Raw genomic sequence first — 230,686 nt, forward strand, 5'->3', positions numbered from 1 at the left:
GAAAAATATCGCAGTAGTTGCTGCCGTACACTTCTTTCGTCGCCGGAAAACCATTTTCCCGAACACGAACGAATGGGTGCGCCTCGTATGCAGCTTTGTATACATCAAGCCATGCTTTTGCGCTCGAATCTGACGTGCATGTTGCATACATCGTTGCCATAATCCCCCGGCTCATCGGCACGAGGTGAGGGGTAAATGTCACCGCACCTGCGTCTTCGTTCCATTCGAAGAGTTGTTGCTCAATCTCAGGTGTATGCTTGTGTTCATTCACTTTGTATATTTTCATAGATTCATTCAATTCGCTGAAATGCGTCATCGGCGATGGGTTTTTCCCGGCACCGGTCGTACCTGTTTTTGCATCAATGATCACCGATGTCATGTCAATGCCGTTATTTTTTACAGCCGGCGCGAGTCCGAGAAGGATCGCCGTTGGGTAGCACCCGGGGTTGGCAACAATCTTCGCCTTCTTAATCGTTTCTTCATTCCATTCCGATAAGCCGTATACCGCTTGCCCGGTAATCGTTGCATCAGCTGCTTCCCGCCCGTACCAAGCTTCGTATACACTCGGTTCTTTTATGCGAAAATCACCGGAAAGATCAACGATGGACGCTGTCCCTTTAAGCAGATCGCCGGCTAGTGTCGCTGCCACCCCCGGAGGCGCGGATAAAAATACGACATCGTATTCGTTTGCCAACTTTTCGGTGTCTAGCGGTTGTAAAATACCTTTATACACATCTTGAAGATGGGGATAGGTTTCAGTTAAAGGCGCCTCCGCCTGTGTGGAAGAGAACACCGAAATCTCCGTGACATGCCGGTGCTGCCGCAGTAACCTGATTAATTCAATGCCTCCGTATCCTGTTGCCCCGACAATTGCCACTTTCATAATGTTGCACCTCACTTAATATTTATGCATTATCTTGCATTCATTGTAACGGTGAATAAACATAAATTCAAGTGTATTTTTATAATTTTTATGTCATAAGAAAACTTGGCTGGTCGCCAAGCATTTATGGCGAAAGCCCTTAGCCCAACTTATGTAGGTATGTAAGTTGATTTATACTTTCTTGCCTACTAAAAAAATCCCAACCCACACGGAAAGTAGGCTGAGATTTTCACATTCATTGTTTGGAAGTCTGCGCCCGAACGTAGACGTCCCCTTTCATAATCAGTCGCGCCGTTCTGTTTAATCCGACAGAGGAAATATCTTCTCCGTCATCCGTTAAGGAGACCATCACCTCTGCAATACCGTCGGGATGGCCAATACGCACGACCCCGCTTTGTTTCCTGCTTGCAAGTCGATTGGGAATCGTACCCGGAAGGAATGTTGACGCGGCAAGATTATACAGGCCACTCCCGGCAAACGTTCGGTGCACCTTGCCCATCGATATCATTTTAGCCGTGATGTCAATATCTTCCTCATTGATTGTCGTCCCCGATGTCGTTGTATAAGTCTGAGGAGGGGCAACGAGTGTAACTTTCGGAATAGCAGGCGCTCTCCGCGCATTTTCGATCGTCTTCTCCATGCCGGAGGCAACCGCTGCTTCGGTCCGAGTGGTCTCGAGGGCAGCCAACAAATCTTCGTTGCCGCTAATCCGGGCATTGGTTTCCGTCCCTTCCAGGTGAAAAGCACTTGCTTCAAGGTGGACGAAGGGATTAACGAGGTCGACGAAGGAATAAGCCCGGTCATTCTCGCTGTGCACACTTCCTAGCGGCAACGTTTTGCCGGTCTTCCCACCTCCGGGATCGAGAATATGGACGTCATATTTTGCTCCCGGCCTCACGGTTCCGGGCATTTGATAGCTGCCTTGAACCTTGGCTGTGCCGTTTTCCACCGGCACATGAACAGTAATCATCTTTCCGATATTTGTATTAAATGCTCGAACCGTTCTATCATTTAAAGGCTCCACGAGCTGTTCATCGACGGCAAACGAGCCAACGGCAGCCATTAAGTTCCCGCACGTCCCCTTATTATCAACGATTTCTTGCCCAATTCCAATTTGGTAAAACGTGTAGTTTACATCCGCGCCTTTTCGTTCAGAAGGCGAGATCACGACCACCTTGCTCGTATGGCTGGTCCCACTGCCCAACCCATCGATTTGCGAAGGATTATAGGCATCAATCGCTTCCAGAAAAACACGGTGTTTTTCCTGTCGATTCGCAGGCAAGTCTTTCTCGTGAAAAAACAGGCCACGGCTCGTTCCTCCGCGATAGACACTGCAAGGAATGGCATATTGTGCCATCAGTTGCCCCCTCTCTCACTCATTTTATATCCGGAACTATTGGCGATTTAACATTCCTACAATCTATAACAGGCGTAACCTCCGAAAATAGATCGATAGACGCTTTCTATCGATCTAAAATCGCTACAGGCACCGAAAACAGAACGTTGGGTAGCATCGTCGTTAAAAGATTTTCCGAAACACGCCACTAGTGCAGCCTGTCGGAAATAAGCGATCACATCGACGACCGGAAGCTCGGATTGGAGCTTCAAACTGGGGTTAGTGGTCGATTGGATTAAACTGCCGCAGCCCGAGTTAAGGTATCAAAGGCTATCGTCAATGACCGAATGGTTTCTTGCGAAGCAGGCTCCCCGGTCTCCATGAAACAGTTCATGGCGACCGAACACGAAAGCCAATCGCTCGTTCGGTCGCCATGAGGCAACCATGCCGACCGAATTCTTTCAATACAAGCCTTTTCGGTCACCATGAAGCGGCTATGACGCCCGAACGCTTTCGATTCAGGCCATTACGGTCGTCATAAAACGGTTATGGCGACCGAACACGAGAACCGACCGCTTTTTCGGTCGCCATGAAGCGGTAAATTGTCCGTTAGGGAGTCAGAAGCGTTGCCGCCCGAATTTCTTCCAACTGTCCCCGTGATCGGGTAATTCAGCCACCTTGCACTAGCTATATAGTAAATATACCCATGAGGTAAGCGATCGCAAGCATAACGATACTGAAGCCCCATATCCAGAAAAAGGAATACTTAATGTGCTGTCCCATATTGGCGCCGGCAAGGCCTATGGCAAGCCATACAGCAGGTGCAAACGGGCTGACGAACGTACCGATAACATTCCCGATCAAGAGCGCGTAAGCAGTTGAAGCAGATGACACTCCGAATTCGGCAGCGGTCGATTCCACGATCGGCATTATCGCGAAATAGTAAGCATCCGTACTCGTTAGCAGATCCATCGGTACACCAAGCACGCCAACGATGACATGTAAAAAAGGACCGACAGCGGCAGGGAGAATGCTAACCATAGCCAGTGCAATGGAATCCAACATCCCTGATTCATTCATGACCCCGAGAAAGACACCGGCAGCGAGAATGACCGCGGCCATCATCAAGGCAGCAGGCGCATGCGCACGCACGCGTCCCATTTGATCACTAACGTTTGGATAGTTAATCGGTAAAGCAACGGCGACACCAAGCATAAAAGCAAATTCAGGAGGGACGATATCAAAAAGCATAAGACTCACGACTGCAATAGTCAGCCCGAAGTTTACCCAAATCATCGCCGGATGTCTGACCGGCTTTTCCTCAGCTGCTGCCGCTTCCTCTGCCTTCCTTCTGGAAAAGTCATCAGCAATCGATTGAATATCGACACGGTCATTACCCTCAATTTCCCCGTTTTCCACTCGCTTGTTAATCCGCTTCTTTTCCCGTATGCCCAATAAAGCGGCTAATCCAATGGCAAAAATTAAACCAACGATTTGCAAAGGAATCAATGGATACCACAATTCAATAAGATCGACGTCAAGAACAGAGGCCGTTCGTGCCATAGGCCCTCCCCAAGGCACCATATTCATGATCGCTGCACTAAACGAGACGATAAGCAACAATAAGTACTTGCTCATGTTGAGCTCTTTATATAAAGGAAGAAGTGCCGGGATCGTCAATAGAAACGTCGTGGCACCGGCCCCGTCAAGATGTGCAAATGTGCTGACCACGGCTGTCCCCATCGCTACGATGACGACGTTCCCTTTCGTGAGGAGAATCATTCCCCGTACAAGTGGGTTAAATAACCCACTATCCTGCATAATGCCAAAGAAAATAATGGCGAAGATGAACATGATCACAACGTCCATTACCTGATCGGCGCCGGAGGCAAAGAATTCTCGCAACTCCTCAAATCCGAATCCGAGAATTAATGCACCGAGAACCGGAATAAGCGTCATTCCCACAATCGGGCTGACCTTCCCCCAAATAAGCAAGCCTACAATCGTGAAAATAATCACTAAACCAACGATAGTCAGCGCCACTGAAAAATCTTGTTCCATTTCTCATTCATCCTCCCATATTCCGAAAGCGGATACAACACCTATTGAAAAATACGATTATCGAATTTTTTTGATGCTTTTACTATCAATACGTGCAATCTAGCATATGTCTACACATTATAGAAATATTATCTCCATAAGCAGCATAACGTTTATTATGTTGATTTTGTTTATTTTGTTCATGGGATTCATTGTTGTTACATCACTATGCTAAATAGAATATACAACAAAAACTCTTAGGATTCTTTATCCCAAGAGTTTAATTTTTATAGTTGTTATTCAGCCACAGTCCTTATCATTCGGAGTATTCGACGATTCGCTCCGGATGCTTAGCTTCGCCTGCTTTCAACAATTTGAACAGCGTTTCCAGATCCCCGGCTTCTTCCATCAGTTCTTCCCTGGCTTTTCGTACCTCTTCCACAATCGGATCTTTCCATTCTTCCATTTACTCATCCCTCCCCATCAGTTCATCCGGCGTAACAATAGTTGGTAAAAACAACCGATGCTCAATATTATATTCGTTTAACCGTTTAATGACGGAACCGTGCGCCAAATGCTTACAATTCCACGTTAACATAAAATCCATTTTGTGCTTGACACAACATGCCAGATGGAGAGCATCCAAAGCAGCTTTCGGTGGAATCGACAGTACAGTAAGATATTGTTCGGCCAGCGTCGTTATTTCTCGGGAAATCGGCAATACAGGCAATCCTGAAAGATACGCCATTCTACGCTCGGAAGCAGAGAAGTCACCCTTTAATACTTCCTGGATGACAGCTTCCGAAATGAACAGATCGTACCTATCCTTATATTCCTGCCACCACTCATGCGTAAGTTGTTGATGACCGGCTACAACGATATCCCTGCTTGCGCGCGCGGCCAAATAACTTGGTATTGTTGTTTCAATGTATATCGTTTCTTTTATAATACTAGTCATCCAACCACCTCCATCTTATTTGCATTGTAACACAGGATGAAACCTAATAATCCTACGCTAACTATCTATAAAGTGGTGTTTCGCACTTTTCATGAAAAAACATACCGGCGCTCCGGTCTTCCTACATCGCCATATTTTAGCTCGGTTTTCACCACGTTGATCGATACCAAATACTCGAGGTAGCGTCTGGCTGTTGAGCGGCTTACCCCTATTTTCTCACCCAGGCTAGAAGCGGTTATGCCCTGATCTTTCGTTTTCGTTAATATATCTTCGATAGTATTTAAGGTGATTTCATCGATCCCTTTCGGCAGCTCTTGGTTGGCAGACCCTGACGCCTGCTTGGCATCGGCTGATCCGATCAAACGGTCGATCTCTGCTTGATCCATCTCTTCCTTTTCGGTGAGCAACCTTCGCTTTCGGTCATATCGTTCAAGTGTCCATGCAAATCGTTCAAACTCGATTGGTTTTACAATGTAATCAAAAGCTCCGCCCCGTATTGATTCCTCGATGATGGACACTTCTTTGGCAGCGGTCATCATAATCACGTCCACTTCGTGATAGTGATTGCGGATCGTCCATAATAGGTCCAGCCCTTCAACATCGGGAATGTACACATCGAGCAAGATGAGGTCGGGTAACGTTTGACTTTTGTTTAATTGCTCTATCGTCTCTTCGCCGGTTTTCGCCATGCCAACAACCGTAAATTTTTCCATTTTATTTATAAATTGGCGGTTGATTTCGGCTACCCTGAAATCATCTTCCACGATGAGCACCTTATAAATAGCTGACATTTTACTCCCACCTTATCTGTTTGGGTACGGTGACGACAAAGCATGCCCCTCCAAGTTCTCCATCTTCAAGCAAAACCGTGCCGCCTATATCTGACATCATCTGACTACTCAAAGCGAGTCCAATGCCTCTATGCGACCCTTCTTTTGTTGAAAAACCTTGCTTGAAAATTTGATCCCCCAATTCCGGCGGGATGCCCGGACCTGAATCTTCAATTTCAAACACGAGGTCGTTGCCCAAATCCGTAAAAAAGATGCTTACGTGCCGTTTTGACTCCGGTTCTTTTTTTACCGCTTCCAATGCATTTTCCAGCAAATTGCCCAAGACCGTTAAAAGCGTGTCTTTCTTCTTTTTTGATAAATGATACGTTAACTTACTTTCCGGATGGATGGTCATGTCAATGCCCAGTTCATTCGCCTGATTCAGTTTGCCGAGCAACACAGCACTAATCATCGGATCAGGCACTTTTTGAGTCAGGAATTGGATCCACGCTTGTTGTGTATCGGTTTCTTCCTGGATTAACTCAATCGCTTCGTCTTTTTGATCGAGCTGCAAAAGGCCCGAAATCGTGTACAATTTATTTGAGAACTCATGCGTTTGCGCCCGAAGCGCTTCGGTATATTGTTTGATTCTCCTCAATTCCTGTGTTAATTGTTCAATTTCCGTCTTGTCGCGAAAAGAAGACACTGCTCCAATGAGCTTATTGTCATAAAAAATCGGAACGCGGTTAACATATACGCTATGGTTGCCGATCAACATTTCTTGATCGTACTGACTTTCCCTGCTTTCGAGCACTTCCGGCATCTTCGTATTCGGAAGAATGTCTCGTATGTCTTTTCCAATATACGTGTCTGTCTGTTTTTTGTTTGACAAAAACAGGCGTTGCGCCGTTTGATTCATTAACATGATCAGCCCATCCCGATTGACGGCGATGATGCCTTCATGGGTAGATTGGAGAATGCTTTCTTTTTGCAAAAACAAATGGGAAATTTCTTCAGGTTCCAAGTCAAACAGCTTTTTTTTAATATAATGGGCGATCATAACAGCTCCCAAAATCCCCACGCTAACGGTCAGCAATAAAACATACCATAATTCCTGCGTGTAATTTGCAATAATCCCTTGAATGTCGTCCACCAAAAACCCGACGGAAACCACGCCGATAATCTCTCCGTCATCGGAAAAAACCGGGACTTTCCCGCGCATGGACGTCCCCAGGGAACCAACGGCTCGAGATACGTAGGACTCGCCGTGAATTAACGCGCGCTCATTATCTTCACCGACCATTGTTTCCCCGATGCGCTCCGGCAAAGGGTGAGCATAACGAACCTCATCCGTGTTCCCAACAACGATGAATTCAGCCCCCGTCTCTTCTCTGATCGGCTCCACAATCGTTTGAATTGTCGAAGCGGGATCTTCCTCGGCAAATGCTTCTCGCAGTTCCGGTATGTTTGCTACGCTTTGCGCTACATTTAATACACGCTCTCCCATTTGGTCTTCCAGAGAGTCGGTAAAAAAATAATGGATAAAAACCCCTACGATTGCAAACATCCCAACAATCAATGCGCAAATAAGCAATATCATTTTTATTTTTAAGTTTATTGTAACCTTTAGTTTGCCAAGATGCTTGTCCATGTCGATGGCGGACTCCTTGTACACTCGACTTCCTAAGACGAATTATACATTGTAGACATCCGAAATGATAACCCTTCGATTTCTGGTATAATAAAAATAAAGGCTAAAGGAGATTGATACACATCGCCATGCCAAATCCTGTTAACCGTTACACATATCATGATTATTTACAATGGGATGATGGTGAACGTTGGGGGCTGATCCACGGGGTGCCATATAACATGTCACCGGCACCTTCAAGAATTCATCAAAAAGTGCTCGGGGAGATATTCGGAGAATTCAGGGACTATTTAAAAGACAAATCCTGCGAGGTCTATTTGGTCCCCTTTGACGTACGACTCCCTTCGCAGGATCAGGCAGACGACACCGACAACGTCGTGCAACCGGACATTTCCATTATTTGCGATCCCGACAAATTGGACCACAAAGGCTGTAACGGCAACCCGGATTTAATTGTGGAAGTGTTGTCTCCGTCAACGGCAAAACACGACCGGCTCCGCAAATTTGAGTTGTATGAAGAAAATGGGGTACAGGAATATTGGATCGTGGATATAAGCAATCAAACCGTCGAGGTGCTTTCGTTAAATCATGGGCAATACGAAAGGGATAACGTGTATGGAAATGAGGATGAGATTACCTCGCATTTGTTTGATTCTTTTTCGCTGGATTTAGGGGCGGTGTTTGAGTAAAAAGTGATACCCACATTCAGGGTATCACTTTTCCTCTATATCAGCCTGGTACATCGCCTGAATATCCTCGGCAATCGGCTCTGTATCCGTATCCATGCCGTCATATTGACGAATGACTTGCCCATTCGGATCGACCAAATAAAACTGGGTGGAATGAATGATATCGTTCCCTTCCGGATCCATTTCAACGACGCTCGCGAATGTATCTTGCGCGATCGTTTCAATATCTTCTTGTTCATATCCGGTGAGGAAATGCCAACCGGCAAAATCGGCGTTGTAATTTTCCCCATACGACCGTAATGTTTCCGGGTCATCAAATTCCGGATCGACGGTAAAGGACACGAGTGTCGTATCGAGGCCTTCGTCTTCAAGGTCCGCCTGCAAGCTTGACATATTTGGGCTCATTACATTGCAAACGGACGGACAGCGGCTAAATACCATATTGGCAACCCAGTAGTCTCCTTCCAAATCTTCATTGGTTACCGTTTCTTCATCCTGATTCGTAAAGGAGAAATCATCCACGTACAACTCCGATTCCGATAGATCGGTGCCGTTCTCTGCTCCCGTCTCGTAGAGCCAAGCGCAGCCGCTGCAAAACAATAGCAGCGCTCCAAAAGCAACTGCTGTTTTCTTTATCATTTGGACTCTCTTCCTCCTAACGGTCGCCCATTTTCACATGTTCGGGAATGTCACTAATGGTCGGCTCTCCGCTGTCTTGATGACTATCCCTCTGTAGCCATTGTTTAAACGACATGCCGATCGCGGTTCCGTATACGATTTCCTGGACGACTTTCATTAAAATCCCGGCGAGCTGTTGGTCACTGTACGCACTGAGATTCCCCAAGAAGCCAATGCCGCCAAACATTGATGAAGAAACACCGGCGTTTGCAGGCAAACAATAAGCCATGACACTTGCCCAATATTGCATATCCGTGTACGTATCATAGAGAGGATAACCTGAAAAAATAATAAGGGCACACGCGGGTGTAATCAATATGCCGTTTCCGAAAATATAAAAAATCCGCTTAAAATCATGAAGGTATTGTTCTTTCGGCAACGGGGCGATCATATGCCACCACATCATCCAAGCGGCAATGAACATCGCGATTTCATACACGCTGTGAACGCCCGGGCGTAACATTAAAAAATCAAAAACGACGGGAATATGGTAAAAAGAAAAAAGTGCATTGAACGTGAACAACCCGGCAATCGGATGAAACATTACGTTTCTAACCACTCGGGCATAGTTTCCAAACCCCTCGAAAGCCGCGCTCAAAAACCATTTCGGCAACGCGATGATCATGAGCGGCACAGCAAAGAAATAGGCGGACACCATTTGAAACATATGGATCGTGATCGTCATATGGCCTGTACTATATAAAGGACTCCCCCACCCCATGTAAAGGCATAAAAGGGCTAGCCCAAACAAAACGTCATGTTTCAGCCGCGGTTTTTCGCTACCTTCAAACCGAACGTACCACTTTCGTGTCAAAAGGATGTAAAGGATTGCCACAACTGCTAAAACGACGATTAGTTCAGGCGTCCATAACGCTCGAAAAGTCAATTGGTCGAATAGCTCACCCATCCGAAGACCTCCTAAGTATCGTTCCGATTATATGTTATCACAGATAAGGGGGTAGATGTCTGAACAAGATGTTACAGATTCCGAGACCCCTCTCGCAATTCCCATCCTACCACACGCTATTATTTCCATATACATTGACTGCATTCAAAGTTATAATAAAGGCGACTGCCAAAATTGCTATGTCTGTTATCAGGAGGTCTTTTTAAATATGGAAGTATACGAATTAACGAAGGAACATACCGACGAGCATATTCATAAAACCGCAGATCTCCTTATGGGGCAAATGGAATCCATCGGCGGACCCAATGCTTATGAAAATATGGTTACCGTTATCGGCGCGTCCATGGATGAAAACTCTCATGCGTACACGTTTGTTGCCCAAGACGACGATAGAATTCTAGGAGCTGCGTTTCTTAATGTGCAAAAAAGCTTAATGAAAGGCGGCAATTTTATCTGGTTGAATGACCTGTATGTAAATGTCAAGCACCGAAATCAAGGGATAGCTAAAAAATTGCTTTTATATGTCGTTCATTGGGCCGAACAACATGACATGAAAGGCATTGAATTGGAGACAGGGGTCAACAACCAGGCAACAAAAGCACTATACAATTCCCTCGGTTTTTATGACGTCGTTTCGAAAAGGTACGGATTTCAATTTTGACATAACAAAAAGGCTTCCCGACATGGAAAGCCTTTTTTAGATAGCTGCTAACAAAAAGAATCTCTCGGTTTCGGTACCGATAATCCGAATAACGGCCGCAGAAAAAGAGCCAAAAATGTTCCCGCGAGTGCCATGATGCCCCAAATATAGCCATGGGCACTAAAAGAAGCAATGCCGCTAAAGTAAGCGCCGATATTGCAACCAAAAGCAAGACGCGCCCCGTAGCCCATCAATAGCCCGCCAATAACGGAAGCGACGGCATTTTTCAGCCTAATTTGCGTGAAACGAAACAGCCCTCCGGCGGCTGAGGCAAGAAAAGCTCCAAGGATAACACCGAAATTCAACACCGTCGTTGTATCCGCGAAGATGGAGGCGTTGAGCGCTGCTTCATCACCTTGCCAAAACCCCCAGCTAGCCACGTCAAAACCAATCGCGTCCGCTGCTTTCGATCCCCAAAGTGTTAACGCGTACGTGACACCCCACGGAGTCTCCCTTGTCATTAACGTTACTGCGTTGAGAACCGCCAGAACAATCGCGGCGGCAAACAACGGCCAAGACCCGCGGATGATTCTTTTCCACCCGGCAGCAGAAGGTTTCGGCGCTTCTTTCGGCGGGTTCTTTTTCTTTTCAATGACTTTCGTTAGCCAAGCAATCCCGCCAAAGATCGCCAATGAAACGAGAAGCGCGCCGCCATACCCGAGACCCGTGGAAGTGGCTAACGAGAACGGTTCCGCTGCCGGCATATCTTCCATCCAAAAATCAAAATGCGCGGCACCAATTGTGGAACCGATGATGAAAAAGATCAACGTGATAAACATAACCGAACGGCCGCCGCCAATAGCGTAAAGTGTTCCCGACGCACAACCGCCCCCAAGTTGCATGCCGATCCCGAATATAAACGCGCCGACGATCAGGCTCACGCCGACCGGAGAAATGTTCCCTGCCGCTTCCCCGCCAAAAAACGTATAGCCGGTGGCAAGTATGGGCGCAAACAATAGACAAGCCACCGCGAGCATCAACATATGCGCGCGTAACGATTGGCCATTTCCAACAGAAGCCAAACGTCTAAACGCGGACGTAAAGCCAAACCGAGCGTGGAAAAGTGTATATCCCAAACCTACTCCAATGATTAAGAGCAAAGGCTGAACGATGTTCTGGGTAACAAGAAGAAAAATAGCTAATGCCAACGTCACAACAAGCGCGCCTATCACCAATTTATTTTGCGGCGGATTAAGCGCCGGCGATGGTTCTTTTTTAACGACCGACTGTTGTTCATTAATCGGCTGAGCATAAGTCGACATTTACTAAACCTCTTTTTCTTATTAATTTAATCAGGATTTATGATATGAGGTTTCTTCATAAATGTCAACCCGTAAAAATAGATAGGATCGGATTGGGTGTAGATGGCGGCTAAATCTTTGGATAAATAATGCATCGGGTACTTTTTCATGGAAAGTATTCGAAAAAGGTACCCTATCGGAATTAAATATTGCTGACGAAAAAGTTTTACCCTCAGAGCAAACAACGAGGATTGAGCGTCATAAAATGCAGGAAGCGAGGACGATAAACGTGAGGTCGCTGTCCCTCAAATAGGAGGAAAGATGCCACGAGAGAGACAACACCTCAAAATGAAAATGGGGCAGCGCGCCCCCCAAAAACGGGCAGATTTCCAGTAAGCTGTACGTTGGCTTGCGCGGCTCGACTTTTTCCTACGTCTCTCCCATGCCGTCCGGTAAATATCCTTTACATATCAACCGTAAACGAGTCGGATGGTTTTGTCGGCACATCCTTACCATCAATACGAGCCACTGTTATGTGAACCTCTCCCCCGTAGCTGCCCCCACCTGTGACATACATCGAAGGGATCTCTTCATTGTATGTTGTTTCCTCACCCGGTTCCAATGTCACGGTTCCGACAACTTGATTGTACATCATTTCTTGAGATGATCGATATACGAGCTGTTTCGGCATCCCCATTTCAAACAACCGCACTTCGATCCGTTGACTCGTATTAAACCAAAGTTCCACCTCTTCATCCCCGTCATTGCCAACAGTTGCCTCGACGATGATCCTTCCATGCTTCCCGTGGGCGGTCGCCTGTATATAGAGACCATCTTCCGTCATTTCCCTTTCCCCTCCGTTTAGCCATCTTTTCGAAACGATCCGACAATATCGGATGTCGGAACAATATTTGTGAACGCATCGGGATCCGTTGCTTCCGTCACTTGCCGCAAAACATAGAGTTCATAACGGGTAATTGTGATCATCAATACTTCTTTTTCAGACTCATCATATCCACCTTTGGCCGGCATGCGTGTAATCCCTCGCGTTACATGCGCGTGGATTGCTTCCCTCAACTCATCCGCTCTTTTCGTGACGATAAAGGCTGTGCATTTGACATGTCTCGTATGTACCATATCGATGATTCTTGACGTTGCATAGATGGAGACGAGCGTAAACAATGCCTGTTCCCAATCGTAGGCAAAACCAGCAGCAAAAACAATCAATGCATTTAAACTAAAAAAATAAACACCGAGCGGGCGGTCGCTCATTCTGGCCAGCACGAGTGCGATAATGTCTAAACCGCCTGCCGAAGCTCCGTACCTTAACGGCAAAGACACACCGATAGCGGTAATAATGCCTCCGAAAACAGCATTAAGCATAATATCGCCGGCAAGCGCCTGGAAAGGAACGACTTCCAAGAAAAACGTCGTCAATGCCACATGTAAAAAACTATAAAACGTAAATAAGCGCCCGACTTTTTTCCAGCCGAGAATCGCTACGGGAATATTCAACACAAAAAGCAAGACACCTGTCGAAAGAGGAAGAAAAGCGGAAAGAAACTGGGCAACACCGGTTAATCCGCTCGCGAATATATTGGCCGTTTCCAAGAAAAAATTAAGGCCAATGGCTACAGCGAAGGCACCAAAGATAATAATCCCGATTTTCTGTAATTCCATCCATAGTGTTGTCTGTCTTGTTATCACGCTCGGACACCTCTTGCAAGGTTATTCGGCTCCATAGCAAATAAGCAAGGGAAACAACCCTTGCTTATCACTGTGTATCCATACCTTAATGATGGCGTTGCTCTATATTGTTGTCAAGTGACGTCGAAGTTTCTCCGTATTCCTGATTATAATAATCCACAGCATACGTAGAACCTTCCGCAACCATCTCGTTATCCCCTATATCCATCGGATCCGGATGACCGATCCGTTGTTCCAACGGAATATCTTCCCCTTCTTGGCCGGTCAATTTCGCCAACTGTTTCTTTGTCGTTCCGATTAGTTTTGCACGTTGATCGGGATTTTTCATTAAATAACCCGCGCCCGCGGTTGCAGCGGCTGCCACACCTAATATTACCTTTCCTTTCGCCATTATCATGCGCCCCTTTCTAATTCTTTTGTATAACTAATATTTCCCTGCCGGAAAAAAATTAAACGTTAACATCCATATGACTTTGAGATATGCTTCCCGCGGGTATTCACATATTTCCCGTGGGTATCGCGATATTTCCCGTGGGTATTCTCATATTCCCCGTGGGTATTCGTAATTTTTAAGTGGAAAAAAACGTCCACAGTTCATAGCGAACGTTTTTCTATCCGATAAAACAAACCGTACGCTCCCGAGGGAGCGTACGGTACGGTTCGCTTTCTAATATAGATCCGACGTCTGCTGCACCCGCTTTTCTTCGCCGGTTTTCTTTTCGCCCTCCCAAGAGAGCATACCGCCTTCAAAATTAATCGCGCGTTCCAGCCCTTGTTCATTAGCATATCGCGCTACTTTCTGGCTCCGTCCGCCACTGCGGCAAATGAACACATGGGTTTTATCTTTGTCCATCTGGTCAATGTGCTCCGGGATCTCTCCCATAGGAAGCAAGGGGACACCGGGAATATGTCCCTCATCGTATTCATCAGGCTCGCGAACATCTACAAATGCAATGGATTCGTCATCCAGATGTTTCTTGATTTCTTCCTCGTCCCATTGCGGAATTCCGTCTTTTTCACTTCTCATTCCGTATTCATCTCCTTATGCATTTTTTTCGTCCTCATTCTCTTTATACCGAAGCCGAATAAGACGATACGTGTGCATCACAATCACTTTTCCGACAGCGTACGTCGGCACTGCCAAAAGCAAACCGATGAAACCGGCGATATTACTAGCAACGAGCAAAACGAAAATCACCGTTACCGGATGCAGCTTTAATTTGTGCCCCATCACTTGCGGGGAAATAAAGATGCTTTCAAACTGTTGGATGATGACGACAGCCCCGACAACCAATAACGCTGTTAACCATCCATCAAACAGGGCTACAATCACCCCGGGAGCCGTACCGATCCACGGGCCGATGAAAGGAATGAGGTTCGTGACCATTGCAATCAATGCCAAGATGAGCGAATAATCCACGCCTATGATGAGGTAAGCGATGTATACGAGCACGCCTACACAAAAACTTACAATAATTTGGCCTTGAATAAAAGAAGCAAGTGCCGTATCCATATCGCTAAGGATACGTTCGCCTTCCTCCTCCTGCTTTTTCGGCAAAAGACGCAAAATTTGTTGCGGCGCTTTTTCGCCTTCTTTGAGCATATAGAAAAGGACAAACGGCACAATCACAATCACAATCACCGTACTCGTCAGCGTCCCTACAACATTCATGATGTTGTTTCCGATATTCCCGAAAGAATCGGTGATGTAACCTCCGATCGTTGCCCCAATCTCCTCGAGATTGATCGATTCATCTTCCATGATATTTTGCACAAGTTCCGTTTGCATTATCGTGTTAAACCACCCTTGAATCTCTTGTAAAAAGAGCGGGGCACGATTAACCAAGCTGTTAAACTGGTTTTGAATCTCCGGACCAATCATAAAAGCAAAAAGCGTCAGCAAGCCGGCAAACGTTAAGTAAAGAAGTAAAATCGCAACACCTTTTGGCATCCAGCGGTGCAAGAACTTGACAATCGGGCGAAATAAATAGAACAACACCCCGGCAAGCGCGATCGGGGCGAACACCGTTTGCAAAAAGATGATCACCGGCCGAAAAATAAAATCAACGAGCGTACCCAAGTAAACGATCAATAGCAGCAGCGCGATGGCGTATCCGATCTTAAAATATTTCCCTTGGGGCATAGGCATCACCACTTCTCTCCCGAAAATTTCGAAGTTTTTCGTTTATGTCGGGAAAGGAATGGTATTCTCTTTTATTCTAACTTCCCCCATAAACAATATCCATTATTCATTATACGCAAGTACAAAGATGATCACAACATCGTTAGAGGGAGCTTTTGCGCTGTACCAATCTTTAGCTTTAGGCATAAAAGCGGAGCGGATTCACGCCTCGTTTTGTGCCCCCATTCAACATCTCCTTCCGCAAAACAATCATGGCCCCGTCGCGGCACCCATGGAAATAGGAAAAGAATGTTGAACCTATCATGTTTTGGTGCACTTGCGGACTCATTTGGCGGTCGGCAACCATGATGCGTTCTCCAAACCCGTCCTCAGGACTCATTCGAGTCCAATCTCGAGGGCTAATCTGATACGGTTCATTATAAGCACCGCCAAGCCCCTGAACACGTTGGGTTTTTGGGGGAAATTTCTTTTCGCGTTGCAGTCAACCCTTGCATGCCAAGAGCTACGGGACAACGCAATTAACTCAGTGGGATAAAACAAAACGATGGAACATATACCTATTTTACCTACCTTACGTCTTTTGCATTTGCTTCCATCTTGGAGCGGAGAATAACTTTCACTATTGGGTAGGCTATTCTTTGACTTTTGTGTTACATTTTGATTAAATTAAGGAGACTTATAAGGACAAAAGGGGGAAATGGCGTTGAAAAAGAACAAGCTATTCATGTCGATGTTTTTGGTGCCGGCTTTGGCACTCGCCGCTTGTAACGGGGACGGAGAGGCCCCGGAAGTGGACGATGAAGATCTTCCGGATGGCGGGGGCGACACAGAAGATGATGGCGTCGACGATGGTGATGAAGAAGCCGATGATGGCAGTGCACTTCAGATGGGCACCGGATCCACCGGGGGAACCTACTATGCACTCGGCCAGGAAATGGCGAATGTTATCAATGACCATACCGATCAACAAGTAAACGCGGTCGCCACCGACGCATCAGTGGAAAACATCGCGAGGGTCTCCGAACAAGATTTGGAACTTGGGATGACGGTGCATATTCCTGCCATTGACGCTCTCGAAGGGGAAGGGGATTTCCAGGGAGAAACGATGGACAACTTTGGTTTCATGGGCTATATTTATCCGGAAACGAATCAAATCGTCGTTGCCGCCGATGACGACATTGAATCCATCGAAGACTTGGAAGGAATGAGAGTGAACGTTGGTCCTCCGGGATCCGCATCTCATGCAGCCTCCCAACTGATCCTTGATGCGCACGGCATTGAAGATTACGAAGAGTATGAAGAAGGATTCGGGGATGGCGCGAGCATGCTTCAGGACGGAAACGTAGATGCCACTTTCGGGCTACTCGGTTTGCCTGACACCGGCATTGAAGAGTTAGCTGCACAGCAAGACGTTGAATTACTGACCATTGAAGATGAGTACCTCGATGAGATTGAGGCCAACAGCGACTATGAGCGTATCACTATTGAAGCCGATAATTATGACTTCATGGAGGAAGACGTTGAAGGCATTGCCGCCTATGCAGTTCTGATCGGGTCTTTGGATGATGTGGATGAAGACACGGCTTACGAGATTGTCGAAGGGTTGTATGAAAACGCTGATGACGTTTCTCACGCCCAAGCCGACCATATGACAATGGAAGACATCATGCTCGGGTCTGAAGATTTGCCTCTTCACCCCGGAGCTGAACAATACTTTGAGGAAAATGACCTATTAGATCAATAATGAATGTTATGTTAATGTAGACGGGCCGGGCACCGATGCCCGGCCCATCTTTACCGATAAGGTCGCTCGACTGATATCTTTTTAGGATAGGTGGTGTTCCCAGTGGCAGATCACACGCAAAATGATGCCGTTGAAATCGATGAGCAAGAAAAACGAGAGATTATGGAGAAATACGACAAAGAATCCAACAATCGATACGACTTGGGTAAATGGATCTGGGTTGTAGCCATCCTTGGCATCTCGTTAACTTCTTTTCACCTGTACACAGGGTTTTCAGGCCCTTACGGTGCGTGGATTCAGGGTGCCATTCACGTCGGCAGCGCCCTTTCAATCATCTATATTTTATACCCTATGAACCGCAAAGCAAAACGGAAACCGGGTGTGCCGTGGTATGATGTGCTTTTATCCCTTGCAGCCCTTTTTTCTTACCTCTATGTGGTTTGGCATTATGACCGCCTGGTCAGCGATGTATTAATCTTCGGTTTTGAACCGATGGATCAAGTTATTTCCGTGCTCGCGATTGTTCTGTTATTGGAAGCGACGCGTCGCGCGGTTGGCATGCCTATTGTCATAATTGCCATTCTGGCATTGTTATACGGCGTATATGGAAGTGCCAACTGGCTCGGGGTCTTTTCCCATGCCGGTTTTTCCTGGACGGGGATGACCACGCAGTTGCTGTTCTCGACAGAAGCCATTTTCGGCACCCCGATTCAAGTGTCATCAACGTTTATCTTTTTGTTTCTCTTTTTCGGTGTGTTGCTCGTTCGAACGAATATCGGGCAATTTTTCAACGATGTTGCCTTCCGCCTCACCGGACGTTATACGGGCGGTACCGCGAAAGCGGCGGTTGCTGCCAGCGGCTTGCAAGGAATGGTAACCGGAAGCTCGGTAGCGAACACGGTAGGTTCGGGGTCCTTTACAATTCCGATGATGAAACGGGCAGGCTTCAGGCCGGAATTCTCCGGAGCTGCAGAAGCCAGCGCATCCACGGGCGGCCAAATCATGCCTCCGATCATGGGAGCAGCCGCGTTTATTATGGCTGAATATATAGGAATCCCATACAATGAACTCATCGTGTATGCCATCATCCCCGCCATATTGTATTTTCTCGGTGTCTTTTTAGGCGTTCATTTTGAAGCAAAAAGAGATGGGATCATCGGCTTACCGAAGTCACAGCTGCCTTCGATCGCGTCCTTTGCGAAACGTTTTGATATGATCGTGCCCCTGGTGACGATTATCGGACTTCTTCTCTATGGGTTTACGCCTACATATGCCGCGCTTTGGGGCATTGGGGCCGCTTTTGCCATCAGCTTTCTGCGCAAAGATACACGCCTCAGCCTGCTCGGCATCTTGCAAACGATGGAACAAGGGGCACGTGTCGCCTTGCCCGTCATCGCTGCCTGTGCAAGCGCCGGGATCATCGTCGGAATCGTCGTCTTCACGGGACTTGGCGGTGTACTAGCGAACGGCATTATCCAAATCGCAGGCGGAAATTTCTTCCTCGTCCTATTCTTAACAATGATTGCTTGTATCATTTTGGGGATGGGCTTGCCGACAACGGCCAACTACGTTGTTACAGCGTCCGTTGCCGCACCGGCGATTTTGGCGTTTGACGTCCCTGCGGTGGCTGCGCACATGTTCGTATTCTACTTCGGGATTGTCGCTGACATTACACCTCCGGTTTGTCTGGCAGCATACGCAGGCGCGGGAATCGCACGGGCTAGGCCGATGCGAACGGGAGTGGTCGCCTTTAAACTGGCGATAGCAGCCTTTGTCGTCCCCTACGTGTTCGTTACAAACCCTGTGTTGCTATTACAAGGGGACTGGACGTTTGCTGAATTAGCCGGACCGCTCATCACCGCGATCGTTGGCATGGTGGCGATCAGCGCGTCATTAATGGGTTACTTTTTCGCTAAAAATAAGATTGTTGAAAGCCTAGTCATTTTCGCAGCAGGTCTCATGGCTGTCTATCCACTAGACATCTGGGTTTCTCTTGGCGGTATAGCGATTTTGGTCCTCATCGCTGTCATCCAGCATTTCCGCAAAAAACGGCAAGGCCAGAGACCGGAAACAACGACAGCATAAAGATAAAGCCAGCCCGCTTACATTGGGCTGGCTTTTTCATTCCTGAAATACATCAAATGCGTCCCATAAATGTTCGAGTTGCTCGAGTCTTTTCTCTACCTTATCCTGTTCAGAGCGGGTAATTGCGGTGATGAGTGCGCTCACAATGCTTTGCGGAGCCGAAAACGAATCGATAAAAGAATTAATTTCGGTAACGGCAAGCAGTTTCCGATCTCCGTACGGCGTAAGGGGCGATAGCATATGATCGGTGATCACGAGCGTTTTCGCTCCCTTTTGCTTCACGTATTTCAAAACTTCAACGGTCCGCTTCGTATACCTCGAAAAACCGAAAGCGATCACGAGATCATTCTCTTCGATATCGAGGATATGCTCCGATACCCCGTCCGCAGACCGAACCATTTCCGTATTTTGCAAAACAAGATCCAGGTAAAATTCCAAAAAGAGCGCCACGCTCGTCGCGCTTCGATATGCAATAATATAAATCCGCTCGGCGGCGATAATATCTTCGACTGCACCCTGGAATTCTTTTTTATCCATTTGTTGCAACGTTTGCTGCAAATTGTTAATATCATCCGATAAAACTTCACTGACGGTATCTTCCGGCTTATCCCCCCGCTCGGTCGTTCGCGCAAACACTTCCGCTGATGTCCATTTGCGTTGCAGCGCTTCCTGCATATGCCTTTGCAAATCCGGGTAGCCTTCGTAATTTAAAAAAAAGGCAAAGCGTACGACGGTCGCTTCACCCACTTCTACATTTTTTGCAAGTTTGGAAGCTGTCAAAAAAGGCGCGGTTTCCTGGTGGCTGATCAAATAATTGGCGATTTTGCGTTGAGATTTGCTCATCTCCTGCCGCTTGGCAATCATCTGTTCATAAATATCAAGCTGAGACACGATGCTCACCCTCTTTCTTAGAAAAACTTGGCTTCCACCAAGTCCTTATAGTGGAAGCCTTAGTTTTACTTATACTTTAATCCTTGACCGAGGTTAAACATGCTTAAAGTGCAAGAAGCAGGAGGCTTTTATTAACTTTTTAACGAAGCACTTCCGGAATCACACGATCATAGGCCTCAAGGGTTTTTGCCAATACCTCGTCATCATGGACGACAGAGAGACTATAGCGATTCCCCGGCTTCGTGTACACACCTGCTTCAAATAGTGCTTTGTCTAATTTTTTTCTGGCGTCGTGGTCACACATTTGCAGGTCCCGATAGTGGTTAATCTCCTGACTTTCCGTTAATAATACACTAAACATTGCCCCGCTGCCAACCGTTTTCATCGGAATGCCGTGTTTTTGAAACAACCGGGTAAGCTCCTCTCTAAAGCGGTCGGTTCGCAAGGCAAGTGCGTCGTACTCTTGCTCGAGGACATCCAGGGTCGCAATGCCCGCTGCCAAAATAAGCGGATGTCCATTATACGTGCCACTGTGAAACAACGCCTTTTGGGATGTTCGGCTTCCCTCGCCGGCAAAAATATCCGTTCCGTGTAACGGTGAACTTTGCTCCATAATCGTTGATTTTCCGCCAACAACACCAAATGGAAAGCCACCACCCACAACTTTTCCGATCGTTGTTAAATCCGGCGTCACATCATAAAGCCCTTGGACACCGTCCATTGACGACCGAAAAGCCGTCTTTACTTCATCAAAAATAAGCAAAACACCAAGCTTTTTGGTGAGCTTTCGCAATTGGTTAAGAAATTGAGATTTCGGCGCAATAACCCCGCCCTCCATTGGTTCGATAATAACAGCTGCCAGTTCATCTTTATGTTGTTCCAAAATACGCGCGCAGCTTTTAATATCATTAAAGGGAAGAATAATCGTGTCATCGGCAGCATCGGGTGCCATTCCGCCCGAATCGGGGACAGCCTGAGGGTCTTCTTGATCACCGGCATCACTTTTCGGGGGATGAATGCTTAACAGAAGGGAATCAATTGCTCCATGATAGTGACCTTCAAATTTCGCGATTTTATATTTTTTCGTATAGCCCATCGCCAAACGCATGGCCAATAAATTTGCTTCGGTTCCGGAATTTGCATAACGTATTTTCTCCATGGAGGGAAAATATTTTTGAATACGAGTGGCCATTGTCACTTCCCGATCATGAGGGGTTCCGAATAACCACGTACCATCTTCTTCAATTTGACGGGCAATGGCGTCGCGAACATGGGGATGGGCGTGCCCGAGAATTAACGCGCCGTATCCCATTAAATAATCAATGTATTCATTGCCATCAACGTCATAAAATTTACTGCCGTTTGCCCGGTTGATCGTGATCGGATAAGGCGCATAATGTTTGATGTTCGCGGTCATCCCACCCGGCATAACCGCCCGTGCCCGCTCCATATGTGCCAGTGACTGTACCGTTCGTTCCGTGTAAACCTCGTCAGGATGTGCAACTTTTTGCATCGTCATCGTCTTTAATTCCTCCGATAAAATATTTACTTCATATTTTCAATATATGAATGCTTTATTTCATTATACACAGAGGACAAGATTTTGTGAACCTATTATTTCACTTTTTTATTAATGAGAAATATTTCATTCAGAACGAAGCGTGAACAGCAGCATTCGGACATTTTTTAAGTTTTAAACTAGCCACTGTCCGAACTATCCACCAGTTCGGACAATTGCTCGATTTAAAAGCTATAAAGTGTCCGAACTCCTCATTTGTTTGGACATATTTTGGATTTGAGCATGAAATTTGTCCGAACTGACCATAAATTCGACTAATTCTTACACAAAATAGGAATTGTTTGTATTGCCGATTCGTTTGAAATGCTTATTTAAAATCCTTCTGGCATTTTTTTGCCCATCATAAATCCCGCACCACTCACAAATTGTTTTGGTCGTCACCTTTCTATTTGGAAAAAGAAATCTAAATTCAATGACAGCTCTTAAAACCGCATGTTCAAAGCTTTCTTTTTTTCCACACTTATTACACACCCATTTATTTTCTTTTTGTGATAAAAAAGATAAGCATTCGGAGCAAATAATCCCTTTCTTTAATTGATCATAATCATAATCCGGCACACGCGTATGTGATGAATCGGTTATATGGCGCGAGACTAAATGAGCGGCATACGTTTCTTGCTTTTGACTGATTTCTGAAGGAACATCATTTAAACGGTTCATAAAACGATATAGTTGCGCTGGGAAAATAACAGGAAGGTCCAAAGCGGCATTGTACAAGTGAAATTTCGGATGGTTAAAAACAAGAGAGGCGTTCACTGCGTAATCTACTTTGAGGGATTGTTGCAATTGGCGAAAAGTGGATTCACTTCGTTGGATTTGTAGGAGGGGGTTTTTTATTTCTTTACCGGAGATAACATGCCATCGCCCGTCGTCTGTATAAAAATCACCTTCGAAATACTTGATTTCGATCAGAAAAATATCGTTCTGGAAAATCAAAAGTGAATCAATTTGAAAGACTGTTAGATTATGTTCGAGTAACAAGCCATTGATCACGAGACAATCTACTTTGAGTTCTTGCTGCAACAAACGGTCAAATTCTTTCTCGCCTTCAAATCCTTTCAAAAGTTTCAAGTAATATTGATTTTCTTTTATTGTTAACTCCCTTCTCGGTTTCAAAAATCTGAGGTATTTTAACTCAGTTGGTTCTTCGCGCTCTTTTATTTGGCGCATCTTCTTGCCCCTTTCAATGAATTGACAATGGTTTGCCTTAGTCCATATTAAGCTAAGCAAGCTGTAATCACAAGCATTATATTAAGATATGCATAGGATTCGGACAATTTTTTCAAAATTCAAGGGCCAAATGTCCAAGTTTCCCACTTATTTGGACATATGTTTGAATTTGAACAAACAATATGTCCGAACTAGCCGCCAATTCGGACATATTTTACCGTTTCATATCCCAATTTATCCGAACTGTATCACCGTTAAGACACTTTTCCTCGTTTCGAATCACCAACCCCGTCCACCTTACTTAATATGAAGAAAATCTTTCACTCCGATTAGTTTTTTGAATCTTTTAATTCTTTTTTGACCTGTAGAAAAGCAACTGCTATACTATCGTAGAAAGATGAGCCCATATTTTTTCTATTTGAAAGGAGTGTTTTCATATGGCTCAACCAAAGTACATCACAAAAATTGATCAAATTGAGCAGATCCCTGAAGAAGAAAGAGAACGATTAAAGAAGATAACGGAAAAATTTGTGTTCCGTGTCAATGAATATTATATCGGGCTGATTAATTGGGAAGACCCGGATGATCCGATTAAAAATTTAGTAATTCCAAATGAAAATGAACTTTCCGAATATGGGCGCTGGGACGCTTCGGATGAAGATACGAACTATGTCGTTCCCGGTTGCCAACATAAATATGAAACGACAGCCTTACTGATCTGTTCCGAAGTATGTGGGGCTTATTGTCGTTATTGCTTCCGTAAGCGTTTGTTCAGAAATGATGTAAAAGAAGCGATGTCCGATGTTGATCCCGGGATTGAGTATATTCGCAATCACCCCGAAATCAACAATGTGTTGCTTACCGGAGGAGATCCCTTGATTCTCGCAACGAAAAAACTCCGCTACATCATTGAGGAGCTAAGGTCCATCCCTCATGTGAAGATTATTCGAATCGGTTCCAAGTTGCCGGTCTTTAACCCGATGCGCATTTATGAAGACGAGGAATTGCTTGACTTATTCAAGGAGTATTCCACGCCTGATAATCGGATTTATGTCATGGCACACGTCAATCATCCGCGGGAAATCACGGATGAAGCAAAACGCGGCTTTCAAGCGCTTCACGATGCAGGTGTCATGGTCGTTAACCAAACGCCTGTATTAAAAGGGATTAATGACAATCCGGATGACCTTACGGAATTGCTCGATAAGCTGTCCTGGGCGGGTGTGACCCCTTATTACTTCTTTATTAACCGTCCCGTTGCCGGAAATACGGATTTTGTGTTATCCCTTAAGGAGGCCTATGAGGCCGTTGAAGAAGCCAAGGCACGTACGAGCGGCCTCGGAAAACGAATTCGACTGTCCATGAGCCACACATCCGGGAAAATCGAAATTTTGGCGATCGAAGACGGAAAAGCCTATTTAAAATACCATCAATCGCGGGACGGCAATTACGGAAAGTTTATGATTTTGGATTGCCCCGACGATGCCGGCTGGTTCGATGAGCTCCCCGGAAACGAAGCTTACTGGGAGGCCCCGAAGAAAAAAACAGAGGAAGTCGTATCTGTCAATCAAATGTCCGACATGCCGCAAAAAGGCAAGCGACGTGCCCCGCGCAAGCAACCAACGTCCTAACTTAAAAACTTGGCTTTTCACCCAGCTTTATGTTAAAAACTCAAAAAACCCCGAGGGGAAGTCTCTTTCCCCCCGGGTTTACTTATTCCTTCATTTTATTTTCCAGCGTTCCGATTAACGGCATATAAATAGACACATCGTCCCCGGGCCGCAAATATTGGGGAGGGTCCATTCCTTTGCCAACGCCGGCAGGTGTGCCAGTCGCGATAATATCCCCCGGTTCTAACGTCATTCCCCGGGAAATAATATGGATCAAAGTCGGGATGTCGAAAATCATATCGGTCAAAGGCGCTGACTGGCGCAACTCCCCATTGACTTTCGTCGTCAGTCTCTCATCGGCGAGCGCCACCTCGTCCACATCTGTTACAACGACTGGACCGATCGGGCTAAAACCATCTAATCCTTTGCCGAGAAAAAACTGCTTATGCCTGCTTTGCAAATCCCTGGCTGTCAGATCATTTAACAATGTAATGCCAAATACATAATCCCATGCCTCTTCCTTTTTTATTTTTGCCCCTTGACGGCCAATAACGACAGCAACTTCCCCTTCGTAATCCACTTGTTCACTTACATCCCGTTGCAAGCTAATCGATTGGCCGTGCCCAGCAATACTTGTGTGCGGTTTTGTGAAAATCAGCGGATGGTCAGGGATATCTGCATCACTGCCAAGTTCAATGGCATGGGCGGCATAATTTTTTCCTACACACATAATATTCTTCGGCGTTTTAGCAATTGGTGCACACCTTTTAATCTCCTTGGGATCTACCCAAAAATTCTCCTCGGGCATAGTCGTCGCCTGTTTCAGGACGTCGTTCGCGTTTTTTAGAAAAGCCTCGCCACGATGAATGGCTTCCAACATATCGGCGGGGCAGTCTGTTTCCGGCAAAAGTTGCCGAAATGCTTCCTCGAGCACTAAAATGTGTTGGCCGTCTTCGCGTTCGATCCCTAGTTGAGCTTTATTGTTATAAACCATCGAAAGTAATCGCAGCATGTTTAACTCTCCCTAAAAAATGGAAATTCACTAGCGTATGCACGGACGGATGCAAACATTCGCTCCCGCTCACTGTCATCGGCAAGGACGGCGTTTCCCAGATGCAAAGGCGGGATTTGCCTGAATCCGCAAAAATCCGCAATTGCTGCTTTAAATAAATGTTCCATCCAATGCTTCTGACCTTTTTCCCATACGTCACGGGGTGCGCCGGTCGTATAAATCATTCCGAGCGGCTTGCCTTCCATCTTCGGAATCGGGCTCTCGTTTTCGAGTTCATACGCAAACCCATAAGTAAGCACGCGATCCAGATAACCTTTCCCGATCGCCGGAAAACCTCCCCACCAAACAGGAAATAAAAAAGTGATTGCTTCTGCTTGCTTCACATATGCATGCTCTTTTGCAACATCATCTTCATAACGGTTCAGCAATGAACATTCGTATTCTGCTTGCATTAACAGCGGGGCGAACCCAAGCCTGTACAAATCACGTACCACGACTTCTTTCCCCGCTTTTTGCAAAGCCTCCTGATAGGTAGTCAAAACCGCATGATTAAAGCTATCTTTACTCGGGTGCATGTGAACGATCAAATGCATGCCAATTAATCCGTTCCTTTTTTAACCAGAAAAAGTGGTTGTCCATAATCAACGAGTTCCCCGTTCTCGACGAGAATCTCCTTGATTTCCCCTTCGATTTCCGCTTCTATCTCGTTCATCAATTTCATTGCTTCTACGATGCATACCACTGTCGATTCATTGATTCGGTCTCCGGGCTGAACGTAAACATCGGCATCCGGTGAAGGCGCGCGGTAAAATGTTCCGACCATTGGTGAGGTGATTTGTTCAACGTTCGGATCTGCCGATGGTGTTTGCTGTTGATCGGCTCCCTCTTGCATTGCGGATTGGACGTTTTCAACCGGTACCGGCGGCGCAGTTTCTTGCGTCGCGGGAACAGCCGCTTGTTGCATAACGCCGTCCGGTTTTTTACGGATGACAAGCCCCGCGTTGTCCTCGCCTGTGACCTCTAATTCGGAAATACCTGAATCATCAACCGCTTTAATTAAATCTTTAATTTCCTCAATTTTGTACATGAAGAACATCCTCCTCCTTCTTTGGAATTATATCGTTTAGATAATGGTCTCTTTTTCCAAAAACGTCGTATCAAAGTCCCCTGATGCAAACGCTTCGTTGTCCATGAGCGCTAGGTGGAAAGGTATCGTTGTCTCCACGCCTTCCACGACAAATTCCACGAGTGCGCGTCTCATTCGTGCAATTGCCTCTTCACGGTTCGGGGCGAAAACAATTAATTTCGCGACCATTGAGTCATAATAAGGCGTGATCGTATAACCCGTGTAAACCGCACTGTCTACACGCACGCCCGGCCCTCCCGGCGGTAAATACATCGTAACTTCTCCCGGAGAGGATCGAAAATTTTTCTGTGGATTTTCGGCGTTGATTCTGCATTCGATCGCGTGGCCACGTACGGTAACCTCTTCTTGCCCGATGGATAAAGGATGTCCGCCGCCAACTAAAATTTGCTCTTTAATGAGGTCCACACCTGTCACTTCTTCTGTAACCGGGTGCTCCACCTGAATACGTGTGTTCATTTCCATAAAATAAAAACGGTGATGTTTATCAAGCAAAAATTCAACGGTTCCAGCACCGACATAGTCCACTGCTTTTGCAGCTTGTATGGCCGCTTCTCCCATCTGTTTGCGAATATCGTCATCAATCGCAGGTGACGGGGCTTCTTCCACTAGCTTCTGATGACGACGCTGGATGGAACAATCCCGCTCACCGTAATGGATGGCATTCCCAAACCGATCAGCCATAATTTGAATTTCAATATGTCGCGGTTCCTCGATAAATTTTTCTAAGTAAACGCCTGCGTCTCCGAAATTGGTTTCTGCTTCTTGTCGTGCCATCGTAATCGAATGAATCAATTCATCGGCATCGTATACGACACGCATGCCTTTTCCGCCACCACCGGCCGTTGCTTTTATAATGACGGGATATCCGATTTCTTTTGCCGTTTTAAGGGCTTCCTTTTCATCATCAATCAGCCCGTCACTACCTGGCACGATCGGAACCCCTGCCTCGTGCATCGTTTTGCGCGCTTGTGACTTGGCACCCATTTTATCAATCGCTTCTGCGGACGGTCCGATAAATGTAAGGCCATGATCGGCACAAATGTCAGCAAATGCTGCATTTTCCGCTAAAAAACCATACCCGGGATGAATCGCGTCCGCGCCTGTTTTCGTCGCCGTTGCGATCAGATTTGTTTTGTTCAAATAGCTTTCTGCCGCGGCATTCGGACCGATGCAATAGGCTTCATCAGCGATAAGCACATGCAAGGATTCCTGATCCGCTTCTGAATAAACAGCGACCGTCTCGATGCTCAGTTCACGGCAGGCCCGGATGATGCGAACGGCAATCTCACCGCGATTGGCGATTAAAACCTTATTAATCATGCTGGAGTGTCTCCTTTATTCGAAAACTTGGTTTTTCGCCAAGCTTTTATGGCGAAAGCCTTAGTTGCACTTATGTCAGTAAAAAAGTTGACTTATACTTCTTACCTACCAAAAATTACGTATAAAACCGTACCCTTACGTTGTCGCCTATCCTTCTAAATTCTAAATAAAAACGTATCAACCGTCAATGTTTACCATCGCTCCATTGTCTTCAGCAAGGTATTTTCACCTTTAAAATATCAAATCGAACAGGCATGAATTGTCGGAAGAAGAAGCAATTGATTTTTTCTTTTCCTACAATATTAGACAAAGAAGGGTTTGAGTCCTACCCGAAACAGGAATAGATAACAAAGAAATCAAATGGAGGTGAACGATCATGGAAGACGTAAAAACAGAGGCGCGAGCATTGGCAGGATGGACATTGGAAGGAGAAAAAATATGGAAATGTTTTTCATTCAACAGTTATTTCGAAGGAATTTCTTTTGTGAATAAAATTGCGGTCTATGCGGAAGGCGTTCAGCACCATCCCCATGTGACCATTGACCATACAAATGTCACCGTTCAATGGACGACCGTGGACCAAGGAGCGCTCACAGAAAAAGACATTGCCGCTGCTAACGCTTCCGACAACTTATTGAAAAGCGGCCGCATTTAAACGGGAATCACACGGCAAAGGGCTGACGCTTTCGGCACGGTTGCCTCGTTGGCCCCTTCTCTGATTTATCCGCATGAAACCGTTTTTTACCGTTAATCGGTGATTATCTTGCCATTTTTTTGGATATCGTAGATAATCAAAGGGATACTACCCCTTAACCTGAAGGAGCGATGGAAAAATGGATTTACTTGGAATTGCAGCTTTAATCTTCGCGATCGCATTTGCGGTTCTCGTCGTCTTCTTGGCAAAAGCCCTCGGAAACTTAGCCAATGTGCTTTCCAAGACAGAAGTCACAATCGGAAAACTTCCCGACCAGTTGGATGAAATTACGAGAGAGACGGGAACGGTTCTCCACAATACAAATGAAACGATTTTGGATGTCAATGAAAAAGTAGCCAATTTGAACCCTTTCTTCGCCATGATCGGTGATGCAGGCGAAGCTTCCCGGAGATTATCATCCTCACTCGTGGATATAACCGAATCGATGAAAAATCGATCACAAGAAGCGACCGACACCTCGCATCAAAAAGGGCTGAGCGGCTTTTACGGTCTGGCGGCATTTATTTATTTTTTAAATCAAAAACGCAACCAAAAAAATGAATAGCGTTTGAAGCTGAGTGTAGACATTTCGCAAGTCTACACTCTTTTTTTGTATGCATGAGAATGATTGTTCATGGTGACCAGGATTCGGTGTGGCGCTTAGGTTCGGGCGCTATGGAGTGGTCATGGCGACCGGATTTTGGTGCAGAGCTCGCGTTCGGGCGCCATGGAGCGGTCATGGCTACCGAATTTCGGCGCGGCGCTCGAGTTCGGGCACCATGGAGCGTTCATGGTGACCGGAATCCACTGCGATCCCCGCGTTCGGGTCCCATGATCATGGGTGCGTTCTGATCATTGGATCCGCCAACGCCACTAAACAAAAAAAAGATAAGGACAACGCTTAATCGTATCCTTACCTTCTCTATAAAAACAGGGGGTGTTGTTTATATCTTCCACTTCTCGCACAACTTTAAACCTGTTATTTTAATGTAAAGCCCTGATCTTTTAAAAATGTGGTCACTTGCTGACGTCGGGGATTGCCAAGATAATTGATCATGTTTGCCCCCCAACCGTCGGTTTTCTTTCCGTTCGTCCGTTTTTCGTAGTATTCGCTTGTCACGCGTTCGTATTCGTCCAAACCTTCGTGATAGCGTTCCGCTTCATAACGATCCTCGTGTAAAATCATCGGCTTCGGGAAACGCGGCTTTTGCCCGGGATCTTGATCCGGATAGCCGAGGCAAAGCCCCATGACCGGAAATGTATGTTTCGGAAGCTCGAGTATGTTCGCCACACGATGCAAATCGTTGCGGACGCCGCCAATCATCACGCCGCCTAGACCGTAAGAACGGGCGGTGAGCAAGACGTTTTCGGCAGCTAACGCCACATCGACCGCGCCGACGATTACATTTTCCGTTTCCTCCAACTCATAATTTGCATCATATTTTTCGCTAGTGATGACATGCTTATGCCAATCCGCCACAAACACGAGAAATAACGGACTTTCGCGCACGTATTTTTGATTGGCGGCAACTTCCGAAATGGCGTTTCTTTTTTCCTGATCGCGGACACGAATGATCGTGTACGCTTGCACATGGTGGGACGTCGGTGCCCAACGGGCGGAATCTACCAAGTCCGTCACGATGTCTTCAGAAACCTCCGTCTCTTTAAATTTGCGTATGGATTGATGTGCTTGAATAAGATCGCGTGTATTTTTATGATCCATGATGTTTCCCTCCTGGTGTTACAAGTTTTCCTTCCTTTTGATCATGCACAATTTCCCCGTCTTGCATGATGGTTCTTCCTCCAACCATGGTGCGAACGGGCCAGCCTTTAATCGAGCGTCCATCATAAGCACTGATTTTACTTTTGCTATGCAGCGCTTCTTTACGGATCACGCCCGTTTTTTCCATATCCACGATCGTGATATCTCCGTCGCTTCCGGGGGTGAATGTTCCCTTTTGATCGGCGATCCCATACAGGTGCGCAGGGTTTTCCGCTAGCAACGCCACGAGACGGTTGAGCGTCAATTTGCCTTCACTGACCGCATTTAGCATAAGCGGCGCCATCGTCTCAACCCCGCACATGCCCGCCGGAATTTCGCTTAGTTTGCCGCCGTATTTTTCATCTTCAGTATGCGGGGCATGATCGGAACAAACAACGGTGATCGTTCCGTCATTGATGCCTTCCCAGATGGCTTTTTGGTCCGCGGCGGTTTTAACAAGCGGGAAAATTTTCATATCCTTGCCGACCGTCTCATAATCTTCATCGTTTAAAAATAAATAGTGGGGACACGTTTCCACGCTTACACGTTGCCCGGCCGCTTGTGCGCGCCGTACAGCCGCTACACTTTCCGCCGCGGACACATGCAAAACATGAAAATGAACATCGGCCGCCTTAGCAAGCGTAATGCCCGTCTCCACGGTAAGTTGCTCGGCAAGGCCCGGCCTTGAAGCCAACAATGCTTGATACGATTCATCTGCCGGGTCTTTTTCTTCTCCGAGTTGGCGAATCAATTCATGATTTTCTGCATGGACTGCGAATATTTGTCCGGTTTTGGCTACTTCTTTCATCATCGCGTACACTTCACCGTCATCGTAAGGCTGGATGACTTGATCGTCCGCCTCGCTAACGTTGTAAAGCAGTTGAAAGGTTTCCCGGTGGATGCCGTATCCCCAGAAATATTTAAAACCGATAACCCCTTTGCGATGCATGTCCATAAAATCAGCTCTGTTTAAAGGGCCGAGGCAAATGCCCCAGAGGCCGAAGTTAACCGCGGCTTTTTTTTGTAAATGTTTAGCTTGTTCGTCAAAAGAGGTCCCATCACGCACCGGCGGCGTCGTGTTCGGCATCTCAAAGATCGTCGTGATTCCACCGGCGGCCGCCGCACGCGTGGAGGTAGAAAAATCTTCTTTGTGCGTCGGTCCTGGGTCACGGGAATGGACATGCGTATCGATCAATCCCGGGAGGATGTGTTTTCCGGAAGCGTCAATGACCTCGCGGGCTTCATCCTTTGCCCCCGGAGCTTTCACCGCGGCAATTTTCCCATCTTGAATAAGAACCGTTCCCGGAAATGTCTCCCGGCTCGTTACAAGCCGACCGTTTTCTATTTTTACATCGTACATCTTCTATCAACTCCAAAAAGCTGTCCCCAACCCGGGGACAGCTTAATCAATATCATCGTAAACACGACTTCCCACTGCTTGGCGTTGTTTTTGATATTTTCCATTGTAAGGGGCGGTTGCTTCTTGGTCCATTCGGGCAAAAACGAGTTGGGCAATTCTGCGCCCGGAGATTAAACGGATCGGCAAACGGTTGGCGTTAAAGAGTTCCAGGGTAATCTCGCCTTCAAAGCCGGGATCAACCCAGCCGGCGTTTTGGATAAACAACCCCATGCGGCCGATCGAACTGCGGCCTTCCACAAATGCGGTTAGATTTTCCGGCAGTCTTATGTACTCATTCGTCGTCGCGAGCAGGAAAGAATTCGGGGGAATAATGACCTCTTCCGCTTCAAATTCAACATATTGCGCCGGGGTATCGAGTGCAATTGATTCGATCGCATTTTCATCAATCTTTAAATAATGGTTTCCGAGTCGAATATCAACGGACGCGGGTTGGACTTGCACATCGGTCAAAGGCTCAATCACAAGTTCCTCACGCGCCAGCATCGCTTTAATCGTGGCATCTGATAATATCAAAGGGCTTCCTCCTGAACGGCTATTTCATAGTTCAAGTATACCTGATTCGACAGCGCTCGCCAACCGGTTAGGCTCAATTGAGGGATGCGAGGAGTGCCGGGGTGAACAAAAACCACGGTATGGAGCAAATGGCATGTTATTAAAAGGGTGAGTCACCGGGAAGGGAAGTGTATCAATGGAAACTAAAAGGGTGTTTTAAACAGACAGTTGCTTACGTCCGAGCGATATATCTGAATATTACCACTGATAAATTGCGAATTGAAGAAACATACGATAACCATTGAATATGATCGTGAACTTGTTGTATAATATAAAAAATGTGGCATATAATGAAAATACCGTCTAGTATAGAATACTAGACGGTAAGCTGAACCCCTAGCTACGGGCTTTTGGCTATATTGTTTCAGGGTAGCCCCTTCACGTCCGCCAAGACTCATGAGGGGCTATTTTTTGTTTGCCAGTATTAGCCACACTAAGGTTAGCAAGGCTAACGTAAACATACCGAAAGCAATGGCTAATTGTAGCGCTTCAAATACTGACATGGCAACACCCCCTTTCATTTCAGGGATGTGCCAAAATTGCCCGCACATGAGTATTCAGCTTCTTTTGTTCTATCATACATATGGTTACTTTCATTTAAAAATATTATATTTATATTCCTATTTTACCGAATTGTTGGGACTGTAGGAACGAGAAACTTATTCAACGTAAGCTAAAAGAGCACCATGCAGATTCGGATAATATTACAAACTATATTATTTTTATACCTGATTCGAAAGTGATCGCCAACCAGTTAGGTTCAAGCGGGACCATTGGGCTACTATCGTATTATATTCATCCTTACTCTTGGTGCATCACTTCTCCTCAATTGTCGTAGCTGCATCCCATTTTCGCACCTTATTCCTGAACTGCCATCTCCTGATTTCTTTTACGTCTTATAATTACCATTGCAACTAACCAACCAAGTTGAATGAGCAAAGGAATAATAAAAACCATTGCTAAAGTCAAAATATTCAACATAATGATTCCAGGCGTTTGAACTGCACCAGTCGCATCTACATCTCGTTGCGCTAAAAAAAACGAACCTACTGCAAATAAAGCCAACCAAAAAGCATTGACGATCCACCAAGCAATCCAAGCGAATTTCACCGAACACACCTCTTTTATGAATAATATCCTCACCTAATTCTATCAGCTATAAACAATAACATAAAGACAACTAAGAGAAAAGCAAATGGATAAAATAGACCTCTCCTGCCGCGAATATCAACAGGCTCAACTTTTTTATAAAAGGATAGCACCGTGCAAATGATTGAACTAAGTGATGAGTGGGGCGGGAATTACTTCCCTTCCCTTGTTCCTCCTAGAGCAGTTCGTCTTCCGTCAGAGGGATTACTTTCCTTCTCTTGTTCCTCTCGGCGCAACTCATCCCCCGCCAGAGGGATTACTTCCCTTCTCGTGTTCCTCTCGGCGCAACTCGATCTCCGCCAGAGGGATTACTTTGCTTCCCTTGTTCCTCTCGGCGCAGCTCATCCCCCGCCAGAGGGATTACTTTGCCTCCCTTGTTCCTCTCGGCGCAACTCGATCTCCGCCAGAGGGATTACTTTGCCTCCCTTGTTCCTCTCGGCGCAACTCGATCTCCGCCAGAGGGATTACTTTGCTTCCCTTGTTCCTCTCGGCGCAGCTCATCCCCCGCTAGAGGGATTACTTTGCCTCTCTTGCTCCTCTCGGGGCAGCTCTTCCTCCGTCAGAGGGAACCCTCGGCAGGTTTCTCACTCCAACCAATAACCCTCCCCCGCACACAGAAAACATCGACAGCCTCAGCTGTCGATGTTGATTTTGTCTTCAAAGTTACATTCCATCTCATAGCCATGTTCGGAAATCGTACACCCGGATTGGTAACGGGCACGCCATTCACTATATTCGCTCGTTAACGCGCGGAAACGTTCCTCGTCTTTTGCATCCAACGCTTCGTCAATCAGCCGTTTATAGCGGTCTTTTGTAAAGACATAAACGGAATATTCCAACATCATACGGGCATAAAGCGATTGCACCACTTGTCTGGGCGCCCGGTATCCTTTTCGAATCATTTTCAACTTTTCAAACAGTTCATTTTCATATGTTGAAGCTGCCATTGCTATCCCCCCTGATTTCCTCATACAGGTATGATTCGACCGTGGCCAATACATTTCACTTATTTTAAAACTATTACCCGCCTGACCGCACATTTAAACCTGAACATTTTGTAAAACTTCCCTCTTGAATGTACGAACATTTATTCGTTATACTAACGTTACACTTTCCGAGGAGGTGACGACATGTTCGTACGCAAAACCGACCTCACCTTTATCCATTACGCCGTGATTTTGCCATTGGTGAAAAAAACATTCGAAAAAGACCAAGGGCACCTGCAACAAAACATGAACATCAAAGCTCCCTACATGGCCATCGTTCAAACAGCGCTCGCTTCTCTTCAAAACGACCTTCAACAACTCAAGCGCGTGCAAAAACAACGCAACATCCGCGTCTATCTGCTCGATGCCGATGAGACATTTTCCACTTACGGTTATGTATGCAACCGTTACGAAGGTCAGAACCGCTATGTGAATGCCCATTTAAAAAGACAAACGGGACGGTGTATGACCCGTTATCTTCAAGGTGATCGTTTGTTTACGGAAGAAGGAAATTTACCGGAAATCCACCAATAAAGACCATACATCCCGATAAATACGAGAAGCGCCACTGCTTGCAATACGAAAATGTAATACGGCCATGGGCCAAACCAATCAAACGGCGAAGGACCCGGCGGCGTTTCCATTAAATACATGTAATTGCCGTCCACCCATAGATTAAAGATGAACATGAGCGCCGCATAACCGTTTAAATAGAACCACACGCGGAAAACCGATCGGAAACGAAGCTGCATCTTTTCCACCGCCAACATATAGACAACAGCGACGATTACAAGGGCATGGGTAATAAAAAAATGAAGAAAACGAAAATGAGGAAACCCATAGTTGCCGACATCCGGCGTTAAAATGGTCAGAAATGCACTGCCGGCACCTACGAAAAACGTAATCTCAAACCACATTTGGCTACGGGTCAATAACATAAAAATCGCCGCGATCCAGGCGATGCTGCTCAAATGCAACGGTAACGCGAATGACGGGTCCCAAACGCCCGCGTCTATGTACCAGAACTGCAAAAATACTTCCCCGGCAATGAAAATCGTGACGCAGCCAAAGCGAAAAAAATTCTGTCTTTTCACGGACTCCTTCAACCAGTTTCGCATCAGCACAATGAACACGCACGCGAGAAACAATGAAACGATCACACCCATATGCGCCGGCCCGAACATAGTAAATCCCGGTCCGTCGTGGGTATACGCCCACCACCACATACAAATCTCCCTCCCTGATGAAAAAGCGCCTGCAAGAAATGTTGCAGACGCCGAAGGTACCCTTTTTCACCGCCGCCCCGTAATCATTTGGAAAATGAGAACGACGAGCGCGATCACGAGCAGAAGGTGAATAAGCCCACCTGTTCCACCGATAAACCCGAGCAACCAAAGCACAATCAAAACGGCAATGATCGTCCATAACATTTTGCGTCCCTCCCCTTGTCCCTAAATGCTACAAGTATATTAGGAAAGCGCAATGATTATTAGGGTTATTTTGGCCATTCCCTGTGGATCACCTGATTAAACGCTTTTATGGACAGCCTGTTCCTCCACTTCAGCAAAGAGTTCGGTCAGCTTTTTCATCCCGAATTCTATTTGGTCATCGGTGGCGTGGGTGAAATTTAAGCGCAGCGTATTATACTGGGGCGTTTCCGTGTAAAAAGGAGCCCCCGGCACATAAGCAATCCCCCGCTTAACGGCTTCATTCAAAAGCGTTTCCGTGTTTATCCGGGGATCGACTTCCAACCAAAGAAACATGCCGCCTTCCGGTTCAACGAAGTCCAGCGTGCAACGCTCGGAGCGTTGCAATGCATTGACCATCACATCCTTGCGGTGGGCATACAATCGGCTAATGTCCTGAATATGGCTGTCCAAATCAAAATGCCGACAAAGTTCATATAATGCCTGATGGGCAAGTGAATTCGAATGCAAGTCATTCGCCTGTTTTGCCTGGGACATCATGCGGATCACCTGGTAAGGTCCGACAATCCATCCCGTACGCAATGCAGGAACGGCCGTTTTTGAAAAGGAACTCGTATAGACAACATGCGTGCCATTATCGAGCGCTGCCATCGGCGTATAGCCCCCGCTTGTAAACTGAATATCCCCATACGGATCGTCTTCAAAGATAAGTATATTGTGATTATGGGCCACGCGAACGAGCTGTTTACGCCGTTCCAGCGACCAAATCCGCCCGGCAGGATTCGAAAACGTCGGGACGACGTACACGACTTTCGGCTTAAATGCTTTCACTTTTTCTTGTAAATCATCCATGTCCATCCCATTTTCATCACAACGCACCGGCTCAATTTTTGCTTCGTAAGATTGAAAAACTTGCAATGCTGCCAAGTACGTCGGTTCTTCCGTGAAAATCACATCCCCGGGGCCAATCATCACGCGTGAAAATAAATCAATCGCTTGCTGCGAACCGGTTGTCAATAGCACATGCTCCGGTGTGAACGTCATTATCCCTTTCTTTTTCATCCGTTCGATAATAACTTCACGCAAAGGAAAATAACCTTCGGTCTCCCCATACTGCATGGCTTTTTTTCCCTTGGCCAACGCACGCGAAAACGCATCCTCAATCGCTTCCACCGGAAAGAGTTCATCATCCGGCAAGCCACCGGCAAATGAGATCACATCCCCCTGATTAACGACTTTTAAAATGTCGCGTACGGCAGATGACTGCAAATGACGGACGCGCTTGGCAAAGGCATATTTCATCATAATCCCACTTTCACAATATAAATTCCTTCAATTTTAGCGTATATGATGGAAATGTCAATTGGAAGCCCGGAATCCACTAATTGCAGAAAGGCGTTCTTAAACATCCGGTCACGGAACAATTTCTAAACACTAACTGCTCAATACCTCGTTTTGTAATTTCTCTAAAAATGCCGACTGTTCCTCAATAAAAGGTGTGTGTGAGACATTTTCAAAAGTATAGAAGTTCTTTTTAGGCGCTTTCAGATGATCATAGAAACGTAACGCTTGGCGGTGCGTGGTTAAATAATCATGTCTCCCTTGAAATATATAGACATCAGTATTTATCTCACTGATTTCAGTCGTTAAATCCGTCTTGGCCATCTTTTCGCCAAAGGCTTGATACGCGATTGCAAGTCCTCGGAACACATTCATTCTTTCTTTCAACGAGTACTGACGTGTGCCAAATACATCTCTTAAACCTTGTGAATTGGGGTATCCTTCACGTAAAAAACCGCCCCCAAACTTGTTTCTAGATTTATCTACAATAGTAAAATATTTTCGATCTTTATAATAAGCATCGCTATAATTTACACTATTGATCTCGGAAATCCACTTTTCATTTCCCGTTGCTCTGACCTTTTCGGAAATGGCATTGTAGGTTTCTTTCTCAGACGCGCTTTGTGATCCAATCTGCCCCACACCGATATAAGCATGAAAAAGATCCGGACGGATACTGGCTGCTTTGCTGCCAATAATCGTCCCCCAAGAGTGCCCCATCATATAAACTTTTTCTTTGGAAAACTTTTGAATCAAATAGTTGCTGACTTCAATGGTATCATTTACAAGTTGATCAATTGTTAAGCCCTTTTTGTCCGACGTATAGGACAAGCCTGTGCCGCGTTGATCCCAATAACAAACCGTAAACAGATGATGGAATTGGACATCATTTGCTTGAACGATCGGATATAATGGATAACCTGGCCCTCCGTGTACCACAAGTAAAACCGGTAAATTTTCATCCGTTGTTTCAAGAATTAAACCTTGCTTAATCCCATTGATATATACATACTCTTTAGAAACAGTCTTACTATCTTGCTGCATTTTTCTAAAACAACTCCCTCAAGATAACCTTTACCTAATTACGCACGTTTAGCTATATCGATAAGTTTCAGGTACATTTAACGAATAGGCGATACCCGATCAGATGACTGCTCCACATCCACAAAGATCGGGCTTTGATTTTATTTCAACAATTGCGCCTCGATTCAGGAAGACTAATCATTCTCATAATCACGCTTTTGCCTTTTACCAGATCGTACAACCAACCAAATGATGAAACTAACTAAAGATATAAAAGCAGCAAGAGCAATATTGGCAGTACCGATAATGCCCACCTTACCCCTCCTATTTCATTGTTCCAGATTTGCGCTTCGTTAACGGAATATTTATCAAAATGAAGAATTTGCATCAAGAAACGTTCGTCAGACCAACCTGTCTCGTAAATGAACCCCCTTTAAATGGAGGTTCGATTTCTACTACCTGATTACTTTCTGTTCCAATAAACATTTTCTCTCTTGTGTCTAATACCATCAATCATTACAACAGATTCTTCTTCATCAACTTCAAATACCAGGATAACTTGATACAAACCAAGCCTTACCCAATACGCTTTCAAGGTCCCGTTGGGTATTTGTTTTGCAGTCAAAGTGGGCATATATGATAATCGTTTATATGCATCCAAATATATCCGTTCTTTAACTTCTGGAGGATAAGCAAGTATATGACTCAATTCATCAAGGGCAGCTTGTGACCAATAGACATTATAAATTTTGTTCACTTTCAAACTCCTTGATTTTGTTTTGAAGATACTTTAACCCCTGTTCTTGATCATAAATACGTCCATTTGCACGATCTTCACGACTTTGTTCTATCTGACGAATGAGTTCTTGATCCTCAGAAAAAAGATCTATATCCATTTGATCAATGGCTTCTCTTTCCCGTTTCATATTTAAATAACCAATAAAGTCATATACCTCCACCGTATCTTCTTCGTGAATAAAGTCAATTAGCCGTTTTAGATCTTCACGGTTAACACTCATTTTAAACACCGCCTCGCTATTTATTAACACCATTATAACATGGTTATTTTTGCACACCCTGAAGTGTGATCAATACATGGGTATTTTTACACACCCCTACGAGAAATGTTCGATTCAGAATGTACTAATAACATTGCACTGCCCATGAAAAAATGTGCGCTTCTTTATTCCATTAGAGCGCCCGTTTATTGTAACAGTGTACTACTCAATGTAACCTCTTTTCTGAAAGGCTCCTGATAAGGGGGTTTGAGACACATATTTAAAAAGTAAATCGTTTAAAGTATTGATTTCCTCTTCTGTATATATTTTTTGGAGACTTTGATAAATTGTTTTTTCAACTTCATTCACTTTTTCTGCTTGCTCAATTCCAAGAGAACTTAATTTATATCTTCTTAAGCGATTGTCTTTGTTGTCCACCTTGCTTATGATTAACCCTTTTTCGACCATTGTGTTAATCAACCTCGAAGGACTACCCGTTTCACAAATTAATCTTTCACCAATGTCTTTTAAGCTAATAAATGGTTCTTGTTGTAGTAATCTTAGAACTTCTGCTTGCGATGGTGTAATATCTAAACCTTTAAGCATCTTCATTAATTGACGGTTGCCTTCTCTTTGTGATGCGAGAATAAGATATCGGAAGATCTCCTGATTTCTATACATATGCTCTCCCCTAATCTAGCTCAATCGTCTGCGGCTGTATATTACGATCGTGATTAACAATGATTTGATCTATATACCCTTCTATACTTTTCAACCATTCCAATGACTGAATGGCTTGCTTCTTATTACTCGTAATTCCAGGATATACTAAATTTTTCCATGAATGTGGAGAGTACCCGACATCACTCGCCAAGAGTATTCGTTTATTCTTCGATTGTAATAAAACACTAAACATTCCTTTTGTGTGCCCTGGCGTATAGACTAGAACTACCGATTGATCGCCGAACAAATCATATTCCATCTTAAAGGGGCGAGCAGTATTCTTGTCAAAGGCAAAAGTATTGACGTTTACTCCTTCCCACATTTTGCTATTATAGTTGATATTGTTTTGAGCATCTTTCCATTCGATGTTGCTCACCAATATGTTTTTTGCTCCAGCAACATGAGACAAACCACTAACATGATCTGCGTGCAAATGAGTCAACAGAACGTATTCAAGATCGCGGACATGTACCCCTACCCTTTTTAAATGTTCTGGAACAGATTCTCCTTCGGGTAGATCTCCCTTAAACATGGAGTTGATCAGTCTGCCCAAATGCTCTTTTTGGTTGTTTCGTATATCCTCATGCCAACCCGTATCAACAAGTATATAACCTTTCGAATGCTCGATAAGATAGATTGAAACTGGAGCCCAAAGTGATTTGGATTTCCCTCTAAACCAACCGGTAAATGGCATGGGGTGTAGAGTACTTTCTTTATAAGCTAATGCTCTATCAATTAAAACCTCACCCGTGTGCAGTATATGAATTTTCATGGTTTCTCCTAATTTATATGACATGTCATATATCATGGATGATGTGTCACGTAAATGCAAAAAAAGTATTCCCATCTTTTTATTCAATTAACTGGCTCGATAACTGAATAAACAACATAGTTAAAGGGCGGGTATGCAACCCGCCCCGATAGCCTATAAAAACTGCAACAACATCGTAGCCAAAGAAAAATAAATCGTAATCGACACGACGTCAATAAAGGTTGTGATAAACGGTCCCGACGCAATAGCGGGATCGAGTTTCAGCCGATTAATAATTAAAGGGACGAGGGAACCAATCACTGCCGCGACGCCCAAAGAAAGAAAGATCGAAAATCCAACAATGAAGGCTAAAAAGAGATCCCCGTCGTAAAGGAACGGAATCAAAACGATGAGCGTCAATGCACACGCAAAGCCGATGACGAGACCCGTGCCTAATTCCCTAATTAACGCCCAAAAAAGTCCTTTTTTTTCAAAGTTGCCAAGGGCCAAGCTGCGGACAACGACCGCCAAGGATTGTGTTCCCACATTTCCGGCGGAGCCCATCAACATTGGGATAAAAGCCGAAAGCAAAACGACTTGTTCCAGTGTCTCTTCAAACTGACCGATAATACCCGCGGTGATCATCCCTAAAAACATGAGCAAAATAATCCATGGTGCCCGTCGCTTTGCCGCAGTGAACGCGGAAATATTCACATCTGTCGTCCCTCGCGTCGTCGAAAATTCAGCCAGATCCTCAGTTGCTTCTTCTTCTAGTACATCGATAACATCATCAACAGTAACAATACCCAACAATTGATTGTGCGTAGAAACAACAGGAGCCGCGAGAAAATCATATTTCTGGATTAGGCGTGCCACATCTTCCTGATCATCGTTCACATGAACGGAAACGACGCGACGGCTCATCACATTGCCAACCTGTTCATCCAAGGGAGCGACCATGAGATCACGCAGAGAGACAACACCGGCTAATTTTTCACTTTCATCCACGACATACAGATAATAAATCATCTCGGCATCCGGCGCTTCGTTGCGCAACCGGTTTAAAACGTCACCGACTTTTTCCGTTTTATGAAGATGGATGGATTCTTTCGTCATAATCGCGCCGGCGGTTTCTTCTTCATACGTGAGTAACTCTTTGACGTCTTCGGCTTCTTCCGAATCCATACCGGTCAAAATTTCTTCACGTTCTTTTTCTTCCAGTTCCCCGAGGAAATCGGCAACATCATCCGCATTCATATGGTTAAAGACATCGCTCATGTCTTTATTTTCCCATTCATGAACCATATCCTTTTGTTCTTCAACATCCAGTTCTTCAAATATATCCGCAAGTTCCGCAGCCGTCATTATCTCGTAAAAACGATTGCGGTTCTCTTCTTCCATTTGTTGGACGACTTCCATTTGATCGACGGGATGCAGGTCGAGAAACTTTAAGCGAAAAGCGGTGTCTTCACCGTCTTGAAGCAACGCCAACAAATCCCGGTTGTAGGCAGCACGTGTTTCGTCATTCAATTTAACCACGATTATCCCTCCTGCAAGCCGCCTCTTGCTATCAAACGGCAAGGGGCGGCTGATGAATTGTCTGTTCTGTCATGAGTACATGATTATGATCGCTCGAATCGAGGACCAAACGCCCCCCACCTCCTTTTGACTGAATATTCATGAAAAAACCGCCTTCTTCTCTCGAAAGGCGGCTCACTGAAGCAATAACAATTGCTCCAATACGTTTGCCTCCATCGTAGAGCTTTAGCACTGTGCGGCATAGGACAAATGCCAGCTGCATTAAAAGTCACCTTAGCTCGATGACCTCTGTTTACCCATTGGCGTCTTTAGACATTTTTGGGCAGCAGCATTTCTCCGCACAGGAGCCTCACCTAACGAGTTGAATCATTTTCCTTCTATGCCGCTTTTGACTATACAGAATGGAGAAAGTGCTGTCAACCGGGGCTATTACTTCCATCCTGTATGTATGTAAATGCTCCATGTGCAGACAATAAAGTGAAACTTCCATCAGAGTTTTTTTCATTCCCATCTGATGGTTAGTTGAACGAATCGGGGTGTTAGTCGCCCGTTATTCCAGAGGTCAGATTTCAGAGGGCAGAGGTAGGAAAAGGCTTTTTTCAAGGTCTTCCGATTTCCGGGTTCCGTTGCCTGACTTCTAGGAAAGCGGGCGCTTATCACCGGGATAAATCCTAAAAGGGGGAGGTAAAGAATGCGAAAGCGGGCAAAAAAACAACTTGGCGACGACTATGACTACAATATTTCGTTATTACAAAAAGAACTACGTGCCGATAAAAATTTTGACATCATTGAACAAGAATATCATTTCGGCGGCAAAAAAATGTCGCTTTACGCGGTCGATGCATTCACCAACGATTTAGTTGTTACCCAAATTATTGAAAATCTATCTGCACTTGACGCAAAAGCGCTCACGAAAGACCCCATCACCCGTCTGGAAGAGCGATTGACCCCCATTGCAGAATTGGAACGGGAACATGAATTAGAGGAATTAACCACCCAAATCCTTTCCGGGCAAGCTGCGTTTATCGTGGAAGGATGCAACGAAGCTTTGCTTATGGATGTGCGGGAATATCCCGTTCGAGAACCACAAGAACCCGATATGGAACGAGTAGCCCGCGGTGCCAAAGATGGATTTGTGGAAACCCTTGTTTTTAACAGCGGTCTCATTCGCCGCCGTCTGCGTGACCCTTCTTTGGTAATGGAAGCCATGCGGGTCGGCCGCCGTTCGAAAACGGATGTCGTCATCAGCTACATTGAATCCATTGCCGACCCGGAACTTATACGACGGCTAAAAAAGAAAATCAACGCCATTGATATAGACGGTTTACCCATGGCCGAAAAAACCATCGAAGAATTTCTTATAAAAAAAAATCTGGCACCATTCCCGCAAGTTCGTTATACAGAACGTCCCGATTCAGCAGCCGTTCACCTTATGGAAGGGCATGTGCTCGTATTGGTTGATGGCTCAAATGTCGTCATGATTGTGCCCACGACCTACTTCCATCATCTCCAACATGCAGAAGAATACCGGCAGGAACCATTCGTCGGCTTTTTTTTGCGGTGGATCCGTTTCTTAGCTGTTTTTATTTCTATCTTTCTTCTCCCAATATGGTTTCTTATTGCAGACAATGAAGCATTCGGTCCGGAAATGTGGGGGTTTCTAGGAATTGAAGAGGATTATAACCTGCCGTTGTTTACGCAAGTTCTCGTTGCTGAATTTGGCCTGCAAGTCTTAAGAATGGCCGCGATTCACACGCCGGACGCATTAGCGACAGCCTTAGGCCTTGTCGCTGCCATTCTTATCGGTGAAATTGGCGTTGAGGTAGGAATATTCACGAATGAAGTCGTCATGTACGCCGCCGTTAGTGCCCTCGCCGGGTACTCTACACCAAGTTATGAGTTGGGGCTATGCAATGTGCTGATACGAATCGCCCTTGTTCTTGCTGTCGGCTTCTTCTCATTGTACGGGTTTGTGATCGCCGGGCTTTTGATCTTCTTAGCACTCGTCAAAACGAAAATATTGAATACGCCTTATTTGTGGCCCTTCCTCCCTTTCAACACTAAAGCTTTTATAGATTTACTGATACGTATGCCGCAGCCGTATAAAAACTTTCGTCCCACTTTCGTTCATCCGCTGGACCAAAAAAGACAAGCGAAAAAGAGATAGCGGGGTCACCGGGCGGGAACCCGGAGTGGTTTTTGCCCCATGACGGGTTCATAGCGACCGTATTCGGGCGGGGACTTCCAGTTCGGGTTTCATGGCGCTCCCATGGCGACCGTATTCGGACGGAGACTTCCAGTTCGGGCTTCATGGCGCTCTCAGGACGACCGAAATCGGATGGAGTCTTCGTGTTCGGGTTTCATGGCGCTCTCAGGGCGACCGTATTCGGGCGGAGACTTCCAGTTCGGGCCTCATGGCGCTCTCATGGCGACCGAATTCGGACGGAGACTTCCAGTTCGGGGTTCATGACGCTCTCATGGTGACCGAAATCGGACTGAAACTTCCAGTTCGGGCTTCATGGCGCTCCCATGGCGACCGAATTCGGGCGGAGACTTCCAGTTCAGGCTCCATGACGCTCTCAGGACGACCGAATTCGGACGGAGACTTCGTGTTCGGGCTCCATAACGCTCTCAGGGCGACCGAAATTGATCGTATCCCTCGGTTTCGGTCACCATGCCCTCCATGGCGACCGGGGCTACGTTTTGTATCCCATTTCCTTCGATTTTTGTGATACATTATGGGTAGATCCTTAACAAAAGAACCGCTTATTTTAGGAGGAGGAGAAACAATGGAACATGTCATTATTACCGGCGCCTCAAAAGGCTTGGGGGATGCGATGAGACGGGCATTTCTCGGGCGGGGAGCGACGGTGCATGCCTTAGCCCGATCACAAATTTCCGAAGCAAAAAATCAATACAGCTACCAAGTCGATGTTAGCGATGTCGACGCGCTCATCCAAACGTTTCAATCGATTTTTTCCAGAATTGATAAACAAACATGCACGGCTCTCACGTTAGTGAACAACGCCGGACTTATCTCTCCCGTCGGACCCGCTGCCCAAAATGATCCGCATGAAATCGCCAAAAGCATTGCCGTGAATGTGAGCGCGCCCATGATTGCGTCGAAAGCGTTTTTGGAACACAGTGAGCATTTTTCTGCAGACCGAATCGTATTAAACATCAGTTCCGGCGCGGGCAGGAGTCCGATGGAAGGCTGGAGCGCGTATTGCACCGGAAAAGCGGGCCTTGATATGTATACAAAAACCGCCGCCCTCGAGCAAAAAGATGCGGCCAATCCCGCCCGTTTTCTTTCTGTAGCACCCGGCATTATCGACACGGATATGCAAACGACGATTCGCGGCACATCAAAGGATTCATTTGAACACGTGGACAAATTCCGAGCTTATAAAGAACAAGGGGCGCTCGTCGATCCGAATGACACGGCAAAAGCCATGCTTCAGTTACTCGATGACCCGAAAGCCAAGAACGGAAAGCTTCTCGATATAAGAGACTATCTATGAGCAAAGGATTGCGCAATGAAGGCGCAATCCTTTTTCAATCGGTCTCTCTTCGCATTTGCCAGCCAAGAATGGCGTTATAAAGCGCGTGAGCGGCAATCGGCGCCCACAAGGTGTGATTCAATAAAAATAATGCGCCTAGCCAAATGCCCATAACAAAAACAACGATGTGCATGAGCATCTTTCCCTTATATTGCGGCACATGCAAGGCGGTGAAAACGAGTGCATTTAAAACGAGCACCAATGCCGTGTTCCATTCATCAATGACTAAACCCATAAGCACGCCACGAAAAAGAAATTCTTCGGCAACACCCGCCCCCAGCGCGATCGTTACAATTCCGCCACGTGCCCGGATGATTTTTTTTAATAGCCGGGTCAAGTCGTTATCCGGCAAATCAATGTTCGTTACCTTCATGATGATAGTCACAACAAGCGCCATGAGCACGCCGCTGCCAAGCCCGATCAAAACATCACGGGTAAAGAATTCCGGGTGAAAAAGCCCTGCTAAAAAAGGCAGCACCTCGCCCCAACGAAAAATGATCGTTACTAACAGCCCGGCGAGAACCATGAAACCAAATCCTTGCCAAACGGCTGTAAGCAAGCGGGCATTGGTTGTTTCCATCAAACCCCTCCTTCGGCTTAACATTAGAAAAACCTAGCTTGGGAAAACCGCCCAAGCTAGGTCCTTGTCATGATCACTGCCTGTCCGATAGCCGGTACTCATAACCATGAACGCCTTTATAATACTCCGGATACATCTCCCCTTCACATTGTTGGCAGGCAAACATCGGCGGCACGCTTGGATCGCCAGGGTCCATGTGATCAAAATCACGAACGACCGTGTAAGGGATCGCTTCGTGTTCATGACACTGTAAACAAACAAAGTTGACGGTCTTGGGATGCTGATTCGTCGGTGGTTTCTTCTTCTTTTTTTGTTTCTTTTTTCGGTGTTTCGATACGGGGGACATGACCGATCTCCCTTTCCAAATAGCTTCTGGCCGTTTCACCCAAGGCGACTTTAACCACTAATCGCCCGTTCTCAAGACAGACTTCTCCCTTATACTCAAAGTAGTTATCACATTTGGGACACCGCAGAGGATCCTTATGTCCGCTGGCTATAACCCGTTCTCTCCAGGTTTGGCGGCCCAAGGTGCGCTTGACCTGGGTGATCCACGTCTTCTTCGTTTTTTGCCACGCCGCTAGTACCTTTTTACTCACGTTCTTCGTTCTTCTCGAGTACAGCCCATAATGACGGATCGTTTTAAACTGTTCATCTGGAATATGGCGAATGAGCCGACGGATGAACTCCTCGGCACTCACGCTCACATGTTTCTCTTTCCCATCTACTTTGTCATGGTACTTAAACGTCACCATTTGTCCGTCATAGGCCTCGATCCGATTGATCCCAATCGCCGGTCGACGCATATAACGGCCAATATATCGGAGTTGGTCTTGCACCTTTCCCCGTTGTTTAGGGGCATAGATATAGAAGCCTTCTCCGTTTTTGGAGAACGCTTGTTGGAGGCGCGCTTGCACGCGTTTCTTGTCTTTTCCGGATAAATGCTTGCGAATCAGCTTCAAAACAACGGCTTGCCATTGTTTGCGAAGCATCTGGAAGGGGAGAAAATCATACGTTTTCCATGCCCCTTTCTTTGTCATCCCGCCCATTGTCACCAGCATGTGAATGTGGGGGTTGAAATTGACTTGGGAGCCAAAGGTATGTAACCCCACAATGATCCCCGGGGTCACTTTTTTCTTCTTCTCGAAATATTCTTTGAGCAACCGTGCGCCTTCATCCATCAACGTTTTCAATAATTCCCGGTGGAGCAGAAACACTTCTCTTAATCCCTCATCGATCGTCAGAATCACATGCCGATGGTTGACCTGGAACACGTCTTCCATGAGCAGACGACTCCATTCCTCGCTTTCTCCAATCGAACAGGTCGTACAAAATCGCCCTTTACAGCGATAGGGGACTTTTCGAGTCTCGTGGCAGCCTTCGCATACAAAGAGCTTGAATCCGTTCTCGGGATTCCCACAATCCCGGAATTTTTCCACTTCTTTATGGACAACAGGGCGGATGCGATCCCCGTGTTTTTCGACAAATTGTTCCCAATGATGATGGTGGTCAAAGAATATACGTCGAAGAATATTAGGTTCCATATCTACACCCTAACACATTCCCCGGCATAGAGGGAGCCAAAATTTATACTTTCTTATCTTTAAACAAAAAAGAGCGACTGCTTCTTTTTATGAAGCAGCCGGATCAATTTGAGCCATAAAATCTTCGACGTGTTGTTCGCTCATTCCGCCGGTTCGAATATGCTGAACTTCGCCGTCTTCGTCAATCAAATAGGTGGCGGGAAGTTCCCCGACGCCGTATTGGTCGAGCACATTGCGGTTTTCATCCATCAGGATCGGAAAATTCAATTGATGGCGCTGGGCAAAACGATCAATCGTTAATTCGGACTCACCAACATTGACAGCCAAGATTTCCACATCTTCATCTGCGTATGCTTGGTACTGATCTTCCATGTAAGGCATTTCCTCTTCACATGGCGGGCAGTACGTTCCCCAGAAATTCAGAAACACGCCCTCACCTTCATAATCGGCAAGTTCCACCCTCTCGCCATCCATGTCCATTAACGCAAAGTTTGGCGCCTGTTCCCCTTCGGAAACCATACTCGGTTCTGCTTGAATAAAATTCGTGTAAAACACATAAAAAACCCCGGCGGTAAGTGTGAGCAATATCGCCGTACGCATCAATAGTCGGCGGCGTTTTCTTTTATACCTTTCCTGTTTATCCATGTTCCCACCTCAACGCAAATTTTACTTATTATAAAGGATCTCACAAGCTCAGGGCGTAACGCAAGTGTGACACACCACTGTTGGATAATTGTCAAAAGCCGCGTCTACAAACTATTAAGCAATCCTTCCCCATTCGTTGTCGGGCGCTGACAAGCGAAATTTTCACAAAGATAATACGTGTTTTTTCCATCTATCGCCGTGAAATCCTTAGCAAATGCCGGCGCATCCTTCTCGCCTTCCCTGATCACGAGTGGCTGGATATGAGGGGTGAAGGACGTTCTTAAATGCCGGATCACGGGATCATCTTCCAAACCATCGCCATTGGTAACAATAACGAGTGTTTTCCCGCGCCATTCATGCATAAGCAACGCCTGCAATAAATGAAGATGCCCGATCGGATAACGCTCTAAGCGCCAACTTGTTGTTTGCAAAAGTTCATGCACGTCATTGAAAAAAGACTGGTCAGCCGTGATTTCCGCCAAACGCAACAATTGCACGGCAGCCACCGAATTGCCGGCAGGCGCGGCTCCGTCCGACCATGATGACGGGCGTGTAAGGAGGGTTTCTGCATCTGTGCCCGTGAAATAAAAACCGCCGCTCTCGGCCTGAAAAAGCCGCTTCATCTCCTGTGCCAGATAACTGGCCTGTTGCAAATATTCCCCTTCATAAGTCGCATCATACAGTTCCAAACTTCCCCACAATAGGTTGGCGTAGTCATCGATGAAGCCTTTTTCCTTTACTTCTCCGTCACGATAGCGAACCATAAGGCGACCTTCCTTGAATAGCTCCGATGTCAAAAACCGATAGGCTTCTTTTGCAAGGTCAATGTAAACAGACTCGTTAAATGTCGCTCCCGCTTTTGCGTATGCGGCGATCATGAAAGCATTCCAGCTTGTTAAAATTTTATCGTCCTTATGCGGATGCACTCGACGTTCACGGACGTGAAACAGCTTGGCGCGGCTTGCATGCAATCGGTGGTCCAACGTTTCAAGCGACACGCCGTGTTTCGATGCTATTTTTTGCAAATCGGCATCGATTTGATTAGGAATGTTTTTTCCTTCAAAATTTCCCATGTCGCTAATGCCATACACATCACAAAATAACGCGCCGTCCTCGTCACCAAGAACGCCCATGATTTCCGCTTTCGTCCAAACGTAAAATTTTCCTTCTTCCCCTTCCGAATCGGCATCTTCCGCTGAGTAAAAGCCACCATTCTCAGCGCGCATCCCGCGCGAAACATAATCCAGGATTTCTTTTGCCGTCTGTTTGTATGACGCAGCGCCGGTTACCTGATACCCTTCCGTGTAGGCGATCGCCAACAACCCGTTGTCGTAGAGCATTTTCTCAAAGTGTGGAACGAGCCAACGATGATCAACGGAATAGCGAGCGAAGCCGCCGCCGATATGATCGTAGATGCCACCGTCGCGCATTTGCTTTAGCGTCCTTTCCGCCATTTCCAGCGAATTGGAATCATTCGCCCAAGTTGCATAGCGAAGAAGGTAGAGAATATGTTGCGGCATCGGGAATTTAGGCTCCCCTTCCAGCCCGCCATACGTTTGGTCGAATTGCTCTTTCAATTGGTTGTATGCATTTTCGAGGGTATGCACGCCGATGTCTTCCGGATCTGCTTGCATCCCCTCGGCCAGCGCTAGCTTCACCCGATCGCCAATATCCGTAATCCGGTCCCGGTTCTTTTGATACTGTTCGGCGAGCTGCGGCAACGCATCGAGCATCCCCGGCATTTGTTGCATGCTTTGTTTCGGCATGTACGTCGCCACGTAGAACGGGGCTTGGTCAGGCGTTAAAAACGCGGTGAGTGGCCAACCTCCGTGGCCGTTCATCGCCTGGCAAGCATCCATATAAATGGAATCAACGTCCGGCCGTTCTTCCCGGTCGACTTTGATGGAAACATAATCGCGATTAAGCAACGCCGCTACTTCCTCGTCTTCAAACGATTCGTGGGCCATAACATGGCACCAATGGCAGGTACTGTAGCCGATGGACAAAAAAACCGGTTTATTTTCCGCTTTTGCTTTCGCAAATGCTTCTTCCCCCCATTCATGCCAATCAACAGGGTTATAAGCATGTTGAAGCAAATAGGGAGATTTCGCATGGATCAGCGTGTTCGGGTTTTCTTGAGCAAACATCGTATCACACCTTTCTCCTTTATCATCCGTTGTACCCTTATTGCCTACGTATAAAAACAAAATACGCCATGGGATATGCGGACATCTTCAACTACTATTGAATTTACGAAGGAATATCTTGCCGGCCGTATTAGAAAATAAGCCCCCGCATTCAAGTAGGAGCGAATTCTCATTTTAACAGCATTCACGTAAACCTTTTAATAATTTTCAACACGAACGTACAATCGCTTTTTGCCGTGCTACAATCGTCTAATGAGGAAGGGGGAGGTGGTTGGATGACGGCATTCGAAGCAATAAGTTTAGTCGCACAGGCGACTATAACACTCATTGTATCCATTGTCGTCTTCTAAACAAAAAGAAGAAGTAACCGCCCCCGACCATGGTAGCGATTACTTCTTAGGATTGAACATCTTAGTGGTCAACCGCTCTTTATGGAGCCGGATTGTAGTTGCCGGTACCGGACAATTATTTCTGTTCGATACCTATTTCTAAGCATAGTATATAATGAAATCATTATACTATCAATTTATCATTGCTGGTCAGTCGGGATTTCGAGTACCTCTGCCTTTCAGTCAGCGGTGCTGTAAAAAACATGCGCTACCCTACTCTCCGCTCCCAACTCAAGACTCGCATAGGAATAAAACGGATTGGCTCGTTTATCCGTTGGGGAGCCGGGGTTGATGAGCAACTGTTTCTTGAAATACCTTAGCGACGGAATGTGGGAATGGCCAAAAATGATGATGTTAACATCCTGTTCCGAAAATGCCTCAACCGCCCGTCTTTCAGTCGAATTTCCGTGTCCATGCCCGTGCACGATGCCAATGCTGTATCCGTTCAGTTCGAGGACCTGCTTAGCCGGAAAACGTACACGGACCCCATCGTCATCGATATTGCCATGTACTCCTTCCACCGGGGCATAAGCGGCAAGCGCATCGTACACGCCCAAGGTCGACCAGTCTCCTGCATGAATAATAAAATCAACATCCTCCAGTTCCTGTCTAAGCCTGAACGGTAACTTTGGGACCTTTCCTTTCATATGCGTATCCGAAACGACGATGACTTTCAACATAAACACCTCGCTTCAAGTTGTTATGCGGGAACGATGTTCCTAACTCCAGAGCTTCCCCTCATTCATTCAACGCCGTCTCCAACGTGTCGATGTTCATCTCCATCATACTAAAATAATCTTCGCCATTTGCCATGTCTTCTTCAGAGACGGATTCCATGTTACGAAGAATCAGGCTTTCCGCGCCGATTTCCTCTTGAATCACTTCGGTCACTGTGCTGCTTACGTTATTTTCGAAAACTACGTAACCGATGTCGTCCTCTTCCGCGATCTCGACGATTTCGGCAAGCTCTGCCTGGGAAGGCTCTTCGTTTGAAGAAAGCCCGAGAACACTCAATTGCTCCAATTCATAGCGATCTTCCCAGTAACCATAAGCGGCATGGGAGACAATGATCTGATCGCGCTCAGCCTCTGCAAACGTCGATTCCAACGTTTGATCGAGTGCTTCCAAATCATCTCGAAGCGCTTCATAGTTTTCCGTAAAATAGGCTTCCTGCTCAGGTCGCAACGCGATAAGTGTATCCTTAATATTTTCCGCAACATCTATACTACGGATCGGATCAATAAAAATATGCGGGTCGCCGTCTCCGTGCTCAGCGTCGTGTTCATGATCGTGGTCATGGCCGTGGTCGTGGTCGTTGTCAATAAGTTCAACACCCTCCCCCGCCGGGATCATATCCACATCCTCATCAGCAAGCATCTCTTCTGCTGTTTCGACAAAACCTTCCATGCCCACGCCGGAATGGATAAAGGCATCGCTTTCCGCGAGTTCAATCAACTCATTGGCTGTCGGTTCAAAAGAATGGGCGTCTGCATTCGGAGGATAGATGCTTTCTGCTTCCACTTCATCGCCGCCAATTTTAGACGCAAAGTCTTCCAAAGCAAAAACAGTTGTATGAATTTCTAACGGGTCCCCATCCCTTTCGTTATCCGAGCTTTCTCCTTCTTGACAACCGGCAAGCGCAATGCCGGAACTCATCATCAAAACAAATAATTTTCGCATCCTTAACATCCTAATAAATGTAATTGTTACGATTTAAGGTTAGAGGATCGTATCTTGTATGTCAATGCCTCTCTACATTTTTCCGGTCATCTAGTATACTTGGAATAAGCAAAGAACCGGAAAGGGCTCAATTTATGGATGTAGCAACCGTCACGCTCGCGATTGTAACAATGGCGCTTATCATTGTGCTTGGGGCAGCCGTCGCTTTTCGCTTTCCAATCACGGACAATACGAAGCAGCTTTTCATGGGCATTATCATTAATATCGCTGTACCGGCCATTATTTTAAACGGCATCTTTAACACGGACATATCCGAACAAATCATGCAGCAAGCGGTTATGATCTTTATTTTTTCGATTATTTTACATGCAGGTGCCGTTTTTTTTGCTTTTTGGATCGGCCGCATGTTTCGCTTTCCATCGTCCTGGGCAAAAAAACTCGCGATTCTTTCCGCGTTCGGCAACACCGGATTTATCGGCATCCCGCTTAGTTTCACCATTTTCGGTCCGACCGGCGGATTGCTCGCATCCGTATTTAATGCGGGGCTTGATTTACTTATTTTTTCGCTCGGGATTTTCATGCTGCAATCCTATGGACGCTTTGACTTCCGGCAATTAAAAGCGTTGCTTAACACTCCATTAATCGCCTTGGTCGTCGGTGGACTATTTGCAATTAGCGGCCTGGATGCCCCTATCATCCTCCAAGACTTGACCGAGATGTTGTCCAGCCTTTCGGCGCCACTCTCGATGCTATACATCGGCTTTTTGTTGCCTCCTTTTTTTAAAAAAGGACAAAAATTTGTATTTCCGGAGCTTTGGTTTCCATTATCCATGCGTCTGCTCATCATTCCGATCATTAGCATTACCATCATCGCTTTTTTGCCGGTGGATGATTTCTTGAAACAATTGTTCATTATCCTTGTGCCCTTGCCGACGTTCACCTTGGCAACCGTTCTTTTTTCACGGTACACGGATCATGAAAATGAATCGGTGATGACAATCATCTATTCAACGATCCTTTGCCTGATCACCATTCCGATTATTGCCGTCTATGCCAATTTTCTATCTTAACGAGGAGGAGTATTTATGCGTGAAGCATTAATTGTCATTGATTATACGAATGATTTCGTGGCACCGGAAGGAAAATTAACATGCGGGGAGCCAGGTCAAAACATAGAGGGGATGGTAACATCCATTTTGGAGCAGTTCCATCAGCAGGAAAAAGAGATTTTCTTTGCCGTCGATGTGCATGATGAAAATGATCCTTATCATCCTGAGACCGAATTGTTTCCACCCCACAACATCCGTGGAACGAGCGGACGCGACCAATATGGACAGGTCCAAACGTTTATCGAAAAACTCGGTGCGGAATGGCCGGATCATATCCACTGGTTGGATAAAACCCGTTACAGTGCATTCACCGGCACACCTTTGGAACTGCAATTGCAGGAAAGAGGCATTACCCACCTCCATCTCGTCGGCGTGTGCACGGACATCTGTATTTTGCACACCGCCGTCGATGCCTATAATCGCGGGTTTACACTGACGATCCATGAAGATGCTGTGCAAAGTTTCAACGCCGATGGGCACACATGGGCACTCGGCCACTTTAAACATTGCCTTGGTGCGAATGTTGTCACAGGTTAACACCATAGAAAGCGAGGATCAAAATGAAACCATACGTTTACATTGCACACCCTATTCCATCAAAAGTAGAAGCTTATATCGCCGAACATTGCGAGTATAAAATCTGGAATGAAGCAAACGAGAAGATACCCAAAGGTCAATTAAAAGAAGAATTAAAAAGCGCCGATGGCGCCATTCTAACAGGATATGACGTCGACGAAGCGTTGCTCGCGGACACAGAGAAGCTCAAGGTTGTAAGCACGGTCTCTGTTGGGTATAACCGCTATGACACGGCTGCACTAAAGAAGCACAACGTTTATGGCACCCATACGCCCCATGTTCTCGATGAAACGGTCGCTGACTTGATTTTCGGGCTCGTTTTATCCGGCGGACGCAGGATTGCCGAACTCCACGAGTATGTGAAAGGGGGACATTGGGGCGAGGAACCGGACAGCGCTTTTTATGGCTATGACATTCATCAGCGCACGCTCGGGATCATCGGCATGGGGAGAATCGGTGAAAAAATCGCAAAGCGGGCACGGTTTGGCTTTGACATGGCCATTCGTTATTACAACCGGTCCCGGAAACCGGAAATGGAGGAAAAATACGATGCCGTTCGTCTCGAATTGGACGAGCTCTTGAAGCAAGCCGATTTCGTCGTGCTTATCGTTCCTTTAACGGACGATACCTATCAATTAATCGGCCAACGTGAACTCGAGTTAATGAAATCCAGTGCGGTTCTGATCAACGGGGCGCGAGGGCCGGTCGTTGATGAAGACGCGGTTGTCCAAGCTTTAAAAAATGAAACGATCTTCAGTGCCGCACTCGATGTTTTTGAAAAAGAACCGCTTCCGAGCGATCACCCACTGCTGTCTTTGCGCAATGTGACGTTAACGCCGCACATCGGATCCGCTACTCGAAACACAGATGAATCCATGATGATGCGAGCCGCCGAAAACATGGTCCAAGGCGCTTACGGAAAGACGCCGAAAGACGTGGTTAAAGAGTTGCGGTAGGGAAAAATTTACTTAAGCAAAAATAAACGATGCTTGCTTTATTTACACTATCAGAAAGTATCAATTGCTCGGATGGTCGGATAAGAAAGACTTTGACTTTCGCCATCCTTGGCGATAAGTCAAGTTTTTTGGGACAAAGACACTAGTGCAGAAGAGTTGAATTAAATGATCACACCGCTGCCGGCCACGCGTGAGACTGTCTGTTGGCGACCGAAAGACGTCTGACTTTCGGAGTTACGGCGTCAAAAGTCGTCTTTGATAACCGAACGGCTTTCGCTTACCGGCGTTAGGTCGTCAAAAGCTTTCGTTGGCAACCTAACAGCTTTTAAAAGCTCGAATTAGGGAACCAAAGCTAGTGTCGTGGATAAGTTGACCTTCGAAAATCGACAGTAGAATGCCAATAGGTCGGAACGAATCAATCTTGATTGGTGTGATCAAGAGATTCAGCCACTCTGCACTAGTGGATTATGGCTGAATTTCCTCACACTTGATGATTTTTACCTTCCGGTTGTTCCAAATGACTCACTCATGACACCTCTGATTAGGATATTATTGCTTTTAGAGGTGTCATAACTCGTTCATGGCACCCCTGATTGGATTATTTAACCTTCGAGTGGTTCCATGACTCATTCATGGCACCTCTAATTGGGGTGATCTTCCTTCTAGTGGTCTCATAAAAGGGATTTCGGACGTTCTCTTCGCGAGGGCTAATATTAAACGCGCTTCTATTTTTGGTATCGCAACCACTGGGTGGGGATCTGGCACGTTTCCTAAATTTGGCGCACAACAACGATGGGGATCGCTTATTTCAGCCGTCCTGCACTAGGATAAGGATTCGATTTGGTTTATCCCCCAGGCTTCCCTTCGTTTGAGGAATTAGGTCAGAGTTGTAATCCCTTTCAATCCGCTTTTCCTCTGTTTGAGGGACTGGCTTGAAGAGCCACTAGTAAAAACGGCTAAATTTGGGGTTAAACCTGTGTAGGGAAGTCTTCTACACATCCATTTTCTATTTTAGGTGCCCGCCTCCGATGCTGAATGACCGACTAATACAAGCCCTCTGCACTATAGACGTCCGTCCCGCGTGATCTTCATTCATCTAATCATCGAACTGAAAAGAGCGTGCAATAATGCACGCTCTATTTCTTCCTAAATCAATTGATAAACAGACTTGCGATTCTCCACTTCTTCATTAATTATTTAATGCAATTTCCAATGTTTCAATGTTCATTTCCATCATACTGAAGTAATCTTCACCTGCTTCAAGGTCGTCTTCAGAGATGCTTTCCATATTTCGCATGATCAAACTTTCCGCTCCAATTTCATTTTGGATCACTTCGGTTATGTTACTGCTCACATTATTTTCAAAGATAACATATCCCAAGTCATTCTCTTCAGCAGTATTGACTAATTCAGCCAAATCTGATTGTGAAGGCTCTTCGGTAGAAGAAAGACCGTGAACGCTCAGCTGCTCAAGCCCGTACCTTTCTTCCCAATAGCCATATGCAGCGTGTGAGACAATGATTTGATTACGATCGGCTTCATCAAAGACGCGTTGCAGTTCTTGATCGACGTCTTCTAAGCCTGCGCTCAACTGCTCAAAATTCTCTTCAAAATATGCTTCTTCCTCTGGCAATAATTCAACCAACTCATCTTTAATGTTTTCCGCCAGTTCAATACTTCGTACAGGGTCGAGGAAAATATGCGGGTCACCATCGCCGCCTTCCCCGTCATGATCATCGATCTCAATGGTCACTGGCGCCGATTGGGCATAAGCTTCATGGTCATCATCGTACAATACGGCCATCAGCTCTTGACCGTCTTCGGCCGGGGCTTCATATTTTTCGGTATCTTGGTCCGACACCGCCTCCCATTCACCATCCTCACCATCGCGGGAATACCAGTGCCAGTGGTCATAATCTACGTCTTCATTCAACTCGGCAGTTAATGAAACATCATCTCCCGTATGGTAATGATCAAGTAATCCTTCAATCTCTACACCTTCCGATGCTTGCTGATCGTGGCCATTCCCATTGTCGTCATCGTCTTCTTCATGGCCGTGATCATGGTCCTCTTCGTTGCTATTCCCGTCATCATGATCATCGATTTCAATGATCACCGGCGCAGATTGGGCATAAGCTTCGTGGTCATCATCATACAATACGGCCATCAGCTCTTGGCCATCTTCCGCCGGGGCTTCATATTCTTCGGTATCTTGGTCCGATACCTCCTCCCATTCTTCATCTTCACCATCACGGGAATACCAGTGCCAGTGGTCATAATCTACGTCTTCATTCAATTCAGCAGTAAGCGAAACATCATCTCCCGTATGGTAATGATCAGCTAACCCTTCAACCTCCACACCTTCCGACGATTGGTGATCGTCATCGTTTCCATGCGCATCATCTTCCCCATCATCGTGGCCATCTCCACGTAAATCGATGTTTTCTGCGGCCGGAATGATGTGAGCATCCTCGTCAGCAAGTGCATCGTCCACCGTATCCGCGAACGGTTCCATCCCTGTTAAACCAGAATAAATAAAGGCATCTGATTCAGCAATTTGTACCATATCATTAGAAGAAGGCTCATAAGTATGCGCATCTGCATTCGGTGGATAGACACTTTCTGCCTCCACAAATTCCCCACCAATTTTTTCTGCAAAATCTTCCAGTACATAAAGGGAAGTGTAAATGGAAAGCGTATCCTCAGCATTTTCTTCGGGTTCACTCTCTTCCTCTGTTTCTTCAGCTTGACAACCGACAAGCATCAATCCCAACACTAAAAATGTTACGTATACATAAGGCTTCATAAGGCTTCCTCCTCCAGTTTCAATCCTTTACACTTAATTACTGGTCCGCTTTTTTCTCATGCGATTTTCGATTTTCATCAAACCACCCCTCCATCTTGCTCCAATAATCATCACTTTTTTATGCATGTTTCGTTTCTCCATCCGCCAATAAACTAGAATATCCCCCATTTCGGTATGAAACCTTCCAAATCACACAATGTTGCGGATACGGATAAATTTTCGGTCTGCAAGCAGAAGACCTCTTGCTACATGCAATGCAATGCAATGTTTTCTTTTGATCATTTATCAACTTGCTTTCTTAACGCCCGGGATCTGTCCTTTATGTGCGTACTCACGAAAAGCAATACGGGACATTTTATATTTTCGCAACACGCCACGCGGACGCCCCGTAATTTGGCACCGGCTTGTCAACCGAGTTGGCGATGAATCGCGCGGGAGTTTTCGCAAGGCTTTATAATCCCCTTCTTCCTTCAGCTTTCTGCGAAGCTCCGCATACTGTGCAACAAGTTGTTCTCGTTTTTGCTCTTTCACGATCTTCGATTTTTTTGCCATTCATCGTCACCCTTTCAATTTTAAAACGTAATGATTACGATCTAAGATTAAAGCAACTTTTTCCCATTGTCAAATGGAAAAAAACTTATATCCTAATCTTTTTTATTCAAAATATTTCTTCCACATGGTTGATAATCATACTGATCGCGGCTTTACTGCCTTCACTGGCAGCAATAACAAGCTGAGAAGGGCCAGTTGCATTGTCTCAGCTTGCATAAACTCTCTTAATTAACATTTGTACGGCCATAGGGATCGGCTTTAATTCCCTATATCATTCATCTCCAAATCCAGATCCTCTGCAAAGAAATAGTTGGTTTCATAACTTTGACCGTCCTCCGTTTGAATCAGTAAAGAAGCGGTAGCATGTGCAATATCCACACCCCCGATTCTCTTGAACGGATACCGTAGGACTTTCTTAAATCTTCATGAGCCGCTTTTTTAAAGTCAGCCGGTTTGATTCCATCCCTGGTAATAAAATTATGAGATTCATGTGTAACCGTTATGAGGCGTATCATCTCAAAATTTATATAACTTCCCTATTGTTTTTCTTCGAATATGATGGTAATATACAAAGCGTAATTATTACGATTTACATAAAAAAGGAGTGAACTTGTATGAGTAAAAAACTACTCAGAAGCGCAGGAATCGTATCTGTGGCCCTGATGCTTGCAGCATGCCAGGATTCTGCTGCAGACGAGGAAGATACCGAAGTGGCGGAAGAGGAGACAGCCACAGAAGATGAGGAGGCAACCGAAGAAGAGGAGCACGACCACGATCATAACCATGAGTCCGAAGAAAATGCAGAAGCAGGCGATGCCGAAATTGAAGGATTCATAGACCATTACCACACTGGTGATACAGTGGAACTTACGGCAACAACTGAAGAAGATGAAGGCGATGGCCATTGGCACTGGTATGTCCGAGGCGGAGATGAAGGTGAATGGGAAGAGGCTGACGGCGGCGATGGAGATACATTCGAAGCTGAAGCGGTAGACCAGCAGCAGATAAAAGCGACATTATACGATGATGATCATGAAGCCATCAGTGAAACCGAACCTGTTACCGTCATCATTGATGACCATGATGGCGATGTCTATGAAGGATACTTCGATGATGAAGATGTTGAAGACAGGGATATTTCTGACTGGGCAGGAGAGTGGAAGTCTGTCTATCCTTATTTTGAAGAAGGTGACCTTGACGAAGTATTTGAACATAGAGCTGAAGAAAGTGACGATATGTCATTTGAAGATTACGAGGCATATTATGAAACAGGTTATGCCACGAGTGTAGATAACATCGAAATAACAGAAGATGGAGAGTTTACATTCCATGACGACGATGCAACATATTCGGGAACCTATGACTATGATGGTTACGAAATCCTGGAATATGAAGCAGGCAACCGTGGTGTTCGCTACATCTTCGAATTGGATGAAGGAGACGATGAAGCACCACAGAATATCCAGTTTAGCGACCATATCATCGCGCCACAGCCTTCTTCCCATTTCCACATCTATTGGGGAGATGACAGAGACGAGCTTCTGGATGAAGTTGACCATTGGCCAACCTACTACCCTGTAGATTGGAGCGTCGATCAGATCGTAGATGATCTGCTTCTGCACTAATCCAATGAGATAATGAAAAGAGTTATTAGCATATGTGCTGCCACTCACGAAAGAAAGCTTCCCTTTATAGGGGAGCTTTCTCATATATGTTTATGATTGTGTGTATGTTTGATCTATCATCTAATGTGTTTCTCCTTCCCCATTTGAACCAGAAACAAACTTATATAAGTGTTCTACTTAAATGTTTAATAATTTTTTCTTTCCGTTTTTCGCCTACCTTCTGTAAAGCTCCCATCCCCCCCATAAGTAAGTCGAATGCTTTAATGGCCCTTCCCACCATAAGAAATCCTGCTCTAATGATAATAACCTGAAGGAAAAATTTATGCGTGAAATACCGTGCTGATTTTCAAAAACGATCTCTAGTGCTTTGCCGCACAAGTTGGAAAAGGGGTTTTGCTTTACTCATTCGCCTTCATTAGCGCTAACTGTTTATCCTAAAACCTAGCCGTTCAGAAAAAATCGAACTCGTCGTACACATAGGGTTGATCAGGCTCAGGAATTTCCTCAATCTCAGCAGCTTTTACATAAGGATCGGAGCCTTCACCATTCTCGTTATTCGCTAATTCTCCTTTTACGCGAACCCAAGAATCCATTTCATACAGTTGGGCGTCTTCTGCACTTACGTGAAAAGCGTATACAACGGCATCTGCCAAACAGCATGTAATCGCAAAACGAGCGACAAGAAATTCATCGTCATTCATGGCAGGATCCTTATAAACAAATCCGGTAAAATCCATGTCTTTACCATGAAGGCGCTCGCCGCCTTGCCCAATCCCTCGCATGACGTCGACATAGTTTTCATCGTCTAACACAATCTCTGTTTGCTCTGCCAATTTTTCTGCCATATCTTCCCCTTGCTCTTGCCTGACTTCTTGTTCACTAATCACAGCTGAATTCGAATCACTGGTCGAGCTGTTTTCTTCTTGCGAGGAAGGTTCAATGGTTTGTGTACCCCGATTTGCAACAATTTCACTATTGAGCGTTGCCGATGGCAGCAATATACCGGCAAAAATTGGGATAAGGAATAAACTATACACGACAATATTAATACTCGTTCGCGCAGGAATATGATGGTCCTCGTCATGCGAATGAACATCTTGGGAGTTGGCACTTCTAAAAATTTGAAAAAGCCCAAGGACAAAAAATATGACGGTCGTCAAATAGCTAAATCCAACCATGCTTGGCGCGATATAGACATAGATAGTGTCCGACAGCAATAACGAGAGCAACAATATAGCAAACCCTAACATAATGACGCCGCGAAAAAAAATGTGAAAAGTTACATCGATATTTTTAACCATAGCATTCTTTCTCCTTCATTAAAGAAAAGGTTGTAAGATCATAATTGCAGTGAAGACAATGACGGTTGTTGTACCAATGACGACAAAAACCACGCGTGTTTTAAACAAAGCAATCATCATGATGGTATTTTTCAAATCAATCATCGGACCGTAAACCAAGAAAGCAAGCAAGGATCCATTGGTAAACGTAGACCCAAAAGATGCAGCCACAAAAGCATCCGCTTCCGCGCATAGAGACAGAAGATAGGCTAAGCCCATCATGGCAATTGTTGAAGCAACCGCATCATCCCCAATAGAAAAAAGCAATTGACGATCAAAGAATGTTTGAAAAACCGAAGCAATAAAAGCTCCGATAATAAAGTATTTTCCGATCATAAAAAACTCATCGACAGCATGATACAACCCTTGGGATAATCGGTGTTGGGAATGGCCATGGTCATGTTGACAACAAGCGTGATGGACAGATGGGTGGGATCTTAAAGGTTGCTGATTTTTTAACAAACGATAAACGATGCCCCCGATAAGGATGGAAAGAACGAGCGCCAACCCCATACGCCAGTATAAAATCGATAGATTGTTTTGAAACGCGAAAAACGTAGAGGCGCCCACAATAGGATTTAAGATTGGCATCGACATCATAATGACGACACCAAGATGTAACGGCAATCCTTTACTAATTAATCTTCGTACAACCGGAACAACAGCGCATTCACAGATGGGAAGAAGAATGCCCACCATTGTTGCAGGAAATAGCGCGATCATTGGTGATCTTGGCAATACTCGATGAATCCAATCTTCCTTAACGAACACTTGGACAATGGAAGAAAAAAGGACACCCATAAGTAAAAAAGGAAACGCTTCTAAAACGATGCTTATAAAAATAGAGTGTACCTGTAACCAAGACGCGGGAATAGCTTGAACTTCCTCAAGTGCTTGAAAGGGCTCTGCAAAAATGAGCGCGGCAAAAAATAAAAAGAGGATGAGTATGCCTAGCGAATCTTTTAGAAACGTGCCCCCATGTTGTTTTTTCATAGAATATTAGCCCTCGTCTTTTTTGAATTTTAATAGATACTATGAAAAATGATCGGAAGGTATGACTTTTCGGTTTAGCGAAAAAACATAGAACTGCAGAGCACATTAGAAAACGTTGACTTGTCGCCAAGGATAGCGAAAGTCAACGTTATTTCTTATACTATCATCCGAACAATTTATACATTCTGATAGTGCTAAAAAGCCACCTGAGACAGGTGGCTTTAAAATAAGGGGATAACTTGAGTATAATTCACAATAAGTTTCCTATAAACAATTTTCTTTCCTTAAGGAAAATGTTTAAGTGACCTGCTTGTTTGAAATCATAATGATGCTCAATACGGAAATGGACTGAAAATGATCCATTGGAACAAAGACCCCGTCACCTTCCCAAAAATGACTGCGAATAAGAGCCACATAATGCGATCAACGAGGCCTGTCCTTTTTGCCAAAACAGGAAGCACATTAAGGACTTCCGTCAATGCAGCTGCAAGCGCGCCTACGAACATGCCCGAGAAAATTCCAGTGATGATGGTGCTCAACAGCGGCAAAGAGAAATGAATATTCCACTGTCCAAAAACGGTGAAAATAAAAGATCCAAGGATAACAGCCCATTGATAAGCATGAACATAAGCTTGTGTTCTCGTTAATTGCGTCAAACGTTGAATAACGCCTAAAATCGTCAAAAAAGCAACCAACCCTGCCCCTATAATTAAACCTTCGGAGAATCCGGAAACAATAATAAAAATTGCATCGAGCACATTCATTCGTCTTTTTTGTCCTCCTGCTGCTTATCCATCACGGTATATTCATCTAAATTTTGCTGGTAATTAAACATCTCGACTTCCAATGGGCTCGGTTCTTCATTGAATTTCTTTTTAAATACGCGGTTGAAAAATAGTATCATCCCTAAACCAATCCCAAGTGAATACGGAATCTGGAGTATTAAGGGATACTCATCTTCTTGCCCTGTCAGCATGAAAAACATTTTTTTGTGAACGGCCGACATATTAACGTCTTCATGAAAATGCATAATGGCTAAGCCCGAGCCGAAAAACAACAATAACCAAACAAAACTGACACGCATGAAAGTGGGAGATTTTGAAGATGACACAATTTCCAATATCGTATGATTTTCACCAAGGCTTTCAACATTCATTTCCGGAAACATTTTTTTAATAAAACGAATCACTTGCAGAGAGTCAATGGTGGCAACTCTCCCATCATTTTCGGACACTGTATAGATTGGCGTCTCCAATAGTTCCCCCGGCTCGTTGGAGGGAAGAATATATTGTGCGATATCTTGTAAATAGACGGATTGATCAGGATTAACCTTTACCCGTGGGTATAAACGTATGTATATAAGCCTCTCCATTTATCCTTCCTCCAAGTCTGCGATATGCGACCATATATGTAGAATGTGTACATTAGTGTCGGACTATGCGTATTTACGTGTTCGTAAAAAAACCTCCTACATTGGCAGAAAAAGTGTTTTCTTCCAATCCAGGAGGGTATGGGCCGTTCTTTCAGCTGTAGGCTTTCCAAAAATTTGTTCTACAAGATACATTGCCATGTTTATTCCGGAAGAAACGCCGGCAGAGGATATAAGATTATGAGTATGAACGACTTTGCTGACCGATAAAACCTGAATATGAGGATACTTTGCTTGTAGGTCTTTCACAGCAAGATGATGCGTTGTTGCCTTTTTTCCATCCAGCAATCCAGTTGCTCCCAAGATATACGTGCCAGTGCAAACAGAACATATATAGTCACTATTTTTGTGTTTAATAATCCAATCTTTTACCTTTTGATTCTTAGCCACAGATTGAACCGCCTTCAAAGGCCCCCTTGGAATGATGAGAATATCTATTTCAGGAGCATTAACAATGCTAAAATCAGGCATGATTTTTACTCCTGAATGAGTTCTTATTCGTTGTCCAAACTCTGTAATAGTGAATATCTCAACTTGATCACCTTTATTGTATGAAGTGAAAGATAACACTTCTGCAAGACCGACAAAATCTAAACTATCTACATAATCATAAAGAAAAATGCCTACTTTTCTTATTGTCATCTAAAATCACACCTTTGATCGTTATTATAGCATCCCTCTCGCAAAGCATAATTTTTTTGCACATGGGCAAAATTCAAATAAACGACATAGGAGTGTGTGCTGATGGTCGCCGTTTCTGTTTTATTGATGATTGGGGGTTTACTGATTATTAATGGCGTTTATGCTTATCATTCCAAACACATTGATGCTCATTTTCTTTCAACTCTATGGTACTACGTGAAAATACTTCCCTTGTTGCTTAGTTCCATATTGATGATTGGATACGGTGTTAAATTTTTAACAAACAGTTTTCATCATCTCACGTTTGCGCTCATTGTCTCAAAAGGTTTGGAAATTTTAGCAAGTGTATTAATTGGTTATCTCTTCCTTAAAGAAATCCCCACTTGGCGAACAGGACTGGGGATTGGAATCATTCTAATTGGATTTTGGGTTGTAAAAGGAAAATGAGAAAAGAGGATATGGCCATGACCCCTTTTCTCAAGATCCATCAATTGGAGAAGTATTCACCCATTAATAGTATAACGGATAATGATTTGGTTGTAAACAATTATTTTTCCTTAGGGAAACTTTCTCTTTAGATGCACGATGAAATTTATACAAATCGATTATTTTTTATTGACAAATCATTCTCCCGGGAATACCATGTAACTATAAGTTGCACAGAGGAAACATTTATTGCTTATGCAAAATTGTTTGTCCTAAAGAAATTTTTTGCTTTACTCTCGTGCTCAGCTTGCAAAACATAGAAGAAATGGGGAGTGGAAATTGAAGAAGCCAACTGTTATCTTTTTATCTGCATTTACAAGCATGGGGGTGTTGCTAGCCGCTTGTAGCGATGAAGAATCGACTGCGGAGGGAGACGATTCCGCGGAAGGGGAAGAAGAAACCACGGGGGATGGTCCCATCCAAGTGACATCGACGACTAGCCAAATCAGTGATATCGTGGAAAATGTCGGCGGGGAACACGTAGACAACACCGGGTTAATGGGACCCGGCATTGACCCGCACGATTATGAAGCTTCCCAGGGAGACGTAGAAACGCTGGATGAAGCGGATGTTATTTTTTGGAATGGATTGAACTTGGAAGAACAAATGGCGGATATGTTGGAACAAATGGCGAATGATCAACCGGTGTACGAATTGGGGGAAAATGTTCCGGACGAAGATATTCTAGAGGATGAAGAAGAAGCCGGAACGCCTGATCCACACATTTGGTTTGACCCTGAAATTTGGGCTGATGCGGCGGTTGAAGGGGTCGCAGATGGTTTAGCAGAGGCCGATCCTGAAAATGCGGATGACTATCGAGCAAACGCAGAAGCGTATATCGATGAACTCGATGGACTGCAAGAATGGGCTCAAGATCGGGTCGAAGATATTGACGAAGAAAGCCGCGTGCTTGTGACCGCCCATGACGCATTCCAATACTTCGGTGACGCCGTAGGCATGGAAGTGATGGGTCTGCAAGGCATTAGTACAGAGGCCGAGGTCGGGCTAAGCGATGTGCAGGATGTTATTGATGAAATGATTGAACGGGATGTTAACGCGCTTTTTTCCGAAACGAGTGTTGACGATAGTGCCGTTGACGCTGTCATCGAAGGTGCGCAAGAACAAGGACACGAGGTTGAAAACGGCGGTGCGCTTTATTCCGATGCGATGGGAGAACCCGACACTGAAGAGGGTACGTATGTCGGGATGTACGAAGCGAATGTCAATCAAATCGTGGAAGCCTTGGAATAAGTGAATGATAGCGGGGAGGGAAGCGTTCGAGGTCCGCTTCCCCCCGCCTATTTTCTGAGACCATTAATTATTCGAAGGAGGAACGTAACATCATGAATCCAATAACTGCAACGAACGTTACCGTTGCCTATCACCGCAAACCGGTCCTCCAAAGTATTAATTTTGAGGCACCGGAAGGCAAACTTATCGGCATCATCGGTCCCAATGGAGCGGGAAAATCAACATTGTTGAAGTCGATTCTCGGTCTTGTGCCAAAGGCCTCCGGTGAAGTAAACATTTATGGAAAAGCCTACCGTAAGCAACGGCAAAAGGTCGGTTATGTTCCGCAAAGGGGTTCGGTCGACTGGGATTTTCCGACGAATGCTCTCGACGTCGTGCTCATGGGGCGATATGGGCAGATCGGTATGTTTCGCAGAGTAAAAAAGAAGGACCGTAGAGAAGCCATGTCCTGTCTTGAAAAAGTCGGCATGGATCAGTACGCAAACCGGCAAATCAGCCAGTTGTCGGGTGGCCAGCAACAGCGTGTGTTTCTCGCCCGCGCACTCGCGCAAAACGCGCAAGTCTATTTTATGGATGAACCGTTTGTCGGCGTAGATGCCGCTACGGAGAAAGCGATTATCCAGCTATTAAGCGAGCTAAAAGACCAAGGGAAAACCGTTCTCGTCGTTCATCATGATTTGCAAACCGTCCGGGACTATTTTGACTGGATCATGCTGCTAAATGTCCGGAAAATCGCTTTCGGGCCAACGGCGGAAACGTTTAAAAAAGATCTTTTGCAAAAAACATATGGCGGCAAATTAACACTCCTCGACCAGGAAGAAGAACAGGGAGTGACCACACTTGCTTGAAATACTCTCTTACCCGAATGTCCAATGGGTGCTCTTCGCGACCGCCACGCTCGGAATCGCCAGTGGAGTGCTCGGAAGTTTCGCGCTGTTGCGCCGGCAAAGCTTGGTCAGTGACGCCATGAGTCACGCTGCCCTCCCCGGCATTTGCATCGCATTTCTCATCGTCGGTGAAAAAATGATGGGCGCCTTGTTGTTGGGAGCAGGATTGACGGCTTATTTGGGGACGTATTGCATTCAAACAATCGTCTATTATACACGCCTGAAAACAGATGCGGCCATCGGTTTGGTTTTATCTGTTTTTTTCGGTGTCGGCATCGTTCTCCTCACCTTTATTAACAATCTTCCCATCGGAGGTCAAGCCGGTTTAAATCAATTTATTTTTGGGCAGGCAGCCGCGATGACGAGCTTAGATGTCCGTGTTATTTCTTCAGTCGCCGTCGTTTTGATCATAATTACTATTTTACTTTTTAAAGAACTGAAATTGCTTGTTTTTGATCGGGAGTTCGCACAGGGCATTGGTTTGCCTACTGCTGTCCTCAATGGTCTTTTAATGACGATGATCGTGGCGGCTGTCGTCATCGGCCTCCAAGCGGTAGGTGTCGTTTTGATGGTCGCGATGCTGATTGCACCTGCGATTACCGCTCGCTATTGGACAGATCGGTTGGACTTCATGGTCATTTTGTCAGGCTTTTTCGGTGCCATTTCCGGTATTTTGGGCACAATGATTTCGGCGCCGATTTCCGGTATGCCTACAGGGCCGCTTATAATTGTTGCTGCTTGTATAGTATTTTTTGTTTCCCTGATCATTGCTCCAAAAAAAGGATTGGTTGTTAAAGCTTACCGTTTGCAGCAATTGCGCAAGCAAACGGCTAGAGGGCAAATTTTACAAAGCCTCTATGAACTCGCTGAAAAGCGGCATCAAACATCCGGGGCGTTCAAGGCTTTCACTCGGGAAGAAATCCAAGCATTGCGTCCGTTATCCGAACGAAGGTTCCAGAAAACACTAAACGAATTAAAACGATCCGGGAAAATTGATGTGACGGGAGATGGGTATGCATTAACAACATCCGGGAGAGAAACGGCGCATAACGTTACCCTCAACAATCGTTATATGCAAATGTATTCCATGCACGAAACACGCTTCGCCAATCTTCAAATGGAAAAAAGGAACTGGGATTTCCTATCCCTCCCTGAGAAAGAGCGTGAGCGACTGCACGTGTTATTGCAAGAGCATCATTTGGAACCCAAATTAATGCAGATGACCCAACAAGAAGGAGGGCGCCTTTAAATGAGTTATACATTTTGGATTCTTTTAACTGCCTCGCTTGTAGGCGTCACCTGTGGGATCATGGGCGTCTTGCTTATTTTGCGGAAGTTGGCGATGCTATCCGATGCCATTAGCCACACGGTATTACTGGGAATTATTTCTGCTTTTCTTATTACCCAATCGTTGGATGGGTGGACAATGTTCATCGGGGCAGCGATTGTCGGCTTGCTCACAACCGTGTTTGTGCAGATGCTCAATTCTGCAGGCGTACAATCCGATGCCTCGATCGGTATCGTATTTACATTTTTGTTTGCTATCGGGGTAATCCTCGTATCCATGTTTGCAGACAATGTTCACATTGACGTGGAACACACCATCATGGGGGAAATTGCATTTATTCCCTGGGAGACGGTCAACTGGTTCGGCATTGAAGGGATTCCCCAGGCGGTATGGATGCTAGGCATTGTTCTCGTCATCGACGTGATCCTGCTGGTTCTCTTTTATAAAGAATTCAAGGTAAGCACCTTTGACCCTGAACTGGCAGCTGCGATTGGGCTTCCCGTCGGCCTTCTGCACTATCTGCTCATGGGGATGACATCGCTCACGGCGGTAGCCGCTTTTGATGCGGTTGGCGCCATCCTCGTCGTTGCCATGTTAATCACACCGGGCGCAACCGCGTATTTGCTGACGGAACGTCTAAGTATGATGTTTGTTCTTAGCGCTGTTATCGGCGTGCTCGCTGCATTTTCAGGGTATTACATCGCTGCTTGGTTGGATGCTTCCATTGCCGGAATGATGGCGGCTATGGCAGGCTTGTTGTTTTTATTAGCGTTTACTTTCGCTCCGCAACATGGGATAATCGCCAAACGATTGATGCAAAAACGAATCAAACATGACGTATAATTGAAACCTGAATGACGAATTTCAGGTTTCTTTTCTCGCGAGTGGCAGTATATACACTGATATGAGCACAACTATCAAGGCATACCCTCTTTATTGTGTTTTTCAAGACCCTTAATAGAGAAGCGTGTAACCGCATTTTTCACCGAATCAATGCGGACTTTTTGACTGTTTAAAAGATATACTTTCTTCGTCGTATAAATCATTATAACTGATTATTATATTTTTTCATATTATTTTGCGCTTATGTCACTCGCTTTTTTGATCGAATTGTTCAGCGCTATTTACTCGATCATTAATTTGCTGTTATCATATTGTCACTTGTCTCTTTTCTGCCCACAGCATTTTCGCCACTAACAAGTCTCCGGTGAATAGTTCGATTTTGGGGTGAAGGCTAGAAGCTGAGATGCACGCGATATTTCATAGAGGGAGGGAAATAAAAATTGAAAAATTTTGTATTGTTATTTTTTGGCACATTATTATCGGCATTGAGTATAACGTTATTTGCAATGCCTAATGAAATTGCTGATGGGGGCCATGTTGGTATATCCTTGCTTTTGTACTTTTCTTTAGGTATTTCACCAGCACTCGTCGTATTTATATCATTTATCGTTATAACACTCATCAGCATTAAATATTTATCCCGCATTGTCGTTATCAAAACTGCCATTTCTACCGCGCTATTATCTCTTCTGACTTATTTGACAGAAGACCTTGGGCAACAACCAATCGGTGATCCATTAATTGGTGGTATTTTTTTTGGTCTTTTTATGGGGGTTGGTTTTGCACTCATATTACACGCAGGTGGTTCTTACGGTGGGTCATCGACTGTAGCTTTAATATTGAGGAAAAGATTTGGCTGGGATGTCGTGTTAGTCACTTTTATTTTAGATATTCTAGTCGTTACGTCAGGTATCTTCATTATCGGTGTACTAAATACGTTGTATACGGTCATTGCTTTGTTTGTTGCAAAAGTAGCAACGGATTATGTATTAAATGGGTTCGATGCTAAAAAAGCTTTCCAAATCATATCCGTCCATAATGAAGAAATTGCTAGGAGAGTAACGACAGATCTAGCATCCAGTGCCACGTACATTAATAGTTCTGGCGTATACACTAGTAAAGAGCAAAAAATATTATATATTATTGTAAAAAATCATAGGGTCATCCACTTGAGGAACATGATTAATGATATAGACAGTGAAGCTTTTGTCGTTGTTAGCAATGTAAAAGATGTTTCCGGAGGTACATTTTTTGCAGGAGATATGTTTCAAATAAATGAGGAAGAACAGGACGATCAATCGACCTAAGGCACGATTGCCACAATAAAGAATTTATTTATCACAAATGAAATCGTAAAGCTTTGAGTAATGCGAAAGTAAATGTCTTTTTCGGATTTATCAACTTGGAGACTTTTAACCGCCTCACTTGTAGGCATTACTTGCGTAATCATTGGCGCCCTCCTTTTGGGATGGCGCTTTTACTTAGGATTGCTGAACAACTTGCATATATCAGCTGAAGCCGGGATGCCGCTTCCATGGCTTCGCCTTTCCGCGGACGAACGGTCAAGCCTCCTCGCGCAAAACCGGTGCTGCGGGGTCTTGACGCGTCCGTTTTTCCGCTGGAGTCTCGCCATTGCAGCGTCACCCCTCCGTATATTTCCAAAAGTACAAGGTTTTCTTTTTTTTAGAACAGATTTCCTTGCATTTAGTTTTGACAACAACAACGGAAAATGCTTATGTGCCAATCTTTTTCCGTTATTCAGCAGTCCTTACTTATTTCTGAGAGGGTTACACCCTCAAGTAATCCCTCAAGAGTGAGATACGATACACTGAGAGGTACAACATCGCCCGAGTAATCCCTCAAGTGAAAGAATAACTACGCTGAGGGGAACAACTTCCTCCGAGTAATCCCTCTAGAATGAGAAACACTACGCTAAGTGGTACAACAATCTCCGAGTGGCCCCTCAAGACTAAGAAACGCTACACATGCTATGGACTAAACAAAAAAGCACCACCCATTTGGGCGTGCTCATACGAAGCCGGTTAAGATTCACTTTCCTCCGATCCCTCTCCTTGGGTCAGGGCGGAGTCACTGATGGCCTGCTGGTCCGGTCCGACATATTGGACGTCGGACTCCTCGGCAAAGTTCGTCCATTCCTGTACGAACAGAGAAGGGTCAGGCGCATTCTCATAGGAAGGGATCTTTAAAACCGGATATCCTTCGAAACCATTGAGGATCTGGGACGTCATGGCCATCGATTCTTCCAAGGTAGTTTCATCGCGGTGGGCGAGCGGCTCATAAATGACCAAGTCCGGCGCTTGATCGTTTATGACCGTCCATTCTTCAAATTCAACGAATTCCGCGGAATTACTGCTCTGAAAATCATCAATATTAAAGGTTTGAACGTGAAATTCATATTCATCCTGTGCTTCTTCAGGAAAATACTCTCCCCATTGAATATCTTCTTCTTCTTCACTATTTGACGTAAATACAGCCAAATGAATATCATCGCCAGGTTCATGTTGCTGTAACATTTCATTGGTACCATCTTGAAGTTCTTCCTCATCGCCAGCTGAAGGATCTCCCTCTTCTTCAGATGCTGTTTCACCCTGTTGAATGGTGGAGAACTGTTCAATATATTGTGCTTCTCCCACACTTAATGTTTCTTCATGTTGCAAACTATATAGGACGGTGACGGTAACAACAACAATCAAATATGGAGCTGTTCTTTTTAATAGATTCATCGTTCTCTCCTTCATTCTCCCGGATTTAGCGACGTTCATCAGGAATGTCTTCAACCGTTCCTTCTTCATAATCAACTTCGAGCATTTGGATCCCACCGAAGAAGACCGTGGTCACACGTTCTTCCGTATAATAACCCATATCCATTAATGCCTCTAATCTCTCGGCGTCTTCCCATTCATTTTCATAAAGGATTTGGTTCTCTTGGTGATCATAAACAAAGCGCGGAACGTTCATTGCTTCTTCCAAATCCCCATCCAAACGTTCATTGTTAATGAGTACTTGGCTCATGAGTTGTGGGATTCTGTTGCCGCCCGGGCTCCCCATGCCGGCAACGATGCCTTCCTCTTCATTGATGAAAATCGAAGGAGCGATAAAACTTCGCGCCCGTTTCCCACTGTCATAGTCATTGGGCGGCAAATCTTCCGGAGCGAAATTGCTCATCTGATCATTTAAGAAAAACCCTTGATCCGTCATTTGACCCGATCCGAAAAAATTGCTCAATGTATTCGTCGCCGAAACCATATGACCGTCCTCGTCTACAACGACGAAATGTGTCGTATTTCCATCATCATCTACTTCAGGTGCAGCAACTTGTTCCTCTTCTTCGGAACTGACCGGATCGGTATCCACTTCACTTGCCAACTCTTGTGTATATTCTTCACTCGTTAACATGTCTACATTCATATCCGTCGAAAAATTGGGGTCTCCAATATTTGAAAGCCTGTCAGAATAAGCTTGCTCGGTTATTTCAGCGAACAAATGCGCAAACGGTGCTCCATCGTCCGCCTGCTCGTTTAATTGTAACTGCTCAGCCATTTGCAGCATTTGAATAAAGGTGACCCCTGAAGTTGGCGGCCCTGAGGAATAGACGCGATTTCCGTTAAACGATCCGGAAGCTGGTTCGTCCTCCTCCACTTCGTAATTGGCCAAATCCTCTTCTGTTATGCTTGATCGGTCCCCGGCGACTTCAGACGCCAATTCCCCTGTATAAAAGTCCTCAAGTCCATGCTCTTGAAGATGGGTCAACGTTTCAGCCAGCCTTGGCTGCACAAGCTCTTGCCCTTCTTGGATAGCCATGCCGTCAGGATAAAATTCTTCTGCTGCCCCCGGGTCGATACGTCCATCCGGACTCTCCTCAATGCTTCCTGCGTATTCCAAGCGGTTTGCCAACATCGAATCGACTTCATAACCGTTCGCCGCATATTCTCTTGCAGGTTCAATCAAATCTTCCATAGGAAGAGAACCATGCTCCTCGTGGATGTGCGCCATTCCTTTCAAATATCCGGGAACGGCTGCTTCGCTTTCCCTGCCTTCTGCTGGCGACGTTTCCCGATAATCATAATAATCAGGGGCATCCTCGGGATTCTCAAGGACCAACATCGCTCCGCCGCCCCCAATACCTGAGCCATAAGGTTCGACAACGCCAAGGGCAAACGAGACGGCTATAGCCGCATCCACTGCATTTCCCCCTTCTTCAAGAACGTCCATGCCCACTTGCTGTGCCTCGTCATTGGAGGTACTCACCCCATAATCCCCGTCGAATTCGACAGTCTCTTGCACTTCATCCGTGTCAGTTTCATCATTGGGAGGCTCATTTACTGCCTCTTCCCCGTTATCGTCATTTTCACTCATTAAAAATGCGGTTATCAGCATAAGTATAACTAAAATCGACATAACTACGATCATGTTTCGTGACAAAACCCGACCTCCTTCACCAAAACCCTACTACATATCAATTATTCTAACACATGTCCATGGTCAACTTCGAATACTAAGCGTCCATCTGATTTTTCATAGACGGATTCATCTGTGACATCTTTTGTCAGCTGTTGAAAAATACGCTCACGATGATACGGTTCAGCGAATCCATCAATGGGTCTTGGCTGCGATTCATGAATCCGGAAAGGGACAAGTTCGATCTCAGCCATCCCATCTTCTCCCAATTCATATTGGGCCAAGACAGTATCTCTCGTCCGTGTCCATCCCTGGTCGAAAACAAAATTTCCAAGGGAGTAAAAAATGATGCCGTCATTATAAACATCGACGGATTGTAATACGTGAGGGTGATGTCCGACGACAATATCCGCGCCGGCATCCACATACGCTTTCATCAAATCTTCCTGCCGGTCCGTAACCGAACTTGTATATTCTACGCCGCTATGAAGATGAGCAATGACGAGATCCGCTTCTTCATTCACGTCGTCTATCAAGCTCAACGATTGGGCAGGGTCAGATTCGCCGACCCCTTCCCTCCCCGATGGAGACCATACATCGTTGAAGCCAACGGTAGCCACGGTTAAACCATCATATTCTTCGATGGATACCGCATCGTCCTCTTGTCCGAAATAAGCGCCGACCGTGTCTACATCCGAACCTTCAAAAGCCGTAAGTGTATCTTGCACGCCTTTGGAACCATAATCGCGAATATGATTATTGGCAAGGTTCACATTTGTAAATCCCGCTTCCGAAAGGATATTCACGGCTTCTTCCCCCGCCTCGAGATGAATTTCCTTATCTTCGGGCTCGTACACTTCGTCATCAAGCAAAATCGGGTTTTCAAAATTTCCGGTGACGTAATCGGATTCGTCAAAATAAGGCATGGCATGACGGAATAAAAATTCCGGTCCGTGATGGTTGATCACTTGTTCCACGTAACGTCCGGCCATTATGTCCCCTACAAACGAGGCGTTGAAAGCGGCATTTTCATCGTTGCCGACACCGGTTGACTCCACCTCCGGAGCAGGCCACATTTGGACGGCAAACAAGATAAGCAAGGAGACGGCAATCCCGATGATTGCATGAGGCAACGTCCGTTTTTTATGTTTTTTCGTGCTTGCAAGCATGTATTCCCGCAAATTGAAACCGCGGTTGTGTCTTGATCTCATCTTTCTTCCACACCTTAGATAAAATAAAGAATTGTAACGATGAAGAAGGTAATTCCGCTGATCACCAACGTACTTATCAATGTCGGCATAACCCCTTGTCGTTGAAACGAATTCGCGACCAACCCGGGCACGATGACCCCAAGCCCTCGAAATTCGACCGTCTCAAACGGAAATACCGGATAAAAATAATCAAAAATCATCTTCAACAAGATCCCTACCGTCATCATCGCCGCAAATTTTCGGCGCCCATACAAAACCGTTAAGCGTCCGACCACTTGCATCGTTATTATGTACGTTAAGAAACTGATGAGAAAAATCATGACCAAAAAGATTGGCTGGTCAAATACCAAAGCAATATATCCCGGCACAATGAGACCTGCCGGCATAACACCGGTTCGTTCCGTATAAATCAAGCTTAATATGGTTCCTATTACGAGTGCGATATATAATTCTGTTCCAAACAATGCTCACCCAACTCCCTGTTAAACAGTCGCCAAATCTTTATTTTTTTCCAATTCATGTATGAGAGGATCTGCCGAACCATGAAAGTTTCCGATGCCGAAAATCGTCGATCGATCCATTGATGAGACAATGAACTCATATATTTTGTCGGTTTCTTCGCCTTCCAGGTTACAAAGTTCATTCACATCTAAATTTCCTTGCTCATAAGCTTGTACAATCGGATTCGTACCTTCGCCAATTAACACGAGTTTATCGATCGCGATATAAGGAAGAAGTTGATCTGCAAATTGCTTTGTTCGTTCAGGACGATCTTCGCGACAATTCATGACGACAATGGGGTTATCGGTAGGATATCCAAGGTATCGCGCGTTTTCCCAAATATTCAGTGTCGATGTCGGTTCATTGGCTGAAAATCCATTTACAAAATAAGAGGTGTTTTTATGTTTATCTACGATTGGCATCACTCGCGTCACACCGGGAGCCGCTTTCGCTTTCAGCATTCCTCGGCTTGCCGTATTTTCGTCAATGCCGAGCGCTCTTGCCACGGCCAATGCCAGCGCAACATTCTCGGGGAAAATCATATACTCAAATTTTGCAAGAAAATGGTCGGGCACCGCTTTTGTATCCGCGACAAAAACTTTCGTATTTCGCGTGGCCGCTTCTTTTTCAAACTCCTCAAGAAACGGCGATGGCGATGTAATAAAGATCCCGTCATGGGGGATGGTGTTCTTATAAGCATCAACGACATGTTCAACTGTTGGCCCCAATACTTCCATATGATCTTCCACAATATTAACGACGACTCCGATATTCGCTTGCATCCAATCATCCTGAAAAATTCTTTGATACTCGGGATGAACGGCCATACACTCACTGACAAATGCTTCGGCACCAACATCGGCGGCTTCTTTCATCGCTACCTTTTGTTCACGAATGTTCGGTCCCTCTAACCGACGAACAATCGGTTTTTCCTCTTCTTGGTACCAATAAAACATTCGAGCCTGCGTGCCGGTCATTTTTCCGACCGTTTTAATGTCAGCTTCCATAAGTGCTCCAGCGACGAGGCGTGTGACCGTTGATTTGCCGCGAGTACCGTTAATATTAACGCGGATGGGGATTTTGTCCACGTTTTTATCATGTTGTTCCTTTTCCCGCATCCCTAACGCGAGTATAATAAGCAAGCTAATCGCAACAATAAGGGTAAACAACTTTCAACCCTTCTTTCTGACATTAGATAGATGATGGCGATCGATTTCGACAATGAATGACGCCATAAAAAGTATAAGCCAAATCTAGTGAAAATATCTACCGCCAAACATATCAATTTGGTTACAATCTTTAGTCATATCTTTTCCGTTATGTAATTGTCTTTACGTCCTTTGGCATTTTACCAGTTAGCATGCCCAACTTTTTCCTATCACAAAACAATGGGCACCAAAGTGAAGCTTCCACCAGAAGGCCTCCGGTGGAAGTTTCATTTTCCTTTTTACATATTTTGCAGTGCCGTTTCAACGGTGTCTTCTCCCGTGGTAAGGTCAAACGCCTTTCCAATCGTTCCTTTATCCTTTAAAGCCCCGATAATCGTATTCGCTACGTCTTCACGGGGGATTTCTGCCCGGTCAAGATCAACCCCCACCTTAATTTTTTCTTTGCCCGTATCGTTGGTGAGAAGTCCGGGGCGCAGGATTGTATAATCAAGGCCGCTGGAAGAGAGCCATTCATCGGCATGGTGTTTCGCCGCGCTGTAATATGGCGCTTTTTCCATCCATTTTTCACGGCGATGAACACCAATCGCGCTCACGATGATAAAACGCTTGATACCGGCTTGTTCAGCCGCTTCCATAGATTTCACCGCGCCATCGAAATCAACCATCATTGTTTTATCCGCACCGGTATGGGCGCCTGAGCCTGCGGTAAACACGACGGCATCCATTCCTTTTGCGGCGGCAGCCAGATCATCGAGCGGGCCCTCCACATCAGCCAGCACCGTATCCGCACCCATATCCTTAAAAGGTTGCAATTGCTCTTCTTTACGAACCATCGCTTTCGGTGTATAGCTGCTATCGTTTGCGAGCTTTTCTACGAGTTGCTTCCCTATTTTTCCATTTGCTCCAATGACTAATACATTCATATCGATCGACTCCTTTTCTTGATACCTAGATTAGCTGTACCCTGTTGGGCAATAAAACAAACATTCATAACGAAAGGCTCGATACATGTTTTGTATTCATTTGCAGACACTAAATAGAGATTTTCTGTGGAGAAAAGGGTGAGCCAATGAGCCAAAGAATAGGTGCCGTCTTTTATTGGTCAGCAGGCATTATTTTATTGCTTGTCATCGTTGGGTTTTTCGTGCCTGACTCTCTTGAAATGATTACCGCACAAACACAAGCATTTATTTCGTCTGTCTTTGGTTGGTATTACTTAATTATTGTTTCCCTTTTTGTGCTTGTCTGTCTCTTTTTTATTGTTAGCCCTTATGGAAAACTAAAATTGGGCAAGGACGAAGATAAACCGGAATTTAACATGCCTACCTGGTTTGCGCTTCTTTTCAGTGCCGGCATGGGGACGGGCCTTCTTTTCTGGGGCGCAGCCGAGCCGATTTCTCACTACGCCATTGACTCGCCCACGGCGGAGCCCGGAAGTGAAGAGGCCTTTCTTGAATCGATGCGATTTACATTCTTCCATTGGGGGCTCCACGCTTGGGGGATCTATGCCATTGTCGCCCTCTGTCTCGGGTACTTTAAGTTTCGAAAAGATGCATCCGGCACGATTAGTTCGGCACTCTCCCCTCTTATGGATGCGGACGGAGTGATTGGAAAAACGGTTAATGTCATTGGTGTGGTCGCCACCGTTACCGGGATCGCAACCACGCTCGGATTCGGTGCCGTGCAAATCAACGGCGGCATTACGTTTTTAACCGGCATTGGCGAGAGTTTTCTTTTTCAATTTGTCATTATCGTAGTGGTTACTGTATTATACCTTATCTCTGCCTTTACAGGTATTCAAAAAGGAATACGATATTTGAGCAACGTGAACATGATTCTGGCCGGTATATTGCTGTTATTTGTGATCATTGTCGGGCCGACACTTGATGCCATGAACATTTTCACGAATACACTGGGCCAATATATTCAGACATTGCCGGAAATGAGTTTGCGCATTACTCCGACAGACCCGGACGCGCGGGATTGGATTAACGATTGGACCATTTTTTACTGGGCCTGGTGGATGGCTTGGTCCCCTTATGTAGGCACGTTTGTCGCGCGGGTATCGAAGGGGCGTACGTTGCGGCAATTCATGATTGGGGTTCTTTTTGTGCCTTCGCTCATCGGTTTTATCTGGTTTTCTTTCCTCGGCGGCTCAGCGATCCTCTTTGAAAGCGAACAAGGCGCAAATCTTGCCTCGCTGGAAATTGAAGAAATGCTGTTTGGCCTGTTGAGCCAATTTCCTTTGGCGATCGCTACATCGATTTTAGCGCTCGTGCTCATCGCCATCTTCTTCATTACATCAGGGGATTCGGCCACCTTCGTTCTCGGGATGCAAACGACCAACGGGGCCACAAATCCCGCGAGAAGGATTAAGTTTATATGGGGAATTCTGCTTTCGGCGATCGCCACCATACTATTATATTCAGGAGGCCTGCAAGCAGTAGAAAACACGATGATCGTGGCTGCATTCCCTTTTTCCATCGTTATGTTGTTAATGGTATACGCCTTGATTAAAGCGGTGCGCCAAGAACGAAAAGAGCAAAAAAACAGGGCGAAATAAGTAGTTATGTCACAGGCTCGGCCAAACCACGAGAGCCCGATGTGATGAGACAAACAGGCGATTGGTTCCCTCCTTGAGAGATTTTTACGGGGGGGGGGTTTGTTCCTTTCGGCGTAACACCCCTTGCCCTTAAGGGATTACCTGAAGCTGGTTGTTCCTTTCAGAATAGTTATCCTTACTCTCGAGGGATTACTCGAGGACGGTTGTTCCTCTCAGAGTAGCGCCCCTTGCCCTTGAGGGATTACACATAGTTTTATCGTTCCTCCCGAACGACGCCCCAACACTTAAAAATGACTCGCACACCGACGTATGCGAGTCATTTGTCACTTATTCTACAACGATGCGTTTCATGCCGTCGCCGGCTTTCATGTCACGGGCAAGTGCGGCGTTTTCCGTTACTGTGCCAAAAACGGTATGAACGCCATCCAAATGAGGCTGCGGCTCGTGAACGATGAAAAATTGCGAGCTTCCGGTATCTTTTCCTGCGTGGGCCATCGATAACGATCCCATTTCGTGTTTATGCGGATTCCCCTCAGTCTCACATGCAATCGTGTAACCGGCGGAACCTGTCCCGTCCCCTTTCGGACAGCCTCCCTGTGAAACGAATCCGGGAATCACGCGATGAAACGTCAAGCCATTATAAAACCCTTCATTGGCAAGCTTTTCAAAATTCGCGACCGTATTCGGCGCTTCTTCCGGGTATAATTCAAAGGTGAGTTTTTCTCCGTTTTCAAGTTCGATGAATCCTGTTTTCTTCATTGCTAGCCCTCCTATTATTCTGTCTGTTCTGTCACCATCCATCATCTTAACGCAATTGTAACACGGACATCCAGCCCTTTGCCCTATCAGCAAATGATCCGAGCTTCTTTCGGCCGGTTATCGTGACCGAAAATAAGCATCACACGCTATTTCGGGCGCCATGAGACAGTGATGGTGACCGAAATTAGGATGCGCTCGCTTTTTCGGTCGTCATGAAACGCTCATGACGACCGGAATCTGTCGAACCAGCGATTTTCGGGTATCATGAAACGGTCATGGCGACCGAAATTGTGATGCGCTCGCTTTTTCAGGTTCCATGAAACGAGAACCCGACGTTTTGTGGCGCTAAATGAGAGAGAGTCCACCGGTTGTGACGCCAAAACCTAGCGAGACTGCTTCAATTCTCTTCCTCCATCACCGTTGCAAGTTCTGTCCATCGTTCCATTGTTTCTTCCAATTCTTTGGCCACTGCTTCCTGTTCTTTTAGCAATTCCTGAACACGGGCCGTATCGCTTCCCGCCTGTGCCATGTCTTTTTCCATTTCCGATTGTTTTTGCTCCAGTTGTTCGATGGTGTCTTCAATCGTTTTCCATTCTTGTTGATCTTTATACGAGACTTTTTTTCTCGGGCGACGTCTTGGTTCTTTTTGGGCCGGCTTTTTATCCGTTTTTGCTGCTTCTTTCTGGTCCAAGTATTCTTCAAAGCGTCCGTCAAACCGTTCCACACGACCGCTGCTTTCAAATATGAGCAAATAATCGGCGACCCGGTCAAGAAAATAACGATCGTGGGAAACGCTGACGACCGCGCCGGGAAATTGCGTCAAATAGTCTTCGAGCAAACGTAGCGTGGGAATATCGAGGTTATTTGTTGGTTCGTCCAAGAATAAAACATTCGGCTCTTCCATTAAAATACGTAACAAATACAGCCGGCGGCGTTCTCCCCCGGAAAGGCGGTTGATGTACGTCCACTGTTGGGAGCGTGGAAACAAAAAGCGTTCAAGCATTTGCTCTGCCGTGATCGTAACCCCATTTTTTGTCGTAATCACTTCCGCACCTTCTCGAATATATTCTAGGACACGCAATGAATGGTCAATATCTGCTTCACCCTGGGTAAAATAACCGATGCGAACGGTCTCGCCAATATCGACAACGCCGCTGTCGGGTTGCAAACGCCCGGCCAGAATATGCAAAAACGTACTTTTTCCCGTTCCATTTGCACCGGTAATCCCAATGCGATCTCCGCGATCAACACGTGCACTTATGTCATCGAGAATTTTTTTATCTCCGAAGTCTTTCGAAATATTAATCGCTTCAATGACTCTTTTGCCGAGCCTTTTCGAATCACTTACAAAATCCAGTACCCCTTCCTCTTGCTTGGACGTCTCGGCTTGTAAAGCTTCCACTCGGTCGACGCGTGCTTTTTGTTTCGTCCCCCGGGCCTTCGGCATTCGTTTTAACCAGGCCATCTCCCTTCGCAGCGTATTCTTGCGTTTTTCTTCCTCTTGTTCGGCCTGGGCTTCTCGTTCCGCTTTCTTTTCGAGATACGTTTCATAATTCCCCTCATAATAGTGAAGGTTCCCGTGTTCAAGCTCAAAAATCGCGTCGGTGACCCGATTTAAAAAATAACGGTCATGCGTGACGAGCAAAAGCGCTCCCCGGTAAGCCTTTAAAAAAGATTCCAGCCAAGCGATCGCAGACGCATCGAGATGGTTCGTCGGCTCGTCAAGAATGAGAAGATCCGCAGGTTGAATAAGCGCTTTTGCAAGCGCCACCCGTTTTTGCTGGCCACCGGAAAGTTCATCGACCTTCGCATAATAATCGTGCAAACCTAATTTCGTTAGGACGGTCTTTGCCGAGGTTTCCGCTTCCCAGGCATCGTGTGCTTCCATAGTTGCCTGCGCATCATATAATTGTTTTTCGGCTTTTTCATCGCCCGGATTTTCTTGGAAACGCCGGAGGGCTCGATCATAACGATGAAGAGCTTGCATAACCGGAGCTTCCCCTTCATAAACCGCATCGAGGATCGTTTGCTTCCCAACTAGCACCGGTTCTTGATCGACATAAGCAATTGAAAAAGCATTCGCGTGGCGTATTTCCCCTTTTTCAACCCCTTCTGCCCCGGTGAGGATGTGCAGCAACGTTGATTTCCCTGTACCATTTGCGCCGATGAATCCAATTCGTTGTTTCGGTTCGATAACAAACGATACATCATCCAATAACGTTTTATCTCCATATGTTTTCTTGAGATCGTTCGCAATTAACAGACTCATCAATGCCATCCTCCCAATCACTGTCTTTATCTTAACACAACCGCGTTTTGCCATGAAAAAACGACTACTCCGCGTTCGGAAATAGCCGCTCTTTTCCTCGAATGTTCCACAAGTTTCACTCATCTCTTCATAAAAAGACCATCTGTGCAATTTCATGTCGTTCTTTATAGTGCCATCCTTTACATCCACTAGGAAAAATATACACAAATTCGCTGACAGTTTATTTCTTCAATGTCAATCTCCATGTCATAAATATCGCGTAACGTATCCCGATTAATAATCTCATGGCAATGTCCTTTTTTAACGAGGCGCCCCTCTTTCAAGGCGACGATTTCATCGGAATAACAGGAGGCAAAATTAATGTCGTGGACGACGATCATTATCGTTTTCCCCAAATCATCGACCAAACTCCTCAGTGTTTTCATAATCTGGACGGAATGCTTCATATCCAGATTATTTAGCGGTTCATCCAAGATGATATAATCCGTATTTTGGGCGAGAACCATGGCGATATACGCCCGTTGCTTTTGCCCCCCGCTCAATTGATCGAGAAATTTATCTTGGATGTCCCTAAGTGCCATATAATCAATGGCATCATCCACGTGCATCCAATCTTCTTTCGTTAACCTGTTTTGGGAATAAGGAAAACGGCCAAAGCTCACGAGTTCCCGAATCGTTAAACGAATATTAATATCGTTGGATTGTTTCAATATGGATATTTTTTTCGCCAGTTCGTTGCTTTTAAATTTGTCAATGTCTTTGCCGTCAAAAACTACATCGCCTTCATCTTTTTTGAGCAAACGGCTAATCATCCCGATGAGCGTACTTTTGCCCGCACCATTTGGACCGATGAAAGATGTAATCGTCCCTTTTTTCACTTGAACCGAGACATCATCGACCACTTTTTTTCCATCGTAAATTTTCGTTAGATTTTTTGCTTCAAGAAAGAAATTATTTTTTTCAGCCGGTTTTTTTTCCAAATCCAACATTTTCATGCTCATTTGCCTTTGGTCCCCCTTAATAACAGGTAGATAAAATACGTCCCCCCGACGAAGTTAATGATGACACTAAGTGGCGCAGCATACTCAAACACCCGTTCAACAACCAGCGTTCCGCCAACGAGGGCAACAACGCTAACAAGGATCGAAGCATAAATTAAGTGTGTATGTTTAAATGAGCGAACAAGCTCTCTGGCAACATTCACAACGAGTAACCCCAAGAACATGATCGGACCGACGAGCGCGGTTGATACCGAAACCATGATCGCGATGACAACAAGGTATCTTCGGATCACATGATCATAAGGGACGCCCAAATTGATGGCTTGATCTCTGCCGAGCGATAGTGCATCTAGATATTTAAGGTACGGCCACACGTAGATTGTCGTAATAATGAGGATGACAATCGAAAGCCATAAAAGGTCTTCATTAATGTTGCTGAAACTTGCAAACATCTGATTCTGGATTGTCAAATATTCATTCGGATCAATAAGCACTTGCATAAACGTAGACAAACTTGAAAACAGCGTTCCGAATACAATTCCGACAAGCAAGAGAAAATAAATGTTCTGTTGTTCGCCTCGAAATAATAACACGTATAGCAACAGGGCGAACAAAACCATGATGATGATTGAGATGATGAAATTCGCACCTTGGCTCACCGATACAAATCCGGCTGTGCCGATAAAAAATATCAAGGAAGTTTGCACGAGAAGATACAGCGAATCCAATCCGATTATACTCGGGGTTAAAATCCGGTTATTGGTAATCGTTTGGAAGATCATTGTCGAAAACGCAATAGCGGCACCGACAATGATAATCGCGGTCACACTTCTCCCTCTTCTCGGAAGTGCATAATCCCAACCTTCAGGGCTTAGGCCAATAAACATATATGTCGCGATCAGTACTACGGAGGCAGCAATAAGTAAGGTGAAGATCCATCTAGCCTGCATGAGTGTTTCTCCTTAAGAGAAGGTAAATAAATATGGCGCTGCCTATAATGCCCACCATAAGCCCGATCGGCACCTCGTACGGATAGATAATGACCCTTCCCAATATATCGCAAGCCAATAAAAAGATGGCTCCGAATAAAGCCGTGTGCGGAAGGCTGTTCCTTAGATTATCGCCTTTCATGATCGATACGATATTCGGAATGATCAACCCCAAAAATGGGATCGATCCGATCGTGACGACAACCGTTGCCGTAATAATCGCGACGATGAATAGCCCGGCGTTCATAATCCGATTGTAGTTCATCCCCAAATTGGCAGAAAAATCTCGCCCCATCCCGGCAACCGTAAACCGATTGGCGAATAAAAAGGCAATGATCACAAGCGGAATGCCGATATACAAAATCTCATAGTTCCCCCTGACGACAAGCGAAAAGCTCCCTTGCATCCAGGAAGACAGGCTTTGCATCAAATCATATTGATAAGCAAAAAATGTCGTGATCGCTTCGACTACGCTGCCGAGCATCAGACCGACCAGCGGGACGAAGATCACATTTTTATAACGGATACGTTCTAAAATTTTCATGAAAAGAAACGTGCCGAACAGGGCAAATAACATGGCAACAAACATTCGCTCCATCGTACCCGCTTGCGAGAACACGAGGATCGCGACGAGAATGCCGAGTCGTGCCCAATCCATCGTTCCGGCGGTTGTGGGAGAAACAAATTTGTTCTGTGTGAGCTGCTGCATGATCAGCCCGCAAACACTTAAACTAACACCGACAATGATAATACTCAGCAATCGCGGAAGACGGCTGATAATAATGGTCTGAACCTGTTCATCATTGAGATTGAAAATGTCGGTTGGTGATATCTCCTGCACGCCAATAAATAGTGATGTGATCGATAAAACAATGAGCAGTGGCAGTAAGTATTTTATTCTCATAAATCATTCAAACAGCAGCAACTCTGATAAGCGCCATTGCCCCCCTAACTAAGATCATTAGTGCAAAGCCGATAATGAGATTCATTATCAATTATTCCACTTTGATTATATCATTTCTATTTCTATGGTCAATGTTTATTGAGAAAAATATTCAGTTGAAGAGAGAAAAGAGGATCATTCAATTTCCCGGAAGCCACAGCAAATCAGGGTGAAAGTTTTTTATCGAACACTTGTTTTTTATATCCTGCTATGCTATCCTATCTATACAATACCCCTCGTTAAGAACCCCTTGTCAGCCTACCGTGGATATTCATCATTTCACAAAGGATGTGGTACAATAATGACAATAGCGATGCCCACACTTGTGCAAGAAAAACCCGCCCCGTATTTCGATCATGATGGCCTTTGGAAAAAAGTAATCACTGATTTATTTGAGCCATTCATGTTATTCTTCGCTCCCGATCTTTACGAGCAATTGGATTGGAGCAAACAGCCAGACTCACTCGAACAGGAACTTAAACGCTCCTTTCCCGATAAAACAGGGACAAAGTATACGGATAAACTCATGAAAGTTCATCATGAAACAGTTCATGGCGACCGAAAACGAAAGCCAATCGCTCGTTCGGTCGCCATGAGGCAGCCATGCCGACCGAATATCTTTGATACAAGCCTTTTCGGTCACCATGAAGCGGCTATGACGCCCGAACGCTTTCGATTCATGCCATTACGGTCGTCATAAAGCGGTCATGGCGACCGAACACGAGAACCGACCGCTTTTTCGGTCGCCATGATGCGGTAAATTGTCCGTTAGGGGGCCAGAAGCGTTGCCGCCCGAACTACTCCCAAACTTCCAAATGTCTCCATGATTGAGTAATTAATCTACCTCGCACTAGTGTCCAACATTCCTTTGCTATCGGCGCTCTTGGCAGGTATCTTTTTAAAAAAATTTAGGGATGTTCAAATAAATAATTAGTCAATTATGGTAATATACACAAAAGTATCCTTTGTATATGTTTTAATGGTAGTAACAGCAACCAAAAATATAACAAAGGATACTGATACCATGATACAGAAATTATCTAACGGATTCAAAGAAATTATGATAGAAACGATCGACAAATTAAAAAGTTCCGATAAACGCATCGCTTTAGCCAAGATCGCCAAAACCTATGGAGATGGAGGACAAACAGCTGTAGCGGAAACATTTCATGTGAGTAGAGATACGATAAGAAAAGGAAGTTATGAGCTAGAATCAGGGTTTCCAATCACAGATGCTTTTCAAGCAAGGGGTAGAAAGAAAGTCGAAAAAGGCCATCTCCCTCACCTGTTAGAAGATATCCAAGCCATTGTAGATGGCCAAAGCCAAACCGACCCCAGTTTCAACACGACTCAACTGTATACAAGAATGACCATTCAAGAAGTCAGAGATCAACTCGTTCTCCAAAAAGGCTATCAAGATGCAGATTTGCCGACCAACCAGACGTTAAATACCAAACTCCATCAATTGGGCTACCACCTCAAGAAGGTGCAGAAAACAAAACCGGTCAAGAAAATCGAAGAAACCGATGCGATCTTTGAAAATCTCCACGCCACTCATGAAGCTTATCAAGGAGAAAGCAATGCGGTTCGTCTTTCCTTTGATACCAAGGATCGAGTGAAAATCGGACCGTTTTCGAGAGGTGGAAAAAGTAGAGTGCGTGTAGAGGCCGCAGATCATGATTTTGGTCAGACATTTTTATCACTATTTGGAATCCTGGATATGTCCAATGAGCATGTCGAACTCACTTTCACGGCATCGAAAGTGACAGCTGATTTAATCGCTGATCAAATCGAAGCCTATGTTCACAAGTTGCGTTCACAACAGGAGGTGGATACCCTCATCATAAACGCCGATAATGGTCCTGAAAATAACAGTCGTCGAACACAATTCATGAAAAGAATGATTGAGTTTGCGGCTACCTACGACATCAAAGTCATCTTAGCCTATTACCCGCCCTATCACAGTAAATACAACCCAATTGAAAGGGTGTGGGCAGTGCTTGAGCAACATTGGAACGGGGCCCTTTTGAACACACAAGAGATGGTTTTAGGATTCGCTGAGAGTATGACTTGGAAAAAGAAGCACCCTTCTGTCACCCTTGAAGAAAACACCTATGAGACAGGGAAAAAAGTTGAAAAGAACGTAATGGATCAATATGAAAAGATGATTGATCGAGCCAAAGGGATCGGGAAATGGTTTGTGGAGATCCACCCTCATCAGTGTAAGGCAGCGTTATATATGGGCTTAAAGACACAGTGAATAAAATTGGGGGAAAGGGGAGGTGTATGTCCACACGTTAATATTCGTTCTGTAAGCCTAAATATCAATAAATTTGACACGATGAGTGGGGTGTGAATGACAATAAATCCCTCATCATTCGGCCTCGCCCCATTATTGGCTTGTTATTTTTCTTAAATTCCCTTAATCGTTGAGGGTGGATTGGTTCATTCATTGTATTTTCAGGGATTGCACTCATCACGTTTGCATCATACATTATCTAATCAAAACTTTATATAATCTGAAGAGGAATAGGTGATAATTCTTATTCAAATTAAGCGCCCGATTGCCGGTTTTCATTCATCAAATAAATTTTCATCTGGAAAAGCTGCTGTCCAGTGGTAGGGTTGTACTTCTGATAAAGTTTTGAAAACTACCTCATTTCCCGGTACACTAACTGCCACCCTTACATTTGGCCCCCAATAAATTAGCCTTTCCTGGCATACTCCACACGGAGATAAGACTTTGAATTCTGAGTGCTCATCATCACGAACCAAACATATAGAATGAGTTACCTTTTTACCCAGTTTATGAGCCTCAAGGATTGCCCCTGTTTCCATACAGAGTTCAGTAGATGCAACAATGACCTCAGGTGCTATGCTTGTTAAAATGGTTCCATCCTCTAATGCCACTGCTGCAGCACCACCCCAATCTGACGGATATTTTTCCTCAATTAATTCAACAACTGAATTGTATAAGTTCTTCTCTAAATTCATTGCTCTTTCCCCTTTGTCGAACATCGTAACATGATTCTGTACTTAGAATTAAAATATGTTTTATCCGTTAAAATGGCCTTGTTTTTTAGAAGAGCTCAATCCTTCAGCAAACACGCTTATTTAATGATTAAATCTTCTTGTGCTTGCGACCATCACTTTTTATTCCTTTAATTGTTTATTTTTTCGGTGCATAAATATGATGCACTGCACGATTAATATACCAAAACCTGCTACGAAAGCTACGGTAACCCCATGTAAATGAATTGAAAAAGCGCTGGAACCCAATTCATATTCCTCACCCCTTCATATCAAAGCAAATTAAATGCTGGCATTTAACTTTTATTCGATACCATTTTTGATTTAAGATTCGTAAAGTGCCAAATTAAGGATGCATATAAAGAAAGCAAGCTCCGTATGGGAATAATTCTCTGCATAATCTAAATGCATAGTTTTTTTAAATCGTGGTCTTTTGGTATATGAACTACGGATATAAGCTAACCTTGAGCCATCTTCGGAATATAAATAAGCCTCAGCTTTCCCCAATTGCATATAAGGCTTTTTCACACGCAGCTGCTTATTTTCAAAATCAATATCGAAAAAGGTAGCGTTATGTGTCAGGGTATCTGTTGCGTTCGAAGTCATTTTAATAGATCCTATTTTTTCTTTATCTGCATTTTTACTTTGGTGTTGCACAGTCCAATTTCTTTTCCAGTTTTCTTTTCTATTTTCGATTAAAGCAATAGTGATATCACTTACCTTAACCTTATAAGAATTTCTGCCAATAACGTACTTAAAAAGATTTACAGTAGCTAAATAACCCATTTTCTTGCCATCAAATAAAATTTTTTGACGAAATAAAATGGGTTGTAAAGGGCTATTTATTGTTACATCCATGTTGTATATCCTCCGTCGTCTTTATTATGACTGAACATAAGTTGAAGCAGAGTATTCTGTTAAATGATCCGATTACGGTAACTTCCCCCCTTAAAAAAATAGAAAAGCAATGCACCTATGGGCAGGAACATTGCTTCTTGACCGCTCATTCATAGCGATGGATCATAGAGATCCGCCATTCTCCGTCGATATCGGATACGAGGACATCCTCAGTAAACAAGCGCTCGTCGGACCCGGGACGATACTGAACACGCACGATGTAATCATCATTATCTGTCGTGTGCGATAGTAAATCCGGGACTACTTCCTGAATTTCTTCCTCATACAATTCACCCATCGTAACATGCACGTCTTGAAATTGGATGTCACTATCGGATAAAAATTCTGCGTATTGATTGGCATTCATTTGCAGTTCATCATTCCGATACGTTTCGGACAACAACTCAAAAAGTTGGTCATAATTATCATTTTCAAGTCGCTGGTAGTACTCTGCCACAAATGTTTCCGGTGTAAAAAGCTCCCCTCCCTGCGAGGCTGCTGATTGTTCAGAAGACAACGGCGTATGGATGTAGGTGCCAAACACTTCCGGAGTTCCCGCCTGTTCAATGACTAATAAATCTTTGCGGATCACCACATCATCGCTTCCGTACTTCTCCCCTTCTCCTCCTTGATAGTGCCCTTCCAACAGAACGCTTACTATATCGGCTTCTCCTATGTCATGTTCATAAAAATAATGAACAGGAGATGTTTGCTCCTCTTCTAAAGGTTGGATATTTAAACTTTCCATCTGGAAATTCTCAAATTCTTCTAAAATATCTTGGACATCTTGTTCACCGATCCCAAGATCACTCATTCGCTCAACTTCTTCCTCGTCTCCACGATTGATCGCCTCAAAATAATGAGAGAGAAATGATTCCAACGTTTCTTCGCCGTCCACTTCGGCTTCCGCATTTCCTTCATGGTCATCCTCCGGATCTTGTGCAGGTTGTTCTCCCGAGCCGTCTTTATCGATATCATTCGAATTGGAAACATCCGGTGTATGAAAACAAGAAACCGAGAGCAATAAAACGGTGAGTAGCAACAAGCCGTGCCACACCACCTTCATAAACGACTCTCCTCTCTCCTCAGTTGCAATGGTTCGTTTTTGAAAAACAACATGGCCACCTCCATCAATATTGCACGAAGGGGACCACACGATTCACTGCGCTTATATATATTGATCGACAAGCTTTTGCACTTCCTCATCTTCTTCTTTCTGACGCTCATCGCGAACAAGACCGGAAATGGAACGTTTTTGAATAATAAACCGTAAATCGGCCATCAACTGGACCGTATCGATACCGGGGTTCTTGGGGTCATCGTTCACTCTCTCTCGATAACGATCAAATTTAGTGTGATTCAAAAATTTCAATAAACAGTAGTAACAACCTCTGCGTGTTCCTAATTTTAAATATTTATTTTTGATATTTTTTTTGCATATATTACATTGGATATCCGATTTCCTTACATTGTTCAGGCGTATAGATTCAAGTAACCAAACCGATGTTTTTTCTATGTTCCCAACATGAATGGAAAAAACCCCCTTATAGGATAGCTGAGTATGACACAAGATTTTTTACCTCTTTTAAACGTATACTAACCTCTCGGCATTATCAAGTCTTTATTCCAAAAATAGGGACGAAAGCCTAGGGAAATCGGATGACATTCAGTATTTTTGTCTTATAAAATAGGAAAGCCCGCGACGGAAGATCCATCAACGGGCGCGTTTCCCATTATATTATTTTGCCGTTACATTAAGCGTGACGTCGATGTTTCCTCTTGTTGCTTTCGAATAGGGGCAAAACCCATGCGCTTTTTCAACTAATTCTTCCGCTTTTGCTTGATCGACGCCTTTCACGGATACATTTAATTGTACCCCGAGCTGAAAACCGTTATCATTCGGATCTTTGAGCAAGCTCACGGCCGCTTCTGTTTCTGATTCAATCTCTTCTTTATTTTTGCTGGCCATTAAATTCAAGGCCCCATCAAAACACGCGGCATAACCGGAAGCAAACAATTGCTCGGGGTTGGAAACCTCCGATAGTATTTCGTCACCGCTTGGATTCTTTAAGTCAACATCGATGACACCGTTATCCGATTTAACATGTCCATCTCTTCCACCGCTCGCTGTTGCTTTTGTTGTAAAAACTTTATCTGCCATGAACATCAAGTCTCCTTATCTTTTCATTTTGTTCTACTCTATATATTAACGTTCTCGCAACGTTTTAAACCTCTGTTTTACGGAAGTCAGATTTCAAAAGCCGGAGGCAATCCAAAGTAAAGAAATCAGATGTCGGAGAAATAACTCTCGTTTAAAGAGAAAACAGCAGTTTTGAAACGTACAACTTAAATGCTTTTGAGGATAAACCGATAGGACTTGTATTACATATCGCTTTCCCCCGAACGTGCACACCGTACACCCCTTGACTACTTCAGCGTCACCTTGCGTAAAACTGGCGATGGAGTTGACGGACTTGCTCCGCTAGTTCAGGAATAGGGCCGTCTATTGTGGTATCGCGAATAACATCTTGGATCGGCAGATTACGAACGCGCGATCCAGTAACCCCTATTTCATCCAACCATTGTACGAGCTGTTCAGACGAGCTTGCATAAACGATCCGCCCTAAACCAACCCAGCCGTGGGCCGCAGCGCACATGGGGCAATGTTCGCCCGAGGTATATACTGTCGCCTCGCTTCTTTCTTCAGGTGTCATGTTCTCGGCTGCCCACCGTGCCAAAGCAAATTCCGGGTGTTGGGTAGGGTCGCCACTTGCAACGTGGTTATGGTCTTCCGCAAGTACGCTTCCATTGGCTGAGACAAGGACTGAACCAAATGGCTCGTCACCTATCTCCAAAGCAGCTTTTGCCAGTTCGATACAACGTTGCAAATGTTTCAAATCCGAATCACTTATCATAATTGAATGCTCCTCATACTGTTTATTTTTTGCATCGATATTCCGGTCAAAATCCGTATTTTTCATGGGTTTGGATAAAAAACCCAGACAGTACGCAAAAATTTTATTCCATTAGCGTGCTCATTTGCTGAATACAGAAGTTAGCTTGTATAGATTTACAACCTCATTTTGGTCAAATTTGCCAAGACACCCGTTATCATTATAAAGGCATTCAGTAAATGAAGATTATAACAATACTTATTATTACAGAATCGTTTGCGGTAGAGTGACGCCTGTAACCGAAAAGCTGATTAAAAATACCTTATTCAACGCCATTCTCCAAAATTGAAAAGGTGCGTTCATTGCAATCAATCTCGGCCATCGCGCCATACGGCAAAATAAACTTTGGTTCGGTATGGCCGAAATTTAAGTTGTAAAGAATCGGTAAATCGAGCAGATCATTTTCACTCATAACTTGATGAATGACTTCTTTATATTCATTGTAATAATGCTCATCTTGCGGCTTGCCGAAAATGATCCCCTTGGCATTTTTCAAAATGCCTTGCGCAGCATAATTTCGCAACCAGCGTTTGATCATTTCCGGCTTTGTTTTTTCTTCGGATGTCTCAAAGAAAAGGATACTGTCTTCCCAATGGTTGTTATCCGGCCAGATGTCTGTTCCTTTAGCGAACTCCAGTACTTCTATACAACCTCCGATCAAACGCCCCTGTGCAATGCCTGATCCTTGGAGCACTTCATATCCCGAATTCGGCTGCATCTTACGTCGTTGCTGCTTATTTGCTTCATCCCATTCCAGAAACTCACTCGTCCATGTTTTCGCAGGTTGAATGTTGCCAATCCTCTCATCCGAAAAAAGCGTTCGCTGGATCATTTCCACTGTATAATGATCCATTTCCACGTTTTCAGCAAAGTCGGTTAAAATCGCCGGACCATAAAAAGAGACAATACCCGCTTTATAGCAAAACAAATGGGGGATCGTTACATCGGAATAGCCTATAAATATTTTCGGGTTCTCGCGAATCACTTCAAAATCAATATATGGCAGTAAACGAATGCTATCATCACCACCGATATTAGTAATAATTCCCTTAATCGTCTGATCCTTAAACGCTGCCATTAGATCCTCTGCACGTGACTGCGGGTTCTCATAAACGTAATCAGAGCCTTTTAAGCTATTCGGCATAGGCACAACCTGCAGACCAAAAACATTTTCTAATCTTTTTACACCCTGATTATAGCGCCATCTAATATTTGAATCACCTGCCGCTCCCGAAGAAGGGCTTATGGTCGCGATTTTATCCCCTGATCTCAATTTTTCCGGTTTTATTAACAACTGAAAAACACCTTTCTGGCCACGCCTGTTGATTTACCAATAAAATACAAGGAAATCTATACAAAGAGAGACATCCTTTCGTAGAATGTAGGTAGGAAAGCAACACTCAAGAAAGGATGTCTCTCTTGAATAAGTCTATCACATTCCCGAATTTGCTCCAAAACCTTTATATTGATGATGAGTTGAAGCCCTTGTTAGAAAAGGTAGGTTATATCGACACAGCACGAAAATTGGATGTGTTCACGCTCCTTCAATATTTGACCAGTGCTTCTGTCCATGAATGGACCGGCTATCGCCAATCCGCCACGGAAGGTGGATCATACGGCTTGACGGAGGTCGATTACTCGGCTCTGTCGAAAAAAGCCAGACATGTTCCGTATACGATTTTCAAAAAGCTCTTCCATAGGGTCGTATCCATGTGCAATCGCACCACTCGTCGAGCCTTGAATTTGGACAAAGATCTTTTGGTCATTGACTCCACGACGATTACCGTGGGGGAGGGTCGCCTTCCTTGGGCGGTTTATCATGGGAAACGTTCGGGCGTTAAGCTCCACGTGGCTCATAAGCCTTCAACCGGTAGCCCTCTCCAAGTCGAAGAGACCGATGCCTTAAAGCATGATGGACCGGTTGGCGAACAATTGGTCAATGCCGATGATACGCTCGTCGAAGACCGGGCCTATTTTAAGATTAAGCGTATTGATCGATTCATGGATGACGAGCAATCGTTTGTCATCCGAATGAAGGAAAATGTAGAAATCGTTCGACCTCAATCATTAAAACGCCTGCAGAAGGAAGGGTCGCGTGTGACCCGTGATATCACTTGTCAACTCGGCTCTTCCCAAGTTCGCTCCGAGAAAAGGCATCGTGTCGTGTTTTTCCATGATGACTACGGGAATGACATCCGAGTCGTCACTGATCTCACGTATGTCTCTGCGGAAAAAATTGCGGATATCTATCGCGAACGCTGGGCGGTTGAGTCCTTTTTTCGATGGATCAAACAATATTTGAATGTACCCACACTGTTTGGAACCACCCCCAATGCGGTGTTTAATCAGCTTTATGCAGCCCTCATTGCATACGTGCTTTTACGTTGGTTATACCAACGGACGGCGAAAATGCATGTATTCAAGCGTTTGTCATTTATTACGTTTACCAGACACCTTCTTGCTCAAAATTTGCCGGTGGATTGGCTTCAGAAATGGCTGTAATGTTGGAACAGTGGAAACGAATGTATGGGTTAGGTGTGTCATATTATGGATAATCAACAGGCGTGCTTTCTGGCATAACTTTAATGCTCATTTTCATTCAATTAAAACGTCTTTTTCCGGAATAACTGTACTTTACTCGATTACTTCGATAGCTTTTACCTTTCTACGAAAATAGATAAACATTCCAATCCATAAAACAGCTGAAATACCCGTCATAACAGCCGAAAGTATCGTCGTGTTTCCATCGCTGTCTACATGAAAGCCAAACATAAAAAAGGAACGGATATGCCAAGAAACAAATAGTACGTAAAAAACCTAAATTCCTTCATCTTTTTTGCATTTAACTTTAACAGCGTATGCCTTTTAAACAATTGAATGCCTACAATAATTAAAACAATGCCAATCACTATTTCGGTAATAGATATAGCATTTATTTCTCCCTTATTATAGGGCGAGAAAACTCTAAGAGACCAAGAAGAACCATAGCCAGATATAAGCGAAATTTTATATTCTCCTCGAGCGTATATCCATCATCTTGAACCTGTTCCAAGTTAATCCCCTTTTCCTATTCCATTAGCGCGCCTGATTGTTTAACTAAGAGAATAAGCCACATCCATTAATTATTTCATCAGTTGAAGCCAAAGTTGCTTCGAAAATCGTCTTATTATGCTTTTTCATATAGGACTGAACAGCCTTATAACCAACTGCATACCCAGCACAGAAAGGAAGGCCAACAGGTTGGTACCCTTCTTGTTCAGCAACTTCATCACCAAACATATAGCTGCTCACTTCCGCAAATCCTTTTACATCAAGGGCTTCATCAATAACATCGGTTGAATACTCCAATTCCTCTTTATCCATGCTGGTAACCCAAGGTCCTATTTGCTCTTCTCCGTATAATTCTTTTGCAAATGATTCAGCCAGACCTTCTATGACGAGATAATCACCTACTGTTACATTTCCATGATCCCAATCAAAATAAGAAAAACGGATATTGTGATTAAATTCATGAGCTATAACCGCCGGGATTTTCGGCAAATTATACTCATTCGGATATATATTTACCGTGATAAATCCAGGTATTCCCCCAAACCCTGTATAACCTTTCTGCAGTTTTAGTTTTTCAGGATCGGAAACATATAATCCAAATTTCACTTCCTCTGCATTTATCTTCAGCCCTGCACCATTGGCTTCATCTATGCAGTTTTTAATCGTGTTTTCAGCAACTGTATAAGCATTATTGGCTTTTAGAATAGACAATCCCTCTCTAATACTTTTATCATCAGAAACATCAGCAAAGCCAAGCATTTTTGAAGCTATTACAACGTCATAGCCATTTTGTTCTTTTGCTTTTAGGGGAACGTTAATTAAATCCCACATTAGCTTAAATGGCTTCATCATTTCATAACGGAAGTAATCTTTTCGCTTTTCCAAATCCTGAATTTCAAGCAATTCATCATATTGATTTAATGTATCTACAACTTTGTACGTATTCAATTTGATCAACTCTTTTTTTATAAATTACCTTCGGTTATTAGGCTACAGCTTTACGTAACGATAAGGTCAAATATAAAATGATTCTTGTTCAACATAATGGCCTGATCGATATAATCTAATATTACTTTGACCATATAATACCCCTTTAGACACTCAAATCCAAGGGGGATGAAGTTTCACAACTTTTTTATTCGCGGGAATCTTCGTCTTCAGATTTCGCCGGTTCAACCTGAGGGTCACCCACGACCCGATTAACTCATTAGAGGCCGAACGTCCGTGACGTTCGGCCTCTTTATTGCGGCGCATCCCGGGCGCCGTCCTCTATTCTTATTTTTCCTCAAACAAATACGATTTCGAATGATACCGAACGCCGAGAACGAGGCCAAGCGCAAGCAATGAGCTTAACAGCGAGCTTCCCCCGTAACTTATTAGTGGCAATGTAAATCCGGTCACCGGCAACAAGCCAATGTTCATGCCAATGTTTTGGAATACTTGGTACGTAAAAAGGGCAATGACCCCTGCACATAAATACGTGCCAAAGCTATGATGGCTACGGATTGCTGTCATCATAATCTGATAGAACAAAATAAAGTAAAGGGTGATCACAATCGCGGTTCCGATAAAGCCCGTCTCCATCCCAATAACGGCAAAAATTAAATCAGTATGGGCCTCGGGAAAATAGACATTGTGCTCGGAACTTCCGGTCAAGCCGCCCGATCCGATCGCGGTCATCGCTTGTGCTACTTGGAAACCATCATCCGAGTATTCCAGCGGCTGTAGCCATCCGTGAAAACGATTGGCTTGATAGTCTGCCATATGGTCAAACAAGAACCGTTGCACAAGCTCCGGAAAACGAAAATAAGCAACGATAAATGCGCCAAACAACAACGCGGGAATGCCATATAAAACGGAGAGCAACTTGTAGGAAATCCCGGAAACTAAGGTTAATCCGATGGCGATCGCGAACATCATCATGATCATCCCCGTGTCCGGCTGAAAATATAATAAAATAATCGGCGGGAGAATAACAGCTCCCATTTTCGCAAGTAACCATATATCCGACCGGAACTCTTTAGGCGTGAACATGTTGTTATGCCGATAAATAACCGAACTGAGGGTAATAATGACAAACACTTTCATAAACTCCGACGGTTGAATGTTAACCGGGCCTACGTTAAACCACCTTGTTGCCCCCTCTGTTTCCGGAGCTATACTGTCAGGCGCAAGCAGCAACACGACTAACATAAATAACCCAAAACCGTAAAAAATCCAATGCAAATTCAAATAATACTCAAAATCAAAGTGTAAAATGACAAATGCTATAAGAAATGCGACGATATAAAATATGATTTGCATAATGACAAAATTTGTATCATATTGCTCCTGCTGTTGAGCCAAATAGACATAAAAACAACTCACGACAGCAAAAATGAACAGTACGAACATCATATTGATATCGTATTGCTTTTCGTTATTGTATGGTTTCACGTCTTCATCCCCTGTTTATCTTTCAATTCTGTTCCAATCATACATCAATTTCTTACAATCGTACATGAACAAATAAAGAAAAAACCGACCACTGTATGTAGCCGATCTTCATGCTTTCATTTTTCCTTCGGAATGTCAAACATCGTAGATATCGTTACGAATTCATATCCTTGGTCTTGCAATTCCGGAATGATGTCACCCAATGCTTCGGGCGTTTGGATCTCCTGCGTCCAATCACCGCCGTCATGCATGAGCAAGACGTCCCCGCCATCGGTGGCATCCAACACATTCGCAGTTATTTCATCCGCGGGGATTTGTTCCCAATCCATGGAATCGACCGACCATCCGATGACTACGTTATCCAAGGCCGCTAGCCGCTCCGTCTGCTCTACCGTTATATTGCCATACGGCGGGCGAAACAGACGCGGGCGATACCCGATCGCATCTTCAATGACCTCCTCCGTCTGTTCCACTTCCCACTGTACTTGCCCCACGCTTTCCTCAGCCAGGTTTGGGTGCCAGAAGGTATGATTGCCAACGTCGTGCCCTTCCTCATCCATCCGCTCTAAAAATTCCGGATAAGCTTCCGCCCGTGCCCCCATGACAAAAAAAGTAGCCGGGACATCATAGGCTTCTAGGGTATCAAGGATAGGCTCGGTAAAACGGGGATCAGGTCCATCGTCAAACGTAAGCGCAATCTGGTTGCTCGCAGGGTCTCCCTGAAAGAAAACGATGCCTGGAAATTGCATTTGCAATTCAGCAATGGAAACAGGGTCAGGGTCCCGAACGTCTTCCTCATTGCCGCCACACAAAGACGGGGGTTCGTCATCATCGGCCTGTAACACACCTGATCCCATACATAAGCATAGGAAAGGCAACATAATGAAAAAAACCCATTTTTTCTTCACAAACTTGCCCCTTTCCGTATAAACTTTTTCTTAGTATGGACAAGGAGTTTGTTTGTATGTGTTAAAATGCAAGAAACCGGAAAGGAAAGATGTTTGTGAGAGCTTGGGATCGCATCTTTTTTATCTTCATTTCTAGCCTGGCGCTTGGTACGCTTATCATTGGCATTGAAGGGACGAACGAGGTTCCCTTTCTTGTCATGGCCGTTTCGTTTTTTGGCATTTCCTTGATCGGATATTTTTTGTTTTACACCGTCCTTGCCACGGGCTGGTTCTATAATATTTGGGTGTTAAATGGGCTGCTCATCGCCCTTGCCTTCTATTTTAACGATGTATACATCGTCCTTATTCCATTAACCGTTATTTGGCTGGCTGTGCTTGCTTCCGATTTATTCATTCGCCAACAAAATCACTGAAGCACTTGATCAATCTCCAATAACGTGATCATCCGCTGGTCTATTTTTACCACACCTTGAAAAAAACCATAGGTTTCATTTTCATGTGCTGCAGGGATTTCCTCTATCTCCGTTTCATTAATATTCAAAAGGTCATTTGCACGATCAACGATAAGGCAGACTGCGCTATCATTTCCGACAACGACCAATATACGCGTCTGTTTATCATAAGGGGGAGCCTCAACCCCTAAACAGAGCCTGAGGTCGATGACAGGCGTGATCTTCCCCCGCAAATTCATCACCCCTGCAATATCAGGGCGGGGAGCCCCGGGGACACGAGTCAGAGGAAGCATGCGTTCAATCGATTGCACACGACTGACCTCTAAGCCATATTCCTCCCCTTGCAATTCAAAGATAACGATTTTCCATTGAGCAGTATCTGTTGTCACCTTTCCCACTCCCATTTTTTATTTAATAAGCGCATTTGTGTCAATAATTAACGCTACCTCACCGTCGCCTATAACTGTCGCGCCCGAAATCGCAAAAACATCTTGCAAAAAATACCCAAGCGACTTTAACACCACTTCATGATGGCCGATAAACGCATCCACAACGAGCCCCGCATATCGATCTCCTTTTTGCGCGATTACAACAGAATGGAAAGGCTCGGAATGTGAACTATGCGCACTTGGCACCTGAAACACGTCGTGCAAAAAGAGTAGCGGAATGACGTTTCCCCTGAATTCAATGACTTCCTGGTTGTATGTTTTGTAGACGGCTGCTTCCGGAATGATGGCCGTTTCCGTAATTGCCGAGATCGGTATCCCGTACGTTTCATTTTCCAATTGCACGAGCAAAACTTCAATAATAGAAAGCGTCAATGGCAACTGCACGGAAAAAACGGATCCTTTTCCCGGTTTGGAATCGACGGTAACAACACCGCCGAGCGATTCAAACGTTCGCCGGACTACATCAAGGCCAACCCCTCTCCCCGATACATCCGTAATTTCTTCCGCCGTGCTGAATCCCGATGAAAACAATAAATGATACTTCTCGGCATCCGTCATCGTTTTTGCTTCTTCTTCAGTGATAATCCGTTGCTTCACTGCTTTTTTAACGAGCTTTTCCTTATCAATGCCCGCGCCATCATCCGACACCTGTATGTAAACATGATTGCCGCTATGATAAGCGTTGAGGCGAACAGTTCCCTCTTTATTTTTCCCGGCAGCCATTCGTTCCTCGGGCAATTCAATCCCGTGATCGAGCGAGTTCCTCAACAAGTGAACGAGCGGGTCCCCGATTTCATCGATGATGGAACGATCCAGTTCCGTTTTCTCCCCTTCGATTTCCATCTTTACTTTTTTCCCGAGGTCTTTTGACACCTTACGGACCATGCGCGGAAAACGATTAAAAACGTTTTCGACAGGCATCATGCGCATATTCAAAATGACCGTTTGCAAATCAGCCGATATTCGGCTCATTCGCTCTACCGTTTCCGTTAGCGCTTGGTTTTGCAGCTCATGCGCGCTCCTTTGCAAACGTCCGCGATCCACGATCCATTCTTCAAATAAATTCATCAGCATATCCAAACGTTCAACATTCACCTTAATCGTTCGCTTCGTGTCTTTTTTATCCGTGACACTCTTCGCGTCGTTCTCCTCTTTCCGTTGAGTCTTTTCCTCTCGTTGAATATGGCGATCGGCAATCGCTTCGATATGCACGGAGGCAATTTCCGACACTTTGTATAGGATGGCTTTCAAATCTTCCATACTGCTTTTCGATATAAAAGCAATCGTAAACGTATAATCAAAGTTTTCTTCTTCCAAATCCTCCACGGGCGGGCTGGCTTTAATCACTTCTCCGTAGTCCCCTAACACATTGAATGCCATATGTACCCGTGCCGCTTTAAGAAGGGTGGCTTCGTCCAACGTAATCGTAATCTCATACGGGGTGTACCCTTGCTCTATCGATTGATCCAACACAGTCTGCTCAAATTCATCGTAGGAGAACAATTGCGTTTTCTCGATCGTCGCCGCTGTTTCTTCCTCGCCCTCAGACGTCAGCGTTTTTAGTTGAACGAGATAAGGGTCAATGTCTTTGCTGCCATTTCCGCCTTCGGCAATATCATCAATCATTTCCTCGACAACATCAACGGAATGAAAAATATGATCAAACATTTCAGACGTTGCTATCACCGTTTCATTTCGAAGGACATCCAGTACATTTTCCATCGCGTGGGTGAGCGTGGCCAGATCCTGAAACTCCATCGCCGCGGCCATCCCTTTTAACGTATGAGCAGAACGGAACACTTCTTCAATAATAGGGATGGCAACCGGATTTTTTTCCAACTCCAATAACCGGTCATTCATATTTTGAACATGTTCACGACCTTCATCGATAAACAATTGCAAGTAATTCGATTGTGCCATTTCATCATCTCTTTTCCGATCATTCTATTGCTTCTATTTTATCATAATCATCATTGGATTTGAGCATATTTTCCTAGATTTTGTTCCTAAAAAAAGAAGCGATGCTTTCGCTTCTTTTTATGATGCTTCAATGACTGCACAGGCAACACGATCTCCCGCATCCCCTGTGTCAAGCGTTTCTTCATCCGGACCGGATTCATCTTGTTCATCAGATGTATAGCGATCCGGGATATGAGCGAAATTATCCGGGTCACTATGAATAATCATGGCTGTTTCCTCTTCAACGAGTTCATCGGGGGTAAAGTTATCGACTTCTACCGACATATCGGCTGTTCCGTCTTCTTTGACGTAAAGAGGCGGCAAATCACCTGCATGTTCCCCATGTTCATTGTCTTCCGGGGCATAATGGCCTTCCGCCGTATCAAATGGACCTTCTTTGGCATCAGGTTCGCATACGCCTTCTTCATGGATATGGAAACCATGAAAACCCGGATCGAGATTCTCGGTTTCTGCCGTAATCATTGTGTTACCGTCGTGCTCATCAAAACTCACCGTTCCAACCGGTTCGTCATTTTCGTCATGCAGTTCGGCAACCGCATCCGGTGCCCCCGTTTCTTCTTCACCGGTATCCTCTTCATCATTGCTTTGAGTGTCCAACGACTCAGTGCCCTCTTCCGAATCTTCCGGTGAACAAGCAACCAATAGGATTGACAAACTTCCCATGAATACGAATGAAAAAATATTTTTGCTCATCATTTGTTTCTTCACCCCCATTTTCGATATGGGACTATTACCAATTTAAAGATCGAAACAAACAGCAAATTTCCAATTTGTTATAAATTCATTCGCAAGTCTTGCGAATACATGCCCATTTATCAACAATGACGCAGTAAATAAGGCTCAATTTTAGTAAATTTCAGAAACGGACGATACCCATATCAGCTCCCTTATCTCGATTAGAAAACTTGGCTTTCGCAAAGCTTTGATGGCAAAAGCCTTCGCCCACATATATGCAGGTAAGAAAGTTGATGTATATTTTCTTACCTGAAAAAACCCCGGCACGCAGCCGGGGTCAATGATTATGCTTCTTTTGCGTATACACTCACTCGTTTGCGTGTCTTATCGACACGCTCAAATTTTACAACACCATCAATTTTGGCGAACAATGTATCGTCGCCACCTTTGCCGACGTTTTCACCGGGATGGATTTTTGTGCCGCGCTGGCGTACGAGAATAGAGCCTCCGGTCACGTTTTGACCGTCGCCACGTTTTGCACCGAGACGTTTCGAGATCGAGTCACGACCGTTTTTCGTACTTCCAACCCCTTTTTTCTGGGCGAAAAATTGCAAGTCCATGTTAAGCATCGTTCTACACCTCCTTATATTTTTCTGTCACTTCTATAAAATCGCCATACGATTCCTTTATGCCATTGATGGCAACAAGCATCCCTTCCAATAAGAGCTGGCCGTCTTCAAATCCCCGACCGCTCCAAGTGCCGGGGACAGACCCGTGCAAATAACCGCCATCTTCCTCGCTATCCACATCAAGCGGCGTTGTACACAGCGCTTCAATAGCGTTGACCGTTCCAATCGCAACCGCTGATACGCCGGCGCAAACGATGTCCTCTCCGTAATCAGCGGCATCGGCGTGACCCGATAATGTAAATGCCTGAATCGTATGATCGACTGCATCGCGCACGATCGTCATATTTATCATCATAGATCAACCCTTAGGATTGAATGCTGTCGATGGTGACTTTTGTATAAGGCTGACGATGGCCTTGTTTACGACGATACCCTTTGCGACGCTTAAATTTGTATACAATAATTTTCTTGCCTTTGCCGTTCTTTTCGACTTTTCCGGCCACTTTGGCGCCATCCACATATGGAGCGCCTACTTTTGTTTCGTCACCGCCGACAAAAAGCACTTTATCGAAGGTAACTTCCTCACCGGCTTCTGCCGGCAATTTTTCCACAAAAATGGATTGGCCTTCTTCGACTTTGACTTGTTTTCCGCCTGTCTCAATAATCGCGTACACTTCATGCACCTCCCGCTTTTCTAAGACTCGCCAAGTAAGGTGCCGTTTCATTCAGCTTGTAACCTTACGCTGCGCGGTTGTAGTTTGGAGGGTCCAAACAACAAACTTATGTTACCATAGGAAAATATCGCTGTCAATAACGCAAACCCTTGCGAAAAGCGTATTTAGAGATGCGCGAGCGTGCCGATGGACACGTGGCTCTTCCGTGTTTTGAACCAGTGCTCGAGCACGTCCTTTTCATCGATCACATGGCCTGTTTCTTTAATTTTAAAGACCGTTCGTTTATTCTTATGCAGACGTCTTAACGCCACGTGAACCGTTTCTTTGGAAGACACGAGAGTAGTGACGTTTTTTCCCCCTTTTTGATTTTCAAGCAAACGCCTTTCCAATAAAAAACGCAAATACCCGTATGGTTGTTGTCTCCATTCCAAGTAATGGCATACAGATAGAAATGCTAGAATAACCCACCACTGTAAATGCATCGGATACGAAATGGCTGTGATCAAAACGACAATCATAAGGAAACCGAGGGAAAAACGAAGCGCCCATGTTTGCGCTTCCCGAAATGGCAAAAACTTACTGGTGATCAATTGCAGAAGTTTTCCGCCATCCAAAGGCCAAAGCGGCAGTAAATTAAAAAATAAAAGCGCGCTGTTATGAAAAAGAAAGATTTCATGATCGCCCGTTGTCCAAAAAGGAAAGAGGCCCACCGCGACCCAGGAGAAAGCCATGAGAATAAGGTGTTGAAACGGTCCTGCGAGTATAACAATGAGTTCTTCCCTGTAGGGGCGATTGCCATATTCCTCTGTTTCGGCAACGCCCCCGAATGGGAGCAATTCAATTTTTCGCAAACGCCAACCGAAATATTTTGCGGCAACAGCATGGCCAAGCTCATGGCAACAGACAATCACAAAAAGCATCAAAAGCTCGCGAAAATAACCGGTGGCGATGCCCAGCGCGACCACAAACCAAAACAGGGGGTGCACACGGACGAGCAACAAAAGATTAATCAAATGTCATCACTTCGTTAGGATCAATATATTCATCATCTTCCCGAAGCGCAAATGTAAAGCGACCCCCGCCTCCATCCTCGTCGCTCATGACATCTCCCAATAAATCACCGGCTTCCACATGGTCATATAAACCAACATCAATGGAATCGAGCGTGCCATACCACGCTTCCGTTCCGTCATCATGTTGGACAACGACGACTTGTCCCCAATCTTCGTCGGAACCCGACTGTATGACAACTCCGCCACGAGTAGCGATAACCTCCTCATCTTCTAGCGTTTCAAGCACAACTGCGCGGCCATTTTCCGAAAAACTTTCAGCAATGCCTGCTCCAGCGGCCGGTAAAGCGTATCCATCGGAATCAACAAGTTCGGATTCATCAAGCTGTTCTTCCGGGAAAAGGGCGAGCGGACGCCCAAATTGATCTTCATACCAATTTGATACAACAGCAAATTGAAATTCATCTTCATACAGGTTCAAAGCTGTTTGTCTCGTATCTGCCGACAACGGGATATTCGTTTGAACAATCATCGCCGTTAGCAGAAAACAAGCGAGCGCCCCCAACCATTGCATGAAGAAACGTTGCTTCATTTTTTCTTTGCGAGGACTCACTGGTTGTTTGCCGTCACGGTCTCTCCATAGATAAAATTCTGGTTCGTGTTCATTCATTTCTTCACGGCTCGGATAGTATCCATAATATGGCTTTTCATTTTTCGGTATCGATACCGGCTCTTTTTTACCCGACGGTTCATGCTTTCGCTTCTTGGATAATTGTTTGCGCACACGTTCAATATCCCGGCTCATAGCACCCCTCCCCGCACGTCATCCGTTTTGTGCGTTTGTACATCGTATGAGCGGGGGACAAGGATATGCGTAGGGGGTATCAGAGTTGAGGTCAAATGTTGATCCTTCCGATAAAGCAGCGGGGTGTTTACGAAGGGTTTCAGAATTTATCAGCTGAAAACCCTCTCGTTATCAGCCAAACTTCGCAATAAATCAGCCAAAACAAACGTTTTATCAGCCATTTCGATAAAGTGGAGACGGGAATAAGCAATACCAAGATGGAAAAAATACACGTAAAAGGGGGAATCACCCGCTGAAAATCTCCGTGAAAATCCTTTCATACTTATGCGCCGCATTCTTATTGCTCGGTAGTGAGGCAAGTGCTGAATCAGAAAATTTAATTACAGACCCTAGCATTCATGGCTCTTATTTATCACTTTTAAACCCATATGCTTTTGAACATCCGGATCAACAATATGCTCTTTGGAATGCAGAAATTATTAGTATTAAACGGGAGGACGAGACGTTTTCTTTTGCAGTTATCGCTGAGTACTATACATTTCGCGGCCCCCACAATCCACCCCGTACTATCGAAACACTAACCAATGGGTAATTTATCTGGTCCAGAGTAACAGTGCCGTCAAACTTTTATTTGGAAAACGCACGATTCTTTTCTTTACATAGACCGGTCGGTCGGTATATAATGTGCTCACTATCAATAACAACGTCAGGAGATGGTTTCGTGATGAAGGAATCTAGCATTATTCAAGCTGCACATCAGCTTTTTATCGAAAAAGGATACCGTGATACATCCATAACTGACATTGTGAAAGCATCCGGTAGCAGTAAAGGCAATCTTTATTACCACTTCGAAAACAAAGAAGATTTATTTCTATCGCTAATTAAAGAGGAAGAGAAGAAATGGGATAACGAATGGAAAACGAAGCAAAGACAATTCAATACAGCACGCGAGAAAATGTTGGGAATCGCGAATTTTAGTGCTGATATGGATGCAAATTTTCCGTTACGCAGAGCAATAGCAGAATTTTACGCCAAAAACCATCATTCAAAAGACATCGAAAATCACATTAAGGAATTGAACTATCGCTACCTCCTTTATTATGAAGACATCTTGAACGATGGAAACCTGAACGACGAGTGGAACGTTAGTGACGTAAAAATGACGAGCTTTATCGCCGGTGCTTTATTTTCCGGCCTTGAGATGTACACGTATGACGTAACGATTGAACGTAGGAAAGAGCTATATCGCCACTCAGCCGAAATTTTCTTAGATGGACTTTAAAAAAATGATCTGATCTAAAATTACTTGAAAATCGATACAAAGAAGGTGTTCATCATAAATTTAATTCTTTATCTACTGTTGATATTTGTGGGAGGAACCATTCCTTTTATTGAATATATGCTCGCAATCCCTGCCGGCATTATCGCCGGAGTGCCGACAATACCAGTAATTATTTTCGGCTTTGCAGGTAATTTGATCGGTGTAATTTTACTTATATGGCTTTTTGATTACGTGCTGGCAATCAGGCGAAAAAGAAAAAATCAAAATAAGCCTGACATGGACAATTACACGCCGAAAAGTAAGCGTGCACAAAAAGCAAAAAAGCTATGGGATAAATATGGGATCCCAGGCTTAACTTTTTTTGGCACCGGCCTGTTAAGCAGTCATGCAACCGCGCTGATGGCCTGTTCATTTGGAGGAAACCGAGCCTATATATCGATATGGATGGTCATCAGTCTTGCAATCTGGTCGATAATAACCGGAGTGGCTGTTCATTTCGGGATGGATGTTTTTTTCCGATAAAAAATGGCAAACGGTATCATACACCCATGGTATTGGTCACAAGATGAGAAAAAATAAGATAAATTATTCTGGCTCTTCACTAAAATCTATGGTTGATATCAGTGAATAGTTATGGTGATAGTGCAACGTTTCAAAAATGCTTCCCTACACAAAAATCCAGCCAAACGATGATCAACCACAGCAACTGAGGACTCAAAATGCAATTTTTGACCCCGATCAGTCTTCAGATCGGACTACTGAGGACTCATAATACAAATTTTGACCCCGATCAGTCTTCAAAGAATCGGGAGATATTTGAATAGGCGTTTTAGAACTTCTGATATAGACTACTAGCGGAGGAAAAACACGGAGACTGCGGGAAAGCGCAGTGGGAAGACCCCGCAGAAAAAGGCGAATTTCTTTTTTGCCGATAAGAAAGTAAAAATCAACTTTCTTACCTGCATAAGCGCGACTAAGGCTTTCGCCATAAAAGCTTGTCGAAAAGCCAAGTTTTCTAACGAGAAGGCTGAGCGCAAGTCCACGGAAAACGTCGTGTTTTTCCGTAACGGTTACCATAGCCCATGCTTAAACCTATTTGTCAGCCATAGATTTTAGTGTTGATCCATTATTCTGAAAGGCTCATTTTGGTAAATAATTATAATCCACCATTGTCATAATTGTACTGGAATAGGAGAGGAACTAACCGTAATATTGGAAGCAAGACATCACTACTAACACTTTCAACGAAGTTATAGTGACGATGCTTATAATCAATCGTAACAAGCTGATCAAGCATAACAACTCCGGTTGTCTTGCAGTCCATTAGAGTGACGTAGACAGGGTAACGTCGTTTTGTATTGGATATCGGGACAAAAATGGCAACATTAGTGATGTCACTAATCATTTTGTGACTTAGACACAGATATCCAGTTTTGTTCGTGTCCTTGCTTTGGACCAAAATTTAATTTAATGATATCGCCTTTTGCAATGGAACATTTACCACTCTTCATCACCCACTGATTCAGTTGGATTCAGGATTTCTTCTTGAAATGGTTCTGCATCGCAGTCTTTAAATAGGTGTTGAATGGAGTCAGTTCGATATCTGGGTTTATGCCTAATTTTTCTAAGAACTCCTTGGGTATCCGGATAGCGTAACTATTTCCCCATTTTAGGATCTTCCGTTCCATGTGCAGATGCTTTTCTTCGCTCATTGACACCCCCCTCATGTATATCCATAATGTATCTACAAAAAGTATGCACGATATGTTTCCACATGTTAAGTATTTCTGACATTATCTCCCAAAATAGTCAGCAATAGGTAAACCTTTGAAGTGATCTCCAGCCTTTCCCCTGCTCCACACGGAGCGTGCAAGTTTCCCCGCACTCCGCGTTCCATCTAACAAAATTACTGGATCATAAGTTCCTCGTTACTTCCGTGATTAGGATTGCTCGATGCTTCGTAATCTACATTGTTCTCGATACCTGTTGACCTTTTCTAATTGCGATGCGTTGATTTTATATTGACGAAGAAGGATTCGCACCCTTTCAGCATCCGTATGATGGATGAGACGGTGTACATCCTTATGAACAATTCGCAAATTATGAAATTGATCGGTTCCACCCAGCTGCTTTGGCATGTAATGATGGCAATGAACTTCCGAGGCGGGCAAATCCATGCCCGTAATCTCGCATTTCCCCATTTTCATGCTGTATCGGCTGATTCGATTATCCAAATATTCGACACTTCGATGGGGAAGCGTTGCTTTCATCAGCACCCCGATCTCTTGCCCTACATCTGGACGTAACCGTTTGTGAATCTTTTCCCTACCTTTCTTCGTGTAAGGGGTCACGGTTGGCGTAAAACCCATCGCATGGACGGTTTTTACATCGGCGAGGGGAAATAAATACACGCCGCAAATTTTGAACGTTTTAATGCTCTGTTTATAGAGCTTTTTATACGTGGGTGGTGGGTTGGTAGGATGTTCATATTTTCCTACAGGTCTGAGATGATTGTAGATATACGCTTTTAGATCGAAGGCAAGACGTGAGAACTCTAGATTTACTTTTGTGGCTCGTTTAAAGTATTGATGAAGCCCAGAAACAAAACTATTGAAAAGGAGCGCGTTGAGTGCAGATGGGGAAGATCTTATTCTGCGAATAAACTTTTTCGCTTCTTGTTTGATCTTCTGCTTTTTCTCTGCTTTGATCCCAGTTCGCGCAACTCTCTTTTTGCCCTTTTTATCCGCACGGATAGTAAACCCGAGAAATTCCGACTCCTTTTTCCGCAGATTCACAATTTGGGATTTTTCTGGCGATATATCCAGTTTCAAACGGTCTTTCAGGTATAAGCGAACCGCATGATACCATTTCTGGGCTGTTTCCCCATCTTTACAGAGGATTTTAAAGTCATCTGCATAACGTACAAGGTATCCTTGCTTCAAGTTCGTTCGTTTCCTAGCTTGTCTTGCAGAATCATCAGAGCTATATGGTTGGGCAAGAGGAAACGTCTCCCATTGGCCTGCGACCCATTGATCTAAGTCATTAAGGACGATATTTGATAATAACGTCGATAACAGACCACCTTGCGGCACGCCGCAAACAGGCGTTCCCTCACCGTCGATCTCAGCCTTTAGCATTTTCGAGATGCATGCCAGCACTTTGCGATCTTGAATCCTCATATTCCACAGTTGCTTGATCAGTAGTGTGTGATTGATATTGTCAAAGAAACTTTTGATATCAATGTCTACCACAAAGTGAAAATGTGCTTGATTAATCAGAAATTGGATTCTTGCCATCGCATGATGAGCAGATCGAAGAGGGCGAAACCCATAGCTGTGATTGTAAAACCGGGCTTCCGCAATCGGTTCCAGCACTTGTTTGAAACATTGCTGGATAATACGGTCGAGTATGCATGGAATACCCAGCGGTCGCCATTTCCCGTTATCTTTTTCAATCCACTTCCTACGGACTTTCTTTGGGCAATAGTTTTTGAGTTTGTTTCGGACTTCAGAGATTAAGTCTTCTTCCGACCACGATTTTAAATCGGCAATGGTTTTCCCATCGGTTCCCGATGTCTTTGAGCCTTTGTTGGATTTGATGGTCCGATAGGCTAAAAGAATATTTTCCCGTGATGTGATGACATCATAGAGACGAGAAAAGCTTTGGCATTCTATAGACTTTTCATACAAATCCGTGAATGTTTCCGTCATGTCGTAGTAATCCCAATAACGTAAAGCTTGCATTGTGGCATCCTCTCTCAAGAGTGATGTTCCCACGTTCTTACCCGATCGATGCAATGCACGTTTGGAAAATGATCGTTCACCTCGCTAGACTCGGGGCTGTTCCTCCCCTCCCATTACAGGAGCTTCATGGGTCATGCCCCTACCCTCGCAAGGATCAATGCCTTTCGGCGTAAGCCTTATAGCAACCATTTCGGGTGACAGCCCTTGTTTCAATGGTCCTTGTTTTCCAAGTCCCTTACAACCTAGCTTTCCGTACTGAACGTAGGTGTTCCCTGTAAGCCTGTGAGCTGGATACCGCCATTGTTCGGTATAGCGTGTTTCATGAAAGCGCAGCATTACTCCACGCTACTCACGCCATCGTTGGATGGCCTATAGGTTTCCCTATAGTCAATCTATAGACCTGTACATTCGGTTGTTCGTCAGTTTCCTTCCACGGAAACCATTCTCACCGTATCCAGTTTTTCAGCCGTCCGGCATATCCGTTGGCATACCTTTTCCTTTGGAATGGCTCCAGCCTTCGTTCTGCCGACTCTACCTGACTTCAAACCCCATGACCTGTCAGTCATGACGCATGCAGGAGTATTGACGGGATGGTTTCGGGAAACATGGCTCCGTCATTCCCATCCTCGGTTGCAACGTTAGGATTTATGAATATCCTCTGTATTTCACGCTACAAAGCGTTTATAACAGAACTTGTCGAGCGGCGCTTCGATTGCGGTAGAGAGACGCCTGCAACTGAAAGGCTGATTAAAAGTACCTATTCAACGCCATTTTCCAAAATCGAAAAGGTGCGTTCATTGCAATCAATCTCGGCCATCGCACCATACGGCAAAATAAACTTTGGTTCGGTATGGCCGAAATTCAAGTTGTAAAGAATCGGTAAATCGAGCAAATCATTTTCTCTCATGACTTGTTGAATGACTTCTTTATATTCATTGTAATAATGTTCATCTTGCGGCTTGCCGAAGATCATCCCATTGGCACTTTTCAAAATGCCTTGCGCAGCATAATTCCGCAACCAGCGTTTGATCATTTCCGGCTCCGTTTTTTCTTCAGATGTCTCAAAGAAAAGGATACTGTCTCCCCAATGTTTGCTATCCGGCCAGATCTCCGTTCCTTTAGCGAACTCCAGTACTTCTATACAACCTCCGATCAAACGCCCCTGTGCAACACCTGATCCTTGGAGCACTTCATACCCCGCATTCGGTTGCATCTTACGTCGTTGGTGCTTATTCGCTTCATCCCATTCGAGAAACTCACTTGTCCATTTTTTCGCAGGTTGAATGTTGCCAATTATCTCGTCCGAAAAAAGCGTTCGCTGGATCATTTCCACTGTATAATGATCCATTTCCACGTTTTCAGCAAAGTCGGTTAAAATCGCCGGACCATAGAAAGACGAAATGCCTGCTTTATAGCAAAACATATGGGGCATCGTTACATCGGAATAGCCTAAAAATATTTTCGGATTTTCGCGAATCACCTCAAAATCAATATAAGGCAGTAAACGAATGCTGTCATCACCACCGATATTGGATATAATCCCTTTAATCATCTGATCCTTAAAAGCTGCCATTAAATCCTCTGCACGTGACTGCGGGTTCTCATAAACGTAATCAGAGCCTTTTAAGCTATTCGGCATAGGAACAACCTGTAGACCAAAAACATCTTCTAATCTTTTTACACCCTGATTATAGCGCCATCTAATATTTGAATCACCGGCCGCTCCCGAAGAAGGGCTTACTGTCGCAATTTTATCCCCTGATCTCAATTTTTCCGGTTTTATTAACAACTGAAAAACACCTTTCTGCCAAAACTTTAATGCTTATTTTATTCAATTAAAGCGCCTCGTTTCTGTAGTAAGCCAAAACAGTCAATCAACAAATTGGAACTAGAGAAAGAATAAAATTAAAGCCAAAATCACAGCTATAAAAACCCAAAAAATGACATATCTTAAAATCATTTCTCTTTTAGATTGTGTTTCTTTGTTTCTATGCTTATCAGCATTTTTTTGAAGCACCGGCGCAATGACTATGAAAAGTATCATTGTTGTTATGATAGGCACCATCGGGATATTTCGATTCAAAAAGTAACTGACACCTAAAAATAAGATTAAGACAATGACTGATAAAGCAAATGCTTTTCCAGTTGTAATTAAATAATATTTAAGCGTCATCAACTCCCCCCCCCTATTATTCCACAACTGGACCGATTCTTTAGGATAGCGCAATCCATGTTATTCCAGAATAGCGCCTCGTTAGCTTAATACAGCCATTTCTCCGACATCGATAAACCCAAATCCTTTATAGATGCTTTTACCATCATCTGAAGCTTGTAATACAACTGGTTTTTGTTTATCCTTTGTTTGGTTTAGAAGAAATTGAAACATTTCACTGCCATACCCTTTACCTCTAACTGTTTCTTTTGTCATCACATCATAAATACCATAGCTATCTTGGCTTTCTATTAATAAACCAGTAGTTACAGCAATTCCATCTATGCACCCAATAAAGATTTGAAATCCTGGTCCTAATTTTATTTGTGAAAAGTTATTAAAATAACTTTCTAATGCATCTTTTTCTGACGTACCTTCAAATAAGCTCAAAAACACCTCTCTATATTTTAAAAGATCTTCACTATTTTTCACTTGAGTGATTGTAAGTTGATCGGAAATTCTTTGACCCACATGAAGCGTATTCTCACGTTTCATCATCACATTACGTTCTGCTTCTTTTAAGTCATATCCCTGCGTAAGACTTTTCCAATCATCGTTCATATGCTCAACATCCATCCAAACACTAAAAGGATATTCCTTCTTAGAAAAATAATCGAGAGCCTGTCTAACTTTGAATGTGCTCTTTAAGTTTGAAGACTTTGCCAATAGTACATTGAATGTATCAGTGGGTACTTCCGTATTTGCTATGACGAAATCTTCTTCACTTGTTAGTTCACCACTAACTGCATGAGTAAATGCTTTTAATTTTTCTTCAAAATTGCTTATTACTAATTGTTGATTTGCAATCATGTTTTTGCACCTTTCCATTGTTCAATAATCTGGCCTGATTGCGGAAGATTGTTTTTCGTAAAAATACCCTTAGGAATCATCATATCCAAAGGGATAAAACGTTACGACTTTATTTTAAAGCCACACCAACGGCTACCGTTGGTTTTCTTCTAGTTTCTTGAAAAGCTGAATGATTTTATTCAGACCTATCAGACCTATTAAAACAACATAAAAGCATAGTGCTGCTATCGTACTCCATCCTATAATATACACATCAATCTCCTCGGCGAAATACAGCGAAAGCATTGTTCCCAACAGTGAACCTGCAGAAACATAAAGGATGAAATGGCTGAGATGCGTATATATTCGATTCCGAAATTCTATTGTCTCCATTATTTTCTCAATTAAAATGGAGGCAGGAATGCCTAATATCAAGAAAAAAAGAAAGAAAAAATAAAAACAAATTGAAAACCTTCTACAAAATGTGACTCGGCTTCCAAACTCGTCTGTACAGCCGCCGGATCATAGGAAATGACAGCCATAACAATACCAAAAGTAAAAGCAGCCAAAATAACTTCGGCTAACTTTCTCAAAGCCATTAATGCCATTTTAATCATTGTTTCTCTCCAATCATTTCAACGGTTCACCCTACTGTATCAGGGATGACTTTCTTGTTGCAGCAAAAATGTTTCCAAATGATATATATATGTGCATAATCGATTTTCATTACATTCACAGTACATTAACATAATAGCCCTATTCTTTAGGAGAGCGCAACCCCTGTTCTTCCAGAATTGCGCCTCTTTTCTTGAATATGGGTGATAGTAAAGCCATCTTCAAAAAGACCCTTTCAATACACAAACACGAACAAAATTAGTGAATCCAATGAGAAGGTCGCTGAATATGAGAGGGTAAGGTTGTCTTCAAATCACCTTTAGCCGAATTAATTTGCATTTGGGTTAAAAACATACTGGTAGACAGATCAGCACCACTGAAATTAACATCTCGCAAATCCGCACCAATTAAATTAACTGCACTTAAATCAGTATTTTTCATATCTGCAGCAATCAAATAGGATCCTTTAAAATCAGTTGCTCTTAAATCTTTTCCTTTTAATTTTTTGCCCATCCAATCAGCTCTCGCATGGTTAAACTCTTTAATATTCTGAAAACCGGGCATTTTTTCAATTGTTTTTCCCCTTACAAAATCACTAGCTAAAGTAAGCAGCTCATTTGAAGAAAATCGATACATCACTAGATCAAGTGACAATAAACTATCTGCGTCTAACTTCGTTAAAGCCTGCAATTCCTCTAACTGTTTTCCCAACTTGTCAGATAAATCATCTGGTATATCGTAAGACAGAGCTTCTGCCACGTATGCAATCATTTCATGAATTTGCTCCATGATGGGAAACACTTGAAACATTTTTTTCCCAATGTCAGGGTTTTCTCGCCAACTTTGACCGCTAAAAGTAACTTGAGAAACGACTTGTCCAGCACCCAAACAATCAAATACTGTACAGCCTTTGAATCCTTTATCCCTTAACTGACTATGAATTTGGCAACTATAATCAGACTGCAAATTCATACAAGGAGTACCTGCCGGTTTGTTAATCGGAAAATCACTTGATGCTACGATATTAAGCGCTGTACAACAAAGTCCAAAGCACTTCGTACAATCAGCCGCTAAACTTTCTCTAATAGTTTTGGCTTTTTCCTTATCCATTATTTTACCCTCTATCTGAAAAAACTTTTGAGTTTATTATACAAGATTCCTCAACAATCTGGCCCTTTAATGGAATAAACAAAATTGAGATTTTGTTATTATTCTAACACAAAAAGCAAGCCGCACCCTTAAAAAAATGCGGCCAACCTCATATTAAGGGATTCAGACAATCATTACATCATGCCGCCCATATATCAGGTATGTTTTTCTATATTCATATCTATATTATTTTTAATTGATATTTCTAATTAACTCCCGGAAAAGCAAGTACGTTTGTTCGTATAATTTCACTTATAATCGCTTTTTTTATGATTTTCTTGTAATTTTTTAAAAGTCACCGTTTGAATTCTTAGCCCGTTATCCTCCTAGATGATCAAAGGGAAGGTTATTGATGTTCTGTATTTTCTTCGACATTGATTGTTTCGTTCGCGTCGGGATCACGTTCTTCCTCTAGATCGAGATGCTGTTTTAGCATCGCCTGTGTGTTCGCGAGGTCTGTGTCATCGACCTGGTAATATTCAACGCCGTTCTCGCGAACATTCTCACCGTCCAATTGATGGTACTCGATCTCATTCACAGCACTGGCATAAGTGTGTAGACCAAGGATTTCATTGAAGGACATGTTCATATTCATATTTTCCTGTAGACGGTCAAACACTTCATTGTAGTTTGCCATCGAAGAGAGGGAAGTCGCTTCGTCAATCAAAGCTCCCAACACTTCCTGTTGCCTTTCCCCGCGTCCGAGGTCACCGGCAGAATCTTGTTTTCTCATACGTACGTAAGCTAGGGCTTCTTCCCCGTTTAAGACTTGGGGACCTTCATCAATTTCAATCGCATCCATATCTCCGTCTGCGTTCTGTTCAGTGAAAGAGAGGGGTGAATCCACCTCTATACCCCCGAATACATCGACTGTATCCATAAAGGCGTCAAAATTTAAGGTTACATAGTAATCGACAGGAACGTCGAGCAGGTTTTCCACCGTGTCAATGGCCATATCCGTTCCGCCGTTGGCGTGGGCATGGTTAATTTGATCCTGTGTTTGTTGCCCAGGGATTTGCACATAGGAGTCCCGTGGAATACTGATCACATTTACGGATCCTTCATCCCGGTTAAACGTTGCCAATAAAATCGCATCGGCTAAACCGTCTAGATCGCCATCGCGATTGTCGGTTCCGAGAAATAAAACGGAGATGTTATCTTCATCGGGGTCTACGGCAACATCTCGCATATCTGAATGGTCTCCCCGCTCCAGAGAGCTTTGTGTCTCGTCTACGAGATTGCTCGCCTGTGTAATGAAATAGAACACAAGACCGCCTGCGACGATAATGACAACACTTACTAGCGCTGCCAAACTAAAGATTATTTTTTTATTTCGTCTTTTTTTGCGTCGATGATGTATTGCTCTGGAAGGTTCATTTTTTGGCATTTCATTGTCTCCTTCCGGGAATTTATTCGGATGTTGCTCTTAGCATACGAGCATAGTTTACAAGAAGACTGTAGAAAAATAAATGATATATAAGTGACAATGTTTTTATGCCAATAGATATCGAATCAACCCCAATATGGCAAAACAAAATAAAGCTGTACCAGATCCAATGCCGATGATTGCACTATTGGTAACGCGCATTTTTTTGGACAGCCATGGTGATATCCCCGCAATAGCTATCATAAGTACAGCTAAAATATACAAACTAGCATCTTGAAAGACGTTTACTAACCAGAAAAAATGAGCACCTACGATAAAGGCAATCCACGAAGCAACATAATCCTTCTTTTTCTTTCGGATCAACAAGAAAGCACCGAGGCCTCCTATAATCAATTGAGCGTAGAAGACGATTATGTAAGTAGCTAAGGCGTCCATTTCTGACAAAGTAGTAGCCGCATCCCAGTGAGTCACGCTTAAGTACACACCAACCAAGCATACGATCAACGCAATTCCGGAAGCAATCCCAATATACTTGCGCCAATTTTCTCTCGGATTTTCCTGTGCCCACCCGAACCAAACTAAACTAAACATACCGAAAATTGCTGTGTACATCGCATAATCCCTTACATAGTCCAGCTCCATACACACTCCCCCCTACCATTTTAATTTATGATTAAACAATCATGATCTTTAAAGCAAAAGAGGGACAGCCTTTGTTCCGAAAATGCGCTTCGTTAATTGCATAATCCATACTTGGGGTATAGCCCCAGCTATTTAAAAATTTCCTACGCTAAGGAATGTTCACCTCACGAATGATGATTATCGTAGTGTGAATTGCCGTCATAACAGCACTTACACCTTAGCGTAGTTTTTTCAAAATGTTGATGAGATCCCTTATGGTACCAAAGAATAATTGCTATCACCGATTACCTAAGCAATCCTTCATACCTTTAATCATGGCCAAGGAAAAAGTTGAGCTAGAGCCTAACTTCCCCCGTTCACTTCGTCTGCTGCTTGCTCGACTTGGTCAGGAACCCTTAGGTCTCCTTCTTCCAGTGCATTAATGCTACTAAAGGACGAGGACATTGTTTCTTCAATGTGAACAACCTCTCCCTCGAAATCCGTCGTGCCATTCATTGACGTATAGATATGTTTGGGATGGTACGTATCCTTCTCGAAATCAAAGGAAAAGTGAAACCTTTCGACAGACGCCGGTGGATTGGCTTCATCAACCAAATCTTCATGCACGAGTAATTCATGATATATATTGGAGTCTCCTTGCCAACTAAGTGTATAAAGGCCATCCCCTTCATAATCCTCATGCTGTTCTTTAAAATAATCAGCTTCATACAGTGTCAGCGTTAACTCATCCACGTGATCAAGCAAAACATCGTAATTTACGATGGACTCTTCATAAAAACCCTCACTGATTTCTTCGTGATCTTCACCAGTGATTTTTTCCCATTCCCTTTGCCATAACCTATCCCCCTCATCATCCCCATCATCAATGACTGACAAATAAGTGGCCTCTTCACTGAAATACATTGCATAATCCACGTCCGCGTTTAATATTTCCATATCCACTTCTACATGGCCAACAAGCGGATCAAGCATTAAACGACTGGAAACACCCATTTCGGTTTTCTCATTGATTTCATCCCCGGTCATGTCTTGAGAAATGCTTGTCATCATACTCCAGCTATTCACCTCCTCTTCGACAGTTTGAGCTTCTTCCAAGATGGCAGCGATTTCCTCAGGGTCTTCAATGTTCGTAGTATACTGGTCTTCCGGTTCATTTGATACAGGTTCATGTTCTGATCCGGGTGAACAGGAAGAAACAATTGTAGCCAATAATAATACTAAAAAGATTTTCATCATTGAAAACACCTCCTATGAAATGGCAAACGGTTGTATTTTTAAAATGATTATCCCACTCGCTTTAGAATGAGTGATCGTCTTCGTAGACACGCATAAAGACATTAAACGGCTGAACCATACATGCCATGTGTGCAACCCGACCCATTTTTAGTATAGAACTTAATTATCATGGAACACTGTTAACTTATGTTAGATGTAACTAAAATTCCATAGTGTTATTTCACAATCGGGTGCAGATATGAACACCTTTATTGACATATGATCATTCTTCATCATGTTCCTTGGAAAACTGAATGATTTTATTCAGACCTATTAAAGCAACATAAAAGCATAGTGCTGCTATCGTACTCCAAACTACAATATATACTTCAAACCCCTCGGCGATGAAAAACAACGCAACCATCGTTCCCAACAGTGAACCTGCAGAAACATAAAGGATAAAATGGACGAGGTGCGTATACACGCAATTCCGGAGGTTTATTTTCTTCATGATCCCCTCAATGAAAATGGAGGCAGGAATGCCTATAAATAAGAAAAAAATAGGAGAATAGACGAAAACAAATAGAAAAGTGTCTTCAAAAGACCAGATAGCCGGATCTGTTGGCTCCGCCGGAGCAGAGGATATGATAGCTACAACAATACCAAAAGTAAAAGCAGCCAAAATAACTTCGGCTAACTTTCTCAAAGCCATTAATGCCATTTTAATCATTGTTTCTCTCCAATCATTTCAACGGTTCACCCTACTGTATCAGGGATGAGTTTTTCCAATCTTGTCGCAACAAGAATGTTTCCAAAGTTATATATGCATAAATCAATTTTCATTACATTCACAACACATTATTCAAGATAATGGTCCATTAATGAAAGAACGTAAGTTTCTTATGAAGTTATTTCCTCCTTTAACGCTCGCTGATTTGCGCTTGGAAAATCTCCGTCAACGCCTCTTTGTTGATCAATAAATCCGCGAGTGTATATCCATTGAGCACTTCCAGGAAAGCTTTGTTTGTCTGCTGCAACACGCCTTTCAGACGGCAAACTGAACTGATGGCGCAAATCGGATGATCACTAAAACAGTCCGCTAACGCCATATCTTCAAACTCCCGAACCAATGTTCCGATATTGATATTTTCTGGCTTCATGCCAAGCTTTATCCCACCGTTACGTCCGCGAATCGTCTGAATATAGTTTTTTCTCCCGAGTGCATGGACGATTTTTTGCAAATGATTGTTTGAAAGCCGGTAAGCTATGGCAATCTCTTTAATGGAAGTGCGACCTCCCTTCGGCAGGTTCCCCGTATAAATCAATACACGCAATGAATAGTCGGTATAAGAGGTGAGTTGCACGACGCCCCCTCCCTTCTTTTATTCATTTTCATCTTGCTTTGTTTTAAAAAATCTCCACCGTTTTTCGTTCCCTCTTGATCCAGTTTTTTTAGCTTCGGTATGTGCTTGGAACAATGGATATAGCATTCCTCCACTTCGATCACCACCCAGCATTCCGCTTTGCTTCTTTCCGTTTCTTCAATGTCATTGATGATCTTGTCTGATATTTCTAATGTCGTTATTTCGTCTTTTTCATAAATTGAAGCGCTTCCGTTAACGTGTAATCCTATTTGATCCTCAAAGAAATCGATAAATAACAACCCTATATGGGGATTTTCAGTTATATTTCCTGAAATTTCCATAACCCCATTTCCCTTATATTCGGGATACATCAAAATATAGAAAAGTCATCCAAAGGAGTAAGTCTTTGCAACAAGCCGCAGCCCGTGTCACTTCTTGTTCTTCTTTTGCATTGACACGCTGGAGATAATGCCTCCGATTGCTACTACAGTAACGATAATGAAGATTTCAGTCATTGTCACCTTTCCTTTCCACAGAATTCTCAAAAATAATATAAACTTTAGTGGAATAGTATATAATTACACCATACCGCAAATTGAGACGCTCTAATTGAACAAGTGCTTCTTATCCAAAGATCCACGTTATTTTACTGAATCAATGATTTTCCTTGCCTCTAACAATGACAAATCGTACTCCTTCATCAATATCACAACTGTCTTTACCTCTGTAGTTGTTTCTAATAGTTTCTTAACTTCATGTTCCATATCCTTATAGTCTTTTGTCTTCTTTAAAATCCTATCATTCTCTTTTTTTCTAGTCATAACATTTCCTATCTTCCCTTCTGAAAACTCATTCTTATAGTTTTGTACCTTGATCATTCGATGTCTTTAGATCATTCTGTATTATTGCAAGCTAGTGATTCGTTTTCACATCTTTACTTCGTTCACAATTGACTCTTATTTTAGCTAAGGATTAGCAATTATTTATCATATATTGTTTTTTATTCCACAATTTGGGATAATGGCTAAGCCGCTTATCCTATTCAATCCCAAAATTACGAAGCAAAAAGGCATAAAGGTGATCCGCCTTAGCCGCGGGCATCTTCTTTCTTTGCTCACGCATGAACTCATGAATCGCATAAGAATAAGCATCATGTTCAGACATCACTGTTTTTTTCAGCAGCTTATCCGCTCGACGTTGAACGGCCATTACACATTCCAGTTGATCCATCACTGCTTCCCCCCTTTTGTTTATTTTGCCTTTGTGACTAGCCAGAAGCATCATAAAGTAAATCACTTATTGTTTGGGCCTTTCACAACGTCGAGGAGTGAGCAGGGCAGTTTTTGCCAATACATCTCGAATAAGCCTATTGAAGCAGCCATCCCCGTGAAATGTGATGGCATCAATCGTGCGATTGGTCATCGGAGCGTTCGCCTTAACTTCTCCATCTGTGACTTTGTATAGTTTATATTGCGTTTCTCCCGCTGATAACCCCTTCATAAAAATGCCATGGTCAAAGTCTGTGGCTTTTTTCTTAAAGTATAATCCTGACATATCTCCTGATTTACGACTCATATGCATCACCTTATTTTCTTCGCTTTTCGATATCCAAGCCCATTTTCCAGCAGCAAATTCTTCTTTGTTAAAAGGGTGTGCCTGACCAGAACCGATGACTGCTGAATCTATACCCAGAAAAGAAGTGGCTAAAGTTTCGCTAAGCGAGCCTTTAAAAAGATCCCCAAGCCATGTTTCTTTAAAGTTGACCATTATCAAATGCGTTATATGATGCGGTGTGATATATTCCTTTTTAAGATTATTGATATAAACCTCTGAATCATAAAAGGTATCAACTCCGAAATCATAAACTGTTTCCGTCCAAACGTTCGCGACTTTCTCCTGGAAAACCAATTTAGTTAATTCGTCATTCATAAATAATGTTTCATCTTTCCTCTCATCTGTTGCAGCTTTTAAAAATAGTATGTTCACTTTAACGTTTAAACGCATGACGTAATGATATACTTTTTTAAACGTGTGGAGACTAAATGCATCAACATCCATGACAAATAATACATTCTGAGTTTTATCGTTTATGTTATTCCGACACATATGACTCATTCCTTTCGCTTATCGCATATGTTCCTATCGCCGTTTTCTCATTCATTTTTACTGATTCTGATGAACAAGCTAGGAAAAAATCATTGAATCATAGCAATAACCTCCTGCAGATTTGAACAGCTTTGTTAACCACATGATCATTCTCCTTAAAATGCGCCCTCCATTTGCATAGGAAAGGCAAATCGTCTATCTACATAACCCCTTCTCTTGTTCTTGTCTTTTGCGTGAATGAATCAGACGTCGAAGCAACGCATCCAGAGGGCCTTTCTGCCCCCGTTTTTCCAAAACGATCGAGAATAAGACCCCAATTAACCAAGCGAATATGGCGATCAATGCTGCACCTGTAGCGTGGACCATCCCGCCTAACCCAAGTAAAGGCTCTGAGAGAATAATGGCAATAATGGTCGATTGAAGGATGTAGCAAGTGAGGGAACGTTTCCCTGCAGCTGCGAGCGCACGCGTGATCATTCCCGGTTTTTTAGATAATGGAATACTGAATAAGCCAAATAAAGCTGCATACCCAATCCCGCCAAAAACGCCTGTCAAAATTTGCACACCAAATAGCACACCCCCAACCATGGGATCCGGAGACCATACCTCACCTCCAATAAGCGCAACGGGGATCGCGCCAGCAACCGATACAAGAATACCAACGATAGAAACGACGGTTAGAAATTTGCGATGTTTCTCCGGTTGTAAAAGAAAGCCTTTTCTGCCTGCCCAAACACCTAACAATATGATGATGATAATTGGATAGAAAAGCAGACTCGTTAACATGCCGAATGGGTAAGAAATCAATCGTTCAACGATGCCTATTAAAGAGTAATCAGGCAATGCATAGGAGGCTGTATCATCCATAAAGAGCCCTAATCCCATAGCCATTGCAGTGATGATAAAAAACGGCGTGAGTAAAGCAGATGTTGTGAAAAGGGCTCGATTCGACCGATAAAGCAACCAGCTGATGAGTAAAATAGATAACCCATAGGGGCCAAGAATCTCGCCGCTATAAACGAACGTACCGTGAACGACCCCAAAAAGTAATAGAAACAAACCTCTACGTCGAATTAACTTTTTAATATCTGTTTCACCCATGCCCTTTTCCATTTGCCGATTAACGACGATTGCCAATCCCATCCCGAATAATACGGCAAACATTGGATAAGCTCTGCTATCCAAGAAAAGTAAACTTAAAAAATTTACGGTCTGATCCAACAATGTCCCGCCGGCTGGACGAGTATATACGCCGGTTTCTATATTGAACAGGTATGTTGGTGCATACGCCATGGCGATTAATAAAAGCATAAAACCCCTTGAAATGTCCGGAGCAAGCGAACGTTCTGAATAATCAGCAGCATTCATTTTGTTATTTTTCACATCATCACCCCATCAATCAATTTTCTTTTCAACAACAATTTAAGTTTGCTCATTTGATCATTCCTAAAACAAATATAATTCTCATGATTTTTTATTGTTCTAATTTATACAAGACTTCAATCATCTTTTTCTCAAGGAGAAGCGCAATTCCTCAAAGAATTGCGCCCCTTTCCCAAGAAAAACAATCCAACCAACAGAAGAAATATCTACCTCTACATTTTAATAGGCGTTCGTTTTGTCAATAGACGGATCAGCCAAATAGGAATCAGAATGACAAGCAATAATCCGGGAATGGTAACCCCTAACGGCAGAGATTCTACCATTGTAAATGTGTTCAACACAGGTAAATCCAGAGAAACTCTTTGCAGCGTATCTCCCAGTATTGAAATCATGATGGCCAAGGCAATAAATGCCAAGCCGGCTCCAACACCCAATCGGGAAAAACTTGCGCTGATCAACCAGCCAAGTAAATAAAACATAAAGATATTTAATGAAAAGACACCAATAGCCAAGAACCAGTTACTCGCGGGATCAACGTAAGGCGTTAAAATGAACGCCTGAACCGTATGGCTGACAATACTGCCAATAATATCGCCGATGACATGACCGGAAGCTTCGAATGCATTCAAAGCTGTATTAATATCGGAATCCCCAAGTTGAATGTTGGCGATATTGCCCATGATAAATCGTTCCAACAACGATAATGCGAGCGTCATAACAGGAATAAAAACAGCCATCCCAATGGAAGCGAGCAGTGTCCCATTAAAAAAATCTTTTCTTGTCACCCCATTTTGAACATAATGAGGAAGGGAGGTACTAAAAGTCATCCCTATGATAAACATGTAAATATTGGCCGCAATTAAAATCGACATGTAATAACCGTCAACGTCACTTCCCCCAAAAATGATTCGAATAATCTGAATGGCTAACATTACACCTAGAAATCCTAATGTCGAGTGTAATTGCGTCCGTAACATATCTGCTGTGACTTTAGGAAAATTAGACACTTGATTCATCCTCGTCTGTCCCCTTTGTCAAATGAATAAACAAATCTTGGAGTGAAACCGGTGTGACTTCAAGGCCTTGTTTCACTGCCATTTTCGTCTCCTCATCACTTAGTTCTCCATACACCGTTACCGCTTTTGTCTGCCCCAAATACTGTACATTAATCTGTTGCTTGGATTGGACAACGTCATCAACGATATCGGCATGACCGGTCATCGTGGCGCCCTTCGCAAGCAGCGCATCCGTTTCTTCTTGCAGAAGCATGTTCCCCTCGTGTAATATCACGACTTCATCAAACAAATAATCCATTTCAGATACGAAGTGTGTGGACAGAATCATGATTCTTGGATGGTTTTGTTGATCCTCCAATAATTCTTCGTAAAAGATATTTCTTGACGGCGCATCCATGCCAAGATATGCCTCATCAAATATTGTGATCGGTGTCCTTGCCACTAAACCCATGATGACATTGAACGCGGATTGCATCCCCTTTGAAAATTTACTGATCGACTTCTTTTTGTCAAGCTTAAACCGGTCAATCAGATAGTCTGCATAATCCATGTCGAAATTGGGTCTGTATCGCTCTGCAAATTCGAGGATAGACTTCGCATTTTCAGATTCATCACTATAATCCTTGTCATACATAAAAGCGATTTGCTGCATGATTTTGGCATTTTCAAACGGCTCTTCTCCATTAATGGCAATGGAGCCGGATGAGGATTCACGGAATGCTGCCATGATCGATAGCAGCGTTGTTTTCCCTGCCCCATTTCTGCCCAGCAGTCCATATATTTTCTCATCGCTTAACTCAAATGTTAGATCGTTGAGAGCTGTAAAATTGCCAAAACGTAAATGTAAATTTCTACTTTCAACCTTCATTCTGCACCACGACCTTTGACATTTTTTATAAATGTAATGATTTCATCTTCAGTGATTTCCAACTTTTCTGCCTCATGCACTAACTTCACAACATAATCTTCAACAAAGGATTCTTTTTGTTTTTGGATCAGTTTTTCTCTCGCCCCGACTTCAACAAACATCCCGAGCCCTCTCTTTTTATACAGAATCCCTTCATCAACAAGTGGATTAACCCCTTTAGCGGCAGTGACATGGTTGATTTTATAAAAATGAACAAGTTGATTTGTTGAAGGTGCTTGATCGCCTTCTTTTAGTTGTTCACTAATGATTTGATCCTCAATCTTTTCCCGGACCTGCACATAGATTGGTTTATCCTGGTCAAAAGGTTTTACCATATCGATCGCCCACTCTTTTTATTTATTATATACATATATGGTTATATACTTATGTATATAACCGTATCAGGGGCATATTCAATTGTCAACACATGATTTGTAAATAATATCCCATCCTTCACTGATTCCCTGTAAGAAAACGATTCATAAGCTTATTTTTCAAGATCACGACATAAAATAAATTCCGAACCCTATGAAAAAATTGGAACAATCCACATCGTTCTGTTCCTAAATATTGGCCTATAATAAAGTTAGACTAGAAAGTGGACAAGGAAAAAATTGACTAGGATATTATCAACCTCAATCTAAAAAGGACGTGTGTTCACAAATGGGAAAACATGCAAGCCAAGAGTTGGATAGGCTCTGCTATCCAAGAAGATGACGCTTAAAAAATTTACGGTGTGATCAAACGATGGACCACCAGCTGGACGAGTATATACGTCGACTTCTACATTGAACAGGTATGTTGGTGCATAAGCCATGGCAATTAATAAAAGCATAAAACCTCTCTTGCAATGTCTGGAGCAAGCGAACGTTTTGAAGAATCAACAACATCCATTTTGTCATTTTTACAATCCGCTCAATAAGATTTGATTGCAGTATAAATTGGATGTCTAATGAGAAGTAGTGACATTTGTCATTTCTTATGTATTACCGGAGACACTTTAAAAAAAATTTGCCTTAAAAATAAAAACGAGCGCTAAAACATTATTCAATGCAAGCGCTTGTTCGTGAAATATCAAAACTAACATTCGTCCATATTCGAATATAAAGTTTCTCACGATCATAGATTAAAGCTTTGCCATCATCCAAAAATAATGATTGTCCATCAATCGCTGACACCTCTTCATGATCAAAGCAATCCACGGAGCGATATAGTCCTTTTTTTTACTTCGAATCAAAAAGAAAGCGCCGATGCCTGCAATAAAAAATTTAGTGTAGAAAACAATTAGGTAGTTCGTATATACGGCCTCTTTTGACAATGTAGTAGCCGCATCCCAGTGAATTACGCTTAAGTACACACCAACCAAGCATACGATCAACGCAATTCCGGAAGCAATCCCAATATACTTGCGCCAATTTTCTCTCGGATTTTCCTGTGCCCACCCGAACTAAACTAAACATACCGAAAATTGCTGTGTACATCGCATAATCCTTTACATAATCCAGCTCCATACACACTCCCCCTACCATTTTAATTTATGATTAAACAATCATGATCTTTAAAGCAAAAGTGGCACAATCTTTATTTCCATTCTAGCTAACGCTCCTATCAGGAGGATTGATTACTAATTTTTTTCTTTCTTTTGTGACTTTCCAAACAAACCTAGTGCGGCAGCTATTGCAATCCCCATAGCGATCCAGACACCTGTGCTCACCATATCCCTCCTCGTTTTTCAATGTTAGCATGAATAAAGTGGACACTTCCAAAACAAGTGAAATCTTTATTATCAATTTGCGCTCCGTTTGCCTAAGATCAGAACTAAAACATAAATCTGTTCAAACTTAAATTCAAGCTTTCTTTCGCCAAAGAGTAATCGCTGTAATGATCATCCATAAATAAACAGATCCATAGAGGATTCGTTGCAAAAGACCAAAGAGATCGATAAATGAATATAAAGACATAAGTATCAGGGCTGTTGTGGTAATCAGCGCACAAATGAATGTCCAAACCGATAACTTTGGCATTTCTTTGCGAATGGACAAAGCAATCAAAATTAAAGCTGGTATTTGAACAATCATCCCTGGAATGGAGGGAAGGGTATGCCAAAGAAAATTTACATCAGCAGGAAAGATACCAGCCATTGTATAACTGAAACCAAAGATGATAAGAAAAATGGTAGCAATTCTGGTTTTTCGATTATCCTGCCAAAATTGGTGTAAGAAAATTGCCCCAACAAAAATCACAATACCTGTAAATGTAAACGTCCAATTCATCAGTAAATGATAGGGTGAACAGATTTCCAAAGATGAAAGCACATATGTATCGGTTCCACACGTCGTTACACCAAGATCACTCATAGGCTGTTCAAGAAAATTATACGGGGTCGTGGTCGCTTGAATAACGAGGTAATCGATAATGAAATATACACTTAGTGATATCCAGCATATAAAACCAATCTTAGCCGTTATAGCGCGTTGATGCCTAAGTAAAAGAGCCGCGCATATAGCAAAAATGGCTAACGAAGCCATTAAGAAATAAGGTAGAGCCATACTATTCACCCCGACTGTATAAATATCCAGAATTCAATTAAAGCGCCGATAGCAGCATAGCCTTTATTCATGCATGGATTGTTTTAGGAATTCCTTTATTTTTCCCCATCCATCTATTGTTGCCCTGGCATTCGCTGACTTTGTCCCACCGAAGTTTATTGCCATGCCTTTGCCCAACTGCATAATGATGTTACTTGGAATCGAGGGAAAACTGTACGGAAAAGCCAAGAAATGACCGGCTGCTTCGTAGAAAAGGTGTTTGTGTTGATAGTGATGATTCGATAAACGCTTCTCCATCATTTTGATAAATTTCTCGGATGGCCATAATTGGTCATCACTCCCGGAGATCGTCAGAACAGAAGCATGGATATTTTCCACACGAATCCGTGCATCTTCTATTTTCTTTTCATCTTTCATCGTACGACTCCAAATGGATAAGAAAGAAGATGGACGCTTGAATATCCAATTAAAGAACGTGGAGAAAATCATGGAGGGAGGATAAGAAAATTTCATATAAGGTAAATCCTGTCCATTGAATGTCCATGAAGGAATGGGAGCAAATGTGCTGTTTTTCATCCCCGATGTGACATAACTGCTTGGTGAAACTGCAATCACGGCTTTATATTCATCATAAGTCGCGCCCAACAGAAGAGCCAGTTCTCCTCCTCTTGAGAATCCGATCACTGATACTTGTTGATTCACAAATGGATGTTTTTTTAACCACTGGGTAGCTTTTTCAAAATACTCTAAAGGAATTCTTTCTAAGTTATCCGGGACGTTTTGCGTACCAAAATAAGCCAATGACAGTACCATATATCCATAAGAAGCTAACAGAGCTGCAGCCGATTCCAAATAACCCCCATCCGATCCGCCTAAAAGTAACACGCCCGGGTATGTTCCTTCCTTCGCCGGATGATATAAAACCGCTGTGAATTCATTTGATTTTATGACTTCTTTTTTTATATCTTCTCTATAAAAGTGACGGGTTATCTTAGCCGTATTGAGAGTTTTTTCCGATATTTCCAAAGAAAGATCCACCGAAACTGAGCTTGCATTTTGTTTGTCAAAAAAATCACCATGTTTCGAATGTCGTTCTTCCATAGACCAAAATAATCCAAAGCTGTCGATATCGTTATACGACCCCTTTACAGGTTTATCATGAGAAACTGAAACCACCCCATCTTTATTTGTTTGAAAAGTGGCTTCTGATTCAAAATTCTTCCCCTCGTCGTCGAGCATTTTTGCCTTCAGTGTAATCATTTCATTTGGTTCACAGTTTATCACTTTTATATGAATCTCCTCATCGATATAAGAATGAAGTTTATCGATGATGATCGCGGGTCTTTCTTTCACCGAAAGAACAGCTCCTTCTAAGGCCTGTATATTTCTTTTCTTTCTTTTATTGAAATACCGAAAATTAATAGTTCACACCATTTTCAAGTGCCATAGCTTTATAAGCGCGCAGAACATATATATTGAGGTAGCAAGTGCTCCTCCAATGCCTGCTATAGCGTAAGCAGAAGTCCAATGCGCATCCCCCTGTTATTCCAGAATTGCGTTCGTTAATTGCAAAGCCTCACTTAAAAGCAATCGTTTTTTGGGCTATTTAAAAACTAATGTATTGCCAACTAATGATTACATAAAACGCTCCTGCCAGTATGATACATACAGAAAATATTGTGATCTTTCCTGCCCTAGACATCTTTTCCAACCATCCTGTTTTTTTAAGATCCTCTTTAAAGATGCAATAACCTCCGTAAGTAGCAGCAACAATTATAAGTAAAGCCATTAATGGGTGAACCACGAAAACACCTCCTAGCACTACTACACTTATTCAATTAAATGGCCGATTGTTGAACATCTTTATTGTATCAAATACGGATTCTTAGAACCACTAACCACCAATCTCCTTTTCTCCAAATTTGCATAAAACTTTCAATTTAATATAACACCAACCTCCCTACCCCGAGACCACCATGCAAGACTAGTAATATAGGCAAAGAATTATCTGTAGTATCTATCATTAATCTCAACGTATTCTTTTAACAAAGGGATACCAGATCGATGCCTTTTTTCTTTTCATTCCATTAGTCTGGACATATTACCGCAGGTCTTTCAGCACTGATCTTCACTTTCAGGTTAAAAAAATGACGCTTTTACAGTAAATAAGTGCAGAACGGCTGAAATAAGTGATCACTTTTGGGTGTGGCGCCAAATAATCAAAAATCGACTAACTTTTGGCGCCACCCGGCGTTTGTGACGCCAAATAATCAAGAGCCGACTAACTTTTTGGCGTCACCCGGCGATTGTGGCGCCAATACTGAGCTTTTTACGTCAAACGAAAGCATGGGCGGAACGTCATTTATAAAACCAAGGGTGTGAGCGATGATTTAAACCCATATACACTAGTAATCGGTTTCAGTGTAGATGTTTATATCAAAGTTAACAAAAACCGCATGAAATCAAGGTTTTTCGTCTGATTTCATGCGGTTTATTCAACTTATCCCATCATGCTTCAATCCCGAATATTTTTTTTACCTTCGCAAGAAATCCTTTTTTTGGTTCAATGGAAAGGAGGGGGACGGATTCCCCGAGGATGCGTCTGGCAATGTTTCGATACGCGAGTGAGGCGGTTGTGTTCGGGGTTGTCGCTACGGGCTCACCTTTATTGGCGGCACGTAAAACATTTTCATCATTAAAGACAATGCCGAGAAGATCGATGGCCAACGTGGCCGCGACATCGTCCACATCCAACATTTCCTCAGTTTCATCTTTCGATGTATTTGTACGAACACGGTTTACAATCAATTTCGGCGAAGGGATATCCTCTTGTTCCAATAAACCAATAATACGGTCGGCATCGCGGACAGCTGATGTATCAGGAGTAGTAACGACAATTGCTTGATCGGCGCCGGCGACCGCGATGCGAAACCCATGCTCGATGCCGGCCGGAGAATCGATAATCAGGTAATCGTAATTTGGTTTTAATTCATTAACAATTTCCTCCATTTGCTCCGGCGTGACTGCTGATTTTTCCTTGGTTTGCGCCGCGGGGAGCAAGTGCAGACAATCGAAACGTTTATCCCGGATCAGCGCTTGTTGAACTTTACAGCGTTCTTCCAGAACATCTACCAGATCATAAATGATTCGATTTTCCAACCCCATAACAACATCAAGGTTTCGCAGCCCAATATCGGTATCTAGCAGGCAAACTTGTTTTCCTTGCAATGCCAAAGCCGTCCCAATATTCGCCGATGTCGTTGTTTTTCCAACGCCGCCTTTTCCTGATGTGATGACGATAGCCTCTCCCACAACGTTTCCCCTCCTTATTCTGGCTCTTCATTAAAATCTATCGTTGATCTCAGTAAATAATTATGGCAATGACATTTAGCTAGCTACGGAAAAACATGCAGTGTTTTTCCGTAGTGATTATCATAGTGCATAACCCGTTTGCCAACCATAGATTTCGGAGTTGGCCCCCTATTCTCTGTCTTTATTTCTTTGTTTTCGCAGCTCCGCTAAACTACCCATCGGGTGAAATTCAATCGCTTGTTGTTCCTTATCGACGTATGCATAACGAGGCCACGTGTACGTAGCTTCTTTCGCCAATTCCTCGCGCGTTAATTCGGTTAAGTATAAATGATCTGCAATCATCATTTGGGAAGGCGCCAATATCGCGGCTGCAACCACCGCTTCATTGTTTCCTTCCGTTCCGGCACGGGCCGTTCCTTTCAAAGCTCCCAACACGAACACATCCCCGGTAGCTTCAACCGTTCCTCCGGGATTCACGTCCCCGAGAATTAAAGCGTCCCCTTTCACACTCAGCACTTGACCGGAGCGAACGAGGTGGGGATAGGATTGGATTTGGTTATCTTCCTTTATTTTCATGGCTTCCGCCATTGTGATCACATCAGAGACAATTTCGCTAACGATGATCGCGCCCGACTGTTCGATCGTGGAACGGATTTCTTCCCGTTGCCCGTCATCCACGTAGCGCTTCCCTACATGGACACGTACATGCACTTCTTTATTTTGTTCATTCCCGTTCATGTTTTCCGTCATTTTCGCGCTTAGCTCGTCCATTAGTTCAGTGTAAGCGCACCGGTCATCAAGATGAACGATTAGCCCTTCTTTTGTCCCTTTTATCGTTACGAATTGATTTGAATAGCCCGTTTTCACTCGCTCACCCCGATTCATTTCAGGTCTTAGCTATGTCGTCCTTTTGATAGTTTCGATGTTTGTTGTGCTTTTTCCTTCTTCTTTCCTATAACGATGCTTTCTTAAAACGGTCTTCACGTTCCAATCTGTTAAAAATTTTTCGCATCGGGAACATGATCAAAATACCGAAAGCGCCGTTTAGTAAAACGGAGGGCAACCAACGTTGCCAAGCAAAGTCTCCGAAGGCAGCCGACGTATAGCCAATCCCTTGATAGATACCGTAAGTTAGCAGCTCCAAAGCGCTGACAGCAAGCACGATCACCAGCAATACAAGCATTGGCCGGTTCCTTACCGATTCATAGGAGACACCGCCCATATAGGCAAGGAAGCCGTATGAGAACATATATACACCGATCAATGACGAATAGACCACATCTTGAAAAAGACCGGTGATACCCCCATAGATGAGTCCGGTTAACGCCCCTTTGTACATGGATATGATAACGATCATCACAAATGCGAAGCGCGGAACCCATACAAATTCATCTGTCGGCGGGACCAATACCTGAAACCACGTTCCTTCAATTAAAAATACAACGGCGATGAGGACGGGGAGCAAATAACGCATCAATCCGGGCTCCCTTCAGGCTCAAGCTCCACCGGTTCCTCGACCTCTTCAGTTTCCGCTTCTTCTTCCTCAAAGTCTTCAAGTGCGGGGCTGTTACGGTCAAGCACCATGACATGTTCGATATTGTGATAGTCAGCGGCCGGCTCCACAAAAGCATTTAACGTTAGGCCGTATTCGTCGGTCTCCACTCCTGTGACTTCTCCGATGGGAAGGTCGGCGGGAAACCCAAGTCCTCCCAGCCCCGAGGTTCTTACTTCCTGTCCCTCTTCGAGCTCGGTTTCTGCGTCAATTGTGCTAAGAATAAACGCATCTTCTTCCTCGTCCCAACCTTCGATGAATCCATAGGCAGGATCTTCATCTTCGATGGCTACCATCGCGGAGATCCTATTCATGCGCTCTCCGTCGGATAACAATTGTACTTGGGAGGTAAACATTCCGGTATGTTGAACACGGCCAATCAATCCACCTGCGGAAATCACCGCCATATCATTTTCCACCCCATGTTGGGAACCACGGTTAATCCCGATCGTTTCAGTCCAGCGGTCCGGCTGGCGTTCAATCACAAGGGCCGTCAAACTCGAATAATCGCCCAAGCTTTCCTCCATTTCCTGCGCTTCCTGCAAACTGGCATTTTCTTCCCGCAGCCCCTCAACTTCTGAAGACAGAAATGCATAATCATCCATCTGGGATTTCAATCGTTCATTTTCTTCATAAATATTTACGATATCAGAGATATCATTAAAAATACCGCTGAAAAAGTTCGCCGGACGTTGAAAAGCAGATTGAACGACACCGACGGAATCATTAATAAATTGCTCGGGCCACGTCACTTCTTCTCGTTCATTCAACGTCAAACCGACTAAAATAACAAGGACAATAATACTGACCATAAGCAATATCAAACGTTTATTAGAAAAAAAATGGGGCATGGACGACACCTTCTAGATTGATCTTCTTGAACAATCTCCGTTATTCCGGAGGTCAGATTTCAGAGGCCAGAAGTCGGAAAAGGGCTTTTCAGGCTCTTCCAATTTCCGGATTCCGATGCTAGTGCCGGCATTGCCACAGGACAAAGTGGCCATTGCCGGCGTGCGTTAAAAGTCTCAGAGAGGGATGTCCCCCTCTGATGGAAGTTTTCGTCATTTACGGTTCGACCGTGCGGTGATTCCGGCGCGAGATCGAAACAGATGAAGATTCTCTAATGCTCTGCCTGTTCCCAACGCAACACAATCCAACGGATTCTCTGCAACAAGTACCGGCATATCCGTCTCCTCACCGAGCACTTTATCAAGGCCGTTTAAAAGAGAGCCGCCACCGGTCAGCACAATGCCCCGATCCATAATATCCGCGGCCAACTCCGGCGGTGTCCGTTCGAGCGTTACTTTTACAGTCTCCACAATGGTATTGACGGTATCGCTTATCGCGTGGGAAATCTCATCCGATTGAATCGTTATCGTTTTTGGCAACCCGGTAACAAGATCTCGTCCACGAATATCCATACTGCTCACGTTTTCCAATTTGTCCGCTGATCCAATTTCCATTTTTAAACTTTCACTCGTGCGTTCACCAATCATGAGATTGTATGTCTTTTTAATGTATTGAATAATTGCTTCATCCAACTCATCTCCGGCCACACGGATCGACTGACTGGTCACAATTCCGCCAAGGGAGATAATCGCCACTTCCGTCGTACCGCCACCGATATCAACGACCATGCTCCCGGTCGGTTCCCACACCGGAAGATCTGCCCCGATTGCGGAAGCAAACGGTTCTTCAATCGTGTACGCCTCGCGGGCACCTGCTTGTTTTGTCGCGTCTTCCACCGCTCTTTTTTCCACGGCAGTAATTCCCGAAGGCACACAAACCATGACATTCGGTTTACGTGTGAATATGGAGCGGCTTTTCTGTGCTTGGCGAATAAAATATTTCATCATTGTCGCGGTCGTATCGAAGTCGGCAATCACGCCGTCTTTCATCGGCCGGGTTGCTACAATGTTTCCGGGGGTGCGTCCAATCATATTTTTCGCATCATCACCGACAGCTTCAATCGTTTGTGAGTCCGAACGAATCGCAACGACGGAAGGCTCTCTTACAACAACCCCTTTTCCTTTTACGTAGACGAGCGTATTCGCCGTTCCTAAGTCAATCCCTAAATCCTTTGAAAAACCACCAAACATCTATGTATCTCCCTTCATTATTACCCTGCTTATTATTTTATCCCTGTTCATTATTGTCGCTTCATCAAAAAAAACGTTACACTTCTTCATTTTATTGAAAATGATGCTCCAAACACAACCCTAAAATCGTTGTGATTCCATCTAAAATTCCCCTATACATTATACGCAATATCTTCCGAAAAACATAGCATTTCACCAAGCTTTCATAAATTTCCTTAATTCGTCACACTCTCATCTATATTCCGGATGAAAAGAGTCGGGGATAACAACTGGGGAAACGAGCAATACGGGAACTTTTGGACCAATCACTGATTTCAATCATTTCTAAACGATTGCATCGCTTTTCCTACATGATCTTTCACAATCACGCGAGACAATATAAAAGGCCACCTCCGGGGCAGCCTTCGTTGCTGTATCGTCGTCTATCCGCAACATTTTTTGTATTTCTTTCCGCTTCCGCAGGGACACGGCTCGATGCGTTCAATTTTTTCACTTTTTAGCCGGGTTCTTCTTTTGGTGCAGCATTGCTTTTTGCTATTTCTGTATTATAGCATTTTACTCTTTTGTGTGTAAGTGATCTGTTTGTAATTATCCATTTTATTCCAAAAATAGACCAGTGCCATATGCACTGGTCAACTGCCTATACTAAGGAATAATCCCATGTTCACGTAAGCTAGTATAACGTCGGTCGCCAATGATAATATGATCCAACACTTCAACACCAAGGACTTTGCCGCATTCAACGAGACGCTTCGTGACTTCACGGTCTTCCTTGCTCGGGGACGGATCACCGGAAGGATGATTATGCAAACAAACGATGGAAGCCGCCGACCGCCGCAGCGCTTCTTTGAATACTTCCCGTGGATGGACTATCGAAGCATTTAGGCTACCTATAAACAGTGTTTTTTTGTGCAACACCTGATTTTTCGTATTTAGATAAATGGCCACAAAGTGTTCTTGGGTGAGAAAACGCATTTCTTCCATGACGTAATCGGTGACGTCTTCGGGGGTTTTGATAGAATACCTTTCTCCTTGGTGCGTGGTGTGGATGCGTTTTCCAAGTTCCAGCGCTGCAAGCAATTCGATCGCCTTCACTTGCCCGATGCCTTTTATCGCCTGCAATTCTTCGAGACTGGCTTCTTTTAGCATCATGATGCCATCGAATGCGGAAAGAAGACGGTGCGCCAACTGCAAGACGGTTTCACTCGTCGTTCCCGTTCGTAACAAAATAGCGAGAAGTTCCTGATTGGAAAGGTGATCGGCCCCTTCTTGAACGAGCCGTTCACGGGGCATTTCTTGGAGCGGAAGGGTGGGTTTTGTCGCGGAGGATTGTGTCAATTCTTCACCTCATTCATGATTTTTCCATTGGAAATAAAACGAAACTTCCATCAAAACAAACAGTTTATCAGCCATTTTCAACTTTACTGCTTTTGGCTCCTCCAAAATCACGAGCGCTCGCCACCAGGATAAATTTGAAAATCTCTCAGGACGCGAACTACTTTCGCAATAGGCAAACCGACGACATTATAATAATCACCGGCAAATCTTTCGACCAAGCGAGCGCCTTTGCCTTGGATGCCGTAGGCGCCGGCTTTATCCATCGGTTCGCCTGTTTCAACATACGCTTGGATACACTGCTCGCTTAAGTGATGAAAATAAACGTTCGTCTTTTCCGTCCATGCACGTGTTTTTGTTCCCTGTTTTATGCAAACACCGGTATACACCTCGTGTTTCTTTCCGGACAAATGGGTAAGCATACGGACAGCATCGCTTTCATCCATCGGTTTCCCGAGCAAACCGCCATCGATGGCCACGATCGTATCCGCCGCGAGGATGACAGCATCCGGATAGCGATTGTATACGTCAGCAGCTTTAGCCGTTGCCAATTGAACGGCATTATCCGCAGGCGTTTGTTCATCATTGATTTTTTCTTCTATATTACTGATCGCGACGGTATATGCATAGCCGCTCTCGTTTAATAATTGCTGTCGGCGCGATGAAGCAGACGCTAGAATCAACATCGTTTAAAAACTCCGTTCTTCTAGTAACTATTCACCCAGTTTTCGAAAGCTAACGTTGCTTCCATCCAGGCTTCGTGTTCCTCGACGTTTCCTTCCTCGTGCAAAGCTTGGATCGTTTCTGAAAAACGCTCGTCTCCTTCTAGTAAATCCATATCGATCGCCGCGAGCGCGCGTTCCGCTTCTTCCCGATCTCCACTCGGGCTAGTCGCATCTAACCCGGTTAATAAAGCTTCTCCTACATCACTTGCCAGTTGTTCTGTCTCTTCATCCATTCCTTCTGCTGCGATCGGAACCGATAATGTCTTCACATAGCCTTCTAACCCTTCTTCGTTTATTTCCGGGATCATCTCGTCTTCTGCTTCGCCCCGGGCAGTCATTCCAACATACAAATAAATCATCTCTTCGTTTTCATCCTCATGCAAGAGCGCCGGAAAATCTGCTTCGGAAAATACCTCTTGCATTTCCTGTCCGGCTTCATTCGTGGAAAATGCCCCTGCCTGTACAATATCCAACTGCATTTCTTCCATACCCTCTTCTTCGTCAACAGCAATGGAGCCGGATTGAGCGTCAGAAGTACTGCCCGCTGTGCCGGCATCGGGAGTCAGCGAAAAATTTGTCGCTAGTTGGAGCAAAGGGAGACCAAACATTAACCCAAGAATTAAGGCCGCGGCGATGGTTACGGGCATTTTAAGATGCTTGAATGAACCCCCTTTTTTTGATCGGGGAACTTCCGGCTTCTTTTTTTTCCGATGAAGGGGCAACCCGGGACTGTCTGTTAACGGTTGACGGTCCCGCTCTGCCCATTCTCTCCGTTTTTCGCTAAGATCGGCTACTTCACGTTGCCCCCTCCCTACGGTATAGTTTTCCTTGATGCCGCTTCCAAATTCTCCGCCGGAAGAGGTGGCCCCGATATCTTTTTGCTTCGTCACTGTTTGCCTCGGTTCTTTTGGTTCCTTAACGGTCTGCGCTTTCTCGGTGCCGTGTTTGTTCTCATCCTCCCGACCTTCATGATTCTCTTCGTTATTCGTTACTTCCCGGCCGTTTATCTTAAAGGTTATTTTGCGGTGGCCTTGTCCCATTTCAGCCTCCTCACCATCCGTCTTCTGATGACTCACCTTATCACAGATGCAATCAGAAGGATGATGAGTTTTGTCAATAAGCATTTGCGACTGTCCGACAAAATAACGATTTAATGCATTGGATACAAACTCCAAACCGAATCTCCGAATAATAGAACGGTCACCGCCGCTAACGCAATGCTCGGAGCAAACGGGAAGGGTTGGCCTGTTTGCAAACGACCGATTGCAAATGCCACCAAACCGATCAATGTGCCGAAAAGTGTCGAGAGAAAAAACACGAGCAACAAATCCCAAAAACCGAACGCGAGACCGAGCACAGCAAAAAATTTAACGTCTCCGCCACCGATTCCTCCCCCGCTTAAGCGTAAAATGAAATACAGGATGACAAAGATGATTGCTGCGGCCAAAAACGGACTCCACCAAGGTTCATGGGGATCGATGAAAAGACGGATCACAACGAACAGCGAGGCAAAAAAGAGAAGAATAACGTTTGGAATTCGCATATAACGTAGATCGGTGATGGTAACGATGATAACGAGAGAAAGGACGAGGAACGCGACGAGCATTTCAGTCGAAAAGGGGTAATAGCGAACGTAAACAAGAACGAAGAGAAAAGCAGTGGAAATCTCCGCAATGAAATATTGCGAAGGGATAAGCGCGGAACAATAGCGGCAGCGGCCCAACGTAGATAGGAAGGAAAAAACGGGAAAAAGATCACGTGCCTGCAATGTCGATTGACAATTGGGGCATACGGATCGGCTCCAAGCGATCGGCTTCCCCACCGGCACGCGTACACCGACAACTTGGAAAAATGATCCGAACACAAGCCCCAGTATCAAAATAACAACCACTTCAGGAAGCAAAAGGAACCTCTTTTCTTAAACCCCGATATAACCAACCACTCTACTTATCACTATTCGCCGTTCCCTTTCATTTTCCTGCATTTTTTTCATAAAAATTTTGCCGCACGTCCGAGATAAAGTATAAAGAGCCGGCAAACACAATGATATCATTCGCTTTCGCACGTTTGATCAGTTCATTGTACCCTTTTTCCCAATCGTCAAAGACTTCCGTATCCGGCGAAACGTGCCTAGGGTCTGCTGCTCTTGGATGAGAAAATGTCGTTGTGATAAAGCTTGCAGGAGCCAAAGAGAGCAAAGGAGCAAACAACGTTGACGGATCTTTTTCTTTAGTGAAAGCTGTTAAAATATGAAGCGTTCGGTCTGGATATACCTCTGCAAGATAACGTGCCAAATGTTCGATGCCTTCCGGATTATGCGCGCCATCCATGAGCACGAGCGGGGACGCTTGTACTTTTTCAAGTCGCCCCGGCCAAAAAGCTTTTGCCAACCCTTCCGCAAGCAATTGTTCATCAATCGGAAAGGAACGGTAGACGCGCAGATAATCGGCGATCATGACAGCAAGGGCGCCATTTTTCAGCTGATGCTCCCCTCGCAGGAACACACGCAGATTCTGATAGCAATGAAACGGCGTGCGTACGGAAAATGTCCCTCCATCTTCATCCATGGATCCATCGATCAGTTCAAAATGCTCTCGGAGCGCGTAATACGGCGCGCGCATCTCCACAGCTCGCGCGCGGATGATCGTTGACGCTTCCGGATCCTGACAAGCAGTGATCATCGGGACGGCAGGTTTGATAATCCCTGCTTTTTCTTTGGCGATATCGGTGATTTCCGAACCAAGAATATGCATATGGTCTTTCCCGACGTTCGTGATCGCGCTTAGCATTGGTTGAATGACATTCGTCGAATCCAAACGCCCGCCAAGCCCCACTTCCCATAAGACGATATCGGGAACGGCAATTTTGGCAAAATACCAGTTCGCAATCACGGTTAATATTTCGAACTCTGTCGGGGGTCCCCACTCCGTATTTTCAAGAGCAACCGCGTGGGGTCGAACGGCACGTGCCGCTGAAATAAAATCTTCTCGCGGGATGGGGGTGCCGTTAACGCTGATGCGCTCTTCAAATTGAATGATGTAGGGGGACGTAAACGTTCCTACCGTTAGCCCCGATGCTTGTAAAATCGATTGTACATACGTGAGCGTTGACCCTTTTCCATTCGTTCCGCCGATATGGACCGACAGGAGACGGCGCTCGGGATGGTCGAGTGCCGCCAATAAGTGTTCGACACGCTCGAGCCCCGGCTTTATCCCGAATGGACGATGGCTTTTTAACCACGTCAGCACTTCATCAAATGTGTCCATCCATGCTTGCTCCTTATTTGTTTTTCGCTAACTCATTCATTTGTTCCAAAATCGTTTTGCGTTTCTCAACATAATCCGCGTGCTTTGCGCGTTCCTTTTCTACAACGTCGGCTGGGGCATTCGTTACAAAACCTTCGTTGGCAAGTTTTTGATCCAAACGCTCGACTTCTTTATCCATTTTTTCTTTTTCTGTTTGCAGCCGTTCCAGTTCCGCGTTGATATCGACGAGCCCGGCTTGCGGAATATAGAGTTCCACGCCGCTTAACACATGGGAAATTGCCTGATCCGGCACTTCGAGGTCCATGCTGATTTCCAGCGTTTCCGGGTTACAAAAATTTTCTAGATACGGTTGCCCGCGCAACAATCGTTCTTTTGCATCCTCAGAGGTCGGTTTTAAATGGAGCGGGATTTCTTTTCGTGGCGGAACGTCCATTTCCGCCTTGGTGTTGCGAACCGTGCGAATGACCGTTTGATACAATTCCATATCCGTCAGCGCTTCTTCATCGATCCATTGTTCATTTGCCTTCGGCCACGCTGCGCGTGTTATCGTCTCTCCATCGTGCGGAAGGTGCTGCCAAATTTCTTCGGTTAAGAAGGGCATGAATGGATGCAAGAGGCGCAATGTTTCATCAAGCACATGAGCGAGCACCGAGCGTGCCGTCTGTTTTTCTTTTTCATTTTCTCCGTAAAGGGGGAGTTTGGCCATTTCAATATACCAATCGCAAACATCATCCCAAATGAAGTTGTAGAGCGCCCTTCCGGCCTCACCGAATTCGTAGCGATCCATCATTTGGGTCACGTGAGAGATGGTCTGTTGCAATTTCGTGAGAATCCAACGGTCGGCCGTTGCCGTCACTTCACCCAAGTCAATATCCTTATGAGCCATTCCTTCCATATTCAGGAGCGCAAACCTAGAGGCGTTCCAGATCTTATTGCCGAAATTCCAGTTTGCCGTCACCTTATCCCATTGAAACGTTAAATCGTTCCCCGGGGATGTACCTGTTGCCAATGTGAAGCGCAACGCGTCTGCCCCATATTGTTCCACAACATCCATCGGGTCTACCCCGTTGCCGAGGGATTTGCTCATTTTCCGTCCTTCTGAGTCACGCACAAGCCCATGGATTAGCACATCTTGAAACGGACGCTCGCCCGTAAACTCCAAACCTTGAAAAATCATGCGGGAGACCCAGAAAAAGATAATGTCATAGCCGGTCACAAGCACATTGGTCGGATAAAAATGTTGAAAATCTTCCGCCTCTGTCTCCGGCCAGCCCATCGTAGAAAACGGCCATAACGCTGAGCTGAACCACGTGTCGAGCACATCTTCATCTTGCTCCCAGTTTTCGCTGTCGGCGGGCGCTTCTTTTCCGACATGCATCTCTCCAGTTTCCTTATGGTACCAAGCCGGAATGCGGTGTCCCCACCATAGCTGCCTGGAAATGCACCAATCGCGAATATTTTCAAGCCATTGCAAATACGTATTTTCAAAGCGAGGTGGGACGAAACGGACTTTTTCATTTTGGTTTTGCAGATCAATCGCCGCTTGTGCCAACGGTTTCATGTCCACGAACCATTGGGTGGAGAGATACGGTTCGACGACTGCCCCTGAACGTTCGGAATGGCCAACAGCGTGCATGTGCGTCTCGACATGAAACATCGTGTCCGCCGCTTGTAAATCCCGGACGATCGTTTTGCGACACTCAAATCGGTCAAGCCCCTGGTAATCGCCGGCGTTTTCATTCATAACACCCGCTTCATCCATCACCAATACGCTCGGAAGATCATGACGCTCGCCCATCTCAAAGTCATTTGGGTCATGGGCAGGTGTTATTTTCACCGCTCCCGAACCAAATTCCCGGTCTACGTAGTCATCAGCGACAATCGGGATTTCCCTTTCAACGATCGGTAAAATAACCGTTTCCCCGATAAGCGATTGATAGCGTTCATCATCCGGATGCACCGCGACTGCCGTATCTCCGAGCATCGTCTCCGGACGGGTTGTCGCCACTTCAATATGGCCTTCGCCGTTTTTCAATGGGTACTTCATGTGATACATTGCGCCTTCGACCTCTTTATATTCCACTTCAATATCGGAAAGTGCCGTTTGGGCCGTTGGGTCCCAGTTGATAATATACTTGCCGCGGTAGATGAGGCCTTTTTCATAAAGGCGAACAAAAACCTCCCGCACCGCATTGGAAAGATCGTTTTCCAGCGTGAATCGCTCTCGCGTATAATCAAGGGACAGTCCGAGCGTTGCCCACTGTTCACGAATAAAATTAGCATACTCTTCTTTCCAATCCCAGCTGACGTCAAGAAATTTCTCACGTCCGAGATCATGGCGGTTTTGTCCTTTGTCTCTCAGTCGGGCCTCCACCTTTGCTTGGGTGGCAATGCCGGCGTGATCCATCCCCGGCAGCCAAAGCATATCACGGCCTTCCATCCGTTTTTGGCGCGCAATAATATCCTGAAGCGTCACATCCCACGCATGCCCGAGATGAAGACGGCCGGTCACATTCGGAGGGGGGATCACAATCGAAAAAGGTTCTCCTTTGCGCTCTCCCACTGTCGTCGCTTCAAAATAACCATTATTTACCCAGAACGGATACCATTTCGTTTCCGTCCGTTTTGGATCATACTTCTTTTCCATTTCAACCATTATTAAAGCCTCCTTAGATTAGAAAACTTGGCTTTTCGCCAAGCTATTATGGCGAAAAGTTTTAGTTGCACTTATGTAGGTAAGAAAGTTGATTATAATTTCTTGCCTACCAAAAAAAGCGCTTCCTCCCTCAAAGGACGAAAGCGCTCGCGGTACCACCTTTGTTTATGAACGATGATTCATACACTCGGATAGCTGTAACATTGCCAACGGCCGTTCTTACTTTTATTCGGAACAGCAGCTATACAGACGACTTCAGCACGAGCGCCCTCGGGAACCTTCCAGCCGTGGATTCCTTTTCTGTAGAGGGATCAGTGCCTACTCCTTCCGTTTCATTGCTTTTGGATTACCTCATGATTTTCCTTTATTCTACGCAACGGAAACAATTTCGTCAACGAAGGAAATAAAAAGGTATCAGCCCATCTCCCTCACACATAGGATGTATTAATAATCGGAAAGGGGAAGGAACCTGATATGGCACGCCATTATTACAAACCACCACCCGGTTACGGGAAAAAGCGCCCGCCTGTGTTTTTTAAGTGGCGATATGCCGCCGCACAAATTTTATTGATCATTATTTGCTTTCAAACGATCCGTACGATTTTTTTGCCCACAACGTTTGATGTGCTTCTTTTAGTCATCCTTGTTTCTTCTTATTGGTATTTCCGAAAAAAACCATATTGATACGTTTCTCGTATAAGCCGGTGAAATGTGCCTTGGCGCGTTTCCACGCCACTCCCTCGTGGAGACCAAATTCGTAACATTCCTTCGTTTTCAGGCTCCATAACCCTTTCATGAAGACCGAAAGCTTGTCTACTTTTCGTTTTCGGACACTATAAACCGTTCATGGCGACCGTACGCCCAGCTTTTTTCATTTTCAGGCATCATGGTTCGATTGTTTGCAAAGGGCTTGGCGCCTACATAAAAAACGACCATGCCGGACTAGTACTGTGTTTCAGGAATGCTTTCCCGGCACAGCCCACTAGTGCAAGGTGGCTTAATTAACCGATCACGGGGACAGTTGGAAAGAAGTTCGGTCGGCAACGCTTCTGGTTCCCTAACGGACAATTTACCGCATCATGGCGACCGAAAAAGCGGTCGGTTCTCATGTTCGGTCGCCATAACCGTTTTATGACGACCGTAATGGCCTGAATCGAAAGAATTCAGGTGTCATAGCCGCTTCATGATGACCGAAAAGGCTTGTATCGAAAGAATTCGGTCGGCATAGCTGCCTCATGGCGACCGAACGAGCGATTGGCTGTCGTGTTCGGTCACCATGAACCGTTTCATGGTGACCGGGGAATCCTGCTTCGCAAGAAGACATTCGGCCATTGACGATAGCCTTTGATACCTTAACTCGGGCTGTGGAAGTTAAATCCAATCGATCACTAACCCCAGTTTGAAGCCCTAATCCGGTCTTCCGATCGTCGGTTTGACCGCTTATTTTCGACAGGCTGTACTAGGAACCTTGCATGGCCGCTTCCTGTTTTTCCTTCCATTGCATCATTTGCAACAAATAACGCAAACTGCTTAATTTAGATTCTAACATCGCCGTCCACTGATGTTCTGCGTAGCGCAAAGGATCTGTCGCGTAAGCTCGCGCAAACGTCAAAATCGGTGCAGGAGTAAGCATAAGCGCTTTTAAAAGGCCGGTATCCGCTTCCCCCCAGCTAGGTCCGTAGGCTTCATATGTCCCAAAAAGCTGTTTGCTCTCCAAAGGATCGAAAGGCTCATGCCGCGCCAAATCTTGATAAAAATAGGCAAGGTCATATGCAGGATGCCCGGGACCGCTCGTTTCCCAATTTGTAAACCACGCATTTCCATCCGCAGCAATAAGCCCATGTTCCAACGAAGGACGGCCATGACAAAAAGCAAAGCGATACCCTTCCCTTTCCTTGACTTGTCGCGTCCATTTCTGAAATCCTTTTTTCATCTCCCCGAACATCATGTCATAAAACGGATACCCATTTAAAAAAGTGAGTTCAAATGGAGACATAAACCTGGAATGTTCAAACTGATCAGCCAACTGGTTCATTAGCAATTGATCTTGTTGCCAACCCTGCTGCACTTCATTTTTGTACGTGGACAGCTCGTCTTCGGTCATATCCTCTTCGTCTTCGGAAATTTTATGATTAAGGGCAAGAATCGTTAATAGCCTAAGTTCTTTTGGGGGCGGAGACATTAGCGGTTGTTCCTCAATCCAAGGCTCCAGATAAAAATAATGGCGATTTGTTTCAAACATAGACATATCACCCCTCCTATTCGTAAGAGGGATGATACCTTTCATGCCTGCACGCTCCGCATATCGTAAGTGATGAAGAAAATGTTCACGTTCTTGCGGCGTCCGTTCCCACCGTTTCAGCGCAAATAGGCCATCTTGCGTTTCGATTCTAACGACGCGTTCACTCTGCAAATCCCAGTGCGCATTTTGGAGACCAACTTTTATTAAAAGTTCTTCGATCACGTCATTCATTCGCGGATTGCACCGGGATATAAATAATTTCCCCTTGATCCACATGATTGATATCCATTTTGTTCCATCTTAGTAACTGTTGGACTGTATACCCATAGCGATCGGCGATGGTATCTAAAGACTCGTTTTCTTGAATAATACACATCCGCATTTTCGTAAACGATTCCCGATCGTCGCTTCCCAACATTTCCGTGAGGTAAAGGGCATTATCCCGCTTGTTTGTTTTTGGTGTTTCCTCGTCATCGGTCGATGACACATCTTCAACTTCTTCTTCCTCATCGTTAGCCTGTACGACCTCATATTCCGATTCTTCTTGTTCCGGCTCGGCATTGGAATGATCAGCATCGTCCCTTGACAGCACGGATTCCTCCGTTTGCTGCACTTCTTCCGGTACCGGTTCTTTTTGAACCTCGGCATCGCTTTGTTCTTCTTGTACAGGCGTCTCTATTTCTCTATCCGGTTCCGTTTCCTGAGTTTCAAAATTCAGGACTGGTGTTGATTCCTGATCTTCTTCTAGTTCTTCCTTTGTTATTTCTTCACGTAACGCATCGGTGTCATCAGAAGATGGATGAACATTCTCATCATTGGTCGGTGGTGCTTTCACTTCGTGCGTAAACGTTGGGAATCCTTCCGGCGTTGGGCTTGCTTCTCTTTTTGTATCCTCGCCCTCCTTCATGCCCGTAATCGTTACGTCAGCCGTTAACTGAATGCAACTTGGTTCCGGCAAATCGTAGTCAAAACTATCAATTTGAACATACAAATCATCCAAACTTTGAATGCGATGAAGCGGGATCGTTACATCGACGGGAAAAAAATGCTTAATCTCCCGCGCACCCGTGTCTGTCGTGCTCAAACGATCCGCTGTTTGCGGCACTCCCCCTTGTCTTTGATCATCATATGTGTCATCTTCGTTGTTTTCATAAGGTTGATATTGCCCGACGAGATGCAGTCCTCCTTTAATGAGCACTTCATGATTATCCTCTTGCATCGTAATATCCGGCTCTAGTTCCAACCCGAGAATGGATTGAATACGCTCACCTTGATCAAGCCATATCGCTTCTTCAAGGTTAAAAGATAAAGCTGATGGTTGTTCTTGGGTCACGGTTTGTTCCCCCTCTTCATTAAAAATACGTCCGTCCCACTGTTTTCTCGTACGCTACCAACGTATGTGTCCGAACGGGCGGTTATGACTGGTTTCTTCCGTGTAGGGGGAAGGAACGAGGAGAGATCCAACTTATATTTCATTTGTTTATCATTTCGAAAATTTGGGTAAACATAAAGGATTTCAAAATTGGAGGGATGGAAAATGACGGAAACGCTTTACAAAGTAGATCTTTCTAAACCTATGGACAAGCAGGAAATACCCGGACATAACCGTTGGCATCCGGATATACCGCCTGCATTTAGCGTCAATCCCGGACAACAATTCAAAATGGAGTGTTTGGACTGGACAGATGGTCAAATCAATAATAATGACGATGGGACAGAAATTCGGGATGTCAATTTAAATCGCGTGCACGTATTAAGTGGTCCTGTGGAAGTGAAAGGTGCGGAACCAGGGGATTTACTTGTTGTCGACATTTTGAACATCGGTGCATTTGACGAACACCCATGGGGATTTAATGGAATATTCGCGAAAGAGAACGGCGGAAGTTTTCTTGTAGACCATTACCCCGAAGCAAATAAATCGATTTGGGATTTTCACGGCATCTATACAACTTCCCGGCATGTACCCGGTGTGAAGTTTGCAGGTGTTATTCATCCGGGATTAATCGGTGTCGCACCATCCCACGATCTGCTTATGGAATGGAACCGTCGTGAGGGGGCACTCGTTACTGAAGATGAAAATCGCATTCCTCCTTTGGCCAACCTCCCTGACGAAGATAGCGCTGTTCTAGGAACGTTAGAAGGAGAAGACTTCCGCCGCGTAGCCAAAGAAGGCGCCCGTACCGTGCCGCCTCGAGAAAATGGCGGAAATTGTGATATCAAAAACCTTTCCTTGGGATCCCGTGTTTATTTCCCTGTTTATGTTGATGGCGCGAACCTTTCGGTAGGTGATCTTCATTTCTCCCAAGGTGACGGTGAAATTACTTTTTGCGGCGGGATTGAAATGCCTGGTTGGATTGAACTAAAAGTGGATATTATCAAAAACGGCATGGAAAAGCATAATATCCAGAGAAATCCCGTATTCCAACCCGATCCCATGGATCCGCAATATAGCGAATACCTAGTGTTTGAAGGGGTGAGCGTTCACGAAACCACAGGCAAGCAGAGTTATCTTGATGCACACATGGCGTATCGTAACGCATGTTTAAATGCAATTGACTACTTGAAAACACTGGGGTATACAGGAGAACAAGCATATATGCTTCTTGGAACCGCGCCGATGGAAGGGCGAATCAACGGTATTGTGGACATTCCCAATGCATGCTGTACCGTATCAATACCGACCGCTATTTTTGACAAAAACATCCTTCCGAAAAAAGGATTGGATTGACGATGGCTTTTTATACTTTTCGGTGTAAAGATTGTGGCGATTTCACTGAACACCATCATTCCATAAAAGAGGAAAAGACTTTTTCCTTTTGTCCACGATGTGAAATTCGTTCGGAACGTCTATATCTAGCCCCTCACACGTTCACAATGAACAAAGCGCTCAAAAATAAACTGGATCGTGGCTCCGAGCCTAAAAAGATGAAGAAAGAAAATATAACCGGTTCCAAGCTTAAGCCGAAAAAACCCCAATCAAGCAGACCTTGGCAGTTGGGGTGAGCAAGGAAGAACAGGGCTTCACCTACAAATTGAAAATTCCTTTCCTTACCAGAGAGGTTGGAACTTTTTCTCTCTTCTATAGCAATTTTTCGTGTTCCAACGATTATAGTTGAAACACTTATTCGATTTCTTATCTCTCTTTGGCACCAAAATCGTCGGTGACGACTAATTTTTGTCACAATAACCTTGGATATACAAAAAGCTACCCCCATGATTTGAGGATAGCCCTTCCCCTTTCCTATTTTCCGATTCTCGCAAATACCCGCTCTGCGGCAGCGATGGTTTTTTCAATAATGTCATCATCATGTTTGGTTGACAAGAACATTCCTTCGAATTGAGATGGGGCGATGGAAATGCCTTCCTGCAATATCTCTTGAAAATATTTGGCGAACAGATCCAGATCCGATGTTTTGGCCGTTTCAAAATTCTTCACTTGTTCATCAGTAAAGAAGAAGCCTAGCATCGAGCCTGCCCGGTTAATATGGTGAGGAACTCCGTTCGTTTTTGCAGCTGATCGGAGGCCTTCTTCCAATCGTGCCCCTCGCCGTTCAAATTGCTCATAATCATCTTCACTCAATTGCGCCAACGTTTCATATCCCGCGGTCATCGCCAGAGGATTCCCCGAAAGCGTTCCTGCCTGATAAATCGGACCTGCCGGAGCTATATGCTCCATGATATCGGCTCTGCCGCCGTAAGCGCCGACAGGGAGGCCACCGCCAATAACTTTGCCCAACGTTGTCAGGTCGGGAGTGACGCCAAATCTTCCTTGAGCGGATTGGTACCCAACCCGAAATCCACTCATGACTTCGTCAAAAATCAACAGGCTGCCGTAATCTTCAGTTACCTTACGCACGCCCTCGAGATAGCCTTCTTCAGGCGTAACGACATTCATATTACCGGCAACCGGTTCAAGGATGACAGCGGCGATGTCATCACCATACTTTTCAAATACGAGCGATAGGCTTTCAAGATCGTTATAAGGAACAGTAAGCGTCTGTGAAGCCGTCCCTTCCGGCACTCCCGGGCTATCCGGCAACCCTAACGTAGCCACACCGGAACCTGCTTTAATTAACAATGAATCCCCATGTCCGTGATAACATCCTTCCATTTTCACGATTTTGCTTCTGCCCGTAAATCCACGGGCAAGACGTAGGGCGCTCATCGTAGCTTCCGTGCCAGAGTTTACAAACCGAACGACTTCAACGGATGGTACGCGATCAATGACGAGCTCGGCGAGAGCCGTCTCCATCTCATGAGACGTGCCGAAGCTTGTCCCCAACGCCGCGGTTTCCTGTAAACGACGTACGACACGAGGATCTGCGTGCCCAAGGATTAGCGGCCCCCAAGATTGGACATAATCAATATAGGTTTGCTCATCCAGATCTGTAATGTAAGGCCCTTCCCCTTTGTTCATATAAATCCCGTGGTCCATCCCCACCGATTTGTATGCACGGACAGCACTGCTCACTCCTCCCGGCATGAGAGGTTCGGCTTTTTGAAATGCTTGTTTCGATCGTTCAAATGTACGCATTTGAAATACCTCCTTTTTCACTTTAAAAATGTCTAACTTTGTTAATGGATTAAAGTATAAGTAAAACGAAGGCGTCCTTTATAAAGACTTGGTAGAAGCCAAGTTTTTATAAAGGATTCTCCGTTACATATCGGATTCATTTATATAACGGGCCATATCCTTGGCGAAATACGTAACAATCAAATCCGCGCCTGCCCGTTTCATACTCGTTAATTTTTCTATCACCGTTTCTTTTTCATCGAGCCAACCTTGAGCGGCAGCTGCTTTAATCATGGAATATTCCCCGGAAACATTATAGGCGACAACCGGGCGGTTAATCGTACTTTTCACATCACTGACAATGTCCAAGTAGGAAAGTGCCGGTTTCACAATCAAAAAATCTGCCCCTTCCCGGTCATCGGACATCGCCTCACGAATCGCTTCATTTCGATTAGCGGGATCCATTTGATACGTTCGCCGATCCCCAAATGACGGAGAACTATGGGCGGCATCCCGAAATGGTCCGTAATAGGCGGACGCATACTTCACCGCGTAAGACATGATCGGGATATCCCGGAAATCCGCTTCATCCAACCCAGAACGAATCGCAGCTACGAACCCATCCATCATATTCGAAGGCGCAATCACATCCGCACCTGCTTCCACTTGGGAGACGGCAGTCTTAACGAGCAAATCCAATGATCGGTCGTTTAAAATATAGCCATCTTCAATCACACCGCAATGCCCATGGTCAGTATATTGGCACAGGCACGTATCTGCAATGATCGTCAGCTCCGGATGCTCCCCTTTCAACTCCCGAATCGCGCGCTGGACAATGCCATTTTCATTGTACGCGTTGCTTCCTAACTCATCCTTATTACCCGGAACGCCAAACAACATAATGGCCTTAATTCCGTGTTCCACAACATCATCGATTTCTTTTTTCAACAAATCCAACGAATATTGGTACACGCCGGGCATTGATGGAACTTCATGTTTCGTATCCGTTCCTTCAACAGCAAAAACAGGATAAATTAAATCGTCTTTTTTGACCGTTGTTTCCCGGACGAGATCACGTAAAGAACTAGTCATCCGCATGCGCCGATGACGGTCAAACTGAAGCTCACTCATCGGTTATTCACCTCAATCAAATAGTTTGAAACTCGTTCAGCCAGATTAGCAAATGTATGTGGGAAAGCCGCTTCCACTTGCGAAAACCCCGCTTCTGAAGCGGCTTTTGCAGTTATCGTGCCAATACAAATAGCAGGCCACTTCGGAAGGTCGGGTTGCATCTGCTTAAAAGCATGAACCGCGCTCGGGCTCGTGAAGGTAATAACGCCGTTATTATGCGTGCTTAAAAATGTAGCCAACGCGTGCGCGCTTTCTGTCCATGCCCTTGTTTCATAAATGGCAGGGTCCACAACGTTCGCCCCTCGATTGTCCAAGTAGTCGGGAAGCACATTCCTCGCTTGTTTGCTTTTCGGAATCACTACCGTCTCCCCCGGGCTGATCGCATTACCCAATCCTTCAGCAAGCGCTTCTGCCGTATATGTTTTCTCCGGGACAAGATCGACTGTAAATCCAATGGAGGCAGCAGCTTCTGCTGTTTTAGGTCCGACGGTGGCTACACGGACGTTCGTGCGCCCCCATTCTTTGCCGGACATTAAGCACTCAAAGTAATGAACGGCATTCGCGCTCGTAAAAACAAGCCAGTCTATCTCACGCGCAGCCGGAATGTTTTCATGTTCCTTTAGCATTTGTTGTGTGACAAGCGGGATATGTTGCACAGGTACGGACAACGCTTGCAAGTGAGAGACTAATGGATCTTCCGCCGTCTGATCTGCCTTTCCTCTCGTCACCAGGGCAATAGGGGCATTCACCGGCATGGAGACTACCCCTCCAGATCTTTTTTCACTTGATCGAGAATTTCTTTTCCGCCACGATCAAGAAGATTGGCTGCAATGATTTTCCCTAAACGTTCCGGGTCACTTCCGGTTTGTTCGTCCTGGAGCAATGTTTTGCCATCCGGGGAAGCCACAAGCGCGCGCAGCGTAACATCATTTCCTTCCCCCATCACCGCATGTCCCGCGACCGGCACTTGGCAACTGCCTTCCACATTTTTCAAAAATGCCCGCTCCGCTTGGACCGTGCGGGCCACCTTCTCATCATGGATATGTTTCAGCAATGCCAGGATGTCTTTGTCGCCGGCGCGGCATTCAATGCCGAGGGCACCTTGACCGACGGACGGCAAGCTGTTTTCCGGCGCCAAATATTCGGTTACGATTTCGTCGGACCAACCCATTCTTGCCAAACCGGCAGCAGCCAAAACGATGGCATCAAAATCCTCGTCTTTCATTTTCCGCATCCGTGTTTCGATATTGCCGCGAATCCATTTTACTTCCACATCCGGACGCGCAGCGAGAATTTGTGCTTGGCGCCGCAAACTACTCGTGCCGACCACTGCGCCTGCCGGGAGCTCATGAAGTTTTTTTCCCGATTCCGAGATTAATACATCGCGCGGATCCACGCGCTCCGTCACCGCGCCAAGGGCGAAGCCGTCCGGAATGACGGATGGAATATCCTTCATGCTATGAACAGCGAAGTCAATCTCTTCGTCTTCCATCGCTTTTTCGATTTCTTTCACGAACAGCGCTTTCCCGCCTACCTTTGATAGCGTCACGTCAAGAATTCGATCGCCTTTCGTCACGATTTTTTTCAGTTCAAACTTATAGGGAAGCCCTAATGCTTCCAATTTCTCTTTGACCCATTCTGCTTGCTTGAGGGCCAGGTTGCTTTTCCTTGTTCCGATTACGATTGTTCTCATCATTTTCCTCCTACACACTCCATATGTGAAAGCTCGACCATTCACTCGTCAACAAATAATTGGCGAGCAAAATTAAAAATCCGAGCATGTTATAAAAAGCCATGCCATATCCTTGTTTTCCTTTTACCGCTTTTTGATACAAGTAACCGCCATAAAAAACCAACACAGCCAAAGAACCGAGAACTTTCGGGTCAAATAGAGGAATTGAATGCATGCCATCCCCGCTGTACGCCCATATAAAACCAAGAATAACACCCAATAACAATAAAGGATACGCGCACATCGTCCCTACGTATGAAAAACGGTCCAGTTTATTCAGACTTCCAAACCTTAACAATCGTTTTCCCCAATTTTTGTTCTTTAGCATTTGATGTTCCATTAAATACAACACCGAACAAGCAAAAGCAACGGTAAAACCGGCATAGGAAAGAATGATTAACGTCACATGCAGGATCAGCAGCTCGGAAGTGAGGATATCTTCCCAGACCGGAGAAAGATTGTCGGTAGGAAAAAACAAACTTACAGCCATCAAGGAAAAGCCTACCACATTCATAAAAAAAACAAGGAAATCAACACGAAAATAAAAATTAACGAGTAAAGATAGGGTAACCATTGCCCACGCATAAAAGAATAACCCTTCAAAAGGGGTTAATAGCGGGAGACGTTCAAACTGAAAAGCACGCAATACTAAGAAGATGGTTTGCAACACCCAGACGATAGAAAGGAACCAGAAAGCCAAGCGATTGGCCTTCCGGTTATTCTGGAGAAAATCAATAAAGTACCCGAATACGCTCAGACTGTATAGAACGATCGTCAACACATAGATGATATTTGAGGCGGCCAATCGGGTTCATACCACCTTTGCGAAAAAAACTGATCTAAACGGTTGCAACCCGTCAATAAACCGGTTCATTGGAATTTCCTTGCATAACGAATGACGCCTGTTGATCCTCCTGCTTATTTTCCGGGGCAGATTGTGCTTCTTTCTGAGCTTCTTCGAGGATTTTCAACGCTTCCGCTTCTTTTGCTTCCGCGACTTCATCTTCCAGACCGAAGATTTCCGTGAATAACGCCAAAGCATCTTCCCTGTTCTCTTCAGATGCCATTTCTTTGGCGCGGGTAATCGGTTCTTTTAGCAGTTGATTAACGATGCTTTTTGTATGCTTGCGCAAAACCTTGCGTTCGCGATCATCAAGGTCGGGAATCTTACGTTCAATGCTCTTCATCGTTTCGGATTGGATCGATAAAGCTTTTGTGCGTAGTGCAGAAATGACGGGAACGACACCGAGTTCGTGGAGCCAATCTTTAAAGACCTCGATTTCTTTTTTCAACATCGCTTCAATGTCGGTAGCGGCTGTTTTTCGTTCTTCCATATTCGCCGCAACGATCCCTTCGAGATCATCGATATCATACAAATAGACATCTTCCAGCTTGCCAAGCTCCGGATCAATGTCGCGGGGAACCGCGATATCAACCATAAACAGTGGGCGCCCTCTCCGTTTTTTGATGATAGCTTCGACATTCTCTTTTTGTAACATGTATTGTTCCGAACCTGTCGAGGAGATAAGAACATCCGTATCGAGAAGTGCATTTCCCATTTCTTCCACCGAACGGGCCTGTCCTTTCACATGATCGGCAAGTTCTTCTGCCCGTGCATACGTACGATTCATAACTGTAATCGTTTCGGAACCATTGGCGCGTAAATGTTGCGCCGTCAATTCACTCATTTTACCGGCACCGAAAATAAGCACATGTTTACCCGTAAAATCGCCAAACATTTGTCTGCCGAGTTCAACGGCCGCATAGCTCACCGAAGCCGGTGTATCATTAATCTCTGTCTCTCTATGTGCCCTTTTGGCAAAGGTGATCACCTGGCGGAACAATTGGTTGAAAACCGTCCCTGTTGCACCAAGCTTTTGTGCGGTACGAAAGCTTGACTTTACCTGTCCGAGGATTTGGGTTTCACCGATCACCATAGACTCCAATCCTGTGCTTACGCGCATAAGATGAACGATCGACTCATCGTTTTCCCGTACGTTTAGCACGTGTGAAAACGATTCTTGAGGCACGTCAAACCATTGGGATAAAAATTTCTTCGTAAAGTGTCGGCCGGTATGGAGCTGATCAACAACGGCATATACTTCCGTACGATTACATGTAGACACGATCGCGCACTCAAGAATACTCTTCATTTCTCTCAATGTCCCAAGCGCCTCGGGCAAATCTTCATCATCAAAAGCAAATTGCTCACGCAAATCAACAGGGGCATTTTTATAATCGATGCTGGCGACAATGATGTGCATGTATAGTTTCACCCCTACATCTTTATTCAAAAAACTTGGGCACCTGCCAAGTAGATCGAATCATTTCCCTTTATCCTTAAACTATTATAACACGAACATGCTTGTCTATTGTTTTAGAAATGTGAACAAGCACTGAAAGGATATGTTACGATAATCTCGCTAGCAACTTTATTGAAACACATTTGCTTCCTGATTCGCAAATTTCTCGTTTATCATGATGCCCAATCATCGCCACAAGCATGCGTATGTGGAAAAATTAAGCAGACCAAAACAACAGCATTGGAGCGTTTTTTATGAAAAGCAGCCAAGTTTTTCCGGGGATGGTTTTTATCGGCGCCGGTATCTATTTCCTTACACACCTCTTTGTTCCCGCGCTGGCCTCTCAATGGATGACGTGGGAAACATTGTTGATTTGGTTGGGGCTCGCCCTCTCCATTGACGGTTTTCTTTCAAAATCAGGATCGGCCCTGTTGCCGGGCGTCTTTATGGTCGGGATTGGGATCCATTTTCATGCTACCGGCCTTTATCCAAACTGGCCGAGTCACATCGGCACCCTCGCCGTGTTTTTTGGTATCGCCTGCCTGATTGCATTTTTAAGAACCAAAAAAGATTTTCTTTTTGCAGGTGTTCTATCGATCTGCATCGGAGGATTATTTCTCTTTTTTGAACCGGTTGTGGAAAGAATCACGGAAGCATCGGAATCCTTTTCATTTATTTGGCCGCTTCTTCTACTAGCCTTCGGCGTCTTTTTATTATTCAAGGGGAAGAGAAAGCGACATCGAAAAGGAACATTCCGAAGAAAGTAGCTGATGAAGACGGGGAGGGACTCCGGTTTAGAACTCACCAAGCGCGCGAATGAAGCCCCAAGCTTCTTCTTTCCCCTCTCCGGTTTCCGAAGAAAAAAGCACATATTTATCTTCCGGCAATGGCTCCAGCACATCGATGACTTGTTTGACATGCGCGGTTCGTTTTGTCTTTTTTAGTTTATCCATTTTTGTGAGCACGAGAATGACGGGAATCTCATAATGTTTAAGCCAATCATACATCGCCAAATCCTGATCCGAAGGCTCATGGCGGGCATCCAAAAGCAGTACGACGCCTTTCAATTGCGGGCGTGTTTGCAAATATTCTTCGATCATGCGCCCCCAGAACGCCCGCTCTTTTTTGGAAACTTTCGCGTACCCATAGCCGGGAATATCGACGAAATGGCAGACATCGTTAATGTTAAAAAAATTCAATGTCCGTGTTTTCCCGGGCTGTTGAGACGTATACGCCAATTTCTTTCGTTGGATGATCGCATTGATAAACGACGATTTCCCTACATTGGAACGGCCTGCAAACGCAATTTCCGGAAGCGCCGCGTCCGGATACTGCTCGGGACCAACTGCGCTGATGATAAGTTCGGCCTTATTCACTTTCATTACAGCTGCCTCCCAATGCATATTGAATGACCTCATCAAGATGGGAGACAAGAGAAATGGAAATGTCGGTCCGAATGCTCTCGGGAATATCTTCCAAATCTTTTTCATTGTCCTTCGGTAACAGGATCGTCTTCAATCCTGCGCGATGAGCACTCATTGCTTTCTCTTTTACCCCGCCGATGGGAAGCACTCTTCCTCGTAGCGTGATTTCACCGGTCATGCCGACTTCTTTTTTTACCGTGCGACCGGTCAAGGCGGATATAAGCGCGATCGCGATCGTAATCCCGGCGGATGGACCATCTTTCGGTGTCGCCCCTTCGGGGACATGAATGTGAATGTCGGTATTTTCATGAAAGCGTTCATCGATCCCCAATTTTTCGGCGTTGGTACGAATGTAGCTAAATGCCGCACGCGCGGATTCTTTCATCACGTCGCCAAGATGTCCGGTGAGTGTAAGTTCCCCTTTTCCTTTCGCTAATGAAACTTCGATGGCAAGGGTGTCGCCTCCGGCGGTCGTATAGGCAAGCCCCGTCGCTGCTCCGACTTGATCGTTTTCTTCCATTTGTCCATAGCGCATCAGCGGCTTCCCAAGCATGTCCTCCAACGTGTTTAGCGTAACGACCACTTTCTTCTTTTCTCCGGTAACAATCGTCTTTGCTGCTTTGCGGCAAATGTTTGCCAATTGCCGCTCCAAATTTCGCACGCCGGCTTCTCTTGTATAGTAACGGATCACTTTCAGTAAAGCATCATCTTTAATTTGCAAATTGCCTTTGGAAAGTCCGTGCCGTTCCAATTGCTTCGGCAATAAATAATTTGTGGCGATTGCTGTTTTTTCAATTTCCGTATAACCGGCGATATTGATCGTTTCCATCCGGTCAAGCAATGGCGCCGGAATCATCGATGCATTATTTGCCGTTGTAATGAACATGACATTGGAAAGATCATACGTTTCTTCAATGTAGTGATCACCAAACGTATGATTCTGTTCCGGATCCAGCACTTCCAGAAGGGCAGACGACGGATCGCCGCGAAAGCCGCTCGCCATTTTATCCACTTCATCGAGCAAAAAAACAGGGTTCATGACACCGGCTTTATTTATCCCTTGGATAATTTTTCCTGGAAGCGCCCCTACATACGTGCGCCGATGACCGCGAATTTCCGCTTCATCACGCACACCGCCTAAAGATATGCGAACAAATTCACGGTTAAGGGCACGGGCGACCGATTTGGCAAGCGATGTTTTCCCTACACCGGGAGGGCCGGTCAGACAGACGATCGGACCTTGCATGGACTCAGTGAGCTGTTGCACGGCCAAATGTTCCAATACACGTTCTTTTACCTTTTCAAGGCCGTAATGATCTTCGTCCAACACGCTTTCCGCATTGGCAATATCTAAATGGTCCGTCGTTTTCTCATGCCAAGGGAGGGCCACAAGCCAATCAAGGTATGTACGGATCACCGAGCTTTCCGCTGAAGCCGTCGGAACCCGTTCGTAACGCGTTAACTCTTTATGCGCTTTTTCTTCCACATTTTCCGGCATGTTCGCTTCTTCAATTTGCGTGCGCAGCGTTTCGACTTCGCCGCCTTTTCCCTCTTTATCCCCAAGTTCATTTTGGATGGCTTTCATTTGTTCCCTTAAATAATATTCTTTCTGCGTTCGTTCCATGGATTGTTTCACACGTTGGCCGATTTTTTGCTCTAAATCCAACACTTCTTTTTCATTCGTCAAAATATCAAGCAGTTTTTGCAATCGATTTTCAACATCGACAGCTTCAAGAATCTCTTGCTTGCGCTCAATTTTTAACGGCAAGTGTGAAGCGATTGTATCGGCAAAATGACCGGGATCGTCGATCTCGCGTACGGCTTGTATCGTTTCGTCGGAAATTTTGCTCGAGGCTTTTGCGTATTGTTCAAAATGGTCATTGAGCGTCTGCTTCAAGGCGGTTGTTTTTGATGGATTGCCTTTTTCCGCCGACAATGGGTCTATGTTTACTTCGTAATATTCATCACTGCTTGTGACCTCATTGATATTCGCACGTTGCATTCCTTCAACGAGGATGCGGGTCGTGCCGTTTGGCATTTTTAACATTTGTTTCACATAGGCGAGTGTGCCTGTTTGATATAAGTCTTTTTTCTCAGGTTCTTCAACTGCCAAATCAATTTGGCTTGCCAGGAGGATCCGTTGATCATCTTCCATGACTTGCTCAATGGCACGTACCGATTTATCGCGCCCCACGTCCAAGTGCAAAACCATTCCCGGAAAAACAAGCGCGCCTCTTAAAGGCAAAAGCGGGATCTTTTGACTCGTTTCCGTCGTCGGCATCGTCAACCCCCGTTCTGTTTATCATTTTTACATATGGGAAAAGGAAGGCATGCTTTCCCGTTCTTCTTTACTCGTAGGTTTCATTTTAGCTTAAGAGCATGAACGTGTCTATTCAATTGCACGGGATTTTACATATGAACGGAGGGAGAAGACGTTTCTGTTACGGAGAATCCGTGCGGCACATCCGTTTCCTCCAAGAGAACATTGGCAAATAACTCATCTAACGTGTTTAAGGGTTCCACCGTGATCCCTTGCACTTGATGCAGAACAGTCTCATCATTGTCTTTCGGAATGAACGCTTGCCTGACGCCGGCTTCCTCGGCAGCTGCCACTTTTGAAGGAACCCCGCCGACCGGCTTCAATTTTCCCCAAATGCTCAATTCACCGGTGATCGCCACATCATTTTTTACTTTTTGCTGATTGACGGCTGAATAGATCGCCGTGGCAATCGCCGATCCCGCGGAAGGTCCGTCAATCGGTGTTCCGCCGGGGAAATTCACATGAATATCGTAGCTGTCTACCGGCACTTTTAAATGGCGCAATACGGTCATAACGTTGTCTACTGAACTTCTTGCCATGCTTTTTCGCCGAATCGAACGCATTTGATTCCCTGCGTTTTCCTCTTCCGCAATCCCCGTAACCGTGAGCATGCCTTTCCCTTTCGTTTCTTGCGCGGTTGCTTCAATTTCCAACAACATCCCCAAATCCGGTCCATATACCGCAAGTCCATTTACACGGCCAACCATTGGCTCCGGGTGTATTTTTTTCTCGGGTCTGCGGCTTAAGCGACTGGCATGCACGACCCACTCAATATCGGAAACGTCAATGTTTTCCCGTTCAGCTGTTGTTGCCAACCCGGCAGCGATCTGAATCGTGTTAACTGCTTCCCGGCCATTTGTTACATAAGACGAAACCGTTTCTAACCCTTCTTCCTGGATGTCCATCTTCAATCGCTTTGCTGCACTTTTCGCCACGATCGACAATTCCTTTTGCTTAAGCGGCCGAAAAAATATTTCCAGACAGCGGGATCGCACAGCAGGGGGGATCTCATCCGGTGTTCGCGTCGTTGCGCCGATCAAGCGAAAGTCTGCAGGCAGTCCATTTTGAAAAATGTCATGGACATGCGTGGGGATGGAAGCATTTTCTTCACTATAGTATGCGCTCTCCAGAAAAACCTTGCGGTCTTCCAACACTTTTAGCAGTTTATTTAATTGAATCGGATGCAACTCCCCGATTTCATCGATAAAAAGCATGCCGCCGTGCGCTTTTGTAATCGCCCCTGGCTTCGGTTGGGGAATGCCCGCTTGCCCCATTGATCCGGCTCCTTGGTAGATCGGATCGTGAACAGAGCCAATTAGCGGGTCGGCAATTCCCCGTTCGTCAAAACGGGCCGTCGTACCGTCGAGTTCAATAAATGGAGCATCGATATTAAACGGAGAACCGTTGTTCATTTTTGCTTTTTCCATAATCAAACGGGCGGCTGCTGTCTTCCCTACGCCGGGTGGCCCATAGATAAGCACATGCTGCGGGTTAGGGCCGCAAAGCGCAGCTTCTAATGAACGCACGCCTTCATCCTGGCCGATAATGTCGGAGAACGTCATCGGACGCACTTTTTCCGCCAATGGTTCGTTTAAGGATATAGAACGCAACTTTTGCAGTTGGTGCATTTCTTTTTTTGATTCCCGGTCCACCGATACCCGTTGGGTGCGTTGATTTTTAAGTAGGTTCCAGAAATATAATCCAATCACGATTCCGAAGAAAACTTGAATGAGCATAATTAACGATGTCCAATCCATGCGGGTTCCTCCTCGTTTAACGGTCGCTCTCGCCTACCGCAATTGTCGCTAACTGCCCGTTAGTATGACTCTCCAAACGATGCAGTATGCCATTCACGAAGAGAGAAGTAAGTGGAAAATTTGTTAAGAGTTGATGAAGAGCAACGCGAGATGACGAGGAATGAGGGGAATTTGGTGAGCAGCGGGAGAAGTGGGCGGATGAAGACAGAATTGCCGGAGATGCAAATGTTTTGTTCTCAAACGAGTGGTGCATGCCAGAATCACGGGCAAGGGTAGATTTTGTCTCGGTCTCGCAAAGGCCTGATTGATGACAAAATCTCGAGAGAGGCGAATGTTTTGTCCTCAAAACGAATGGTGCATGCCAGAATCACGAACGACACGTAAATTTTGTCCTTAGAAGTGCAGGGGACATAAAATGAAAGGCCCTAAAACAGGGAACAGATATTTTATACTTTACGGCTTACGCTTTCAGGATGACGATCTAAAATCAAAATGATCGCCAAAACCGAACGCAATTCGCCTACTTCATAAAGAGTCCGACCAAACAAAGGAAGGTTTCTATTATGTTTACGATCAGCGTTGCTTCGTGTTGATTTTTACCGCTGACCGGATACTAATGACACGATTAGTGACCCTTTAATCGGTTAGCCCCCCGCTGTTCGGGTGTTAATTGTATGATTAGTGACCCCTCGAGCGTGTTTTTTGCCTCTGTTCGGGTGCTAATGACTCGGTTAGTGACTCTTTAACCTGGTTTTCACTGCTGTTCGGGTCCTAACCCGCAATTTTAGGCCTCCGTTCGAGCGAAAAAAAAGCTGGCGCGTACGCCCGAAATGCTCGCAACCAAGTTCCCATTACAGCCTATAAGAAATTAGACTGAGTAGGCGTAGTCATTACTGACTACGCCCCTCACAGATCCACACGTGCGGGTCTACGCATGTGGCTCCTCCCATTTATCCCGTTTAGAGATAAGTTTCTGATAGACAGATGTTAAGCTAACAAGGTTTAATCGCTGGAAGTAATCATTATCGAGAGCGACATGAACCATCGGACTCTTGGAACTTCGCCAAGCGAACATGCGAATCCCTCTCAGTTCATCTTCCTTCCATCCCTTGTTTCTTAATACACGATGGAGGTTTTTGACATAGCGCCAACTCCGTAGCTGTATCATGCGCAATCGACGGCGAACCCACGCATCCCATTTTCGAAATTTCCCTTTCACATGCCCATGTCCAAAGTAATTCGCCCATCCCCGAAGATAGGGGTTCAATCGGTTGTGAATGAGTGTTTCAAGATCAACGGTTTGATTCCGTCTTGTGATTTCCTTGACTTTCTTCTTAAACTTCGCTTCCTTCTTTGGGTCAATTCTTCGAATATGCTTGTAGAACTCAAAACCAAGAAATGTAAACGGTTCTTGCTTGACATCAACGACCTTCGTTTTCGTCGGATGCAACGCCAGACCCAAGTCATTCTCAAGGTAGCGGGTAACGCTTCTCATCACTCGTTCCGCTCCTTTTTGGCTTCGGCACAAAATGACGAAATCATCCGCAAACCGAACAATACGATGCCCGCGTTCCTTCATCAGCTCATCCAATTGGTTAAGGTAAATATTGGAAATTAATGGACTCAAGACGCCGCCTTGCGGAGCACCCAAAGGCGTGTCTTCATACAAATCCCCTTCCATGACACCTGCCCTCAAGATTTGCTGGATGAGTTGAATCACAGAACCATCTGTCACCCGTTTACGGATTTGAGCTTCCAATCGGTCATGCGGAATCGTGTCAAAGTAGCTTTGCAAGTCCGCATCGATCACATACGCGTATCCCTGTCGAAGATATTCACTCACTTGGTCCAGCGCCATGTGGGCACTGATAGTCGGGCGAAATCCATAACTGCACGGAAGGAAATCTTCTTCAAAGATCGGTTCAAGGATGTTTCGGATCGCCGCTTGGACCACTCGATCTTCCACCGTGGGGATACCGAGCGGACGCTTCTTCTTTCCATCCTCTTTCGTAATCATCTTTCGGCGGACAGGTTTGGGGCGATAACGTTTGTCTTTCAGCTTTTGCTGGAGCACTTCTAGATTGTCCTCCAGTTCTGCCTCATAGTCGCCAATTGTCACCTTGTCTACGCCGGGAGCTCCTCCGTTCTTCTTTACTTGAACGAAAGCGTCTCGTAGATTAGCCTTAGCGAACACTTTGTCGTACAAGCTGTACCACACGCGTCCTTTCATCGGTCTACGCTCCTTACGTCATTGCTTTCGGTTCCCTCGCTGTTTCTGTTTCCCCTTTGTTATGACACATCCGCAAGGCTAGTAGCTTTTCAGCAGTCCTTGCTTCTTTACCATAAGGCGGTGGACGGTGTACCCTTCTGTTCGACCCCGGCATCAGCCCCCTTGGCCATTTGTCCGGTTTCTGTCCACTTCCACAGACATCCGAAAGTCTACTCGCATTGATCTTCATGGGTCACGCCCTTCGCACGAAATCCCTGCCTTTTGAGCATAGGTTTCCAACTACAACGGTGTGCAGTTTCACTCATGTGCTGTCCTCGTTCCTGTTACCAGAAAGTCTTAGGCATGAGCTTCTTCACTACTATGGCGATCTCTGACTTCTCCCTCTCATCTTGATACCCTTGGCATAACCTTGCGATATCAATACCTCTATGAGGAAGCAGGGAGACCTCAATGGGTCACATCATACGCTTTCTCCCTAATCCAGCCCTCATAACACTTCGAGCTGCCAGCTATTCGGACTTCCTGTTTTCTTGCACAGTCATCCCGCTCTCGTGCCAACATGGGATTCAGCTCTGTTCAGGGATTTGCCTTCAGATCCTCCGCACGATACCTCACGGTCATCGCACTATCTGTTAGCTAATGCTTACCGGCTGTTCGGCTGCATTCGGGTCTTGCACCCTATAGCGGTATCTGCTGCCACTCGCGAAAAAAAGCATGAGCCGCGCTCATGCCATTAAACAAACATCGCTTTTATTTCGTTATGCACTTTCTCTCGGTTCAAGCTTGATCAATTCGCCATCTTTCGTCGTCAGTTCCGGCGAGCCTTCTTCCAATACACATTCTGCCGTAATCGTGCATTTGCTGATTTCTTCCTTGGATGGCAGATCGTACATGACATCCAACATGATGGATTCGATAATGGAGCGAAGGCCGCGTGCGCCTGTCTTTCGTTCGATGGCCTTTTTCGCGACTTCCCGCAATGCCTCGTCTGTAAATTCAAGCTCAACGTCATCGATTTCCAATAACTTTTGGAACTGTTTAACGAGTGCATTTTTTGGTTTCGTTAATATTTCCACCAACGCGTCTTCATCCAGCGGTTTCAAACTGGAAATAACCGGGAGCCTGCCGATGAATTCCGGAATTAAGCCGTAGCGCAGCAGGTCTTCAGGAAGAATTTTATCAAGATATTCTTCATCAGCTATCTCTCCGCTTTCAGACTCGGACCCAAAGCCAATGATTTTCTTGCCAAGCCTGCGTTTAACGACTTGCTCGATGCCATCAAAGGCTCCGCCGACAATGAAGAGGACGTTACTCGTATCAATTTGAATAAATTCTTGATGGGGGTGTTTGCGTCCTCCTTGTGGAGGCACGCTGGCTGTCGTCCCCTCGAGAATTTTTAATAGGGCTTGTTGCACCCCTTCCCCTGATACATCTCGCGTAATCGACGGATTCTCCGATTTGCGTGCTACTTTGTCAATTTCATCAATGTAGATAATTCCTTTTTCCGCTTTCTCCACATCATAGTCGGCTGCTTGGATCAATTTCAACAGAATATTTTCCACATCTTCACCGACGTATCCGGCTTCCGTTAACGAAGTAGCATCCGCGATAGCGAACGGGACGTTCAGAATACGGGCAAGCGTTTGCGCCATTAATGTCTTCCCGCTTCCCGTCGGTCCAATGAGACAAATGTTACTTTTGGCGATTTCAACATTTTCCCCATCGTTACCGGCAGCAGCCGCGGCATTTACCCGTTTGTAGTGGTTATAGACCGCGACCGAAAGCGATTTCTTTGAGTTTTCCTGGCCGATCACGTAGTCATCAAGAATTTCATCAATTTCCTGCGGTTTAGGAACGGTTTCAAGTTCGACTTCTTCTTCCGTACCCAATTCCTCTTCCACAATTTCGGTGCAAAGCTCAATACATTCATCGCATATATATACACCCGGTCCGGCCACTAGCTTACGGACTTGATCTTGTGTTTTTCCGCAAAAAGAGCATTTCAGTTGACCCTTTTCCTCATTGAACTTGATCATGTTATTCACCCCTCACTGTATAGTGTACCTTACACCCTACCCTTACTCCCAGTCAAACAAAATACGTTGGCTGATACATAGGCTACCCATTCTACATCAGCTTTACGTTACAAAAAACAAATTCATGCCGTTTTTTTAGAAAAACTTGGTTTCCGCCAAGTTCTTATAGCGGGAACCATAGTTTTACTTATACTTTAATCCCTTAACGAAGTTAAACATTCTTAAAGTGTAAAAAAGGAAGACACGGCGAGTGCCCGCGTCTTTTTCTTTTTGGCAGTTCTATTCCTGCTTATCTTCCTCTTCAGTTTCTTCAGCTTCTGTTTCTTCTGGTTTGGCTTCTACCGTTACCCCTTGATCAACAAGGAACTTCAAGGCGGATTGCATACGAAGTTCATCTTTCAATGTATCGAGCGCGCCCTGAAGACTGAGCAACTGGCGGATTTCTTCTTTGTCCCGTTCATAAGCTTGGGCCATCTCATCCAGCTGTTCTTCAACTTTCTCATCACTAGCTTCGATTTCTTCGGCATCTGCAATCGCCTCGAGCACAAGATTCAATTTCACCCTTTTTTCAGCTTCGGGCCGAAATTGTTCTTTCATGCCTTCTTCATCGGTGCCGGCCATTTGATAATACATGTCCATCGATATGCCTTGGGATTCAAAGCGTTGGCTCATTTCCTGGAGCATGCGATCGGTTTCGGTCGTAACCATCGCACTCGGAACATCAACATTCGCGTTTTCTGTTACCTGTTCGACAACGCTGTCCTGTTCGTGATGCTCTTTTTCATGTTCCTTATTGTGTTCAAGCTCTTCGCGCTTTTTCTTCTTCAATTCGTCAAGCGTTTCGATGTTTTCATCGACATCGACAGCAAATTCATCATCCAGTTCCGGAAGCTCTTTCCGTTTCACTTCATGCAACGTTACATTGAAGGTTGCCGCCCGGCCGGCGAGGGTTTCCTCGTGATAGTCTTCCGGAAATGTAACTTCAACGGTTGTTTCCGTCCCCGGTTCCAAACCTACCATTTGTTCTTCAAAACCGGGGATAAACTGTCCGGAACCAAGCTCAAGCGAGTGGTTTTCTGCTTCCCCGCCCTCAAATGGTTCACCGTCTACGAATCCTTTGAAATCAAATACAACCGTGTCGCCTTCCTCGGCAGCATCTTCGGTAACGACGAGGTCAGCGTGTTGTTCACGCAACTTTTCAATTTCTTCCTCAACTTCTTCTTCACTGACCGACGTGTCAAATTCTTCAATCTCAAGCCCTTTGTACTGCCCGAGTTCGACTTCAGGTTTTACTACTACCGTTGCCTTGAAAACAACCGGTTTTCCTTTTTCGATTTCTCCATCTATATCGATTTCCGGCTGGTCAACCGGTTCAATCCCGGTTTCTTCAACGGCGTTTGAATAGGCAGACGGAAGAACAATGTCAACCGCATCCTGATAGAGGGATTCAACCCCAAACCGTTGTTCAAATAATTTCCTTGGAACTTTTCCTTTTCGGAACCCCGGGAGGCTCACATCATTTTTTACTTTTTGAAATGCTTGATCTAGCGCAGATTTGAATTCATCTGCTCCTACTTCTACGGTGAGGACGCCTTGATTGCCTTCGCCCTTTTCCCATTTAGCAGTCATTTATCTGTTCCCTCCATGTTTTAAAGCGTTACGTCCTAATTTACAACCCCTACATTATAACATAAGCTAACATATTTTCAATCAATAGGAGATGAGTGAAAAGATGCGTGAGATGACACTACATTATTTACTAGTTTCTCCACCTCGGTGTGATCGGCATCATAGAGCATTTCCACCTTTTCTACCTCATCTTGAATGCCCATATACCGCAAGCTTTCCACGTGAATCGCAGCCGCCCATACATTTACGGTAGCCTCCGGAAGAGGGAAAGGATAATACTCCATAAAAATCCATTCCAAAATGGATTGTGCGGTTTCATACAACATCGGGTTATCCTGTGCCAGCCCATCTTCCCATTGTTCAAAAATGCTCGTTTTCAGTTCGGCCTCATATTCTGAAAAACTATTCAGTTGGACGGGAATGACGTTTTTTTCACGCTTGTATTTGCTTACCTTGATTGACGCCCCCACTTCCCAATCTTTCATCACTAATAAAAGTAACGTTTTGATCATCGGCGATGTGTTTTCGTGACGGAGCGCTGTTTCAAATGCCGCTTTCACTTGCCGCCAACTCCGCTTTTTCAATTGTTGAAACGTTCGCCACTGCACTTCCGGTGATGGATCAAAAAGACCCGCGAGCGTCTCATCACGAAGAACGGCAGAATAATCCTCATCCTCTTCCTCTGCTTCCGGCAAGAAGGCTTCCTTTTTCATTGTCCTCGCCGTAGCCAGAAATTGAAAAAAGTGTTCTGCATATTTTGCCGGTAAGCGGGAAGATTGCCGTTCCGTTTCAATCGTATCAACAACCGCGTCCCATTCCCCCAGCTGCACTAGCGCGGAGACGTAGAAATATAACACATCTTCGTAGCCCCCAATACCTTCATGCAACATGTCTGCTGCTATTGTTTTGCTATCTTCAAGGTAACCTAATTCAAGTAAGCAGACAAGTCGCCCGTAGCACGCTTGTTCATCTCTTTCATCAAACATGAGCGTTTGGTTAAAGTGTTTCAATCCCTGCTCAAAATCTCCTGCCTTCAACGCGTTCAATCCTTCGTTCAGCAAAAGACGAATGCTTCCCGGGAAAAGAACCACATTATTTTTGTCATCCACTGTCTTTTCACCTAATTTCAGGACCTATTCGGCTTTATTTTTCCCGAAATACAATACCCCTAATAACCAGAAAGCAATCATTAAAATGGTCATTGCAATTAAGACGGGAATCGGTCCAAACTGAAGAATAAACGGAATCGAGGCTGCGGTAACCAAACCACCGCCGACCATCGGTTCAAACAAAATTTGTTTATAGCCAAACGCCTTCAAAGCCGGTGTCCGGTTTTCGGGATCAACGATTTGCATCAACATGATCCCGGTTGCCGCCACTCCCGTGGATTGGCCAAAGTCGCCCATCCCTCTTTCAAACCAGTGGCTCGGAATCATACGCGGTGCTAGGTACATAAACATGACAACGTTGAGCACGACCCCGGCTACAGCGAGAATCACGAAAGGAATGATGTTGTCTCCGATGACTTGAAGGCTTAACGTCGCCATCGCGCTCACAATTAATAAATCGAGCGCTATGCCTTGAATTCGACTGACTGTCGCCCGATCGACAATTTCCGACTTGTCGGTTCTGGACATGACGATCTGGATAATAATTCCGCCGATCATCGCAATCGGGAACAGCGGCACATATTCAAACAAATACAAGTCATATGCGCTGCCCCAAGTGACATCTTCCAACCACACAAAGAATTCCAAGATGAGATAACCGATAAAAATAGCCAGTCCGACGAGTCCCGCGTGAAAAGACAACGGTTCAATGGAGATCGGGGAAGTTGTCAACTCGCCGGCAGACTCACGATTGTCTTTTTGGATAATCCCGGTCTTCTGATCTGTGGATAGATCATCGGGATGGCCGATGGAACTCGTTACCCCTTTTCTGGCTGCCCAGTTAATGAAAATAATACCAACGACAACACCGCTTAAAATCCCGATCGTTGCCAACCCAAGCGCCAAATCCAGGCCTTCTTCAAACCCAACCGCTGCAAATGTATCGCCTAAACCGGCAGCCGTTCCGTGTCCACCGACAAAACTAATCTCGATGATGGCCCCAACCGCGGGATCTAAATTGAATACCGGTGTAAGCACCGTGACGGCTAATAAAATGCCGACCACATATTGCGCCCAGGAAATCGTGTACCCGAGCGCTACTTGCGGGCCACCGATCTTCCAGATTTCCTGCAGCCTTGGAATTGCAAATCCGATAAATAAACAGGCAAATACGACGTTAATGAGCAGACCCGGCAACTCCGCCCATACGTCAAACATATTTTCCGTAAAAATCCCATACGCCATTGCTTCGTTCCCTGTCGTCGCCGTTATGATTCTACCGAGCACCTCGGGTCCCAAGAGAAGCGCAAAAAAACCGCCAATAATGGAGCTTGGCAGGAATAGCTTTTGAAATAAAGGAACTTTAAGCCGTATCCATTTCCCTATCAGTAATATAACAGTCATGATAATGAGCGCAAACCCTACTACCTCTAATGTCTCTGATGACAAGTTCTCACCTTCTTTTCTGCCTGATTCGCCATAATTTTACCGTTTACACTCTTATGTAGCAAGCGGAGGGAAGACATTAGAAAAAATACGCCCATCATGGGCGCATTTTCATTTGCTGTTCATATTCCTGAATATAATCTCCATATTGCAAGGTAACACCGATTTCATCCAGTCCATAAACAAGCATATTTTTCCAATAAGGATCAATTTCAAACGTGTGAATGATGCCTTGGTCATCTTCCACCGTTTGTTCCTCTAGGTTAACTTTGAAAGTAAGCGCGTCATCTTTGCCCTTTTCCATCCAATTTTGAACCGTTTCTTCCGGCAAGCGAAGAGGGAGCAAACCGTTTTTAAAGCTATTGTTATAAAAAATATCCCCAAAGCTCGGCGCGATAATGACTTTAAAGCCATAATCCTTCAATGCCCAAGCCGCGTGTTCCCGGGAAGAGCCACATCCAAAATTATGATCGCTCAGCAATATGGATGCTCCCTTCATATGCGGTCGGTTTAAGGGAAAGTCGGGATTTTCGCTGTCGTCATCCAGAAAACGCCAATTAAAGAAGAGGAATTGGCCAAAGCCGGTTCGCTCGACCCGCTTCAAAAATTGTTTCGGGATGATTTGATCGGTATCTACATTTACATAAGGAAGCGAGGCAACACTTCCCTCAATTTCGTGAAAAGCTTCCATTCTCTCCCCTCCCTATGCTTGTGCAGTGACGTCAAGTTCGCGTACATCCACAAATCGCCCGTGAACAGCGGCGGCAGCTGCCATAATCGGACTCATCAAGTGCGTGCGCGCCCCTTTCCCTTGACGTCCTTCAAAATTTCGGTTCGAGGTGGATGCACAGCGTTCCCCTTCCGGTACTTGGTCCGGATTCATGCCCAAACACATGCTACAGCCGGCACCTCTCCACTCAAAACCAGCATTAATAAATACTTCCGCTAACCCTTCGTCTTCAGCTTGGCGTTTCACTTTCATAGAACCGGGCACGACGAGCGCGCGAATTCCCGGAGCGACGTTCTTTCCGTCCAAATACTTGGCCGCCTCGCGCAAATCACTGATTCGCGCGTTCGTGCACGATCCGAGAAACACGTGTTGAATCGGGATATCGGTCATTTTCGTTCCCGGCGTCAATCCCATATAATCCAGCGATTGCTCAATCGCCCTCCGGTCTGCTTCTGTCTCGCCATCCTCGGGAGCAGGCACTTCGCCGTCAATGGATACGCCCTGACCGGGATTTGTGCCCCACGTGATCATCGGTTTCACTTCGGACGCATCCAATACCAACGTGCTGTCAAAGGTTGCGTCATCATCTGTCGCCAATTGCTTCCATTCCTCGACTTGCCTTTCATAGGCCGGACCTTTTTCCACATTCGGCCGCCCTTCCAAATAATCAAACGTAACCTGATCGGGACTGATTAAACCTGCGCGAGCGCCGCCTTCAATGGACATGTTACAAATGGTCATCCGCTCTTCCATCGTGAGTCCCCGAATTGCTTCTCCACGGTACTCAACGACGTGCCCGCTTCCGAAATTGACCCCGTATTTTGCGATTAACGCCAGAATGATATCTTTTGCACTCACACCGGCAGAAAGGCGGCCGTCAATGCGCACTTCCATCGTTTTCGGGCGATTTTGCCATAAACTTTGCGATGCCAGGACGTGTTCCACTTCGCTCGTGCCGATACCGAACGCCAATGCACCGAATGCCCCGTGTGTGGACGTATGACTATCTCCGCACACAATCGTCTTCCCGGGTTGTGTAAGCCCGAGCTCGGGACCGATAATATGAACAATTCCATTATGCGGACTATCCAGCCCGGCCAACTCCACTCCGAATTCCTTGCAGTTTTCCACAAGCACATCGATTTGTTTTTTGGCAATTTTATCGGTGATGGATTGGCGGTCATCCGTCGGAATGTTATGGTCCATCGTCGCGTACGTCAGATCCGGGCGCCTTACGCTTCGCCCCGCAAGCCTTAATCCTTCAAATGCTTGCGGCGATGTCACTTCATGAACTAAATGGAGGTCGATATATAGTAAATCCGGTTTTCCTTCTTCCTGATAAACCGTATGGCGATCCCAGATTTTTTCAATAATCGTTTTCCCCTTCACGCTTTCCCCCTCCTTATTCAAGTGCTTTTATGACGGCTTCGGTCATTTCCGCCGTTGTCACCGTTTCCTCCGTTTTAAGCGCAATGTCAGCCGTCCGGTAACCATCTGCCAGCACGGTTTCGATCGCTGTTTCGATTTGCTTCGCTTCCTTTTCCATTTCAAACCCGTACTTTAACATCATCGCTGCCGATGAAATAGCTGCCAACGGATTCGCGCGATTTTCTCCGGCGATGTCCGGCGCGGAACCATGTACCGGCTCATAAAGACCTACATCGGTTGAACCCATGCTTGCGGATGGCAACAATCCGAGGGATCCGGTCAACATTGAAGCTTCATCGCTAAGAATATCCCCAAATGTATTTTCGGTAACGATGACATCAAAAGCTGCCGGTTGTGCGATCAATTGCATGGCGGCGTTATCAACGAGCATATGCTCGAGCTCGACATCGGGATAATCGACTCGGATATCATCCACCGTTTCCCGCCATAATCGGCTTGATTCCAGCACATTTGCTTTATCCACGGATACGACTTTTCCCTTTCGCAAGCGCGCGGCTTGAAACGCCCGTTCGGCAATGCGCTTGATCTCCGACGTTTTATAGATAAGCGTATCAACAGCACGGGTTTCACCATCCGCGTCCTCTCGTTTTTTGGGTTCCCCGAAGTAGAGACCGCCGGTCAACTCTCTCACAATCAGAAAATCTACATCAGCGACAATTTCTTCCTTTAACGGGGAAGATTCGATAAGCGCCGAATAAGCTTTGACAGGACGCAAATTAGCATATAAGTCAAGCGATTTTCTAATTTCCAACAACCCTTTTTCCGGACGGTTGGCGCCCGGAAGGCGGTCCCACTTAGGGCCGCCCACAGCGCCAAGCAAAATGCCATCGCTTGCGGCACTGATTTCTTTCGTTTCAAGCGGCAAAGGTCCGCCTTTTTCATCAATGGCGCTCCCGCCGATCAAACCTTCTTTGAAAACAAATTCATGATCATGCAAACGTGCGATGTTTTCCATTACTTGTGTCGCTGCTCTCGTTACCTCGGGACCGATTCCGTCCCCGGGAAGTACGGCAATTGTTTTTTTTGTCATAAAAAGTCTCCTTCATCGACTACGAATGAACCGAAGGCTTCGGAACTTCGTCCGGTACAGCTGCAAGAATGCGGTTAATGGCATTAACATACGCGTAGGCAGAAGCCTCCAACACATCATGGGCGGTTCCGCGTCCAATCGATGTTTGTTCCGCATACGTCACGTGGACGACCACTTCCGCAAGGGCATCCTCGCCGCTGCTCACCGATTGAATGCGATAGTCATCCAATTGAATCGGGGCGCCGACAATTCGCTCCAGTGTATTGTAGACGGCTTCCACACTGCCTGAACCGGTGGCGGCTTCTTGCGTTTCTTCCCCATCGGGCAACTTCATTGTGATTGTTGCCGTCGGGATGTTATGCGTCCCCACGTTCACCTGCAGAGAGAGCATTTCATATGCTTTCGCCTCATCTTCATTTTTATCGGCGACGAGTAGTGCGAAAATATCATCGTCAGAGATGTCTTTCTTTTTATTCGCCAGTTGCTTAAATGCTTTAAACACGCGTTTTAATTCGGCTTCCGGCAGGTCAAAACCAAGTTCCGACACTTTGTTCTTAAACGCGTGCTTGCCGGATAATTTACCAAGCACCAACTTATTCGCGTCTACACCGACAAGTTCCGGCGTGATAATTTCATACGTGCTGCTTTCTTTTAGCACGCCATCTTGATGGATACCCGATTCATGGGCAAACGCGTTATTGCCGACGACCGCTTTATTGCCGGGAACAACGTTACCAGAGAGTTTGCTCACGAGGCTGCTCGTGCGTTTAATCTCTTGGAGATTAAGGTTTTGCTCAGCCCCATAGTGATCACGACGGATATGAAGGGCAACGGCAATTTCTTCTAGCGACGCATTGCCGGCACGTTCCCCAATGCCGTTAATGGTACACTCCACTTGATCAGCGCCTCCCTCAATAGCAGCAAGAGAATTGGCGACAGCCATCCCTAAATCATCGTGGCAATGGGTGGAGAGGGCAATGTCTTTTGCCCCTTTTACATTTTCCTTGAGGTGTTGAAACATTGCTCTAATCTCCTGGGCGGTCGTATAACCGACGGTGTCCGGCAAATTGATAACATCGACACCGGCTTCGATCACTTTTTCCATAATTTTCTTCAGAAAATCCCAATCCGTGCGACAGGCATCTTCCGCTGACCATTGCACGACCGAAAAACGTTCTTTCGCATAGCGAACAGCTTCCACCGAATCTTGAATCACTTGCGCTTGTGTCGACATTAATTTGTGATTAATGTGCACATCGGAGGTGGCAATGAAAAGATGAATCCGTGGTTCGGGAGAATCTTTCAATGCTTCCCACGCCGTGTCGATATCGCTTTTCGAAAGCCGGGAGAGTCCCGTCACTGAACTTTTCTTTACCGCTCTTGCGATTTGCTGCACAGAATAAAAGTCTCCCTCATTGGAGGCCGGAAAACCGGCCTCAATGATGTCAACGCCGAGACGGTCAAGCTGCTTGGCAATCTTCAATTTTTCTTCCCGATTCAGATTAAGCCCAGGTTGCTGCTCCCCATCCCGTAACGTCGTGTCAAAAAACTTAATTCTCCGCACGCGAAACCACTCCTTTTTGGTCGCCTTTGACAAATGGCATCATTTCACGAAGCTTTTGGCCGACGGCTGTGATCTCATGTTCAAGCTCGCGCTGATTGATTGCGTTAAATTCCGGTCGGTTGGCCTGATTTTCCAAAATCCAGCCTTTCGCAAATTTACCTGTTTGAATATCCTTCAATATTTCGCGCATCTCTTGCTTCGTATCGTCCGTAATGATCCTTTTGCCCGATTGGAAGTCGCCCCATTGTGCTGTGTCCGAGATTGAATATCTCATATACTCGAGGCCGCCTTCATACATGAGATCAACGATCAATTTCATCTCGTGCAAGCATTCGAAATAAGCAATCTCCGGTTGATATCCCGCTTCAACAAGCGTTTCAAATCCTGCTTTGACAAGTTCGGTCGTTCCTCCGCAAAGCACGGCCTGCTCCCCGAAAAGATCCGTTTCCGTTTCTTCCCGAAAAGTCGTTTCAAGGATTCCGGCCCGACCGGCACCGATTTGCTTCGCATACGCAAGGGCGAGGTCTTGCGCTTCCCCGTGAGGGTCTTGCTCGATCGCGTAAAGCGCCGGCACACCTGCACCGGATTCATACGTACGACGAACGATATGCCCGGGCCCTTTCGGTGCGACCATGAAAACATTCACATCGGAAGGCGGTTGGATTTGGCTAAAATGAATGTTAAATCCATGGGCAAAAACTAATGATTTTCCAGCTGTCAACTCAGGCTTGATTTGTTTTTCATAGATAGCAGGCTGTGATTCGTCCGGAAGCGCGAGCATGAGAATGTCGGCCTTTTGGGTTGCGTCATCTACTTCGTACACGTTGAATCCATCTTGCTCCGCTTTTTCCCAAGACTTTCCTCTTCTAAGTCCGATAATTACATCGACGCCGCTTTCTTTTAAATTAAGGGCATGGGCGTGACCTTGTGAACCAAAGCCGATGACCGCGACGGTTTTTCCATGTAGTACGCCTTCATTTACATCATTGTTGTAATATACTTTTACCATTTTTAAATCTCTCCCTATTTCTTTTATTATTGGATAAATGAATAATGCAGATCTTGCGATTGCTTTTTGGAACTTCTTTTTAAGGCGGTCGTGCCTGTTCTCGCCAATTCTTTCAGCCCATATGGTTTGATTAAATCAATAAAGGCTTCCACTTTTTGGTGATCGCCGGTCACTTGCAACGTCATGCTCTCCCGCCCCACATCGATAATGGATGCGCGAAAAGGGCGGGCGAGCGTTTCGATTTCGCCGCGCGTCTGCGGGGTGGCAACAACCCTGATGAGCGCGAGCTCACGCGCGACAATGTTTTCATCCGAGATGTCCCGGACTTTCAACACATCGACTTGTTTGTTAAGCTGTTTAATCACTTGATCGAGCCCCCGGTCGCTATCCACATTGACGACAAACGTCATTCTTGAAATCTCCGGGTTCTCGGTCATACCAACGGTAATGCTTTCAATGTTGAATTGTCGGCGGGAAAATAAACCGGTAATGCGGTTTAATACTCCCGTTGAATTGTTGACGGTTGCCGAGATGGTGCGTTTCACGGACGGATCCCCTCCATTTCATGGTGTCCTTTGCCGGGGGCAATCATCGGATAGCAATTCTCATCGGCCGTTACGCGAAAATCAAAAAGCACCGGTCCGTCTTCCTTAAGACCCTTTTGAAACGTTGCACGGGCTTCGGACGGATCTTCTATTTTATAGGCCTTGATGTTATACGCTTCGGCAAGCTTTAGAAAGTCCGGCTGGATCGGAAATAACGAGTGTGAATAACGCTCTTCGTAGAAAAGTTCTTGCCATTGGCGAACCATTCCCAGTGAAGCATTGTTCACGATGACGATTTTCACGGGCAAGTTTAATTCTTGTAAAATCGACATTTCCTGCATCGTCATTTGAAAACCTGCATCCCCGATGACAGCGATCACGTCCCGATTCGGCTCCGCAAACTGCGCGCCGATGGCAGCGGGGAAACCAAAGCCCATTGTTCCCAAACCACCCGACGTCACCCAACGATGGGGGTTGGCAAAGCGATAATACTGCGCCGCCCACATCTGATGCTGCCCGACATCGGTCGTAACGATAGCCTCGCCTTTCGTTTCCTCGTAAACCATGTCAAGGAGCGCTTGTGGCTTTATCGTTTTCCCGTCATCGTTATACCAAAGTGGGTAGTCATCACTGTAATGTCGGAGGTGCTGATGCCATTCATCATAAGGAACAGGGGCTTTGTCAAGCGCCGACAAACTTTTTAGCGCTTCCTTCGCATCCCCCACGACCGGAATTGCGGTTTCGACATTTTTTCCAATCTCAGCCGGATCGACGTCGATGTGGACGACCTCGGCTTCCGGAGCGAAATAGTTTAAACTCCCGGTGAGCCGGTCGTCAAAGCGGGCACCGACATTGATAAGCAAGTCGCATTCATGGAGCGCCATATTGGCCGCGTATAACCCATGCATCCCCGCCATGCCCAGAAACTGCGGATGATTGCCGGGGAATGAACCTAAGCCCAATAATGTGTTTGTCACCGGGATTTGCTGTTTCGTCGCGTATTCGAACAGTTCATCCGCCCCATCTGCGTGAAGAACACCGGCGCCGGCAAGAATGACCGGTTTTTTCGCCCGCTCTACGGCTGCCGCCACCTTTTTGATTTGCAAACGATTCGGTTGCACTGTTGGCTGATAACCGGGCATATGAACCTGCTTCGGATATTTAAATTCTCCGATAGCCGTTGAGACATCTTTCGGAAGATCAATCAGCACCGGTCCCGGCCTTCCCGTCGTTGCAATATGAAAAGCTTCCTTCATGACACGCGGAATATCGTTCACATCACGCAATTGGATGTTATGCTTCGTGATCGGCATCGTTACCCCAACAACGTCTGCCTCTTGAAAAGCATCCGTTCCGATCACGTTCGTTGCCACCTGCCCCGTGATCACAATCATTGGCAACGAGTCGATCATCGCATCCGCGATCCCGGTCACGACGTTTGTTGCCCCCGGTCCGGATGTAACAACACAAACGCCCGGTTTCCCGGATACACGCGCATATCCTTCCGCGGCATGAATCGCCCCTTGTTCATGGCGGGCAAGAATGTGATGAATGCCCATTTTGTAAATTTCATCATACGTAGGCAAGATGGCCCCGCCGGGATACCCAAAGATGATGTCTACATTTTCTTCCGCCAAAGCACGCAGTACGATCTGACTTCCATTCAACTTTTGTGTTTGCTGCTCATTTGCAGTTTTCTCTGCCTGGGTTCTCACGCTTGTGCCCATCTCTGTTCCTCCTTCATCGCGTTGGTTCTCCACCATTGGCACTCGGCTCCTTTTTTCAAAGATCTAAGTTTAGGACGAACGTTAATAAAAAAACCTTTTCGTCCCATTGGCGATCATGCCAAAGGGGCGAAAAGGTTTCCGCGGTACCACCCTTGTTTCCGCGCTCTTCCATAGCAGCACGGACACTCGGCGCAACATCTTTGCGCCTTTTGCCTAACGACCCGGAAGAGATAATGACTCCGGGCCGGCTGGAACTAATGATTAATCCGTTCATTCCAGCACTCAGAGGGGAGTTCATCAGAAAGGGCACCTCCGCTTCTCAGCTGACGCGGCTCTCTGTAAAATGCCGATTTTCCAATTACTTATCCTCATCAACGTGTTGTTTTTTATTTTCTTTTATCCGCCGATCTCTGCTTCTTGAGCATAGATTTGCATACCGTCGGTTGCTACTTTATTCCGAAAACACTTTGTAATATGCTCCGTTTCTGGTCCAGGCAGCCCATCGTTGATGACACGCCCGTCGACTTTAACAACCGCGATGACCTCAGCAGCCGTGCCGGTTAGAAAAACTTCATCGGCAACATAGACGTCATGGCGTGTAAAAGGTTCTTCTTTTACTTTATAGCCTTCCTCTTCGGCAATCTCGATAATCGCCTCCCGAGTAATGCCCTCCAATGCACCGACATAACCGGGCGGAGTATAGAGTACTTTATCCTTTACGAGGAAAATGTTGTCTCCCGAGCCTTCTGCCACATATCCTTCATTGTTCATCATGAGCGCTTCGGGAACATTCGCGAGGTTGGCTTCGATTTTGACGAGAATATTGTTGAGGTAATTGAGCGATTTCACCTTTGGACTCAACACATCCGGACGATTACGCCTCGTCGCAACACTGACAATTTCAAGTCCGGTTTCATAGAGCTCTTCAGGGAAAAGCGCCAATTCTTCCACGATCACAACAACTTGGGCCGTGCCGCACGATTTCGGGTCCAGTCCAAGATTGCCGACGCCTCTGGAAACGACCACCCTTACGTATGCATCTCTTAAGTCATTTTTACGGATTGTTTCAGCGATCAATTCCTTCATAACTTCGAAATCATAAGGGATGTCAAGCATAATTGATTTTGCAGATTCGTAGAGGCGAACGAGATGTTCGTCGAGTCTGTATATATTGCCATCATAGGCACGAATGCCTTCAAATACCCCATCTCCATATAGAAAACCATGATCATAAACGGAAATCTTTGCATCTTCTTTGCGGACAAATTCTCCGCTTAAAAAAATCCATTGATCATCTTCCATACCTTCTCACCACCTCGTAATACTTCACTTCCCTCATTTGTTCACGTCGAGTGGTCAAATGTTTTTCCAAGAACGACAAAATGTATACCATATATATTACGCCGTTTATTTGTTGCGGTCAACCGTTTTCCATAAAATTATAGAAGATTTTTAGATTATTTCTTGCCTTTATTTTCATGGAACTGACAAACCGATTTTTTTCCTCGACTAAACAATTTAATTCATTTGTGATAAGATATAAAAATATTAGGTTGGCCCACCCTCCAATTGGACGTTTGTACAACCTTCACCCTGCAAGAACTTGGCTTTTTCCCAAGCTTTTATGGCGAAAAACCTTAGTTGCACTTATGCAGGTAAAAAGTTAATTTATGCTTTCATACCTGCCAAAACAATTAAGAAAGGGGCTATATTCAATGGTCACACAAACAACGCAAAAAAGTAACGAAGAAATAGCAAACGAATATGTGAATAGCGTTTATGATACGGTGTGCAACCGTAATCCGGACGAGGCGGAATTTCATCAAGTTGTAAAAGAAATTTTCGACTCATTAGTACCGGTCCTTGCTAAACATCCTGAGTACATGAATCAGAGCATCCTTGAGCGAATTGTTGAACCGGAACGATTGATCACTTTCCGTGTTCCATGGGTAGACGACGAAGGGAATATCCATGTGAACCGAGGCTACCGCGTCCAGTTTAACAGCGCGATCGGACCTTACAAAGGCGGGCTCCGTTTCCACCCTTCCGTCAATCCAAGTGTCATTAAATTCCTCGGTTTTGAACAAATCTTCAAAAATTCCCTTACGGGACAACCGATCGGAGGCGGCAAAGGAGGAGCCGATTTTGATCCGAAAGGAAAGTCCGATGCGGAAATCATGCGTTTTTCGCAGAGCTTCATGCACGAGCTCGGCCAGCACATCGGTCCGGACGTTGATATCCCTGCCGGCGATATTGGGGTGGGCCCAAGGGAAATCGGTTATATGTTTGGACAGTATAAAAAAATGCGAGGCCGTTTTGAGGCAGGAACCATCACTGGAAAAGGAATGAATTATGGCGGAAGTCTCGTTCGCAAAGAGGCAACCGGCTACGGAACCATTTATTTTGTTGAAAAAATGCTTGAAAAACAAGGTATTAGCTTTAAAGGTCAAACCGTTGCCGTCTCCGGTTCGGGAAATGTTTCCATCTACGCGATAGAAAAAGCGAAGGAACTTGGAGCAAAGGTTGTCACTTGCAGCGATTCCGATGGATATATTTATGATGAAAAGGGCATTGACGTTGAAACCGTCAAGCGCCTAAAGGAAGTGGAAAGAAGACGGATTGAAGATTACACCGACGAGCATCCTCATGCGAAATATTTCGATTCTCCAACGGATGTATGGACAGTTCCGTGCACGGTCGCGCTCCCTTGCGCCACCCAACAAGAAATCGATGAGGAAACAGCCAATCAATTGATCAAAAATGGCGTCATTGCTGTTGGCGAAGGGGCAAACATGCCAACAACACTGGAAGCAATTAATATCTTCAAGAAAAACAATGTCCAATTCGCCCCGGCAAAAGCAGCAAACGCCGGCGGAGTAGCAGTTTCATCGCTTGAAATGGCCCAGAACAACATGGGTTTCTCCTGGTCCTTTGACGAAGTGGATGGAAGGCTTCGTGAAATTATGAAAAACATCTATGATAACAGCTCAGAAGCTGCCGAAACGTATGGTTATGCCGGCGACTTGGTTATCGGCGCAAACATTTCCGGCTTCCTTAAAGTTGCCGATGCTATGGTTGCGCAAGGGGTTGTGTAGGTATATGAATAAAAGCCTCGGTTTTTTAACCGAGGCTTTTTATGTAGCAATAACGGATATCCACGGATGTCTGGGAAGAAAACAAATCGACTATCGTTTTGATGCAGTCCAGACACATTTGTGAAATATACGTCCGATCAAGCGCACAAATGCAAGATAAAATCTTCATAGCCTTGAATAAGGACAAAAATACAGTTGGTCTCAGAATTTTGTCTTGAAAAACGATAATGGAAGACAAAGACAATGAATATGCCAGCGTTTTGTCCTGAAAAGAGTGAATGCAGGACAAAATATCGGGCGATGCCAAAATTTCGTCTTCAAAAAGAGGAGGGGTGAAGCTAAAACCAAAACATGCTAATCATGAGGCAGGTTGCAGTGACGCAACCCAAGACCGCATCTTTCGTCTGAATATGGATCCAAAGAGATGTTGCATGATTGCACACTTCTTTTGATCCATTGTAACAATGCACCAATTTTGTGTATCCAACTTTTATTCTACCTCCACATTGTCGCCGCTGGACGCCATTAAATGTGTAAATTGGGTTGTTTTATGGCGCTCAAACGAATGGAAGCTGACATAAATAGGGATGCACACTTTTCAGTAACGTTTCGCTACTCTAAAGCTTCATTTTAATTTTGGCAGTCCAACAAGAAAATCAATTAAGAAAAACCTAGCTTGGGAAAACCGCCCAAGCTAGGTCCTTGTCATGATCACTGCTTGTCCGATAGCCGGTACTCATAACCGTGAACACCTTTATAATACTCCGGATACATCTCCCCTTCACATTGTTGGCAGGCAAACATGGGTGGGACACTGGGGTTGCCGGGATCCATTGCGTCAAAATCGCGAACCACAGTGTAAGGGATCGCTTCGTGTTCATGACACTGTAAACAAACAAAGTTGACGGTCTTGGGATGCTGATTCGTCGGTGGTTTCTTCTTCTTTTTTTGTTTCTTTTTTCGGTGTTTCGATACGGGGGACATGACCGATCTCCCTTTCCAAATAGCTTCTGGCCGTTTCACCCAAGGCGACTTTAACCACTAATCGCCCGTTCTCAAGACAGACTTCTCCCTTATACTCAAAGTAGTTATCACATTTGGGACACCGCAGAGGATCCTTATGTCCGCTAGCCATGACCCGTTCTCTCCAAGTTTGGCGGCGCAGGGTTCGCTTCACCTGGGTGATCCACGTCTTCTTCGTTTTTTGCCCCGCTGCCAGTAACTTTTTACTCACGTTCTTCGTTCTTCTCGAGTACAGCCCATAATGACGGATCGTTTTAAACTGTTCATCCGGGATATGACGGATCAGACGCATGATAAAGACCTCAACACTGATCGTTTCATACTTCTCTTTCCCATCGACTTTATCATGGTACTTAAACGTCACCATTTGCCCGTCATAGGCCTCGATCCGATTGATGCCAATCGCCGGTCGACGCATATAACGGCCAATATATCGGAGTTGGTCTTGCACCTCCCCCCGTTGTTTAGGGGCATAGATATAAAAGCCCTCTCCGTTTTTGGAAAACGCTTGTTGGAGACGCGCTTGCACGCGTTTCTTGTCTTTTCCGGATAAATGCTTGCGAATCAGCTTCAAGACAACGGTTTGCCATTGTTTGCGAAGCATCTGGAAGGGGAGAAAATCATACGTTTTCCATTCCCCCTTCTTTGTCATCCCGCCCATTGTCACCAGCATGTGAATGTGGGGATTGAAATTGACTTGGGAGCCAAAGGTATGTAACCCCGCAATGATCCCCGGGGTCACTTTTTTCTTCTTCTCGAAATATTCTTTGAGCAGCCGTGCACCTTCATCCATCAACATTTTTTATAATTCCCGGTGAAGGAGAAACACGTCTCGCAGTCCCTCATCGATCGTCAGAATCACATGCCGATGGTTGACCTGGAACACGTCTTCCATGAGCAGACGACTCCATTCCTCGCTTTCTCCAATCGAACAGGTCGTACAAAATCGCCCTTTACAGCGATAGGGGACTTTTCGAGTCTCGTGGCAGCCTTCGCATACAAAGAGCTTGAATCCGTTCTCGGGATTCCCACAATCGCGGAATTTTTCCACTTCTTTATGGACAACAGGGCGGATGCGATCCCCGTGTTTTTCGACAAATTGTTCCCAATGATGATGGTGGTCAAAGAATATACGTCGAAGACTATTAGGTTCCATATCTACACCCTAACACATTCCCCGGCATAATAGGGGCCGAAATTTATACTTTCTTATCTTTTTAGAAAACTTGGCTTTCGCCAAGCTTTATGGAGAAAGCCTTAGTTGCACTTATGCAGGTAAGAAAGTCGGTTTATACTTTCTTATCTGCCAAAGAAAATGCGCCTTTACTGCATAAAAGAATGCAGTAAAGGCGCTTTGTATCTCTTCTTATTTTTAGCATCTGAAATGGCGTCCCAGGCAGGACTCGAACCTGCGACCTACAGCTTAGAAGGCTGTTGCTCTATCCAGCTGAGCTACTGGGACATAGCGACATTATCTATATTAGCGAATTGTAAGGGCAGAGTCAATGGCCAATTTATTTTTTTGGCCATCCCTTTACGATTCCCTTATGAAAGAGAAATCAATCATTTCACTGCCGCTCCCTTTTTCATAAAAACGGACTGCTTGAACTTCCCCGTTTTCAATCATCACGATGGCATAGGTCGGTTCCGTTGGCTTTTTCGGCAATGTTAAACTGCCGGGGTTCACATAAATAATGCCTTCTTTTTCGTAAGCACCGGCGTAATGGGAATGCCCATGGAGAACGAGATCGGCGTCTTGCTCCATTGCTGTTTGTTGCAAACGTTGATTGGTGCTTTTCACGTGATACAGATGCCCATGGGTGAGCCAGACGTTGATCCCGTCGATGGTAAGAACCTCGTGCTCAGGAAATTCACCGGGTACATCTGTATTTCCGCTTACAACATAGAAAGAATCCAGAAGCGGATCTTTCCTGTCCAATTCGGAATCCCCGCAATGAAACATTGCATCAACATGCTGTTCATGGCGATCTCTAAGCTTTTTTAAACCTTCGCGATCCCCATGTGTATCACTAACGACAAGCCATTGCATCTTTTTCCACCCCTTTCAATTTGATCGCGGCTTTAAGAAAGTCAAATGACTGATAAACCGCTTGTTTTGGCAGATATATTTAAGATTTTACTGATAAAAATACGGTTACTGAATTCGTGATCAGTGTTCGAATCGATTTGGTGCACTAGTGCAAGGTGGCTTAATTACCCGATCATGGAGAAGACATTCGGTCGTTAACAATAGCTTCTGGCTCCCTAACTCGGACAATTGGCTGCCTCATGACGACCGTAATGGCCTGAATGAAAAGGGTTCGGTCGCTATAGCCGCATCATGGTGACCGAAAAGGCTTGTCTCAAAAGACTTCGGTCGCCATGGCTGCCCCATGGCGACTGAACGAGCGATTCGTTTTCGTGTTCGGTCGCCATGACCATTTCAAGACCGGGATTTCTGTTTCGCAGGAAGGCTTTCGGTCATTGATGAACGTCTTTGATACCTTTACTCTGTTTAAACCGGTCGATACCATGGTTTTAAGTCCTAATCCAGACCTTTGGTAGCTGATGTGATCACTTATTTCAGCCATTTTCCACTAGTGGTCTGTTTCAAAAGTTCTTTCTCCCTTTGTTCGCCATACCCGTATTTCCTTCCGATGGTACTCCTCCCCAGGAAGAACGGGAATTACTTGCCCTCTCTTGTTCTTATAGAAGCAACCGATCTTCGACAGAGTGATTACTCTGTTCGTCCTCCGTCCAAGGGATCAAATCACCTCTAGCTCCCCGACCTTCCCCAAGCTTCTTTCAGTTTTTGCAACGCTTTGCTGCGGTGACTGATATGATTTTTTTCTTCCGATGAAAGCTCGGCTAGCGTTTTTTGCAATTCCGGGATATACATAAGCGGGTCATATCCGAAACCATTCGTCCCTTTTGGCTCCGATGCAATTTCTCCTTCGCATGTTCCTTCTACCTCAATGGAATCTCCATTCGGATCCTTATAAACAAGGGCACAAATAAATCGGGCCGTTCGCTCCTCCCGTGGTACCTCCGCAAGAGATCGAAGCAGCTTTTCGTTATTTTTTTCATCATCCTTGTTCTCGCCTGCAAATCGAGCCGAATATACACCGGGAGCCCCCTCGAGCGCATCGACGGCTAACCCGGAATCGTCGGCAAGGGCGGGGAGGCCGGTGTATTCCGCCACATATTCGGCTTTGATGCGGGCATTTGCAACAAACGTTTCCCCTGTCTCCTCTATTTCCGGGCAGTCAGGGTAGTCACGCAATGAATAAACCGTTGCCGCACCTGCCAATAGGGTCTCTAATTCTTTTCTTTTTCCCTCGTTAGTCGTAGCCAAAACAATACTTTTCATATTTTCCCATCTCCCACTTTCGGAAGTGTCGTCCCCGCATCTTCTAATACACGCTTTTGGATCCCGACCAGACGCTGGATCCCCTTTTCGGCCAAACCAAGCATCTCATCCAATTGTTCCCGGGAAAATGTAGCCTCTTCACCGGTTCCTTGAATTTCAACAAAATGACCGGCGCCCGTCATGACGACGTTAAAATCAACCGCTGCAGCCGCGTCTTCCTCGTAACATAAGTCGAGCAACGCTGCTCCTTGATCGTCAATACCTACGGAAATTGCAGCCAGATAATCCACAATCGGAAAAGATTTTAACTCTACATTTTGGGCTAAACGTGAAAATGCCATCGCGCTCGCCACAAATGCCCCCGTAATGGAAGCTGTCCGTGTTCCCCCGTCTGCTTGAATGACATCACAGTCTACCCAAAGCGTGCGCTCGCCAAAGGATTCAAGGTCAATAACGGAGCGCAGCGCGCGACCGATCAGTCGTTGAATTTCCATCGTCCGTCCGGATACTTTCCCTTTTGAAGATTCGCGGATATTGCGTTCTTCCGTCGCGCGCGGAAGCATCGCGTATTCCGCCGTCACCCATCCTTTTCCTTGCCCGCGCAAAAATGGCGGGACCCGCTTTTCAATACTGGCTGTACAAATCACCTTTGTATCACCGACACGGATGAAAACGGAGCCCTCCGGATGCTTTAAATAATCCGTTTCGATCACCGTTTCTCGCAATTCTTCCCGATTTTCTCTATCATCCACGCGCATGTGCATCTCCTCCTCCACCGCCAATTGTCGTTATTTTCCAATGTCATATGTATATTTTATCAAAAAGCATCAGAAAAAGGCAGCATCGACGACTATGCTACCTTCTCCCCTTGAGAGTATATCATTTTTTTAACACCTTTGCATTTGCCTTAAAACTCTCCTTGATTAACCATTGCAGGCCTTGAAACCGGCTCTGCAAACGATTCGCCGTCTACTTGTTCAAGCTGGGATTCTCCGTCAACGTGATAATCAACTTCTTCCACGCCGTCAATGCCTGTCAAGGAAAGGGTGAGCATGGCCATCGCTTCTTCGGATAAAGCCTCTCCGTCATTTTCGGCCAACAATGCTTCGTTAAAGTTTACCGTTAAAACGCCGTCTTCCAATTCAGGTTCTTCAACCAGTTCCACATTTTGGCGTAATGCCGAAATTAAATCTGTTTCCGGATTCGGGCCGTTCATTAAAGCGCCAACGACAGCCGAAGCTTTATTTTCATCTCCGTCAATTCGCCGGGTAACGGGAACATAATACTCATCGTCTTCTTTTACACTAATAAAATAAACCGTTGCTGCTTCACTCGCTGTTATATCGGCGGGGCCGTTTCCTTCAAGATTAATGCCAACAGACTCAGCTGTGCCATCGCCAACCGGTGTATCCGCGTTTGGAAGCGTTTCTTGTGTATGGCCATTGATTTGAATTTCCACTTGCTCAACCTCGTCAAATTGCGTCAATGTCCACGTAACCGCTTGTAATAATGCCTCCTCATGCTCTTCGGGATACTCTGCAAACTCAGGTGAAAAATCGACAATGGCTGTGCCATCATCCGATAAATCAACGCCCTGAACTTCCGTCTCCGGCGGCAACACTGCCTGGAGACCGCTAGGCAATTGATTCGTGATCGGTCCCTCTACAACAAGGTGTTCAAGGGTCTGTTTAAGAACTTCCGGATCATTTTCAAACTGAAAGGTCCGGGGAACGACTAGGCCATCTTCATCGAGCAAGTATAGTTCCCTTTCCACTGATTCACCCTCAGAATCTCCATTTTCTTCGCCCTCATCTGGTTCCTCGCTGCCCGAATCTTCCTCTGTCTCGATTTCTGAGGCCTCTTCCTCCTGCGCGTCACTGCTCGCTTCCTCGTTTAGTTCGGCTTCATCGTTCCCTGAACTACAACCGTACACCAACAGCGCCGTCAACATGAGAAAAGAGGACCCCTTCAAAAACTTTCGCACGCTTTTCCCCTCCCTAAGAAAGCTCATCTACACAAAGTATACGAGCTAACAGGGAAAAATAGACCAGCCTTCTATGAAGATTATCAGGAAAAGCGTTCTATAATTAAGCAGGTTAAAAAACTTGGGTTTTCGCCAAGCTTTTATGGCGAGAAACCTTAGGTTGCACTTATGCAGGAAAAAAAGTCGGTTTATACTATCTTTTCTGCCAAAATAAGATGATCAACGATTTGATCCTCAAGTCCAAGCCATCGCTTCGCGATCGTTTGAAAATGCTGAACCGAACCTGTCGTAAAAAAAACATGTTCCCGCGTTCGTTCGTCTTTCCGGTTTAACCCCTGGTGTTGAAGAATCGTGCTCACTTCACGCGCGGTCTCGGAACCGGAAGAAATGACCTGAACGCCCTCGCCTACAACATTTTGGATGATCGATGCCAGCAACGGATAATGCGTACAACCCAAGATCAGCGTATCAAAAGATTTTTGCAGGAGTGGCTTTAAAGTATCCGCAACGACCCTATGCGCCTCATCGACGCTCACCCTTCCCTGCTCCACAAGAGGGACAAATGTCGGGCAAGCGAGGCTATGTACGGTAACCTTTCCGCCTTGAATGCTTGATATAGCCTGTGGATAAGCGTCGCTTTTTATCGTTCCCTCCGTGCCGATCACCGCGATCTCTTTTCTTTTCGTAACATTGAGCGCCGCCAATGCACCCGGCTGCACGACACCAACGACCGGTATCGGCAGTCGTTCCCGCACTTCGTCAAGAACGACGGCTGTGGCTGTATTGCACGCAATAATGAGCATTTTAATATTTTCATTTACAAGGTGGTCAATCATCTGCCAAGTGAACAGCCGAACCTCTTCTGCCGACCTCGGCCCATATGGACAACGGGCAGTATCTCCAATATAAATCATAGGCTCTTTCGGTAGTTGACGGGCAATCTCCTCGGCGACGGTTAATCCCCCGATCCCTGAATCAATAATGCCGATTGGTGTATTCAATGTCTTTTCTCTCCTATTGATCCTTTTCCATTTCCGCATGCAAGGAAGCCAACGTTTGTTGCAATTGATCAATTTCTCTAACTGAAAAATGCGCTAAAATATCAGTTAAATAATCTTGTCGCTTTTGAATCACTTCCCGAATAATCTCTTTTCCATAATCCAAGATATGGACGCGCACAACTCTGCGATCATGTCGGTCTTTCACACGTTCCACCATCCCGTTGCTTTCCAAACGGTCAACAAGGTCCGTGGTTGTGCTAAATGCCAAATACATTTTCGCAGATAGTTCTCCTATAGTAAGATCGCCGCTTTCCTGCAAATATTGCAAAGCAATAAATTGAGGGGGAGTAATCGGAAAATGGTTTAATATTTCACGTCCTTGCTGTTTCACCATATAGGAAATGCGCCGGAGTGATTTTTCTATTCGTTCAACCCTTGCTTCCTCCATGCAATCCCCCTTTACATATCGGGTTGGCTAATCGAGTCCCCTTTATTTTCACTCTTTTTTCATAAAATTGCAAGGCAGTCAAAAACGCCTGCCGAAGCAGGCGCCTATTTGATCTCGGCATGGACCAATTCTTTCACTTCATCTGCTGTACCGCAGACCAAGGCACGTTCAACCAATGCTCGTGCATCGTTCCCACTTAACGTTCTCATAAGGCTTCGAGCGGGTAAAATAGAGCTGGCACTCATGCTGAATTCATCCAAGCCCATCCCCAACAATATTGGAAGAGCCGTTTCCTCACCGGCCATTTCCCCGCACATTCCCGTCCATTTGCCTTCCGCGTGAGACGCATCAATCACATTTTTAATTAATTGCAACACCGCGGGATGATACGGTTGATATAGATGAGACACACGCTCGCTCATACGGTCGGCGGCCAGTGTGTATTGCACCAGATCATTGGTTCCGATGCTAAAAAAATCTACTTCTTTTGCAAATGATGCAGCCGCAACAGCGGTGGAAGGAATTTCGACCATAATCCCGACCGATACTTGGGAATCGAAAGAAAACCCTTCATCGGTTAACCGTTTCTTTTCTTCTTCGACAAGTCCTTTTGCCGCGCGAAATTCTTCTAGTGTTGCTACCATCGGAAACATGATTTTCAGGTTTCCGTAATGACTCGCGCGAAGCAATGCCCGCAGCTGAGTGCGAAACATATCGGTTTTTTCCAGACAGAGCCGAAGGGCACGAAATCCAAGAAACGGGTTCAACTCTTCAGGGAGATCAAGATACGGGAGATTTTTGTCTCCTCCGATGTCCAAGGTGCGGATGACGACCGGAGCACCATTCATTCGTTCGACAACGGTCCGATAGGCTTCAAACTGTTCCTCTTCTCCCGGAAAACTGTCCCGTCCCATGTAAAGAAACTCCGTGCGGTAGAGACCGATCCCTTCCGCGCCGTTCTCGAGCACCCCCCTCATGTCATCGGGAGTACCGATATTGGCGGCCAGCTCCACACACTCCCCATCTGCGGTAACGGATGGCTCACCAACTAGTTTTTTCTGCTTTGCTTTCTCTTCCGCAAGCTTTTGTTGCCGCTCACGATACGTGTTCAACGTAGATTCATCGGGATTGATAAAGACTTCCCCATTGGCACCGTCCACGATAAGGAGATCCCCGTTCTGTACGACGGAAGTAATTTTTCGTGTTCCAACGACCGCCGGAATCTCCAATGAACGGGCCATGATCGCGGAATGAGACGTTCTGCCGCCGATATTAGTCACAAAACCGAGCGTATACTGCCGATCCAGTTGCACGGTATCCGATGGCGTTAAATCATGGGATATGATAATCACTTCTTCGTCTATAGCAGCAAAGCTCGTATTCTCCACTCCTGCAAGATGCAAAAGCACACGTTGGGAAACGTCTCTAATATCAGCGGCCCGTTCCCGCATATACGCATTATCCATGTCTTCAAACATTTGTATGTACATGGAAGAAACCTCTTGGAGCGCAAACGAAGCGTTGACACCGTCATCTTTTATTTTGGATTCGACAGCATCGATTAATTCCGGATCTTCCAGAACGAGGATATGAGCGGAAAAAATCTCAGCATTTTCTTCCCCTTGCTGAACAAGCGTCTTTTCCCGAATTGTCTCCAATTCCCTCTTCGCTTTATCCAGAGCTTCCCGAAATCGCGTGGATTCCTCTTCAACATCCGAGACCGTTCCCTTTTGAATGTTCAAATCCGGTTGCTCGAGGAGGAATGCATGTCCGATGGCTATGCCGTTGGACGCGGCTATCCCTTTTATATGATCCGTCATCATTCTCCCAATCCTTCTTGGATCGTGTTTGTGAGTGCTTCCATTGCTTCTTCCTCATCGTTTCCATCCACGGTAACGAGAATTTCGCCGCCTTTCCCTACGCCCAGTGACATGACGCCCATAATCGATTTAAGATTCACAGACTTTCCTTTCGATTCAACCGTAATTTCCGAAGCAAATTGACCGGCTTTATTCACCAAGTTTGTGGCCGGACGCGCATGTAACCCTGTTTCTGCGGTAATGGTAAATGTTTTTTGTTTCATGTATGTCGTCTCCTTTGTCAATGCAAATCGTTTCTTATACGTACTTGTCATATTTTATTATAGATGCACCGATAAAACAAGGCACAAAGATTCCTATCAGCTTTGACAGAGACTCGGCTTTTCGTTATCACGGGAAACCCAAGCATCGTTTACACTAGTAGTCTATATCAGAAGTTCTTTCCAAAACTCCTATTCAAATATCTCCCGATTCTTCGAAGACTGATCGGGGCTAAAAACTGCATTTTGAATTCTCAGTTGCTGTGGTTGATCATCGTTTGGCTGGATTTTTGTGCAAGAAAGCATTTTTGAAACGTTGCACTAGTGCAGAACGCCTGATTGACACGGGACCCACCCTTTTGCACGACTTGTCCCACACTATGGAGGCCAAAATGCTGCAGAAGAAAAGGCTTTTGAAAAACTACACTAGTCGTCCGCCACTTTTTTCCCTGACACTCACCGAAGGGCTTCTATAAACATACGATATGATGACTAAAATCTTTCTTCCGTATGTCCAATTGTATTAAGACGCGCACCAAAGGTGGCCTGGATAGAAAGGGTGACACGAGAGTGAAGGACCTGGAACGTGCTCCTCGTTCCCTTTTAACAAAAAGGGAAAAAGAAGTCTTTGACCTTCTTGTCAAAGACCAAACAACAAAGGAGATCGCCGGACAGCTTTACATTAGCGAAAAAACAGTCCGAAACCATATCTCAAACGCCATGCAAAAATTAGGTGTTAAAGGACGTTCACAAGCAGTCATCGAATTAATACGTCTTGGCGAAATCCAGATTTAATGAGTGCCGGCTTTCGGTGGAAGGCCGGGCTTTTTCATATTTTTTCTCAACGGAAAAAATATCCTCATTGAAAATACGGATGCCCACGGATGGGCATCCGTATTTTTTATTGACCGCCTCCGAAGAAGTTCTTAAACGCTTGTAACGTTTGATCCCGGTTGAGCGCTGCAATGGATGTTGTGAGCGGGATGCCTTTCGGACAAGACTCCACACAGTTTTGGGAGTTGCCGCAGTTCTGCAAACCGCCTTCTCCCATCAACGCGTTCAAGCGGTCCGGCTTATTCATTTCACCGGTCGGGTGGGCGTTAAAGAGACGAACCTGTGACACGGCCGCCGGCCCGATGAATTCCGAGTTGCTATTGACATTCGGGCAAGCTTCCAAACAAACGCCGCATGTCATGCATTTGGATAATTCATATGCCCATTGGCGCCGGTTTTCGGCAATTCGTGGTCCCGGTCCAAGGTCATAGGTGCCGTCAATCGGAATCCATGCTTTCACTTTCTTCAAGGAATCGAACATACGGCTACGGTCAACGATGAGATCCCGCACGACCGGAAAAGTTTTCATCGGCTCCAGGCGAATCGGTTGCTCAAAATCATCGATAAGCGCCGTGCAAGATTGTTGGGGTTTCCCGTTGATGATCATCGAGCATGCCCCGCACACTTCTTCCAAACAATTCATGTCCCAGACGACAGGTTTTGATTCTTTTCCATCGGTGGTAACAGGATTACGGCGAATCTCCATTAACGCGCTGATCACATTCATGTTCGGTTTATATTCAATTTCAAATTCTTCGTTGTAGGGTTGATCATCCGGGCTGTCTTGGCGAGTGATGACAAAGCGAATTGTTTGTTGGTCGCTCATGATTTTCCAGCTCCTTGTTGCTCTGTCGTTTTATTCTTGGAGTAGTCTCTCTTTCTCGGTTTGATCAACGATACGTCCACATCTTCATATTCAATGGCCGGGCTTTTTTTCGACGAATCATACTTGGCTTTTGTCGTCTTTAAAAATTCTTCGTCGTTACGGTCCGGGTACTCAGGCTTGAAGTGGGCGCCGCGGCTTTCATTTCGGTGGTAAGCGCCCATCGTAATGACACGTGCCAAATCGAGCATCCCTTTCATTTGACGGGCAAATGGCGCGGCTTGATTGCTCCAACGTGCAGTATCGTGCATATTAAGATCTCCCATTCGCTCCTGAAGCTCCTGAAGTTTGTCGTCGGTTCTGAGGAGATTTTCATTTTCACGCACAACGGTGACATTATCGGTCATCAAATTGCCGAGCTCTTTATGAAGATTATACGCGTTTTCTTTCCCATCGCTTTTAAGGATGTTCTCATATTCTTCATTGACCTTTTTCACCTCATCATCATAAAGGGAAGAGGAAAGATCTTCGGCTGATTTATCCAACCCTTGAATGTATTCCACTGCTTTCGGACCGGCAACCATGCCGCCATAGATCGCCGACAGTAGCGAATTGGCACCGAGCCGGTTCGCGCCATGCTGGGAAAAATCACATTCACCGGCCGCAAAAAGTCCGGGGATATTCGTCATTTGGTCGTAGTCGACCCAGAGACCACCCATGGAGTAATGAACAGCAGGGAAAATTTTCATCGGCACTTTCCGAGGATCATCGCCCATAAATTTCTCATAGATTTCCATGATCCCGCCGAGTTTCACATCGAGCTCATGGGCATCTTTATGGGAAAGGTCGAGATAAACCATATTTTCGCCGTTAATCCCCAGTTTCTGCTCCACACACACATCGAAAATTTCACGGGTCGCGATATCGCGGGGCACAAGATTGCCATACGCCGGGTATTTTTCTTCCAGGAAGTACCATGGTTTGTTATCTTTATATGTCCATATGCGGCCGCCTTCTCCGCGTGCCGATTCGCTCATGAGACGTAATTTATCATCGCCGGGGATGGCTGTCGGGTGGATTTGTATAAATTCGCCATTGGCATAATAAACCCCTTGCTCATATAATTTGGCAGCTGCAAAACCTGTATTGATCATAGAATTCGTAGATTTGCCAAAGATAATTCCCGGACCGCCCGTAGCTATAATCACGGCATCTGCCCGAAAGCTTTGCGTTTCCATGGACGTTAAATTTTGAGCGGTAATGCCTCGGCAGCGTCCATCATCATCGATCACCGCTGAGGTAAACTCCCAATTCTCATATTTTTGAACGAGACCGTTCACTTCGTGGCGACGCACCTGCTCATCCAACGCGTAGAGCAATTGCTGGCCTGTCGTCGCGCCCGCGTAAGCGGTACGGTGATATTGCGTACCCCCGAAGCGGCGGAAGTCCAACAAACCTTCGGGACTGCGGTTAAACATGACACCCATACGATCCAACAGGTGGATAATGCTAGGTGCCGCGTCCGTCATCGCTTTTACAGGCGGCTGATTCGCGAGGTAGTCTCCCCCGTACAACGTGTCATCAAAGTGTTCCCAAGGAGAATCACCTTCCCCTTTCGTATTTACGGCACCGTTTATGCCCCCCTGGGCACAAACGGAATGCGATCGTTTCACCGGTACAATGGAGAACAAATCTACATTTATGCCCGCTTCCGCGGCTTTAATTGTTGCCATCAAACCGGCGAGCCCGCCTCCGACAACAATAATATTTTCTTTGCTCATGAACTCCCACTCCTTACATGTTTGCTAGTCCGGGGTCAATAAATGCCAAGATGGCACGAACGCCGATGAATGATAATACGAGGAACACCCCTAGACTCACGTATGTCATGATTTGTTGTGAACGGGGAGAAACTGTGATTCCCCAAGTGACGGCAAACGACCACAGTCCGTTGGAAAAATGGAACGTCGCGGCCAGTACGCCTGCAAAATAAAAAACGAGCATAAACGGACTGCTTAATATGTCTGCCATCATATCATAGTTAACCTCTGCGCCAAACTGCGCCTGAATCCTCGTTTCCCATACGTGCCAACTGATAAAGATGAGCAGAAAAATCCCGGTGATCCGTTGGATTAAAAACATAACGTTACGGAAAAAGCCGAACCTACGGGTATTGTTCTTACCGGAAAATGTAATGTAAATGCCGTAAATAGCATGGTATAGAAGCGGCAAGAAGATGAAAAGGATCTCCAATGCGTAACGAAACGGTAAATTTTCCATAAAGTTTGCGGCCGTGTTAAAAGAACTTGCGCCATAAACCGCAAAATGGTTCACTAATAAATGCTGAATAAGAAATGCACCCACCGGAATAACACCGAGCAGCGAATGCAATCTGCGATTCATGAACTCCTGATTCTGAGGCATCGATTAAGCTCCCCTCTATATTGCTTGCTTGTTTCATTTAGGATTAAAAACGATTCTTAGAAAACTTGGCTTTTCGCCAAGCCTTTATGGCGAAAAGCCTTAGTTGCACTTATGTAGGTAAGAAAGTTGATTTATACTTTCTTACCTACCAAAAAACGACGCGTTTCTCTTCTTTTAAATAATCTCTCTAGTCTCCTATCCTTTTTCTCTATAGATTCCTCCTTTTCGACACTGAACATGCACGGCGCTACAAGGTGGCCCCGTGAATCTTAAACGCATGGCTGTTGGCACCTTTAGACCAAGTATGTAATCTAATGAAGTCACACGTTCGTTCATCATTCCGACAATTTTATTGTACGCTTGCTCTCATTTATCGTCAAGAATCTCACTCGATGCCCAACGTTTTGACGGGAATGGTTTTGATCGAAAAAATTCGCGCTTATGTATAGTCTTCTTTTTCGTTAACGCTTATAATGGAAAAAGAAAGTGGGGAGGATTGTGTGTCAGAAACAGGTCGAAAATACAGTGATTATGGATACGAATTACTTAGGAAAACCTTGTTGCCGGAACTACTTAATGAAGATCATGATGCCATTATGTACTGGGGAGGGAAATTACTGGCCCGTAAAAACCCTCTCGATGACATAGAAGAAATTCCGCCGTTTTTCGAACGCGCGGGTTGGGGAAAAATTGAAAAACAGAAGGAAGGCAAAAATCAATGGAAATACGAATTACAGTTAATGAGCGATGAAAAAAATCCTGGGTTTTCCAGGCACTTGGAAGCGGGATTTTTAGCCGGGCAATTCGAACTCCTTTACGGAACAGTAGCGGAAACAACAATGGAAAAAAAACGAAACGGAATCAAACTCCACGTCTACATTGATCCGTTTCGAGAACGTTAAGGGCCTTTCAGTAGGCCCTTCACTTTTCTTGTAGCTTTTCCATTACAGCTCTCGCCACTTGATCGGGAATCGACGCCTGTCTAAAATCTTCAAGGCTCGCTTCCTTCATTTTTTTCATTGATCCGAAATGGCGTAACAATTTCCGCTTCCTTTTTTCACCGATGCCGGGGACATCATCCAGGACAGAAGAAAAGGCACTTTTGCTACGTGTTTGCCGATGAAAGCTTATGGCAAAACGATGGACTTCGTCCTGGATTCTTTGCAAGAGGTGAAACTCGTGGCTATCTCTCGGGAGCCGCACCGGGTTTGCATATTCCCCAAATAATAGCTGCGATGTTTTGTGCTTATCGTCTTTTGCCATGCCCGCGACGGGCAATGGCAAATTAAGCTCATCTTGCAAGACACTGATCGCCGCTGACAACTGCCCTTGTCCTCCATCGACGAGCACCAAATCGGGCAAGGGAGCTTCTTCCCGGAGCAAGCGCAGGTAACGTCTGCGAATCACTTCTTTCATGGACGCGTAATCATCCGGCCCTTGCACGTCTTTGACACGATACTTGCGGTAATCTTTTTTGTACGGTTTTCCGTCAGCAAACACGACCATGGCCGATACGGGGTTCGTGCCCTGGATATTGGAATTGTCAAACGCCTCTATTCGATATGGAGGATCGATATCAAGCACTTCCCCGAGTTTTTCCACAGCTCGTACCGTTCGTGCTTCATCACGCTCGATAAGGTCAAAGCGTTCTTTCAAGGCCGCTTCCGCGTTTTTTGTCGCGAGCTCCAACAGTTCTTTTTTTTGCCCGCGTTTCGGTTCCAACACTTTAATGCCGAGCATCTCCCTCATGTATGCTGCAGAGTCACTCGGAGGAACAATGATTTCTTTCGGCTTGAGATGGTTGTCATCCCAATAAAATTGCCCGACAAACGTCAAAAAATCCTCTTCCGGGGTTTGATAAAAAGGAAACAGGGACACATCCCGCTCAATCAATTTCCCCTGCCGGACAAAAAAGACTTGCACACACATCCAACCCTTGTCATAAGCGTAGGCGAATACATCCCGATTCGTCCCGTCGGTGGCCATCATCTTTTGTTTTTGCATGACAGCATCAATGTGCTCGATCTGATCACGCATTTCCTTTGCCCGCTCAAAGTTTAATTCTTCGGATGCTGCGTGCATTTTCTCTGCAAGCTCGGCGCGCACTTCGTGATGGCCATTATTTAAAAAACGCTGAATGTCATTTACGAGCGCTTCGTTCTTTTCTTGGGAGACCGGAAATTCGCAAGGAGCGAGACATTGGCCGATGTGATAATACAAACATACCCGATCCGGAAGCGTGCGGCATTTTCTGAGCGGATACAACCGGTCCAACAGCTTTTTCGTTTCATTTGCCGCCAAAGCGTTTGGATAGGGACCAAAGTAGCGCCCGCCGTCTTTTTTCACTTGCCGCGTTTTAATGAGGCGGGGGTGTTTTTCGTTCGTAATTTTTAAATAAGGGTACGATTTGTCATCTTTGAGCATTACATTGTATTTAGGCTCGTATTTTTTGATCAAGTTCATTTCCAAAATCAACGCCTCGATATTGGAAGACGTCAATATATACTCGAAATCTTCGATTTGCGTGACGAGCGTCTGGGTTTTCGTATCATGGCTCCCGATGAAATATGACCGCACCCGATTGCGAAGAACTTCCGCTTTGCCGACATAAATAACGACACCATTTTTGTCTTTCATTATATAACAGCCCGGATTTCTCGGAATCACTTCGCTTTTTTGTTTCAATGATTGCATCGTCGTCACCTCCCATCTTTTTGGATATTCCATTCATTCCTTAAAAACCTTGGCGTTCCGCCAAGCGCGGAAGCCGGAAGATAACTCCCCGTTTTTAGAAAACTTGGCTTTTCGCCAAGCTTTTATGGCGAAAGCCTTAGTTACACTTATGTAGGTAAGAAAATTGATTTATACTTTCTTACCTACCCAGAAAAGGCACTTTCCTGCTCCGGTCTCGGAAACCCGGCCGCCATTAAGCAAGAGGCTAACAGCCCGATTGGTTCCAACGCAAAGGATATGCGAATGTAACGTCAAAGTCCTTCCCCCATCGAAAAATGGTATCGCATCAATCGTCTAAGATGAATTTTTGTCCTTCTCGGGGCAGATCGACCTCCGTTTGAGGGATTACTTTACACTTCCGAGCAGGACGTGATTGGTTTTAGCCGACCTCTTTATCAGATGAAATGAACTCCTCTGATGGAAGTTTCACTGCATTCACAAGCGGAAAAAAGCCTGATGCAACACCAGGCTTTTTTCCGTCTGCTTTCATTTATCAACTCAACTTAGCTAATGTGCTTTTCCAACAATTCAACAAGCGCTTCTTTCGGTTGGAAACCAACGACTTGCTCCACTTGTTCTCCATCTTTAAATACCATTAGCGTAGGAATGCTCATTACGCCAAACTTGCCTGCCGTTTCTTTATTTTCATCTACATCTACTTTGGCAATGGTTATCTTGTCACCCATCTCGCCATCAATTTCCTCGAGAACGGGGGCAACCATTTTACAAGGACCGCACCATGTCGCCCAGAAATCAGCGAGTACGACGCCCTCGGATGTTTCTTGGGCAAAATCCTGATCCGTTACATTTTTAATTGCCATTTTTATAATCTCCTTTCATAATCTTCTTAGTTCATCCCACATGTGCATTGTAGCATTCAATTCATACCGCCGCTAACAATCTGCTTATTCCAGAAGTGAAGAGGCCGGAGATGAGATAAAGAGAGACAGCACACCTTTAATAAATGTTACTGTCTCTCCTTTTCCATGTTATTATGCGTCAGCTGTTACTTTTTTGAATTCTTCGATGAGCAACGGGACGATTTCAAATAGGTCACCGGTCAGGCTATAGTCAGCCACATCAAAAATCGGTGATTCTGCATCTTTATTAATCGCTACGATGCATTTTGAGCTGGACATCCCTGCCAAGTGTTGAATGGCACCGGAAATGCCTACGGCTATATAAAGATCCGGCGTAACGACTTTGCCAGTTTGCCCGATTTGCAAAGAGTAATCACAGTATTCGGCGTCGCAAGCCCCGCGTGAAGCTCCTACTGCTCCACCGAGAACGTCTGCAAGTTCATAGAGCGGTTCAAAGCCTTCGGAACTTTTTACGCCGCGGCCGCCGGCAACAATGACGTTCGCTTCAGCCAAGTCAACGCCTCCGCTCGTCTTTTTAACGACGTCTTTAATGACTGTTCGCAAATCTTTAATTTCGACGTCTACCGTATCCGTATTCCCGCTGCGGCTACTGTCTACTTCCAACGGCGGGATATTGTTCGGCCTTAGCGTTGCAAAAATCACGCCGTCCGTGACAGTTTTCTTTTCAAACGCTTTTCCGGAATAAATCGGGCGGGTGAAAATGACTTCATCTCCGTCTACTTCTACATCAACAACGTCGGACACGAGTCCGCTGTTCAATTTTGTCGCGACACGCGGCGCCAAATCCTTTCCGGGGGATGTGTGGGGAAGGATCAAGGCATCCGGTGATTCTTTTTCGATCACTTGCAGGAGCGCTTGTTTATAAGCATCGGTCGTGTAGCTTTTCAAGTTTTCATTTTCAGCAACCAATACGCGATCCGCTCCGTGGTGAATGAGATTCTCGCTCAAATCACTTACACTATCGCCGCATAAGAGGGCTACCACTTCATTATCTCCGGCAATCTTTCGTCCGGCTGCAACCGTTTCGAAACTGACATTTCTTAATTCGCCTTCACTGACTTCTGCAAGTACCAATACTTTTTCAGGCATGAATGGGCCCCTCCTTTATATGACTTTGGCTTCGTTTTTGAGTAGATCGACAAGTTCCCGAACCTGTTCTGCTGGTTCGCCTTCCAATTTCTTACCTGCTTCTTTTTCCGGCGGCAAGTAGCGATCAACCGTTTTTGTTTTCGCTTCCAAATCATCTTCATCCAGATCGAGATCATCGAGATCCAGTGTATCCAACGGTTTTTTCTTCGCTTTCATGATCCCAGGCAAGGACGGGTAACGAGGTTCATTCAAGCCTTGCTGGCACGTAACGAGTAAAGGAAGCTGCGTTTCGACAATCTCAACGTCCCCTTCGATATCACGTTCAATATTCGCGGTCGTTCCATCGATTTCGAGTTTTGTAATCGTTGTCAATTGATTGATATCTAGTTTTTCGGCAAGTCGCGGCGCCACTTGGCCGGCTCCGTCATCCACGGCAACGTTTCCGCCCAGGATAATATCATATTCTTTATCTTTGAAATAAGCAGCCAACATTTCAGAAATCGTGTAATGGTCCACTTCCTCATCCAAGTCTTCCGTATCCAGGAGCACTGCTTGGTCCGCTCCCATGGCAAGCGCGGTGCGCAATTCCTTTTCCGCTTCTTCATCCCCGACAGTGACGACGGTAACTTCCCCGCCATGGGCATCTTTTAGAACGATAGCTTCTTCGATCGCGTATTCATCATATGGATTGATGACAAATTCTGCACCTTCTTCGTCAATCACGCCATCGTTGATTTCGACTTTCTCCTCTGTGTCGAAGGTTCTTTTCATAACGACATAGATATTCATGCTTCTCTCCTCCTTTTTTTTCTAAAAGAATACATAAACTGAGATGCTCTATGAAAGCTTGGGCGCGCTATTCAGACAAAATGCGTCCTTCATGCGTCTGTACTTAAACTACCACTTTTGAATGCTCCTAGCAACATTTCAAATGCAGGTTTTGAAAGATTTCTCAAGTCATATTTGCGCTCTTTCATCACCCAGTTGGTCACCATTTCATCAACGGTGCCAAAGAGCATCTGTCGCCCAAGTTTTTCATCAAGGGTTTGACTGAAGATTCCCTCCTCTTTCCCGCTCTTAATCACTTCTTCCATCAAATGCACGTACACTTTGAGAACCTCATTGATCTGCAAACGCAAGTCACGTGCGGATTGGCGCATTTCCAATTGCATGACAACGCTTAAATCCGGTTGAGCTGAAAACTGGGCAAAATGCATATGGACAATTTGCGATAACTTCTCTTCTGCGTTGTGGCATGTTGCCATTCGGTCTTCAATTGCGGAAATGAACCCTCCCATTTTCGTTCGGAAAAGAGATACAAGAATATCTTCTTTATTCTTGAAATAGAGGTAGATCGTACCGTCGGCCACGCCTGCTTCTTTTGCAATTTTGGAGACTTGGGCAGCGTGATACCCATGGTTTGCAATAACGGTAACTGCCGCGTCAATAATTAACTGGTATTTTTGAGAGTTTTTCTTATCTAAAGCCATGATTTCTCCTTACGCGCTTTTAGATCAATGAGCGATGCCTAAATATATGAATGATTCTTCATTCATTTTAACTTAAGGGAATATCGTTGTCAAATGGGACCGTCCCCTCATCCATGTTTCTTCTCTGCCTCAATTGCCTCTTGTTTCTCCATTTCTTCTTCGACAAGCGCGCGCCTTAAAACTTTCCCGACAAATGTCTTCGGTAACTCTTCCCTTTGTTCAAAAATACGGGGAATTTTATAGGCTGCCAGTTTTGAACGGCAAAATGCTTCAAGGTCTTCGTGAGTCGCCTCTTGTCCTTCTTTCAATACGACAAATGCCTTTACCGTCTCTCCCCGATACGGGTGTGGCACACCGACCACCGCTGCTTCAAGAATGGCTTCATGCTCATAGAGAATTTCTTCCACTTCTCTCGGATAGATATTAAATCCTCCGGCGATGATCATATCTTTTTTTCGGTCGACGATATAGAAAAAACCATCTTCATCTTGATATCCCATGTCCCCGGTTTTAAACCAGTCACCGCTAAAAACCGCGTTCGTCTCCTCTTCTTTCTTCCAATACCCTTGCATGACCTGGGGTCCGCGTACGGCAATCTCCCCAACTTCATTGATAGGGGCGATGTCCCCGCTCTCCTGATCCAAAGCTGCCATCTCCGTATCCGGCCACGGCAAGCCGATACTGCCGTTCTTATTCATCTCCCAAATCGGATTGGCAGACGCCACCGGCGAGGTTTCGGTCAATCCGTACCCTTCAACCAGTTTGCCTCCCGTTTTCTCTTCAAATGTAAGTTGAACTTCTCTCGGTAACGGTGCCGCTCCACTCAAACAAGCCTTTATCGAGCTCAAGTCATGTTTTTCAATATCGGGGTGATTCGTTAATCCAATGTACATGGTAGGGGCACCCGGGAACATCGTTATTTTTTTCTTTTCAATCGTCTTTAGAATTTCTTTCGGATCGAATTTCGGCACGATGACTAACTCGGCAACATTTAATATTCCAAGATTCATGGCCGTCGTCATTCCGTAGACGTGGAAAAAAGGGAGGGCTGCCAAAATCCGCTCTTTGCCTCTCTCGGTTTTATACATCCACCGGATGCATTGCTCGGTGTTAACGACAAGATTATAGTGGGTGAGCATCACGCCTTTGGGAGCGCCTGTCGTTCCGCCCGTATATTGAATCAAAGCCAAATCTTTTTTCGGATCGATGGCCGGGCTCTCGAATGTCTTGCTTGCATTCGTCACTGCTTCCTTCCAGTTATGCGTCCCGTTATCGTATGTTACTTCAATTTTCATCCCCATATCTTTCTTTTGGATATAAGGATAGATTTTGTTTTTCGGGAATGGCAAGAAATCCTTAATGCCGGTGACAAACACATGTTCCAGACCAGTATTTTGCCGAACCTTTTGCACACGCGGATAAACCATGTCCAAACAGACGAGCATTTTTGCGTCCGAGTCAACCAGTTGTTGTTCAATTTCCCTTTCGACGAACAGAGGGTTCATCTGTACAACGACCCCGCCGGCAAACAATGCTCCATAATAGCAAATCACCGATTGGGGCGTATTTGCAAGCATTATCGCCACGCGGTCGCCTTTTTCAAGACCTAGCGTTTTCAGGGCATTTGCAAATTGAAGGCTGTAATCAAGCAACGCTTGATAGGTTAAGGATTTCCCTTTAAAATGAATGGCTGTTTTCTCCGGGTATTCCTCAGCGGCTGCTTGCAAAAATTCGTGCAACCCTTTTTCCGAATATGGATAAGAAGGGGCTACCTCTGCCGGATAATTATTCAGCCAAGCATGTCTTTCTTTTGTCGTCATGTCTCTTCCTCCTCCTGATGACTATTCAATGTCCCCTTTCTCTATCATAATGCAAACGCTCTCATTAATAAAGTGAAACTTTTCTTTTTGATTTTTTGCTAAAATCTATAATTTTAGTGTGCAACCGCTGCGGAAAAATACTTTGAGCTTGAGATCAGCCTCCTCGAAAAAAGAAGTAAGGCCTTATAAGCACGAAATCGGTGAAAACGCTGACGATTCGGCCTAGAATGAAGGGGGCAACCGTAATCTTATCCGAAAACGGCTCGATACGATATAAAAAGCGGAGCTTTCGTAAAATTATAACGCATAACTACTCTTTGCGATAGAATGACTGAAACGATCCGCGAAATAATAGCGCATAGTGGCTTTTTGCGATATAAAAACGGCGATAGCGCTGAAATTATATCGTAAGCTGTCCCCATACGATATAAACTTCTGTTAAGAGTGGTGCGACTCCGAACCTAAATGGAAACAGAGAAACATCCTCGAAATATTGCCTCTTTTTCGGGCACGTTTCCCGTTTTTGTGTCCGATGTTTGTTACCCTTGTGTGTATTTGCTGCTGTCTCTTGGTCCTTTTGGTGGACCGGTCAAGGATTAATCATTTCTGAAACACACTAATAGGGCGCTCGACGACATAACACTTGGCGGTTGTCGTTCCAAATCTTCATGGCAATTGTCGGTGAGAGAATTTATAACATAACCACTATAAAGCGATCGCCAGATAGATGACTCCGATGAGAATAAAACCTATACAGCATGTGATTAATATTTTTCCCAGCGTTTCCATGCATTTACCCTCCCAGTTCAATGTTTCATAAGTACTTTCCTGCCGGAAGACGGTAACGGTCCATCATTAGTGGCTAAAAAAAGCCACAATATACTTCATATACAAAAAAGCGCTACTCCGGGGTGTGATAAAGAGTTTTATTCTACCTCCAATTGGCCCTTTCAGCGTCCCTCGGATCAGCAGTTTTTGCCATTTCGGGGGACGCTAGACCTTTCATCGTCCCTCCGATCAACAATTTCTACCATTGCGAGGGTCGCTGTGACCGCTTTAAAAAGACTGTAACCACTGCTCGGAGGTGCGATGGATGTTAATCCGCTTTATCAATCTATCGGTGAAGCGTGAATAGACGTTTAGGAAATATTTAACCTTATCCCATCTGAGGGCGGAGTCGGGTTTGGCGAATCCCTTAGGGACAAGGACGATTCTCACAAGGTAAGATTGCTGGTATTTTCCACTAGATAAAGAAAAGGGCGCGTTCGCCCCCTTATTATTTTAATTCGACAACCGTATTGCCGATCCCGCCTTCATTCATTCCGCCGTCTCTTGTATTTTTAACACTCGGGTGTTTTGCCAGCAGTTCTTTTACCCCTTTGCGCAAAGCGCCTGTTCCTTTGCCATGAATGATATGAACACGCCCATATCCGGCAAGCACAACTTCATCGAGGTATTTTTCCACCTCTGTCATGGCATTTTCATAACGTTGGCCGCGCAAATCCAATTCCGGTTTCACATGAGACGAACGTCCGGAGACACGCGTGACGCTTTTCCCGGCTTTTTCAGGCTTTGGCTGCGCCGTTTTTTCCAGGTCGTCTGCCTTTAATGTCATTTTCATAATTCCAAGTTGGACACTATATTCATCTTTCCCGGATGTTTCCACGATGTGTCCGCCTTGATTAAAGCGGGGCACGAAGACTTCTTCGCCCGGCTCGTAAGTCGCTACTGTTTGCGCTTTTCTCTTCACTTGTTGTTGCTTTTTCGTTAATTGAGGGGGTGCGTCTTCAAGGCCTTTTCGTGCTTCAATGAGCTCATGCTCTTTCACTGCATGGCCTTCTTGTTGGAGACGGCGTAAGTCGGCAACAATTGCTTCCGCTTCTTCTTTTGCCTTGCCCACTTCCGCTTTTGCCTTTTCTTCTGCTTCCTCGTAGATCGACTGTTTTCGGTTTTGCAATTCCGTAAACGCGCGGTCCAATTCGCGGTGCAGTTTCTCCGCCTGCCTCCGCGTTTCATCCGCTTCTTCTTGGGCTTGTTCCGCTTCTTGATAGCGAGTCTCGAGCGACGTAATCATTCGTTCCGCCTGCTTCGTGTCAGCGGCCATTTCGCTTTCGGCCGCTTCTATAATGTTTTCCGATAGGCCGAGACGGCGGGAGATGGCAAATGCGTTGCTACGCCCCGGGACTCCCGTGAGCAGCCGATACGTGGGACTTAGCGTATCTACATCAAACTCAACACTGGCATTCATCACGCCACTTCGGTTATAAGCATAGCCTTTCAGTTCCGTGTAGTGGGTGGTAGCTACCGTGCGGGCGCCGCGGTCGTGGACTTCATCCAAAATGGAAACGGCGAGTGCCGCGCCTTCGGCGGGATCAGTTCCCGCCCCCAATTCATCGAATAAAACAAGGCTTTGATCATTGACGTCTTGCAAAATGGAAACGATATTCGTCATATGGGAAGAAAACGTGCTTAAGCTTTGCTCAATGGATTGTTCATCGCCGATATCGGCAAAAATATTCGTGAAAACGGTCGCTTCCGCTTTTTCCGCGGCCGGCAAAAATAAACCGGATTGGGCCATAAGCGTAAAGAGGCCAACGGTTTTTAAAGCGACGGTTTTGCCGCCGGTGTTGGGACCGGTAATCACAAGCGAATAATAGTCCCCCCCGATTTCCAAATCGATGGGGACGACATCATCAGCATCCAATAACGGATGGCGGGCTTGGGGGAAATAAACGTAGCGACGGTCATTCAGTTGTGGTTGCACCCCTCTGATTTCCCGCGCATACAGGGCTTTTGCGGAAATAAAATCAAGCTGGGCAAGGATATCGGTATTACTTAATAATGGCTCGCCTTCTGCGGCTACCTCTTCCGTTAACATCCGCAAGATCCGTTCAATTTCCTGCTTCTCTTTCATTTTTGCTTCCCGCCGTTGATTATTCGCCGTCACGACGGATTGCGGTTCAATAAACAGCGTTTGCCCGGAGGAAGATTGGTCGTGGACAATCCCGCCAAATGCGTTTCGATAGGCTTGTTTTACGGGAATGACGTAGCGTTCGTTCCTTATTGTTACGACCCGATCAGAGAGCTTGGTTTCCGCATCTTTTGAACGCAGAATCTGGTCAAGTTTCGAACGGATCGTTGATTCAAACGTGCGAATTTGTTGTCGTGCCGTTCTTAAGGCGTCACTCGCGCTATCGAGCACATGGCCATCTTCACTAATTGTTCTTTGGATGGCCGCTGCCAAGTTTTTTAACGGAAAAAGATCCGAGATATAGGCGTCCAAATGAGGGAGTGAAAGCTCTTCTTCCTCTTCGAGCAATTGCTCGATAAATGCCTTCAGTTGGTTTCCGGCACGAATGGTGTCATTAATGTTCGTAAAATCTTGAGGGTCGAGGACGCTCCCAAGTTGAGCCCGTTTTATTTCGGCGCGAATATCATGGACGCCTCCGAGGGGGACGTGTCCACGAAAACGAAGAACTTGCTCCCCCTCGGCCGTTTCCTCCTGGGCATGCTGCACAGCCGTCAGTTCCGTATGAGGGGAGAGATCACGGATTTTTTCTTTGCCTAAGTCAGATGCTACGTGTGCCATTAGCTGATTTTTCATTTTTTGGTACTCTAACGTTCGTAGCATATCCTCCTGCATAATTGCACCTCATTTTTCCGTCAACATTCGTTTGTTTTTTAAATGGCTTTCCAATTTTTCCAACGGCCACGTATTCAGCACTTGATCCGCAAGGAGAAACGCCTTCTTTGCCGTGCCGATGCCAAACGCCATTTGGCCCAATCCTTCAGCACGGTGCGCATCGGTGTTGATGGCAATGGTTACTCCTTGGTCGACCGCGCGTTTGAGCGCGTCTGCAGACAAATCCAAGCGGTTGGGGTTTGCATTCAGTTCTAACGCCGTCCCTGTTTCTGCCGCCCGTTTGAAAAGCCAGTCCAAATCCACCCCGTATCCTTGCCGCTTGCCGATAAGGCGGCCCGTCGGATGGGCAATGAGATCAACACATGGGTGGTCCAGCGCTGCATTTAAACGCGCGTGGATGGTTGCTTCCGATTGAGAGAAAGCGGAATGGATCGAAGCGATGACAAAGTCCAGTTGCCGAAGCGTTTCATCCGTGTAGTCGAGCGTGCCGTCAGGTCTGATATCCATTTCTATGCCGGAAAAAATCCGAATGTTATCGAATTTTTCATTGGCTTCTCGGATGTCCTCTTGCTGGCGGAGCACACGCGCCTCGCTCAATCCGTTCGCCACTTGCAAAAAGCGGGAATGGTCGGTAATGGCCATGTACGTGTACCCGCGCTCGATTGCTGCTTTGGCCATTTCCTCGATGGAGTTCGCACCGTCGCTCCACACGGTATGCGTGTGGAGATCACCCATCACCTGTTGTAAATCAATATTTTCCCGGTTTTTTTGGTACCATTCCGTTTCAATCGTCCCTTCCCTTGCCTCCGGCGGGATATTTTCCAAACCAAAATGGGCAAAAAAATCCTTTTCGTTTCGGAAAGTAGTGATTTTGCCTGTTTCACTATCTTCAACGCCATATTCATTAATCTTCTCGTTTTGTGCTTTCGCGATTCTTCGCATGAGCAGATGGTGGTCCTTGGAACCGGTAAAATGATGGAGGGCACTCGCGAATGCATCGTCGCTCACGATTCTAACGTCAACGTTAACGGGGTAGCCCTTGTCCAATTGCAATGACACTTTCTTTTCCCCATCAGCGACAACCTCGGCAATGCCGGCCAACGCTTTGAGTTGATCCCGCACGTGTTCGGGATCATCGGTTGAGATGACGTAATCAAGATCGCGAACCGTCTCTTTTAGGCGCCGTAAACTTCCTGCCCGGGCAAAACGATTGACCACTGTAAACTGTCTCAACGCTGCTTCCATTTCTTCCGCCACCTGTAACATAAAAGCAACCGGCAAGCGTTCGGGACGCTCATTGGTTGCATTTAATGCGTCGAGGATTTTTTCTTCTGTTTTCGCCCCGAATCCCGGTAACGTTTGGACCTGTTTTTGTTCACAAGCGTCTTTTAACGATGCAGCATCTGTAATCCCGAGTTCTTGATAAAGCTTTCCGACTTTTTTTCCGCCCAACCCGGGCAATTGCAAGAGAACAGGCAAACCCGCAGGCACTTTGGCTTTCAACTCATCCAGCACTTCGCTTTTACCGGTATCCCTAAGCGCTTCGATGACAGCGGCCGTCCCCTTTCCGATACCGTTCAACGCTTCGGGACGCCCGATCTCTTCAAGGGTACGCGCTTCACGCTCCAACGCTTGCGCCGCTTTACGGTAGGCGGCAATTTTAAACGGGTTTTCTCCTGCAATTTCTTGATAAATCGCAATCGTTTCCAACGTCTGCATCACTTCTTTTTTATCCAAAGCCTCTCCCTCCTCACGTCCATACATCCGGCAACCATTGGGATAAAAACGGCGTGTTTTCAATCATCAACCTGGCGACCGTTGAACTCGCGATCGTATCTTGAACGGCTTCAACAGGGATTATCGCGGCCACAAACAATAAGACAAAAACAACCAGGTACCCTTCGATGAAACCTAAAACACCGCCGAGCAGATTATTCAAAGTACGCACAATAGGCAGGTAACGAACGAAGTCCAAGAGCGAAGCAATCATGCGCAACAAAATACGCGTGGCAAAAAAAAGAATAGCAAAGGCAATTCCGTTATAATACACACTTTCCAAACTAAACGCCGGGATCATCATGCCGCCATCGCTTCCGTCCAAAAATTGGGGATATGGAAGCCATAACCGTAAATAATCGGCGAATGGGCTAAAAAATAAAAAGGCAACAATCATCGACCCGAAAAAACTGACAAGATGAAAAAATTGCAGGACAAGTCCCCGACGCAGCCCTACGAAGAACTTCGCGAAGAGTATCAGCAATATAAACAGACTTAACATGCGTATTTAATCCTCTTCCTCCGACATTAACCCTTGATCCTTTTGCATTTTCAAATAATCATCTGCAATATTGATCGCTGCAAGGACAGCGAGGCGTCTCGTATCAAGGTAAGGGTTCACCCTTTTCATTTCTCTCATTTTAGCATCCACGTACCTGGAAACATCATTGACATGACCTTTTGATTCATCACTGATAACTGTGTATTGATCCCCGTAGATTGTGACAGTTGTTCGTTTTTTATCCTGATTGTTAGCTTCTTGACCGGCCACCTGCGAGCGCCTCCCTTTTCACCTCGAACGTGTAATGATATCTGTGAGTATCTATCAATTAATTGGAAATGAGCATACTAATCCTATATTATCTAACATCATAACAAATTCCGAAGCTATTGAAAACAAAGGCAAAGATCTTTAACGACCAAAAGCGCACCCTCGCTCGGGGTGCGCTTTCTTTAATCGCGCAAAGTTGCGCCTAGCCGCGAGCGGAGGGCGGCTACGATTTCTTCATGAATGCTGGCAATTTCTTCGTCTTTCAGCGTACGCTCACGGTTTAGATAAAGGAGCGAATAGGCGAGTGACTTTTTGCCGGCTTCGATATTTTCTCCTTGGTAGACATCAAACAGATGAATATCTTCTAGCCATTCTCCCGCGGCCTCCACGATGACCGCTTCCACTTCAGCTGCAGCAATGTTTGCATCGGCAACAACGGCCAAATCCCTTCGGATAGCCGGAAAGCGAGGGAGGGGTTGATAGCGAATGTCTTCATTGTCTACGGCAAATAGCTTTTCCACATTTAATTCAAACACGTAAGTCGCTTGCAACCCTTGAGCCTCTTGTTCGAGTGGGTGAAGTTGTCCAAGGAAACCAACGGTTTCGCCATCGATGAGCACTTCCGCGGATCGCCCCGGATGCATGCCTTCCCGTTTACGGGCGCGAAAGACCGCTTCATTTTCTTTCCCCGCTTGTTTTAACATGCCTTCAACAATTCCTTTTGCGACATAGAAATCGACCTGGATTTCTTCCCCGTTCCAAGCATGATTGTACCACTGGCCGCTTAATATTCCCGCTACATGTTCATGCTCCGCCGGTTGCTTATTTTCATCTGCATACGGTTCAAAGACGGTCCCAATTTCAAACAAAAAGACATCTTCAAGTTGACGATTCACGTTGTAGACGCCGGCATCCAGAAGGTGAGGGACCAGGCTTCTTCGCAGCACTTCCCGTTCTTCACTCATAGGCATAAGCACACCCATCTTCCGATCACTTTCGTGCAGTAAAAATTGATCTGCCTTTTGTACGCTTGTGAGGGAGTAAGTGATTGCCTCTTGCATCCCCGTGCTTTCAAGAAAACGGCGGAGTTTGCGGCGACTCTTTTGCTCGTCGGTCAAAGCGCCGGCTGAGCGCGCGCCGACCGGCAATGTCGTCGGAATACGATCATAGCCATAAAGACGGGCAACTTCTTCGATTAAATCTTCTTCAATCGAAAGATCAAGGCGTCTTGACGGTATACGGACGCGCCATTCATTTCCCAGATCCGTCACTTCCAAATCGAGCCGATGCAACAACGCCTCGGTTTCCTCCGGCTCAAGCTCCGTTCCAAGCCGCGTATTTAATCGTTCCAAACTAAGATGAACCTCTTGCACAACAGCCGGTAATTCTCCTGATTCCACCGTACCTTTTAGCACAACGCCGCCAGCAATCTCTTCCATTAACGTGACGGCCCTTTCCGCCGCTTCGGCGGTTCGTTCGAAATCCAATCCTTTTTCGAATCGTTGGCTTGATTCGCTGCGCAACCCTAACCTTCCGGATGTTTTTCTAACATTTAATGCATCAAATTGTGCCGATTCCAGCAACACACTTGTTGTGTCCGCCTGTACTTCTGTTGACGCGCCGCCCATCACACCCGCGATCGCAACGGGGGCATTGCCATTCGTGATCAACACATCCTCACCGGAGAGCGTTCGCTCCTGACCGTCCAACGTCTCGATTTTTTCTCCTTGTTCCGCCCGTCTCGTTACGATTTTCTCCGAGCCAAACCGTTCATAATCGAACGCATGAAGGGGTTGTCCATACTCGAGCAATACATAGTTCGTAATATCGACAATATTATTGATCGGTCGAATACCTGCGGCCATTAAACGTGTTTGCAACCATAACGGCGATGGGGCTACCGTTATTTTATCGATCACTTTAGCTCCGTAATAAGGGACATCCTCGCCATTTGTCACTTCAACGGCGATGCGGTTAGCAGCATTTTTGCGAATCACCCCATGGGTGTAATCGGGATGATGAATCGGACGGTCCAGCAACGCGGACAATTCGTAAGCGACCCCGAGCATGCTTAAGCAATCCGGACGGTTCGGCGTCAAATCAAGTTCCATAATCACATCATTCAAACCGAGGACCTCAAGCGCATCAAGCCCCGTCGCGACCTCTGCCGGCAATTCGACAATTTGACCTTGTTCTGTTTTCGCCAATAACTGCTCATTGAAGCCAAGCTCGTCCAATGCGCAAATCATGCCCGCGGATGTTTCTCCGCGAATCGTCGTTTCTTCTATTTTTTTATTCCCAGGCAAGGTCGTTCCCGGCATCGCTACGGCAACTTTTTGGCTCTTTTGCACGTTGCTTGCCCCACAGATGATTTGCTTCGTTTGGTCACCTACATCTACTTGGCATACCGTTAATTTTTCGGCTTCCGGGTGAGGGGCTGTCTCATTCACCTCACCGACGATGACACCATCGATCCCGTCATGATAGCGATGGAGCCGATCAACCTCTACCCCAGCCCGGGTAAGCTTTTCAGCAACTTCCTCCGGGGTTGTGTCCGATAAATCGATATAATCCGTTAACCATTGATAGGAAACGAGCATCGTCGCTTCACCTTCCTTCTTATTTTCTACAAATGTTGAAACTGTGATAAAAAACGCGTGTCATTCGTGTAAAAATGGCGGATATCGTCGATCCCGTATTTCAACATGGCAAAGCGTTCCACGCCCATGCCAAAAGCAAAGCCACTGTAAATATTTGGATCAAATCCATTTAATTCCAAAACGCGCGGATGAACCATCCCCGAACCTAACACTTCAATCCATCCGCTTTGCTTGCATATTCGGCAACCTTTGCCTGCACAAATGCCGCAAGTGACGTCAATTTCCGCCGATGGTTCCGTAAATGGAAAAAAGCTCGGGCGCAATCGAATCTCTCGGTCTTGGCCAAAGTACTGTTTGACAAATGTATCAAATATTCCTTTCAAGTCACTCATTCGCACATTTTCATCCACGTAGAGCCCTTCGATTTGCATAAACTGATGGGAGTGGGTGGCGTCATCTTCGTCGCGGCGATAGACCTTCCCCGGACAAATAATCCTAACCGGGCCCTCGCCTTCATGCTTTTGCAACGTCCGGGCCTGCACCGGTGACGTTTGCGTTCTCAACAGGGTATCTTCACTGGTGTAAAAGGAATCTTGCATGTCCCGGGCCGGATGATTCGGGGGCAAATTGATCATTTCAAAATTAAAATAATCTGTCTCCACTTCCGGCCCTTCCGTTACTTCAAACCCAAGGCCGATAAAAATGTCCTCGATCTCCTCCACAACGGCTGTAAGCGGATGAGTGGAACCCTGATTCATGGGCCTTCCCGGCAATGTTACATCGATTTCTTCCTCTTCAAGCCTTTGTTCCAATTCGGCTTTCTCAAAAACTTCCCCTTTATTAGCCAGTGCCTCTTGAATACTTTCGCGAACCTCGTTAGCCTTTTGGCCGACGACAGGACGTTCTTCGGCTGATAGTTGCCCCATCCCGCGCAGAACCTCCGTAATGGCTCCTTTTTTCCCCAGATAACGGATGCGCACTTGTTCTAGAGCCTTCTTGTCATCGCTAGCCTGTACGGCTTCGAGCGCTTCCGATTCAAGCGCCTTTAATCGTTCAATCATTTCGTGTGTCCTCCTTTGTTAAAAATAAAAACCTCCGCCCCCTAAAAAAGGGACGAAGGTTTCGCGGTACCACCCTTGTTAACGACAGCAACTATCGTTCACTCTTGCAAATAACGGCTTGCGCCCGGTACACTTTTTTAGACTTGCTTTCAGTGCCAACTCCGGAGTGAATTCCAAAGCTCTTAACGCAGGGGAGCTCTCAATCCATGACTCCCCCTTCCTGGCCGCCAGTGTTCCAAGTACTACGCTCTTTCATTGTTTTTTCAATATGCTTGTATAACAAACAGTATAATCCATTTTTTTATCTGTGTGAACCTCTCCACCTAAATCAAAGATTTTGATGGAGCATCCCTTATCTTAAATACAGCGCAAACAAAAGCGGTTAAGACGCCTTCGGCGACTCTAATGCTTTCGTAAGGCTAATGAATGAAGACAGGGTCGTATATTCGAGCCAAGACAGTGCCTTTTATATCCATCACCGAACAAACCGCAGAGTTGTTAATTCCGAGGTCTACCGCACATATTTTTTGGTCGTTGATTTTGGTTTTATTTAATGTCACGTTTGATTGATAACTAACGTTTAGGAAATACTTTTTTCCGGCTTTAACAAGCGTAGGGTTGTTTTCTTTCCAATCCCAAACGCCGCGTTTATATAAGTCTTGGTCTTTGAAGGTGATATCCACCCAGACCCAGTCATTATTATCAAAAATTTTGATTTGAGCCGTTTTATCCGATGTTCGGTTAAACATATTACCTCGATAAAACACCGGGAATTCCTTGTGTTTTAATTGCAACCTCGGAGGGTTCTTTTTAAAATTTTTTCCTTCGGAAAGCGCAATTGCTTTCTCTTCTTCCCAGTTACGCAAATTGGAACGATAGCTTTTCACTTTCCCAAACGCCGCAGCAATGGCGCTTCTTCGAAAGTATGAAGGAAATTTATGAAAACGAGCATTAAATGCCCGGTACTTCGGAGAAGGATTTGATTCAGTTGTATGGATGAGCCGTTCCACCGCAGGAACGATAGATTTCGTCGTCATCTCATCAAGGTTATCAAACTCTTTGTCTATCACTTCGATAATAAAAGTAATAAAAGTCAGTGCGTCGTTGTAGATATCCAGTGTTGCGTCAAAGATACGAGAGTGATTCGTAATCTTGTGCGACAGCGTTTTGGCTATGTTCATCATCAAACCCTCCTTCTAAAAGTATCCCAAGGTCATCTAATTATAACGGAACATTTGTTTGAATTCATTATACCTTACCCTTTATGCAAAGTCTAATCTTATACTTAACCACTATGATTTTAAAAATAAACAGACCATGATCTTAGCGCCTAACCCCCACTAAATTTGAAGGGGAATGCGGTGCTAACTTTTTGTTCAAGTCATGGGTCAATAACCGGACCGTTCGCTCATCATGCTTTCAATCATTTTATCCCGGTGGTAAGCGCCCGTAAAACTCCCGCTTCAACGGGAGTTAACGGGCGACTAACACCCCGATTCGTTCAACTAACCATCAGAGGGAAAAACCCCCTCTGATGGAAGTTTCACTTTATATTCTTTTTGCAACGGTTTTTCAGCCGGACCCTCGATCACTTCCCCGGAATAGGAAAACCTTGATCCGTGGCATGGGCAATCCCAAGTGCGATCCGCGCCGTTCCAATTCACCTCGCAGCCCACGTGTGTGCATGTTGTGTCAACGACGTGAAGTTCACCATCTTTATCCCGGTACGCCCCTTTGCGTTTTCCGTCGATCCGCACGACAGCCCCTTCGTCCTTTGCCAAGCCTTTCATTTCCTTGTTTGAGGTCTCTGCTTTTCCTTCGACGAGATGCTTCGCCACATCGAAGTTTTCACGAAGGAAATGTTTCAGACTGGGGTCAGCATAAAAACGGGACGGTGTAAAAAGAGACGTGTATCGGTTTTCTTTTTCCAACACAAGGTCTTTAAGCAACAGCGCGGCAGCCGTCCCATTAGTCATCCCCCATTTTCGATAACCGGTGGCAACAAGAATGTTTTGCTCGGAAGATTGTGAGGTCAAATGGCCTATATAAGGGAGATTGTCAAGTGTCGTCAAATCTTGCGTGGACCAGCGGTTGACTTGTTTTTCAATGCCGAGGACGTCTTCCCCGAACGTTTGCAAGGCGTTGTAGTGGTCATGCGTGTCTATACCCTGACCTGTCTTATGGCCTTCCCCGCCGACTAGGACTAACGCTTCGCCATCAATGTTGGCAGAACGCAGCGAACGCGTCGGTTGATCCACGCTTATATACATCCCGCCCGGGTACGCCATTTTCGGTTTTATGGCAACGACATAGGAACGCTCCGCGTGCATCCTTGTAAAATAAAAACCGGTCCCTTCATAAAACGGAAAATGGGAACAAGATAAAATATATTTCGCTTGGACACGGGCATCTCCACGAGTGATCACGGATGGTTCCTCCCCCCGTTCCACATGGACGGCGGTCGTGTTCTCAAAAATCCGCCCGCCTTTATCAACGATGGTTTTTACAAGCGGCGCCAAGTAACGGAGCGGGTGAAACTGGGCCTGGTCTTTCATCACCAACGCATTTTTAACGCTTATATCAATCGGGAGCTCTTCAAGAATCCCTCCATCGATGTTCAGTTTTTCATAAGCCGCTGCTTCTTTTTCCAATTTCTTTTTATATTTCGGAGTCGTTGCGTAAAGATAAGCGTCTTCCGTGCGAAAATCACAGTTAATCCCATGCGTGTCAATCGTCTCACGAATAAATGCCATCGCTTCCTTATTCGCTTCATAGTAAAGCCTTGCATTTGTCTTTCCTAAATGTTGGATAAATTCATCATAGATCAACCCGTGTTGAGCGGTTACTTTCGCGGTGGTATGACCGGTTGTGCCATTGAGCAGCTTCCCGGCTTCTACCAACGCAACTTGCAAGCCTTCTTGAACGAGAAGATACGCGGCTGTAATGCCTGTGATTCCTCCGCCAACGATGACAACATCTGTTTTCATATTATCTTTTAACGGTTCGAAATCCGGTAGGTCTACCGATGCTTGCCAAGCGGTTTCCGAAAACTTTTCTTCGGTATGTTGATCTGCCATTAAAAAGCGCTCCTTCATTAGAAAAAATTGGCTTTTCACCAAGTCTGGCGAAAGCCTTAATTTTTCTTATACTTTAATCCGTCACCCTCAGTTAATCTTAAAGTGTAAACATAAGATAGCGTTATTATTTACAACTCATCGCTCGGTATGCGTGTGAAGGGCGTGCGTATAATGGCGGCGGACAAGCGTTGGGGCAGGGCCGGATTCAGAGCGGGGCCCGGCTTCGTTCGGACATATTACGGCTACTTCGTTGGGAAACTGTCCGAGCTAACCCTTGATTCGGACAGTTGGTGCTTACATCCTCGTAAAATTGTCCGAGGCAGGCCCAGGTTCGGACAGATTTCGTTCGCTCCCTCGTGTATTTGTCCGAGCTTCGAAAGCATGGCGACCGAACTTGTGCGACGTTGACCTTTTCAGGCGCCATGAAGCGGTTATGGCAACCGAAAACGAGAGCCAATCGCTCTTTCAGTCCTCATAAAGAGCTCATGGTGACCGAATTTGATCCAAGAAGCTCTTTTCGGGCGTCATAGAGCGGTTATGGTGACCGAATTCAAGCGAAGCAGCTTTTTTCAGGCGCCATGAAGCTGCGAAAAAAAGCGAACGGAGCATTCCCGTTCGCCTTTTTGCAGTTTATTTTTTAAATTGATTGACGCGTGCTTTTTTCTCTTCAAGCGTATGGGCTTCTCCGTCTCTTCGGTCATCGATGCGTATATCGGTAGAAATTCTTGTCCATCCGCGCTGCACCGGCACATTGTGCAATGCTTGAATGACGGTGAACAAATCGTCGATATCACCTTCAATGACGGTGCTCATCGGGGTTAACTCATAACGAACTTTATCTTTATGCTTGTCCAGCTCTTCATGAATGGCCGCGACTTCTTCGCCTAAGCTTCGATTTTTCTCTTCCACAATCGGCACAATTGAAATATCTGCCATCGCCATAATCAACATCCTCCTTCATCAGTTTCTCTATATGTCCGTTCCCCATTTTGCCCCGGCCAAAAACATCATTTTTCACCGCATTACACTCCCGCCGGAGATTTTCACGCTTTCTCCGACAATATTGACAGCAGCTTCCGTGAGCAAATAGACAATCGTATTTGCCACTTCTTCCGGTTCCGTGATATGGCCGGAAGGTAAGTCTGCTTGTACAGCCCGCATTTGCTCCTCATACGGACGATCATTCCGCTCCGCTTTTCGTTCAATGGATTGTTTACCCATATCTGTGTTTACAAATCCCGGGCTAACCGCATTTACTCGCACGCCTTGTTCGATTGCTTCAAGGGCAAACGATTGGGTAAACCCGATTAAAGCAAATTTGCTGCCTGCGTAGGCGGTATTGGCAAAAGTCCCGCGCATGCCTGACAAGGAAGATACGTTTACAATCGCTCCCCGTTGGTTTTCCATCATTTGCTTGTACACGTATTTGCTAAGCATGACAGCCGAATAATAGTTCAAATCCATCAACTCATGTAAAAAATCTTCATCCATATCTTCGACTTTTTGGTTGCCTGCGACGCCCGCGGAGTTGACCAAGCCTGAAAGCAACCCGAACTTGACACCGGCATCTTCTACGAGCGCGATGCGGCTATCATCAGACGTGAGATCAGCGGAGCGCACATAGATATTAGACGTATCGGTGATCTGTTCCAGTTCTTTTTGCAACCGATGGAGCTTGTCCTCATTTCGGCCTGTTACCGTCACGTATGCCCCCATGGCCGCGGCCAACTTGGCCGTTTCCTTGCCAATGCCGCCGGTGGCACCCGTAATCAACACATGTTCATTTTGCAAAGCGCTTTCCGAAAAAATCATTGTATCCCTCTTTCATCAGTGAATCCACTCATACATGATGATTCCCGCGGTGACAGCTACGTTTAATGATTCAGCTTTTCCCAAAATGGGGACGGATACTGTTTCATCTGTTAAACGCAATAACTCCGGAGATATGCCTCGTGCCTCATTTCCGAGGAGCAGTGCATACAGTTCTTCTCCCTGAGGTTTGGCGTCACGATAAGAAACTCCCGAATGCATATCCGTTCCATAGATCATAATTCCTTTATCTTTCAAAGAAGAAACCTCTTTTTTTAAATCAGCAGTGATCACCGGGAGATGAAACATTGCCCCTTGGGTGGCGCGAATCACTTTAGGGTTAAACACATCGACGGTATCTTCACTTACGTAAATGCCGGTCAATCCGGCCGCTTCCGCAGTGCGGATCATGGTGCCCAAATTTCCCGGGTCGCGGATGCCATCAAAGAGCAAAACGTTTCCGTTCGGCACTTCAACTTCCGCGGGCATGTGGCATACCGCAAGCCACCCTTGGGGAGATTCCGTGTCCGAAAGCGTTGCAAATACAGAAGCGCTCACTTCTTCCACACGTTGCCCACTGACGTCAACCGAGAGCAACGGAGCCTCCTCACTTGTCACAAGCTTATCCACAGCTACGTTAGACACTAACGCTTCTTCCACTAAATGAACGCCTTCAACGAGAAAGCGGCGTTCTTTCACACGGTATTTTTTTTGCCGTAATTTTTTAAGTTTTTTAATTGATGAATTGTTCGCGGATGTGATCATATGTATCCCTCGTTCACAGATTATGTATAAGAAAGCATAGCATTTCTCATCCTAGAAAGGCGAATGACTCGTTTTCACATAAGGAGGGACATCCATGAATTTCAATTTGCGTAATGCTATATTGGATAACGTATCCGGCAGTGATGCCTCGCAAATCGAGGCAACAATCGTCGATGCCGTTAATAGCGGCGAAGAAAAAATGTTGCCCGGCTTAGGCGTATTGTTCGAGGTGTATTGGAATGAAGCGGATCAAGAGGAAAGGCAAGAAGTGATCACTCAGATCGCAAACGGCGTCCGGTAACGAGATCGAAAATAAACAACGTCCCCGCAACAGCACGACGATACGGGGACGTTCGCTATTTTTTCTTATTACTGAAATGTAATTTCTTTCACCGTGTCGGCGTCAAGTTTTTCAATAACCGCCACAATTAAATCGACCGCATGTTCAAAATCATCCCGGTGCAAAATCCCGGCATGCGTATGAATATAACGGGTAGCCACACTAATGGAAAGGGCCGGAACGCCGTCCGCGGTTAAATGAATCGCGCCGCCATCGGTTCCGCCCGCAGCCATTGCATCAAACTGATAAGGAATATCAATTTCTTCCGCTGTATCGACGACGAAGTCACGCAAACCCTTGTGTGAAATCAGAGAAGCGTCATACACGAGAATTTGCGGCCCGTGGCCAATATCAGCCCTTGCTTCGTCTTTGGAAATCCCCGGGGTGTCACCGGCAATGCCGACATCGACGGCAAAACCGATATCCGGTTGAATGGCATGTGCCGACGTTCGGGCCCCTCGCAGTCCGACCTCTTCCTGTACGGTTCCGACACCATAGACAACATTCGGATGCGTTTTCCCTTCCAATTTTTTCAACACTTCAATGGCAATGGCACATCCGATCCGGTTATCCCAAGCTTTAGCCATCATCAATTTTTCATTATTCATCACGGTAAAATCACAAATCGGCACGACCGAATCGCCCGGCCGTACGCCAAATTCTTCCGCTTCTTCTTTGTTAGCGGCACCGATATCAATAAACATTTCTTTTTTATCAACCATTTTTTTACGTTGATCCGCCGGAAGCACATGCGGCGGCTTAGAGCCGATCACGCCGACGATGGCCCCTTTTTTCGTAAGCACATTCACGCGTTGCGCGAGCATCACTTGCTCCCACCAACCACCGAGGGGTTGAAACTTCAAAAAACCGTTATCGTCAATTTGCGTAACCATAAAGCCGACTTCATCGAGATGACCGGCGACCATTACCTTCGGTCCGCCTTCTTTCCCCGTTTTTTTTGCAATTAAGCTCCCCAAATTATCGGTAGTCACTTCATCCGCGAACGGAGCAATATGCTTTTCCATCACTTCGCGGGATTCCCGCTCATTCCCCGGAACGCCGTTCGCGTCTGTTAATTCTTTTAACATCGTTTGTGTTGCGTCTAATTGTGTCATCTTTACAGCCTCCTTCTCCCATCCTGAGCATCTATTGGCAGTATACGCCTCATTCCCCAATCCCTCAATCAAAAGACCTTCCGTTTCTATTGTCGTAAGAGAGGGTAAAGAACTATAATAGGAAAAAAGGGGAACCTGAAATGAGGGGGATAAAATGATGACCCTGTTGCTTCAATTGCTCGTGCTGGCCGCTCTGATCATTCTTGTTTATACCATTGTTAGCTATTTGCGCAGCCCTTTACGAAAATTGGAGCAGGCGCAAAATAACAATCAATATTTCCTTTACGATGATCGCCAGAATGCTCACAATAATTTTTACCTTACGTATAAAGGCGCAATGTTTGAAGGGGAAAAAAAAGTCGGATCCACCGACCGCTCTTTTGAAGTTGTGCGCGTATCCGTGCAACCAAAACAAACGGATAAACTGGAAGGCCTGGAATATGACGATTTCATGTTTATTGAAAAAGAAATCAAAGACCGCTATCCCCATGCTTCGATCGATTGGAAAAGCCCCGTCGGTGCCTTGATAAAAAAACGCAAATAGGCACGCTCCGGCACGTCATTTGGATATTAGAAAACTTGGCTTTTCGCTATAGCGAAAAGCCTTAGTTGCACTTATGCAGATAGTAAAATTGATTTATACTTTTCTTACCTGCCAACGGAAAAAACAGTGCCCGTGAGCACTGTTTTTTTATTACCGGCGGGCCACCTTTTTCGCTTTCGCCTCTTGGCGACGTCGGTGCAAGATTGGCTCTGTATATCCATTCGGTTGCTCTCTCCCCTTGAATACGAGGTCACATCCTGCTTGGAAAGCAACAGAGTCCTCGTAATTAGGTGCCATCGGCGTATAGTTCGAGTCCCCGGCGTTTTGTTCGTCGACAACTTTTGCCATTCGTTTGAGCGTTTCAAGCACTTGTTCTTCGCTGCAGATGCCGTGATGGAGCCAGTTAGCCATATGTTGGCTTGAGATTCGTAACGTTGCCCGGTCTTCCATAAGATCGACGTTGTTAATATCCGGAACGGATGAACTTCCGACGCCTTGGTCGATCCAACGCACGACATAACCGAGTATACCCTGAGCGTTATTGTCTAGCTCTTGTTGGATGTCCTCTTTGCTCCAATTTCGGGCCGCGTCCACTGGAATGTTCAACATCTTATTCTGATAATCGCCCTTTGTGATGCCTTGTTGCACACGAAACACGTCAACATCATGATAATGCAAGGCATGAAGCGTTGCCGCCGTCGGAGACGGCACCCATGCTGTATTCGCGCCTGCTTTTAACTGGCCATCTTTTTTCTCCATCATGTCTTTCATGAGATTCGGCATTGCCCACATGCCTTTGCCGATCTGGGCTTTTCCGCGGAAGCCACTGTTCACCCCGACGCTAACATTCGCATCTTCATAAGCCTGCAACCATTCGGAAGCTTTCATTTCATTTTTTCGAATCATCGGCCCAAGTTCCATCGAAGTGTGAATTTCATCCCCTGTGCGGTCGAGAAAACCTGTGTTAATGAAAATAATGCGTTCTCTCGCTTCATGGATGCAGTTTTTAAGGTTTAACGACGTGCGCCGTTCCTCATCCATCACCCCGACTTTAATCGTATGGCGTTTCAAACCGAGCATGTCCTCCACGCGGTCGAAGAGATCGTTTGTAAAAGCAACTTCCTCCGACCCGTGCATTTTCGGCTTCACGATATAGATGGAACCCTTAGCGGAATTCTGAAATTCCCCGTTCCTGAGCACATCTTGTTTGGCCGCAAGACTTGTAACGACGGCGTCCAAAATCCCTTCCGGCACCGGCTGTCCGTTTTCGTCCAAAATAGCGTCACTCGTCATCAAATGGCCGACGTTGCGGTTAAACATGAGTGAGCGGCCGGGCAGGGTAAATGTTTCACCGAAAGGACTGGAATACGTACGATCGGAATGAAGCTTTCTCGTGATCGTTCCATTATCCTTTTCGAACGTTTTTGTTAACGTTCCGTTCATCAGCCCAAGCCAATTCCGATAAACCTCCACTTTATCTTCAGCGTCCACCGCTGCTACAGAATCTTCACAATCAATAATCGTCGTGATCGCAGACTCGACGAATACGTCTTTCACATGGGCACGATCCGTCTTCCCGATAGGATGCTCAGCGTCAATCTGAATTTCAAAATGCAAGCCGTGGTTTTGAAACAAAATGGCTTCGGGGTTTTCCCCTCTTGTCCCTAAAAACTGATTGTTATCTTGAAGCGTGACGGATGTTCCGCCAAGATCAACATGAAGATTGCCATTTTCAATGTTATATTGCTTGGCGTCTTGATGCGACCCTTCCGTCAACGGAATCGCTTCATCCAGCCACCGTTTCGCGTAAGCCACTACTTTTTCGCCACGCACGGGATTATAAGATGTCCCCTGCTCGGCGCCGTTTTCTTCAGAAATAATATCACTGCCATACAGCGCGTCATATAAACTTCCCCAACGGGCATTCGCCGCGTTCAACGCGTAGCGGGCGTTTTTTACCGGCACAACGAGTTGCGGCCCCGGCTGCGCGGTGATTTCCGGGTCTACATTTTCCGTCGTAACCTCAAAATCATCCACTTCCTTTTCCAAATACCCGATTTCCGTTAAGAACGTTTCATAGGCTTCTTGAGAATAATTGTTTTGATGCTCCCGATTCCATTGATCGATCTTATTTTGGATGTCCTCGCGTTTTTTTAATAGTTTTTCATTTCGTCCGGAAAAATCCCCAATAAGCCGTTCAAAATCTGCCCAAAATTGCTCTGCCGTTAAGCCGCTGCCTTCGAGCGCTTCCCGGTTGATAAATTCATAGAGTGACGTCTCGACCGTAAGGTTTCCTATTTTTTCACTCATATCCTTCGCCTCCAAAAGCTAAAATTTTGCTTGCTTCTATTATATAACACAGGTAGAATAATTAAAAATGAATATTTAGAATGGACATCATGCATATAAGTTATATTAATTCGATGTTATCGAAATAAGGCGGGATAATGATGGATATTCGGCAATTGCAGTATTTTATGGAAGTGGCAAAAAGCCAAAGCTTCACGAGAGCAGCTTCCTATTTACATGTCTCCCAACCTTCTTTAAGCAAAGCAATCAAACGCTTAGAGGACGAACTGGACGTGCCCTTGTTTCATCGTTCCTCCAAACAATTGCAGTTAACGGATGCCGGCAAAGCCGTTTTAAACAATACGAAACATGTTTTGAATTCCTTTCATCATTTAACCGCTGAACTTTCGGATATGATGAATCTCAAAAAGGGGGAAATAAAAATAGGCATCCCCCCAATTATCGGTGCTGCATTTATCGCAAAGCTGATCGGTGTTTACAAGGAACAATACCCTGCAGTGGATCTGAGATTAACGGAAGTTGGCAGCAAACGCATTAAACAAGGCATCGATGATGGAACACTGGATATCGGATTTATTTGTAACATCCCCTATCAAAAGGAAAACTTTGAAGTAATAAAAATGTTAAAAGATCCACTCGTGTTTGTCGCGCATCACAGTCACCCATTAAACAGACATCAGGCAATCTCCATTTCCGAGTTGAAGAACGAACCGCTCGTCTTGTACCAAAATGATTTTTCCTTACATGATTCCATCGTTGACGCGTGCCTGAAAAATGGATTTTACCCGCAAGTCGTCTGCGAAAGCACGCAAAAGGATTTTATGTTGGAAATGGTTGAGGCCAGACTTGGCGTCGCCCTGCTCCCAAGCCAAATCGCGAAAAAAAACTCGAGAGGGACGTTGTCAAGCCTGCCGTTGCATGAATCGGACCCCCTTCATTTGGAGCTGGGGATGCTTTGGAAAAAAAACATGTATTTATCATACGCCGCACGCGCCTTCGTCGAGACAGCGAAACGATTTTTCCGCGAATCCTAGACAAGCTTTCGACACCGTATCTTTATCAACCGATAACGCCTCGATATCAGCCAAATTTTCCAATATATCAGCGGAAATCATCAATATATCAGCCAAAACAATAGGTCTATCAGCCATTTCAACCTTCCTCATTGAACCGCCCACTGCTTAACCGGCGGTTTTTTTAAACTCATAAATTTTTTTGATATTTTTGTACAACAGGTATTGATTTTTCTTTTCTGTTATAATACAATAATTTCAACAAACAAGAGTGGAGGGTTTCATTATGAAAAGCACAAACGTTATGGAGCATACGACGAGTTTTGGTTATCCCCCGGCAGCAGCAGAACCACGCACTTGTCACGACTGCGGAGAAGTTATTAGCGAAGTGCCGGACACTTATTTTACACAATGCGAAAAATGCATGCGTGCAAATAATGAATAAATAAAAAGTGACTCCAAACAGGAGTCACTTTTTATTTTTGTTATAACACAGAAAAACTGCCGGTGAACGGAACACCGGCAGTTTTTTATCTTTATTTTTGAAATTGAGCTGTTTCTGTCGAACCTGAAAGGGCGGTTGTTGACGAGGTCCCTCCTGTAATTGTCTGTGAAACTTCGTCGAAATAACCGGTACCAACTTCCCGTTGATGGCGAGTAGCGGTATATCCGTCTTTTTCAGCGGCAAACTCGGCCTGTTGCAATTCGGAATACGCCCCCATGCCTCTGTTCTTGTAGCCGCTGGCAAGTTGGAACATGCTGTGATTAAGAGCATGGAACCCGGCAAGGGTAACGAATTGAAATTTATACCCCATCTTGGCAATCTCTTGCTGGAACGTTTCAATCGTATCTTTATCCAGGTTTCCTTCCCAATTGAAGGATGGCGAGCAGTTGTATGCAAGCATTTGGTCCGGATATTGCTCATGGATCGCATCTGCAAATTTTTGCGCTTCTTCCAAGTTCGGCGTTGACGTTTCACACCAGATTAAATCAGCATAAGGCGCATAAGCCAACCCGCGCGCAATCGCCTGGTCGATTCCGGCTCTCGTACGGTAAAAACCTTCATCCGTTCGCTCGCCGGTAATAAATTCCGCATCGGCAGGATCGACATCGTTGGTAATCAAGTCTGCTGCATCTGCATCCGTACGCGCAAGCAATACCGTCGGCACACCAGAAACGTCAGCGGCCAAGCGCGCGGACACGAGATTTCTTACGGCGTTTTGTGTTGGGATCAATACTTTTCCGCCAAGGTGTCCGCATTTCTTTTCCGAAGCCAATTGGTCCTCGAGGTGCACCCCGGAAGCACCGGCTTCAATCATCGCTTTCATTAATTCAAAAACATTCAGCTGACCGCCGAAACCTGCTTCAGCGTCGGCAACAATCGGAGCAAAATAATCAATATCCCCTTCGCCTTCCATATGCTGAATTTGATCGGCACGCATCAATGCATTATTAATCCGCTTAACGACTTGCGGAACGGAATTCGCCGGATAAAGGCTTTGGTCCGGATACATTTCGCCCGCGAGGTTGGCGTCAGCCGCCACTTGCCATCCGCTTAAGTAGATCGCTTTCAATCCGGCTTTCACTTGTTGAATGGCCTGATTCCCCGTGAGTGCACCGAGAGAATTTACATAATCTTCATTTTTCAAGCTATCCCAAAGCTTTTCCGCCCCTTTACGGGCAAGCGTATGTTCAATTTGCAACGAACCGCGCAGACGAACGACATCTTCTGCCGTGTACGGACGTTTTACCCCTTGCCAACGCTCTTCCGTTTCCCACTGTCTGTTTAATTCGTCCACCTGTTGCTCAAATGATTGTTGCACCATAATCCATTCTCCTCTCCTGATAAACCGCGCAAAGCCTGATAGTAAGCTTTTTATGCGCTGTTTTATTACAGTTACTATCTTATGTTTTTAATATATAACAGTTTTGGATATTATGCAACCGTTTTATTAAAATTTATTATTTTTTTCGTTACCGCTCCTACGAAGAAGGTTAGAAAACTTGGCCTTTCGCCAAGCTTTTATGGCGAAAAGCCTTAGTACACCTATGCAGGTAATAAAGTTGATTTATACTTTCTTTTCTGCCAACGAAATAGCCCATAAAGAGATCGCTAGTGTAAAATGGCTTGCTAATTTCACCTTTCAATGATTCCATTTGGAGTTATGTCAATAATACGAGCACAAAAATTGGTGCCTTTTTAGTCTTCAAGTTTCAAGCTACTCTTCTCCGAATCCGCCGCCTTTGACAGCTGTTTCGGTACGTGGTGTGCATCTGATGGCGGCTGGGAGAAAAACGCTCATGGGCGCATCAGCCGCATCCGTCAGTGTACCACGAACCGACCGATGCTCCCGATTCGGCGGAGGGGCCCCATCCCCAACCGGTGAATCGGGGCATCGGGCACAGCTGTCAAAGGTAAATGTCACGGCTCCCAGCCTAACCCATCATGTTTGCTTTCCGCGTTTTTGTGACGCCGTTGTATCGCCTCCTTGATCTTGTCTATACTGCCGGTCGAATTGGTTAGGCGACACATAGCCAATGGTGGAATGGGTACGTTCTTCGTTGTAAAAACAGGCAATGTACGCCCAAACGCTCATCTTAGCCTCCTCCCGTGTATCGTAGGTTTCATGGGCAAGCAGATCTTTTTCAATGGTTGCGTGAAAAGACTCGATGCACGCATTGTCATAACAGTCGCCTTTCCGGCTCATGCTTGTGAGCATGCCGTGTTCCCGGAGAATGGCCTGGTAGTCATGGGACGCATATTGGCTTCCCCGATCCGAATGATGGATGAGTCCCTCTTGCGGCGGTTGAAGGCGTATGGCCCGATGTAGGGCGGTCGTAGCCAGTTCTTTCGTAAGACGGTGACTGATATTCCAACCAATGACTTTTCGAGAAAATAAGTCCATCACCGATGCCAGGTAAAGCCAGCCTTCCCGGGTCCAGATATAGGTTATATCTGCTACCCAAGCCTTGTTGGGATAATCCGTATGAAAATCTCGTTTAAGCAGGTTGGGATAAATCGGCTGATGATGATTGGAATCGGTTGTCTTTTTCCCTTTCTTGATAGCGGTCTTCGGACGGAGGCCATATTCTCGCATATAATTCGACACCGTTTTCTGGGTGATCGTAAAGCCTTGATGATTCAGTTCAACCGTTATTCGCGGGCTCCCATAGGTTTCTCGGGATTGAACGAAGATTTCCTTTATGGCTTCGACGATGGATGCCTTCCGCTGTTTTTGCGGGCATTGCGCGCGGTTACGCCATTCATAATAGCCGCCTCTGGAAACTTGCACATCTTCGCCACACGAAACTCGTGTCGGTGTTCCTCGATGAAGGGATAGATTACTCCTGGTTTTTGGCGAAGAAGGCCGCCGCCTTTTTTAGAATCGCCACTTCTTCTTCCAATTCCTCAATTCTTTTCATGTCCCGTTGATGTTGCTCTTCCGCTGGTGTGAGATAACCGTTTCCGAAAAGGGAGTCCCCCTTATCCTCACGATAATTTCTCACCCAATTTTCCAGCGTGCTATCGGAGATCCCATGCTCTCTCGCGACATCTGCTCTCTTTTTTCCCTCGTGAACGATGAGTTTCACCGCATACCGCTTAAATTCTATATCATGATGTTGCACTATCGGCACACTCCTTTAGATCCATTGTAACAATGCACCAATTTTGTGTGTCCAACTTTTATTCTACCTCCACATTACTTATCCATGGCACCTACGATTGAGAGATTTTTGCTTTTGATGGTGTCATAACTCGTTCATGGCGCCTCAGATTGGATGATTTTACTTTCCAGAGGTGCCATTACTTGCTCATGACACCTCTGATTGGGATAATATCCTTTTCGGTGGTGTCATACGGGGGTTTATTTCGGGCGTTCTCTACGAAGAGGCTATTATTAAATATGCCCTCTATTTTAAGCAATCACAACCACTGGGGACAGGTAAATATCTGCCAACGAAAAAAACGCGAACCCTAATGAAAGGTTCGCGTTTTTTATTACAATTCCGCTTTAGCTTTTTCGGCAAGGTCTGCAAAGGCATCCTTATCGTTCACGGCCAGGTCAGCGAGCATTTTACGATTGACGTTAATGTCCGCTTGCTTCAACCCGTGCATGAGACGGCTGTAAGACAGGCCATTCAAACGAGCTGCCGCGTTGATACGTGTAATCCATAGTTTACGGAAATCACGCTTGCGTTGGCGTCGGTCACGGTATGCGTATTGAAGTGATTTTCTCACTTGTTGCTGGGCAGTGCGGAATAAGCGATGTTTTGATCCATAATATCCTTTTGCAAGTTTTAAAACCTTTTTGCGACGACTACGGGCGACTGTTCCACCTTTAACTCTAGGCATCGTCGATCCCTCCTATTCACTCTCGATTGTGTCTTTATTTTTTATATGGGAGCATTGGTTCGACACGTTTTTGGTCACTCTTATCCATTACCGCGTCTTTTCGTAAATGCCGTTTTTGTTTTTGTGTCTGATTACGAAACAAGTGGCTGGTGAATGCATGGTTGCGCTTCAGCTTGCCACTGCCGGTACGCTTAAAACGCTTGGCTGCTCCTCGGTGGGTCTTCATTTTTGGCATGGCGATTTCCTCCTAGCTACGAATTTTGCTTATTATCTTTGTCTTTGTCCGACTTGGGGGCAAGCATCAAAAACATGCTACGCCCATCCATTTTGGGTTTTGTTTCAATAGCTGCAACGTCTTTGGTTTCTTCTGCAAGACGTTCCAAAATCTCTCGGCCAATGGATGAATGCGTAATGGCGCGACCGCGGAAACGAATGGCAGCTTTCACTTTATCGCCTTGCGATAAAAATTTACGTGCATTGCGAAGCTTCGTATTAAAATCATGCTCTTCAATGTTCGGACTCAGTCGCACTTCCTTCACATTGATGACTTTTTGTTTTTTACGTGCTTCACGCTCTTTTTTCTGTTGCTCAAAGCGATATTTCCCGTAGTCCATAACGCGACAGACCGGCGGTTTCGCATTCGGCGCGACGAGAACAAGATCAAGGTCCGCTTGCTCAGCACGATCCAATGCCTCTCGTTTCGATACAATCCCCACTTGGTCCCCATTCGCGTCGATGAGGCGAACCTCGCGGGCGCGAATCCCGTCATTAAGCTTCATATCCTTACGAATAAAGAGCCACCTCCACTAAATTTTTTAGAAAACTTGGCTTTTCGCCAAGCTTTTACGGCAAAAGCCTTAGCTGCACTTATGCAGGAAAGAAAGTTGATTTATACTTTCTTTCCTGCGAAAAATAACCCATAGAAATGTGCCGACAATTTCATTGCAACATGCACACAGCAAAGCTTTGCACACGTAAAAAAGTGAGCGCCGCTCTACACACGGCACCCACTTATCCAATCCGATTCATTCGATTGCTGACCAGTCAACAACCCGTAGGCGTCGATCAGGTGAGAAGCGGGCGCTTCTGCTTGTGTGCAACATGTTCAATTCTTTGTTTAGTTTACAACCCCAGCGCGGGAATGTCAAGAGCAGGGATTCGCAATGAGTCTAGTCAAAGTCTGAATATAAGCACTGGGAGACGCAAAAATATCTATTCCTTCCATTTTGGAGATCACATTCCACTTCCAAACCCTCTCGAAATAGCGCTCCCTTCGTTTGGTAAGGACAATTTGGCCGCAAGTAATCCCTCAAACGGAGGTCGAACTGCACTGAGAGGAATAAGTGAGGCAATGTAACTCCTCATACGGCGTCCGAGCTGCCCCGAGAGGAACAAGTGACGCAATGTAATTCCTCTAACGATGGTCGAGTTGCTCCGAAAGGTACAAGTGGAGCAATGTTTGGGGGATTACAAAGTGGAAAGACGAATCATTACCCGCGTAAACGATCGTGGGAATAAGCGACGATCTCAAAAATACATTAGAAAGAGATATTATTGCTCAAGTTCGCCTTGAATCATTAAGGGAACGCTGCCGACTCGCTTGATTCTACCTTTTCGGTCCACAGCGATCCGCTGAGGACTCGACTCGCTCGTTTTCCCCTTTTGCAATCCGCAGAACGACTCTCTGAGGACACTCAATGAAAAGCCGCCCAGCGGGTTTGTTAATCTCCGGCATGCCGCTGCACAATAAATGGGAACGTCTACCAATCTAAATCGTCCGGATAATCCAATGCCAACCTGATTTCACCAACATCACATTCATATTCTCTGGCCGCTCGTTTTACTTCACCTTCCACATCTCGATATTCTTGTCCATATTCCGCCAGTCTTTTCGCCATGATTGTGATGTTTTTCTTCCGTTTTTCCACATCCATGTCCATAAATCTGATATTCAACAAGTCCACATACTGAGTGGCATACGCGTCAAACCAGGTATAATCCTTAGCCATTAAGTTTATCGTGCGCCGAAACGCAGCGTCAGAAACATTCTCTTTTATACATTGAATAACGGCGGCTTGAAATCCTTTGACTTGGGCAATCGCGCCGTCCCACATCAATTTTTGATCCATCAGGTTAACGTGTTTTTTCGTTATTTTCTTGGCATACAGTCTGATGAAATCATTCAGCGCCATCGTGACAAACAAGACCTCCGGCCATAGAACATTGGCGCATAAATACACATTTTTATCAGAGGTGATCGTTGAAAAAAATTTCATCTTGTCCGCATCCATCCCGTTTTCAACAAAGGTAATATCGCGGGCTCCCAGAAGGGCATAGCGAATGTCATAGCAAACCCCAAGGACTCGAAGACGTGCTTCCTCGTAACGAATAAATTCGTCTTCTTCTCCGACCACGGTGTGCAATGCATCATATAAGGCCTCAAAATCAAAAAAATCACCGTGAATGGAGACGCCTGCATAATTTGGTGTTGATTTAACGTAGATCATAAAGTGTCTCTCATTTCTTTTGTTATTGATTCTGGCTTTAATTCACTTCATTATACCAAAAATACAGCATCTTTGGTCATGTTTAAGACGCCGAAAAGGACTTCTCACATTGTGAAAAGCCCTTCTAAATTTATCATTTTAATTTCGAACCGAGACCCCGCTTTCAAGATTCACCCAATAAGTTGTTTCCTTTTTGATAGATGCGCGCCCAATCTTCATTCGGAATAAGCGACCCGCCAGTTGCCCATGCCACATGGGTTGCTTCCTTCATCTTGGAGGATAAGCCGTGTTTTTCGATATAGGAAGGGTGTTTTGATAATTGTATCGGTCCTTGCAAACCGGAAGCGGCAGAGGGTTCCACTTTTAAACCTTCAGAGTGCATCAGTAAGGCAAGCATTTTAAACAGCTCATCGTCTTCGACGGTATACACGCCGCTAACGAGTTTCTCACTAATTGCCGTCGCAAAACTTGATGGTCTTCCGACGGCCAAGCCATCCGCTTCCGTTACATTGTCGATACCAAAATCCTGGACACTGACCTTTTCATGTTTTTCCGTCATTAGACCGATTAAGACGGAGGGAGAATGCGTAGGTTCAACAAAAAAACAATGAACGTTATCGCCAAATAATTGTTTGAGGCCAAAAGTCAATCCCCCCGGAGACCCTCCCACGCCACAAGGGAGATAAAGAAATAACGGATGATCGCTGTCCACACGGATGTTTAGATCGTCAAGTTGTGCCTTCAATTCGAACGCCGCGATACTGTAACCTAAAAACAAATCCCGGGAATTTTCATCGTCGACAAAGTATCCGTTCGGATTCTCGAGGGACAATTTCCGCCCCTCATTAATCGCCTTGCTGAAGTCGGCACTGTATTCATAAACGTTGGCTCCGCTTTCCTTTAACAAATCTTTCTTCCATTGTTTGGCATCCGCGGACATGTGAACAGAG

The 230,686-nt window shown here is 45.2% G+C and carries 214 protein-coding genes, 1 tRNA gene, 3 pseudogenes, 1 riboswitch and 4 other annotated features (2 of these 223 running past the window's edge); of the genes and pseudogenes, 38 read left to right on the top strand and 180 right to left on the bottom strand.

Annotation, left to right across the window (positions count from 1 at the left end; all coding sequences use genetic code 11):
• The 7 genes from argC to HUG15_RS16415 all read right to left on the bottom strand — a co-directional run.
• On the bottom strand, positions 1-883 hold the 5' portion of the coding sequence (argC, locus tag HUG15_RS16380) for an N-acetyl-gamma-glutamyl-phosphate reductase (protein WP_200124116.1). 152 nt of this gene lie to the left of the window's left edge; the window shows 883 of its 1,035 coding nt (coding positions 1-883); the start codon lies at positions 881-883; its stop codon lies off the left edge, out of view.
• A 235-nt stretch (positions 884-1,118) separates the two neighbouring features.
• A complete protein-coding gene (locus HUG15_RS16385; protein ID WP_200124117.1) occupies positions 1,119-2,240 on the bottom strand; it encodes a PrpF domain-containing protein in 1,122 nt (373 codons plus the stop codon).
• A 666-nt stretch (positions 2,241-2,906) separates the two neighbouring features.
• A complete protein-coding gene (locus HUG15_RS16395) occupies positions 2,907-4,280 on the bottom strand; it encodes a CitMHS family transporter (protein WP_200124119.1) in 1,374 nt (457 codons plus the stop codon).
• Between the two features lie 295 nt (positions 4,281-4,575).
• The gene (locus tag HUG15_RS16400) at positions 4,576-4,725 is read right to left on the bottom strand and encodes a hypothetical protein (RefSeq protein WP_200124120.1); all 150 of its coding nucleotides are present in this window, start codon (positions 4,723-4,725) and stop codon (positions 4,576-4,578) included.
• Positions 4,726-5,217 carry a type II toxin-antitoxin system VapC family toxin gene (locus tag HUG15_RS16405; protein WP_200124121.1) on the bottom strand — a complete coding sequence of 164 codons (492 nt, stop codon included), beginning with the start codon at positions 5,215-5,217 and terminating at the stop codon, positions 4,726-4,728.
• Positions 5,218-5,306: 89 nt separating this feature from the next.
• Positions 5,307-6,008 (bottom strand): response regulator, encoded by a 702-nt coding sequence (locus tag HUG15_RS16410; RefSeq protein ID WP_200124122.1) that lies wholly within the window; start codon positions 6,006-6,008, stop codon positions 5,307-5,309.
• 1 nt (position 6,009) lies between these two features.
• Complete coding sequence (locus HUG15_RS16415) at positions 6,010-7,638, bottom strand: ATP-binding protein (protein ID WP_200124123.1); 1,629 nt, start codon at positions 7,636-7,638, stop codon at positions 6,010-6,012.
• Between the two features lie 113 nt (positions 7,639-7,751).
• Between HUG15_RS16415 and HUG15_RS16420 the strand changes: the two genes are divergently transcribed.
• Positions 7,752-8,327 carry a Uma2 family endonuclease gene (locus HUG15_RS16420; protein WP_343073123.1) on the top strand — a complete coding sequence of 192 codons (576 nt, stop codon included), beginning with the start codon at positions 7,752-7,754 and terminating at the stop codon, positions 8,325-8,327.
• A 24-nt stretch (positions 8,328-8,351) separates the two neighbouring features.
• On the opposite strand, the gene HUG15_RS16425 is transcribed toward HUG15_RS16420, so the two are convergent.
• Together HUG15_RS16425 and ctaG are read right to left on the bottom strand one after the other, a co-directional pair.
• Entirely contained in the window at positions 8,352-8,966 is a 615-nt protein-coding gene (locus HUG15_RS16425; RefSeq protein ID WP_200124125.1) for an SCO family protein, read from the bottom strand.
• 16 nt (positions 8,967-8,982) lie between these two features.
• Entirely contained in the window at positions 8,983-9,912 is a 930-nt protein-coding gene (gene ctaG / locus HUG15_RS16430; protein WP_200124126.1) for a cytochrome c oxidase assembly factor CtaG, read from the bottom strand.
• Positions 9,913-10,120: 208 nt separating this feature from the next.
• Between ctaG and HUG15_RS16435 the strand changes: the two genes are divergently transcribed.
• Positions 10,121-10,573 (top strand): GNAT family N-acetyltransferase, encoded by a 453-nt coding sequence (locus HUG15_RS16435; RefSeq protein WP_200124127.1) that lies wholly within the window; start codon positions 10,121-10,123, stop codon positions 10,571-10,573.
• A 47-nt stretch (positions 10,574-10,620) separates the two neighbouring features.
• Here the strand turns inward: HUG15_RS16435 and HUG15_RS16440 are convergent, their stop codons facing one another.
• The 7 genes from HUG15_RS16440 to HUG15_RS16470 form a co-directional block, all read right to left on the bottom strand.
• Entirely contained in the window at positions 10,621-11,874 is a 1,254-nt protein-coding gene (locus tag HUG15_RS16440; protein WP_200124128.1) for a YeeE/YedE family protein, read from the bottom strand.
• 442 nt (positions 11,875-12,316) lie between these two features.
• The gene (locus HUG15_RS16445) at positions 12,317-12,697 is read right to left on the bottom strand and encodes a BsuPI-related putative proteinase inhibitor (protein ID WP_200124129.1); all 381 of its coding nucleotides are present in this window, start codon (positions 12,695-12,697) and stop codon (positions 12,317-12,319) included.
• Positions 12,698-12,714: 17 nt separating this feature from the next.
• The gene (locus tag HUG15_RS16450; RefSeq protein ID WP_246516372.1) at positions 12,715-13,560 is read right to left on the bottom strand and encodes a YitT family protein; all 846 of its coding nucleotides are present in this window, start codon (positions 13,558-13,560) and stop codon (positions 12,715-12,717) included.
• Positions 13,561-13,645: 85 nt separating this feature from the next.
• A complete protein-coding gene (locus HUG15_RS16455; RefSeq protein WP_200124130.1) occupies positions 13,646-13,951 on the bottom strand; it encodes a hypothetical protein in 306 nt (101 codons plus the stop codon).
• 276 nt (positions 13,952-14,227) lie between these two features.
• Positions 14,228-14,587, bottom strand: coding sequence for a rhodanese-like domain-containing protein (locus tag HUG15_RS16460; RefSeq protein WP_200124131.1), 360 nt, complete (start codon positions 14,585-14,587; stop codon positions 14,228-14,230).
• A 15-nt stretch (positions 14,588-14,602) separates the two neighbouring features.
• On the bottom strand, positions 14,603-15,709 hold the full coding sequence (locus HUG15_RS16465) for an AI-2E family transporter (protein ID WP_343073124.1): 1,107 nt from the start codon (positions 15,707-15,709) through the stop codon (positions 14,603-14,605).
• Positions 15,710-15,881: 172 nt separating this feature from the next.
• Complete coding sequence (locus tag HUG15_RS16470) at positions 15,882-16,082, bottom strand: hypothetical protein (RefSeq protein WP_200124132.1); 201 nt, start codon at positions 16,080-16,082, stop codon at positions 15,882-15,884.
• 318 nt (positions 16,083-16,400) lie between these two features.
• On the opposite strand from HUG15_RS16470, the gene HUG15_RS16475 reads away from it, so the two are divergent.
• Together HUG15_RS16475 and HUG15_RS16480 are read left to right on the top strand one after the other, a co-directional pair.
• Complete coding sequence (locus HUG15_RS16475) at positions 16,401-17,447, top strand: TAXI family TRAP transporter solute-binding subunit (protein ID WP_425504014.1); 1,047 nt, start codon at positions 16,401-16,403, stop codon at positions 17,445-17,447.
• 162 nt (positions 17,448-17,609) lie between these two features.
• Positions 17,610-19,532: a TRAP transporter permease gene (locus HUG15_RS16480; protein WP_200129020.1), complete on the top strand. Its 1,923-nt coding sequence runs from the start codon at positions 17,610-17,612 to the stop codon at positions 19,530-19,532.
• A 36-nt stretch (positions 19,533-19,568) separates the two neighbouring features.
• Here HUG15_RS16480 and HUG15_RS16485 read toward each other — a convergent pair whose 3' ends face one another.
• The 3 genes from HUG15_RS16485 to HUG15_RS16495 form a co-directional block, all read right to left on the bottom strand.
• Positions 19,569-20,423 (bottom strand): MurR/RpiR family transcriptional regulator, encoded by an 855-nt coding sequence (locus tag HUG15_RS16485; RefSeq protein WP_200124133.1) that lies wholly within the window; start codon positions 20,421-20,423, stop codon positions 19,569-19,571.
• A gap of 139 nt (positions 20,424-20,562) precedes the next feature.
• Positions 20,563-21,942: an aspartate aminotransferase family protein gene (locus tag HUG15_RS16490; protein ID WP_200124134.1), complete on the bottom strand. Its 1,380-nt coding sequence runs from the start codon at positions 21,940-21,942 to the stop codon at positions 20,563-20,565.
• 321 nt (positions 21,943-22,263) lie between these two features.
• Positions 22,264-23,172 (bottom strand): nuclease-related domain-containing protein, encoded by a 909-nt coding sequence (locus HUG15_RS16495; protein WP_200124135.1) that lies wholly within the window; start codon positions 23,170-23,172, stop codon positions 22,264-22,266.
• Between the two features lie 437 nt (positions 23,173-23,609).
• Between HUG15_RS16495 and HUG15_RS16500 the strand changes: the two genes are divergently transcribed.
• On the top strand, positions 23,610-24,803 hold the full coding sequence (locus HUG15_RS16500; protein ID WP_200124136.1) for a KamA family radical SAM protein: 1,194 nt from the start codon (positions 23,610-23,612) through the stop codon (positions 24,801-24,803).
• Between the two features lie 82 nt (positions 24,804-24,885).
• Here HUG15_RS16500 and HUG15_RS16505 read toward each other — a convergent pair whose 3' ends face one another.
• From HUG15_RS16505 to accC, 4 genes are read right to left on the bottom strand one after another with little or no spacing between them, the layout of a single operon-like run.
• Entirely contained in the window at positions 24,886-25,794 is a 909-nt protein-coding gene (locus HUG15_RS16505) for a fumarylacetoacetate hydrolase family protein (protein ID WP_246516374.1), read from the bottom strand.
• Between the two features lie 2 nt (positions 25,795-25,796).
• Positions 25,797-26,387, bottom strand: coding sequence for an NAD(P)H-dependent oxidoreductase (locus HUG15_RS16510; RefSeq protein WP_200124137.1), 591 nt, complete (start codon positions 26,385-26,387; stop codon positions 25,797-25,799).
• Between the two features lie 5 nt (positions 26,388-26,392).
• Complete coding sequence (gene accB / locus HUG15_RS16515; protein ID WP_200124138.1) at positions 26,393-26,881, bottom strand: acetyl-CoA carboxylase biotin carboxyl carrier protein; 489 nt, start codon at positions 26,879-26,881, stop codon at positions 26,393-26,395.
• Positions 26,882-26,917: 36 nt separating this feature from the next.
• Positions 26,918-28,261, bottom strand: coding sequence for an acetyl-CoA carboxylase biotin carboxylase subunit (gene accC / locus HUG15_RS16520; RefSeq protein WP_200124139.1), 1,344 nt, complete (start codon positions 28,259-28,261; stop codon positions 26,918-26,920).
• Positions 28,262-28,637: 376 nt separating this feature from the next.
• Here accC and HUG15_RS16525 point away from each other — a divergent pair, with 376 nt between their 5' ends.
• Both HUG15_RS16525 and HUG15_RS16530 read left to right on the top strand, forming a co-directional pair.
• On the top strand, positions 28,638-28,916 hold the full coding sequence (locus HUG15_RS16525; RefSeq protein ID WP_200124140.1) for a 4a-hydroxytetrahydrobiopterin dehydratase: 279 nt from the start codon (positions 28,638-28,640) through the stop codon (positions 28,914-28,916).
• A 178-nt stretch (positions 28,917-29,094) separates the two neighbouring features.
• Complete coding sequence (locus HUG15_RS16530) at positions 29,095-29,520, top strand: DUF948 domain-containing protein (RefSeq protein ID WP_200124141.1); 426 nt, start codon at positions 29,095-29,097, stop codon at positions 29,518-29,520.
• Between the two features lie 414 nt (positions 29,521-29,934).
• On the opposite strand, the gene nfsA is transcribed toward HUG15_RS16530, so the two are convergent.
• The 6 genes from nfsA to HUG15_RS16560 form a co-directional block, all read right to left on the bottom strand.
• Entirely contained in the window at positions 29,935-30,678 is a 744-nt protein-coding gene (gene nfsA, locus HUG15_RS16535) for an oxygen-insensitive NADPH nitroreductase (protein WP_200124142.1), read from the bottom strand.
• Positions 30,668-32,077, bottom strand: coding sequence for an allantoinase AllB (gene allB / locus HUG15_RS16540; RefSeq protein ID WP_200124143.1), 1,410 nt, complete (start codon positions 32,075-32,077; stop codon positions 30,668-30,670). The genes nfsA and allB overlap by 11 nt, the downstream gene beginning before the upstream one ends.
• A gap of 42 nt (positions 32,078-32,119) precedes the next feature.
• A complete protein-coding gene (gene dcd / locus HUG15_RS16545) occupies positions 32,120-32,650 on the bottom strand; it encodes a dCTP deaminase (protein WP_200124144.1) in 531 nt (176 codons plus the stop codon).
• Positions 32,651-33,093: 443 nt separating this feature from the next.
• A complete protein-coding gene (locus HUG15_RS16550) occupies positions 33,094-33,192 on the bottom strand; it encodes a putative holin-like toxin (RefSeq protein ID WP_200124145.1) in 99 nt (32 codons plus the stop codon).
• A 355-nt stretch (positions 33,193-33,547) separates the two neighbouring features.
• Positions 33,548-33,799 (bottom strand): DUF3923 family protein, encoded by a 252-nt coding sequence (locus HUG15_RS16555; protein WP_200124146.1) that lies wholly within the window; start codon positions 33,797-33,799, stop codon positions 33,548-33,550.
• Between the two features lie 671 nt (positions 33,800-34,470).
• Positions 34,471-34,785 (bottom strand): IDEAL domain-containing protein, encoded by a 315-nt coding sequence (locus HUG15_RS16560; protein ID WP_200124147.1) that lies wholly within the window; start codon positions 34,783-34,785, stop codon positions 34,471-34,473.
• Positions 34,786-34,968: 183 nt separating this feature from the next.
• Between HUG15_RS16560 and HUG15_RS16565 the strand changes: the two genes are divergently transcribed.
• The gene (locus tag HUG15_RS16565) at positions 34,969-35,358 is read left to right on the top strand and encodes a YhjD family protein (protein WP_200124148.1); all 390 of its coding nucleotides are present in this window, start codon (positions 34,969-34,971) and stop codon (positions 35,356-35,358) included.
• Here HUG15_RS16565 and HUG15_RS16570 read toward each other — a convergent pair.
• The 9 genes from HUG15_RS16570 to mgtE form a co-directional block, all read right to left on the bottom strand.
• Positions 35,304-36,050, bottom strand: a complete 747-nt coding sequence (locus tag HUG15_RS16570) for a YwaF family protein (protein WP_200124149.1) — start codon at positions 36,048-36,050, stop codon at positions 35,304-35,306. The genes HUG15_RS16565 and HUG15_RS16570 overlap by 55 nt on opposite strands.
• Positions 36,051-36,116: 66 nt before the next feature.
• Complete coding sequence (locus tag HUG15_RS16575) at positions 36,117-36,254, bottom strand: lmo0937 family membrane protein (protein WP_200124150.1); 138 nt, start codon at positions 36,252-36,254, stop codon at positions 36,117-36,119.
• Between the two features lie 96 nt (positions 36,255-36,350).
• Positions 36,351-37,553, bottom strand: a complete 1,203-nt coding sequence (locus tag HUG15_RS16580; RefSeq protein WP_200124151.1) for an aminotransferase-like domain-containing protein — start codon at positions 37,551-37,553, stop codon at positions 36,351-36,353.
• Between the two features lie 132 nt (positions 37,554-37,685).
• Positions 37,686-38,636: an alpha/beta fold hydrolase gene (locus HUG15_RS16585; RefSeq protein ID WP_200124152.1), complete on the bottom strand. Its 951-nt coding sequence runs from the start codon at positions 38,634-38,636 to the stop codon at positions 37,686-37,688.
• A gap of 442 nt (positions 38,637-39,078) precedes the next feature.
• On the bottom strand, positions 39,079-39,372 hold the full coding sequence (locus HUG15_RS16590; RefSeq protein ID WP_200124153.1) for a type II toxin-antitoxin system RelE family toxin: 294 nt from the start codon (positions 39,370-39,372) through the stop codon (positions 39,079-39,081).
• A complete protein-coding gene (locus HUG15_RS16595) occupies positions 39,356-39,634 on the bottom strand; it encodes a hypothetical protein (protein WP_200124154.1) in 279 nt (92 codons plus the stop codon). Before HUG15_RS16595 ends, HUG15_RS16590 begins: the two co-directional genes overlap by 17 nt.
• Before the next feature lie 201 nt (positions 39,635-39,835).
• Complete coding sequence (locus tag HUG15_RS16600) at positions 39,836-40,294, bottom strand: MarR family winged helix-turn-helix transcriptional regulator (RefSeq protein WP_200124155.1); 459 nt, start codon at positions 40,292-40,294, stop codon at positions 39,836-39,838.
• A 10-nt stretch (positions 40,295-40,304) separates the two neighbouring features.
• Positions 40,305-41,195 (bottom strand): N-acyl homoserine lactonase family protein, encoded by an 891-nt coding sequence (locus tag HUG15_RS16605; RefSeq protein WP_211202249.1) that lies wholly within the window; start codon positions 41,193-41,195, stop codon positions 40,305-40,307.
• A 66-nt stretch (positions 41,196-41,261) separates the two neighbouring features.
• Positions 41,262-42,626: a magnesium transporter gene (gene mgtE, locus HUG15_RS16610; RefSeq protein ID WP_200124157.1), complete on the bottom strand. Its 1,365-nt coding sequence runs from the start codon at positions 42,624-42,626 to the stop codon at positions 41,262-41,264.
• A 203-nt stretch (positions 42,627-42,829) separates the two neighbouring features.
• A riboswitch (M-box (ykoK) riboswitch) is annotated at positions 42,830-42,994 on the bottom strand.
• A gap of 323 nt (positions 42,995-43,317) precedes the next feature.
• On the opposite strand from mgtE, the gene HUG15_RS16620 reads away from it, so the two are divergent.
• Positions 43,318-44,793, top strand: coding sequence for a spore germination protein (locus HUG15_RS16620; protein WP_200124159.1), 1,476 nt, complete (start codon positions 43,318-43,320; stop codon positions 44,791-44,793).
• Positions 44,794-45,415: 622 nt separating this feature from the next.
• Positions 45,416-46,147, top strand: a complete 732-nt coding sequence (locus HUG15_RS16625; protein ID WP_200124160.1) for a (S)-benzoin forming benzil reductase — start codon at positions 45,416-45,418, stop codon at positions 46,145-46,147.
• A gap of 34 nt (positions 46,148-46,181) precedes the next feature.
• Here HUG15_RS16625 and HUG15_RS16630 read toward each other — a convergent pair whose 3' ends face one another.
• From HUG15_RS16630 to HUG15_RS16655, 6 genes are all read right to left on the bottom strand, one after another.
• Positions 46,182-46,766: a CPBP family intramembrane glutamic endopeptidase gene (locus HUG15_RS16630; RefSeq protein ID WP_200124161.1), complete on the bottom strand. Its 585-nt coding sequence runs from the start codon at positions 46,764-46,766 to the stop codon at positions 46,182-46,184.
• A 239-nt stretch (positions 46,767-47,005) separates the two neighbouring features.
• A complete protein-coding gene (locus HUG15_RS16635) occupies positions 47,006-48,307 on the bottom strand; it encodes an IS91 family transposase (protein WP_200124162.1) in 1,302 nt (433 codons plus the stop codon).
• A gap of 87 nt (positions 48,308-48,394) precedes the next feature.
• Positions 48,395-48,952 carry a thiol-disulfide oxidoreductase ResA gene (resA, locus tag HUG15_RS16640; RefSeq protein WP_200124163.1) on the bottom strand — a complete coding sequence of 186 codons (558 nt, stop codon included), beginning with the start codon at positions 48,950-48,952 and terminating at the stop codon, positions 48,395-48,397.
• A 104-nt stretch (positions 48,953-49,056) separates the two neighbouring features.
• Entirely contained in the window at positions 49,057-51,099 is a 2,043-nt protein-coding gene (locus HUG15_RS16645; protein ID WP_200124164.1) for a thioredoxin domain-containing protein, read from the bottom strand.
• Positions 51,100-51,667: 568 nt separating this feature from the next.
• On the bottom strand, positions 51,668-52,168 hold the full coding sequence (locus HUG15_RS16650) for a metallophosphoesterase family protein (protein WP_343073126.1): 501 nt from the start codon (positions 52,166-52,168) through the stop codon (positions 51,668-51,670).
• Between the two features lie 58 nt (positions 52,169-52,226).
• Positions 52,227-53,168 (bottom strand): metal ABC transporter solute-binding protein, Zn/Mn family, encoded by a 942-nt coding sequence (locus tag HUG15_RS16655; RefSeq protein ID WP_200124165.1) that lies wholly within the window; start codon positions 53,166-53,168, stop codon positions 52,227-52,229.
• Between the two features lie 134 nt (positions 53,169-53,302).
• Between HUG15_RS16655 and HUG15_RS16660 the strand changes: the two genes are divergently transcribed.
• From HUG15_RS16660 to HUG15_RS16670, 3 genes are read left to right on the top strand one after another with little or no spacing between them, the layout of a single operon-like run.
• Positions 53,303-54,238, top strand: coding sequence for an AEC family transporter (locus HUG15_RS16660; RefSeq protein ID WP_200124166.1), 936 nt, complete (start codon positions 53,303-53,305; stop codon positions 54,236-54,238).
• Positions 54,239-54,253: 15 nt separating this feature from the next.
• Positions 54,254-54,814: a cysteine hydrolase family protein gene (locus tag HUG15_RS16665; protein ID WP_200124167.1), complete on the top strand. Its 561-nt coding sequence runs from the start codon at positions 54,254-54,256 to the stop codon at positions 54,812-54,814.
• Positions 54,815-54,837: 23 nt separating this feature from the next.
• On the top strand, positions 54,838-55,809 hold the full coding sequence (locus HUG15_RS16670) for a 2-hydroxyacid dehydrogenase (RefSeq protein ID WP_200124168.1): 972 nt from the start codon (positions 54,838-54,840) through the stop codon (positions 55,807-55,809).
• 1,189 nt (positions 55,810-56,998) lie between these two features.
• Here HUG15_RS16670 and HUG15_RS16675 read toward each other — a convergent pair.
• Positions 56,999-58,615, bottom strand: coding sequence for a metal ABC transporter solute-binding protein, Zn/Mn family (locus HUG15_RS16675; protein WP_200124169.1), 1,617 nt, complete (start codon positions 58,613-58,615; stop codon positions 56,999-57,001).
• A 285-nt stretch (positions 58,616-58,900) separates the two neighbouring features.
• The gene (gene rpsN, locus HUG15_RS16680) at positions 58,901-59,167 is read right to left on the bottom strand and encodes a 30S ribosomal protein S14 (protein ID WP_200124170.1); all 267 of its coding nucleotides are present in this window, start codon (positions 59,165-59,167) and stop codon (positions 58,901-58,903) included.
• Between the two features lie 614 nt (positions 59,168-59,781).
• Between rpsN and HUG15_RS16685 the strand changes: the two genes are divergently transcribed.
• Positions 59,782-60,792, top strand: coding sequence for a ZinT family metal-binding protein (locus HUG15_RS16685; RefSeq protein WP_200124171.1), 1,011 nt, complete (start codon positions 59,782-59,784; stop codon positions 60,790-60,792).
• 449 nt (positions 60,793-61,241) lie between these two features.
• On the opposite strand, the gene HUG15_RS16690 is transcribed toward HUG15_RS16685, so the two are convergent.
• The 5 genes from HUG15_RS16690 to HUG15_RS16710 all read right to left on the bottom strand — a co-directional run bounded on the left by HUG15_RS16690 (position 61,242) and on the right by HUG15_RS16710 (position 65,196).
• A complete protein-coding gene (locus HUG15_RS16690; protein ID WP_200124172.1) occupies positions 61,242-62,093 on the bottom strand; it encodes a TIGR03943 family putative permease subunit in 852 nt (283 codons plus the stop codon).
• An 18-nt stretch (positions 62,094-62,111) separates the two neighbouring features.
• Positions 62,112-63,125, bottom strand: coding sequence for a permease (locus HUG15_RS16695; RefSeq protein ID WP_200124173.1), 1,014 nt, complete (start codon positions 63,123-63,125; stop codon positions 62,112-62,114).
• A 332-nt stretch (positions 63,126-63,457) separates the two neighbouring features.
• Positions 63,458-63,889: a stage V sporulation protein AB gene (locus HUG15_RS16700; RefSeq protein WP_200124174.1), complete on the bottom strand. Its 432-nt coding sequence runs from the start codon at positions 63,887-63,889 to the stop codon at positions 63,458-63,460.
• Positions 63,886-64,497 carry a stage V sporulation protein AA gene (locus HUG15_RS16705; RefSeq protein WP_200124175.1) on the bottom strand — a complete coding sequence of 204 codons (612 nt, stop codon included), beginning with the start codon at positions 64,495-64,497 and terminating at the stop codon, positions 63,886-63,888. The genes HUG15_RS16700 and HUG15_RS16705 overlap by 4 nt, the downstream gene beginning before the upstream one ends.
• A gap of 96 nt (positions 64,498-64,593) precedes the next feature.
• Entirely contained in the window at positions 64,594-65,196 is a 603-nt protein-coding gene (locus HUG15_RS16710; protein WP_200124176.1) for a DJ-1/PfpI family protein, read from the bottom strand.
• A gap of 102 nt (positions 65,197-65,298) precedes the next feature.
• Between HUG15_RS16710 and HUG15_RS16715 the strand changes: the two genes are divergently transcribed.
• The 6 genes from HUG15_RS16715 to HUG15_RS16740 all read left to right on the top strand — a co-directional run bounded on the left by HUG15_RS16715 (position 65,299) and on the right by HUG15_RS16740 (position 71,258).
• Positions 65,299-65,643 carry a hypothetical protein gene (locus tag HUG15_RS16715; protein ID WP_200124177.1) on the top strand — a complete coding sequence of 115 codons (345 nt, stop codon included), beginning with the start codon at positions 65,299-65,301 and terminating at the stop codon, positions 65,641-65,643.
• A gap of 318 nt (positions 65,644-65,961) precedes the next feature.
• Positions 65,962-66,933, top strand: a complete 972-nt coding sequence (locus tag HUG15_RS16720) for a metal ABC transporter solute-binding protein, Zn/Mn family (protein ID WP_246516375.1) — start codon at positions 65,962-65,964, stop codon at positions 66,931-66,933.
• Between the two features lie 92 nt (positions 66,934-67,025).
• Complete coding sequence (locus tag HUG15_RS16725) at positions 67,026-67,781, top strand: metal ABC transporter ATP-binding protein (protein ID WP_200124178.1); 756 nt, start codon at positions 67,026-67,028, stop codon at positions 67,779-67,781.
• Positions 67,774-69,069, top strand: coding sequence for a metal ABC transporter permease (locus HUG15_RS16730; protein WP_200124179.1), 1,296 nt, complete (start codon positions 67,774-67,776; stop codon positions 69,067-69,069). The genes HUG15_RS16725 and HUG15_RS16730 overlap by 8 nt, the downstream gene beginning before the upstream one ends.
• A complete protein-coding gene (locus HUG15_RS16735) occupies positions 69,070-69,951 on the top strand; it encodes a metal ABC transporter permease (protein ID WP_200124180.1) in 882 nt (293 codons plus the stop codon).
• Positions 69,952-70,391: 440 nt separating this feature from the next.
• Positions 70,392-71,258: a YitT family protein gene (locus HUG15_RS16740; RefSeq protein ID WP_200124181.1), complete on the top strand. Its 867-nt coding sequence runs from the start codon at positions 70,392-70,394 to the stop codon at positions 71,256-71,258.
• Here the strand turns inward: HUG15_RS16740 and HUG15_RS16745 are convergent.
• The 7 genes from HUG15_RS16745 to HUG15_RS16775 all read right to left on the bottom strand — a co-directional run bounded on the left by HUG15_RS16745 (position 71,255) and on the right by HUG15_RS16775 (position 78,174).
• Complete coding sequence (locus tag HUG15_RS16745; RefSeq protein WP_200124182.1) at positions 71,255-71,401, bottom strand: hypothetical protein; 147 nt, start codon at positions 71,399-71,401, stop codon at positions 71,255-71,257. The genes HUG15_RS16740 and HUG15_RS16745 overlap by 4 nt on opposite strands.
• A gap of 592 nt (positions 71,402-71,993) precedes the next feature.
• A complete protein-coding gene (locus tag HUG15_RS16750; RefSeq protein ID WP_211202250.1) occupies positions 71,994-72,695 on the bottom strand; it encodes a hypothetical protein in 702 nt (233 codons plus the stop codon).
• Positions 72,696-72,720: 25 nt separating this feature from the next.
• Positions 72,721-74,394, bottom strand: coding sequence for a gamma-glutamyltransferase family protein (locus HUG15_RS16755; protein WP_200124184.1), 1,674 nt, complete (start codon positions 74,392-74,394; stop codon positions 72,721-72,723).
• A 38-nt stretch (positions 74,395-74,432) separates the two neighbouring features.
• Complete coding sequence (locus tag HUG15_RS16760) at positions 74,433-75,581, bottom strand: CapA family protein (protein ID WP_200124185.1); 1,149 nt, start codon at positions 75,579-75,581, stop codon at positions 74,433-74,435.
• A gap of 14 nt (positions 75,582-75,595) precedes the next feature.
• Positions 75,596-76,045 (bottom strand): poly-gamma-glutamate biosynthesis protein PgsC, encoded by a 450-nt coding sequence (gene pgsC / locus HUG15_RS16765; RefSeq protein ID WP_200124186.1) that lies wholly within the window; start codon positions 76,043-76,045, stop codon positions 75,596-75,598.
• A gap of 18 nt (positions 76,046-76,063) precedes the next feature.
• The gene (pgsB, locus tag HUG15_RS16770) at positions 76,064-77,251 is read right to left on the bottom strand and encodes a poly-gamma-glutamate synthase PgsB (RefSeq protein WP_200124187.1); all 1,188 of its coding nucleotides are present in this window, start codon (positions 77,249-77,251) and stop codon (positions 76,064-76,066) included.
• Positions 77,252-77,529: 278 nt separating this feature from the next.
• The gene (locus HUG15_RS16775; RefSeq protein ID WP_200124188.1) at positions 77,530-78,174 is read right to left on the bottom strand and encodes an SDR family oxidoreductase; all 645 of its coding nucleotides are present in this window, start codon (positions 78,172-78,174) and stop codon (positions 77,530-77,532) included.
• 146 nt (positions 78,175-78,320) lie between these two features.
• Here HUG15_RS16775 and HUG15_RS16780 point away from each other — a divergent pair, with 146 nt between their 5' ends.
• Positions 78,321-79,814: a BCCT family transporter gene (locus HUG15_RS16780; protein ID WP_200124189.1), complete on the top strand. Its 1,494-nt coding sequence runs from the start codon at positions 78,321-78,323 to the stop codon at positions 79,812-79,814.
• A 327-nt stretch (positions 79,815-80,141) separates the two neighbouring features.
• Here the strand turns inward: HUG15_RS16780 and HUG15_RS16785 are convergent, their stop codons facing one another.
• The 5 genes from HUG15_RS16785 to HUG15_RS16805 form a co-directional block, all read right to left on the bottom strand.
• Entirely contained in the window at positions 80,142-80,573 is a 432-nt protein-coding gene (locus HUG15_RS16785) for a peptidylprolyl isomerase (RefSeq protein WP_200124190.1), read from the bottom strand.
• Positions 80,574-80,970: 397 nt separating this feature from the next.
• Complete coding sequence (locus HUG15_RS16790; RefSeq protein WP_200124191.1) at positions 80,971-82,842, bottom strand: ABC-F family ATP-binding cassette domain-containing protein; 1,872 nt, start codon at positions 82,840-82,842, stop codon at positions 80,971-80,973.
• 188 nt (positions 82,843-83,030) lie between these two features.
• Positions 83,031-83,843 (bottom strand): iron ABC transporter ATP-binding protein, encoded by an 813-nt coding sequence (locus HUG15_RS16795; protein WP_281393538.1) that lies wholly within the window; start codon positions 83,841-83,843, stop codon positions 83,031-83,033.
• Positions 83,840-84,793, bottom strand: coding sequence for an iron chelate uptake ABC transporter family permease subunit (locus HUG15_RS16800; protein ID WP_200124192.1), 954 nt, complete (start codon positions 84,791-84,793; stop codon positions 83,840-83,842). Before HUG15_RS16800 ends, HUG15_RS16795 begins: the two co-directional genes overlap by 4 nt.
• Positions 84,783-85,736, bottom strand: a complete 954-nt coding sequence (locus tag HUG15_RS16805) for an ABC transporter permease (RefSeq protein ID WP_200124193.1) — start codon at positions 85,734-85,736, stop codon at positions 84,783-84,785. The genes HUG15_RS16800 and HUG15_RS16805 overlap by 11 nt, the downstream gene beginning before the upstream one ends.
• A 340-nt stretch (positions 85,737-86,076) precedes the next feature.
• Here HUG15_RS16805 and HUG15_RS16810 point away from each other — a divergent pair, with 340 nt between their 5' ends.
• Both HUG15_RS16810 and HUG15_RS16815 read left to right on the top strand, forming a co-directional pair.
• Complete coding sequence (locus HUG15_RS16810) at positions 86,077-86,475, top strand: hypothetical protein (protein ID WP_200124194.1); 399 nt, start codon at positions 86,077-86,079, stop codon at positions 86,473-86,475.
• A 324-nt stretch (positions 86,476-86,799) separates the two neighbouring features.
• Positions 86,800-88,035 carry an ISAzo13 family transposase gene (locus HUG15_RS16815; RefSeq protein ID WP_200124195.1) on the top strand — a complete coding sequence of 412 codons (1,236 nt, stop codon included), beginning with the start codon at positions 86,800-86,802 and terminating at the stop codon, positions 88,033-88,035.
• 314 nt (positions 88,036-88,349) lie between these two features.
• Here HUG15_RS16815 and HUG15_RS16820 read toward each other — a convergent pair whose 3' ends face one another.
• The 7 genes from HUG15_RS16820 to HUG15_RS16850 all read right to left on the bottom strand — a co-directional run bounded on the left by HUG15_RS16820 (position 88,350) and on the right by HUG15_RS16850 (position 93,950).
• On the bottom strand, positions 88,350-88,769 hold the full coding sequence (locus HUG15_RS16820; RefSeq protein ID WP_200124196.1) for a cytidine deaminase: 420 nt from the start codon (positions 88,767-88,769) through the stop codon (positions 88,350-88,352).
• Positions 88,770-89,129: 360 nt separating this feature from the next.
• On the bottom strand, positions 89,130-89,663 hold the full coding sequence (locus HUG15_RS16825; protein ID WP_200124197.1) for a hypothetical protein: 534 nt from the start codon (positions 89,661-89,663) through the stop codon (positions 89,130-89,132).
• Between the two features lie 145 nt (positions 89,664-89,808).
• Positions 89,809-90,768, bottom strand: a complete 960-nt coding sequence (locus HUG15_RS16830) for a hypothetical protein (protein ID WP_200124198.1) — start codon at positions 90,766-90,768, stop codon at positions 89,809-89,811.
• Between the two features lie 102 nt (positions 90,769-90,870).
• A complete protein-coding gene (locus HUG15_RS16835) occupies positions 90,871-91,074 on the bottom strand; it encodes a hypothetical protein (protein WP_211202251.1) in 204 nt (67 codons plus the stop codon).
• Positions 91,075-91,440: 366 nt separating this feature from the next.
• Complete coding sequence (locus HUG15_RS16840; protein ID WP_200124200.1) at positions 91,441-91,863, bottom strand: organic hydroperoxide resistance protein; 423 nt, start codon at positions 91,861-91,863, stop codon at positions 91,441-91,443.
• A gap of 277 nt (positions 91,864-92,140) precedes the next feature.
• The gene (locus HUG15_RS16845) at positions 92,141-92,617 is read right to left on the bottom strand and encodes a nucleoside deaminase (protein ID WP_200124201.1); all 477 of its coding nucleotides are present in this window, start codon (positions 92,615-92,617) and stop codon (positions 92,141-92,143) included.
• 301 nt (positions 92,618-92,918) lie between these two features.
• Positions 92,919-93,950, bottom strand: coding sequence for a S66 family peptidase (locus HUG15_RS16850; protein ID WP_200124202.1), 1,032 nt, complete (start codon positions 93,948-93,950; stop codon positions 92,919-92,921).
• A 125-nt stretch (positions 93,951-94,075) separates the two neighbouring features.
• Here HUG15_RS16850 and HUG15_RS16855 point away from each other — a divergent pair.
• A pseudogene (locus HUG15_RS16855) lies at positions 94,076-95,211 on the top strand (IS4 family transposase).
• Positions 95,212-95,752: 541 nt separating this feature from the next.
• Here HUG15_RS16855 and HUG15_RS16860 read toward each other — a convergent pair.
• The 3 genes from HUG15_RS16860 to HUG15_RS16870 form a co-directional block, all read right to left on the bottom strand.
• Positions 95,753-96,655, bottom strand: coding sequence for a DUF2268 domain-containing putative Zn-dependent protease (locus tag HUG15_RS16860; RefSeq protein ID WP_200124203.1), 903 nt, complete (start codon positions 96,653-96,655; stop codon positions 95,753-95,755).
• 327 nt (positions 96,656-96,982) lie between these two features.
• Positions 96,983-98,143 carry an FtsW/RodA/SpoVE family cell cycle protein gene (locus HUG15_RS16865; protein WP_200124204.1) on the bottom strand — a complete coding sequence of 387 codons (1,161 nt, stop codon included), beginning with the start codon at positions 98,141-98,143 and terminating at the stop codon, positions 96,983-96,985.
• A gap of 116 nt (positions 98,144-98,259) precedes the next feature.
• Positions 98,260-99,051: a polysaccharide deacetylase family protein gene (locus HUG15_RS16870; protein ID WP_246516376.1), complete on the bottom strand. Its 792-nt coding sequence runs from the start codon at positions 99,049-99,051 to the stop codon at positions 98,260-98,262.
• Between the two features lie 95 nt (positions 99,052-99,146).
• On the opposite strand from HUG15_RS16870, the gene HUG15_RS16875 reads away from it, so the two are divergent.
• Complete coding sequence (locus tag HUG15_RS16875; protein ID WP_200124205.1) at positions 99,147-99,464, top strand: hypothetical protein; 318 nt, start codon at positions 99,147-99,149, stop codon at positions 99,462-99,464.
• On the opposite strand, the gene HUG15_RS16880 is transcribed toward HUG15_RS16875, so the two are convergent.
• From HUG15_RS16880 to HUG15_RS16915, 8 genes are all read right to left on the bottom strand, one after another.
• On the bottom strand, positions 99,458-99,892 hold the full coding sequence (locus HUG15_RS16880; RefSeq protein WP_200124206.1) for a chemotaxis protein CheW: 435 nt from the start codon (positions 99,890-99,892) through the stop codon (positions 99,458-99,460). The two genes, HUG15_RS16875 and HUG15_RS16880, sit on opposite strands and share 7 nt — an antisense overlap.
• Before the next feature lie 18 nt (positions 99,893-99,910).
• Positions 99,911-101,872, bottom strand: coding sequence for a chemotaxis protein CheA (locus HUG15_RS16885; protein ID WP_200124207.1), 1,962 nt, complete (start codon positions 101,870-101,872; stop codon positions 99,911-99,913).
• A 117-nt stretch (positions 101,873-101,989) separates the two neighbouring features.
• On the bottom strand, positions 101,990-102,628 hold the full coding sequence (locus HUG15_RS16890) for a superoxide dismutase family protein (protein WP_211202252.1): 639 nt from the start codon (positions 102,626-102,628) through the stop codon (positions 101,990-101,992).
• A 323-nt stretch (positions 102,629-102,951) separates the two neighbouring features.
• The gene (gene rpmA / locus HUG15_RS16895; protein ID WP_200124209.1) at positions 102,952-103,236 is read right to left on the bottom strand and encodes a 50S ribosomal protein L27; all 285 of its coding nucleotides are present in this window, start codon (positions 103,234-103,236) and stop codon (positions 102,952-102,954) included.
• 4 nt (positions 103,237-103,240) lie between these two features.
• Positions 103,241-103,591, bottom strand: a complete 351-nt coding sequence (locus tag HUG15_RS16900) for a ribosomal-processing cysteine protease Prp (RefSeq protein WP_246516377.1) — start codon at positions 103,589-103,591, stop codon at positions 103,241-103,243.
• 10 nt (positions 103,592-103,601) lie between these two features.
• Positions 103,602-103,910, bottom strand: a complete 309-nt coding sequence (gene rplU / locus HUG15_RS16905; RefSeq protein ID WP_200124210.1) for a 50S ribosomal protein L21 — start codon at positions 103,908-103,910, stop codon at positions 103,602-103,604.
• Positions 103,911-103,923: 13 nt separating this feature from the next.
• Positions 103,924-103,999, bottom strand: a sequence feature (ribosomal protein L21 leader region).
• Between the two features lie 75 nt (positions 104,000-104,074).
• Positions 104,075-104,923 carry a M50 family metallopeptidase gene (locus HUG15_RS16910; protein WP_200124211.1) on the bottom strand — a complete coding sequence of 283 codons (849 nt, stop codon included), beginning with the start codon at positions 104,921-104,923 and terminating at the stop codon, positions 104,075-104,077.
• Positions 104,916-105,725 (bottom strand): M23 family metallopeptidase, encoded by an 810-nt coding sequence (locus HUG15_RS16915; RefSeq protein ID WP_200124212.1) that lies wholly within the window; start codon positions 105,723-105,725, stop codon positions 104,916-104,918. Before HUG15_RS16915 ends, HUG15_RS16910 begins: the two co-directional genes overlap by 8 nt.
• 724 nt (positions 105,726-106,449) lie before the next feature.
• Between HUG15_RS16915 and HUG15_RS16925 the strand changes: the two genes are divergently transcribed.
• Complete coding sequence (locus tag HUG15_RS16925) at positions 106,450-107,007, top strand: TetR/AcrR family transcriptional regulator (RefSeq protein WP_246516680.1); 558 nt, start codon at positions 106,450-106,452, stop codon at positions 107,005-107,007.
• Positions 107,008-107,052: 45 nt separating this feature from the next.
• Positions 107,053-107,529 carry a small multi-drug export protein gene (locus tag HUG15_RS16930; RefSeq protein ID WP_211202253.1) on the top strand — a complete coding sequence of 159 codons (477 nt, stop codon included), beginning with the start codon at positions 107,053-107,055 and terminating at the stop codon, positions 107,527-107,529.
• A gap of 634 nt (positions 107,530-108,163) precedes the next feature.
• Here the strand turns inward: HUG15_RS16930 and HUG15_RS16935 are convergent.
• From HUG15_RS16935 to HUG15_RS17110, 36 genes are all read right to left on the bottom strand, one after another.
• On the bottom strand, positions 108,164-108,412 hold the full coding sequence (locus HUG15_RS16935; RefSeq protein ID WP_246516378.1) for a type II toxin-antitoxin system PemK/MazF family toxin: 249 nt from the start codon (positions 108,410-108,412) through the stop codon (positions 108,164-108,166).
• Positions 108,413-108,539: 127 nt separating this feature from the next.
• Entirely contained in the window at positions 108,540-108,719 is a 180-nt protein-coding gene (locus HUG15_RS16940) for an AbrB/MazE/SpoVT family DNA-binding domain-containing protein (RefSeq protein WP_200124216.1), read from the bottom strand.
• Between the two features lie 228 nt (positions 108,720-108,947).
• Positions 108,948-110,750, bottom strand: a complete 1,803-nt coding sequence (gene ltrA, locus HUG15_RS16945) for a group II intron reverse transcriptase/maturase (RefSeq protein WP_200124217.1) — start codon at positions 110,748-110,750, stop codon at positions 108,948-108,950.
• A 757-nt stretch (positions 110,751-111,507) separates the two neighbouring features.
• Positions 111,508-112,539, bottom strand: a complete 1,032-nt coding sequence (locus HUG15_RS16950) for a S66 family peptidase (protein WP_200124218.1) — start codon at positions 112,537-112,539, stop codon at positions 111,508-111,510.
• A gap of 99 nt (positions 112,540-112,638) precedes the next feature.
• Entirely contained in the window at positions 112,639-112,923 is a 285-nt protein-coding gene (locus HUG15_RS16955) for an accessory gene regulator B family protein (protein ID WP_200124219.1), read from the bottom strand.
• Positions 112,924-113,004: 81 nt separating this feature from the next.
• Positions 113,005-113,772: a GNAT family N-acetyltransferase gene (locus HUG15_RS16960; RefSeq protein WP_200124220.1), complete on the bottom strand. Its 768-nt coding sequence runs from the start codon at positions 113,770-113,772 to the stop codon at positions 113,005-113,007.
• Between the two features lie 410 nt (positions 113,773-114,182).
• A complete protein-coding gene (locus HUG15_RS16965) occupies positions 114,183-114,368 on the bottom strand; it encodes a hypothetical protein (protein WP_200124221.1) in 186 nt (61 codons plus the stop codon).
• A gap of 256 nt (positions 114,369-114,624) precedes the next feature.
• Complete coding sequence (locus HUG15_RS16970) at positions 114,625-115,476, bottom strand: pentapeptide repeat-containing protein (protein WP_200124222.1); 852 nt, start codon at positions 115,474-115,476, stop codon at positions 114,625-114,627.
• A 385-nt stretch (positions 115,477-115,861) separates the two neighbouring features.
• The gene (locus HUG15_RS16975) at positions 115,862-116,902 is read right to left on the bottom strand and encodes an LCP family glycopolymer transferase (protein WP_200124223.1); all 1,041 of its coding nucleotides are present in this window, start codon (positions 116,900-116,902) and stop codon (positions 115,862-115,864) included.
• Positions 116,903-117,007: 105 nt separating this feature from the next.
• Entirely contained in the window at positions 117,008-117,544 is a 537-nt protein-coding gene (locus HUG15_RS16980; protein WP_246516379.1) for a hypothetical protein, read from the bottom strand.
• Positions 117,545-117,886: 342 nt separating this feature from the next.
• Positions 117,887-118,780, bottom strand: coding sequence for a DUF6612 family protein (locus tag HUG15_RS16985; RefSeq protein ID WP_200124224.1), 894 nt, complete (start codon positions 118,778-118,780; stop codon positions 117,887-117,889).
• A 262-nt stretch (positions 118,781-119,042) separates the two neighbouring features.
• Positions 119,043-119,489: a hypothetical protein gene (locus HUG15_RS16990; RefSeq protein ID WP_200124225.1), complete on the bottom strand. Its 447-nt coding sequence runs from the start codon at positions 119,487-119,489 to the stop codon at positions 119,043-119,045.
• Positions 119,490-119,679: 190 nt separating this feature from the next.
• Complete coding sequence (locus HUG15_RS16995; protein WP_200124226.1) at positions 119,680-120,123, bottom strand: Rrf2 family transcriptional regulator; 444 nt, start codon at positions 120,121-120,123, stop codon at positions 119,680-119,682.
• Complete coding sequence (locus HUG15_RS17000) at positions 120,081-120,464, bottom strand: pyridoxamine 5'-phosphate oxidase family protein (RefSeq protein WP_200124227.1); 384 nt, start codon at positions 120,462-120,464, stop codon at positions 120,081-120,083. Before HUG15_RS17000 ends, HUG15_RS16995 begins: the two co-directional genes overlap by 43 nt.
• Positions 120,465-120,764: 300 nt before the next feature.
• Positions 120,765-121,001, bottom strand: a complete 237-nt coding sequence (locus HUG15_RS17005) for a hypothetical protein (protein ID WP_200124228.1) — start codon at positions 120,999-121,001, stop codon at positions 120,765-120,767.
• Positions 121,002-121,161: 160 nt separating this feature from the next.
• Positions 121,162-121,353, bottom strand: a complete 192-nt coding sequence (locus HUG15_RS17010; protein WP_200124229.1) for a hypothetical protein — start codon at positions 121,351-121,353, stop codon at positions 121,162-121,164.
• Positions 121,354-121,419: 66 nt separating this feature from the next.
• Positions 121,420-122,181, bottom strand: coding sequence for a hypothetical protein (locus tag HUG15_RS17015; RefSeq protein WP_200124230.1), 762 nt, complete (start codon positions 122,179-122,181; stop codon positions 121,420-121,422).
• A 243-nt stretch (positions 122,182-122,424) separates the two neighbouring features.
• Positions 122,425-123,612 (bottom strand): DUF418 domain-containing protein, encoded by a 1,188-nt coding sequence (locus HUG15_RS17020; protein WP_200124231.1) that lies wholly within the window; start codon positions 123,610-123,612, stop codon positions 122,425-122,427.
• A 212-nt stretch (positions 123,613-123,824) separates the two neighbouring features.
• Entirely contained in the window at positions 123,825-124,619 is a 795-nt protein-coding gene (locus HUG15_RS17025; RefSeq protein ID WP_200124232.1) for a hypothetical protein, read from the bottom strand.
• Positions 124,612-125,496, bottom strand: a complete 885-nt coding sequence (locus tag HUG15_RS17030; protein WP_200124233.1) for an ATP-binding cassette domain-containing protein — start codon at positions 125,494-125,496, stop codon at positions 124,612-124,614. The genes HUG15_RS17025 and HUG15_RS17030 overlap by 8 nt, the downstream gene beginning before the upstream one ends.
• Positions 125,493-125,870, bottom strand: coding sequence for a GntR family transcriptional regulator (locus HUG15_RS17035; RefSeq protein WP_200124234.1), 378 nt, complete (start codon positions 125,868-125,870; stop codon positions 125,493-125,495). The genes HUG15_RS17030 and HUG15_RS17035 overlap by 4 nt, the downstream gene beginning before the upstream one ends.
• Positions 125,871-127,382: 1,512 nt before the next feature.
• A complete protein-coding gene (locus tag HUG15_RS17040) occupies positions 127,383-128,084 on the bottom strand; it encodes a DUF998 domain-containing protein (protein WP_200124235.1) in 702 nt (233 codons plus the stop codon).
• 63 nt (positions 128,085-128,147) lie between these two features.
• Positions 128,148-129,437, bottom strand: coding sequence for an acyl-CoA thioester hydrolase/BAAT C-terminal domain-containing protein (locus HUG15_RS17045; protein WP_200124236.1), 1,290 nt, complete (start codon positions 129,435-129,437; stop codon positions 128,148-128,150).
• A 253-nt stretch (positions 129,438-129,690) separates the two neighbouring features.
• Entirely contained in the window at positions 129,691-129,888 is a 198-nt protein-coding gene (locus HUG15_RS17050) for a hypothetical protein (RefSeq protein ID WP_200124237.1), read from the bottom strand.
• A 704-nt stretch (positions 129,889-130,592) separates the two neighbouring features.
• Positions 130,593-131,396: a septum site-determining protein MinD gene (gene minD / locus HUG15_RS17055; RefSeq protein ID WP_200124238.1), complete on the bottom strand. Its 804-nt coding sequence runs from the start codon at positions 131,394-131,396 to the stop codon at positions 130,593-130,595.
• Between the two features lie 168 nt (positions 131,397-131,564).
• The gene (locus HUG15_RS17060) at positions 131,565-132,263 is read right to left on the bottom strand and encodes a septum site-determining protein MinC (protein WP_211202254.1); all 699 of its coding nucleotides are present in this window, start codon (positions 132,261-132,263) and stop codon (positions 131,565-131,567) included.
• Positions 132,264-132,348: 85 nt separating this feature from the next.
• On the bottom strand, positions 132,349-132,870 hold the full coding sequence (gene mreD / locus HUG15_RS17065) for a rod shape-determining protein MreD (RefSeq protein WP_200124240.1): 522 nt from the start codon (positions 132,868-132,870) through the stop codon (positions 132,349-132,351).
• Positions 132,870-133,799 carry a rod shape-determining protein MreC gene (gene mreC, locus HUG15_RS17070; protein ID WP_200124241.1) on the bottom strand — a complete coding sequence of 310 codons (930 nt, stop codon included), beginning with the start codon at positions 133,797-133,799 and terminating at the stop codon, positions 132,870-132,872. Before mreC ends, mreD begins: the two co-directional genes overlap by 1 nt.
• Before the next feature lie 210 nt (positions 133,800-134,009).
• A complete protein-coding gene (locus HUG15_RS17075) occupies positions 134,010-135,047 on the bottom strand; it encodes a rod shape-determining protein (protein ID WP_200124242.1) in 1,038 nt (345 codons plus the stop codon).
• A 422-nt stretch (positions 135,048-135,469) separates the two neighbouring features.
• On the bottom strand, positions 135,470-135,532 hold the full coding sequence (locus tag HUG15_RS23145) for an SEC-C metal-binding domain-containing protein (protein ID WP_343073164.1): 63 nt from the start codon (positions 135,530-135,532) through the stop codon (positions 135,470-135,472).
• 160 nt (positions 135,533-135,692) lie between these two features.
• Complete coding sequence (radC, locus tag HUG15_RS17085) at positions 135,693-136,340, bottom strand: RadC family protein (protein WP_200129028.1); 648 nt, start codon at positions 136,338-136,340, stop codon at positions 135,693-135,695.
• Between the two features lie 152 nt (positions 136,341-136,492).
• Positions 136,493-137,068, bottom strand: a complete 576-nt coding sequence (locus HUG15_RS17090) for a Maf family protein (protein ID WP_200124243.1) — start codon at positions 137,066-137,068, stop codon at positions 136,493-136,495.
• Between the two features lie 20 nt (positions 137,069-137,088).
• Positions 137,089-138,147, bottom strand: a complete 1,059-nt coding sequence (locus HUG15_RS17095) for a hypothetical protein (RefSeq protein WP_211202255.1) — start codon at positions 138,145-138,147, stop codon at positions 137,089-137,091.
• Between the two features lie 110 nt (positions 138,148-138,257).
• On the bottom strand, positions 138,258-139,010 hold the full coding sequence (locus HUG15_RS17100) for a prepilin peptidase (RefSeq protein ID WP_211202256.1): 753 nt from the start codon (positions 139,008-139,010) through the stop codon (positions 138,258-138,260).
• Between the two features lie 67 nt (positions 139,011-139,077).
• Entirely contained in the window at positions 139,078-140,373 is a 1,296-nt protein-coding gene (locus HUG15_RS17105; protein WP_200124246.1) for a bifunctional folylpolyglutamate synthase/dihydrofolate synthase, read from the bottom strand.
• A 13-nt stretch (positions 140,374-140,386) separates the two neighbouring features.
• Entirely contained in the window at positions 140,387-143,029 is a 2,643-nt protein-coding gene (locus HUG15_RS17110; protein WP_200124247.1) for a valine--tRNA ligase, read from the bottom strand.
• 130 nt (positions 143,030-143,159) lie between these two features.
• Positions 143,160-143,374: a binding site (T-box leader), on the bottom strand.
• Positions 143,375-143,503: 129 nt separating this feature from the next.
• Here HUG15_RS17110 and HUG15_RS17115 point away from each other — a divergent pair.
• The gene (locus HUG15_RS17115) at positions 143,504-143,713 is read left to right on the top strand and encodes a hypothetical protein (RefSeq protein WP_200129113.1); all 210 of its coding nucleotides are present in this window, start codon (positions 143,504-143,506) and stop codon (positions 143,711-143,713) included.
• A 775-nt stretch (positions 143,714-144,488) separates the two neighbouring features.
• Here the strand turns inward: HUG15_RS17115 and HUG15_RS17120 are convergent.
• Together HUG15_RS17120 and spoVID are read right to left on the bottom strand one after the other, a co-directional pair.
• Complete coding sequence (locus HUG15_RS17120; RefSeq protein WP_200124248.1) at positions 144,489-145,502, bottom strand: protein kinase family protein; 1,014 nt, start codon at positions 145,500-145,502, stop codon at positions 144,489-144,491.
• Positions 145,495-146,604, bottom strand: coding sequence for a stage VI sporulation protein D (spoVID, locus tag HUG15_RS17125; protein ID WP_200124249.1), 1,110 nt, complete (start codon positions 146,602-146,604; stop codon positions 145,495-145,497). Before spoVID ends, HUG15_RS17120 begins: the two co-directional genes overlap by 8 nt.
• A gap of 204 nt (positions 146,605-146,808) precedes the next feature.
• Here spoVID and fmdA point away from each other — a divergent pair, with 204 nt between their 5' ends.
• Positions 146,809-147,999 (top strand): formamidase, encoded by a 1,191-nt coding sequence (fmdA, locus tag HUG15_RS17130; protein ID WP_200124250.1) that lies wholly within the window; start codon positions 146,809-146,811, stop codon positions 147,997-147,999.
• Positions 148,000-148,512: 513 nt separating this feature from the next.
• On the opposite strand, the gene hemL is transcribed toward fmdA, so the two are convergent.
• The 6 genes from hemL to hemA form a co-directional block, all read right to left on the bottom strand.
• Positions 148,513-149,805, bottom strand: a complete 1,293-nt coding sequence (hemL, locus tag HUG15_RS17135; protein ID WP_200124251.1) for a glutamate-1-semialdehyde 2,1-aminomutase — start codon at positions 149,803-149,805, stop codon at positions 148,513-148,515.
• Between the two features lie 123 nt (positions 149,806-149,928).
• Complete coding sequence (gene hemB, locus HUG15_RS17140; RefSeq protein ID WP_200124252.1) at positions 149,929-150,915, bottom strand: porphobilinogen synthase; 987 nt, start codon at positions 150,913-150,915, stop codon at positions 149,929-149,931.
• Positions 150,912-151,670 (bottom strand): uroporphyrinogen-III synthase, encoded by a 759-nt coding sequence (locus HUG15_RS17145; RefSeq protein WP_200124253.1) that lies wholly within the window; start codon positions 151,668-151,670, stop codon positions 150,912-150,914. The genes hemB and HUG15_RS17145 overlap by 4 nt, the downstream gene beginning before the upstream one ends.
• 5 nt (positions 151,671-151,675) lie before the next feature.
• A complete protein-coding gene (gene hemC, locus HUG15_RS17150; protein ID WP_281393544.1) occupies positions 151,676-152,611 on the bottom strand; it encodes a hydroxymethylbilane synthase in 936 nt (311 codons plus the stop codon).
• Positions 152,612-152,618: 7 nt separating this feature from the next.
• Entirely contained in the window at positions 152,619-153,452 is an 834-nt protein-coding gene (locus HUG15_RS17155) for a cytochrome C assembly family protein (RefSeq protein ID WP_200124255.1), read from the bottom strand.
• Between the two features lie 52 nt (positions 153,453-153,504).
• Positions 153,505-154,911 (bottom strand): glutamyl-tRNA reductase, encoded by a 1,407-nt coding sequence (gene hemA / locus HUG15_RS17160; RefSeq protein ID WP_200129029.1) that lies wholly within the window; start codon positions 154,909-154,911, stop codon positions 153,505-153,507.
• Between the two features lie 293 nt (positions 154,912-155,204).
• Here hemA and HUG15_RS17165 point away from each other — a divergent pair, with 293 nt between their 5' ends.
• Positions 155,205-155,717 (top strand): LiaF transmembrane domain-containing protein, encoded by a 513-nt coding sequence (locus HUG15_RS17165; RefSeq protein ID WP_200124256.1) that lies wholly within the window; start codon positions 155,205-155,207, stop codon positions 155,715-155,717.
• A gap of 27 nt (positions 155,718-155,744) precedes the next feature.
• Here the strand turns inward: HUG15_RS17165 and yihA are convergent, their stop codons facing one another.
• From yihA to lonB, 3 genes are all read right to left on the bottom strand, one after another.
• Positions 155,745-156,332, bottom strand: coding sequence for a ribosome biogenesis GTP-binding protein YihA/YsxC (gene yihA / locus HUG15_RS17170; RefSeq protein WP_200124257.1), 588 nt, complete (start codon positions 156,330-156,332; stop codon positions 155,745-155,747).
• On the bottom strand, positions 156,319-158,655 hold the full coding sequence (gene lon, locus HUG15_RS17175) for an endopeptidase La (protein ID WP_200124258.1): 2,337 nt from the start codon (positions 158,653-158,655) through the stop codon (positions 156,319-156,321). The genes yihA and lon overlap by 14 nt, the downstream gene beginning before the upstream one ends.
• A gap of 128 nt (positions 158,656-158,783) precedes the next feature.
• Entirely contained in the window at positions 158,784-160,451 is a 1,668-nt protein-coding gene (gene lonB, locus HUG15_RS17180; RefSeq protein WP_200124259.1) for an ATP-dependent protease LonB, read from the bottom strand.
• A 111-nt stretch (positions 160,452-160,562) separates the two neighbouring features.
• Between lonB and HUG15_RS17185 the strand changes: the two genes are divergently transcribed.
• Positions 160,563-160,727 (top strand): hypothetical protein, encoded by a 165-nt coding sequence (locus tag HUG15_RS17185; RefSeq protein ID WP_200124260.1) that lies wholly within the window; start codon positions 160,563-160,565, stop codon positions 160,725-160,727.
• Positions 160,728-161,379: 652 nt separating this feature from the next.
• Here the strand turns inward: HUG15_RS17185 and ltrA (HUG15_RS17190) are convergent.
• The 13 genes from ltrA (HUG15_RS17190) to ilvE all read right to left on the bottom strand — a co-directional run bounded on the left by ltrA (HUG15_RS17190) (position 161,380) and on the right by ilvE (position 178,257).
• Positions 161,380-162,681, bottom strand: a complete 1,302-nt coding sequence (gene ltrA / locus HUG15_RS17190; protein WP_200123648.1) for a group II intron reverse transcriptase/maturase — start codon at positions 162,679-162,681, stop codon at positions 161,380-161,382.
• Between the two features lie 758 nt (positions 162,682-163,439).
• Positions 163,440-164,717 carry an ATP-dependent protease ATP-binding subunit ClpX gene (clpX, locus tag HUG15_RS17195; RefSeq protein WP_200124261.1) on the bottom strand — a complete coding sequence of 426 codons (1,278 nt, stop codon included), beginning with the start codon at positions 164,715-164,717 and terminating at the stop codon, positions 163,440-163,442.
• A 279-nt stretch (positions 164,718-164,996) separates the two neighbouring features.
• Complete coding sequence (gene tig, locus HUG15_RS17200) at positions 164,997-166,346, bottom strand: trigger factor (RefSeq protein WP_200124262.1); 1,350 nt, start codon at positions 166,344-166,346, stop codon at positions 164,997-164,999.
• A 77-nt stretch (positions 166,347-166,423) separates the two neighbouring features.
• Positions 166,424-167,455, bottom strand: coding sequence for a hypothetical protein (locus HUG15_RS17205; RefSeq protein ID WP_200124263.1), 1,032 nt, complete (start codon positions 167,453-167,455; stop codon positions 166,424-166,426).
• A gap of 24 nt (positions 167,456-167,479) precedes the next feature.
• A complete protein-coding gene (locus tag HUG15_RS17210; RefSeq protein WP_343073127.1) occupies positions 167,480-168,904 on the bottom strand; it encodes a sodium/glutamate symporter in 1,425 nt (474 codons plus the stop codon).
• 94 nt (positions 168,905-168,998) lie between these two features.
• Entirely contained in the window at positions 168,999-169,592 is a 594-nt protein-coding gene (gene leuD, locus HUG15_RS17215; RefSeq protein WP_200124264.1) for a 3-isopropylmalate dehydratase small subunit, read from the bottom strand.
• Between the two features lie 12 nt (positions 169,593-169,604).
• Complete coding sequence (gene leuC / locus HUG15_RS17220) at positions 169,605-171,020, bottom strand: 3-isopropylmalate dehydratase large subunit (RefSeq protein ID WP_200124265.1); 1,416 nt, start codon at positions 171,018-171,020, stop codon at positions 169,605-169,607.
• A 13-nt stretch (positions 171,021-171,033) separates the two neighbouring features.
• Positions 171,034-172,110 (bottom strand): 3-isopropylmalate dehydrogenase, encoded by a 1,077-nt coding sequence (gene leuB, locus HUG15_RS17225; RefSeq protein ID WP_200124266.1) that lies wholly within the window; start codon positions 172,108-172,110, stop codon positions 171,034-171,036.
• 19 nt (positions 172,111-172,129) lie between these two features.
• Positions 172,130-173,674 carry a 2-isopropylmalate synthase gene (locus tag HUG15_RS17230; RefSeq protein WP_246516380.1) on the bottom strand — a complete coding sequence of 515 codons (1,545 nt, stop codon included), beginning with the start codon at positions 173,672-173,674 and terminating at the stop codon, positions 172,130-172,132.
• Positions 173,661-174,683 (bottom strand): ketol-acid reductoisomerase, encoded by a 1,023-nt coding sequence (gene ilvC, locus HUG15_RS17235; RefSeq protein ID WP_200124268.1) that lies wholly within the window; start codon positions 174,681-174,683, stop codon positions 173,661-173,663. The genes HUG15_RS17230 and ilvC overlap by 14 nt, the downstream gene beginning before the upstream one ends.
• A 26-nt stretch (positions 174,684-174,709) precedes the next feature.
• Positions 174,710-175,228, bottom strand: a complete 519-nt coding sequence (gene ilvN / locus HUG15_RS17240; RefSeq protein ID WP_200124269.1) for an acetolactate synthase small subunit — start codon at positions 175,226-175,228, stop codon at positions 174,710-174,712.
• On the bottom strand, positions 175,225-176,991 hold the full coding sequence (ilvB, locus tag HUG15_RS17245; RefSeq protein ID WP_200124270.1) for an acetolactate synthase large subunit: 1,767 nt from the start codon (positions 176,989-176,991) through the stop codon (positions 175,225-175,227). The genes ilvN and ilvB overlap by 4 nt, the downstream gene beginning before the upstream one ends.
• Before the next feature lie 83 nt (positions 176,992-177,074).
• Positions 177,075-177,339, bottom strand: a binding site (T-box leader).
• A gap of 12 nt (positions 177,340-177,351) precedes the next feature.
• On the bottom strand, positions 177,352-178,257 hold the full coding sequence (gene ilvE, locus HUG15_RS17250) for a branched-chain-amino-acid transaminase (protein WP_200124271.1): 906 nt from the start codon (positions 178,255-178,257) through the stop codon (positions 177,352-177,354).
• 413 nt (positions 178,258-178,670) lie between these two features.
• Between ilvE and gdhA the strand changes: the two genes are divergently transcribed.
• Positions 178,671-180,050, top strand: coding sequence for an NADP-specific glutamate dehydrogenase (gene gdhA / locus HUG15_RS17255; protein WP_200124272.1), 1,380 nt, complete (start codon positions 178,671-178,673; stop codon positions 180,048-180,050).
• A gap of 877 nt (positions 180,051-180,927) precedes the next feature.
• Here the strand turns inward: gdhA and HUG15_RS17260 are convergent.
• The 10 genes and pseudogenes from HUG15_RS17260 to HUG15_RS17310 form a co-directional block, all read right to left on the bottom strand.
• A pseudogene (locus HUG15_RS17260) lies at positions 180,928-182,229 on the bottom strand (IS91 family transposase).
• A gap of 229 nt (positions 182,230-182,458) precedes the next feature.
• A tRNA-Arg gene (locus HUG15_RS17265) sits at positions 182,459-182,535 on the bottom strand.
• 72 nt (positions 182,536-182,607) lie between these two features.
• Entirely contained in the window at positions 182,608-183,123 is a 516-nt protein-coding gene (locus HUG15_RS17270; RefSeq protein WP_200124273.1) for a metallophosphoesterase, read from the bottom strand.
• 726 nt (positions 183,124-183,849) lie between these two features.
• Positions 183,850-184,443: an XTP/dITP diphosphatase gene (locus tag HUG15_RS17280; RefSeq protein ID WP_200124275.1), complete on the bottom strand. Its 594-nt coding sequence runs from the start codon at positions 184,441-184,443 to the stop codon at positions 183,850-183,852.
• Positions 184,440-185,201 carry a ribonuclease PH gene (gene rph, locus HUG15_RS17285; protein WP_200124276.1) on the bottom strand — a complete coding sequence of 254 codons (762 nt, stop codon included), beginning with the start codon at positions 185,199-185,201 and terminating at the stop codon, positions 184,440-184,442. The genes HUG15_RS17280 and rph overlap by 4 nt, the downstream gene beginning before the upstream one ends.
• 149 nt (positions 185,202-185,350) lie before the next feature.
• Positions 185,351-186,427, bottom strand: a complete 1,077-nt coding sequence (locus HUG15_RS17290; RefSeq protein ID WP_200124277.1) for a GerMN domain-containing protein — start codon at positions 186,425-186,427, stop codon at positions 185,351-185,353.
• A gap of 188 nt (positions 186,428-186,615) precedes the next feature.
• Positions 186,616-187,467, bottom strand: a complete 852-nt coding sequence (gene racE / locus HUG15_RS17295; protein WP_200124278.1) for a glutamate racemase — start codon at positions 187,465-187,467, stop codon at positions 186,616-186,618.
• The gene (locus HUG15_RS17300; protein WP_200124279.1) at positions 187,442-187,876 is read right to left on the bottom strand and encodes a MarR family winged helix-turn-helix transcriptional regulator; all 435 of its coding nucleotides are present in this window, start codon (positions 187,874-187,876) and stop codon (positions 187,442-187,444) included. The genes racE and HUG15_RS17300 overlap by 26 nt, the downstream gene beginning before the upstream one ends.
• A 104-nt stretch (positions 187,877-187,980) precedes the next feature.
• On the bottom strand, positions 187,981-189,696 hold the full coding sequence (gene ptsP / locus HUG15_RS17305) for a phosphoenolpyruvate--protein phosphotransferase (protein WP_200129031.1): 1,716 nt from the start codon (positions 189,694-189,696) through the stop codon (positions 187,981-187,983).
• A complete protein-coding gene (locus tag HUG15_RS17310; protein ID WP_200124280.1) occupies positions 189,696-189,959 on the bottom strand; it encodes a phosphocarrier protein HPr in 264 nt (87 codons plus the stop codon). The genes ptsP and HUG15_RS17310 overlap by 1 nt, the downstream gene beginning before the upstream one ends.
• A gap of 567 nt (positions 189,960-190,526) precedes the next feature.
• On the opposite strand from HUG15_RS17310, the gene HUG15_RS17315 reads away from it, so the two are divergent.
• Positions 190,527-190,751: a helix-turn-helix domain-containing protein gene (locus HUG15_RS17315; RefSeq protein WP_114372061.1), complete on the top strand. Its 225-nt coding sequence runs from the start codon at positions 190,527-190,529 to the stop codon at positions 190,749-190,751.
• 106 nt (positions 190,752-190,857) lie between these two features.
• Here HUG15_RS17315 and sdhB read toward each other — a convergent pair whose 3' ends face one another.
• Genes sdhB through HUG15_RS17330 form a run of 3 tightly spaced genes read right to left on the bottom strand, consistent with a single transcriptional unit; the run spans position 190,858 to position 194,037 of the window.
• Positions 190,858-191,616: a succinate dehydrogenase iron-sulfur subunit gene (gene sdhB / locus HUG15_RS17320; RefSeq protein ID WP_200124282.1), complete on the bottom strand. Its 759-nt coding sequence runs from the start codon at positions 191,614-191,616 to the stop codon at positions 190,858-190,860.
• Positions 191,613-193,394 (bottom strand): succinate dehydrogenase flavoprotein subunit, encoded by a 1,782-nt coding sequence (sdhA, locus tag HUG15_RS17325; RefSeq protein ID WP_200124283.1) that lies wholly within the window; start codon positions 193,392-193,394, stop codon positions 191,613-191,615. The genes sdhB and sdhA overlap by 4 nt, the downstream gene beginning before the upstream one ends.
• Positions 193,395-193,407: 13 nt before the next feature.
• Positions 193,408-194,037, bottom strand: coding sequence for a succinate dehydrogenase cytochrome b558 subunit (locus tag HUG15_RS17330; RefSeq protein ID WP_200124284.1), 630 nt, complete (start codon positions 194,035-194,037; stop codon positions 193,408-193,410).
• A 500-nt stretch (positions 194,038-194,537) separates the two neighbouring features.
• Here HUG15_RS17330 and HUG15_RS17335 point away from each other — a divergent pair, with 500 nt between their 5' ends.
• Positions 194,538-194,939: a DUF2507 domain-containing protein gene (locus HUG15_RS17335; RefSeq protein ID WP_200124285.1), complete on the top strand. Its 402-nt coding sequence runs from the start codon at positions 194,538-194,540 to the stop codon at positions 194,937-194,939.
• A 19-nt stretch (positions 194,940-194,958) separates the two neighbouring features.
• On the opposite strand, the gene uvrC is transcribed toward HUG15_RS17335, so the two are convergent.
• From uvrC to HUG15_RS17420, 17 genes are all read right to left on the bottom strand, one after another.
• Positions 194,959-196,731 carry an excinuclease ABC subunit UvrC gene (gene uvrC, locus HUG15_RS17340; RefSeq protein ID WP_200124286.1) on the bottom strand — a complete coding sequence of 591 codons (1,773 nt, stop codon included), beginning with the start codon at positions 196,729-196,731 and terminating at the stop codon, positions 194,959-194,961.
• 542 nt (positions 196,732-197,273) lie between these two features.
• Positions 197,274-197,591: a thioredoxin gene (trxA, locus tag HUG15_RS17345; RefSeq protein ID WP_142088819.1), complete on the bottom strand. Its 318-nt coding sequence runs from the start codon at positions 197,589-197,591 to the stop codon at positions 197,274-197,276.
• A 171-nt stretch (positions 197,592-197,762) separates the two neighbouring features.
• Positions 197,763-198,740 (bottom strand): electron transfer flavoprotein subunit alpha/FixB family protein, encoded by a 978-nt coding sequence (locus HUG15_RS17350; protein ID WP_200124287.1) that lies wholly within the window; start codon positions 198,738-198,740, stop codon positions 197,763-197,765.
• A gap of 15 nt (positions 198,741-198,755) precedes the next feature.
• On the bottom strand, positions 198,756-199,529 hold the full coding sequence (locus HUG15_RS17355; RefSeq protein ID WP_200124288.1) for an electron transfer flavoprotein subunit beta/FixA family protein: 774 nt from the start codon (positions 199,527-199,529) through the stop codon (positions 198,756-198,758).
• An 89-nt stretch (positions 199,530-199,618) separates the two neighbouring features.
• The gene (gene fadR / locus HUG15_RS17360) at positions 199,619-200,230 is read right to left on the bottom strand and encodes a fatty acid metabolism transcriptional regulator FadR (protein WP_200124289.1); all 612 of its coding nucleotides are present in this window, start codon (positions 200,228-200,230) and stop codon (positions 199,619-199,621) included.
• Between the two features lie 107 nt (positions 200,231-200,337).
• Positions 200,338-202,050 (bottom strand): long-chain-fatty-acid--CoA ligase, encoded by a 1,713-nt coding sequence (locus tag HUG15_RS17365; RefSeq protein WP_200124290.1) that lies wholly within the window; start codon positions 202,048-202,050, stop codon positions 200,338-200,340.
• A 1,276-nt stretch (positions 202,051-203,326) separates the two neighbouring features.
• Positions 203,327-205,693 carry an endonuclease MutS2 gene (locus tag HUG15_RS17370; RefSeq protein WP_200124291.1) on the bottom strand — a complete coding sequence of 789 codons (2,367 nt, stop codon included), beginning with the start codon at positions 205,691-205,693 and terminating at the stop codon, positions 203,327-203,329.
• Positions 205,694-205,702: 9 nt separating this feature from the next.
• Positions 205,703-207,430 carry a DNA polymerase/3'-5' exonuclease PolX gene (polX, locus tag HUG15_RS17375; RefSeq protein WP_200124292.1) on the bottom strand — a complete coding sequence of 576 codons (1,728 nt, stop codon included), beginning with the start codon at positions 207,428-207,430 and terminating at the stop codon, positions 205,703-205,705.
• Positions 207,431-207,443: 13 nt separating this feature from the next.
• Positions 207,444-207,971: a CvpA family protein gene (locus HUG15_RS17380; protein ID WP_200124293.1), complete on the bottom strand. Its 528-nt coding sequence runs from the start codon at positions 207,969-207,971 to the stop codon at positions 207,444-207,446.
• A gap of 6 nt (positions 207,972-207,977) precedes the next feature.
• Positions 207,978-208,241, bottom strand: a complete 264-nt coding sequence (gene zapA, locus HUG15_RS17385) for a cell division protein ZapA (protein ID WP_200124294.1) — start codon at positions 208,239-208,241, stop codon at positions 207,978-207,980.
• A 182-nt stretch (positions 208,242-208,423) separates the two neighbouring features.
• Complete coding sequence (gene pheT, locus HUG15_RS17390; RefSeq protein WP_200124295.1) at positions 208,424-210,841, bottom strand: phenylalanine--tRNA ligase subunit beta; 2,418 nt, start codon at positions 210,839-210,841, stop codon at positions 208,424-208,426.
• A 26-nt stretch (positions 210,842-210,867) separates the two neighbouring features.
• On the bottom strand, positions 210,868-211,902 hold the full coding sequence (gene pheS, locus HUG15_RS17395; protein WP_200124296.1) for a phenylalanine--tRNA ligase subunit alpha: 1,035 nt from the start codon (positions 211,900-211,902) through the stop codon (positions 210,868-210,870).
• Positions 211,903-211,947: 45 nt separating this feature from the next.
• Positions 211,948-212,167: a binding site (T-box leader), on the bottom strand.
• 154 nt (positions 212,168-212,321) lie between these two features.
• Positions 212,322-213,083, bottom strand: coding sequence for a hypothetical protein (locus HUG15_RS17400; protein WP_200124297.1), 762 nt, complete (start codon positions 213,081-213,083; stop codon positions 212,322-212,324).
• A gap of 324 nt (positions 213,084-213,407) precedes the next feature.
• Positions 213,408-214,979 carry an FAD-dependent oxidoreductase gene (locus HUG15_RS17405; protein WP_200124298.1) on the bottom strand — a complete coding sequence of 524 codons (1,572 nt, stop codon included), beginning with the start codon at positions 214,977-214,979 and terminating at the stop codon, positions 213,408-213,410.
• Positions 214,980-215,609: 630 nt separating this feature from the next.
• Positions 215,610-215,921, bottom strand: a complete 312-nt coding sequence (locus HUG15_RS17410; protein WP_200124299.1) for an MTH1187 family thiamine-binding protein — start codon at positions 215,919-215,921, stop codon at positions 215,610-215,612.
• 72 nt (positions 215,922-215,993) lie between these two features.
• Positions 215,994-216,791, bottom strand: a complete 798-nt coding sequence (locus HUG15_RS17415; protein ID WP_200124300.1) for an SDR family NAD(P)-dependent oxidoreductase — start codon at positions 216,789-216,791, stop codon at positions 215,994-215,996.
• Positions 216,792-216,806: 15 nt separating this feature from the next.
• Positions 216,807-217,553 carry a TrmH family RNA methyltransferase gene (locus HUG15_RS17420; RefSeq protein ID WP_200124301.1) on the bottom strand — a complete coding sequence of 249 codons (747 nt, stop codon included), beginning with the start codon at positions 217,551-217,553 and terminating at the stop codon, positions 216,807-216,809.
• Between the two features lie 94 nt (positions 217,554-217,647).
• Between HUG15_RS17420 and sspI the strand changes: the two genes are divergently transcribed.
• On the top strand, positions 217,648-217,854 hold the full coding sequence (sspI, locus tag HUG15_RS17425; protein ID WP_200124302.1) for a small acid-soluble spore protein SspI: 207 nt from the start codon (positions 217,648-217,650) through the stop codon (positions 217,852-217,854).
• A 68-nt stretch (positions 217,855-217,922) separates the two neighbouring features.
• On the opposite strand, the gene HUG15_RS17430 is transcribed toward sspI, so the two are convergent.
• Positions 217,923-219,008 (bottom strand): M42 family metallopeptidase, encoded by a 1,086-nt coding sequence (locus tag HUG15_RS17430; RefSeq protein ID WP_200124303.1) that lies wholly within the window; start codon positions 219,006-219,008, stop codon positions 217,923-217,925.
• Between the two features lie 157 nt (positions 219,009-219,165).
• On the opposite strand from HUG15_RS17430, the gene HUG15_RS17435 reads away from it, so the two are divergent.
• Positions 219,166-219,552: a sigma-w pathway protein ysdB gene (locus HUG15_RS17435; RefSeq protein ID WP_200124304.1), complete on the top strand. Its 387-nt coding sequence runs from the start codon at positions 219,166-219,168 to the stop codon at positions 219,550-219,552.
• 150 nt (positions 219,553-219,702) lie between these two features.
• On the opposite strand, the gene HUG15_RS17440 is transcribed toward HUG15_RS17435, so the two are convergent.
• On the bottom strand, positions 219,703-221,862 hold the full coding sequence (locus HUG15_RS17440; RefSeq protein ID WP_200124305.1) for a malate synthase G: 2,160 nt from the start codon (positions 221,860-221,862) through the stop codon (positions 219,703-219,705).
• A gap of 140 nt (positions 221,863-222,002) precedes the next feature.
• On the opposite strand from HUG15_RS17440, the gene HUG15_RS17445 reads away from it, so the two are divergent.
• The gene (locus HUG15_RS17445; RefSeq protein WP_200124306.1) at positions 222,003-222,896 is read left to right on the top strand and encodes a LysR family transcriptional regulator; all 894 of its coding nucleotides are present in this window, start codon (positions 222,003-222,005) and stop codon (positions 222,894-222,896) included.
• 265 nt (positions 222,897-223,161) lie between these two features.
• Complete coding sequence (gene yhfH / locus HUG15_RS17450; protein WP_246516384.1) at positions 223,162-223,320, top strand: protein YhfH; 159 nt, start codon at positions 223,162-223,164, stop codon at positions 223,318-223,320.
• A 91-nt stretch (positions 223,321-223,411) separates the two neighbouring features.
• Here the strand turns inward: yhfH and aceA are convergent, their stop codons facing one another.
• From aceA to dsdA, 7 genes and pseudogenes are all read right to left on the bottom strand, one after another.
• Positions 223,412-224,701, bottom strand: a complete 1,290-nt coding sequence (gene aceA, locus HUG15_RS17455) for an isocitrate lyase (protein WP_200124307.1) — start codon at positions 224,699-224,701, stop codon at positions 223,412-223,414.
• A 618-nt stretch (positions 224,702-225,319) separates the two neighbouring features.
• A pseudogene (locus HUG15_RS17460) lies at positions 225,320-226,505 on the bottom strand (IS3 family transposase).
• 370 nt (positions 226,506-226,875) lie between these two features.
• On the bottom strand, positions 226,876-227,229 hold the full coding sequence (gene rplT / locus HUG15_RS17470) for a 50S ribosomal protein L20 (RefSeq protein WP_200124310.1): 354 nt from the start codon (positions 227,227-227,229) through the stop codon (positions 226,876-226,878).
• 34 nt (positions 227,230-227,263) lie between these two features.
• Positions 227,264-227,464, bottom strand: a complete 201-nt coding sequence (gene rpmI, locus HUG15_RS17475) for a 50S ribosomal protein L35 (RefSeq protein ID WP_200124311.1) — start codon at positions 227,462-227,464, stop codon at positions 227,264-227,266.
• Positions 227,465-227,480: 16 nt separating this feature from the next.
• Complete coding sequence (infC, locus tag HUG15_RS17480) at positions 227,481-228,008, bottom strand: translation initiation factor IF-3 (RefSeq protein WP_200124312.1); 528 nt, start codon at positions 228,006-228,008, stop codon at positions 227,481-227,483.
• 981 nt (positions 228,009-228,989) lie between these two features.
• Complete coding sequence (locus HUG15_RS17485; RefSeq protein WP_200124313.1) at positions 228,990-229,736, bottom strand: DUF6904 family protein; 747 nt, start codon at positions 229,734-229,736, stop codon at positions 228,990-228,992.
• 163 nt (positions 229,737-229,899) lie between these two features.
• Positions 229,900-230,686, bottom strand: the 3' portion of a protein-coding gene (dsdA, locus tag HUG15_RS17490; protein WP_200124314.1) for a D-serine ammonia-lyase. 572 nt of this gene lie beyond the right edge of the window; the window shows 787 of its 1,359 coding nt (coding positions 573-1,359); the start codon falls outside the window, past its right edge; it ends in the stop codon at positions 229,900-229,902.

Source organism: Salicibibacter cibarius, assembly GCF_016495725.1.
GTDB lineage: Bacteria > Bacillota > Bacilli > Bacillales > Marinococcaceae > Salicibibacter > Salicibibacter cibarius.

Coding starts and splice junctions, on each gene's coding strand:
- HUG15_RS16750 (WP_211202250.1), bottom strand. CDS start 72,695: ATGAATCTATTAAAAAGAACAGCTCCATATTTGATTGTTGTTGTTACC.
- resA (WP_200124163.1), bottom strand. CDS start 48,952: ATGGATAAACAGGAAAGGTATAAAAGAAAACGCCGCCGACTATTGATG.
- HUG15_RS16985 (WP_200124224.1), bottom strand. CDS start 118,780: ATGATGAAAATCTTTTTAGTATTATTATTGGCTACAATTGTTTCTTCC.
- HUG15_RS17165 (WP_200124256.1), top strand. CDS start 155,205: ATGAAAAGCAGCCAAGTTTTTCCGGGGATGGTTTTTATCGGCGCCGGT.
- HUG15_RS16455 (WP_200124130.1), bottom strand. CDS start 13,951: ATGGCGAAAGGAAAGGTAATATTAGGTGTGGCAGCCGCTGCAACCGCG.
- HUG15_RS16580 (WP_200124151.1), bottom strand. CDS start 37,553: ATGAAATATGCCTTTGCCAAGCGCGTCCGTCATTTGCAGTCATCTGCC.
- HUG15_RS16565 (WP_200124148.1), top strand. CDS start 34,969: ATGTTCGTACGCAAAACCGACCTCACCTTTATCCATTACGCCGTGATT.
- HUG15_RS16965 (WP_200124221.1), bottom strand. CDS start 114,368: ATGATTAAAATGGCATTAATGGCTTTGAGAAAGTTAGCCGAAGTTATT.
- HUG15_RS16530 (WP_200124141.1), top strand. CDS start 29,095: ATGGATTTACTTGGAATTGCAGCTTTAATCTTCGCGATCGCATTTGCG.
- rpsN (WP_200124170.1), bottom strand. CDS start 59,167: ATGGCAAAAAAATCGAAGATCGTGAAAGAGCAAAAACGAGAACAACTT.
- HUG15_RS16585 (WP_200124152.1), bottom strand. CDS start 38,636: ATGCAGCAAGATAGTAAGACTGTTTCTAAAGAGTATGTATATATCAAT.
- HUG15_RS16830 (WP_200124198.1), bottom strand. CDS start 90,768: ATGAAGGTGGTGTGGCACGGCTTGTTGCTACTCACCGTTTTATTGCTC.
- rplT (WP_200124310.1), bottom strand. CDS start 227,229: ATGCCTAGAGTTAAAGGTGGAACAGTCGCCCGTAGTCGTCGCAAAAAG.
- HUG15_RS16575 (WP_200124150.1), bottom strand. CDS start 36,254: ATGTTATGGACGATCATTGCCGTTTTGATTGTGCTTTGGTTGCTCGGG.
- allB (WP_200124143.1), bottom strand. CDS start 32,077: ATGTACGATGTAAAAATAGAAAACGGTCGGCTTGTAACGAGCCGGGAG.
- HUG15_RS16660 (WP_200124166.1), top strand. CDS start 53,303: ATGGATGTAGCAACCGTCACGCTCGCGATTGTAACAATGGCGCTTATC.
- HUG15_RS16490 (WP_200124134.1), bottom strand. CDS start 21,942: ATGACGATGCAAAAAGTTGCACATCCTGACGAGGTTTACACGGAACGA.
- hemL (WP_200124251.1), bottom strand. CDS start 149,805: ATGCGTACATTTGAACGATCGAAACAAGCATTTCAAAAAGCCGAACCT.
- HUG15_RS16650 (WP_343073126.1), bottom strand. CDS start 52,168: ATGTTGAAAGTCATCGTCGTTTCGGATACGCATATGAAAGGAAAGGTC.
- HUG15_RS16795 (WP_281393538.1), bottom strand. CDS start 83,843: ATGAGCATGAAAATGTTGGATTTGGAAAAAAAACCGGCTGAAAAAAAT.
- yhfH (WP_246516384.1), top strand. CDS start 223,162: ATGAAAAGCACAAACGTTATGGAGCATACGACGAGTTTTGGTTATCCC.
- HUG15_RS16425 (WP_200124125.1), bottom strand. CDS start 8,966: ATGATAAAGAAAACAGCAGTTGCTTTTGGAGCGCTGCTATTGTTTTGC.
- HUG15_RS17300 (WP_200124279.1), bottom strand. CDS start 187,876: ATGGAGGAAGCAAGGGTTGAACGAATAGAAAAATCACTCCGGCGCATT.
- HUG15_RS16775 (WP_200124188.1), bottom strand. CDS start 78,174: ATGAATGTATTAGTCATTGGAGCAAATGGAAAAATAGGGAAGCAACTC.
- HUG15_RS17040 (WP_200124235.1), bottom strand. CDS start 128,084: ATGGCTCTACCTTATTTCTTAATGGCTTCGTTAGCCATTTTTGCTATA.
- HUG15_RS16685 (WP_200124171.1), top strand. CDS start 59,782: ATGAGTAAAAAACTACTCAGAAGCGCAGGAATCGTATCTGTGGCCCTG.
- pheT (WP_200124295.1), bottom strand. CDS start 210,841: ATGCTCGTTTCCTATCAATGGTTAACGGATTATATCGATTTATCGGAC.
- HUG15_RS16735 (WP_200124180.1), top strand. CDS start 69,070: ATGAGTTATACATTTTGGATTCTTTTAACTGCCTCGCTTGTAGGCGTC.
- HUG15_RS16645 (WP_200124164.1), bottom strand. CDS start 51,099: ATGTTTGCTCAAGAAAACCCGAACACGCTGATCCATGCGAAATCTCCC.
- HUG15_RS16595 (WP_200124154.1), bottom strand. CDS start 39,634: ATGAGTGTTAACCGTGAAGATCTAAAACGGCTAATTGACTTTATTCAC.
- HUG15_RS16410 (WP_200124122.1), bottom strand. CDS start 6,008: ATGTCAGCTATTTATAAGGTGCTCATCGTGGAAGATGATTTCAGGGTA.
- ltrA (WP_200124217.1), bottom strand. CDS start 110,750: ATGCAAGCTTTACGTTATTGGGATTACTACGACATGACGGAAACATTC.
- lon (WP_200124258.1), bottom strand. CDS start 158,655: ATGCCGACGACGGAAACGAGTCAAAAGATCCCGCTTTTGCCTTTAAGA.
- HUG15_RS17030 (WP_200124233.1), bottom strand. CDS start 125,496: ATGAAGGTTGAAAGTAGAAATTTACATTTACGTTTTGGCAATTTTACA.
- HUG15_RS16825 (WP_200124197.1), bottom strand. CDS start 89,663: ATGGATGTAACAATAAATAGCCCTTTACAACCCATTTTATTTCGTCAA.
- HUG15_RS16760 (WP_200124185.1), bottom strand. CDS start 75,581: ATGAGATCAAGACACAACCGCGGTTTCAATTTGCGGGAATACATGCTT.
- HUG15_RS16470 (WP_200124132.1), bottom strand. CDS start 16,082: ATGAGTCCTGAGGACGGGTTTGGAGAACGCATCATGGTTGCCGACCGC.
- HUG15_RS17075 (WP_200124242.1), bottom strand. CDS start 135,047: ATGTTTGGTGGTTTTTCAAAGGATTTAGGGATTGACTTAGGAACGGCG.
- sdhB (WP_200124282.1), bottom strand. CDS start 191,616: ATGAGCGACCAACAAACAATTCGCTTTGTCATCACTCGCCAAGACAGC.
- HUG15_RS17420 (WP_200124301.1), bottom strand. CDS start 217,553: ATGATCACATCCGCGAACAATTCATCAATTAAAAAACTTAAAAAATTA.
- HUG15_RS17330 (WP_200124284.1), bottom strand. CDS start 194,037: ATGCCTCAGAATCAGGAGTTCATGAATCGCAGATTGCATTCGCTGCTC.
- HUG15_RS16465 (WP_343073124.1), bottom strand. CDS start 15,709: ATGCCTATGCCCCAAGGGAAATATTTTAAGATCGGATACGCCATCGCG.
- HUG15_RS16675 (WP_200124169.1), bottom strand. CDS start 58,615: ATGAAGCCTTATGTATACGTAACATTTTTAGTGTTGGGATTGATGCTT.
- HUG15_RS17445 (WP_200124306.1), top strand. CDS start 222,003: ATGGATATTCGGCAATTGCAGTATTTTATGGAAGTGGCAAAAAGCCAA.
- HUG15_RS16745 (WP_200124182.1), bottom strand. CDS start 71,401: ATGATTACGCAAGTAATGCCTACAAGTGAGGCGGTTAAAAGTCTCCAA.
- leuD (WP_200124264.1), bottom strand. CDS start 169,592: ATGGAAGCTTTTCACGAAATTGAGGGAAGTGTTGCCTCGCTTCCTTAT.
- HUG15_RS16960 (WP_200124220.1), bottom strand. CDS start 113,772: ATGATTGCAAATCAACAATTAGTAATAAGCAATTTTGAAGAAAAATTA.
- ctaG (WP_200124126.1), bottom strand. CDS start 9,912: ATGGGTGAGCTATTCGACCAATTGACTTTTCGAGCGTTATGGACGCCT.
- HUG15_RS16710 (WP_200124176.1), bottom strand. CDS start 65,196: ATGACAATAAGAAAAGTAGGCATTTTTCTTTATGATTATGTAGATAGT.
- HUG15_RS17115 (WP_200129113.1), top strand. CDS start 143,504: ATGGCACGCCATTATTACAAACCACCACCCGGTTACGGGAAAAAGCGC.
- HUG15_RS16915 (WP_200124212.1), bottom strand. CDS start 105,725: ATGAGCCGGGATATTGAACGTGTGCGCAAACAATTATCCAAGAAGCGA.
- mreC (WP_200124241.1), bottom strand. CDS start 133,799: ATGCCCCATTTTTTTTCTAATAAACGTTTGATATTGCTTATGGTCAGT.
- HUG15_RS16925 (WP_246516680.1), top strand. CDS start 106,450: ATGAAGGAATCTAGCATTATTCAAGCTGCACATCAGCTTTTTATCGAA.
- HUG15_RS16475 (WP_425504014.1), top strand. CDS start 16,401: ATGGCGTTGAAAAAGAACAAGCTATTCATGTCGATGTTTTTGGTGCCG.
- trxA (WP_142088819.1), bottom strand. CDS start 197,591: ATGGCAATTAAAAATGTAACGGATCAGGATTTTGCCCAAGAAACATCC.
- infC (WP_200124312.1), bottom strand. CDS start 228,008: ATGAAGCTTAATGACGGGATTCGCGCCCGCGAGGTTCGCCTCATCGAC.
- HUG15_RS17350 (WP_200124287.1), bottom strand. CDS start 198,740: ATGCCTGAAAAAGTATTGGTACTTGCAGAAGTCAGTGAAGGCGAATTA.
- HUG15_RS16800 (WP_200124192.1), bottom strand. CDS start 84,793: ATGCAGGCTAGATGGATCTTCACCTTACTTATTGCTGCCTCCGTAGTA.
- HUG15_RS16495 (WP_200124135.1), bottom strand. CDS start 23,172: ATGCGCCAAATAAAAGAGCGCGAAGAACCAACTGAGTTAAAATACCTC.
- leuB (WP_200124266.1), bottom strand. CDS start 172,110: ATGACAAAAAAAACAATTGCCGTACTTCCCGGGGACGGAATCGGTCCC.
- HUG15_RS16525 (WP_200124140.1), top strand. CDS start 28,638: ATGGAAGACGTAAAAACAGAGGCGCGAGCATTGGCAGGATGGACATTG.
- HUG15_RS16700 (WP_200124174.1), bottom strand. CDS start 63,889: ATGAATGTGCTCGATGCAATTTTTATTATTGTTTCCGGATTCTCCGAA.
- HUG15_RS17380 (WP_200124293.1), bottom strand. CDS start 207,971: ATGTTAAGTCTGTTTATATTGCTGATACTCTTCGCGAAGTTCTTCGTA.
- HUG15_RS17005 (WP_200124228.1), bottom strand. CDS start 121,001: ATGATCAAGGTACAAAACTATAAGAATGAGTTTTCAGAAGGGAAGATA.
- HUG15_RS16935 (WP_246516378.1), bottom strand. CDS start 108,412: ATGATTAGTGACATCACTAATGTTGCCATTTTTGTCCCGATATCCAAT.
- HUG15_RS16940 (WP_200124216.1), bottom strand. CDS start 108,719: ATGAGCGAAGAAAAGCATCTGCACATGGAACGGAAGATCCTAAAATGG.
- HUG15_RS16845 (WP_200124201.1), bottom strand. CDS start 92,617: ATGATAAGTGATTCGGATTTGAAACATTTGCAACGTTGTATCGAACTG.
- radC (WP_200129028.1), bottom strand. CDS start 136,340: ATGCCCCGTGAACGGCTCGTTCAAGAAGGGGCCGATCACCTTTCCAAT.
- fmdA (WP_200124250.1), top strand. CDS start 146,809: ATGACGGAAACGCTTTACAAAGTAGATCTTTCTAAACCTATGGACAAG.
- nfsA (WP_200124142.1), bottom strand. CDS start 30,678: ATGGATCATAAAAATACACGCGATCTTATTCAAGCACATCAATCCATA.
- HUG15_RS16620 (WP_200124159.1), top strand. CDS start 43,318: ATGCGAAAGCGGGCAAAAAAACAACTTGGCGACGACTATGACTACAAT.
- HUG15_RS16980 (WP_246516379.1), bottom strand. CDS start 117,544: ATGGAGCTGGACTATGTAAGGGATTATGCGATGTACACAGCAATTTTC.
- HUG15_RS17010 (WP_200124229.1), bottom strand. CDS start 121,353: ATGGATCAACTGGAATGTGTAATGGCCGTTCAACGTCGAGCGGATAAG.
- HUG15_RS16990 (WP_200124225.1), bottom strand. CDS start 119,489: ATGATTAAAATGGCATTAATGGCTTTGAGAAAGTTAGCCGAAGTTATT.
- HUG15_RS16900 (WP_246516377.1), bottom strand. CDS start 103,591: ATGATGATAAATATGACGATCGTGCGCGATGCAGTCGATCATACGATT.
- HUG15_RS16445 (WP_200124129.1), bottom strand. CDS start 12,697: ATGACGGAAGATGGTCTCTATATACAGGCGACCGCCCACGGGAAGCAT.
- HUG15_RS17280 (WP_200124275.1), bottom strand. CDS start 184,443: ATGAAAAGTATTGTTTTGGCTACGACTAACGAGGGAAAAAGAAAAGAA.
- HUG15_RS17430 (WP_200124303.1), bottom strand. CDS start 219,008: ATGACACAATTAGACGCAACACAAACGATGTTAAAAGAATTAACAGAC.
- HUG15_RS17090 (WP_200124243.1), bottom strand. CDS start 137,068: ATGTTGATTCTAGCGTCTGCTTCATCGCGCCGACAGCAATTATTAAAC.
- HUG15_RS16655 (WP_200124165.1), bottom strand. CDS start 53,168: ATGCGAAAATTATTTGTTTTGATGATGAGTTCCGGCATTGCGCTTGCC.
- HUG15_RS16885 (WP_200124207.1), bottom strand. CDS start 101,872: ATGGCACAATCGAATTACTTGCAATTGTTTATCGATGAAGGTCGTGAA.
- racE (WP_200124278.1), bottom strand. CDS start 187,467: ATGCGGAAATGGAAAAGGATCAATAGGAGAGAAAAGACATTGAATACA.
- HUG15_RS17410 (WP_200124299.1), bottom strand. CDS start 215,921: ATGGCGATGGCAGATATTTCAATTGTGCCGATTGTGGAAGAGAAAAAT.
- HUG15_RS16400 (WP_200124120.1), bottom strand. CDS start 4,725: ATGGAAGAATGGAAAGATCCGATTGTGGAAGAGGTACGAAAAGCCAGG.
- HUG15_RS16970 (WP_200124222.1), bottom strand. CDS start 115,476: ATGGATAAGGAAAAAGCCAAAACTATTAGAGAAAGTTTAGCGGCTGAT.
- HUG15_RS16505 (WP_246516374.1), bottom strand. CDS start 25,794: ATGCTGCGATTACTTTCGATGGTTTATAACAATAAAGCTCAACTAGGG.
- hemC (WP_281393544.1), bottom strand. CDS start 152,611: ATGATGAGAACAATCGTAATCGGAACAAGGAAAAGCAACCTGGCCCTC.
- HUG15_RS17365 (WP_200124290.1), bottom strand. CDS start 202,050: ATGACGACAAAAGAAAGACATGCTTGGCTGAATAATTATCCGGCAGAG.
- HUG15_RS16840 (WP_200124200.1), bottom strand. CDS start 91,863: ATGGCAGATAAAGTTTTTACAACAAAAGCAACAGCGAGCGGTGGAAGA.
- hemB (WP_200124252.1), bottom strand. CDS start 150,915: ATGAGTGAGCTTCAGTTTGACCGTCATCGGCGCATGCGGATGACTAGT.
- HUG15_RS17095 (WP_211202255.1), bottom strand. CDS start 138,147: ATGGGACAAGGCCACCGCAAAATAACCTTTAAGATAAACGGCCGGGAA.
- ilvB (WP_200124270.1), bottom strand. CDS start 176,991: ATGGTGGAGAACCAACGCGATGAAGGAGGAACAGAGATGGGCACAAGC.
- HUG15_RS16460 (WP_200124131.1), bottom strand. CDS start 14,587: ATGAGAAGTGAAAAAGACGGAATTCCGCAATGGGACGAGGAAGAAATC.
- accB (WP_200124138.1), bottom strand. CDS start 26,881: ATGTACAAAATTGAGGAAATTAAAGATTTAATTAAAGCGGTTGATGAT.
- gdhA (WP_200124272.1), top strand. CDS start 178,671: ATGGTCACACAAACAACGCAAAAAAGTAACGAAGAAATAGCAAACGAA.
- HUG15_RS17270 (WP_200124273.1), bottom strand. CDS start 183,123: ATGCAATGGCTTGTCGTTAGTGATACACATGGGGATCGCGAAGGTTTA.
- HUG15_RS16695 (WP_200124173.1), bottom strand. CDS start 63,125: ATGAAAAAACAACATGGGGGCACGTTTCTAAAAGATTCGCTAGGCATA.
- HUG15_RS17145 (WP_200124253.1), bottom strand. CDS start 151,670: ATGCCGGTGAATGCCCCTATTGCCCTGGTGACGAGAGGAAAGGCAGAT.
- HUG15_RS16705 (WP_200124175.1), bottom strand. CDS start 64,497: ATGGAGAGGCTTATATACATACGTTTATACCCACGGGTAAAGGTTAAT.
- HUG15_RS16955 (WP_200124219.1), bottom strand. CDS start 112,923: ATGACGCTTAAATATTATTTAATTACAACTGGAAAAGCATTTGCTTTA.
- HUG15_RS16805 (WP_200124193.1), bottom strand. CDS start 85,736: ATGAGAATAAAATACTTACTGCCACTGCTCATTGTTTTATCGATCACA.
- HUG15_RS17120 (WP_200124248.1), bottom strand. CDS start 145,502: ATGAATGACGTGATCGAAGAACTTTTAATAAAAGTTGGTCTCCAAAAT.
- HUG15_RS17035 (WP_200124234.1), bottom strand. CDS start 125,870: ATGGTAAAACCTTTTGACCAGGATAAACCAATCTATGTGCAGGTCCGG.
- tig (WP_200124262.1), bottom strand. CDS start 166,346: ATGACTGCTAAATGGGAAAAGGGCGAAGGCAATCAAGGCGTCCTCACC.
- HUG15_RS17440 (WP_200124305.1), bottom strand. CDS start 221,862: ATGAGTGAAAAAATAGGAAACCTTACGGTCGAGACGTCACTCTATGAA.
- HUG15_RS17415 (WP_200124300.1), bottom strand. CDS start 216,791: ATGATTTTTTCGGAAAGCGCTTTGCAAAATGAACATGTGTTGATTACG.
- HUG15_RS16405 (WP_200124121.1), bottom strand. CDS start 5,217: ATGACTAGTATTATAAAAGAAACGATATACATTGAAACAACAATACCA.
- rpmA (WP_200124209.1), bottom strand. CDS start 103,236: ATGCTTAACATGGACTTGCAATTTTTCGCCCAGAAAAAAGGGGTTGGA.
- HUG15_RS17485 (WP_200124313.1), bottom strand. CDS start 229,736: ATGATCTACGTTAAATCAACACCAAATTATGCAGGCGTCTCCATTCAC.
- HUG15_RS16435 (WP_200124127.1), top strand. CDS start 10,121: ATGGAAGTATACGAATTAACGAAGGAACATACCGACGAGCATATTCAT.
- HUG15_RS16560 (WP_200124147.1), bottom strand. CDS start 34,785: ATGGCAGCTTCAACATATGAAAATGAACTGTTTGAAAAGTTGAAAATG.
- ltrA (WP_200123648.1), bottom strand. CDS start 162,681: ATGAAAGGACGCGTGTGGTACAGCTTGTACGACAAAGTGTTCGCTAAG.
- HUG15_RS16395 (WP_200124119.1), bottom strand. CDS start 4,280: ATGGAACAAGATTTTTCAGTGGCGCTGACTATCGTTGGTTTAGTGATT.
- sdhA (WP_200124283.1), bottom strand. CDS start 193,394: ATGAGCAAAGAAAATATTATTGTTGTCGGAGGCGGGCTCGCCGGTTTG.
- aceA (WP_200124307.1), bottom strand. CDS start 224,701: ATGGTGCAACAATCATTTGAGCAACAGGTGGACGAATTAAACAGACAG.
- ilvE (WP_200124271.1), bottom strand. CDS start 178,257: ATGGAAGATGATCAATGGATTTTTTTAAGCGGAGAATTTGTCCGCAAA.
- yihA (WP_200124257.1), bottom strand. CDS start 156,332: ATGAAAGTGAATAAGGCCGAACTTATCATCAGCGCAGTTGGTCCCGAG.
- pheS (WP_200124296.1), bottom strand. CDS start 211,902: ATGATTGAACGATTAAAGGCGCTTGAATCGGAAGCGCTCGAAGCCGTA.
- HUG15_RS17015 (WP_200124230.1), bottom strand. CDS start 122,181: ATGGATGTTGATGCATTTAGTCTCCACACGTTTAAAAAAGTATATCAT.
- HUG15_RS17405 (WP_200124298.1), bottom strand. CDS start 214,979: ATGGCAGATCAACATACCGAAGAAAAGTTTTCGGAAACCGCTTGGCAA.
- HUG15_RS16625 (WP_200124160.1), top strand. CDS start 45,416: ATGGAACATGTCATTATTACCGGCGCCTCAAAAGGCTTGGGGGATGCG.
- HUG15_RS17105 (WP_200124246.1), bottom strand. CDS start 140,373: ATGGACACATTTGATGAAGTGCTGACGTGGTTAAAAAGCCATCGTCCA.
- HUG15_RS16810 (WP_200124194.1), top strand. CDS start 86,077: ATGACAATAGCGATGCCCACACTTGTGCAAGAAAAACCCGCCCCGTAT.
- HUG15_RS16550 (WP_200124145.1), bottom strand. CDS start 33,192: ATGTCAGTATTTGAAGCGCTACAATTAGCCATTGCTTTCGGTATGTTT.
- HUG15_RS16780 (WP_200124189.1), top strand. CDS start 78,321: ATGAGCCAAAGAATAGGTGCCGTCTTTTATTGGTCAGCAGGCATTATT.
- HUG15_RS17310 (WP_200124280.1), bottom strand. CDS start 189,959: ATGAAACAAAAAACATTTACCATTACCGCAGAAACAGGGTTACATGCG.
- HUG15_RS16690 (WP_200124172.1), bottom strand. CDS start 62,093: ATGGTTAAAAATATCGATGTAACTTTTCACATTTTTTTTCGCGGCGTC.
- HUG15_RS16385 (WP_200124117.1), bottom strand. CDS start 2,240: ATGGCACAATATGCCATTCCTTGCAGTGTCTATCGCGGAGGAACGAGC.
- HUG15_RS16480 (WP_200129020.1), top strand. CDS start 17,610: ATGGAGAAATACGACAAAGAATCCAACAATCGATACGACTTGGGTAAA.
- HUG15_RS17355 (WP_200124288.1), bottom strand. CDS start 199,529: ATGAATATCTATGTCGTTATGAAAAGAACCTTCGACACAGAGGAGAAA.
- ptsP (WP_200129031.1), bottom strand. CDS start 189,696: ATGACGGATCATATAAAAGGGATAGCCGCGTCCAACGGCATAGCCATC.
- HUG15_RS16820 (WP_200124196.1), bottom strand. CDS start 88,769: ATGAATTTAGAGAAGAACTTATACAATTCAGTTGTTGAATTAATTGAG.
- HUG15_RS17000 (WP_200124227.1), bottom strand. CDS start 120,464: ATGGAAATTTCAGGAAATATAACTGAAAATCCCCATATAGGGTTGTTA.
- HUG15_RS16510 (WP_200124137.1), bottom strand. CDS start 26,387: ATGCATTTGATCGTTCACATGCACCCGAGTAAAGATAGCTTTAATCAT.
- HUG15_RS16725 (WP_200124178.1), top strand. CDS start 67,026: ATGAATCCAATAACTGCAACGAACGTTACCGTTGCCTATCACCGCAAA.
- mreD (WP_200124240.1), bottom strand. CDS start 132,870: ATGCGTTATTTGCTCCCCGTCCTCATCGCCGTTGTATTTTTAATTGAA.
- clpX (WP_200124261.1), bottom strand. CDS start 164,717: ATGATCAAGTTCAATGAGGAAAAGGGTCAACTGAAATGCTCTTTTTGC.
- HUG15_RS16975 (WP_200124223.1), bottom strand. CDS start 116,902: ATGCCAAAAAATGAACCTTCCAGAGCAATACATCATCGACGCAAAAAA.
- HUG15_RS16890 (WP_211202252.1), bottom strand. CDS start 102,628: ATGATGAGCAAAAATATTTTTTCATTCGTATTCATGGGAAGTTTGTCA.
- HUG15_RS17110 (WP_200124247.1), bottom strand. CDS start 143,029: ATGGTTGAAATGGAAAAGAAGTATGATCCAAAACGGACGGAAACGAAA.
- HUG15_RS16785 (WP_200124190.1), bottom strand. CDS start 80,573: ATGAAGAAAACAGGATTCATCGAACTTGAAAACGGAGAAAAACTCACC.
- HUG15_RS16665 (WP_200124167.1), top strand. CDS start 54,254: ATGCGTGAAGCATTAATTGTCATTGATTATACGAATGATTTCGTGGCA.
- HUG15_RS16600 (WP_200124155.1), bottom strand. CDS start 40,294: ATGTATAGAAATCAGGAGATCTTCCGATATCTTATTCTCGCATCACAA.
- HUG15_RS16440 (WP_200124128.1), bottom strand. CDS start 11,874: ATGTCGACTTATGCTCAGCCGATTAATGAACAACAGTCGGTCGTTAAA.
- rph (WP_200124276.1), bottom strand. CDS start 185,201: ATGCGCGTGGATGATAGAGAAAATCGGGAAGAATTGCGAGAAACGGTG.
- rpmI (WP_200124311.1), bottom strand. CDS start 227,464: ATGCCAAAAATGAAGACCCACCGAGGAGCAGCCAAGCGTTTTAAGCGT.
- HUG15_RS16715 (WP_200124177.1), top strand. CDS start 65,299: ATGGTCGCCGTTTCTGTTTTATTGATGATTGGGGGTTTACTGATTATT.
- HUG15_RS17370 (WP_200124291.1), bottom strand. CDS start 205,693: ATGCAGGAGGATATGCTACGAACGTTAGAGTACCAAAAAATGAAAAAT.
- hemA (WP_200129029.1), bottom strand. CDS start 154,911: ATGCACATCATTGTCGCCAGCATCGATTATAAAAATGCCCCTGTTGAT.
- fadR (WP_200124289.1), bottom strand. CDS start 200,230: ATGGCTTTAGATAAGAAAAACTCTCAAAAATACCAGTTAATTATTGAC.
- HUG15_RS17435 (WP_200124304.1), top strand. CDS start 219,166: ATGACCCTGTTGCTTCAATTGCTCGTGCTGGCCGCTCTGATCATTCTT.
- sspI (WP_200124302.1), top strand. CDS start 217,648: ATGAATTTCAATTTGCGTAATGCTATATTGGATAACGTATCCGGCAGT.
- lonB (WP_200124259.1), bottom strand. CDS start 160,451: ATGGATTGGACATCGTTAATTATGCTCATTCAAGTTTTCTTCGGAATC.
- HUG15_RS16415 (WP_200124123.1), bottom strand. CDS start 7,638: ATGGACAAGCATCTTGGCAAACTAAAGGTTACAATAAACTTAAAAATA.
- HUG15_RS16790 (WP_200124191.1), bottom strand. CDS start 82,842: ATGAGTCTGTTAATTGCGAACGATCTCAAGAAAACATATGGAGATAAA.
- ilvC (WP_200124268.1), bottom strand. CDS start 174,683: ATGGTAAAAGTATATTACAACAATGATGTAAATGAAGGCGTACTACAT.
- HUG15_RS16500 (WP_200124136.1), top strand. CDS start 23,610: ATGGCTCAACCAAAGTACATCACAAAAATTGATCAAATTGAGCAGATC.
- uvrC (WP_200124286.1), bottom strand. CDS start 196,731: ATGCAATCATTGAAACAAAAAAGCGAAGTGATTCCGAGAAATCCGGGC.
- HUG15_RS16670 (WP_200124168.1), top strand. CDS start 54,838: ATGAAACCATACGTTTACATTGCACACCCTATTCCATCAAAAGTAGAA.
- HUG15_RS16635 (WP_200124162.1), bottom strand. CDS start 48,307: ATGGAACCTAATATTCTTCGACGTATATTCTTTGACCACCATCATCAT.
- HUG15_RS16630 (WP_200124161.1), bottom strand. CDS start 46,766: ATGGAAACAACCAATGCCCGCTTGCTTACAGCCGTTTGGCAAGGATTT.
- HUG15_RS16570 (WP_200124149.1), bottom strand. CDS start 36,050: ATGTGGTGGTGGGCGTATACCCACGACGGACCGGGATTTACTATGTTC.
- HUG15_RS17400 (WP_200124297.1), bottom strand. CDS start 213,083: ATGAACATAGCCAAAACGCTGTCGCACAAGATTACGAATCACTCTCGT.
- accC (WP_200124139.1), bottom strand. CDS start 28,261: ATGATTAATAAGGTTTTAATCGCCAATCGCGGTGAGATTGCCGTTCGC.
- HUG15_RS16815 (WP_200124195.1), top strand. CDS start 86,800: ATGATACAGAAATTATCTAACGGATTCAAAGAAATTATGATAGAAACG.